The sequence below is a fragment of the Candidatus Phytoplasma fraxini genome (assembly GCF_038024965.1).
GTDB lineage: Bacteria > Bacillota_I > Bacilli_A > Acholeplasmatales > Acholeplasmataceae > Phytoplasma > Phytoplasma fraxini.
Window position 1 is genome coordinate 230,686 of the sequence record NZ_CP146843.1, and the last position, 230,686, is coordinate 461,371.

General features: G+C 23.3%; 173 protein-coding genes, 18 tRNA genes, 3 rRNA genes, 1 other RNA gene and 3 pseudogenes (1 of these 198 cut by a window edge). 108 read left to right on the plus strand and 90 right to left on the minus strand.

The features are described from left to right. The 12 genes from AADV48_RS01330 to AADV48_RS01385 all read left to right on the plus strand — a co-directional run. Window positions 1-202, plus strand: the 3' portion of a protein-coding gene (locus tag AADV48_RS01330; protein ID WP_341266795.1) for a phosphatidylserine decarboxylase. Its footprint begins 653 nt before the window's first position; only the last 202 of its 855 coding nucleotides appear in the window; its start codon lies off the left edge, out of view; the stop codon is at window positions 200-202. 704 nt (window positions 203-906) lie between these two features. After that, the gene (locus AADV48_RS01335) at window positions 907-1,953 is read left to right on the plus strand and encodes an ABC transporter ATP-binding protein (protein WP_341266796.1); all 1,047 of its coding nucleotides are present in this window, start codon (window positions 907-909) and stop codon (window positions 1,951-1,953) included. Between the two features lie 12 nt (window positions 1,954-1,965). Continuing rightward, window positions 1,966-2,529, plus strand: a complete 564-nt coding sequence (locus tag AADV48_RS01340; RefSeq protein WP_341266797.1) for an FtsX-like permease family protein — start codon at window positions 1,966-1,968, stop codon at window positions 2,527-2,529. A 372-nt stretch (window positions 2,530-2,901) separates the two neighbouring features. Continuing rightward, window positions 2,902-4,641, plus strand: coding sequence for an excinuclease ABC subunit UvrC (uvrC, locus tag AADV48_RS01345; RefSeq protein WP_341266798.1), 1,740 nt, complete (start codon window positions 2,902-2,904; stop codon window positions 4,639-4,641). Window positions 4,642-4,676: 35 nt separating this feature from the next. Further along, the gene (uvrA, locus tag AADV48_RS01350; RefSeq protein ID WP_341266799.1) at window positions 4,677-7,469 is read left to right on the plus strand and encodes an excinuclease ABC subunit UvrA; all 2,793 of its coding nucleotides are present in this window, start codon (window positions 4,677-4,679) and stop codon (window positions 7,467-7,469) included. 22 nt (window positions 7,470-7,491) lie between these two features. Continuing rightward, window positions 7,492-9,456: an excinuclease ABC subunit UvrB gene (uvrB, locus tag AADV48_RS01355; protein ID WP_341266800.1), complete on the plus strand. Its 1,965-nt coding sequence runs from the start codon at window positions 7,492-7,494 to the stop codon at window positions 9,454-9,456. 57 nt (window positions 9,457-9,513) lie between these two features. Next, a complete protein-coding gene (locus tag AADV48_RS01360) occupies window positions 9,514-10,395 on the plus strand; it encodes a DegV family protein (RefSeq protein WP_341266801.1) in 882 nt (293 codons plus the stop codon). Window positions 10,396-10,425: 30 nt separating this feature from the next. Next, window positions 10,426-11,313, plus strand: a complete 888-nt coding sequence (locus tag AADV48_RS01365) for a CCA tRNA nucleotidyltransferase (protein ID WP_341266802.1) — start codon at window positions 10,426-10,428, stop codon at window positions 11,311-11,313. 32 nt (window positions 11,314-11,345) lie between these two features. After that, entirely contained in the window at window positions 11,346-12,284 is a 939-nt protein-coding gene (locus AADV48_RS01370) for an HD domain-containing protein (RefSeq protein ID WP_341266803.1), read from the plus strand. Window positions 12,285-12,382: 98 nt separating this feature from the next. Further along, window positions 12,383-12,685 (plus strand): thioredoxin, encoded by a 303-nt coding sequence (gene trxA / locus AADV48_RS01375; RefSeq protein ID WP_341266804.1) that lies wholly within the window; start codon window positions 12,383-12,385, stop codon window positions 12,683-12,685. A gap of 11 nt (window positions 12,686-12,696) precedes the next feature. Further along, on the plus strand, window positions 12,697-13,551 hold the full coding sequence (gene truB, locus AADV48_RS01380) for a tRNA pseudouridine(55) synthase TruB (protein ID WP_341266805.1): 855 nt from the start codon (window positions 12,697-12,699) through the stop codon (window positions 13,549-13,551). Between the two features lie 1,233 nt (window positions 13,552-14,784). Next, on the plus strand, window positions 14,785-16,209 hold the full coding sequence (locus AADV48_RS01385; protein WP_341266806.1) for a hypothetical protein: 1,425 nt from the start codon (window positions 14,785-14,787) through the stop codon (window positions 16,207-16,209). 115 nt (window positions 16,210-16,324) lie between these two features. On the opposite strand, the gene AADV48_RS01390 is transcribed toward AADV48_RS01385, so the two are convergent. The 4 genes from AADV48_RS01390 to AADV48_RS01405 are packed head-to-tail and all read right to left on the minus strand — an operon-like array spanning window position 16,325 to window position 20,360. Further along, entirely contained in the window at window positions 16,325-17,425 is a 1,101-nt protein-coding gene (locus AADV48_RS01390; RefSeq protein WP_341266807.1) for a metal ABC transporter permease, read from the minus strand. A gap of 2 nt (window positions 17,426-17,427) precedes the next feature. Further along, the gene (locus tag AADV48_RS01395; RefSeq protein WP_341266808.1) at window positions 17,428-18,498 is read right to left on the minus strand and encodes a metal ABC transporter permease; all 1,071 of its coding nucleotides are present in this window, start codon (window positions 18,496-18,498) and stop codon (window positions 17,428-17,430) included. An 18-nt stretch (window positions 18,499-18,516) separates the two neighbouring features. Next, window positions 18,517-19,257, minus strand: a complete 741-nt coding sequence (locus AADV48_RS01400) for a metal ABC transporter ATP-binding protein (RefSeq protein WP_341266809.1) — start codon at window positions 19,255-19,257, stop codon at window positions 18,517-18,519. Further along, window positions 19,254-20,360, minus strand: coding sequence for a metal ABC transporter solute-binding protein, Zn/Mn family (locus tag AADV48_RS01405; protein ID WP_341266810.1), 1,107 nt, complete (start codon window positions 20,358-20,360; stop codon window positions 19,254-19,256). Before AADV48_RS01405 ends, AADV48_RS01400 begins: the two co-directional genes overlap by 4 nt. A 772-nt stretch (window positions 20,361-21,132) precedes the next feature. Between AADV48_RS01405 and pheS the strand changes: the two genes are divergently transcribed. From pheS to smpB, 32 genes are all read left to right on the plus strand, one after another. Further along, entirely contained in the window at window positions 21,133-22,164 is a 1,032-nt protein-coding gene (pheS, locus tag AADV48_RS01410; RefSeq protein ID WP_341266811.1) for a phenylalanine--tRNA ligase subunit alpha, read from the plus strand. 61 nt (window positions 22,165-22,225) lie between these two features. Further along, window positions 22,226-24,607 (plus strand): phenylalanine--tRNA ligase subunit beta, encoded by a 2,382-nt coding sequence (gene pheT / locus AADV48_RS01415; RefSeq protein ID WP_341266812.1) that lies wholly within the window; start codon window positions 22,226-22,228, stop codon window positions 24,605-24,607. A gap of 30 nt (window positions 24,608-24,637) precedes the next feature. Continuing rightward, window positions 24,638-25,549, plus strand: a complete 912-nt coding sequence (gene rsgA / locus AADV48_RS01420; protein ID WP_341266813.1) for a ribosome small subunit-dependent GTPase A — start codon at window positions 24,638-24,640, stop codon at window positions 25,547-25,549. Window positions 25,550-25,605: 56 nt separating this feature from the next. Beyond that, window positions 25,606-27,429: a translation elongation factor 4 gene (gene lepA, locus AADV48_RS01425; RefSeq protein WP_341266814.1), complete on the plus strand. Its 1,824-nt coding sequence runs from the start codon at window positions 25,606-25,608 to the stop codon at window positions 27,427-27,429. Between the two features lie 36 nt (window positions 27,430-27,465). After that, a complete protein-coding gene (locus tag AADV48_RS01430) occupies window positions 27,466-28,782 on the plus strand; it encodes an ABC transporter ATP-binding protein (protein WP_341266815.1) in 1,317 nt (438 codons plus the stop codon). Between the two features lie 6 nt (window positions 28,783-28,788). Beyond that, window positions 28,789-29,640 (plus strand): ABC transporter permease, encoded by an 852-nt coding sequence (locus AADV48_RS01435; protein WP_341266816.1) that lies wholly within the window; start codon window positions 28,789-28,791, stop codon window positions 29,638-29,640. Then, window positions 29,624-30,421, plus strand: coding sequence for an ABC transporter permease (locus AADV48_RS01440; protein WP_341266817.1), 798 nt, complete (start codon window positions 29,624-29,626; stop codon window positions 30,419-30,421). Before AADV48_RS01435 ends, AADV48_RS01440 begins: the two co-directional genes overlap by 17 nt. Further along, window positions 30,418-31,551, plus strand: coding sequence for an extracellular solute-binding protein (locus AADV48_RS01445; RefSeq protein WP_341266818.1), 1,134 nt, complete (start codon window positions 30,418-30,420; stop codon window positions 31,549-31,551). The genes AADV48_RS01440 and AADV48_RS01445 overlap by 4 nt, the downstream gene beginning before the upstream one ends. A gap of 82 nt (window positions 31,552-31,633) precedes the next feature. Continuing rightward, on the plus strand, window positions 31,634-32,329 hold the full coding sequence (locus AADV48_RS01450) for a hypothetical protein (RefSeq protein ID WP_341266819.1): 696 nt from the start codon (window positions 31,634-31,636) through the stop codon (window positions 32,327-32,329). A gap of 59 nt (window positions 32,330-32,388) precedes the next feature. Then, window positions 32,389-33,597 carry an aminotransferase class V-fold PLP-dependent enzyme gene (locus AADV48_RS01455; RefSeq protein ID WP_341266820.1) on the plus strand — a complete coding sequence of 403 codons (1,209 nt, stop codon included), beginning with the start codon at window positions 32,389-32,391 and terminating at the stop codon, window positions 33,595-33,597. A gap of 445 nt (window positions 33,598-34,042) precedes the next feature. Then, window positions 34,043-34,630 (plus strand): ribosome biogenesis GTP-binding protein YihA/YsxC, encoded by a 588-nt coding sequence (gene yihA, locus AADV48_RS01460; RefSeq protein WP_341266821.1) that lies wholly within the window; start codon window positions 34,043-34,045, stop codon window positions 34,628-34,630. Between the two features lie 59 nt (window positions 34,631-34,689). Further along, window positions 34,690-37,254 carry a valine--tRNA ligase gene (locus AADV48_RS01465; protein ID WP_341266822.1) on the plus strand — a complete coding sequence of 855 codons (2,565 nt, stop codon included), beginning with the start codon at window positions 34,690-34,692 and terminating at the stop codon, window positions 37,252-37,254. Window positions 37,255-37,409: 155 nt separating this feature from the next. After that, window positions 37,410-40,193: a cation-transporting P-type ATPase gene (locus tag AADV48_RS01470; protein WP_341266823.1), complete on the plus strand. Its 2,784-nt coding sequence runs from the start codon at window positions 37,410-37,412 to the stop codon at window positions 40,191-40,193. 44 nt (window positions 40,194-40,237) lie between these two features. After that, window positions 40,238-40,807 (plus strand): aminoacyl-tRNA hydrolase, encoded by a 570-nt coding sequence (pth, locus tag AADV48_RS01475; protein WP_341266824.1) that lies wholly within the window; start codon window positions 40,238-40,240, stop codon window positions 40,805-40,807. Between the two features lie 191 nt (window positions 40,808-40,998). Then, window positions 40,999-42,533, plus strand: a 16S ribosomal RNA gene (locus tag AADV48_RS01480). Window positions 42,534-42,616: 83 nt separating this feature from the next. Beyond that, a tRNA-Ile gene (locus tag AADV48_RS01485) sits at window positions 42,617-42,693 on the plus strand. An 81-nt stretch (window positions 42,694-42,774) separates the two neighbouring features. Continuing rightward, window positions 42,775-45,629 (plus strand): 23S ribosomal RNA (locus AADV48_RS01490). Between the two features lie 44 nt (window positions 45,630-45,673). Further along, window positions 45,674-45,788, plus strand: a 5S ribosomal RNA gene (gene rrf, locus AADV48_RS01495). The 16S, 23S and 5S rRNA genes sit together here with 12 tRNA genes alongside, the layout of an rRNA operon. Before the next feature lie 7 nt (window positions 45,789-45,795). Next, window positions 45,796-45,871 (plus strand) — tRNA-Val (locus tag AADV48_RS01500). 30 nt (window positions 45,872-45,901) lie between these two features. After that, a tRNA-Thr gene (locus tag AADV48_RS01505) sits at window positions 45,902-45,977 on the plus strand. A 7-nt stretch (window positions 45,978-45,984) separates the two neighbouring features. Continuing rightward, window positions 45,985-46,060, plus strand: a tRNA-Lys gene (locus AADV48_RS01510). Between the two features lie 39 nt (window positions 46,061-46,099). Next, window positions 46,100-46,185, plus strand: a tRNA-Leu gene (locus AADV48_RS01515). A gap of 4 nt (window positions 46,186-46,189) precedes the next feature. Further along, window positions 46,190-46,265, plus strand: a tRNA-Ala gene (locus AADV48_RS01520). 89 nt (window positions 46,266-46,354) lie between these two features. After that, window positions 46,355-46,432, plus strand: a tRNA-Met gene (locus AADV48_RS01525). Window positions 46,433-46,435: 3 nt separating this feature from the next. After that, window positions 46,436-46,513 (plus strand) — tRNA-Ile (locus AADV48_RS01530). Between the two features lie 21 nt (window positions 46,514-46,534). Next, a tRNA-Ser gene (locus tag AADV48_RS01535) sits at window positions 46,535-46,623 on the plus strand. A gap of 39 nt (window positions 46,624-46,662) precedes the next feature. Next, window positions 46,663-46,739 (plus strand) — tRNA-Met (locus tag AADV48_RS01540). Between the two features lie 39 nt (window positions 46,740-46,778). Further along, window positions 46,779-46,854 (plus strand) — tRNA-Asp (locus AADV48_RS01545). A 19-nt stretch (window positions 46,855-46,873) separates the two neighbouring features. Continuing rightward, window positions 46,874-46,949 (plus strand) — tRNA-Phe (locus tag AADV48_RS01550). A 152-nt stretch (window positions 46,950-47,101) separates the two neighbouring features. Then, window positions 47,102-48,397: a hypothetical protein gene (locus AADV48_RS01555; protein WP_341266825.1), complete on the plus strand. Its 1,296-nt coding sequence runs from the start codon at window positions 47,102-47,104 to the stop codon at window positions 48,395-48,397. 76 nt (window positions 48,398-48,473) lie between these two features. Next, window positions 48,474-49,001 carry an inorganic diphosphatase gene (locus AADV48_RS01560; RefSeq protein WP_341266826.1) on the plus strand — a complete coding sequence of 176 codons (528 nt, stop codon included), beginning with the start codon at window positions 48,474-48,476 and terminating at the stop codon, window positions 48,999-49,001. A 117-nt stretch (window positions 49,002-49,118) separates the two neighbouring features. Then, entirely contained in the window at window positions 49,119-49,565 is a 447-nt protein-coding gene (gene smpB / locus AADV48_RS01565) for an SsrA-binding protein SmpB (RefSeq protein WP_341266827.1), read from the plus strand. 517 nt (window positions 49,566-50,082) lie between these two features. On the opposite strand, the gene AADV48_RS01570 is transcribed toward smpB, so the two are convergent. After that, window positions 50,083-50,289, minus strand: coding sequence for a hypothetical protein (locus AADV48_RS01570; RefSeq protein ID WP_341266828.1), 207 nt, complete (start codon window positions 50,287-50,289; stop codon window positions 50,083-50,085). Between the two features lie 422 nt (window positions 50,290-50,711). Here AADV48_RS01570 and eno point away from each other — a divergent pair, with 422 nt between their 5' ends. The 24 genes from eno (at window position 50,712) to AADV48_RS01690 (ending at window position 77,386) form a co-directional block, all read left to right on the plus strand. Further along, window positions 50,712-52,004, plus strand: coding sequence for a phosphopyruvate hydratase (gene eno, locus AADV48_RS01575; protein WP_341266829.1), 1,293 nt, complete (start codon window positions 50,712-50,714; stop codon window positions 52,002-52,004). A 13-nt stretch (window positions 52,005-52,017) separates the two neighbouring features. After that, window positions 52,018-53,580, plus strand: coding sequence for a 2,3-bisphosphoglycerate-independent phosphoglycerate mutase (gene gpmI / locus AADV48_RS01580; protein ID WP_423064656.1), 1,563 nt, complete (start codon window positions 52,018-52,020; stop codon window positions 53,578-53,580). Between the two features lie 152 nt (window positions 53,581-53,732). Beyond that, on the plus strand, window positions 53,733-53,939 hold the full coding sequence (locus tag AADV48_RS01585; RefSeq protein ID WP_341266831.1) for a 6-phosphofructokinase: 207 nt from the start codon (window positions 53,733-53,735) through the stop codon (window positions 53,937-53,939). After that, the gene (locus AADV48_RS01590; RefSeq protein ID WP_341266832.1) at window positions 53,926-54,699 is read left to right on the plus strand and encodes an ATP-dependent 6-phosphofructokinase; all 774 of its coding nucleotides are present in this window, start codon (window positions 53,926-53,928) and stop codon (window positions 54,697-54,699) included. The genes AADV48_RS01585 and AADV48_RS01590 overlap by 14 nt, the downstream gene beginning before the upstream one ends. Before the next feature lie 187 nt (window positions 54,700-54,886). Then, window positions 54,887-56,101: a phosphoglycerate kinase gene (locus AADV48_RS01595; RefSeq protein WP_341266833.1), complete on the plus strand. Its 1,215-nt coding sequence runs from the start codon at window positions 54,887-54,889 to the stop codon at window positions 56,099-56,101. Window positions 56,102-56,107: 6 nt separating this feature from the next. Beyond that, window positions 56,108-57,118 carry a type I glyceraldehyde-3-phosphate dehydrogenase gene (gene gap, locus AADV48_RS01600; RefSeq protein ID WP_341266834.1) on the plus strand — a complete coding sequence of 337 codons (1,011 nt, stop codon included), beginning with the start codon at window positions 56,108-56,110 and terminating at the stop codon, window positions 57,116-57,118. A 103-nt stretch (window positions 57,119-57,221) separates the two neighbouring features. Continuing rightward, complete coding sequence (fba, locus tag AADV48_RS01605; RefSeq protein WP_341266835.1) at window positions 57,222-58,088, plus strand: class II fructose-1,6-bisphosphate aldolase; 867 nt, start codon at window positions 57,222-57,224, stop codon at window positions 58,086-58,088. 551 nt (window positions 58,089-58,639) lie between these two features. After that, window positions 58,640-63,007 carry a hypothetical protein gene (locus tag AADV48_RS01610; RefSeq protein ID WP_341266836.1) on the plus strand — a complete coding sequence of 1,456 codons (4,368 nt, stop codon included), beginning with the start codon at window positions 58,640-58,642 and terminating at the stop codon, window positions 63,005-63,007. Between the two features lie 714 nt (window positions 63,008-63,721). Next, on the plus strand, window positions 63,722-64,900 hold the full coding sequence (locus AADV48_RS01615; protein WP_341266837.1) for an acetate kinase: 1,179 nt from the start codon (window positions 63,722-63,724) through the stop codon (window positions 64,898-64,900). 135 nt (window positions 64,901-65,035) lie between these two features. Beyond that, a tRNA-Ser gene (locus AADV48_RS01620) sits at window positions 65,036-65,123 on the plus strand. Between the two features lie 88 nt (window positions 65,124-65,211). Further along, a complete protein-coding gene (locus AADV48_RS01625; protein WP_341266838.1) occupies window positions 65,212-66,078 on the plus strand; it encodes a thymidylate synthase in 867 nt (288 codons plus the stop codon). Continuing rightward, entirely contained in the window at window positions 66,075-66,551 is a 477-nt protein-coding gene (locus tag AADV48_RS01630; RefSeq protein WP_341266839.1) for a dihydrofolate reductase, read from the plus strand. Before AADV48_RS01625 ends, AADV48_RS01630 begins: the two co-directional genes overlap by 4 nt. Before the next feature lie 136 nt (window positions 66,552-66,687). Next, on the plus strand, window positions 66,688-67,392 hold the full coding sequence (locus tag AADV48_RS01635; protein ID WP_341266840.1) for a lysophospholipid acyltransferase family protein: 705 nt from the start codon (window positions 66,688-66,690) through the stop codon (window positions 67,390-67,392). A gap of 316 nt (window positions 67,393-67,708) precedes the next feature. Then, the gene (locus AADV48_RS01640) at window positions 67,709-68,503 is read left to right on the plus strand and encodes a Bax inhibitor-1/YccA family membrane protein (protein WP_341266841.1); all 795 of its coding nucleotides are present in this window, start codon (window positions 67,709-67,711) and stop codon (window positions 68,501-68,503) included. Window positions 68,504-68,577: 74 nt separating this feature from the next. Beyond that, on the plus strand, window positions 68,578-68,832 hold the full coding sequence (gene rpsP / locus AADV48_RS01645) for a 30S ribosomal protein S16 (protein ID WP_341266341.1): 255 nt from the start codon (window positions 68,578-68,580) through the stop codon (window positions 68,830-68,832). Between the two features lie 3 nt (window positions 68,833-68,835). After that, window positions 68,836-69,567 (plus strand): tRNA (guanosine(37)-N1)-methyltransferase TrmD, encoded by a 732-nt coding sequence (gene trmD, locus AADV48_RS01650; RefSeq protein WP_341266342.1) that lies wholly within the window; start codon window positions 68,836-68,838, stop codon window positions 69,565-69,567. 28 nt (window positions 69,568-69,595) lie between these two features. After that, window positions 69,596-69,952, plus strand: a complete 357-nt coding sequence (gene rplS / locus AADV48_RS01655; protein WP_423064657.1) for a 50S ribosomal protein L19 — start codon at window positions 69,596-69,598, stop codon at window positions 69,950-69,952. 79 nt (window positions 69,953-70,031) lie between these two features. After that, window positions 70,032-71,288: a tyrosine--tRNA ligase gene (gene tyrS, locus AADV48_RS01660; RefSeq protein ID WP_341266344.1), complete on the plus strand. Its 1,257-nt coding sequence runs from the start codon at window positions 70,032-70,034 to the stop codon at window positions 71,286-71,288. 55 nt (window positions 71,289-71,343) lie between these two features. Next, on the plus strand, window positions 71,344-71,784 hold the full coding sequence (gene sufU, locus AADV48_RS01665) for a Fe-S cluster assembly sulfur transfer protein SufU (protein WP_341266345.1): 441 nt from the start codon (window positions 71,344-71,346) through the stop codon (window positions 71,782-71,784). A 49-nt stretch (window positions 71,785-71,833) separates the two neighbouring features. Further along, window positions 71,834-72,544 carry an ATP-binding cassette domain-containing protein gene (locus AADV48_RS01670; protein WP_341266346.1) on the plus strand — a complete coding sequence of 237 codons (711 nt, stop codon included), beginning with the start codon at window positions 71,834-71,836 and terminating at the stop codon, window positions 72,542-72,544. A 42-nt stretch (window positions 72,545-72,586) separates the two neighbouring features. Then, window positions 72,587-73,585 (plus strand): MetQ/NlpA family ABC transporter substrate-binding protein, encoded by a 999-nt coding sequence (locus AADV48_RS01675; protein ID WP_341266347.1) that lies wholly within the window; start codon window positions 72,587-72,589, stop codon window positions 73,583-73,585. 3 nt (window positions 73,586-73,588) lie between these two features. Further along, window positions 73,589-74,311, plus strand: a complete 723-nt coding sequence (locus tag AADV48_RS01680; protein WP_341266348.1) for an ABC transporter permease subunit — start codon at window positions 73,589-73,591, stop codon at window positions 74,309-74,311. Between the two features lie 667 nt (window positions 74,312-74,978). Continuing rightward, the gene (locus AADV48_RS01685) at window positions 74,979-76,364 is read left to right on the plus strand and encodes a Wadjet anti-phage system protein JetA family protein (RefSeq protein WP_341266349.1); all 1,386 of its coding nucleotides are present in this window, start codon (window positions 74,979-74,981) and stop codon (window positions 76,362-76,364) included. Window positions 76,365-76,609: 245 nt separating this feature from the next. After that, a complete protein-coding gene (locus AADV48_RS01690; protein WP_341266350.1) occupies window positions 76,610-77,386 on the plus strand; it encodes a hypothetical protein in 777 nt (258 codons plus the stop codon). Between the two features lie 85 nt (window positions 77,387-77,471). On the opposite strand, the gene pyk is transcribed toward AADV48_RS01690, so the two are convergent. Then, the gene (pyk, locus tag AADV48_RS01695) at window positions 77,472-78,851 is read right to left on the minus strand and encodes a pyruvate kinase (RefSeq protein ID WP_341266351.1); all 1,380 of its coding nucleotides are present in this window, start codon (window positions 78,849-78,851) and stop codon (window positions 77,472-77,474) included. 305 nt (window positions 78,852-79,156) lie between these two features. Here pyk and AADV48_RS01700 point away from each other — a divergent pair, with 305 nt between their 5' ends. From AADV48_RS01700 to AADV48_RS01735, 8 genes are all read left to right on the plus strand, one after another. Further along, entirely contained in the window at window positions 79,157-79,771 is a 615-nt protein-coding gene (locus tag AADV48_RS01700; RefSeq protein WP_341266352.1) for a hypothetical protein, read from the plus strand. Between the two features lie 74 nt (window positions 79,772-79,845). Beyond that, a complete protein-coding gene (locus AADV48_RS01705; RefSeq protein ID WP_341266353.1) occupies window positions 79,846-80,790 on the plus strand; it encodes a tyrosine-type recombinase/integrase in 945 nt (314 codons plus the stop codon). Between the two features lie 6 nt (window positions 80,791-80,796). Further along, window positions 80,797-81,264: a dUTP diphosphatase gene (locus tag AADV48_RS01710; RefSeq protein ID WP_341266354.1), complete on the plus strand. Its 468-nt coding sequence runs from the start codon at window positions 80,797-80,799 to the stop codon at window positions 81,262-81,264. 184 nt (window positions 81,265-81,448) lie between these two features. Further along, entirely contained in the window at window positions 81,449-82,225 is a 777-nt protein-coding gene (rpsB, locus tag AADV48_RS01715; protein WP_341266355.1) for a 30S ribosomal protein S2, read from the plus strand. Between the two features lie 136 nt (window positions 82,226-82,361). Then, the gene (gene tsf, locus AADV48_RS01720) at window positions 82,362-83,198 is read left to right on the plus strand and encodes a translation elongation factor Ts (protein WP_341266356.1); all 837 of its coding nucleotides are present in this window, start codon (window positions 82,362-82,364) and stop codon (window positions 83,196-83,198) included. Window positions 83,199-83,294: 96 nt separating this feature from the next. After that, window positions 83,295-84,008 carry a UMP kinase gene (pyrH, locus tag AADV48_RS01725; protein WP_341266357.1) on the plus strand — a complete coding sequence of 238 codons (714 nt, stop codon included), beginning with the start codon at window positions 83,295-83,297 and terminating at the stop codon, window positions 84,006-84,008. A 1-nt stretch (window position 84,009) separates the two neighbouring features. Next, a complete protein-coding gene (locus AADV48_RS01730; protein ID WP_341266358.1) occupies window positions 84,010-84,564 on the plus strand; it encodes a ribosome-recycling factor in 555 nt (184 codons plus the stop codon). Further along, window positions 84,545-85,483, plus strand: a complete 939-nt coding sequence (locus AADV48_RS01735; RefSeq protein WP_341266359.1) for a phosphatidate cytidylyltransferase — start codon at window positions 84,545-84,547, stop codon at window positions 85,481-85,483. The genes AADV48_RS01730 and AADV48_RS01735 overlap by 20 nt, the downstream gene beginning before the upstream one ends. Window positions 85,484-85,528: 45 nt before the next feature. Here AADV48_RS01735 and rpmB read toward each other — a convergent pair whose 3' ends face one another. From rpmB to AADV48_RS02955, 4 genes and pseudogenes are all read right to left on the minus strand, one after another. Next, window positions 85,529-85,717, minus strand: a complete 189-nt coding sequence (rpmB, locus tag AADV48_RS01740) for a 50S ribosomal protein L28 (protein WP_341266360.1) — start codon at window positions 85,715-85,717, stop codon at window positions 85,529-85,531. A 981-nt stretch (window positions 85,718-86,698) separates the two neighbouring features. Beyond that, complete coding sequence (locus AADV48_RS01745) at window positions 86,699-87,055, minus strand: SVM family protein (protein ID WP_341266361.1); 357 nt, start codon at window positions 87,053-87,055, stop codon at window positions 86,699-86,701. A gap of 23 nt (window positions 87,056-87,078) precedes the next feature. After that, window positions 87,079-87,933, minus strand: a complete 855-nt coding sequence (locus AADV48_RS01750) for a hypothetical protein (RefSeq protein WP_341266362.1) — start codon at window positions 87,931-87,933, stop codon at window positions 87,079-87,081. A gap of 1,213 nt (window positions 87,934-89,146) precedes the next feature. After that, window positions 89,147-89,377, minus strand: a pseudogene (locus tag AADV48_RS02955) (IS3 family transposase); the annotation flags it as partial. A gap of 276 nt (window positions 89,378-89,653) precedes the next feature. On the opposite strand from AADV48_RS02955, the gene AADV48_RS01755 reads away from it, so the two are divergent. From AADV48_RS01755 to AADV48_RS01765, 3 genes are all read left to right on the plus strand, one after another. Continuing rightward, on the plus strand, window positions 89,654-89,848 hold the full coding sequence (locus tag AADV48_RS01755) for a hypothetical protein (protein ID WP_341266363.1): 195 nt from the start codon (window positions 89,654-89,656) through the stop codon (window positions 89,846-89,848). Between the two features lie 1,490 nt (window positions 89,849-91,338). Then, a complete protein-coding gene (locus AADV48_RS01760; protein WP_341266364.1) occupies window positions 91,339-91,842 on the plus strand; it encodes an SVM family protein in 504 nt (167 codons plus the stop codon). 67 nt (window positions 91,843-91,909) lie between these two features. Then, window positions 91,910-92,365, plus strand: a complete 456-nt coding sequence (locus AADV48_RS01765) for an alpha/beta fold hydrolase (protein WP_341266365.1) — start codon at window positions 91,910-91,912, stop codon at window positions 92,363-92,365. Window positions 92,366-93,717: 1,352 nt separating this feature from the next. On the opposite strand, the gene AADV48_RS01770 is transcribed toward AADV48_RS01765, so the two are convergent. Continuing rightward, window positions 93,718-93,879 (minus strand): hypothetical protein, encoded by a 162-nt coding sequence (locus AADV48_RS01770; RefSeq protein ID WP_341266366.1) that lies wholly within the window; start codon window positions 93,877-93,879, stop codon window positions 93,718-93,720. 1 nt (window position 93,880) lies between these two features. Between AADV48_RS01770 and AADV48_RS01775 the strand changes: the two genes are divergently transcribed. From AADV48_RS01775 to AADV48_RS02960, 4 genes are all read left to right on the plus strand, one after another. Further along, entirely contained in the window at window positions 93,881-94,009 is a 129-nt protein-coding gene (locus AADV48_RS01775) for a hypothetical protein (RefSeq protein ID WP_341266367.1), read from the plus strand. Between the two features lie 672 nt (window positions 94,010-94,681). Then, window positions 94,682-95,296 (plus strand): hypothetical protein, encoded by a 615-nt coding sequence (locus tag AADV48_RS01780; RefSeq protein WP_341266368.1) that lies wholly within the window; start codon window positions 94,682-94,684, stop codon window positions 95,294-95,296. A gap of 661 nt (window positions 95,297-95,957) precedes the next feature. Continuing rightward, entirely contained in the window at window positions 95,958-96,716 is a 759-nt protein-coding gene (locus tag AADV48_RS01785) for a hypothetical protein (RefSeq protein ID WP_341266369.1), read from the plus strand. A gap of 80 nt (window positions 96,717-96,796) precedes the next feature. Then, window positions 96,797-96,985, plus strand: coding sequence for a DUF2963 domain-containing protein (locus AADV48_RS02960; RefSeq protein ID WP_423064658.1), 189 nt, complete (start codon window positions 96,797-96,799; stop codon window positions 96,983-96,985). Between the two features lie 377 nt (window positions 96,986-97,362). On the opposite strand, the gene AADV48_RS01790 is transcribed toward AADV48_RS02960, so the two are convergent. Together AADV48_RS01790 and AADV48_RS01795 are read right to left on the minus strand one after the other, a co-directional pair. Continuing rightward, window positions 97,363-97,914 (minus strand): type ISP restriction/modification enzyme, encoded by a 552-nt coding sequence (locus AADV48_RS01790; protein WP_341266842.1) that lies wholly within the window; start codon window positions 97,912-97,914, stop codon window positions 97,363-97,365. Between the two features lie 281 nt (window positions 97,915-98,195). Beyond that, the gene (locus tag AADV48_RS01795) at window positions 98,196-98,585 is read right to left on the minus strand and encodes a hypothetical protein (RefSeq protein WP_341266370.1); all 390 of its coding nucleotides are present in this window, start codon (window positions 98,583-98,585) and stop codon (window positions 98,196-98,198) included. 364 nt (window positions 98,586-98,949) lie between these two features. On the opposite strand from AADV48_RS01795, the gene AADV48_RS01800 reads away from it, so the two are divergent. From AADV48_RS01800 to AADV48_RS01815, 4 genes are all read left to right on the plus strand, one after another. Continuing rightward, window positions 98,950-99,144 carry a hypothetical protein gene (locus AADV48_RS01800; RefSeq protein ID WP_341266371.1) on the plus strand — a complete coding sequence of 65 codons (195 nt, stop codon included), beginning with the start codon at window positions 98,950-98,952 and terminating at the stop codon, window positions 99,142-99,144. A gap of 211 nt (window positions 99,145-99,355) precedes the next feature. Beyond that, window positions 99,356-100,183, plus strand: coding sequence for a DEAD/DEAH box helicase family protein (locus tag AADV48_RS01805; RefSeq protein ID WP_341266372.1), 828 nt, complete (start codon window positions 99,356-99,358; stop codon window positions 100,181-100,183). Further along, the gene (locus tag AADV48_RS01810; RefSeq protein WP_341266373.1) at window positions 100,155-100,613 is read left to right on the plus strand and encodes a hypothetical protein; all 459 of its coding nucleotides are present in this window, start codon (window positions 100,155-100,157) and stop codon (window positions 100,611-100,613) included. The genes AADV48_RS01805 and AADV48_RS01810 overlap by 29 nt, the downstream gene beginning before the upstream one ends. Continuing rightward, window positions 100,600-101,766 carry an N-6 DNA methylase gene (locus AADV48_RS01815; RefSeq protein WP_341266374.1) on the plus strand — a complete coding sequence of 389 codons (1,167 nt, stop codon included), beginning with the start codon at window positions 100,600-100,602 and terminating at the stop codon, window positions 101,764-101,766. The genes AADV48_RS01810 and AADV48_RS01815 overlap by 14 nt, the downstream gene beginning before the upstream one ends. Before the next feature lie 952 nt (window positions 101,767-102,718). Here the strand turns inward: AADV48_RS01815 and AADV48_RS01820 are convergent. The 9 genes from AADV48_RS01820 to AADV48_RS01860 form a co-directional block, all read right to left on the minus strand. After that, window positions 102,719-103,459, minus strand: coding sequence for a hypothetical protein (locus AADV48_RS01820; RefSeq protein WP_341266375.1), 741 nt, complete (start codon window positions 103,457-103,459; stop codon window positions 102,719-102,721). 179 nt (window positions 103,460-103,638) lie between these two features. After that, the gene (locus AADV48_RS01825) at window positions 103,639-104,922 is read right to left on the minus strand and encodes a glucose-6-phosphate isomerase (protein ID WP_341266376.1); all 1,284 of its coding nucleotides are present in this window, start codon (window positions 104,920-104,922) and stop codon (window positions 103,639-103,641) included. Window positions 104,923-104,979: 57 nt separating this feature from the next. After that, window positions 104,980-106,425, minus strand: a complete 1,446-nt coding sequence (locus AADV48_RS01830; protein WP_341266377.1) for an MATE family efflux transporter — start codon at window positions 106,423-106,425, stop codon at window positions 104,980-104,982. A 240-nt stretch (window positions 106,426-106,665) separates the two neighbouring features. Further along, window positions 106,666-108,846 (minus strand): replication restart helicase PriA, encoded by a 2,181-nt coding sequence (gene priA, locus AADV48_RS01835; protein WP_341266378.1) that lies wholly within the window; start codon window positions 108,844-108,846, stop codon window positions 106,666-106,668. Between the two features lie 79 nt (window positions 108,847-108,925). Further along, entirely contained in the window at window positions 108,926-109,276 is a 351-nt protein-coding gene (gene rbfA, locus AADV48_RS01840) for a 30S ribosome-binding factor RbfA (RefSeq protein ID WP_341266379.1), read from the minus strand. A 1-nt stretch (window position 109,277) separates the two neighbouring features. Beyond that, window positions 109,278-111,074, minus strand: a complete 1,797-nt coding sequence (infB, locus tag AADV48_RS01845; protein WP_341266380.1) for a translation initiation factor IF-2 — start codon at window positions 111,072-111,074, stop codon at window positions 109,278-109,280. Between the two features lie 109 nt (window positions 111,075-111,183). After that, the gene (gene nusA, locus AADV48_RS01850; RefSeq protein ID WP_341266381.1) at window positions 111,184-112,248 is read right to left on the minus strand and encodes a transcription termination factor NusA; all 1,065 of its coding nucleotides are present in this window, start codon (window positions 112,246-112,248) and stop codon (window positions 111,184-111,186) included. Between the two features lie 280 nt (window positions 112,249-112,528). Further along, window positions 112,529-113,242 carry an RNA methyltransferase gene (locus tag AADV48_RS01855; RefSeq protein ID WP_341266382.1) on the minus strand — a complete coding sequence of 238 codons (714 nt, stop codon included), beginning with the start codon at window positions 113,240-113,242 and terminating at the stop codon, window positions 112,529-112,531. A 19-nt stretch (window positions 113,243-113,261) separates the two neighbouring features. Further along, window positions 113,262-114,041, minus strand: a complete 780-nt coding sequence (locus AADV48_RS01860) for a YitT family protein (protein WP_341266383.1) — start codon at window positions 114,039-114,041, stop codon at window positions 113,262-113,264. A 514-nt stretch (window positions 114,042-114,555) separates the two neighbouring features. On the opposite strand from AADV48_RS01860, the gene AADV48_RS01865 reads away from it, so the two are divergent. Together AADV48_RS01865 and AADV48_RS01870 are read left to right on the plus strand one after the other, a co-directional pair. Continuing rightward, a complete protein-coding gene (locus AADV48_RS01865; protein ID WP_341266384.1) occupies window positions 114,556-115,284 on the plus strand; it encodes an amino acid ABC transporter ATP-binding protein in 729 nt (242 codons plus the stop codon). An 849-nt stretch (window positions 115,285-116,133) separates the two neighbouring features. Next, on the plus strand, window positions 116,134-117,744 hold the full coding sequence (locus AADV48_RS01870) for an ABC transporter permease subunit (RefSeq protein ID WP_341266385.1): 1,611 nt from the start codon (window positions 116,134-116,136) through the stop codon (window positions 117,742-117,744). A gap of 203 nt (window positions 117,745-117,947) precedes the next feature. On the opposite strand, the gene AADV48_RS01875 is transcribed toward AADV48_RS01870, so the two are convergent. The 24 genes and pseudogenes from AADV48_RS01875 to AADV48_RS01990 form a co-directional block, all read right to left on the minus strand. Then, window positions 117,948-119,918 (minus strand): heavy metal translocating P-type ATPase, encoded by a 1,971-nt coding sequence (locus AADV48_RS01875; RefSeq protein ID WP_341266386.1) that lies wholly within the window; start codon window positions 119,916-119,918, stop codon window positions 117,948-117,950. Between the two features lie 68 nt (window positions 119,919-119,986). Then, on the minus strand, window positions 119,987-120,298 hold the full coding sequence (locus tag AADV48_RS01880) for a septation protein SpoVG family protein (RefSeq protein ID WP_423064659.1): 312 nt from the start codon (window positions 120,296-120,298) through the stop codon (window positions 119,987-119,989). Window positions 120,299-120,387: 89 nt separating this feature from the next. Further along, window positions 120,388-120,613 (minus strand): annotated as a pseudogene (locus tag AADV48_RS01885) (SpoVG family protein); the annotation flags it as partial. 351 nt (window positions 120,614-120,964) lie between these two features. Continuing rightward, window positions 120,965-121,795, minus strand: coding sequence for a 16S rRNA (adenine(1518)-N(6)/adenine(1519)-N(6))-dimethyltransferase RsmA (gene rsmA, locus AADV48_RS01890; protein ID WP_341266844.1), 831 nt, complete (start codon window positions 121,793-121,795; stop codon window positions 120,965-120,967). Window positions 121,796-123,196: 1,401 nt separating this feature from the next. Next, entirely contained in the window at window positions 123,197-123,784 is a 588-nt protein-coding gene (gene pduL / locus AADV48_RS01895) for a phosphate propanoyltransferase (protein WP_341266387.1), read from the minus strand. Window positions 123,785-124,070: 286 nt separating this feature from the next. Beyond that, on the minus strand, window positions 124,071-125,729 hold the full coding sequence (locus AADV48_RS01900) for an AAA family ATPase (RefSeq protein WP_341266388.1): 1,659 nt from the start codon (window positions 125,727-125,729) through the stop codon (window positions 124,071-124,073). A 74-nt stretch (window positions 125,730-125,803) separates the two neighbouring features. Continuing rightward, entirely contained in the window at window positions 125,804-126,652 is an 849-nt protein-coding gene (locus AADV48_RS01905) for a 5'-3' exonuclease (RefSeq protein ID WP_341266389.1), read from the minus strand. Between the two features lie 28 nt (window positions 126,653-126,680). Next, on the minus strand, window positions 126,681-128,030 hold the full coding sequence (locus tag AADV48_RS01910; RefSeq protein ID WP_341266390.1) for a signal recognition particle protein: 1,350 nt from the start codon (window positions 128,028-128,030) through the stop codon (window positions 126,681-126,683). A gap of 46 nt (window positions 128,031-128,076) precedes the next feature. Continuing rightward, window positions 128,077-129,033 carry a signal recognition particle-docking protein FtsY gene (gene ftsY, locus AADV48_RS01915; RefSeq protein WP_341266391.1) on the minus strand — a complete coding sequence of 319 codons (957 nt, stop codon included), beginning with the start codon at window positions 129,031-129,033 and terminating at the stop codon, window positions 128,077-128,079. Between the two features lie 73 nt (window positions 129,034-129,106). Next, the gene (gene topA, locus AADV48_RS01920) at window positions 129,107-131,056 is read right to left on the minus strand and encodes a type I DNA topoisomerase (protein ID WP_341266392.1); all 1,950 of its coding nucleotides are present in this window, start codon (window positions 131,054-131,056) and stop codon (window positions 129,107-129,109) included. 48 nt (window positions 131,057-131,104) lie between these two features. Next, complete coding sequence (gene ylqF, locus AADV48_RS01925; RefSeq protein WP_341266393.1) at window positions 131,105-131,956, minus strand: ribosome biogenesis GTPase YlqF; 852 nt, start codon at window positions 131,954-131,956, stop codon at window positions 131,105-131,107. Window positions 131,957-131,997: 41 nt separating this feature from the next. Continuing rightward, the gene (locus AADV48_RS01930; protein WP_341266394.1) at window positions 131,998-132,732 is read right to left on the minus strand and encodes a hypothetical protein; all 735 of its coding nucleotides are present in this window, start codon (window positions 132,730-132,732) and stop codon (window positions 131,998-132,000) included. 71 nt (window positions 132,733-132,803) lie between these two features. Next, window positions 132,804-134,057, minus strand: a complete 1,254-nt coding sequence (tilS, locus tag AADV48_RS01935; protein ID WP_341266395.1) for a tRNA lysidine(34) synthetase TilS — start codon at window positions 134,055-134,057, stop codon at window positions 132,804-132,806. Between the two features lie 48 nt (window positions 134,058-134,105). Beyond that, window positions 134,106-135,836 carry an aspartate--tRNA ligase gene (gene aspS / locus AADV48_RS01940; protein ID WP_341266396.1) on the minus strand — a complete coding sequence of 577 codons (1,731 nt, stop codon included), beginning with the start codon at window positions 135,834-135,836 and terminating at the stop codon, window positions 134,106-134,108. 1 nt (window position 135,837) lies between these two features. Further along, window positions 135,838-137,103, minus strand: a complete 1,266-nt coding sequence (gene hisS, locus AADV48_RS01945) for a histidine--tRNA ligase (protein ID WP_341266397.1) — start codon at window positions 137,101-137,103, stop codon at window positions 135,838-135,840. Window positions 137,104-137,113: 10 nt separating this feature from the next. Then, on the minus strand, window positions 137,114-139,342 hold the full coding sequence (locus AADV48_RS01950) for a RelA/SpoT family protein (protein ID WP_341266398.1): 2,229 nt from the start codon (window positions 139,340-139,342) through the stop codon (window positions 137,114-137,116). Between the two features lie 92 nt (window positions 139,343-139,434). Continuing rightward, window positions 139,435-140,583, minus strand: a complete 1,149-nt coding sequence (gene mnmA / locus AADV48_RS01955; RefSeq protein ID WP_341266399.1) for a tRNA 2-thiouridine(34) synthase MnmA — start codon at window positions 140,581-140,583, stop codon at window positions 139,435-139,437. Window positions 140,584-140,598: 15 nt separating this feature from the next. Beyond that, complete coding sequence (locus tag AADV48_RS01960) at window positions 140,599-142,383, minus strand: nitrilase-related carbon-nitrogen hydrolase (protein ID WP_341266400.1); 1,785 nt, start codon at window positions 142,381-142,383, stop codon at window positions 140,599-140,601. A gap of 75 nt (window positions 142,384-142,458) precedes the next feature. Then, a complete protein-coding gene (locus AADV48_RS01965) occupies window positions 142,459-142,944 on the minus strand; it encodes a YitT family protein (protein WP_341266401.1) in 486 nt (161 codons plus the stop codon). Continuing rightward, window positions 142,929-143,183 carry a hypothetical protein gene (locus tag AADV48_RS01970; RefSeq protein WP_341266402.1) on the minus strand — a complete coding sequence of 85 codons (255 nt, stop codon included), beginning with the start codon at window positions 143,181-143,183 and terminating at the stop codon, window positions 142,929-142,931. The genes AADV48_RS01965 and AADV48_RS01970 overlap by 16 nt, the downstream gene beginning before the upstream one ends. Window positions 143,184-143,557: 374 nt before the next feature. Beyond that, window positions 143,558-144,649 carry a peptide chain release factor 2 gene (gene prfB / locus AADV48_RS01975; protein ID WP_341266403.1) on the minus strand — a complete coding sequence of 364 codons (1,092 nt, stop codon included), beginning with the start codon at window positions 144,647-144,649 and terminating at the stop codon, window positions 143,558-143,560. A gap of 31 nt (window positions 144,650-144,680) precedes the next feature. Further along, window positions 144,681-147,206 carry a preprotein translocase subunit SecA gene (secA, locus tag AADV48_RS01980; protein WP_341266845.1) on the minus strand — a complete coding sequence of 842 codons (2,526 nt, stop codon included), beginning with the start codon at window positions 147,204-147,206 and terminating at the stop codon, window positions 144,681-144,683. A 309-nt stretch (window positions 147,207-147,515) separates the two neighbouring features. Continuing rightward, entirely contained in the window at window positions 147,516-148,865 is a 1,350-nt protein-coding gene (locus AADV48_RS01985; RefSeq protein WP_341266404.1) for an FAD-dependent oxidoreductase, read from the minus strand. Window positions 148,866-149,873: 1,008 nt separating this feature from the next. After that, entirely contained in the window at window positions 149,874-150,527 is a 654-nt protein-coding gene (locus AADV48_RS01990; RefSeq protein ID WP_341266405.1) for a hypothetical protein, read from the minus strand. Window positions 150,528-150,861: 334 nt separating this feature from the next. Between AADV48_RS01990 and AADV48_RS01995 the strand changes: the two genes are divergently transcribed. From AADV48_RS01995 to AADV48_RS02045, 11 genes are all read left to right on the plus strand, one after another. Then, on the plus strand, window positions 150,862-151,557 hold the full coding sequence (locus AADV48_RS01995; RefSeq protein ID WP_341266406.1) for a hypothetical protein: 696 nt from the start codon (window positions 150,862-150,864) through the stop codon (window positions 151,555-151,557). A gap of 903 nt (window positions 151,558-152,460) precedes the next feature. Further along, window positions 152,461-153,462, plus strand: a complete 1,002-nt coding sequence (locus AADV48_RS02000) for an ATP-binding protein (protein ID WP_341266407.1) — start codon at window positions 152,461-152,463, stop codon at window positions 153,460-153,462. Further along, window positions 153,459-153,632, plus strand: a complete 174-nt coding sequence (locus AADV48_RS02005) for a hypothetical protein (RefSeq protein WP_341266408.1) — start codon at window positions 153,459-153,461, stop codon at window positions 153,630-153,632. Before AADV48_RS02000 ends, AADV48_RS02005 begins: the two co-directional genes overlap by 4 nt. A gap of 705 nt (window positions 153,633-154,337) precedes the next feature. Then, window positions 154,338-155,426 (plus strand): pyruvate dehydrogenase (acetyl-transferring) E1 component subunit alpha, encoded by a 1,089-nt coding sequence (pdhA, locus tag AADV48_RS02010; RefSeq protein ID WP_341266409.1) that lies wholly within the window; start codon window positions 154,338-154,340, stop codon window positions 155,424-155,426. Window positions 155,427-155,590: 164 nt separating this feature from the next. Next, on the plus strand, window positions 155,591-156,583 hold the full coding sequence (locus AADV48_RS02015; RefSeq protein WP_341266410.1) for an alpha-ketoacid dehydrogenase subunit beta: 993 nt from the start codon (window positions 155,591-155,593) through the stop codon (window positions 156,581-156,583). Between the two features lie 27 nt (window positions 156,584-156,610). After that, a complete protein-coding gene (locus AADV48_RS02020) occupies window positions 156,611-156,841 on the plus strand; it encodes a biotin/lipoyl-containing protein (RefSeq protein ID WP_341266411.1) in 231 nt (76 codons plus the stop codon). Window positions 156,842-156,880: 39 nt separating this feature from the next. Then, complete coding sequence (locus AADV48_RS02025) at window positions 156,881-157,645, plus strand: dihydrolipoamide acetyltransferase family protein (RefSeq protein ID WP_341266412.1); 765 nt, start codon at window positions 156,881-156,883, stop codon at window positions 157,643-157,645. A 19-nt stretch (window positions 157,646-157,664) separates the two neighbouring features. Then, window positions 157,665-159,044: a dihydrolipoyl dehydrogenase gene (gene lpdA, locus AADV48_RS02030; protein ID WP_341266413.1), complete on the plus strand. Its 1,380-nt coding sequence runs from the start codon at window positions 157,665-157,667 to the stop codon at window positions 159,042-159,044. Between the two features lie 136 nt (window positions 159,045-159,180). Next, window positions 159,181-159,942, plus strand: coding sequence for a TatD family hydrolase (locus AADV48_RS02035; RefSeq protein ID WP_341266414.1), 762 nt, complete (start codon window positions 159,181-159,183; stop codon window positions 159,940-159,942). 85 nt (window positions 159,943-160,027) lie between these two features. Beyond that, window positions 160,028-162,028, plus strand: a complete 2,001-nt coding sequence (ligA, locus tag AADV48_RS02040) for an NAD-dependent DNA ligase LigA (RefSeq protein ID WP_341266415.1) — start codon at window positions 160,028-160,030, stop codon at window positions 162,026-162,028. 61 nt (window positions 162,029-162,089) lie between these two features. Further along, window positions 162,090-162,437 carry a holo-ACP synthase gene (locus AADV48_RS02045; protein WP_341266416.1) on the plus strand — a complete coding sequence of 116 codons (348 nt, stop codon included), beginning with the start codon at window positions 162,090-162,092 and terminating at the stop codon, window positions 162,435-162,437. A gap of 32 nt (window positions 162,438-162,469) precedes the next feature. On the opposite strand, the gene AADV48_RS02050 is transcribed toward AADV48_RS02045, so the two are convergent. After that, the gene (locus tag AADV48_RS02050; RefSeq protein ID WP_341266417.1) at window positions 162,470-163,204 is read right to left on the minus strand and encodes a hypothetical protein; all 735 of its coding nucleotides are present in this window, start codon (window positions 163,202-163,204) and stop codon (window positions 162,470-162,472) included. 603 nt (window positions 163,205-163,807) lie between these two features. On the opposite strand from AADV48_RS02050, the gene AADV48_RS02055 reads away from it, so the two are divergent. Together AADV48_RS02055 and AADV48_RS02060 are read left to right on the plus strand one after the other, a co-directional pair. After that, window positions 163,808-164,323, plus strand: coding sequence for a DJ-1/PfpI family protein (locus AADV48_RS02055; protein ID WP_341266418.1), 516 nt, complete (start codon window positions 163,808-163,810; stop codon window positions 164,321-164,323). A 164-nt stretch (window positions 164,324-164,487) separates the two neighbouring features. Continuing rightward, window positions 164,488-165,960, plus strand: coding sequence for a 2-hydroxycarboxylate transporter family protein (locus AADV48_RS02060; protein ID WP_341266419.1), 1,473 nt, complete (start codon window positions 164,488-164,490; stop codon window positions 165,958-165,960). A gap of 92 nt (window positions 165,961-166,052) precedes the next feature. Here AADV48_RS02060 and AADV48_RS02065 read toward each other — a convergent pair whose 3' ends face one another. Beyond that, entirely contained in the window at window positions 166,053-167,405 is a 1,353-nt protein-coding gene (locus tag AADV48_RS02065; RefSeq protein WP_341266420.1) for a hypothetical protein, read from the minus strand. Between the two features lie 1,167 nt (window positions 167,406-168,572). Between AADV48_RS02065 and AADV48_RS02070 the strand changes: the two are divergent. Next, window positions 168,573-169,533 (plus strand): annotated as a pseudogene (locus AADV48_RS02070) (IS3 family transposase). 470 nt (window positions 169,534-170,003) lie between these two features. On the opposite strand, the gene AADV48_RS02075 reads toward AADV48_RS02070, so the two are convergent. Both AADV48_RS02075 and AADV48_RS02080 read right to left on the minus strand, forming a co-directional pair. Next, window positions 170,004-174,680 (minus strand): AAA domain-containing protein, encoded by a 4,677-nt coding sequence (locus AADV48_RS02075; RefSeq protein WP_341266421.1) that lies wholly within the window; start codon window positions 174,678-174,680, stop codon window positions 170,004-170,006. Window positions 174,681-176,163: 1,483 nt separating this feature from the next. Further along, window positions 176,164-176,409, minus strand: a complete 246-nt coding sequence (locus tag AADV48_RS02080; RefSeq protein WP_341266422.1) for a hypothetical protein — start codon at window positions 176,407-176,409, stop codon at window positions 176,164-176,166. Between the two features lie 493 nt (window positions 176,410-176,902). Here AADV48_RS02080 and AADV48_RS02085 point away from each other — a divergent pair, with 493 nt between their 5' ends. After that, window positions 176,903-177,094, plus strand: coding sequence for a hypothetical protein (locus AADV48_RS02085; RefSeq protein ID WP_341266423.1), 192 nt, complete (start codon window positions 176,903-176,905; stop codon window positions 177,092-177,094). A gap of 536 nt (window positions 177,095-177,630) precedes the next feature. On the opposite strand, the gene AADV48_RS02090 is transcribed toward AADV48_RS02085, so the two are convergent. The 29 genes from AADV48_RS02090 to AADV48_RS02230 all read right to left on the minus strand — a co-directional run bounded on the left by AADV48_RS02090 (window position 177,631) and on the right by AADV48_RS02230 (window position 209,696). Further along, window positions 177,631-178,974, minus strand: coding sequence for a hypothetical protein (locus AADV48_RS02090; RefSeq protein ID WP_341266424.1), 1,344 nt, complete (start codon window positions 178,972-178,974; stop codon window positions 177,631-177,633). A 466-nt stretch (window positions 178,975-179,440) separates the two neighbouring features. Continuing rightward, window positions 179,441-179,587, minus strand: a complete 147-nt coding sequence (locus AADV48_RS02095; protein ID WP_341266425.1) for a hypothetical protein — start codon at window positions 179,585-179,587, stop codon at window positions 179,441-179,443. Window positions 179,588-179,838: 251 nt separating this feature from the next. Next, window positions 179,839-181,347, minus strand: coding sequence for a leucyl aminopeptidase (locus AADV48_RS02100; RefSeq protein WP_341266426.1), 1,509 nt, complete (start codon window positions 181,345-181,347; stop codon window positions 179,839-179,841). Window positions 181,348-181,700: 353 nt separating this feature from the next. Further along, window positions 181,701-182,888, minus strand: a complete 1,188-nt coding sequence (tuf, locus tag AADV48_RS02105) for an elongation factor Tu (RefSeq protein ID WP_341266427.1) — start codon at window positions 182,886-182,888, stop codon at window positions 181,701-181,703. A gap of 43 nt (window positions 182,889-182,931) precedes the next feature. Further along, window positions 182,932-185,001: an elongation factor G gene (gene fusA, locus AADV48_RS02110; RefSeq protein ID WP_341266428.1), complete on the minus strand. Its 2,070-nt coding sequence runs from the start codon at window positions 184,999-185,001 to the stop codon at window positions 182,932-182,934. A 31-nt stretch (window positions 185,002-185,032) separates the two neighbouring features. Next, window positions 185,033-185,503 carry a 30S ribosomal protein S7 gene (gene rpsG, locus AADV48_RS02115; protein WP_341266429.1) on the minus strand — a complete coding sequence of 157 codons (471 nt, stop codon included), beginning with the start codon at window positions 185,501-185,503 and terminating at the stop codon, window positions 185,033-185,035. A gap of 41 nt (window positions 185,504-185,544) precedes the next feature. Beyond that, window positions 185,545-185,964: a 30S ribosomal protein S12 gene (rpsL, locus tag AADV48_RS02120; RefSeq protein WP_341266430.1), complete on the minus strand. Its 420-nt coding sequence runs from the start codon at window positions 185,962-185,964 to the stop codon at window positions 185,545-185,547. Between the two features lie 159 nt (window positions 185,965-186,123). Beyond that, window positions 186,124-190,212 carry a DNA-directed RNA polymerase subunit beta' gene (gene rpoC, locus AADV48_RS02125; RefSeq protein ID WP_341266431.1) on the minus strand — a complete coding sequence of 1,363 codons (4,089 nt, stop codon included), beginning with the start codon at window positions 190,210-190,212 and terminating at the stop codon, window positions 186,124-186,126. A 16-nt stretch (window positions 190,213-190,228) separates the two neighbouring features. Continuing rightward, entirely contained in the window at window positions 190,229-193,957 is a 3,729-nt protein-coding gene (locus tag AADV48_RS02130; RefSeq protein WP_341266432.1) for a DNA-directed RNA polymerase subunit beta, read from the minus strand. A gap of 142 nt (window positions 193,958-194,099) precedes the next feature. Beyond that, a complete protein-coding gene (gene rplL / locus AADV48_RS02135; protein WP_341266433.1) occupies window positions 194,100-194,483 on the minus strand; it encodes a 50S ribosomal protein L7/L12 in 384 nt (127 codons plus the stop codon). A 55-nt stretch (window positions 194,484-194,538) separates the two neighbouring features. Continuing rightward, window positions 194,539-195,027 (minus strand): 50S ribosomal protein L10, encoded by a 489-nt coding sequence (gene rplJ, locus AADV48_RS02140; RefSeq protein ID WP_341266434.1) that lies wholly within the window; start codon window positions 195,025-195,027, stop codon window positions 194,539-194,541. Between the two features lie 30 nt (window positions 195,028-195,057). Next, window positions 195,058-195,744 carry a 50S ribosomal protein L1 gene (gene rplA / locus AADV48_RS02145; protein ID WP_341266435.1) on the minus strand — a complete coding sequence of 229 codons (687 nt, stop codon included), beginning with the start codon at window positions 195,742-195,744 and terminating at the stop codon, window positions 195,058-195,060. 41 nt (window positions 195,745-195,785) lie between these two features. Continuing rightward, window positions 195,786-196,211: a 50S ribosomal protein L11 gene (gene rplK / locus AADV48_RS02150; RefSeq protein WP_341266846.1), complete on the minus strand. Its 426-nt coding sequence runs from the start codon at window positions 196,209-196,211 to the stop codon at window positions 195,786-195,788. 174 nt (window positions 196,212-196,385) lie between these two features. Further along, window positions 196,386-196,991, minus strand: coding sequence for a transcription termination/antitermination protein NusG (gene nusG, locus AADV48_RS02155; RefSeq protein ID WP_341266436.1), 606 nt, complete (start codon window positions 196,989-196,991; stop codon window positions 196,386-196,388). A 64-nt stretch (window positions 196,992-197,055) separates the two neighbouring features. Next, a complete protein-coding gene (locus AADV48_RS02160; RefSeq protein ID WP_341266437.1) occupies window positions 197,056-197,454 on the minus strand; it encodes a hypothetical protein in 399 nt (132 codons plus the stop codon). A gap of 19 nt (window positions 197,455-197,473) precedes the next feature. After that, complete coding sequence (gene rpmG / locus AADV48_RS02165; protein ID WP_341266438.1) at window positions 197,474-197,614, minus strand: 50S ribosomal protein L33; 141 nt, start codon at window positions 197,612-197,614, stop codon at window positions 197,474-197,476. A gap of 105 nt (window positions 197,615-197,719) precedes the next feature. Continuing rightward, the gene (rlmB, locus tag AADV48_RS02170; RefSeq protein WP_341266439.1) at window positions 197,720-198,430 is read right to left on the minus strand and encodes a 23S rRNA (guanosine(2251)-2'-O)-methyltransferase RlmB; all 711 of its coding nucleotides are present in this window, start codon (window positions 198,428-198,430) and stop codon (window positions 197,720-197,722) included. 449 nt (window positions 198,431-198,879) lie between these two features. Beyond that, the gene (locus AADV48_RS02175) at window positions 198,880-201,222 is read right to left on the minus strand and encodes an HAD-IC family P-type ATPase (RefSeq protein WP_341266440.1); all 2,343 of its coding nucleotides are present in this window, start codon (window positions 201,220-201,222) and stop codon (window positions 198,880-198,882) included. Between the two features lie 91 nt (window positions 201,223-201,313). Continuing rightward, window positions 201,314-202,630, minus strand: a complete 1,317-nt coding sequence (cysS, locus tag AADV48_RS02180) for a cysteine--tRNA ligase (protein WP_341266441.1) — start codon at window positions 202,628-202,630, stop codon at window positions 201,314-201,316. Between the two features lie 45 nt (window positions 202,631-202,675). Further along, window positions 202,676-204,010: a glutamate--tRNA ligase gene (gene gltX / locus AADV48_RS02185; RefSeq protein ID WP_341266442.1), complete on the minus strand. Its 1,335-nt coding sequence runs from the start codon at window positions 204,008-204,010 to the stop codon at window positions 202,676-202,678. 141 nt (window positions 204,011-204,151) lie between these two features. Then, the gene (gene rpsI / locus AADV48_RS02190) at window positions 204,152-204,544 is read right to left on the minus strand and encodes a 30S ribosomal protein S9 (RefSeq protein ID WP_341266443.1); all 393 of its coding nucleotides are present in this window, start codon (window positions 204,542-204,544) and stop codon (window positions 204,152-204,154) included. A 7-nt stretch (window positions 204,545-204,551) separates the two neighbouring features. Continuing rightward, window positions 204,552-205,019 (minus strand): 50S ribosomal protein L13, encoded by a 468-nt coding sequence (gene rplM, locus AADV48_RS02195; protein ID WP_341266847.1) that lies wholly within the window; start codon window positions 205,017-205,019, stop codon window positions 204,552-204,554. 296 nt (window positions 205,020-205,315) lie between these two features. Continuing rightward, window positions 205,316-205,390: transfer RNA gene (locus AADV48_RS02200), tRNA-Gly, on the minus strand. A 13-nt stretch (window positions 205,391-205,403) separates the two neighbouring features. After that, a tRNA-Pro gene (locus AADV48_RS02205) sits at window positions 205,404-205,480 on the minus strand. A gap of 22 nt (window positions 205,481-205,502) precedes the next feature. After that, window positions 205,503-205,579: transfer RNA gene (locus AADV48_RS02210), tRNA-Arg, on the minus strand. A 38-nt stretch (window positions 205,580-205,617) separates the two neighbouring features. Then, window positions 205,618-205,693: transfer RNA gene (locus AADV48_RS02215), tRNA-Glu, on the minus strand. A 398-nt stretch (window positions 205,694-206,091) separates the two neighbouring features. Next, window positions 206,092-208,311, minus strand: a complete 2,220-nt coding sequence (locus tag AADV48_RS02220; protein WP_341266444.1) for an ATP-dependent helicase — start codon at window positions 208,309-208,311, stop codon at window positions 206,092-206,094. Window positions 208,312-208,350: 39 nt separating this feature from the next. Beyond that, the gene (gene tpiA, locus AADV48_RS02225) at window positions 208,351-209,139 is read right to left on the minus strand and encodes a triose-phosphate isomerase (RefSeq protein ID WP_341266445.1); all 789 of its coding nucleotides are present in this window, start codon (window positions 209,137-209,139) and stop codon (window positions 208,351-208,353) included. A 20-nt stretch (window positions 209,140-209,159) separates the two neighbouring features. Beyond that, window positions 209,160-209,696 (minus strand): helix-turn-helix domain-containing protein, encoded by a 537-nt coding sequence (locus AADV48_RS02230; protein ID WP_341266446.1) that lies wholly within the window; start codon window positions 209,694-209,696, stop codon window positions 209,160-209,162. Window positions 209,697-210,616: 920 nt separating this feature from the next. Between AADV48_RS02230 and AADV48_RS02235 the strand changes: the two genes are divergently transcribed. Then, a complete protein-coding gene (locus AADV48_RS02235) occupies window positions 210,617-211,102 on the plus strand; it encodes an ATP-binding protein (RefSeq protein ID WP_341266447.1) in 486 nt (161 codons plus the stop codon). Further along, window positions 211,059-211,949 (plus strand): hypothetical protein, encoded by an 891-nt coding sequence (locus tag AADV48_RS02240; RefSeq protein WP_341266448.1) that lies wholly within the window; start codon window positions 211,059-211,061, stop codon window positions 211,947-211,949. Before AADV48_RS02235 ends, AADV48_RS02240 begins: the two co-directional genes overlap by 44 nt. Window positions 211,950-212,973: 1,024 nt before the next feature. On the opposite strand, the gene AADV48_RS02245 is transcribed toward AADV48_RS02240, so the two are convergent. From AADV48_RS02245 to AADV48_RS02255, 3 genes are all read right to left on the minus strand, one after another. Continuing rightward, the gene (locus AADV48_RS02245; RefSeq protein WP_341266449.1) at window positions 212,974-213,132 is read right to left on the minus strand and encodes a hypothetical protein; all 159 of its coding nucleotides are present in this window, start codon (window positions 213,130-213,132) and stop codon (window positions 212,974-212,976) included. Window positions 213,133-213,216: 84 nt separating this feature from the next. Next, the gene (locus AADV48_RS02250) at window positions 213,217-214,020 is read right to left on the minus strand and encodes an ATP-binding protein (RefSeq protein ID WP_341266450.1); all 804 of its coding nucleotides are present in this window, start codon (window positions 214,018-214,020) and stop codon (window positions 213,217-213,219) included. Beyond that, window positions 214,017-214,169 (minus strand): hypothetical protein, encoded by a 153-nt coding sequence (locus AADV48_RS02255; protein WP_341266451.1) that lies wholly within the window; start codon window positions 214,167-214,169, stop codon window positions 214,017-214,019. The genes AADV48_RS02250 and AADV48_RS02255 overlap by 4 nt, the downstream gene beginning before the upstream one ends. Window positions 214,170-215,312: 1,143 nt before the next feature. On the opposite strand from AADV48_RS02255, the gene AADV48_RS02260 reads away from it, so the two are divergent. Together AADV48_RS02260 and AADV48_RS02265 are read left to right on the plus strand one after the other, a co-directional pair. After that, window positions 215,313-215,831 (plus strand): AAA family ATPase, encoded by a 519-nt coding sequence (locus AADV48_RS02260; RefSeq protein ID WP_341266452.1) that lies wholly within the window; start codon window positions 215,313-215,315, stop codon window positions 215,829-215,831. Window positions 215,832-215,959: 128 nt separating this feature from the next. Beyond that, the gene (locus AADV48_RS02265; protein ID WP_341266453.1) at window positions 215,960-216,709 is read left to right on the plus strand and encodes an ATP-binding protein; all 750 of its coding nucleotides are present in this window, start codon (window positions 215,960-215,962) and stop codon (window positions 216,707-216,709) included. 1,052 nt (window positions 216,710-217,761) lie between these two features. Here AADV48_RS02265 and AADV48_RS02270 read toward each other — a convergent pair. The 8 genes from AADV48_RS02270 to ssrA all read right to left on the minus strand — a co-directional run bounded on the left by AADV48_RS02270 (window position 217,762) and on the right by ssrA (window position 230,384). Continuing rightward, window positions 217,762-222,306 (minus strand): exonuclease domain-containing protein, encoded by a 4,545-nt coding sequence (locus AADV48_RS02270; protein WP_341266454.1) that lies wholly within the window; start codon window positions 222,304-222,306, stop codon window positions 217,762-217,764. A gap of 123 nt (window positions 222,307-222,429) precedes the next feature. Continuing rightward, window positions 222,430-222,516 (minus strand) — tRNA-Leu (locus AADV48_RS02275). Between the two features lie 148 nt (window positions 222,517-222,664). Then, the gene (locus AADV48_RS02280) at window positions 222,665-224,446 is read right to left on the minus strand and encodes an ABC transporter ATP-binding protein (RefSeq protein WP_341266455.1); all 1,782 of its coding nucleotides are present in this window, start codon (window positions 224,444-224,446) and stop codon (window positions 222,665-222,667) included. Further along, complete coding sequence (locus AADV48_RS02285) at window positions 224,430-226,151, minus strand: ABC transporter ATP-binding protein (RefSeq protein ID WP_341266456.1); 1,722 nt, start codon at window positions 226,149-226,151, stop codon at window positions 224,430-224,432. The genes AADV48_RS02280 and AADV48_RS02285 overlap by 17 nt, the downstream gene beginning before the upstream one ends. Window positions 226,152-226,401: 250 nt before the next feature. Continuing rightward, complete coding sequence (gene groL, locus AADV48_RS02290) at window positions 226,402-228,018, minus strand: chaperonin GroEL (RefSeq protein ID WP_341266457.1); 1,617 nt, start codon at window positions 228,016-228,018, stop codon at window positions 226,402-226,404. 40 nt (window positions 228,019-228,058) lie between these two features. After that, entirely contained in the window at window positions 228,059-228,325 is a 267-nt protein-coding gene (locus tag AADV48_RS02295; protein WP_341266458.1) for a co-chaperone GroES, read from the minus strand. 660 nt (window positions 228,326-228,985) lie between these two features. Next, a complete protein-coding gene (locus AADV48_RS02300) occupies window positions 228,986-229,822 on the minus strand; it encodes a hypothetical protein (RefSeq protein ID WP_341266459.1) in 837 nt (278 codons plus the stop codon). 190 nt (window positions 229,823-230,012) lie between these two features. Continuing rightward, window positions 230,013-230,384: a transfer-messenger RNA gene (gene ssrA / locus AADV48_RS02965) on the minus strand. Between the last annotated feature and the right edge of the window lie 302 nt (window positions 230,385-230,686).

Consider the following 230,686-nt stretch of genomic DNA (forward strand, 5'->3'; position numbering starts at 1 on the left):
CAAAATTAATAATCATCCTATTACTAATTTTAATAAGGCTCAAGAAAAAGGGTTTTTTTCTTTTGGAGGTTCAACTATTATTTTATTTATCCAAAAAAATAAAGTAATTTTTGATAAAATTTTTTTGGAAAATAGTTTGCAAAATAAAGAAACTCCAATTAATTTAGGTGAACACTTAGGTTCTAAAGTTGATTTAAATTGATAGTTTTACAAGATATAATATAAACAATATAATTTAGTTAATTACTGTAGTTATGTTAATACTACAACACCATGTAAAAGTGGAAATTGCCTCTATTTATTAAACTCAAAAATAGCAGATTACATTAGAAATAAAAGCGACGTGAGATAAATTTATCTAGTCGAGAGGTCATCGCAAGTTTAAAACTATTATGAAAAAGGATTCAACCTCTAAACACGAAATCCTAGTAATACTCGAATCTAATGTGTCGAAAGATAATAATAACATGGTTATTGGTCACGTATGTATATTGTATAAAGTCTATAAAAATAAATGACATTTTAATAAATATTCATAGTAAACATGATAAAATGAAGAATTTTTAAAAGAAATAACGGATAATAAGGACATTTATGATATCAGAACAATAACAAAACATAAAAGTAATAGATTGTACAACATTTTAAAAAATGAGTAATTTATAAAGTTTCATAAAATATATAAAATCTGTCTTCGAATATATATTTCGTTTTTTTTTGTTTAAATTATGTAAAATATAGTCTCGAAGTTTTAAAGCCCGCTTGCTTTTTTCTTTTTTTAATATATAATTAATATAAATTATTAACAAAATAATATTTATTTCTATTTGATATTTATTCAATGAATGTTTTTTATACAAATAAATTATTGAGTTTTTATTTATAACATAAAAGGAGTATGGATTGGTGTTAAATTTAGTTAATTTAAGTAAACATTATATTTTAAAAAAAGGTTTGAGACACGCTGTTTTAAAGAATATATCTTTAGATTTACCTGATAAAGGTTTGGTTTTTCTTTTAGGAAAATCAGGTTCAGGAAAAACTACTTTATTGAATTTATTAGGCTGCATAGATAATTTAGACGAAGGAGATATTTTAATTAATAATAATTCTGTACGTAAGTTTAAAAATGTTGATTATGATAATTATCGCAATGGTAATATAGGGTTTATATTTCAAGATTATAATTTACTTTCGGATTTAACGGTTGCTCAAAATATCGCTTTATCTTTGCAACTACAAGGAAAAAAAGTGGAACTTTCTTTGATTACCGAAACATTAAAAAAAGTAGATTTAGTAGGTTATGAACATAGATTTATTAATCAGTTATCAGGTGGACAAAAACAAAGAGTAGCTATTGCGCGTACTTTTATTAAAGATACAAGCATTATTTTATGTGACGAACCTACAGGTAATTTAGATTCAGAAACTGCTAAAGATATTTTAGATTCGTTAAAAAAAATGTCAGAGAATAAATTGATTTTAGTTGTTACTCACGATGCAGAAAGTGCTTTTTCATACGGTGATAGAGTTATAGAATTAAAAGACGGTCAAATTATATCTGATTTATCTAAAGAACCTGGATTAAAAAATATAAAACCACAAAATAAAATAAATTCTTTAAAAGGTAAAGTTATTACTGAGGAAGTATTAAAACAAATTTTAGACAATAACTCGTCTGATTCTAAAAAGATGTTTATTCCAACACCTCAACAACATAAAACAACAGAAATCAAACCATTAATCAGAATTTCAAGCCATTTGCCTTTATCATTAGCTGTTAAAATGGGTGCCAGTTTTTTTAAAACAAAAAAGTTTTATTCATTATTCGTTGTTTTATTTACAGCTGCTTTGTATAATTTATTCTCTGTTTTTTTTCATTTTAATATATTATTTAGTTGTGAATGGCAACAATTGTTAAGTTTTCTAAACAAAAATTTCTCTGGTGATTAATTAGTTACCATAATGCAATCCCCGCCTATAGAATTTTTAGAAACATTAATGCAAAAACATTTGGGGACAATTTGTATTTTGTTTTGTTGTATTTTATTGATATCTTTCTTTTTAATAGGCGGTTTTGTAAAAAGCACTATTAAATTTAAAAAAAAAGATATAGGGGTTTTAAGATCTTTAGGAGCTAGAAAAATAGATGTTTTAAAAATTTTTTTTATTGAAGGCTTTATTATTTCTTGTCTAGTAACTTTAATATTAGGCGTAGTATTTATTTTACCATATTTCCCAGTTAATTGGAGTTATCCATTTAAAACTCAGACATTTGAAGAAAAATCACAACAAATGTTTGTATTGCAACCAATGCAATCGGCACGTATCTTGCGAAATCAAGAACAATATAACGACTGTAAAGCATATTTAAAAAAAGGGTTTGAAAATTTTAGATTTTGGTGTAATTATTTTAATTTAATTTTCTTTTTTTTCATAATGAATTTAATAGTTACTTTTTTATCTATTTTTTTACCTATTAACAAATTTGCTAAAAAGAAAGTCATTGAAGTTATATTAGACAAATAAAAATTTTTTTCAAAACACACATGAAATACAATTTATATTATTAATAATATAAATTGTAAATAAATCCATTTTTAAAACAAACTAAAGTCAATTTATTTTAAATAATAAATAATTTGACTTTTTTTATTTTTATAAATTTAATAAAATTGAATAAAATTCTTTTCAAAAGAAAATATTTGTTTATTTTCTTTTGAAAAGAAACTAAAATATTATAATTTTTATTTAATAAATATGAGAAGAAAATAAATTTTTTAAAATTTTTACTATATTAATTCAAGTATAATATAAATATATTATCTTTCTTGAATTTATAAAGATATTTGTTTGTATTGAAATTGTTCAACTAGATATATAAATTAAAGGTATAAACGTGTGTTATCAGAAAAACTAAAAACATTACCGACTCAGCCAGGATGTTATTTTTTCCAAGCGACAAATAAAAATATAATTTATATAGGCAAAGCTAAAAATTTAAAAAATAGAATCAAAAGTTATTTTGTAGGTTCTCATAATCATAAAACAAATCTTTTAATATCGGAAACTAAAGATTTCAGTTATATTTTAACAAATAACGAATTAGAAGCTGTGATATTAGAATCGAATTTAATTAAAAAACACACTCCTAAATATAACTTTAAATTAACAGATGATAAAAGTTACCCTTATATTGAAATAACAAATGAAAAACATCCTAGAATAATATTATCTAAATATAAAAAAGTTACTAAAAATAAACAATTATTTGGTCCTTATCCTAGTTGTGAAACTATAAAAGAAACAATAAACATCTTGTATCAAGTTTTCCCCTTAAGAAGATGTCATCCACTTAATAAAACAGCTTGTATTTATTACCAAATGAAACAGTGTTTAGGACCTTGTGCTAATGCTAAAGTTGATTATCAAAAAAATATAGAATCTATAACTAAATTTTTAAAAGGCAATAGCAAAGAAATTATTCAAAAAATAAAAAAATTAATGAAAAAAGCTAGCCAAGAATTAGAATTTGAAAAAGCAATGGAATATAAAAAAATTCTATTTCATTTACAAAGAATAACTGAAAAACAATTTATAAATAATTTAAAAGAAGTTAAAAATTGTGATATCATTGCTACTTATTCTAATGATAATGAAATTTCTTTATATATTTTAAGATTGAATCAGGGCAATATTTTTGATCATCATCAAATAGTTTTTTCATATATAGGTTCGATTGAAAATAATATTATAACTTATTTAAATTTATATTATCGCAATCAAATTATTCCTGAAGAAATTATTGTAGGTTCAGAATTGAATAAAGAAAAAAAGAATATCAAGAATTTATTGAAAACTAAAATAACTATTCCTTTGAAAAATCATAAATTGCGTTTGTATCAGCTAACTTTTAAAAATGCTAAAGAAAATCTCATTAAATATAATTTAATATATAAATCTAAATTTCAAATCATGCAAGAGTATATAAATATCTTGTCTGATTTATTTCAAAAACCTATTAATCATATTGAAGTTTTTGATAATTCCTATTTGTTTCAAAAATCTTTTGTATCAGCTATGATTGTATTCAAGAATTTTCAATTTGATAAACAATGTTATCGAAAATTTCATATAGACAAAGAATTTCAAGATGAATATCGTGCTTTCGAATACATATTGAGTAAACGTTATAAAAAACTTTTAGACATTCAAGCACCACTACCAGATCTTATTTTAATAGATGGTGGAAAAGGTCAATTGAATGTTTGTAATCAGGTTTTAAACAAATTAAATTTAAAAATTTCAACTGGAGCGTTGAAAAAAAACGATAAACATCAATTAGAAGCTTTAATTACGATGAACAAAACTTTTTATTTTCAATCTAACGATAAATTATTTCGTTTTTTATTACAATTAAGCACAGAAGTACATCGTTTTGCTTTATCTTTTCATAAAAAAACTCAAATGCAAGAAACAAAAAAAATTTTATCATGTATATCTGATATAGGAATAACAAAATATCAAAAAATATTAGAGCATTTTACAAATATAGAAGAAATCAAAAAAGCTCCTTATGAAGAATTTAAAAAATTAAATATTTCTTATAATATTTTTACTAAAATTAAAAAACAAATATAAAAAAAAGAAACATTTAAGAAAGTGTTATAAATCAAATGAATAATAATCAAATAATCCAAGTTAGAGGTGCACGAGTAAATAACTTAAAAAATATTAACTTAGACATTCCTACATCTAAATTTATCGTGGTAACGGGTGTTTCAGGTTCAGGCAAATCTTCTTTGGTTTTTGATACTCTATATCAAGAAGGAAAAAGGAAATACATAGAATCTCTTAATTCCTATACTAAAATATTTTTAGGTAATTTCGAAAAACCTGATGTGGATAAGATTGAAGGTTTATGTCCTGCTATTAGTGTTTCGAAAAAAATAATCTCTAATAATCCTCGTTGTACTGTCGGAACTATGACTGAAATTTATGATTATTTAAGATTACTTTACACACATATTGCTGTTCCTCATCATCCGATTACAAATCAAATAATAAAAAATCAAACTTTAGAAGAAATTGCTGATAAAATTTTACAATTAAAAACCAATATAAAAAGTTTTATTTTAGCTCCAATTTCTACAGAAGAAAAAGATAAAAATCCGAATATTTTCAAAAACTTTATTAAAAAAGGTTTTTATCGTTTTCTTGTTAATAATCAAATATTATGTTTGGAAGATGATGATGTTTTATTAAAGGCAAATCCCGATTATGAGATTTATACAATAATAGATCGTTTCGTTCTTAATAACAAAGAGAGATTGCATAATTCTTTGGAATTAGCTTTTTCTTTAATTTCTGAACAAGTATGTGTTTATCAAGAAGAAAAAATTTTTAAATTTAATCGTAATCTATCTGATCACGAGCAAAATTTTGATACCCCTATTCAAAACCTGCGTTTATTTTCTTTTAATAATTCACTTGGTTTTTGCGATAATTGTCGAGGTTTAGGAATAAAAAAAAAATTAGATTTAGATTTAATTATTGTTTATGATAAATCAATCAATGATGGTGGTATCATTCCTTATTTTTATTATAAAAAATTATATACTCAAATTCATGATTTAAAAGCTTTTTGTGGACATCATAATATTGATATGGAAACCCCTTTACAACAATTAAGTCCGAAATTACTGAATACTCTTCTTTATGGCGAACAAGATGATAAATTAAAAACAAATATTTTAAATCCTATGAATATGGGAGTAATAAAAATTTTGGAATATTATTATAACGAAAATGATGATAAAAATAATATTAATTATTTTATTGATTTGTTTATGTCTCAAAAAAAATGTGATTTATGTTTAGGAGCTCGTTTGAACAAAAGTGCTTTAATGTTTAAAATTCAAAATAATAATATTTATGAATTGACACAATTATCTATAGAAGATTTATTAATTTTTTTTCAAAAATTAGAATTGAATAGCGAAGAACAAAAAATTGCAGATTCTATTTTGGAAGAAATAACTAATAGATTAATTTTTTTAAAAAATATTGGTCTAGGTTATTTAACTTTAGATCGTTATGGTAAAACATTATCTAGTGGAGAAAACCAAAGAATAAGATTAACTAATCACATTAGCTCTAAATTATCAGGTATTTTATATACATTGGATGAACCATCAATCGGTTTGCATCCTAAAGATAATGAAAAACTGATTAATTCTTTGAAAACAATTAGAGATTTAGGTAATACCCTTGTAGTAATAGAAAATGATGTTGATACAATTTTATCGGCTGATTATTTAATAGATATTGGACCACTAGCAGGAGAACAAGGTGGTGAAATTATAGCTTGTGGCATTCCTCGAGAAATAATGCAAAATAAAAAAAGTTTAACAGGAAAGTATTTAATAGGTCATGAAAGAATTGATATACCACAAAAAAGAAATCTTGTTGATTTTAAAAAAGTTATCCATATCCAAAATGCTTCCGAAAATAATTTAAAAAATATTACTATTGATTTTCCTTTGGAAGTATTCACAGTTATAACAGGAGTTTCTGGTTCAGGAAAATCCACTTTATTAAATCAAATTTTAAAATCAATCAATCAAACGAAAACTTTTTCAGAAAAAAATTCAAATATATTCTTGAATAAACATAATCATATTCAAAAAATTATTAAAATTAATTCTGCTCTTATAAGTAAAAAACCTAAAATTAATTTAACTACATATATAAAAATTTTAGATCATATTAAAAATTTATTCGCTTCAACTTTGGAAGCTAAAATAAAAGGTTATACAAAAAATGATTTTTCTTTGAATAATAAAAAAAGAATTTGTCAATATTGTTCTGGCGAAGGTATTCAAAAAATTAACATGTATTTTTTACCTGATGTGTTAGTTAAGTGTCAAAAATGTAATGGGCAAAAATTCAATAAAGATATTTTAAAAATAAAATATAAAAACAAAAATATAGCGGAAATATTAAATATGACAGTTCAAGAAGCTTTTATGTTTTTTGATAATTTGTCTTTTATACAAAAAAAATTACAAAACTTAAAAGACATAGGATTAGATTATATACGTTTAGGCCAAAGTTTTGCTACTCTTTCAGATGGAGAATTACAAAGGATCAAATTAGTGAGTGAATTAGAGAAACAAAATATTCCGAATATACTTTATATATTAGACGAACCCACTATAAGTTTACACAATGAAGATGTGAAAAAATTAATTCAAATCATTCATCGCATAGTAAAACATAAATCAACTGTTATTATAATTGAACATAATTTAGATATTATTAAAAATGCTGATTATATTATTGATTTAGGACCACAAGGAGGTCAAAAAGGTGGCTATATTATGGCTACAGGAACACCAGAAGAAATAAGTAATAATCCTCAAAGTTATACAGGACAATATTTAAAAAAAATTCTAAATCTCAAATAAAATAATAAGGTTAAAATTATATATGTCATTCAAAATCAAAACTTTATATAAACCTAGCGGCGATCAACCTAAAGCTATTGAAGAATTATTAATGAATTTTAATCAAAATATCAAAGAACAAATTATTTTAGGAGCCACAGGAACTGGAAAAACTTTTACGATAGCTAATATAATCCAAAAATTAAATCAAAATACCTTGATTATTGCTCATAATAAAACATTAGCGGGACAATTGTATAACGAAATTAAAGAAATATTTCCTGAAAATACAGTGGAATATTTCATTTCTTATTATGATTATTATCAACCAGAAGCTTATGTTGTAGCTAATGATACTTATATCGAAAAAACTTCTAAAGTTAATGCTGAAATAGATCAATTGCGTAACAGAACAATTAATTCTTTAGTTTATGGTAAAAACGTTATCGTTATTTCTTCTGTTTCTTGTATTTATGGTGTGGGCGATATAAATGATTATAAACAATCTATTCTTTATTTAGAAAAAAATAAAAACTTTTTTTTAAAAGAAATTTCAACAAAATTAATAGAAATGCAATTTAAAAGAAATGATATAGAATTTGGCAGGGGTACTTTTAGAATAAGAGGAGATATTTTAGAAATTATTTTATCTTCTGAAAATAAAAGAGGTATTCGAATTATATTCGATGATGAAATGATTGAACAAATACATATTTTTGATATTTTAACAGGCAAAATTATTGATGATTTAAATAATATTGTTATTTATCCCGCAAATCTTTATATGGCCGATAAAACCAAAATAAAAGAAACTATTAAAAGAATTGAAAAAGAATTGATAGAACGCATTCAATATTTTAAAGAACAAAATAAATTAATTGAAATGCAAAATCTTGAAAGAAGAATAACAAATGATATTGAAATGTTAAAAGAAATAGGTTATTGTAATGGGATTGAAAATTATTCTCGACACTTATCACTTAAAAAAGAAAAAGAACCACCCACAACTTTAATCGATTATTTTGGCTATAATTTTTTAACTATTATTGATGAATCTCATGTTACTGTCCCTCAGATTAAAGGAATGTATGAAGGAGATTTTTCTAGAAAACAAAATTTAGTCAATTATGGGTTTCGTTTACCTAGTGCTTTAGATAATAGGCCGTTATTTTTTTATGAATTTGAACAAAAATTAGATAAAGTTATTTATTTATCAGCAACTCCAGGTGATTACGAATTAAATAAAAATATTCCTATTGTAGAACAGATTATTAGACCTACTTTTATTTTAGATCCTAAAATAGAAATAAGGCCTACTAAAAACCAAATTGAAGATTTATATTTTGAAATTAAAAAAAGAATACAAAAAAACGAGAGAATTTTAGTCACAACTATAACTATAAGCATGAGCGAAGAATTAACAAAATATTTTAAAAAAGTAGGTCTTAAAGTAGCTTATTTACATAGTAAAATTAAATCTTTAGAGAGAATGATTATTTTAAAAAAATTAAGACAAGGCGTTTATGATTGTTTAATCGGAGTTAATTTATTAAGAGAAGGTTTAGATTTGCCAGAAGTTTCTTTAGTAGCTATTTTAGATGCTGATAAACCAGGTTTTTTAAGAAGTTATAAAAGTTTAATTCAAACTATTGGGCGGGCAGCTAGAAATATTCAAGGACAAGTTATTATGTATGGTGATGAAATAACAAATGCTATGGAAATTGCTATTAAAGAAACTCAACGTCGTCGCCGAATACAAGAAAATTATAATTTAACTCAGAATCTTATGCCGACTATTATTAATAAAAATGTAGCGCAAATCACAGATATTAATCAAGAAAAAAATGAAAGTATAGAATCATTTTTATCTTCTCATCAAAAATATCCATCAGATTATAGTGTGAAAAAACTTCAAAGATTAATGAAAAGAGCTGCTAAAAAATTAGATTTCGAAAAAGCAGCTTTTTACAGAAATTTAATAATAAAACAAGAACATAACAAAATATAATAAATATTTATAAAATTTTTTTGAAATAAAAACTCTCAAATAATAAAAGGTTTTAAAATGAATAAAATAAATAAAACAAATCAAAAAATAAAAGTAATGTCAACATCTACAAGTTGTTTAGATTATTATTCTAAAACAAATACAAATATTGATTTGATTAGAATTAAAATTTATATTGATAATAAAGAATATATTGATGGTAAAACTATCAAAGCTGATGAATTTTACAATATGATGAACGCAAATAACAAATTAGTTATTAAAACATCACAACCTTCTGTTGGTGAGTTAATTGATTATTTTGAAAATTTAGTTCAACAAGGTTATAAAAAAATTTTTATTACGACTATTTCTAAAAAATTAAGCGGTAGTTATAATGCTATTTGTCAAGCAAAAAAACAATTAAATGATAAAATTGAAATTATTCCTTATAATACTGACACCGTGTGCTTTTCTGAAGGTTATTTCGCTTTAGAAACACAACGCCTTTTAGATGAAGGTTCTACTTTAACAGAAGTTATTGAACACTTAGATTTCTTAAAAAAAAATAATACTATTTTTTTTGTAGTTAAATCTTTAACACAATTAATTAAAAACGGTAGATTAACTAAAAAAAAAGGTTTTATCGGTAGATTGTTAAGAATTAATCCTATCTTGCAAGTAAATGAAAACGGAGAAATTGTTTTAATTGGTAAAAAATTTACTATTGATAGTTCTTTCACTTATATATTAGAAAAAATCAAAAAATATACAATGAATAAAAAATTTTTAATTCATATTTTAACTACTGGCAACCCTCATTTAAAAACAAAATTTAAAACATTTTTAGAAAAAGAACTTAATTTAAATAATATTTTAGAAATTCCTTCCTCGCCTGCTATCGGAGCTCATGTAGGAAATGATGTTTTAGGAGTTGGAATCATTCTTTTAAAATCTTGAGAAAAATGTATTAAAAAAGGTATTTTTGAAATGAAATTGAATAATCAAGAAAAAACGAAAATCCAAAAAGCACAACAAATATTAAAAGAAATGAAACAAAAAGGGTTTGAAGCTTTTATTGTAGGCGGAGCAGTTAGAGATATCATTTTAAATATATCTATAAATGATATCGACATAACTACTAATGGTCATTATGAAGAAATAAAAAAATTTTTCATTTGTAAAAAAAAAAATATTAAATATGGTTCTTTTCAAATAATTTTTGAAAAAGAAAAATTTGAAATAACTACTTATAGAGAAGAAGGACCTTATTTAGATTACAGAAATCCTTCTTTTGTTAAATTTATTAAAGATATTAAAGAAGATTTAAAAAGACGTGATTTTACTATTAATAGTTTGTTAATGGATGAAAACGGCAAAATAATTGATTATATAAATGCTTATAATGAATTCAATCACAAAAAAATAAAAACTATTGGTTTTTCTGATAAAAAATTTAAAGAAGATGCTTTAAGAATAATGCGACTTTTTACACTTCAAGCTAAAACTAATTTTGATATAGATGAAGAAACCGAACAAGCTGTAATAAATAATATTTCTTTAATAAGCAAAATAAAAACTCAATATATTCTTGAAGAATTAAAAAAAATAACAAAACAAAAATTTTATCAAAAAGCTTTTTTATCTTTAAAACGCACTAATGCTATTTCTTTTTTAAAAGAATTCAAAGAGAGTATTCTTTTTATAATTGAAGCAAATTTTAAAAAAATGACACCAGAATTATTTTTCAAATTATCATTCATTTTAAATCCTAAAATAATCCATTCTTTCACATTTAATAAAAGCAAAAAAGAACAATTTCAAAAAATATTATCTTTATATGAACAACTTATAAAGAGTTCGTTAGTAATAAATTAAAAAATATATTTTTATCAAAAAGGTTATATAATATGAATCAAAACTTATTTTTACAAAATAAAAAAATAAATGATAAAATCACTTTTATTGGAAAAATAATTAGCCTTAATAAAGGCGAACATTTTTGTAATATTGACTTTTTATTAATGGAAAATTTTAATGTAAATATCAAAATAGATTCTGTTTTTGATATTCCTCAAAAAGACAAACTTTATGTTTTCGAAACAGCATATCAACAAAATAAAAACAATAAAAACGTTTTAATATGTCTTAAATATTCTTTAATCGAAAATAATTTAAATTTAGAACAAATTTATCATTGTTATAATCATTTTTTTACGTGCACAAATATTCCTTTTCATGTCATAGATCAACAAATAACTAATTTTTTATCTAATATCAAAAATCCTATTTTCAAAAAAATAACTCAAAATATTTATTCTAAATATAAAATAAATTTTTTAATTTCACCAGCTGCTTGCAAAATGCATCATGCTTATTACGGTGGTTTAAGCCATCATACTCTAAGTATATTGAAGATATCTAATCATTATCTAGAATTATATCCTTTTTTAAATAAAGATTTATTACAATGTGGTATTATTCTTCATGATATGGCTAAAATACAAGAATTTACTTTCGAAACGAAAAGTTATACCAAACAAGGCGTTTTATTAGGGCATTTAATTTTAGGAGTTAATAATATCCATGAAGAAGCTCTTTTATTAGGGTTTCAAGACAAAGAAGAAATTTTGCTTTTAAAACATTTAATAATTGCACATCATGGTTTATTACAATATGGTGCGTTTAAAGAACCTCAAATCGGCGAAGCTCTTTTATTATGGTATTTAGACGATTTAGATGCTAAATTAAATACTTTAAAAGAAGAAATAGAAAAAACTGAAAAAGGAAAATTTACTGAAAATTTACCTGTAATAAAAGGAAAATCTTTTTATAAACCAGATTTATGATTTTTATTTATAAGTTAATTAATTAACTTATAAATAAACTTATAAAAAGATATATAATAAAAATAAAAACATTATAAAAGAAAGGTTTTGCAAATAACATGTGCGAAAATAATAAAAATATAGATTTAAAAAAAATAATTAGTCAAAAAACAACAGTTTTAATCGATTTTTATGCTTCTTGGTGTGGTCCATGCCAAAAATTAATACCTGTTTTAAATATTTTTGCTAAAGAAAATCCTGATATAGAAATAATTAAAATTGATGTGGATTTACATCGTGAATATATGAACGAATATAATATCACAAGTTTTCCAACTCTAATATTATTTCAAGATGGAGAAGAAAAAAAAAGAAAAATAGGATATTGTTCAAAAGAAGAATTACAATCTTTTGTTGAATAAAAAAATAAAATTTGAAAAACGGTTTTTTCTTAATTAATAAAGCAAAAAATATATCTTCTCAGAAAGTTATTTTTTTAATCAAAAAAAAATTAAACCTTTTTAAAGCAGGACATACAGGTATTTTAGATCCTTTAGCAGAAGGTCTTTTGATTGTTTTAATTAATAAAGCTACTAAATTAGCTTTTTTATTTGAAAAATTAGATAAAACATATAAAGGTAGTGCATTATTTAATCAAAATTTTGATACGTTAGATATAACAGGTAAATTAATAAATAAAAAAGAAAATATTTTAGATTTTGAACAAATTCAAAAAAGTTCTCTTTATTTTGATAAAAAAAAATATTTACAAATACCCCCTATGTATTCTGCTATAAAAATAAAAGGTCAAAAAATGTATCATTTAGCTAGGAAACATATTCATATTGAAATCCCTCCTAGAGAAGTTCATATTAAAAATTTAAAAATAATACCGCCTTTGACAAATGATTCAATAAATTTTGAAACAAAAGTTTCTAAAGGCACTTATATAAGAAGTTTAATTAGAGATATTGCTTCCAAAATGAATACCTATGGAGCTTTACAAAATTTAACTCGAACTAAAATAGGTTCTTATAATTTACAAAATGCTCAAAATATTGAATCAGTAACTTTAGAACATTTAAGAGATGTTAAAGAACTTTTTCAAAAAAAACAAAAATTAATTTTAAATGATTATTTAATTAAATTAGTAAAAAATGGTATTACATTAGATGAAAGACAAATTATAACTCGTCATCCTTTTGTTGTTTTAGATCAAAAACAAAATTGGATAGCTTATTATGAACCCATAAATAAAAATAAATATTCTCCTAAATATTTTTTTTAAAAATCTTTTTTTAATTAAATGTTTAAATTTTAGGAAACCGCAGGTTTCACAGTATTAAGACAAATTTAATAATTGGTTTGATTACACTCTTATATTTTATATTTTTGCTTGATTACTGTTTTAGTAATAATTTTTATATTTCAATATAAAGCAATAGTAATGGACAATAAGAACTACACAAAAAAATATAAACAATGTAAATGTTCATAATATAGAATAATTTTGGTATTTAATATTATTATAGAAAAATTCATCAAATAAAATTATTAATGTGGTTTCTGTTCACTTTTTAAAAATAGAAATAATAAATCTTTTAAATCATACATAAATGTATTAATCTAATAAAATTAGAACAATAATAGACTAGTAAATCAACCGAAAGGTTTAAGTTATTATTTTATTCAATATTACAAAGAATACTTTAAACTTGTATTTTTTTTTATTTATGATATTATACTTTACAAAATAATTTATTTTTTATATAAATTATTTTTATTAAAAAATTTTTGAAAATATATAAAAGTTTTTTTATATATTTTCAAAAGTCTTGGAGATGATTGTTATTTGGATTTTATTAGTGTTTGGGATATATGAAGAATATTAATAGATTATTTCGAATTTATAAGTGATAATGTGATAAGTAATGAAATTAGATTTTGAAACACCTTCAAATTTGACACAAAACAAAAAAATTAGAAAAAACAAAAATATTAAAAAAAATAAAAATAATTCATCTGTTTATTCGTTAACACGTAATATATTAATTTTGTTTCATATTTTTTTGTTTTGTTTTTTTATCCTTTATATATCTCATAAATTATGTCTGTTACCTTCGGGTTGTATCTCAACGTTTAGGATTAGATAAAATAGATACATTATCTTTATTTAATATAAAGATAATGTATAATGAATATTCTTGAAATAAATTAGACATTAGATAATTTTAATAACAAATGCACAGTTAGAAATTAAATTGAATTAAATAAATTCTAATATACATTAATAATTAACAATAAAAGAATCCATAAAATAATAAGTAACATTAATCGAAAAATAAATAATAAATTGAAAAATTTAACATTTATTTTATATTGATAGGCTTTGTCTTGTATTATTTTGTTCATTTGTATTTCTATTTAGTGGTTATCTTTGTTTAAATTAAACAAATAGAATTTAAAAATCAAATGTGATAATAATACTTTATGAATAAATTATAAAAGGTAATTGTGATTTATGATATTTTACAAAAAAAATAAAGAAGAATATATAAATATTATTATTGTATTAATAATATTTATTTTGTTTGATGTTTGTAAGATTTTAGCTTTAGACAATAATTCGAAAGATAAACAATATAAAGTAGACTTTGAATTAAAACACACAATACCTCAATACCGTCTAAAACCTGTTGTAAAAACTTATAAACAAAATGGTTTTGTTCCAATAGAAGAAGAATCTGAATCTGCTCCAAAAGAACTTGCTAAACCTGATACATCATCTGATTCAAAAGAACATGATAAACCTGTTACAGTTTCAAAAAAACCTTATATACCTGATTCAATTTTAAAAGATCATGACATACTTAATGCAATTGATACATCTGATTTAAAGTTAGAATTTAATTTACCTGAAAAATTGTCATCTACTCAGGAGGCTCTAAGTATAGACGAGTTGTATATTTCCTTTCGACATAAAACGTGTGAAAATGACACAAATTTAAAACAACAAATTGAACAGTTAAAAAAATTAATTTATTTACTTTACAAAGACAACGCATTAAGTCGATATGTACGCAAACAGTCTTTATTTAATGATTTAAAAAATGTTGGAATTACAGTTCAAGAATTAAAACAATATAAATTTGGAGTGAAAGACTTCCAAAACGCTCAATATTCAGCTAAAGACTTAACAGGTGTATTTAAATTAGAAGATTTAAAAGAACATTATCCACCTAATGAATTAAAAGATGCTGGATTTCCAATTAAAGACTTCCAAAACGCTCAATATTCAACTAATGAATTAAAAGGTGTATTTAAATTAGAAGATTTAAAAGAATATTGTTCACCTAATAAATTAACAGGTGTATTTAAATTAGAAGATTTAAAAGAACATTATCCACTTAATGAATTAAAAGATGCTGGATTTCCAATTAAAGACTTCCAAAACGCTCAATATTCAGCTAAAGACTTAACAGGTGTATTTAAATTAGAAGATTTAAAAGAACATTATCCACCTAATGAATTAAAAGATGCTGGATTTCCAATTAAAGACTTCCAAAACGCTCAATATTCAGCTAATGAATTAAAAGGTGTATTTAAATTAGAAGATTTAAAAGAATATTGTTCACCTAATAAATTAACAGGTGTATTTAAATTAGAAGATTTAAAAGAACATTATCCACTTAATGAATTAAAAGATGCTGGATTTCCAATTAAAGACTTCCAAAACGCTCAATATTCAGCTAAAGACTTAAAAAATGTGGGATTTACAATTGAAGACTTCCATAAAGCTGAATATGAACCTAATGGCTTGAAATACGCACGTATATTTAACGTTGATGAAATAAAAAAATGTTATGAAGAGGATTATGAATTAAAAGATGATAGATTTATATCAAAAAAGCGCAAAAAAGGTTTTTTTGCCAGTTTATTTAAATAAACCCAACAAGAAATAACACTAAATAAGAAATATAAAATAAAACTAATATAAAAAAAGAAAAACTTTTTTATATTAGTTTTATTTATATATGCTAAATTAAAATTTTAGACAAGTTTTAATTCAAACCAAAATTTTTATTTTTTTGGTGTAAAAAATTTCTCCCCACATTAGTGATAATTAATTCTTTATTTTTTTGTATTATATATTTATCTTTTATAGCTTTTTTTAAACATTTTTGATAACGCTCTGAAGGCCATTTTAAATCATTTTGAATATCTTGAATGTAATTTTTAATATTTTGTTTTAAATGATTTTCTAAATGCATTAATAATAAAATTATCATAAAAGTTTTTTTATGAAAATAATTTTTAATTATTTTAGCTATAATACCATTTTTAGGTTCAAACACTAAAACAATTACAAAAATACTTAAAATAACTACAGAAATCATTCCTGATACCGGAAGATCCAAATAAATCCCTAAATAATAACCTAAACTAGCGCTTATAAAAGCTAACCATAAAGATAATAACCAACAATTAAATAATCTTTGAGTCAATATTGTAGCTGTTGCTGCTGGGCCTATCATACAAGCAATAACCATAACAGAACCAACAACATCAAAGGAAATAACTGCTGTTAAAGAGACTAATGCCATTAAAATATAATTAATAATAACTGAAGAAAAACCTAAAACATTAGATAAATGAGGGTCAAAAATAAATATTTTTAATTCTTTGTAAAATATAGAAACAAAAAATAAATTTAAAATTAAAATAGGGATTATTTTATATAGTATGCTTGCTTCTGATAATTCAATATTACCTAAAAAAACAGCATCAGTATCTATATGAATATTTCGGATAAATTTACTAATAATTATAATAGCAATAGAAAAGAAAAAAGTAAAAACAAGTCCTATAGCAGAACCTTTAGAAATTTTTTTGTTTTTGCTTATTAATTCTATTAAATAAGCAGTACAAACACCTACCAAAGTCGCTCCTATAATTAAAAAAGGAGAATCTAAATCATTTACCAATAAATAAGCAAGTACAATTCCTAATAAAACACTATGACTAATAGCATCCACAACCATTGAAACTTTTTTATAAATTAAAAAAACACCTAGATTTGCTAAAGATATAGAACATAAAATTAAAATTAAAAAAGTATCTATTTCAAAAGATTCTAAAATTATATTTAAAATATTATTCATAATTAAAATTCGCCTTTAATTAAATTTTCCACTAATTTAATTCCTTTACCAGTTACCAAAATTTTACCCGATTCTTTATGTAAATATTTTTCTTCTAATAAAAAAGATTCTATTTCAACAATATCTTGTGATTTATTATTATGATAAAAATGAATTAATTGTTTGAATTTTTTAATTTTTCTTTGATATTGTTTTTGTTTTAAAAATTTTTTAAATATACCGTTTGTACGAGCAAATAAACAAGTTAATAAAATAAAACAAGTTGAAATTACAATAATTATAGGACCAGTAGGCATTTGTTCTATATAAAGACTCATATTAATTCCTATAAAGCTAGATAAAAAAGAAATAAAAGAAACTAAAATAATATTGACTAATAATTTATCACTTAAATGTCTTGCAATAATACCAGGCATAATTAAAAAAGCACTAGTTAAAATAACTCCTGTTATTTTTAAACTAATTATAACCAATCCTATCAATAAAGCATTCATAATAAGTGTTAAAATTATATTATTAAAACCTAGACTTTGAGATAATTGTTCGTCAAAAGTAAAAATTTTAAATTCTTTCCACAATACACAAATTGTTAAAATAGTTATAAAAGTTAGAACGCCGATTATTATAACATGAGTTTCAGAAATTAAAGCTATTTGTCCTAAAATAAATTTTTCTAAAACAGCAATTGAACAATCTTCACTTCCTTTTTGCGCATAAGCAATTAAAACATTACCTAATCCGAAAAAAGAAGCAATCATTAAAGATAAAATAGTATCAAATTTAATTTTTGAATATCTTTTAATAATTTCTATTAAAGATAAAGATACTATTGCGGATCCAAAAGCCCCTAACCAAATAACCCATTCACTAGTTGAATTTGCAATAATATATGCTATTGCAATTCCAGGTAAAACTGTATGCGATAAAACATCCCCTATTAAAATTTTTTTTTTCAAATTAATAAAAATACCTAAAATACCAGATGTTATCCCTAATAAAAAAGAACCTATAAACATTAGTCTAGCTATGGGATTTGTAAATATACTACAAAATAATTCTAAATAATACCACATTTTATCCTATACCTTTTATTAAAATTTTCTTATTTTATCGAATTGATAATTTTTATATGTTTTCTGGATATTTTCTGAAGTAAAAACTTTATCAGTTGGTCCACTTGCTATTTTTTGAATATTGACTAATACAACATGATCAAAATATTGTTTCACAGTTTCTAAATCATGATGAACTAATAAAATAGTTTTTTGTTGTTTTTGTAATTCTTTTAAAATAGTAATAATTTTTTTTTCTGTTTGAATATCAATCCCTTGGAAAGGTTCATCCATTAAATAAATATCACTTTCTTGTGCTAAAGATCTAGCGATAAAAATTCTTTGTTGTTGGCCACCAGAAAGTTCTGAAATTTGTCTATCTTTGAATTCTAACATCCCTAACTTATCTAATGCTTCTAAAGCTATTTTTTTATCTTTATCAGTAGGTCTTTTAAACCATCCTAAGTGACCATATCTTCCCATTAAAACCACATCGAAAACAGTAGCCGGAAAATCCCAATCAACAGAAGTTCTTTGCGGAACATAAGATATTTTTTTTCTTATGTTTTTATATTTTTCGTTATTAAATAAAACTTCACCTGAAACTTTAGGAATAATTTCTATTAAAGTTTTTATTAAAGTAGATTTACCAGCTCCATTAGGTCCTAAAATTGCTGTTAAAGAATTTTGATAAATATCAACATCTACATCCCATAAAACAGGTTTTAAATAATAAGCCACAGTTAAATCTCTAATTTTAATTGATATATCTTTTTTCATAATAAATTTTCTTTTACCACCTTAATATTATTTAAAAAAGCACCTACATAAGTAGAATGTTTATATTTTTTTCCATTTAATTCTTCTATTTTATCATTTGTGCCTAAAGAATCAGAATATAATTCAATGTCTGGATCTTTTTCTGAAGGAATTATAATGTCGTCTTTATTTCCTTGTTGTCTTCTCAAATTGTTAGTGGTGTAACGTAAACTCTCTAAAGAATCTTTTGGCATTGAACTTTCAGTAAAAATAGCTTTAACATTATTTTTAGACAATTTTGTCGCTAATTCCGATATCGCTTGTATACTAGCTTCTGTTTGAGTTGAAATTCCTTGAATAGGTTCTAATTCAAATTCACAATTATTTTTTTGAGAAAATGCTTCCCAATAAGAAAAAGCATCATGAGCTGTAACAATAATTAATTTAACTCCTTGTGTTTCTTTTTGTTGTTTTAATTCTGTCATTTCTTGAATAATATGTTTTCTTAAGTCTTGCAATGATTCTTTAAATAATTTAAAATTGTTGTCTAATTTTTTTTTATCATCATCATTATTTATAATTGTTTCTTTTAATCTATTCTTTAATCTTTCAGCAATTTTTTGCCATAAATCAATATCAAACCAAATATGAGGATCACTTTCTTTTGAATCTTCGTCTTCTTTTCTTGGGTCTGTTGGATCTAAACCATCTTCTCCTGCGCGCCAGAAATTATCCTTTTTTGTTAATTTTTCAAAAGCTTCAACCATTTTAGCTTCTAAATGCAAACCATTAACAATACAGAAATCAGCTGTTTTAATTTTATTACGATCTGATAATTTAGTTTTATAATTATGTGGATCAATTCCGACACCCATTAAAGGTTCTTTGCATTTGATATTTTCTATTTTTTGATATTGATCGTTTTCTTCCGAATCTACATCACCTAACAAATGTTTAATCATATCATTTAACATTGTAGTTGACGTGAGTATTTGTTTTGATTCGCCTGAAGTATTTGTTTTTGTTTCTTGACAAATAGCCAAAACAGGAAATATTAAAACAATAAAAGTGATAAAAATAATAATAAAAAAAGTTATAAATCTGTTTGTGAACGTCTTAGACATTATTAATTTCCTCTCTGTTTCTTCAAAAATATAATTTTTTGTTGAGTTATATTAGATAACTAAATAATAAAATATACATTTTTCAAAATAGATTAATTAATTCATTATAAACCAATATAATATTGGAAAATAATAAATTAATTAATCTATAATTCACTTGTTTTCAAGCAAAATATAGAGTTCTGTTATGAGAATATTATTATGATTTATTTGTTTTCAAGCAAAATATAGAGTTCTGTTATTAGAATATTATTATGATTTATAATTTAAAAATATATTTTTAAATTATAAATATTTTGTGAATATAAGTTTTTATACAATACTATTAAGATTATTTTTCAAAAAAAATATTTTATGTTAGTATGCAAAATAAGATTACAATTTTTAGTATTTTCAAAAAATTGAATTTAAAAAATTAAATTAGAATTGATTTGATTTAATTAATAAATTTTTTAAAATTTGATTTAAAAAATATCGTTTTAAAATTTCACTAAATTAATTATATCATTTTTTAAATAAAAAAATAAAAAAATAAAAAAATACAAAAAATAAAATTAATTTGATTTAATCAATCAATTTCTTTGTAGTTCTTTTGATATATATCATAAATACAAAACATGTCTTTATATTTATTATTATTATATATATAATATATTTATATATTGAAATAACTTTTTTGAAAATAAAAAAATATAATTTTTAACAATTTTAAAACAAATTTGTAAATTAATTTAAATAAAAATATTTAATAAAAAAAAGGAATTATGTTAATATGTACGTAAATATTATCGAATTAAATAAAATACTACATAAAATAGATGTTGAATTACTTCAAGAATTAAAACAAATTAATGAACTTCAAGTAATATCAGAATTAGAAATAAAATATTTTGGTAAAAAAGGTCTTTTTGCAAAAATATTAAAAGAAGTTAATAATTTTGAGTTAGAAAAACAAAAAGAATTTAAAAAAATTATTTTTATAAATAAAACGAAAAATTATGATTTACTTAAACATAAAAAAAACACTTTAGAAAATGAAATTTTAAATCAAAAACTCATAAAAGAAAAAATAGATTTTAGTTTGCCTTCTTTTAATTTTCCCCAAGGTTCTATACATCCTTTGAATAAAACGATTAAAGAAATGGAAAATTTTTTTTTAAACTTAGGTTATTCTATTTATGAAGGCAACGAGATAGAAACAGATTTATATAATTTTGAAATGTTGAATATGAGCGAAAATCATCCTTCCAGAGATATGCAAGATTCTTTTTATTTAAATAATAATCCAGAACTTCTTTTAAGAACTCATACTACAGGCATCCAAATTCAAACAATGTTAAAAAATAAAAATAAATTTTTAAAAATTATTTCTTCAGGCAAGGTTTATAGAAGAGATAAAAACGATGATACTCATAGTCATCAATTCACCCAATTAGAAGGTTTCGTTATCGGAACAAAAATTAATTTAATAGATTTAAAAGAAATTATTACATCTTTTATTAAATATTTATTTGGAGATAAACAAGAATTAAGATTCCGACCTTCTTATTTCCCTTTTACTAAACCAAGTTTAGAAGTAGATTTGGTTATTGAAACTCAAGATAACAAAAAAAAATATTTAGAAATACTTGGAGCTGGTTTGATTCATCCTCAAGTATTAAAAAATTGTGGTTTTGATAACACAAAATATAATGGTTTAGCTTTTGGAATCGGAATTGAAAGAATTACAATGTTAAAATATCATATCAAAGATATTCGGGTTTTTTATAATAATGATATTCGTTTTTTAAGTCAATTTATTTAATATTTGAAATAAGCTTTATGCTATTAACAATCATTTTTGATTAAGGATATAATAAAAAATCATGATAATTAATGAAAAATTTTTGAAAAAATATTTATCTCTTGAGAATTATAATTTCAATGAATTACAATTTTTAATAAATAATCATATTACTGAAATAGATAAATATGAAATGTCTCGAAATGATAATTATTTAATTATAGGCCGTATTATAAATTTTGAAAAAATGAATAATTCGGATAAACTTTATTTTGCTACTATAGATGTTAAAGATAAGTATTTAAAAATTATTTGCGGTGCTTCTAATTTAGAAAAAGGTAAAAAAGTAGTAGTAGCTTTAATTGGAGCTTATTTAAAATCAATTAAAACTCTTATTCAAAAAAGAATTATTTTAGGTGTAGAATCCGAAGGAATGATTTGTTCTGCTCAAGAATTAGGTTTAAATTCAGAATTTTTAACAGAAAAAGAAAAACAAGGGATTTTAATTTTAGATGATAATGCACCTATTGGAGAAAATGCTCTGGAATATTTATATTTAACAGGATTTACATTAAAATTAAATGTTACTCCAGACAGAGGAGATTTACTATCTTATTTAGGTTTTGCCAAAGATTTAAAAGCTGTATATAACAAAGATCAATTAAAATTTTCATTTCCTTTTGAACAACAGATACCGAACATCAAAAATACTTTTCAAATCGAAATTAATAATAAAAATTGTCTAGAATACAACATACTTTATCTTGAAAATGTTAAAATCCAAAAATCTCCTTTATGGTTAAGAAGTTTTCTTTTTGCCCATAATATAACACCTATTAATAATTTGATTGATATTACTAATTTAGTTTTATTGGAGTACGGTATTCCTTTAGAAATTTTTGACGTTTCTGATTTACAAGACAAAAAAATTGAAATTAGAAACTCTTTTGATGAAGAAACAATTTTTGTTGATCAAAATAAAAAAATTTCTTTGAACAAAGAAGATTTGATAGTTTCTAGTGGTAAAAATATTTTGTCCGTTTTTGGTATTTTTAATTCTTTTACTCAAAATCTTAATAAAGATAATGTTAATATTATTATAGCTTCGTCTTATATAAAACCGTCTTATATTTTACAAAATTATAAGAAAGCAAAAATAGAAAATGAAAAAATTTTACGTTGGTCAAGAGGTATTGATGCTTCTTTAACGGTTGCGGCTCTCAATAAAGCCAAAATTCTTTTGCAACAATTAAATCAAGAAATTATTACTTCTAACATTGTTTCTAAAAAAATCAAAAATAATTTAAATCCTCAAATATTATTATCTTTAAATTTTGTGGCAAATAAAATAGGATTGGCTTTTTCTTTAAAAGAAATAGAAAATTATTTGACAAAATTAGAATATAACGTAAAAATTATTAGTAATGAAGTGTTACAAGTGCAAGCTCCTTCTAGACGTTATGATGTTATAATTCCTGAAGATGTTTGTTTTGATATTATTAGATTATACGGAATAGATCGTTTACAAATAACAGATTTACAAAAAAACAAAGCTATTTTAAGGGATCAAAAACAAGAAACATTATATAAAATAAAAGATTTATTAGTGAATTTAGGTTTTTATGAAATTATTACTTATAGTTTAGTTAATTTACAAATTTTAAATTTATTTCCACATAATAAAGATTATATAGAAGTAGCTAAACCTATTTCGAAAGAATATACTATCTTAAGACAGCATTTAAGTGGTAATATGATTCAAACTTTAAGTTATAATCAAAAGCATAATAATTATGATAATCCTTTTTTCGAAATAGGAAAAGTTTATAGTTTACAAGAAGAAAAATTACATTTGGTCTTAGGTTTAAGTGGTAATTTAAATTCTTTAGGTTGGATTAAACCAAATATAGTTAGCTCTTTTTTTGTTTTAAAAGGAGTTTTAGATAAATTAAGTTTATTATTAGGATATAAATTCGAATTACGTCCAACTTATGATTACTTAAATTTACATCCTGGTAAACAAGCTAATATTTTTTTTAAAGATAAAAAAATTGGTTTTATTGGAGAAATTCACCCTTCTTTAAGAGAATTGTATCATTTAAAGTCAAGTTTTCTTTTAGAAATAAATTTAGAAAATGATTTTTTAGATAATTCAACAAAAGTTATTTACGAAGTAATTACTAAATTACCTTCTATTAAAAGAGATTTAAGTTTTTTTGTTTCTAAAAAATATTCTTTTCAAGAAATTTTTCAAACTTTAAAAGAAGAAGTGCCAGATATTTTAATTAAATGTGAATTATTAGATCTATATGAAGGAAATCAAGTATTTACGGAAGAACATTCTTTATCTTTTCGTTTCACTTTTAATGATAAAAAGAAAAGTTTATCTAACGAATTCGTTAATAAAATTATGAAAAATATAGAAAATAAAATTATAAAAATTTATAAAGTTAAATTAAGATAATTTATTGAATATAAGTATGGAGAGATATTTTTGCAAAAAGGTATTGTAATTGAATTTTTAGTCAAAGAATATATGATTATAGATTTAGAAACGAAACAACAAATTCGTGCTAAAATCACAGGAAAAATCAAAAATCATAATTCTAAAAAAGAGACAAATAATAGTTTAGATTATTCTAAAATCAAAATAGGTGATTTAGTTTTATACGAATATAAAGATGATAAATTTTTAATTAATAGTATTTTAACTCGTTCTAATTCATTAAATAGACCTAATATAAGTAATATTACTCAATTATTTTTGGTTTTCTCTTTAGTAGAGCCTAAATTCCAATTTAAATTATTAGATAAATTTTTATTAATTTTAAAGAAATTCAATTTAAAAATTATTTTAATTTTTACTAAAATAGATTTAATTTCTGAATCTGAATTAAATTTATTTCAAAATAAAATATCTTATTACAAAAAACTTGCTCCTATTTTTTATGTAGATAGTAAAAATAGACACGGACTAAATGATTTATATTCTCTTTTTACTAACGAAATAACTATTTTAGCAGGTCAAACAGGAGTAGGCAAATCCACTTTAATTAATGCTTTAACTTCTCTTAATTTAAAAACACAAGAAATTTCTAAATATTTGAATAGAGGTAAACATACTACTAAAAATTCCAAATTATTCCTGTTTCATGAAGGTTATATCGCCGATACGCCAGGATTTTCCAAATTAGATTTGTTAGAATTTAAACCCGAAGAAATAAAAAATTTTTATGATGATTTTGTAAAATTGGCCGATCAATGTTTTTTTGGATATAGTTGTTTACATATTAAAGAAGAAAAGTGTAAAGTGAAAGAAGCCTATCAAAATGGTTTAATTTTACCTATTCGTTATCATAATTATGTATCTTTTGTGGAAGAAGTGAATAAAAAGAAAAAAAAATAAAATATTTTTTTCATTTATTTATAAATTTAAATTAAAAATTATTAAAAGGTACGGATATGAATTTAGAGACAATAAATCGAAGAAAAAAAAAAATTCGTAATTTTTCTATTATTGCACATATAGATCATGGCAAGTCTACTTTAGCTGATAGAATTTTAGAAATTACAAATACAATTCACAAAAGAGATATGAAAGCACAAATATTGGACTCTATGGATTTAGAAAGAGAAAAAGGAATTACCATTAAGTTAAATACAGTAGAAATCCATTATAAAAGTAAAAATAATGAAGATTATATTATGAATTTAATTGATACTCCTGGACATATCGATTTTAATTACGAAGTATCTCGTTCTTTGGCTGCTTGTGAAGGAGCTCTTTTAGTTATTGATGCAACACAAGGTATTCAAGCTCAAACTTTAAATAATGTTTATTTAGCATTAGAACATAATCTAACAATTATCCCTGTTTTAAATAAAGCTGATGTACCAACAGCTGATATCGAAAAAACTAAAAAAGAGGTTCAAGAAAAATTAAATTTAGATCTTGATAAAATGGTTGTTGCGAGTGGTAAAACAGGTTTAGGAGTTCTAGAAATTTTAGAAAATATTGTCAAATATATTAAACCTCCGCAAGGAGATATCGAAAAACCCTTACAAGCTTTAATTTTTGATTCTGTTTTTAATGCTTATAAGGGAGTTATTCCGTCTATTCGTGTTTTTAATGGTTGTGTTAAAAAAGGAGATAAGATACGTTTTATTTCTAGTCAAGCTACTTATGAAGTTATGGAAGTAGGTGTTTTTACACCCAAACCTTTAAAAAAAGATTTTTTAGCTGCTGGTGATGTCGGTTATTTAAGTGCTTTCATAAAAAATATTGATGATGTTAGAGTTGGTGATACAATTACTTTGAATCGTTGTATTCAAGTCAAAGCCTTGCCTGGTTATCGTAAAATCAATCCGGTTGTTTTTTGTGGTTTATACCCCGCTGATTTAAAAAAATATAACCATTTAAAAGAAGCTTTACAAAAATTAAGATTAAACGATTCTTCATTAACTTATGAAAAAGAAAGTTCTAAATTATTAGGCGTTGGTTTTCGAATCGGTTTTTTAGGATTGTTACATATGGAGATCACTCAAGAAAGAATTGTTAGAGAGTTCGGTATTGAAGTAATTATAACAGCACCTTCAGTTGTTTTTTATGTTTATCAACCTAATAATAAAAAAATTATTGTTGATAATTTAACTAAATGGCCAGCGAGTCAGTTAATTGAAAGAATTGAAGAACCTTATATTGAAGCTTTTTTAACTTGTCCTGAGACTTATATTGGAGCAGTTATGGAATTGTCTCAAAGTAAACGAGGACAATTACAAGATATCCAATATTTAGCTAATAATAGAGTGTTATTGAAATATTTGTTACCTCTTTCAGAAGTTATTTATAATTATTTTGATAAATTAAAATCTTTAACTCAGGGTTACGCTTCTTTCGAATATCAATTAGAAAAATATTATCCAAGTAAATTACAAAAAGTTGATATTTTATTGAACTCCGAAATAGTTGATTCTTTATCATTTATTATTCATGCAGATTTTGCTTATCAAAGAGCTAAAAATATTTGTCAAAAATTAAAAAATTTAATTCCTAAACAAATGTTTGAAATAATTATTCAAGCTGCTATAGGTAAAAAAATAATCACAAGAGAAAATATCAAATCTTTGCGTAAAAATGTGATTGATAAATGTTATGGTGGAGATGTTACTCGAAAAAAGAAATTATTAGCTAAACAAAAAAAAGGGAAAAAAAAGATGAAATCTTTAGGCAAAGTAATGTTACCTCAAAAAGCTTTTTTAGCTATTTTATCTAGTGATAATAAATAATTTCAAAAATATTAGATTTATTTTAAGGAAAAAAAGATGACAAATTTGATAGAATTAAAAAATATTACTAAAGTAATCCATAATCAAATTATTTTAAATGATATAAATTTAGAAATTAAAGAAAATGAATTTGTCACTTTATTAGGTCCTTCGGGTTGTGGCAAGACTACTATTTTAAAAATTATTGGCGGACTTGACAATATGAGTTCTGGCGATATATTATTTAATAATCAAAGTATTAGAAATATTCCTTCTCATAAAAGATTGATTAATACAGTTTTTCAAAAATACGCTTTGTTCCCACATTTAAATGTTTTTGAAAATATTGCTTTTGGATTAAGAATTAAAAATTTAAATGAACAAAATGAAAAAAAAATACAAAAATTTAAAATGCAATATAAAATGAAAATAGAACAAATAGATAAAGAATTTCGAGATAAAATACAAAAAATAAATCTTGCTAATATTTCCCTAAAAGATAAATCTTTTTTTTCTATTTTAATATCTTTTTTTAAAGAACAAAACCCATTTATAATTGCATTGAAAAGAGAATTCAAAATAAAAAAAAAGATTTTAAGTAGACATTTTAAAAAAGAAATTAATCAATTAAAAAATAAAAATTTAGATTCTAAGCAAAAAGAGCTTTTTATTAAAGAAACGGTTTTACATTATTTAAAATTAGTAGGTTTGAAAGGGTTGGAAAGTAGAGATATTAGACAATTATCAGGAGGACAACAACAAAGGGTAGCTATTGCACGAGCTTTAATTAATAAACCAAAAGTTTTATTATTAGATGAACCTTTAGCTGCATTAGATTTAAAATTAAGACAAGAAATGCAATATGAATTAAAAGAAATTCAAAGAAATTCAGGTATTACTTTTATTTTTGTAACTCATAACCAAGAAGAAGCATTAACTATGAGTGATAAAATAGTTGTTATTAATCAAGGCGAAATCCAACAAATAGGAACTCCACAAGATATTTATAATGAACCTGCTAATAAATTTATAGCTAAATTTATAGGCGAATCTAATTTAATTTCTGGTATCATGAAAGAAGATTTTCTAGTGTTTTTTGATGATAAAGAATTAAAATGTGTAGATTCTGGATTTATAAAAAATCAAAAAGTCGATATTGTAATTCGACCTGAAGATATTGATATTGTTGCACCAGATAAAGGTTTATTTACAGGCGTTGTTGATTATATTTTGTTTAAAGGAGTTCATTGGGAAGTTAATATTAAAACTTGTTACCGTGATTATATCGTTCATACAACTGATTTTATTGAATTAAATACTCAAAAGGGTATTTTTTTTAATCCTGAAGATTTACATATTATGGAAGTGTGGTAAAATAAATTGTTTTCGTACAGTTCTAATAATAAAGGTAATAAATTTTATAAATATTTAGCTCTGCCTTATTTTATTATTTTTATTTTATTTGTTTGTATCCCTATTTTGATTATTTTTTTAGATTCTATTCAAGAAAATACTACAAATAAATTTGTTAATTTTTCTTTTACATTGAAACATTATCAAAAATTTTATACTACAAAAGTTTTTCTTTATGTTTTGTTACGTTCTGTTGTAATAGCTATTATATCAACTTGTTTTCTCGTTGTTATTGCTTATCCATTATCATACATCGTCGCCCAATATAAGAGTTCTAAACAATCTATTTTGATTTTATTAATTAATGGTACTATGTGGATTAATATGATTTTAAAAACACAATCTTTGATACAAATCTTTTCTTTAATAGAAAATTTTTTCAATATAAAATTATTAGAAACTAATTTAGCGATGTTTATAGGTTTTATTTATTTATTTTTTCCTTATATGTTTTTATCTATATTTATTAGTATTGCTAAAATAGATCCTAATTTAATTGATTCTGCTAAAGATTTAGGTGCCAATGATAAACAAATTTTTAAAAAAATTATTTTCCCCTTATCTATTCCAGGTTTAAATACAGGTATTATTTTGACTTCATTACAAATTTTAACTAATTTAGTAGTACCTAAATATTTAGGTCCTACAACTGTTGTTTTTATTAGTGAGTTGATTGAAAATAAAACTTTTTTAAGTGGTGATATCAAAAGCGCTTGTGCTATCGCTATCAATTTAACTTTTTTAATGATTTTTATTTTAACTTTTTATAAGAAGAATCAAATTGAAAAAATTTATAATTCTAATGTTTCGAATAAATAAAAAAAAATTAGCTTTTGTTTATTTATTTTTGATTCTTCTTCTTATTTATTCTCCTATTATATCTTTAATTATTTTTTCTTTTAACGAAAGCAAAGGAAGAATTTCTTCTTTAGTTCATTTTAATAAATTTGGTTTGAAATGGTATTATAGGATTTTAGAAGATTCAGCGATTAAATCTTCCATCTTTATTACTTTTCAAATAGCTTTTTTATCTACAATTATTTCAACAATCATAGGAACTTTAGCAGCATTTTCTTTGATTAATTATAAAAAAAAATGGCGTCAAATTATAATAAATTTTAATCAATTTTCGATTATTATACCCGAAATAATTCACGCTTTAGCTTTGTTTGTTTTGTTTAATTCTATTGGCTTAAAAAATAGTTTTTGGAGAATGTTATTATCTCATATTTCCTTTAGCACCCCTTATGTGTTAATTTCTGTTTATACTAAATGTTTAACTTTAGAAACGGATTTAATTGAAGCCGCTTATGATTTAGGTGCTACTTCTTTTCAAACTCTTACTAAAATCATTTTACCTCAATTAAAAGATGTTATTTTAGTTAGTGCTGGTATTGCTTTTGCTTTATCTTTTGATGATTTTATTATTTCTTATTTTGCAGGTGGATCTGATTATCAAAATATATCAGCTTATATTTATAGTTTAAAAGGGACAATAAATCCCACAATTAACGCTTTATCTTCTGTTTTAATTTTAATTGTTTTATTTAAAATAATAATCGGATTGATGAAATCCAGAAAAGATTTAAAACGCAAATGAAAAAAAAAGTAAATTTTATTATTTTGATTATTTTTATTTTATTATTATTTAGCTTTATTTATTGGATAATGACTAAAAATAAAAATATAGATAGTAAAAAAGTTATTATTTTGTTTAATTGGGGTGAATATATTAATCCGGATATTATTAAGGAATACAATGAGAAATCAAAGGAATTCATTGTTAAACAAAGTTTTTTTTCTTCTAATGAATTAGCTATTAACAAAATTAAATCTGGTAATCAATATGATATTGCTATTTTAAGTGAATACGCAATCGAACAATTAAAAGATAATTATTTAGAAAAAATACAACCACAAGAACAAAAATTCACACACATTTTCCAAAAATTTCAAAATAAATTGGATAACCAACAGATATTTGAATACACTATTCCTTATTTTTGGGGAAATTTAGGGTTTTTATATAGAAAAGATAAAATCGATTATCAACAACACTTATCATCTAATAAATGGGTGGATTTACTCCAAAATTCTCGATATAAAATTGCTTTATATAATAATGCTTTCGAAGGTGTGTTTGTTGGACTCAAAGCTGTTGGCGGTGATATCGGTGTTAATTATGAAGAAGATATCCAAAAATCTAAAGAATGGTTGATACAATTAAAACAGAAAAATAATAATTTATCTTTTGTTACTGATCAAATATTAGATAGAATGAAAATAAGTAAAAAAGAAAATTATGATATTGCTTTAGTTTATTCTGGTGATGCAAGATATCTTGTTCAACAAAATTCAAATTTGGGTTATTATCAATTTGATGATGAAGGTACAAATATTTGGTTTGACGGAATTGTTTTACCTAAAGGAAGTCAAACAAAAGGCGCTTATGATTTTATTGAATTTTTATTAAAAGAAGAAAATAGAAAAAAAAACAATGATTTTATTGGTTATGATTCTCCTTATGATATACAAGAACAACAAGTTATTAAATTAAATATAAATGAAAAAGATAAGATATATAAATATAGTGAAAAGTATAAAACACAAATTAATGATACTTGGAATGAAGTTTATGCCTATCCAGATCCTAAAGATAAATATTTAATTATTTTACTTTTATTTATTTTTATTTTATTTATTTTTTATATATATTTTTTTAATATATAATTGGATTTAATTAAATTTGCATTAATTAATAAATAATTTTTTACATAATTTTATTTTTATAGATAGTAAGGAAATTTTATATATGAAAACAAAAATATCTCGAAAAAAAGATAATTGTTTTAGTAAAGTTTATGTTTTTATTTTGACCTTGATCTCTTCAATGATTTTTATTTTACATTGTTATAGAAGATTAAATATTGATAACACACAAATGTTAGAATTAATAGACAAATTTACTTATCAAAGTAATATTTGGATTTTAATAGTCATGTGTTTATTTTTTACTTCATTAAGATATAAAAAAATCTTTTCTATTTTGATGTTTATTGCTGCGATTAATATTTTTTTAACTTTTAGTATGGTTCATTTGATTTTATTTAAAGATGAAAAAACAGAATTATTGCGACAATTGAAAGAAAAAATAATTTTTTTAGATATTAAACATTATCAACACACTATTATTCCTATTTTATATCTTATTTTTTATTTTTTTAGAACCAACCCTGGTTTAAATATTAAAAAAGCTTATTTAGGTATTATTTATCCTTTATGTTATTTCTTTTTTTATTTATTCGCTAATATTTCGAATTTATTTAAAAACAAATATTATCCTTATGATATTATCAATCCTGAGAAACCAGGTATTTTTAATATAAAATCCGAAGGTGGACAAGGTTATTTTTATTTATTTTTAGCTATTATTTTTTTAACTATAATTTATTATTTTTTATCTGTCATTATTCTTTTTTTAAAAAATAAAATTAAATTTGTTCGATAATATTAAATTATGTTAAAAAAATAAATTTTTCTTTTCAAAGAATAAAGGAGCATAAATTTTTGTTAAAAAATCCAATAAATAATGTTCGCACTGCCTTTCCTATTTTTAAAAAAAACCCTCAATTAGTTTATTTTGATACTGCTGCTACTTCTTTAAAACCCTATACAATGATTAATGCTTTAAAGGAATTTTATGAAAATAATGGTTTAAACATTAGAGGTAGTAACTTTTTAAATTTAAAAAACGCACAAAATTTAGAAAGAATAAGAAGAAAAACTGCTTCTTTTGTAAAAGCAACATCAGAAGAAATTATTTTTACTAAAGGTGCTACTGATAGTTTAAATATTATAGCTCAAATTTTATCTCCTTTGATTAATGAACAAGATGAAGTTATTGTTTCTTCTTTGGAACATAATTCTTCTTTATTGCCATGGATGGAAATTACTAATCAAAAAAAAGCTAATTTAAAGTTTATTCCTTTGACTTGTGATAATAGAATTCAAATTGATAATTTTCAAAAAGTTTTATCAAATAAAACAAAAATTGTAATTTTAACTCATACATCCAATGTTTTAGGACATATAACACCTATTAAAGAAATCACTAATTTAGCTCATCAACAAAAAGCTTTAGTGATTTTAGATGCTTCTCAATCAATAGCTCATATTCCTTTAAATGTTAAAGATTTGAATATTGATTTTATGGTTTTTTCTACTCATAAAGCTTATGGTCCTTTTGGACTGGGTATTTTATTTGGTAAAAAAAATTTTTTAGAAAATTTAAAACCTCCTTTTATAGGAGGTGGCAGCATCAAAGAAATTGATATTGAAAAAAAGAAATTTTGGTTTAACGATTTACCTTATAAATGGTCCCCTGGAACACCTAATATAGGAAGCATTATAGCTTGGGGAAAATCTTTAGAATTTATGGAAAATATAGGCTTAAATAATATTTTTGAATATGAACATAAAATAACTAAACAAATCTTTCGTAAGTTATTGAAAATACCTCGAATTAAAATTTTTAATTCACAAATAACAAATATGATTAATTTTAATTTTACAAATTTACATTCTCATGATGTGGAAAATTTTTTAAATCAAGATAATATTTATGTGAGAACAGGGCAACATTGTTCTTATTTAACTTCGCATCAAATAAAGGCAACGAATACAATAAGGATTTCAGTAGGTATTCATAATAATGAACAAGATGTTGAAATCTTAATTAAGAATTTACAAAAAGTATATAATTTTTTTGTAGCATAATTTAAATATTAATTTTAACATTAATAAAATTTTATTAAATGAATGCAATGAACCGAAAGTTTAGACACTTTTTTATATGATTAGAACAAGTGCGTTTGAGTTGATGAATTGTTCTAATCATATAATGTAAATGACAAAATATTTAAAAAAAAATATCTTTTCAAATTAATAAATTATAACAAATCTTAGGCACTTTTGGATTTAATTAAAATTATTTTGTTAATTTGAAAAGATATGAAATTATTAGTTTTATGTTGAACCTTAAAAATAATTTTATGGATAAAAATTATCTAAAAAAGAACAGTGAATTTTTGAAATATAATTCAGTTATAATCAGTTCTAAATATTATATAATTATTGATAATAGCAAATTTTAATTCATAAAATATGAAATTTATTAATTTTGTGACAAAAAAATAAAATAATTAAACAAGGTAAATAAAATATGATTTTTAGATCTGTTTTTACAAAAAGTATTACTAATTTAAAATACCGTCCTTCACCTCTGTTATCAGAAATTTTTTTAATGGGAAGAAGTAATGTTGGGAAAAGTTCTTTTATTAATAGTTTAGTTAATAATAAAAAAATGGCTTTAGTGTCGAATACTCCCGGGAAAACCATTACTTTAAATTATTTTTTATTAAATGATTCATTTTATTTAGTAGATTCTCCTGGTTATGGTTACATGAGAAAAAATTTACAAATAAAAAAAAATGTTATTAAAATGATTAATAATTTTTTGCAGAATAATAATTATATTAAAATACTTTTTCATATTATTGATTTTAAAGTAGGTCCTACTACTTTGGATTTAGAAATATATCAAATATTAAGAAAATCCAAATTAAACCCTATTTTAATTTTGAATAAAAAAGATAAAGTTTTGTTAAATCAGATTAAAAATAGATTAAAACAAATTAAACAAAAATTTTATGAATTAGGTTATACAGAAATACCTATGTATTTAATATCTTGTAAAACTAAAGATGGAATACAAAATATTATTGATTTGATTCATTCTATAGGTATATAATTATGTTTTATATTATTAAATAATTTTGCATATAATTTAACGCTGAAAGATAAAAAATTATGAAATCGAAATATTCTTTTGAATTAGTAGAAAAAACAAGATATCAAAATTGGTTAAATAAAAATTATTTTAAGACCGAAAATAATTTAAATAAAAAAACTTTTACTATTGTTATTCCACCACCTAATATTACGGGTAAATTGCATTTGGGTCATGCATGGAACAATACTTTACAAGATATTTTGATTCGTAGAAAAAAAATGTTAGGCTATGATATTCTTTTTTTACCTGGAATGGATCATGCTGGAATAGCTACTCAAAATAAAATTAAACAAAAGTTAAGAGAAGAAGGTTGGACAGACCAAAATTTAACTAAAGAAATTTTTTTAAAATATGCTTCTTTATGGAAAGAAGATTATTCTAAAATTATTCGCCAACAATGGTCTTTGTTAGGTTTGTTTTTAGATTATCAATATGAAAAATTTACTTTAGATTCTGATTTAAATGAAATAGTAAATAAAGTTTTTATTCAATTATATAATGAAAATTGGATTTATCGAGATTATAAAATTATTAATTGGGATTCTTTAATTCAAACTACTTTATCAAATATAGAAGTTGATTATCGAGAAGTTAAAGGTCAACTTTTTTATTTAAAATATTTTATGTTAAACGATTCTAATTTATTTTTGGAAGTTGCTACTACAAGACCTGAAACTATTTTTGTTGATCAAGCTTTAGCTGTTAATACTACAGATTCGAGATATCAACATTTGATTGGCCAAAAAGTTTTAGTACCTTATACAAACAAACCAATTCCTATAATTAGCGATGAATTTGTTGATATTAAATTTGGTTCAGGAGTAGTCAAAATAACTCCATCTCATAACGAAAATGATTTTCTCGTAGGTAAAAAAAATAATTTAAAGTTTGAATCATGTATTACTAAAGATGGACATATGAATGAAAAAGCTCAAAAATATCAAAATTTAAGTATTTTAGAGTGTCGAAGAGAATTAATTCAAGATTTACAAAAAGAAAATTTAGTTTCCCAAATAAAAGATTATAATCATATGGTAGGTTTTTCTAGTATTTCAGGTTCTATGATAGAACCAAGATTATCTTTGCAATGGTTCCTTAAAACAAAAGAATTATCTAAAATTGTTTTGAATAAACATAAAATTAATTTTTTCCCTCAAAGGTTTTTAAAAATTTTTAATAATTGGTTAGATAATGTTGAAGATTGGTGTATTTCTCGTCAATTATGGTGGGGACATTCGATTCCTGTTTGGTATAAGGATGATGTAATAAAAGTTCAAGTCGAAAATCCAGGTGATGGTTTTATTAAAGATTCTGATGTTTTAGATACTTGGTTTTCTTCTTCTTTATGGCCTATAAGTACTTTAGATGTTTTGCGAAAAGAAAATTCTTTATTGAAAAGACGGTTTCCTATTGATATTTTAGTGACTGGTTATGATATTTTAACTTTTTGGGTCACTAAAATGGTTATACAAAGTTTTTATTTAACAAAACAACAACCTTTTCACAATGTTTTATTACATGGTTTAGTTAGAGATTATAAAGGACAAAAAATGTCTAAATCTAAAGGTAACGGTGTTTTACCAGAAGAAATCATTCATAAATATGGTACTGATTCACTAAGATGGTTTTTAACTACAAGTGTTGCTAATGGTTCTGATTTATTTTATGATGAAAAAAAAATAATTGATAGTCGAAATTTTATTAATAAAATTTGGAATATAAGTCGTTTGATTAAATTAAATATTCGGGTTGTAACAATAGATTTTCAAGAAGAATTTTTATTATTTCCTGAAAAAGCCTTATTAACAAAATTTAAACAATTGGTGGGAAAAGTTGATTCTTTGTATGCACAATATGAATTTCATATTATAGGCGAGTTATTATATCATTTTATTTGGGACGATTTGAGTAATTGGTTTTTAGAATTTTTAAAAATTTTTTTAAAAGAAGATAAAAAGGAATATTTAAATACTCATAAATTTGTGCTTTTTATTTTACAAAATATTTTGAAATTATTACATCCTTTTATCCCTTTTGTCACTGATGCTATTTATGAAGAGTTGACAACAAAGGAATCTATTGTTCACTCTTCATGGCCTAAAATTTCTTATTGCAACGATCAAGCTGTTGAAAAATTTCAAAATTTAAAAAATTTAATTATTAAATTCCGTCATTGGGAAAAATCTTATTTAATTGATAAAAAGAAATTAAAATTATATATTGAAGTTCCTTTTGAAGATATTAAAGAATTCAATTGTTTTAATTTAGTTTTAACGAATTTGTTTCAAGTTAATGAAATCGAAATCGTGTCTAATTTATTAGATGATAAATATTTTTGTTTGCTTTCTGAGTTAAATATATCTATTTTGATAGATAAAAATCTTTGGGAAAATATTAATAATCATGAAATTAAAAATAATTTAATTCAACAACAAGTAATTCTTTTAGAAGAGATTAAAAGAAGCGAAAAAATTTTAAATAATAAATCTTTTATGGAAAAAGCAAATCCAAAAAAAATTCAAGAAGAAAAAGAAAAATATAAAAAAAATTTAAATAAATATCATAAATTAAAACATACTTAAGATTATTATTTTTTTAATTTTTTTAATATAATATTAAAGACAATTTTTGTTATATTTTTAGATTTGTATAAATAAAAATCTAAAATTTTCAAAATATAAATATATTTTTTATTCCAAAATTTTATGTTTTTTAAAAGAGGTAATTGTGAAACAATATGAATAAGAATGATTTATTAAAAATAAGTAATTTAACTTCAGAAGAAGTTTTTCAACATTTTAATACTAGTAGCAAAGGTTTAAGTGTTAAAGAAGTCAAGAAAAGAAATAATTTGTATGGTTTAAACACTATTAAAATAAATAAACAAATAAATATATTGAAAAGATTTATTAAACAATTTACTTCTATGTTTGCACTTTTATTGATATTGTCGGGTTTTTTATCTTTTTTAATTAAGGAATATGCCATAGGATTAGCTATTATAACAGTTGTAATTATTAATGGTATTTTTTCTTTTTTTCAAGAACTAAAGACTGATAAAATTTTATCTTCTTTAAGTGATATGATTCCTAATAAAATTCAAGTTTATCGTGATGGTGAAGTTCAATTTATTGATGTAATTAATTTAACAATTGGAGATTTAATTTTTTTAGATATTGGTGCTACTATTCCTGCAGATGCCAGATTAGTTGAAACTAATAATTTTTATGTTGATAATTCTATGTTAACAGGAGAATCCATTCCTTTACATAAAACTTATTCTGAAAACAAAGTTAATATTGAAGTTGTTTCTGAAATACCTAATTTAGTATATGCAGGTACAACAGTAACTCAAGGTAGTGCTAAAGCAATTGTTTATTCTATTGCTAAGGATACTCAAATTGGAGAAGTTTCCGATTTAGTTCAAAATATTGATAAAGACATAAGTACTCTTGAAAAAGAAATTCATAAAGTTATTAAAACGATTAGTATTATCGCTTCAACTTTAGCTGTCATAGTATTTTGTATTTGTTTATGGCGTTCAGATATTGATTCTTATAATGTAAAACTTTTCCAAACATCTATTACAGTTGCTTTAGGAATGTTAGTCGCTAATATCCCGGAAGGATTATTGCCAACTATTAATTTAAGTTTAGCTATCGGTTCACAAAGAATGGCTAAACAAAAAGCTTTAATTAAAAAATTATTTTCGGTTGAAACATTAAATTCTGTTAGTGTTATTTGTACGGATAAGACCGGCACTTTAACAGAAAATAAATTAACTTGTCATAAAATATTGTTTCCAGGTGGTTCTGTTGAAATTACAGGAAATGGTTTTAATAAAAAAGGTGAATTTAAAGATTTTGATAAAAAAGAAAATGATAAGGTTTTAAAAAAAATATTAATTTCTGCTGTAATGTGTTCTGAAGCTAATTTAATTGATGATCCTATAAATAAAACAGATTTTCAAATATTAGGAAGCCCTACTGAAGGTTCTTTTTTGATTGCTGCCAAGAAATATGGTCTTAATGTTGAAGAAATAAGAAAAAATTTTAAAATAGAAAAAATTAATCCTTTTTCTTCAGAAATAAAAAAAATGAGTATTTTAGTTAAAAATTTATCTCAAGATAATTATGATATTAACGATAGATATTTATTTATTAAAGGTGCTCCTAGTGTTTTATTGAAAGAATGTAAGTTCCAATATAAAACTAAACAAACAATGGAATTTAGTCAAAAAGACAAAGATTTTTTTGTACAACAAAACGAAGAATTAGCTAGTCAAGGTTATCGTTTATTAGCGATTACTTATAAAAAAATAAAATCAGAACAAGATGAATTAGAAGAAAACAACATGGTTTTTTTAGGACTTATAGTCAATTATGATCCTCCTAAAATCGAAGTTAGAGAATCAATAAAACAATTATATAAAGCTGGTTTAAAAGTCACTGTTATTACAGGAGATTATGGCCCAACAGCTGTATCTATTGGTAAACAAGTAGGCATTATTAAAGATAATCAATATATTAATATAGATGGTTCGCAAATAGATAAAATGTCTGAAAATGAATTGCAAAATAATTTGAAATCCTCTAAACCTATAATTTTTTCTCGTACAACCCCTAAACATAAATTAAGAATTATACAAGCTTATCGTTCTAATGAAGAAATAGTTGGGGTTATAGGAGATGGGGTTAATGATATTTTAGCTATGAAAGCGGCTCATATTGGTATTGCTATGGGTAAATCTGGTAAAGATATCGCTCGTAATGTAGCTGATATGATTTTATTGGATGATAATTTTTCTACTATTCCAAAAGCATTATTAGAAGCTCGTGGAATTTATGATAATATCAAAAAATTTATAACTTATGTGTTTAGTTCAAATATTCCACAAATTTTTCCTGTTATTTTTATGGCTTTATTCAATGTTCCTCTTTATTTAACAGTTATGCAAATTTTAGCTATAGATTTAATAACGGATTTAATACCAGCTATAGCTTTGGGAAAAGAAGAACCTAAAAAAGAATTATTAGAAAAAAAACCTATTACTAAAAATGATCGTTTGTTAGATAAAAAATTATTAAAAAGAAGTTATGGTTTTTTAGGGTTAGTTGAAGGATTTTTAGCTTTAATTTTTTTCTTAGTTTTTTATAAATCAGGAATATTTACAAATGATAAAGTATTAGCAACAAGTGAAGAGTTTAAATTTGCTTCTACTATGGCTTTTGGAGCTGTTATTTTTGCTCAAATAGGAAATGTTTTTGCTTGTAGATCTGATAAATTGTATTTTTGGCAAACTGCTAGAAAAAAGAATGTTCTTTTGTTTTTCGGAGTTTTATGTGAATTAATTTTATTTATTCTTATTTCACAAAAATTTGATAGTTTGAATAAGTTTTTTGGCACAACTCAAATAAGTTGGAAAGATTATATTTATTTGAATTCTTGTATTGTCATAATATTATTTTTTGATTGTATTTATAAATATGTTCATAATAAAATTAAATGCGATAAAAAATAAATTCATAATTAATTTTGATTTATTTTATAAAGGAACAGCGAAGAATGAAACTTATTGTGGGATTAGGGAATCCAGGTTATATTTATGATAATACTCCTCATAATATAGGTTTTATGATGATTGATTTTTTTCTAGATTATTTATATAAACAAAAATATCAAATTCAGACGGAAATATTGAATTCTGTTTATCAATTACAAATGAATGAAAAAAAAATTATATTATTTAAACCACAAAAATATATGAATTTATCAGGAATAGCTATAAATGAAATTATGCATAAATATAAGATTAATATAAAAGATATTTTAGTTTTATATGATGATATTTATTTAAAAGCTGGTTTTTTTAAATTAAAGGAAAAAAGTGGTCATGGCGGTCATAATGGCATAAGAAATATTATAGATATTTTAAGAACCGATCAATTTAAAAGATTAAAAATAGGTGTTGAATATAATTCTTCTGTTTCTTTAAATAAATATGTTTTAGGTAATTTTGATGTAAAAATTAAGGAAAATATTTTTAATAAGTTTTCTGTATTTATAGATATATTATTATATTTTATTGAGGGACTAACTATAGAAAAAATTTTAAATTTAGTAAATAAAAATTAAATAAAAATTTTAAAATTATTTTTTTATGTTATAATTAATTTGTTATTAATTTTAGGAAGTTCAAAAAATAAATTAATTAAATTTATTTTTTGAACTTTATTTTGAATATTTATTTCTTTGAAAACTGAAGATGATATTTATATAAAAATTTAATTAAACATTTTAATTTTATTATTATGAAATTAAAATATAAAACAAAGAGTTTGATCCTGGCTCAGGATGAACGCTGGCGGCGTGCCTAATACATGCAAGTCGAACGGAAACCCCTCAAAAGGTTTTAGTGGCGAACGGGTGAGTAACACGTAAGTAATCTACCTTTAAGACGAGGATAACAACCGGAAACAGTTGCTAAGACTGGATAGGAAATAAAAAGGCATCTTTTTATTTTTAAAAGACCTTTTTCGAAAGGTATGCTTAAAGATGAGCTTGCGCCACATTAGTTTGTTGGTGGGGTAATGGCCTACCAAGACGATGATGTGTAGCTGGACTGAGAGGTCGAACAGCCACATTGGGACTGAGACACGGCCCAAACTCCTACGGGAGGCAGCAGTAGGGAATTTTCGGCAATGGAGGAAACTCTGACCGAGCAACGCCGCGTGAACGATGAAGTATTTCGGTATGTAAAGTTCTTTTATTGAAGAAGAAAAAATAGTGGAAAAACTATCTTGACGTTATTCAATGAATAAGCCCCGGCTAACTATGTGCCAGCAGCCGCGGTAAGACATAGGGGGCGAGCGTTATCCGGAATTATTGGGCGTAAAGGGTGCGTAGGCGGTTAGGAAAGTCTATAATTTAATTTCAGTGCTTAACGCTGTCTTGTTATAGAAACTACCTTGACTAGAGTTAGATAGAGGCAAGCGGAATTCCATGTGTAGCGGTAAAATGTGTAAATATATGGAGGAACACCAGAAGCGTAGGCGGCTTGCTGGGTCTTGACTGACGCTGAGGCACGAAAGCGTGGGTAGCAAACAGGATTAGATACCCTGGTAGTCCACGCCGTAAACGATGAGTACTAAGTGTCGGGATAAAACTCGGTACTGAAGTTAACACATTAAGTACTCCGCCTGAGTAGTACGTACGCAAGTATGAAACTTAAAGGAATTGACGGGACTCCGCACAAGCGGTGGATCATGTTGTTTAATTCGAAGATACACGAAAAATCTTACCAGGTCTTGACATGCTCTGCAAAGCTATAGAAATATAGTGGAGGTTATCAGGGACACAGGTGGTGCATGGTTGTCGTCAGTTCGTGTCGTGAGATGTTAGGTTAAGTCCTAAAACGAGCGCAACCCTTGTCGTTAGTTACCAGCACGTAATGGTGGGCACTTTAACGAGACTGCCAATTAAACATTGGAGGAAGGTGAGGATTACGTCAAATCATCATGCCCCTTATGATCTGGGCTACAAACGTGATACAATGGCTGTTACAAAGAGTAGCTGAAGCGCGAGTTTTTAGCCAATCTCAAAAAAGCAGTCTCAGTTCGGATTGAAGTCTGTAACTCGACTTCATGAAGTTGGAATCGCTAGTAATCGCGAATCAGCATGTCGCGGTGAATACGTTCTCGGGGTTTGTACACACCGCCCGTCAAACCACGAAAGTTAGCAATACCCGAAAGCAGCAGCTTAACTTCGCAAGAAGAGGGAACTGTCTAAGGTAGGGTTGATGATTGGGGTTAAGTCGTAACAAGGTATCCCTACCGGAAGGTGGGGATGGATCACCTCCTTTCTAAGGATAATACATAAATTCATCATCTTCAGTTTTGAAAGACTTAGATTGAAAAAATAAGTTTTTCTTTTTTAAGCACCAAAGGGCCTATAGCTCAGTTGGTTAGAGCACACGCCTGATAAGCGTGAGGTCGGTGGTTCAAGTCCATTTAGGCCCACCAATAGATTAATATAAACGGTCCTGCTTAAAAGAAAGTTCTTTGAAAAGTAGATAAATATAGCTTTTAAATTCTCTTCATAAAATTGAAGAAAGTAAGGGCGTACAGTGGATGCCTTGGCACTAAGAGCCGATGAAGGACGCAATTAACGGCGATACACCATGGGGAGTTGTAAATAAATGGAGATCCATGGGTTTCCGAATGGGGCAACCTACTACAATAAACTTGTAGTTTTTTGATTTAATATCAAAAAGGGAACGCAGTGAACTGAAATATCTAAGTAACTGTAGGAAAAGAAAGTAATAACGATTCCGTCAGTAGCGACGAGCGAACGCGGAAAAGCCTTAGATACTAATACTAGTTACAAAATAAAAAGTTACTTGAAGTTTTTGGAAAGAAATACCATAGAAGGTGATAGTCCTGTAAAGAAAAACTTTTTATCTAGAGTATCTTACAAAGTACGGCAAGACACGAGAAATCTGGTTGGAAGACGGGAGGACCATCTCCCAAGGCTAAATACTTCTTAGTGACCGATAGTGAACTAGTACCGTGAGGGAAAGGTGAAAAGAACCCCGGGAGGGGAGTGAAATAGATCCTGAAACTGTATGCCTACAATTAGTCAGAGCTCGTTAAGGAGTGATGGCTTGCCTTTTGCAGAATGAACCGGCGAGTTATGATATAGAGCAAGGTTAAGTTTGAAGGAACGGAGCCGCAGCGAAAGCGAGTTTGAATAGAGCGTTTAGTTGTATGTCATAGACCCGAAACTGAAGTGAGCTAGCCATGAGCAGGTTGAAGTGTGATTAATCTCACATGGAGGACCGAACCAGGATACGTTGAAAAGTATTTGGATGACTTGTGGCTAGGGGTGAAATTCCAATCGAACTCAGAGATAGCTGGTTCTCCCCGAAATAGCTTTAGGGCTAGCGTTGATTCAAAAGATTTTCATGAAGGTAGAGCACTAAATGAGTGATGGCCTCATCTCGGGGTACTGAACTCAATTAAACTCCGAATGTCATGAAAATAAATCAGCAGTCAGACTATGGGTGATAAGGTCCATAGTCAAAAGGGAAAGAGCCCAGACCGTCAGCTAAGGTCCCTAAATTAATGTTAAGTGGAAAAGGAAGTGAAGACGTTAAAACAGCTAGGAAGTTGGCTTAGAAGCAGCCATCTTTTAAAGAGTGCGTAATAGCTCACTAGTCTAATGACTTCGCACCGAAAATTTATCGGGGCTCAAACATTATACCGAAGCTACGGATATTAACTTAAATGTTAAATATGGTAGGGGAAGCGTTCTGATGTCAGTGAAGCCATAGCGGAAGCAGTGGTGGAGAAATCAGAAGTGAGAATGCCGGTGTAAGTAACGAAAAGATAGGTGAGAATCCTATCCGTCGAAAACCCAAGGTTTCCAGGGGCAGGTTCGTCCGCCCTGGGTTAGTCAGGTCCTAAGGCGAGGTAGAAATACGTAGTCGATGGCAAGCAGGCGAATATTCCTGCACTAAGAAAACAACTGATGGAGGGACAAAGAAGGCTAGGCATGCCCTTTATATGGATTAGGGTAGAAGGATCAAGTTTGAGAAGACAGGCAAATCCGTTTTCTTATTCTAAAAAATGAGATCCGAAAGTAAAATGACCGAAGTCATACTTTCAAGAAAAGCTTCTAGGGTTAATTGTTTTTTTACCTGTACCGTAAACCGACACAGGTGGGATGGTAGAGTATACTAAGACGCGCGAGAAAACTCTTGTTAAGGAACTCGGCAAAATTGCTCCGTAACTTAGGGATAAGGAGAACTTTTACGTAAAAAGTAAAAGTCACAGAAAAGAAGCCCAAGCGACTGTTTATCAAAAACATAGGTCTCTGCTAAACCGCAAGGTGATGTATAGGGGCTGATGCCTGCCCGGTGCTGGAAGATTAAGAGGAGATGTGTTAAAGCATTGAATTGAAGTCCCAGTGAACGGCGGCCGTAACTATAACGGTCCTAAGGTAGCGAAATTCCTTGTCGGGTAAATTCCGACCCGCACGAAAGGCATAACGATTTGGGCGCTGTCTCAACAAGAGTCTCGGTGAAATCAAATTATCGGTGAAAATGCCGATTACCCGCGACAGGACGAAAAGACCCCATGGAGCTTTACTGTAGCTTAATATTGAATTTGAGAAATTGATGTACAGAATAGGTGGGAGACTGAGAACTTTAGACGCCAGTTTAGAGGGAGTCACCTTTGGGATACCACTCTTCAATTTTTTAGTTTCTAACCTGCGTAAGTGTATTACGAGGGACAGTGTTTGGTGGGCAGTTTGACTGGGGCGGTCGCCTCCTAAAGAGTAACGGAGGCGTTCATAAGATTCCCTCAAAATGGTCGGAAATCATTTAGAGAGCGTAAAGGCATAAGGGAGTTTGACTGCGAGACCTACAAGTCGAGCAGGGACGAAAGTCGGACTTAGTGATCTTACGATACCGAATGGAAGGGTCGTAACTCAACGGATAAAAGCTACCCTGGGGATAACAGGCTTATCGCTTCTGAGCGTTCACAGCGACGAAGCGGTTTGGCACCTCGATGTCGGCTCATCGCATCCTGGAGCTGAAGAAGGTTCCAAGGGTTGGGCTGTTCGCCCATTAAAGCGGAACGCGAGCTGGGTTCAGAACGTCGTGAGACAGTTCGGTCTCTATCCGTCGTGGGCGTTGGAAATTTGAAAAGAGCTGTCCCTAGTATGAGAAGACCGGGATGGATATACCTCTGGTGTTTCAGTTGGTTCGCCAGGACCATAGCTGAGTAGCTATGTATAGAAAGGATAAACACTGAAAGCATCTAAGTGTGAAGCCTCCTTTAAGATGAGATTTCCCTATGAGATCCCTGAAAGACTAACAGGTTGATAGGTCAGAGATGTAAGAAGAGTGATCTTTTGAGTTGACTGATACTAATAGATCCATTGACTTTGATTTTATAAAAGAATGAAAAAAGTTGTATTTATCTAGTTTTGAAAGATCCTTGGTTATTTATAAAAGGGGAAACACCTGTTCCCATTCCGAATACAGTAGTTAAGTCCTTTTAACCTGAAGATAGTTTTTGATTTCAAAAGCAAAAATAAGATTAGCCAAGGTAAACTTTAGAGGATTAGCTCAGTTGGGAGAGCGTCTGCCTTACAAGCAGAATGTCGGGGGTTCAAGTCCCTCATCCTCTACCAATATTGATAATTTAAATAATAAAATGAAAAGCCAAAATAGCTCAATTGGTAGAGCAACTGACTTGTAATCAGTAGGTTACGGGTTCGATTCCTGTTTTTGGCACCATCATTATGTCCCGTTAGCTCAGTTGGTAGAGCACTTGACTTTTAATCAAGGTGTCAAAGGTTCGAGTCCTTTACGGGACACCATTTTTAAATTGATTTTTCAAATAAAATAATTTATTGATTGCCTGGATGGTGGAATTGGTAGACACGTGGGACTTAAAATCCCATGGTTAACAGCCGTGCCGGTTCAATTCCGGCTCTAGGTACCATGATGGGGTTTTAGCTCAGTTGGTAGAGCACCTGTCTTGCACACAGGATGTCAGCGGTTCGAATCCGCTAAACTCCACCATTTTATTAAATTTTATAATAATAAATAAGATTTAATAGTTTATAATATAATGAGAACAACAATATAAAAAAATAATTTAATAAACTAAAGGCGGTGTAGCTCAGTTGGTTTAGAGCACACGGTTCATACCCGTGAGGTCGAGGGTTCAAATCCCTCTGCCGCTACCAATTGGACCTGTAGCTCAGTTGGCCTAGAGCTACCGGCTCATAACCGGTTGGTCGTAGGTTCGAATCCTACCAGGTCCACCACTATTATTTTCAAAGATTGTTGGAGAAATACCCAAGTGGTTTAAGGGACCAGTCTTGAAAACTGGAAGGTCTGAAAGGATGCGGGGGTTCGAATCCCTCTTTCTCCGCCATGTTTGTTAACATAAGAATTATATTGTTTTAAAAATGATCGCGGGATAGAGCAGATTGGTAGCTCGTCGGGCTCATAATCCGAAGGTCGGAGGTTCAAATCCTTCTCCCGCAACCAACAAAAATTAATAATATTAAAATAATGAATAATTAAAGAGGTCTGGTGGTGTAGCGGTTAACATGCTTGCCTGTCACGCAGGAGATCGCGGGTTCGAATCCCGTCCGGACCGCCATTTTATTGTATTAAAAAGTGGCTCTGTAGCTCAGTCGGTAGAGCAGTGGCTTGAAGAGCCTCGTGTCGGCAGTTCGATTCTGCCCGGAGCCACCATTTTATTAAAATTTATATTTTTTGAAGTTATTTTTTTTAAAAAAATTTTTATTATATTTTTTATTTTTTCATTTTTAGATATTTATTTCATTTCTTAATATACAAACATGATATAATAAAAACATGATATAGATGCGGGTAGAAATAAAGGATTGAAAAGAAAAAAATTTTTTTTAAAAAAAATCAATTTTGTTACATTGTTTTTGATTTTATATTTTATACAAATTAATTTTATTTGTATAAAAGCAATTGAAAATAATGCAAATTTAGAAGTTAGCGAATTAACGCAAACTCCTTCTAAAGAATATGTTGAAAAAATTAAAGAAAAAAAAGATGTTTTAAATGACAAATTAAAATTTCAAGCAAATTCAATTGTTTTTAAAGATTTAAAAGTAAATGATAAATCAGTGACTTTTGATGTCGCTTTCAATAATAAAAATGAAGAAATAGAAATTTTAACAAAAGCATATAAAAAAGATTTAAATAAAAAACATCTTGTTATAGGTTGGAAACATGATTTAGGTTCTTTTTTTTCTAAAAAAATGAGATTGTTTTATAATATTAATGAACAATCTAGAACTGTTTCTTGTTCTTCTTTTCAAGAAATTTTAAATTTTAAACAAATTATATTTAATTTATTAGAACATCATATTCCTAAAATAGAAATTTTGTTTGATTTTTTAGATATTTCAGGTTTAAAAGAAGAATTTATAGATGATAAATATGCTAAAATAGGTTTAGAGAGTGTTTCTTTTTATTCTTTGTTACAAAAAAATCCTGAATTAGGTTATTTTTATTTTCGAGATAAAGATAGAAAAAAAATTAATTCTGTTAATATATCTTTTTGTAATTGCAAAATTTCTGGTTATTCAATTGTAGATTTAATTTTTGAGGTAATTAATTTTAAAAATGAAGATTTAATTGTTTTTAAACAACATTTAAATTCTTATATTGAACATTTAACTCAAATAGATAAGGAAGAAATATCGCAAAAGGAAATTGATATTTTGATTGAAGATTTTTTAGAAAGCATTATTAAAATCGATGATATTGAAATTTTAGATAAACATTTTCTTTTACATTTGATAAGAAAATTATTTAGTATATTTATACCTAAATTTTTCTCTTTGCATAATTCAGTAGATTATAAGAAATCTAAACCTTTACAAGAGATGAAGTTAGAAATATCTTCACAAAAAGAACATCAAACTGTAGGTTTTTTATTACAAATTCAAAAAGCTAATGACAATGTTTTTTATCTTTGTTTTTATGAAATTTTTCAAGATGAGGAAAAACTAGAAGACAAATTTGAATTAATAGATAAAATTTTGATTTTAGATTTACAAACAAAAGAATATTTATTTTTTAATCATTTGTCGATAGACATAAAAAAAAATAAAAATATTTTCTCAAACAATATTAACTTATTTGGACTTAAAAAAATATAATTTGATATGTTTTTATTATTTTAAAATAGATTAATGTTGATTTTTTTGTTTAAATGAAATAAAGGAAATTTAATATATGAATTGTTTAAAAAAAATAAATCTAAAAAGAATTACTGAAAATGATTTTCTCGTTTTAATTGAGATTTCCAAAGGTAGTAATAAAAAATTTGAATTAGATAAAGAAACAGGTTTACTAAGTTTAGATCGCATTTTAAATACTTCTTTTGTTTATCCTGCTAATTATGGTTTCATTCCTTTAACACATTCTGATGATAATGATCCGTTAGATGTTTTTGTTTTATCTCAAGAAGTATTAGAACCAATGGTTCTTGTAAGATGTAGACCTATCGGAGTTATTAAGATGATGGATGACGGTGAATTAGATGAAAAAATACTTGCTGTTCCTATAAAAGATTCTTTTATGATGGAATGCCAAGATATTAAACATATTTCGAATTCTATTTTAAAACAAATTGAACATTTTTTAATTCATTATAAAGATTTGGAACAAAAAAAAGTTGTTATAGAAGGAATATATGGTAAATTTCAATCATTAAGTGTTATTCGTAAATGTTTAGATAAATATCAACAAATCCAAAAGTAATAATTGTATTTATTTTAAAAAATATATTTTGTATAAAATACTTAACAAAATCAATTATTTAATTAATACTTAATTAAATAATTGATTTTTATATTTCAAAAAAAGTGATTGAAAATAATGATAAAAACAATTTTAATTAATAAAAAAGCTTTTTATGATTATTTTTTAGAAAAAAAATATGTTGCCGGGATTAAATTATTAGGTAATGAAGTAAAAGCTATTAGATTGAAAAAAGTTAATTTAGATAATGCTTATGTTAATGTTGAAAATGACGAAGTTTTTGTTTTTAATATGTTTATTGATAAATATGTATTTTGTAATACGTTTGATTATGATGACAAAAGAAAAAAAAAATTATTATTAAAAAAAAGAGAAATTTTGCAAATCAAAAATAAAATCCAAATTAAAGGTTTAAGTGTCGTCCCTGTTAAAATTCTTTCTGATAGAAATTTGTTAAAATTAGAAATTTATTTGGTTCGTGGCAAGAAAAAATATGATAAAAGAGCAGTTTTAAAAAAAAGAGATGATGATGCCAAAATTAAAAAAACTTTATCGTATTTATAAATTGTTAAAAAACAATAAATATCCTAAATTTTTATAAATTTTTAGATTTATAATGTTGTTAAATTTGTCTTAAATTCAAAATTATGATATTTTTTTCAATAAAAAAACTTTAAAGTTTTTATAATTTAAAATCTTTTTTATTGAAAACTAAAAAATTATTAATTTTGTAAAAAAAATTTAAAAATAATAAATATTAAAAAAATATTTTATTTAAATATTCTTTCTGATGAATATTTTTTAGACTCAAATTTTTTTGTAACTCCATATCTTCTCTGAAAGAAAGTTGTTTTTGATAAATTAATTTATATTTTTCAAAATAATTTAAATATTTAATAATTAAATTTATAAGATTAATTTTTTTAATTAAATAAGTTTTATTTTTGTATTGAATTGAATTATTTTTATTTTGATTTCGATATTCCCAAATATAATATAAAAAAACAATAGATCTTTTTTTATTGTTTAAGATCTTTTTGTTTTTTTAATTTAAATTACATAACTTGTATGATTTTATTTATTATTTTTTTGGTTTAATAAATCGAGAAATTTGTTGATTTAACATGTTTATATAATCAAACCATTTCAATAACCAATTATCTAAGTGACTTTTAGATGTTTTTAAATTTGCTGGTGGAAAGTCTAAAATGAATTTGTATAAAATAGCTCCTACAAAAATTCCTATAAATATGCCTGATAATAAAATTATTAATTTATTTATAAACATTATTAAACCTCTTTTATTATTAGATTTTTAATATTTTTATGAATTGTTAATTTTTTTATTAAATTTTTTATTTTTATGATCTTTTTTATAAAATTATTAACATTTTTTATATAATTATTAATTTTTTAAGATCATATATAATTTTAACATATATTATATATATTATAAATTGTATAAAAAAGTTCATAAATTAATGTTAAACACTACACAAATTTTAAAATATATTTTTACATGTTTATTGATGAATTTATTAATGTTTAGTATTATATTTATAATATTTATTTTTATTTTAATAAATAAACAGTTTATTTTTTTAAAATATTCGCAAATTATTATTATAATAACAATGTATTTGGATAATTAGAAAAATGTTTTTTTATAACTATTTATTTTTCGTAATTTTAAAAAGGAGTTTTATACGGATGTCATGTATTGATAAAATTTTTGCTCGTGAGATTTTAGATTCTAGAGGTAATCCTACGATAGAAGTAGATGTTCATACTGTATCAGGATTTTTAGGTAGAGCTATTGTTCCTTCGGGAGCTTCTACAGGAGAACATGAAGCAATAGAATTAAGAGATAATGAATCTAAAAGATTTTTAGGCAAAGGTGTTTTAAAAGCAGTCGAAAATGTATCCAAAATTATCGAACCTAACTTAAAAAAAATTTCTGTTTTAGAACAAAATTTGATTGATAAAATTTTGATTGATTTAGACGGAACGTATAATAAATCTAAATTAGGAGCTAATGCGATTTTAGGAGTTTCTTTAGCGTGTGCGAAAGCAGCAGCAAATTATTTAGGTTTAGAATTTTATGAATATATAGGCGGTATTCAACCTAAACAAATGCCTGTACCTATGATGAACGTTATCAATGGTGGTGTTCACGCTTCTAATAATGTTGATTTTCAAGAATTTATGATTTTACCTACTAATTTTTCTACTTTTAAAGAAGCTTTACGTTGTGGCGCTGAAGTTTTCCACCATTTAGGTAAAATTTTAAAACAAAAAAACTTACCAACTACTGTCGGAGATGAAGGCGGTTATGCACCTGATTTAAATTCTAACGAAGAAGCTTTACAAAATATTATTCAAGCAATTACGAATGCCGGTTATAAACCTGGAAAAGATGTTTTTTTAGGTATGGATGTTGCTGCTTCTGAATTTTATGATAAAGATCAAAAAAAATATGTTTTAGCTTCGGAAAATAATAAAATTTTTGATAGCGAATCATTAGTTGCTTATTATGAAAAATTAGTAGACAAATATCCTATTATTTCTATCGAAGATGGATTAGATGAAAACGATTGGGATGGATGGAAAATTTTAACAAAAAAATTAGGTCATAAAGTTCAATTGGTCGGTGATGATTTATTTGTTACTAATGTTAATAAATTAGCACAAGGGATTGACAATAAAATAGGAAATTCCATTTTAATTAAATTAAATCAAATAGGAACTTTAACAGAAACTTTAGAAACTATTGAAATGGCTAAAAAAGCTTCTTATACAGCTGTTATTTCGCATCGTAGTGGCGAAAGCGAAGATACTACTATTGCTGACTTAGCTGTTGCTACTAATGCAGGCCAAATAAAAACAGGTTCTATTTCAAGAACTGATAGAATTTCTAAATATAATCAATTATTAAGAATAGAAGAAAAATTAACAAATGCTCCTTATTTAGGGTTGAAAACTTTTTATAATTTAAAAAATTAATTTTTTATTATTTATGAGAAATAAAAAATTAATTAAAAGTGAGGTTTTTTTGAATAAATTTGTAGGTTTAATTATTTTGGATGGTTTAGGATTATCATCTCAAAAAGAAAATAATGCTTTTTATTTAGCTAAAACTCCTTATTTAGATTATCTTTTGGCTAATTACCCTAATACTACTTTAAAAGCTTCTGGATTAGAAGTTGGATTACCTAAAGGTCAAATGGGTAATAGTGAAGTAGGACATTTAAATTTAGGATCTGGCAGAATTATTGATCAATATTTAACAAAAATAAATAAATCTATTGATGATGAAACTTTTTTTGTTAACAAACAATTTTTAAAGTCAATAAATCATGCTAAAAAACATAATAGCAAAATACATTTATTAGGTTTGATTTCGGATGGTGGAGTTCATTCTTATTTGAAGCATTTTGAATCTTTATTAGATTTGATGAAAAAGCATCAGGTAGAGGATATAACATATTTACATGCGTTTACAGATGGAAGAGATACCGATCCTTATTCAGGTTTAAAGTATATGCAACAAATTTTAAATTATGGTTTTAAAGTCGCTTCTGTAAGTGGTAGATATTTTGCTTTAGATCGTGATAATAATTGGGAACGTATTAATTTAGTGTATAATATGTTAACTTCTAGCCAAGCACTTATAATTAAATCTCCTTTAGAAGGAATTCGTAATTCTTATAAAGAAGGTGTTAGTGATGAATTTATAAAACCTTTTATTATCGATAAAACAGGACTTATAGAAGATAATGATAGTGTTATTTTTGTAAATTTTCGCTCTGATCGTATTGCTCGATTAGCAGTTGCTTTATCTAATTCTTCAATGACTTCACATTTTCAAACTATAGGCAAACAATCTTTTCAAGGCATAAAAATACTAAAAAATCTTTTTGTAGTTTCTATGACGTTTTATTCTCCATATGTTTCTGGTGTTGTTGCTTTTGAAGCAGATAATTTAAAAAACATTTATGGTGAAATCATTTCTGTTAATGGACTACGTCAATTAAGAATTGCTGAAACAGAAAAATATCCACATGTGACTTACTTTTTTGATGGTGGAAAAGAGCAAAAATTTTTGAATGTCGATAATATTTTAGTTCCTTCTCCAAAAGTCAAAACTTATGATTTAAAACCAGAAATGAGTGCTTTTTTAGTTGCTGAAAATGCAACAAAAGCTATTTTATCTGAAAAATATCAAACTATGATTTTAAATTTTGCTAATCCAGATATGGTAGGTCATACTGGCTCTTTAGAAGCAACAATTAAAGCTGTTGAAACAGTTGATCAATGCTTAAAAGAAGTTATAAAAGCTATTTTAAAAATTGGTGGTATTGCTTGTGTAGTCTCTGATCATGGTAATGCTGAACAAATGGTAGATGATGCAGGAAAACCGCATACTGCGCATACAACTAATCCAGTGCCTTTTATTGTAATTAATAAAACTTGTAATTTAAGAACTGGTTATTTATGTGATGTTGCTCCTACTTTATTGGAGTTGCTTGATATTCCAAAGCCTAAGGAAATGAAAGGCAACAGTTTAATTTTAAATTAATTTAAAACTTTATTTATATAAAGAATATAAAAATTGAGATAATTATAATATTATTAAATTTTGTGATGAATCTCAGAAAGTATTTTTTGAATAAAAAAATATAATTTTTTAATAATATTAAGATAAATTTAATAAAAAAGGAATTATTTTTAATGACGAATAAAGAAGAAACTCACAAAATAGCAGTTTTAACTTCGGGCGGTGATTCACCAGGAATGAACAGCGCGATTAGAGCTATTTTGTTGTCATGTGAAAAAAAAAATTATGTAGTATATGGTATTAAAGATGGGTATTTCGGATTATATCATGATTTAATAGAAATATTAAATTTTAATACCTTTTCCATTGTGTACTATTAATAGAGCAGGAACTTATTTAGGAACAACTCGTTTTTTACCTTTTCAACAAGATTTAAGTGTACGTCAAAAATGTGTTAAAAATCTACAAAACAAAGGGATTAATAAATTAATTATTATCGGCGGTGATGGTTCTTATCGTGGAGCTATGAAATTAGAAGAATTAGGTATACAATGTATAGGGGTTCCAGCTACTATTGATAATGATATTCAAAAAACAGATTTAACAATCGGTTTTAGTACAGCTGTTAATAATGTATTGGACGCTATTGAAAAAGTACGTGATACTTCTTTATCTCATAATAGATGCACTCTTATTGAAGTCATGGGGCGTAATAAAGGTGATTTAGCTTTATATGGTGGACTTGCTACATGCTCAGATATTATTATCACAAAAGAAAATCTTATATCAAAACAACTTATTTTAGATAAAATTAAAAATTTCAAAATACAAAATAAAAGACATGTTATTATAGTTGTTACTGAACATATATTTGATGTTTATAAATTAGCTAAAGAAGTCGAAAGTTATAGTGGATTCGAAACAAGAGCTCAAGTTTTAGGGCATATACAAAGAGGTGGTACGCCTACTGTTGAAGATCGTATTTTAGCAACACAAATGGGAAATTATGCTGTAAATTTATTAAAACAAAATATTCATAATTGTGCTGTTGCCATCCAAAAACAAGAAATCATTCATATTGATTTTAATAATATTTTAGATGTTTCTAATGTTCGTAATAAACTTTATGATATTCTTTAACATTTATAATAAAAAAATTATTTTTTTAAGAAAAAAATTAAAAGTTAAATTAATTTAAAAATATTATTTATTTGTTAAATATATTCGAAAGAATTTATTTTGAATAAATCCAAATATTTGTATATTATTTGAATAAAATTATTTAGATTATTTTATTAATTAAAAAAATATTTGAAAGGGATATAAAATGCTGAAAACACTTCATAATTTAGATATCTCTAAAATTGTTAATAAAAAAATTTTATTAAGAGCTGATTTAAACGTTCCTTTATATAAAGGCGATATAACTGATGATAGTAGGATTAAAGCTATTTTACCTACTTTAGAATACCTTATTCAAAATCAAGGTAAAATAATTATTTTTTCTCATTTAGGTAGAATTAAAACAAAGGAAGATTTGCAAAAATTTAGCTTAAATGTAGTTTCAGAAAGATTATCTTTTTGTTTAAATCAAAAAGTAGTTTTTGTTTCTGAAACTAGAGGAGAATTATTAGAAAAAGAAATTAATAATTTACAACCCGGTTCTGTTTTAGTAGTCGAAAATACTCGTTTTGAAGATTTAAATGGTAAAAAAGAAAGTACAAATGACGTTCAATTAGGAAAATATTGGGCTTCTTTAGGAGATGTTTTTGTTAATGATGCTTTTGGAACTTGTCATCGTTCGCATGCTTCTAATGTAGGTATTGCTACTTATATTTCAGAGAAATGTTTTGGTTTTTTAGTAGAAAAAGAAATTAATTTTTTGCATAAAATTGTTAATTCACCTCAAAGACCTTTGATAGGTGTTTTAGGAGGTTCTAAAGTATCTGATAAAATACAAATTATCGAAAATCTTTTAAAAAAAGTAGACTTTCTTTTAATCGGTGGTGGAATGTCTTTTACTTTTGCGAAAGCTCTTGGTTTTCAAATAGGAAAAAGTTTATTAGAAGAGAATGAAATCCCTTTAGTTAAAAAAATATTATTGTCTTCTGAAGGAAAAAAAATTATTTTACCTCAAGATGTTGTTTGCGGAGAAACATTTTCCCCAGAAACCGAAGCTATTATTTATGATTATGATAAAATCCCTTTTAATATGATGGGGTTGGATATAGGTCCTAAAACTATTTCGATTTTTAAACATTATCTTATGTCTGCTAAGACTATTGTATGGAATGGTCCGTTAGGAGTTTTTGAATTTGATAAATTCTCACAAGGAACTAGAATTATAGCACAAATAATGAGTGAATTACAAAATAAAACAATTACAATTATTGGTGGCGGAGATAGTGCAGCAGCTGTAGTTAAATTTAAATTAGGAAATAATTTTAGTCATATTTCTACTGGTGGCGGAGCTTTTTTAGAATATTTAGAAGAAAAAGAGATGCCAGGCTTGAAATGTATTGAAAATTTTAAAGAAAGTTGAAAATTTATGAAAAAAAAAATAGCAATTAATGGATTGGGGCGTATTGGAAAGTTATCTTTTCGTTCTTTATTTGGAAATCCTGAAATTGATGTTGTAGCTATTAATGATTTAGCAACTCCAGAAACTTTAGCTTATTTATTAAAATATGATAGTATGCAAGGTTGTTATAAAAACAATGATATTAATTTTGAACAAGATGCTTTAATAATAGAAGGTAAAAAGATTCTGGTGTTTCAAGAAAGAGATCCAAAAAATTTACCTTGGAAAGCCTTGGGAATAGATATAGTTTTAGAATGTACTGGATTTTTCGTGAGCGAAGAAAAAGCTAAATTACATTTAGAAGCGGGAGCAAAAAAAGTATTAATTAGTGCTCCATCTACTAGCGGAAATATTAAAACAATTGTTTACAATGTCAATGATGATATTTTAAATAAATCAGATAATATTGTTAGCGGAGCTTCTTGTACAACAAATTGTTTAGCTCCAATTATAAAAGTTTTAAATAATAATTTTGGTATTAATCAAGCTTTTATGACTACTGTACATAGTTATACAAACGATCAATCGCTTATTGATCAAAATCATCCCAAAGGGATTTTAACAAGAAGAGGAAGAGCAGCAGCATCGAATATCGTTCCTAGTTCTACCGGAGCAGCAAAAGCTATTGGTTTAGTTATTCCAGAATTAGTAGGAAAAATAGATGGAACAGCAATTAGAGTTCCAACTTTAAGTGGTTCTTTAGTAGATTTAACAGTTGAATTAAATAAGGAAGTTACTGTAGAAATTCTTAATGATGTTTTTAAAAAAAATGCTAACGAAACTTTAGCTTATATTACAGATCCTATTGTTTCATCTGATATTATTGGAACAAGTTATGGTTCTTTATATGATTCTAATGCGATTCAAGTTTTAAAAGAAAAACCTCGTTTTGTTAAAATAATCGCTTGGTACGATAATGAAATGAGTTATGTAAGTCAATTAATTCGTTTACTTCATAAAATGACTTGTTTGATTTAAAAGATAAATAATATTAATTTATTGAAATAATTTTTAAATTTTTATTTTTTACAAAATTTATAATTTACATATTGGATTTGAATCCAGAAAGGAAATAAAACGAGTGTTAACTTCAGATAGAAAAGTTATTGATAAAGCTCATGAACAAAGATACTCGATTATTCAAGTTAATATTAATAATTTAGATTGGATAAAAGCTGCTTTAGAAACAGTAGAAGAATTAAAATCACCTGTTATTTTAGGAGTTTCTGAAGGAGCTGCTAAGTATATGGGTGGTTTTAAGACAGTAGTTTCTTTAGTTAAAAATCTTGATGCTTTTTACAATATTTCAGTTCCTGTTATTTTACATTTAGATCATGGTTCTTATGAAGGTGCATATCAAGCTGTAGAAGCAGGTTTTAATTCGATTATGTTCGATGGAAGCCATTATCCTTTTGAAGAAAATTTAAAAAAAACAGAAGAAATTGTAAAAGTTTGTCATGAAAAAGGACTTTTAGTAGAAGCTGAAGTAGGTAGTATCGGTGGCGAAGAAGATGGTGTAATAGGTCAAGGAGAAATTGCAGATCCTTATGAATGCTATCGAATTGCACAATTAGGAGTTGATATGTTAGCTGCTGGTATCGGAAATATTCACGGTAAATATCCTTCTAATTGGAAAGGTCTTAATTTTGACGTTTTTCAAAAAATTAGAGAATTGACCAACAATAAAACTCCTTTAGTACTTCACGGCGGCACTGGTATTCCAGATGAAATGATTAAAAAAGCAATTTCTTTAGGAGTAGTTAAAATAAACGTTAATACCGAATTTCAAATTGCTTTTGCTCAAGCCACTAGAGAGTATATTGAACAAAAAAAAGATTTAACTAATAAAGGATACGATCCAAGAAAATTATTACAACCTGGTTATTTAGCTATCAAACAAGAAATAAAAAAGAAATTAATTCTTTTCAAAAGCACAAATCAATCTTAATTTTTTAAAAACGCAAAGAGCATTATACAGAATTTAATGAATTTTCAAAAAGAATATTTTATAGTTAAAATTTTAAAAAAACTACATAGGTAATTTAAATTATGAAAAATTAGACAAAATTATAGTTTAATAGCTTTTTGTATTATCAAAGATAATATGTTTAATTTTTTTAAAAAAAATAATTTATTTTGAACTTAAATACATGTTTAATTATAAAATAAATTTATATTTTTCATTATGGATTTTATAAAAAAAGAGTTGAAAAACTCTTTTTTTGTTGTAATATATTACATAATTTTTATATTATAAAATGTCAATTTTTTGATAAAATAATGAAATAAAGGAGGGAATTATTGAATCATAAAAATAAATTTATTTTTAAAGAAAAAATGAAACATTTTTATTAAGATAAACATATAATTTTCTATTTTTAGATTTTTGTATATAAAAAAATAAATTTGTAATAAAGTTTTTTAATCAAAATATTTTTTAATTTTTTTCTATTTAATTTATATTCTACTAAAAATAAAATAAAGGTAGTTACATAAATTATGAAAAGATATAAAATAGTTAGATTGATAAACCCCAAATATTATGTTTTTGTTTTTTTATTTTTTTTCTCATTGAATATAATTTCTGCTGAATCTCAATATATTTTAGATTTAGTATCTTCAACAGATTTAAAGAGTGCCCGTGTACAAGATTTAAAACAATTAGTAAAAAATCGTATAAATCAAAAAAAATTGAAAATCAATGAACAAGATCGACAGTTTATTTTAAAAAATATGCCATTATTTAAGATTATTGACAAAAGTAATAATTTTCCTTCTGATAATTCTGTTTTTGTATCTGGTAATCAATATTTTTTTACATTAGGTTTAAACCAAATGCATGATAATAAACATTTGATTCCGAAATACACATTTTCTTTTAAGTATAAAAATAGATTAGATGAATTGTTGATAAAAAATAATTTAGGTGAAATTTCCGATCTAAGTGAAAAAGAAATTATTCATCAAGTCAAAAGATTAAACCCTGCTTTAAATCCAATCAATTTACAATTTCAAGGACAACCTAGTTCCACAGGTGTTTTTCTTTCTTCAGATAAACACACGGATACAGTTTTTATTAATTACCAAATAAAACAAAAACCGATTTCTTCTTTAAATGATTTAGTTCGTATTAAGAATTTAGGTGAAATTTCCGATCTAAGTGAAAAAGAAATTATTCATCAAGTCAAAAGATTAAACCCTGCTTTAAATCCAATCAATTTACAATTTCAAGGACAACCTAGTTCCACAGGTGTTTTTCTTTCTTCAGATAAACACACGGATACAGTTTTTATTAATTACCAAATAAAACAAAAACCGATTTCTTCTTTAAATGATTTAGTTCGTATTAAGAATTTAGGTGAAATTTCCGATCTAAGTGAAAAAGAAATTATTCATCAAGTCAAAAGATTAAACCCTGCTTTAAATCCAATCAATTTACAATTTCAAGGACAACCTAGTTCCACAGGTGTTTTTCTTTCTTCAGATAAACACACGGATACAGTTTTTATTAATTACCAAATAAAACAAAAACCGATTTCTTCTTTAAATGATTTAGTTCGTATTAAGAATTTAGGTGAAATTTCCGATCTAAGTGAAAAAGAAATTATTCATCAAGTCAAAAGATTAAACCCTGCTTTAAATCCAATCAATTTACAATTTCAAGGACAACCTAGTTCCACAGGTGTTTTTCTTTCTTCAGATAAACACACGGATACAGTTTTTATTAATTACCAAATAAAACAAAAACCGATTTCTTCTTTAAATGATTTAGTTCGTATTAAGAATTTAGGTGAAATTTCCGATCTAAGTGAAAAAGAAATTATTCATCAAGTCAAAAGATTAAACCCTGCTTTAAATCCAATCAATTTACAATTTCAAGGACAACCTAGTTCCACAGGTGTTTTTCTTTCTTCAGATAAACACACGGATACAGTTTTTATTAATTACCAAATAAAACAAAAACCGATTTCTTCTTTAAATGATTTAGTTCGTATTAAGAATTTAGGTGAAATTTCCGATCTAAGTGAAAAAGAAATTATTCATCAAGTCAAAAGATTAAACCCTGCTTTAAATCCAATCAATTTACAATTTCAAGGACAACCTAGTTCCACAGGTGTTTTTCTTTCTTCAGATAAACACACGGATACAGTTTTTATTAATTACCAAATAAAACAAAAACCGATTTCTTCTTTAAATGATTTAGTTCGTATTAAGAATTTAGGTGAAATTTCCGATCTAAGTGAAAAAGAAATTATTCATCAAGTCAAAAGATTAAACCCTGCTTTAAATCCAATCAATTTACAATTTCAAGGACAACCTAGTTCCACAGGTGTTTTTCTTTCTTCAGATAAACACACGGATACAGTTTTTATTAATTACCAAATAAAACAAAAACCGATTTCTTCTTTAAATGATTTAGTTCGTATTAAGAATTTAGGTGAAATTTCCGATCTAAGTGAAAAAGAAATTATTCATCAAGTCAAAAGATTAAACCCTGCTTTAAATCCAATCAATTTACAATTTCAAGGACAACCTAGTTCCACAGGTGTTTTTCTTTCTTCAGATAAACACACGGATACAGTTTTTATTAATTACCAAATAAAACAAAAACCGATTTCTTCTTTAAATGATTTAGTTCGTATTAAGAATTTAGGTGAAATTTCCGATCTAAGTGAAAAAGAAATTATTCATCAAGTCAAAAGATTAAACCCTGCTTTAAATCCAATCAATTTACAATTTCAAGGACAACCTAGTTCCACAGGTGTTTTTCTTTCTTCAGATAAACACACGGATACAGTTTTTATTAATTACCAAATAAAACAAAAACCGATTTCTTCTTTAAATGATTTAGTTCGTATTAAGAATTTAGGTGAAATTTCCGATCTAAGTGAAAAAGAAATTATTCATCAAGTCAAAAGATTAAACCCTGCTTTAAATCCAATCAATTTACAATTTCAAGGACAACCTAGTTCCACAGGTGTTTTTCTTTCTTCAGATAAACACACGGATACAGTTTTTATTAATTACCAAATAAAACAAAAACCGATTTCTTCTTTAAATGATTTAGTTCGTATTAAGAATTTAGGTGAAATTTCCGATCTAAGTGAAAAAGAAATTATTCATCAAGTCAAAAGATTAAACCCTGCTTTAAATCCAATCAATTTACAATTTCAAGGACAACCTAGTTCCACAGGTGTTTTTCTTTCTTCAGATAAACACACGGATACAGTTTTTATTAATTACCAAATAAAACAAAAACCGATTTCTTCTTTAAATGATTTAGTTCGTATTAAGAATTTAGGTGAAATTTCCGATCTAAGTGAAAAAGAAATTATTCATCAAGTCAAAAGATTAAACCCTGCTTTAAATCCAATCAATTTACAATTTCAAGGACAACCTAGTTCCACAGGTGTTTTTCTTTCTTCAGATAAACACACGGATACAGTTTTTATTAATTACCAAATAAAACAAAAACCGATTTCTTCTTTAAATGATTTAGTTCGTATTAAGAATTTAGGTGAAATTTCCGATCTAAGTGAAAAAGAAATTATTCATCAAGTCAAAAGATTAAACCCTGCTTTAAATCCAATCAATTTACAATTTCAAGGACAACCTAGTTCCACAGGTGTTTTTCTTTCTTCAGATAAACACACGGATACAGTTTTTATTAATTACCAAATAAAACAAAAACCGATTTCTTCTTTAAATGATTTAGTTCGTATTAAGAATTTAGGTGAAATTTCCGATCTAAGTGAAAAAGAAATTATTCATCAAGTCAAAAGATTAAACCCTGCTTTAAATCCAATCAATTTACAATTTCAAGGACAACCTAGTTCCACAGGTGTTTTTCTTTCTTCAGATAAACACACGGATACAGTTTTTATTAATTACCAAATAAAACAAAAACCGATTTCTTCTTTAAATGATTTAGTTCGTATTAAGAATTTAGGTGAAATTTCCGATCTAAGTGAAAAAGAAATTATTCATCAAGTCAAAAGATTAAACCCTGCTTTAAATCCAATCAATTTACAATTTCAAGGACAACCTAGTTCCACAGGTGTTTTTCTTTCTTCAGATAAACACACGGATACAGTTTTTATTAATTACCAAATAAAACAAAAACCGATTTCTTCTTTAAATGATTTAGTTCGTATTAAGAATTTAGGTGAAATTTCCGATCTAAGTGAAAAAGAAATTATTCATCAAGTCAAAAGATTAAACCCTGCTTTAAATCCAATCAATTTACAATTTCAAGGACAACCTAGTTCCACAGGTGTTTTTCTTTCTTCAGATAAACACACGGATACAGTTTTTATTAATTACCAAATAAAACAAAAACCGATTTCTTCTTTAAATGATTTAGTTCGTATTAAGAATTTAGGTGAAATTTCCGATCTAAGTGAAAAAGAAATTATTCATCAAGTCAAAAGATTAAACCCTGCTTTAAATCCAATCAATTTACAATTTCAAGGACAACCTAGTTCCACAGGTGTTTTTCTTTCTTCAGATAAACACACGGATACAGTTTTTATTAATTACCAAATAAAACAAAAACCGATTTCTTCTTTAAATGATTTAGTTCGTATTAAGAATTTAGGTGAAATTTCCGATCTAAGTGAAAAAGAAATTATTCATCAAGTCAAAAGATTAAACCCTGCTTTAAATCCAATCAATTTACAATTTCAAGGACAACCTAGTTCCACAGGTGTTTTTCTTTCTTCAGATAAACACACGGATACAGTTTTTATTGAATACTTAAATATAAATAAAAAACAAAATCAATATAATTTTTTTTATTCTAACTTAGTAATTAATATTATACTGATATTTTTATTTATTTTATTAATATTTTGCTTTATTTTTTAAACAAACTTAAAATTATTTGCTTTTTTTTTTTTGAAATATTGAATCAATATTTATTTTCGTTTAATATTTATACAATGTTAATAATTATTATTATGTTTTTCAAAAAATATATATTTTTTGAATAAATTTTATATAAAATATAAGTGTATTGTTTAAAAATATAAATGTATTAAATGTTTTTTTATTAAAAATACTTTAAAAACTATTTCTGAAAGGAACAGATATGAGCTTTTTATTGTGTTAATAGAAAAATATATTATTATAATATAATACGTTAAATTTAAAAAATAAAAATTCTTTTAAATAACAAAACAAAAATAAACAAAATTAATCGTGCTATGAATAACTAACAATGTTCTAAATATAAAAGTATTTTATAAATACAATTGTAACAAACAGTGATTTGTCGATATAAAAATATACCAATATCAATATCATTAACAATATTTTAATAGAATATAAAAATTAACAAAACGGAAATATTTATTTAAAACATTAGAACAAATAAGACATATCTATATATCTGTTTCAACAGATATTGTTACTACGATAGTTTGTGTTATTGAACTTATTAAGCAGAAATTATCCTATATTCAAATTTATTTTAGTAATTATAAATTATTTGCTTACGGTGAAAAATAGATATAAAATAAAAATATTTGGATATGTGTTTTGTTATATTTATGAAAAAGAACTAGAAAGTTTGCATTACTAATGAAAATAATATCTATTAATTCAGGGAGTTCCTCTTTAAAATTTAAATTATTAAATATGCCTGACGAAATTTTTATTTGCGTTGGTTCTATTGAAAAAATAGGTTGTGATGATGCTATTTTTACTATTGAATTTAAAGAAAAAAAAATTCAAAAAAAATTCTTAATTAGCGATCATTATCAAGCTATTCAATTAATATTAGAATCTTTGACGAAATATAAAATCGTTAATTCTTGGGAAGATATTAAAGGTATAGGGCATAGAATTGTTCAAGGTGGAGAAATTTTTAAAAATTCTGTTGTTTTAACAGATGAAAATATATGTAAAATAGAAAGTTTGAATGATTTAGCTCCTTTACACAATTTCGCAAATGTTTTAGGTATTAAGTTGTTTAAAAAGATTTTACCTCAAGTATTGCAAGTAGGGGTTTTTGATACTACTTTTCATCAATTTATACCAGAAAAAAATTTTTTATATGCTGTACCTTATGAATGGTATCGAAAATATAAATTAAGAAAATATGGCTTTCATGGTATTTCTTATCAATATGTTTCTCAAAGAGTTGAACAACTTCTACAAAAACCTAATTTAAAAATGATTATTTGTCACGCTGGCAATGGTGTTTCATTAGCTGCTATTGAAAATGGTAAATCTGTTGATACATCGATGGGTTTAACTCCATTAGAAGGTGTTCCTATGGGTACTAGAAGCGGAAATATAGATCCAACTTCTATTTTTTTTATTGCTAAAAAAGCAGATAAAAATTATAAAGAAATTTTAGATATTTTAAATAAAAAATCAGGAATATTAGGAATTTCTGAAGTTTCTAATGATGCAAGAATTTTAGAAGAAAAAGTAATGCAACATGATAAACAATCTATTTTAGCTTTTGATATTCAAATTAAAAGAATAGTAGATTATATTGCAAGTTATTATGTTTTGTTAAAAGGAATAGATGTTTTGGTTTTTACAGCTGGAATAGGTGAAAATTCTTCGTTTTTTCGTCGAGAAATAGTTCAAAAATTAGAAATTTTAAATATTCATTTAGATCATGAATTAAATAAACAAAAAGGTGAAAAAGTTATTTCTAGTGAAATATCTTCTGTTAAAGTCATGATTGTTCCTACTAACGAGGAGTTAACAATAGCACGTGAAGTTTTTTCTTTAAGCAAAAAATAAATTTAGCCAAATAATAACTCAATAATTTTTATTTTTTTTTATTTATCGCAAAAATATTTTGAACCCTCTTTTCTTTTTAAAAGCGTTAATTATATACCAAAATTTCTACTGAAGTAGAAAATTTGGTATATATTCGGAGGAATACTCAAGTGGTTTAAGAGGCTCGCTTGGAAAGCGCGTAGATCTGTCAGATGCAAGGGTTCGAATCCCTTTTCCTCCGCCAATAATTTATTTGACATATTTATGTTTTATTCAAAATATTTATATTTAATTTTATAAAAAAATCTTTTAAAGGATACAAACTTATTTATATGAAGCAATATTTAGAATTATGTTTTTTAATATTACAAAAAGGCGTTGTAAAAATAAATAGAACTGATGTGAAAACTAAAAGTATTTTTGGACATCAAATGCGTTTTGATTTAAATAAAGGTTTTCCTTTGGTAACTACTAAAAAAGTGTATTTAAAAGGGATTATTCATGAATTATTATGGTTTATTAAAGGGGAAACTAATATTAGATATTTAGTTCAAAATAATGTTAATATTTGGAATGAATGGCCTTATAAAAAATATTCTAAATCTTCTTTATTTAAAAAAGAAACTTTAGAAGAATTTATTCAAAAAATTAAAGAAGATGAAGTTTTTGCTAAAGAGCATGGAGAATTAGGACCTGTTTACGGTAAACAATGGCGTGATTTTTCAGGAATCGATCAATTACAAAAAATTATCCAAGATATTAAAACAAATCCTTCATCAAGACGTTTAATTATTTCTGCTTGGAACCCGCCTTTGATAGATAAAATGTTATTACCACCTTGTCATGTTCTGATGCAATTTTATGTATACAAGGATCAGCTTTCTTTGCAATTATTTCAAAGAAGTGGTGATGTTTTTTTAGGTGTTCCTTTTAATATTGCTTCTTATTCATTATTTTTAATTATGATAGCACAAGTAACTAATTTAAAACCATATGAATTTGTTTATACTTTGGGTGATGCACATATTTATGAAAATCATTTAGAACAAATTCAAATTCAAATTAAACGCAATCCATTTCCTTTATCTAATATAATTTTAAATCTTAATATCAAAAATATAGAAGATTTTAAGTTTTCAGATTTCCAATTAAAAAATTATATTTCCCATGATGCTTTGAAAGCTAAGGTGGCGGTATGATAAGTTTAATTGCGGCTGTGGATTCAAATTTTTTAATTGGAAAAGGTGATAAATTACCATGGCATTATCGAGAAGATCTTTTATTTTTTAAAAAAAAAGTGACAAATCAAAATGTTTTAATGGGGTTTAACACTTATCAATCTTTAAAAAGTTATTATAAAGATAAACCTTTCCCTTTTAATAAGAGTTATGTTGCGAGTAATTCCAATATTTTAGATTCTAATGTGACACGAATTTCAAATTTAAAATCTTTTTTAGATAAATATAAAGCATCAAAAGAAAATATTTTTGTTATTGGTGGTAGTCAAATTTATCAACAATCTCTGGAATATGTTGATGTAATGTATATTACTCATATTCTTAAAAGATATCAAGGTGATATTTTTTTTCCTAGTTTTGAATATTCAAAATATTGGATTAAAGACAAAACAATAGTACCTCAATTAATTTTTGTTACTTATATAAGAAAATGAAGTTAAGGATTTTAAATATATGTTTACTTTTATTTTTGTTATATTCGTTTTGTTTTTAAATATTTTACCTTTTTTGTTCCCAATATGTATTGATTTTATAACGTGGAATTTTTTTGTTGGATTTTTGTGTTATATTTTGTGGTTTTTAATTAGTTTGATTTTATCATGGATTTTTATTTTAAATATTTTATTTTTAGCGATGTGGTTTTCTAAAAAATTAAGAGTAGATCATCCTTTTAGGCAAAAAATTATTGGTAGTATTTCTAGATTAATAATACGTTTTTTTCGAATTAAGGTAATTGTTCATAATAAACATTTAATTCCTCTTGACGGTCGATTAATTATTTATTCTAACCATAAAAATAATTTCGATCCTTTTGTTATTGCTTCTATTTTCCACAGGACTATTTCTTTTACTCCGAAAGATGAATTATATCGTGGAAAAATAGGTTGGTTTTTAAGTTATTGTTTTAATGCTACAAATTGTATTAAAATTACAAGAGGAAATGATAGAGAAGTTATTAAAAATATTTTAAAAAGTATCGATAATATTAAAAAAAATTTAGCGTTTGTTATTTTCCACGAAGGTGGGGTTAAACATATTGTTGATGATAAAATTAGTCATTCTTTAGATGGTTCTTTTCAGATAGCTTTAAAAAGTCAATCAAATATTTTACCTATTTCTTTAAAGGGAAGTTGTGCTATGCGTGGTAAATGTTGGTTTAGATGTAAAAAAGTAGAAGTTTTCATTCATCCAATTGTAACTCCGGAGATTTATAAAAATAAAAATACTCAAGAAATAAATAAAATAGTTACAAAAATAATTAATTCAGTTTTATAAGTTTGCTTTTGTAAAAAGAAAATTTTTCGATAGATATTTTTTTATATTGATAATAATAAATTATTTATTTTTTTATAATTAAACTATCTATAATAAAATATTTTTATTTATGATTTTATGAATTAACTCAGATAGATCAATTTTATTTCGGTTATTATGTTTAGCACTTTAAATTTTATTGAAATAAAACAAATATAAAAAATATTTTATTCACTACATTAAAAAGAAAAAAAGATAAAATTATTGTATATACTATAATATAGTGTAGTTAATAATTTTTATTATTTATTATTAATATAAGAGAGGTTTATATCTAATGTTAACTGACAAAATTAAAATAAATGATAGTTTTGTACAAATTAAAGATAATTTTTACAATACTTCTTCAATGAATATTATTTATCAAAATAGAGTTACACGTTTTGGTATTGCTGCTAAAACAATTTTATTATTATTTTTAACTTCTTTATCTACAATATTCAGTTTTTTTCTTTTGCGTGGCTTTCCTCCTTTATTGAATGTTGCAATTTCAATATGTTTACTTTTTGTTTCTGTTTTTGCTTTGAAACAAGGTATTAGCTATATTGAAAAAGCTAAAGTGTGTTCTTTTATATATTCAAATGTTATGGGCTTGAACATTGGTGTATTTTTAGCAATGGTACAACAAATTTATAGTAATGTTGTCTCGTTAGCTTGTATTGCTTTAGTCACTACTTTTTTAGTTTTTTTTATTGTATCTTATTTATATTATAAAGGTTCTTTAATAATAAATAAAGATTCTTCACTAGTAAATAAATCTAAATTAATTTTTTTTATATTGATTGTGGCACAAATATTTTCTTGTATTATTTGTACTTTATTCGGTATTCAAAATCCTATGTTTTATAGTGTGGTGGCTATTCCTATTAATTTATTTTTTATATCATTTGATGTAATATTGTTGATTTTACATTTTAATTATGTAGAAGATATTATTACTCAAAGTATGCCAAATAAATATGAATGGCAGTTATCTTTAGCTTTTGTTTCTTTATTTATAAATATATTCGTGCTAATATTAGAAATTTTAATTAGATTATTTGGAGATGAACGTAAATCTTCTAGTTTTTGATATTCTTATCTAACATATTTATTTTTATATATATAAAATTTTATTATTTTTTAGAAAGTGAAAGTTTATTTAAAATGGCAACAAAAATACGTTTACAACGTTTTGGCAATCATAAAAGACCTTTTTATCGTGTAGTGACTGCAGAATCTCATCGTAAAAGAGATGGTAAATTTTTAGAAATTTTAGGAACTTATGAACCATTTCGTAATTTAGTTGATATAGATTTAGCTAAAGTTGAAAAATGGTTATCTGTTGGTTCACAACCCACCAAAACTGTTATAAATTTACTTAAAAGGGCAAAAAATCAGAAAAAAGATAATTTCAAATAAAAAATGATATTTGATATTATTACTATTTTTCCTAATTTTTTTGATAATTTATCAAATCATTCTATTATTAAAAGAGCTAAAGATAAAAACAAAATTCAAATTAATATTCATAATTTAAGAGAATATAGTCAAAATAAACATCATCAAATTGATGATACTCCCTATGGAGGAGATAATGGAATGTTATTATCTTTTCCACCTTTTTATGAATGTTTACAAAATATAAATAAAAAGGAAAAGACTAAAATAATTTTATTATCTCCGCAAGGAAAATTATTTAATCAACAAAAAGCTATTCAATATTCACAGGATCATGATCATTTAATAATTTTATGTGGTAATTATGAGGGTGTAGATGAAAGAATTTTAAAGTATGTTGATGAAGAAATATCTATAGGAGATTATGTTTTAACTGGTGGAGAATTTGGAGCAATCATTTTGTTGAATGTTTTGATAAGAATTTTGCCTGGAGTAATCAAAAAAGAATCTTATTTACAAGATTCGCATCATAATATTTTATTAAAATATCCTCAATATACTAAACCTAAAGAGTATCAAAATCATAAAGTGCCTGAAATTCTTTTATCTGGAAATCATTTTGAAATTGCTAAATGGCGCAAAAAAGAAAGTTTAAGAAGTACTTTTTTAAAAAGACCTGATTTATTGAATAAACTGAATTTAGATATTGAAATGCAGCAATTATTAAGAGAAATTAAAAAAGAAGAAAACATTTAAAATTTAAAAAAATAGTGAAAGGATGAAGATAATGAATCTTAAAGGACAACAATTAATTGAATCAGTTAATAATAAAAATTTAAGAAATGTGCCTGATTTTAGACCAGGAGATACTGTAAAAGTTTTTAATAAAATCGAAGAAGGAAATAAGAAAAGAATTCAAGTTTTTGAAGGTATAGTTATTAGTCGTAGAGGCAGTCATATTTCTGAAACTTTTACAGTAAGAAAAGTATATGCAGGTGTAGGCGTAGAACGTATTTTTCCAGTTCATTCAAATTGTTATGAAAAAATAGAAATCGTAAGACGTGGTATAGTTCGTAGAGCTAAATTATATTACATCAGAAAATTATCTAATAAAGCTATTAAAATTAAAGAAAGAAAATAATTTATTTTTTTTTTTATTTATTTATTTTAATTTTAAATTTAATAGAATGTTTGTATGAATATAATAAAAGAGGCTTTTTATGTTTTTATTTCAAGAATTGAAATGGCGTAATTTATTTCAAAATTCCAATGATGATAAACAATTAGAACAACTTTTAAATCAAGAACAAATTAATTTTTATTGGGGTTTTGATGTAACTGCTGATTCTTTGACTATTGGTCATTTAGTTCAAATGATAACTATTTTATTATTACAAAAAAAAGGCCATAAACCTTTTATTTTGATTGGGCGTGCAACTTCTTTGATAGGCGATCCTAAAGAAAAAACAGAAAGAAAATTATTATCTCTTGAAGAAATTGAAAATAATTTATTTAAAATAAAAAAACAATTAATTAAGTTATTAACAGAACACAAAATAACATTTATAGATAATTTTGATTGGATTTCTAAAATTGATTTGATAGCTTTTTTAAGAGATTATGGTAAATATTTTAATGTAAGTTATATGATTTCTAAGGAAAAGATAGCTCAAAGATTAAATAAAGGAATTTCTTATACTGAATTTTCTTATATGATTTTGCAAGCTTTAGATTTTTATTTGTTATATAAAAAACATAATATTATATTACAAATAGGTGGTTCTGATCAATGGGGTAATATGACAGCTGGATTAGAATTAATAAGAAAAAAGAAAAAAAACGAATTTCAACAAAAACCTTTTGCTTTAAGTACTTCGCTTTTGTTAGATGATAAAGGCGTTAAAATCGGTAAAAGCGAAAAAAATGCGATATGGTTAGATGAAAAATTAACAAATCCTTATCAAATTTATCAATTTTGTTTTAATGTGAATGATGATAAAGTTATTAATTATTTGAAAATGTTAACTTTATTAGAAATTGACAAAATTTTAGAATTAGAAAAACAAGTTCAAGTTAGTCCTAATTCTAGATTAGCTCAACGAGAATTAGCTAAACAAGTTGTTTCTTTTGTTCATGGAGAAAAAATTTTTCAAGAATGTTGTCAAGTAAATAATATTTTATTCTTAAATAAACAAAAAGAAATTAATGAAAAAGAATTTGTTTTATTAAGAAAATATTTATTTTCAATAGAAATTAAAGAACCTATTAGTATCGTTGATGCTTTAGTTCAAACTAAATTGATTGATTCTAGAAAAAAAGCTAAAAGTATTATAAATTCTAGCAAAATTAAAATTTTTCAAAAAACTATTAAAACATTAGATTTTATTGTTATGCCCGAAATAGCTTTATGTAATAATAAATATATTTTATTAACTAAAAAAAATAAAATTCATGCTTTAATTGTTTGTCAAAATTAAAATTTGCCTTTTAATTTATTAGATGAAATACAAGGAAGGTTGATTTTTAAATTGAATGAATCAATTATATCGCGATTTAATAATTCAACATTATCGTAATCCTTTGAATAGAGGATTAATTCAAAATAGTCAAAAACAAAATTATGTTATACTTCAAAAAAGAAATATTTCGTGCAGTGATAAAATAATTCTACAAGTAAAATTTTATAATTCCAATATTGTAGATATTAAATATGAAGTCGAAGGATGTGCAATTTTAATAGCTTCTTCTTCTTTAATGTCTGTTTATTTGAAAGAATGTAATTTAAAATTAGCTGTTGTTAAAATAAATAATTTTTGTAATATGTTACAAAATAAAAAATTTAATTCTGAAATATTAGATAAAGAATTGCAGATTTTAGAAGTTATTAGTAAATTTCCGGGGAGATTTATATGCGCCAGTATGCCTTGGAAATTATTATTGCAAATAATAGATAAAAAACAAAAAAAAAATTAAATATTTTTATTTTCAATTTGGGGAAAGGATGATTATTGTTGGTTGAATAATGATTTTAAAAATAATTAATCTTTATAAAACTTTTTGTATTAATCGAAAATATATCCCTGTTTTAGAAAAAATTAATTTAGAGATTCCTGAAGGTAAAATATTGGGTTTAGTAGGTGAAACTGGTTCTGGTAAAACTACTTTATTCAAAATAATGAATGGTTTAGAACAACCTGATAAAAGAAAAGATACACAAATTATTAAAAACTTTAATCATTTAGAAAGTAGTACTATTTGGCAAAATTTTAATCTTTTATCTAATTCTAATGTTTTTGATAATGTTGCTTTACCTTTAAAACTCAGGAAATATTCTAAAGACAAAATCCAAAATAAAGTGTTGGAAGTGATTAATTTTGTGGGATTATCAAATTTTGCTTATTCATATCCAAAACAACTTTCGGGTGGTCAAAAACAAAGAACAGCTATCGCAAGAGCTTTAGTTTATGAACCCAAAATTATGTTTTGTGATGAACCAACCTCTTCTTTAGACAAAACAATCAGTGGAAATATTTTAAAGCTATTTTATCAAATAAATAAAATAAAAAAAACAACTATTATGATTATTTCTCATGATAGTTCTGTTATAAAATCTTTATGTGATATAGTTGTTATTTTGAACAAAAGGACAATAGAGCAAATTATTGATTTAAAACCTTCTTATAATTTTGCATCTTTATCTTATCCAGAAATTTTTGCAAAAAAAATAAAATAATTTTATAAAAAAATATAAAATATTAAGGATATAAGAATAAATATGAATTCTTCTCAAAAAAAAAATATTTTAAAATTTGTTTTAATTGGTATTGGATTTTCTATAATATTAATATTTATTTTATATTTAAACGACTTTTTTACAAAAAAACCAACATTAAAAATAGGTACTGCTTTGCCTGATATACGTAATTTTTTACAAGACCCTATTGTGAAAGCAGAATTCGAAAAAGAAAATATTAAATTAGAAATATTACATACTATGTGTGATTGGAATCAGACTACTAATTGGCTTGATGTCGGTGAAGTAACAGCTATATTAGATTGTCATCTTCCTTATATTCGAACTTGTTACAAAAAAGATGGTAAATCACATGATCCAGTAATTGTTGCTCAACCTTTCTATTGGGCTCATTTAGGATTATATAATATAAAAAATGATCGAATCGCAAATCAAATTAATGATTATCAAGATTTAGAAAATAGACATAAGAAAAAACAAGATATAACAATTTTACTTTGCAATGATGTTATTCAACAAAATCTGATGTTACGTTTTTTAGAACATTTAAAACTTATACAAAGAAAAGAAGAATATAAAGATGAAAAACTTGAAAATAAATACACTGATTTAACAAATGATTCTTTCGACATACCGAATCATATAAAAATAACTGTCCCTCCTACAGCAAATTTATATCAATCTTCTCATTTTTTTCAAGAACACATGCTTGAATATGATTTATTGATTCAATACCCGGCGATTATTAAAGCAAACATTAATAACGAAAATATTGATAAATTACAAACTATTACAACATTTCCAAAACCAGACCAAGATGATTCTTCGATAAGCTATGTGATTTCGTTAATAATCAAATCAAACAATGAAAATAACGAACAAATAAACAAATTAAAACGAGTTTTACAGCAAACAAAAATAATTGAACATTATAAAAACAACTATGGTAAAAATGTGGAATTAATCAAAGTCGATGAAATGGAATCAATAAAAAATAAAATTAATAGTTATGTGAAATAATTTATGATAAATTTTTTTGTTTCTTTTATAAAAATTTTACTTTATCGTCGTTCTGATGGAGGTTTTTTATTATTACATGGTTTAAGTGATACTATAAAATTAACTTTTTGTGCTTGTATGATTTCTTCTTTTTTAGGTTTTTTATTAGCAGTTTGTTTATATTTATGCAAAATAAACAATAAAAAAAAAATTTATTTTATTATAAACAGTTTTATTAATATAATACTTTCCACACCTTATATAATATTAATTATTTTAATAGTAGATCATGTAACAGCTCCATATTTAAAATGGTATTATGGTTTTAAACCGTCTCTTGTTTGTTTAAGTTTTATTTTAATTTTTGTTTTTGCTCGTAATTGTGCACAAATATTTGAACAAATGAATCCAGAAATTTATCAAACAGCTTATAGTTTAGGCGCTAATAACAAGCAATTTATTATATATTTTTTATTAAATGAAACTAGAGTTTTTTTAATTTTAAAAATAGTTTCTTTATTTATTTCTGCGATTGCTTATTCTAGTGTTTTACATTTGTTAGGGCAAGCTGGTTTAAGTGGGATTATTTTGGATTATGGACGGTTAAACCAGAATATTAATTTTAATAAAATAGGTTTTAGTCGATTATATTTTATTTTTGTCTATGTTATAGTTATATTTTTATTAGTTCAAACAGTTCATGTTATTGCTAATTTTTTATGCAAGAAATTAGATAAAATTAAATAAAACAATTAAATTATATATTGTGCGTATATTATAAAATTATTCAATATTTTTTAATTATAAACATATGAAAGTGCAGAATATTGTTTTATTTAATTTAAAATTATAAAATTAAGCTTTTCTAAAAGTTTAGACACTTTTTGTTGTTCAAAATTCTTTAAGACTGACTATTAAGTTGGTCTTTTTTTATAAATTGAAGTATTATTAAAAATGGAACCGTTAGAAATTAAAATTGTTTATTAATTATTTTTATATTAACATATAAAATTATTTTTTGGTTTATTAATATTCATATTTAATTTTTAATTTTATTTCAAATTTTAAACAATTTTTAAATTTTTAATATTATATTTTATATTTGTTTATAAAAAAGAACTAGATAACGCTTTAAATTATATTTATAAAAAAATTATTAAATAAAAATTTTATCTATAAAAGAACTATATTGAAAAAAAGAAAATTAATTATTCGCATAAAATATCAAAATTTATTTGTTTATTTTTTTAATTGGAGTTATAATGTGGATTTGTTTATTTTTATAAGCGAATGATAAAAATTTGACAATCATATCTCATATTAAATTATATTCACAATTTTTCAAATCTTTATAAATTTTACAGTTTAAATATTTTTTTTAAAATTCAAATTATGTCAAGGATGTGAATATATAATGTTTTCAGATTTATTTAAAATTGTCCCTTATAATTTTTTTCAATTATTAGTTTCAGTTAATAAAAATATCTATATTGATTGTCTTTTGATTTTAGAAAAATTAGCTGTTGAAGATGATGAATTTTGTATTAATAAAAATACAGCTTTAAATGTTTTAGAAAAATATTTTATAGAAAAGTCACAAATTTTATTCGATGAAGACAATGAAGAGAATAATAAAGAAGAATTAATTTCTAATAATCGTCAAAAAGCATCTAGAGTTATCTCTTTATTTAATAAAACTGGTTGGTTAGCAGAAGAAAAAATTAGTTATAATATTGTTAATTTAAATTTTTTTGATTATAGCTTAGAAATGATTCATTGTTTTAAAAAAACTTTAAATCAAATTAAACCTGAATCAATCGGAAATATTTATAGTGTATATTCTCTTTTGAAATCTTTTCTTTTAGAAAAAAATTATTCTACTTTTCAAGAAGCTTTTTTAAAAACACAAAGTCTTGTAATAAAATTGAAAATTTTAAAAGCTAATATTTTTCGTTTTTATTATCAATTAATTAACATCAACTTTAATTTACAAAATGTTTTAGAACAGTTATTATTAGATTATAAAAAAAATTTTTTTGATTCATCTTATTATATTTTAAAAACAACTGATAATTTTTTGAAATATTGTATTCAAATTAATTTTTTTTTAAAAGAAATAGAAGAAAATCCCATTTATTTTGAAAAATTAAATGTTCAATTACAAAAAATAAATAAAAATTCTATAAACACGAATAATAATTTAATTAAAACAAAAATTCAAGAAATAAAAAATAATTTTAAATTAGTAGATAAGTTAATAAAAATTATAGATCAAAAAAACGAACAATATTTGCAAATTGCTTGTGAAAGAATTTTATTTTTTGATAATCAAAAGAAAAATATGGAAAATCTTCTGAATAATGCTATTAAATTAGTTTTAGAAGATAAAATTAATTTATCTCTTTTTTGTAATTTGTGGAATATCAAAAATTTAGATGAATTTTCTTTTTATAAACCGAGAGTACAAAAACAAGAAATAATAAATTCAGAATTAGATTTGATTCCTGAAGAAATAGAAATTAATTTAAAAGAAAAACAAAGATGTTTTTTGAAAAAAAAGTTTGTTTTTAATCGTAAAAATATTAATTCTTTTGTAAGAGAAATTTTAAATCAAAAAAATTATTTAAAAGCGTCAGAAATAATTTTGAAAACAAATCAAGATATTTTTCGTCTTATTTTGATTTATATTTATGCTCAATCTCAATCTAAAGATAATAATATATATCAAATTAAAAAATTAAATAAAAAAGTTAGTTGTTGTAATATTTCATTTTCTGATTTTTTGATTTTGAAAATTTAATTTTATTATTAATGAATCTTATTTTTATTTAAATCTTGTTTTGGGTTATTTTTAATTGTTTAGATTTTGGCCAAAATAATTTGAAATGATTTTTATTGTCAAAAATTTTAGTTTTTATTATAATTTAATTTTTTCTTTTGATAAAACATTTTCATATATAATTATTTTGGTTTCTAAAAAATTATATAGAACTATGTTTTTTTAAAATAAAATTTTATTTTAAAAATCAAAGAAGAAAGTAACTTATGTATTTGAAAAAAAATATAATGGATAATTTTTTTTTAAATTTATTTATAATTGTTATTTGTATTATTTGCTTTAATTTTAATCAAATATATGGTGTTTGCGATAAACAAACTTATTTAAATTGTTGTTGTGTAATAGAAACCGATTCTGACATATTCGAAACTCCACACACAGAAAATACTATAAATGAATTAGTACCTTATTGGAAAGATAAACTTATTTTTAAGTATATCAAAGATAAAGGAATTGAAAAAATAAATGTTATTTATGATTATGATTTGAAAGGAAGATTGACCTGTAAACATTATATGTGTCGAAATCAAGAATATAGATACGGTTATAATTATAAAAATCAAATCATTTATAAACAAGATTTAAAAAATCCAAATTTTTACATTGTATATGAATATAATGATAAAAATCAACTTATTCATGCTATTAATTGTATGAATAATAGTAAAACTAAATATGAATACGATCTAAAAGGTCGATTAATTAAAAAAATAGAATTTTTACCATGTGAAAAAAATTTTTTAAAACAAAATATTGTAAATTACAAATATAATGAAAAAGGACAAAAAATTCAAAAAAAATCTTATTATCTTTTATTTCAAAGAAATAATTTTTTATTAAGTTTTATAAATAAAATGCACAAAAGAGGTTTGGTTTTATATACTTATGAATATGATGGCGAAGGGCTAAAAATAAAAAAAATAAATCACCAAAATGGTAATTTATTTTCTTATAAATATTATAGTTTCGATGAATCTTTTTAATAAATATTATTTATCATAAATCTAAATTATTTCGAACATAAGTTGAACTTTTTTATTAAAAGTTCAACTTTTTTATATTGATATTTTATTTTATATTTAGTTCATAATTTTGTTGTGATAAAGATTTGATTTTTAAAGTGTCTTTTGTTATTTGTAATAACAAATCATTATTATTTTCTTTTTTTAATATATTTAGTTTTTTGTCTAATTCTGAATCGCTTAAATAAGGGATATTAGCAAAGTTTAAGCTTAAAGAAGTCGCTTCATGGATACTGTCTACTTTAACAAATACTTTTATTTTAGGTCTGAATTTAGATAAAGCAATACTATATTTTTTATCATCAACAATAATAGCAGCAAAAGAATGTTTTAAAGTCATTTTAATTATACCCCAAGCAAACATATCTTCTGGTTTTTGATAATTATATATTTGTGAAAGTGATTCGTAATTTATATTTTTTTCAGCTTCTTGTTGAATTTGATACATTGTTGTTACTGCATTTTCAGGATACAATCCTGCAGCTGTTTCTCCTGATAACATTGTAGAAGATGTTCCTTCAAGTACAGCGTTGTACACATCACTTGTTTCTGCTTTGGTCGGACATGGATTTTTTTGCATAGATTCTAACATTTGTGTCGCCACAATAACAGGTTTACCAAATTTTAAACAATTTTGAATTATTTGTGTTTGATAAAAAGGAACCATTGCACTATTAATTTCAATTCCTAGATCTCCTCGAGCTACCATAATACCATCTGAATATTTAATAATTTCTTCTAAATTATCTAAACCTTCTTGATTTTCTATTTTAGAAATAATTTGTATATTATGATTATTTTGAGAGTTTAAAATTTTTTTTACATCTAAAATATCTTGTTTTCTTCTGACGAAAGAAAGAGCTAAAAAATTATAATTTTGTTGACAAGCAAAAATAATATCATTTTTATCTTTTTCTGAAATATAAGACATTTGTAATTTAATATTTGGGATATTCACACCCCTACGGGATTTAACTACATGACTATTTTTAGCTTTAGTTATTAATTCATGATTTTGAGCATCTTTTTGTATCACTTCCAAAGTTAAATAACCATCATCAATAAAAATCAAATTACCTTCTTGAATATCATCATATAATTTATCATAAGTTACAGAAAATTTTTCTTTTGTACCTAAAATTTCTTTAAAAGCAATTCTCACTTCAGAATTTTTTTTAATTTGGCATTTTTCAACAAAATCATGAGTTCTAATTTCGGGTCCTTTAGTATCAAGCATAGTTCCTAAATAATTATCATTTTCTTTATTGATATCTTTAATTATTTTTAAAATATTTTCGCTATCTTTGTGATTAGCATGGGAAAAATTAAAACGAATTACTGATAAACCTTTTTTAGCTAAATTTTTTAAAATTTCTTTATCTTCACAAGCTGGTCCTAATGTAGCGATTAATTTTACTTTATTCATTGATTTGGTTTACTAACTTTCTTAAATTTTTTGAATAAAAACATAAAATTTTAAAATATTTTTTCTTTGGATAATTTCAAAAATATTTTATTTACTACATAAATAATAACATAAAAAATTATAATTTTTTATGTAACATAAAATAACGTAATGAGTTATAATTAGAGATATGATTTAAATTTTTAAAATCTATTATTAGTATATATTCTAGAAAATATAAATTTGATGTTAGAATTTATTTTTGTCATTATTAACAAATAAAAATTATTTCAGTAATATATTAAAAAAGTATAAGAGCGATTCATATGATTTATAAAAAAATATTAAAATTTTATAATTTTATTATTTTTTCTTTATATTATGTTTTGTTATTTCTTATTATTTATTTTATTTTGCTTAATGTTCTTCATGTTTTTTATCCTAGATGGATGTCTAAATTTATTTTTTTTAATATTTCTCGTATATCTAGCAAAAGTATGAAACCAAAATTAAATAAAAATGATTTAATTATTACAAGAAAAATAACCGATGAAGAACGTGAGTTATTAAAGCCAGGGGATTGGATAGTTTTTTATGTTGATGAACACTTTCAAACAAATCCTGTTTTGAAACAAAATCCTTTTATATTACATGAAGTACAAATAAATAATCCAACAGAACATTTTATAACAACTAAAGGAATTAATAATAGAAGTATATTAGATTTAGAGAAAAATATTGATTATAAAAATATTTTATTTAAAATTGTATATCACATACCTTTATCCAAAATTTTTATTAAAGATAAATATACAGGATATTTAGGATATTTGTTTATTTTTTTATCAATTATTTATTTGTTTATAATGGAAGATTATTGGATTTTGAGATTTATTAAATTGCAATATTTTAATATAATAAATAAAATATGGGGAAAATAATAAAAGTTAATATTATTTGTAATGTTCATAGTATGAAGTTTTTAAAATTTATTTAGTATTGGTTGTTCAAAAAAATGAATTTTATTAATGCATTCGAAATATTTTTAAAAATTGAACGTAATTATTCTCTTTTTACTGTTAAAAATTATATTTATGATGTAAAAGAATTTCAAATGTTTTTGCAAAAAAAAAACATGAAGTTTAATTTACACAATTTATCCAAAGAAAATGAGTCTCGATATTTTGTATCTTATTTAAGTATGAAAAAATTTTCGAACATCAGTATTTTAAGAAAGATTTCGGCTTTAAGAACTTTTTATAATTTTTTAATTGAAAGGTATAATTTAAAAAATAATATTTTTCGATTAATTAAATTAAAGAAAAAATCTAGAAAATTACCTCAAATTTTATCTGAAAAATTTATTCAAAATTTATTTGATTCTATTGATATATCTAATATTTTAGGTTACAGAAATTATATTATTTTAGATTTACTTTATAGTTGTGGTTTGAGAGTTAGCGAATTAATTAATTTAAAAATCAAAGATATTTATTTAATGGATAAACGCATTTTAATTTATGGCAAAGGTAAAAAAGAAAGATTTTTGCCTATTCATAGTACATTATCTAATATGTTAAAACATTATTTAATTTCTGTTCGAAATAAATTTTTAGATAAAAATCCAAAATTAAAAAAACAAAAAAACAATTTTCTGTTAACAAATTATAAAGGTAATTCGTTAACAGAAAAAGGAATTAGATTTATTTTAAATAAATTAAGTTCGACAACTAATGAAAAAGTTCCTTTATATCCACATGCTTTTAGACATGCTTTTGCTACTGTTTTATTAAATAATGGTGCAGATTTAAGAGTTGTTCAAGAATTATTAGGTCATGCTAATATTACAACAACTCAAATTTATACTTATATTTCTGATGTTTTTGTAAAAAATAAATTTTTAGAAAATCATCCTAGAAATTTGTATAAACAAAATTTAATTAAAAAAAATAAAAGGTGATTTGAATTGACAAATAAAGTAAAATTTTTTTTTGAAATAGTAAATGCTTATAAAAATAAAGGTATTAATTTACCTCAAAGACAAACTCTTTTTAGCGCAGGTTATGATTTCGAATCTGCGATTGATATTATTATTAAACCGCAAGAATTATTTTTACTTCCTACAGGTATAAAAAGTTGTTTTGACCATGATAAAATATTATTTATTTATCCTAGATCATCATTATCTATAAAAAAAGGTTTAATAATGCCTAATGGAGTTGGAATTATAGATAGTGATTATTATAATAATCCGGAAAATGAAGGACATATATTTATACCTTTATATAATTTTTTTGATAAAGAAATCCAAATTAGAAAAACAGAAAGAATAGCACAAGGTATTTTACAAGATTTTTATTTAACTAATAATGATTTTGTTGCAAATAATAAAATTCGTAAAGATGGATTTGGCAGCACTAATAAAATGAAATGAAATTTAAATTCTAAAAATAAAAAAAATATGTTAAAATATGTTTTAGAATCATTTTAAATAATAATTTAATAAAAAAATATAATTTGTATATTAAATGATGATGAATTTTATTTTGTAACAAGTTTATTCGTTTTAAATTTTTTCAAAATTTTTATAAAAATTAAATAGGAGTTGTTTTGTTTTTATGTCATCTGTTGTTTCTATTAAACAATTATTAGGTTCGGGAATTCATTTCGGCAGTGCTTCTAGAAAATGTCATTATAAAATGAAACCTTTTCTTTTTTCAAATGAAAATGGAATTCCTATTGTCAGAAATAAAATCCATATTATAGATCTTAGAAAAACAATTGAAGCAATTGAATTAGCTTATCCTAAAGTAGTGGATTTAGTGGCTAATAATGGAAAAATTTTGTTTTTAGGCACAAAAAAACAAATCCGCGAAATCATTCAACAAGAAGCTGAAAGATCTAACCAGTATTACATTTCATATAGATGGTTAGGTGGTACTTTTACTAATTTCCAAACTATTTTAAAAAGAATTAATTTTTTAAAAGATTTATACAAACAAGAAAAAGATGGTTTATGGAATGGTTTAACTAAAAAAGAAATTATAAAATTAACAAGACAGCGAGAAAAATTAGAGAAATTTTTAGGCGGAATCAAAGAGATGAATAAATTACCACAAGCCATTTTTGTTGTTGATACTAAAAAAGATATTATAGCGATAACTGAAGCTCGTAAACTTAATATTAAAGTTTTTGGTATTATTGATAGTGATTGTGATCCTGATTTAGTTGATTATATTATTCCTTCTAATAATGATGCTATTAAAGGTGTTAGATTAATAACTTCTATTATAGCTAATGCAGCAATTGAAGGCGAAAAAAAAATAAATAAAATTAAGGATAGTGCTATAAATACACAAGAAAAAACGCAATCAGAGATAGAACAAAAAGTATAAAATAATTCAAAGATGTTTGTGTTCACCAGCATTAAGACATTTTTTTATATTAAAGTGAAATATATTTTGCAATAAAAGATAAAATAAATTTGATTTTTAATAATATGTTGAAATTCATGATTAAAGGAAAAAGTCCATGAAAATAACACTTGAAATGATTAAAGAGTTAAGGCAAAAAACTCAAGCAGGGATTACTTATTGTAAAAAGGCTTTAGAAGAAACTAAAGGAGATGTTGATTCTGCTGTTGATATATTAAAAAAAAAAGGCCTTTATCATAAACCTGACCAAAAAAAAGATATTTTACAAGGTTTAACAAATGTTCTAATTCACAAAAATAAAGCTATTTTATATGAATTTAATGCAGAAACAGATTTTGTTGTCCAAAATGAAAATTTTACAGAATTATATAATAAAATAGGGCAAATTTTATTAGAAGCTGATATGTCTGTCAAAACTTTGACTGATTTTTTGAAATATAAATATAATGGACTAACTGTAGAAGAAATTATTGCGCAAAAAGCTTTTGTAATTAAAGAACAAATCATTTTATCACGTATTCAAATAGTTTATAAAAAAGATAAAGAAGGTTTTGGTTTTTATAAACATCAAAGAGGAAAAATTTCTTCTTTAGTCCATTTAAGCAATTCTTCTGCTGATGTCGAAGAGCATTTGCCAGTACATATAGTAGCCATGAAACCTAAATTTATTAACAAAGATTCAGCAGATATGAAGTTTTTTGTTCAAGAAAAAGAAAATTTATTAGAACAAATAAAACAAAAAAATATTAATAAACCGTTAAATGATAAAATATTAGAAAAAATAGCAGAAAATAATTTAAAAGTTTTAATCGAAAAACATTGTTTGTTAGAACAACCTTTTTATATGGATTTTACTCAAAAAGTTAGTGAATATTTAAATCATAATAACACTAATATTATTGCTTATTATTTGTTTGAAGTCGGTAAAAGATAATTTTTTTTTGAATTCAAATTATTTGCTTGTTTTTTATAAATTAAAAACAATTAATTTTTAAGAAAAAATTTTTATATTTAAAAAGGTGGAAAATTAATGTTTAAAAGAGTTCTTTTAAAATTAAGCGGAGAGGCATTAAAAGGAGAAAATTTTAACATTAATCCTCAAAAAGTTAAAAAAATTGCTGAAGAAATAAATGAAATTAAAAATTTAGGAATTGAAATTATAATTATCGTTGGAGCAGGTAATATTTGGAGAGGTTTTGTAGGCCAAGAGTTGGGAATGGAACGAAGTCGCTCTGATTATATGGGTATGCTAGGAACTATTATCAACTCTTTAGCTTTACAAGATGCTTTAAATAATTTACAAATTCAAACGAGGGTGATGACATCTTTCCCTGTTATTGCAGTAGCAGAACCGTATATTAAAGAAAAAGCTTTAAAGCATTTAGATAAAAACAGAGTTATTATTTTGGGAACAGGTTTGGGTTTACCGTATTTTTCTACAGATACTGCAGCCGCTCTTAGATCTGCGGAATTAAATGTAGATGCTATTTTAATGGCTAAAAACGGAGTTCAAGGTGTTTATGATAAAGATCCTAAAAAAAATCCAAATGCTTGTTTATTAAAAAATATTGATTATAAAGAAATCATTTCTAAAAGATTAAAAATTATGGACATGACAGCTATTTCTTTGTGTTGGGAAAATAAGATTGATATTTTAGTTTTTGATATGAATACAAAAGGAAATATTAAAAAAGTTATTTTAAGAGAAAATGTAGGCACCTTGATTACTTCTAGGGAGAAATAAAATGGAAGATTTAACAAAAGAAATATTAAAACAATTAGAAACAGACATGTTGAAAGCTCAAAAAATAATGTTAAATAAATTCGATCATATTCGTACAGGAAGAGCTAATTCAAAAATTTTGGATAAAATAGTTATTAACTATTATGGCTCTGAAATATCTTTAAAAAATATTTGCAGTATTAACGTTGTAGAAGGTAATCAAATTCATATTAAACCATTTGATAATACAATTCTTAATGATATTTCAAAAGCTATTTTAAATTCGGATTTAGGTATAACTCCTGAAAATGATGGTCAAATAGTAAAATTAGTTTTTCCAAAACCTACAGAAGAAAAAAGACAAACATTAATGAAAGAAGTGAAAAAGATTTCGGAACAAACTAAAGTTCAAATAAGAAATATTAGTCGTCAAGGAAAAGATAAATTTCAAAAAACTAAACCCGCTGAAACATTAGAAAATATTTTTTTAAAAGATTTAACTTATTTAAATGAGAAATTTATTAAATCCATAAACATCGAAACAATTCAAAAAAATAATGAATTATCCGAAATTTAATACAAAACAAAAAGCAATTATTAAGAAAATTTATGTTGGAATCATTCTTTTTTTAAGTAATTTATTTGTTTTTTATTTTGTAACAAATTTTGATAAAGAAAATGACACAAATATTTTTATTTATTTGTGTTTATTTTTTGTTTTATTCATTTTAATAGGTTCGATTCAAGAAATATTGAAATCCACTAAATTAAATAAAAATAAAATCGTCCAAGTTCCTTATTTTCTTTTTTCTTTTTTATTTTTTTTCTTATTTATTTCTTTTCTATTTTCACAAGTTCAAAATAAATCTATATTTACTAAGTATCCTAATATTACCAAAACTAATCTAGTGGAATTAATATGTTTAATTCAAAAAGATTATTTTTTATTTTATTTTTTATTTTTGTTTATTTGTTTATGGTTTTGTTTTTTATTTATTCGTGATTTTAAAACAAATGATTTCAATTTTATTTTATTCATTTTATTGTATGTTGTTTTTTCTAATGCTTGTTTTTTAATTTTAATTATTTTCGATTCTACATGGTTTTTATATCTTTTTGTTATCAGTATTGCAAATGATAGTTTTGCTTTTTTAGGCGGTATTTTATTTGGTAAACATTTATTATATCCTAGTGTTAGCCCTAAAAAAACTTGGGAAGGTTTTTTTTGTGGCATTATAATGACTTTAATAATTGTTTTATTTTTATTCATAGAAAAAACAGAAAACCCTTTTTTTTGGATGTTCACTGTTTGCAATTGTGTTATATCTCAAATAGGAGATTTAATTTCTTCTAAATTTAAAAGAGATTTTGCAATTAAAGATTTTGATAATAAAATACCAGGGCATGGCGGATTATTAGATCGTTTTGATTCTTTATTATTTTTATCTTTTTTTGTTATTTTGTTTTTGACAAGCCCTATATCGAACTATATTTAAAACAAAAAAACAAATATTTAATGAAAATATTTGTTTTTTTATATATTAAGCTCTTTTTAATTCTAATTTTTTTAATGCACGTGTCGATATATAAACTTTTTTCTTTTTTCCTTTTTCGTCTATGATACGAACTTTTTGTAAATTAGCTTTCCATAATTTACGAGTAGCATTCATTGCATGACTGCGTTTATTACCGAATAAAGTTGTTTTTTGAGTTATATAACATTTGCTCATGGTCTTTATGCTCTTATTCCTTTTAATGATATTATTTTTTTAATAACTACTTTTAATTTAAATTTATTTAAATAAAATATTTTATATTCTAATTATTCTTTTTACATGAATAATGAATTTCAATATTTTTATTCAATTTCTACAAAAAATTTAGTTTTTATTTTAAATATTTATATATTTATATTATATAGATTTTTTTTGAAAAAAAGTTTTTTAACAATTAAAATGTTTTTATAATTGGAACTATTGGTTGTCTCCATTGCAATATATACAAAGTTTAAGATAAATTTTTGAAATTATAATTCAAAAAATCAAAATTAAAAAAATTTAAAATTTATGTAATTTGTTTTACTTGTTTTATACAAGACTTTTTTAAGTAAAAAATATTTTTGTCATTTTGTAGGAGAGTTTTCTCGATTTTTTTGCTAAATATATAATGTAAGAATAAAATATTAAAAATAATATCTTTTGAAATTAATAAATTATAAAAAAATATTAGACATTTTTTATCTAATTAAAATGTTTTGTTAATTTGAAAAGATATTGAATTATCTATTTAAATTAAAGTTTTAAAGAACATTTTTAAAAACAAAAATGTATTAAAAAAGGTAACAGTTCAGTTTGTATATTGAAATATTCTAAGATATTATGTATATCTTCTATATCTAGAACATTAATGTCGTATCTTTGGAATTTAGGTTGAGTGTCTAACCATTCTTGTTGTAGGGTTTCGTAGTTTGATAATTTAACGGGTGATTTAGTTTGTTTGTGGAAATAGTTATGGGCGAAGATAGATTGAGTTAATAAAATAAAGATTAATAAAAAAATGTTTAAGAAAACTTTTTTAGGGGTTTTGTTTTAGTCATATTTTTTTCCTTCTTTGGGTTTTGGTTTAGTGTCCCTTTCCGCAATGTGTGTTTTTGTTTAGGTAAAAGAAAAAGACCCCGGGAAGGGTCTTTGAATTATGATGATATTTGATTTTTATTTGTCTGGAATAATATTTAAATCGAAATTTTGGTTTTTTTGTTTTTTATTACTAGGTTGAGATTCTAATTTTTGATCAATATCTGAACAAATCCATTGTTCTATTTCTTTAATAGAAGCGTTTTGTAAATGGGGATGTTGTTTTTTTATATTTTTAATTATTTCTTTTTGTTTTTTGACCAATCTAAAAACATCATTAACTTCTTCATCATTAGGTTGTTCTTTTTGTAAAATTTGTTTATTTTTATTGTTTTGCATAGCCATAATTTGATGATTATTAAAAATAAATAATAATCCTATAAAAGTTATTAAACAAAGATAAATTATTTTAAATTGGTTTTTTAATTTAATCATTAATAAAATCTCCTTTTATTTATTTATTCCTCAACTGAGGTGATGTCGTAGAGGGAGTTGAGTTCAGATAAGATATGATATTTTTGTGCTTTATCATAATCTTTATATTGTTTTTCTAATAGTTTTTGAAAATCTTTAGCACGAGATAACATACTTTCATATTTTTCTCTAGCGGATTCTAATTTTTCGATTTGGAGTTTGATCGGAACTATTTGTTTAATTAATTCGTTTCTTTCGTCTTGTAATTTGTTTATTTCATCGTTAATCAGAGTTAATTCATTATTTTTATAAATTGATATTTCTTGTGTTTGTAATTGTGTTTGTTTTGTTTGTCTTTCTAATTTTAATTTATCTATTTCTTTGTTTTTATCTCCTAACTCTGCTTCTTTTTGTTGAAGTTGTTTTTGTAATGGTGGAATTTGGTTTAATACTGAATCTCTTTGGATGATTAATTCATTACATTTTTTTTGTTTTTCATCATATTTGTTTTTTTCTTCTTTTAAAATTTTTAATGTTTGTTTTTGTGAATTTCTAGCTTTTTCAATTTCGGTTATTTCTTCTTGTGAAAGATTATTTAGTGATAAAACTTCATTTTCATTTTTTGATAAAATATAAGATTTAATTTTATCATAATTTATTTGAATTTTAGGTTTGGGAGTTTCTGGTTTGGGGGGTTCTATTGCGCGTTTGGTTCTTGAAGACATCGTTGTTTCTTGTTTGTTATTATTTAAGAATTGTTCTTTGTTAAATATTAGATTTTGTTGATTTTGATTTTTTATACTTAAAATAAATATACTTAAAATAAATATACTTAAAATAAAAATTGCAATAAATCCTAAAACAATAATTGTTTTTTTATAATTTTTAAAAAATTTCATTCTTTAATAACATTTCCGATAATAGTAGTAATTATTATTATCTTTTAAAGAAATTAATTACTACTAATATACATTTTTATTGTGTTAATTTTAAAGAAAAAGTTTGATATATTTATTAATTGGTAATAGGTTTAAAGAATTTATTATATCTTTTTTGTTTAATTCTTTCTTGGTCTTTAGCTTAGTTAGGGGGTTTTTTGTTTTAGTTCTTTTTTTCTTGCGTCTATTTCTACATTTTTTATGTCTAGTTGTTCTTCTGGTTTATTGCGTTCATCTTCTAATACTAATGTATCAGAAGCTTCTTTTCTTTTGTTATTTAATTCTTCGACAATATTTTCGTATTTGGAGATAAGTTGAGTTCCATCAAAATGGAACCAGTTTAAAATTCGTTTTTTTGCAAAACAAACTATTTATTAATTACTTTTATTCTAACTCAAAAAAATAAATTGTCAACAACAAAATAAAAATATTTTGAAAAAAATAAAAATTTCTTTTTTAAAATTTTCAAAAAATTTTTAAACAAAGAAAAAAGAAAAAGAAAAGAACCAAAAGAAAAAGAAAAAAGAAAACATATATATATTATACTTTTATAAGTCTTGTTGTCTTATTTTTATTATAATATAAAAAATGTATTTTGTCAAGTCTTTTATCAAAAAAAAAAAAAAAAAAAAAAAAAAAAAAAAACAAGACACAAGACTTTAAAAATATTTATTAATTAATTTTTTTATATATATATTTTTTATTAAAATAGAATTAATTATTAAAAAAAACAAGACACAAGACTTTAAAAATATTTATTAATTAATTTTTTTATATATATAAACTTTTTTATTAAAATAGAATTAATTATTAAAAAAAACAAGACACAAGACTTTAAAAATATTTATTAATTAATTTTTTTATATATATAAACTTTTTTATTAAAAATATTAAATAAATTAAAAAGGGCCGCATAGTCATATTAATTTAATAATCTTATTAAAAATGACAACGTATAAGGTATCTATTCGTTATTAAAATATAGTTATTAATAATATAAGTTTAAATTAATAAATATGTCTTATTTTATCTATTAGAGGCCTCATAGAGTAAATTTAAGATTAACTTCAACCTCTATTTTATGGTTTCTAAATTTTTTGAATTATCATGGAGGTCATAAATTATTTTAGGTTGAACATTATTTCAAAAAGAACACCAACAAGTAAAGCTCTCATTATGATCTGAGAGTAGTTTGTGGGTGTTCTTTTTGAATTTTAAATTGATAAGGAGATAAATAATTTAAATATTTCATTCTTCTTTGAGTGTTATAATTTTCAATAAAAGCGTGAACAATTTGAGTTAATCTTTCTTTGGTTAAATGTTGTCTTTTATCGAAATAAACGGTTTCACATTTAAAATTAGCGAAAAAAGCTTCTACACAAGCATTTTGTGAAGGACTCCCTGTTCCATCAAAATGGAACCAGTTTAGATTTCGTTATTTAAGTCAAACTATTTATTAAAAAAACGGTTTGACTTATTTTTTTGCTTACAAAAAATAGTTCAAACTAAAAAAAGAGATTTTAAAAAATGAATAAATATTTATATGGTTTAAAAGAAATAAAAAACTAATTATAACTTAGATAACCAAACTTTATATTTAAATTATTCCGATCTTTATGAAACAATAGTACTTTTAAAAAATATTAAAACCCCGCCTTTTAAAATTCAAATGAATTTAAACATGGCTACAAAATATACTTTTGATCTTCAAAAGAAAATTTTGTATTTGAAAGAAGAACCAAAAGTAAATACTTTAGTAGACTTAAATCAAAGATTATATCAACAAGTCTTTGGTTTTACTCCACAAGAAGATGATTTAGATAATTTAATCGAAAGAACTGAAAAACAACTTTTTGGAGATAATAATTTTTCATGAAAAAACAAATATCTTTAAAAGAAATTTTAAACGAAAATCCCTTGGTTATGAACTTCACCTCAACCCGCTTTTATTCTTTGCTGTAATCTATCATTCTTTCGTTTGATAAACCGAGAATATGAAGTTATGTGATTATCACACATTGCAATTCGTTAATTTGCTGTTAATAAGGTCTCTTTGCACCCATAAATATTTTTAAAATCTTACATCTTATATCTTTTTTTTTTTTTGATAAAATACTTGACAAATATCTTTTTTTATATTATAATGACAAGGAAATTGTTAAGTAATTAGTTAAATAAGATTTAAAAATAAGATTATAAGATTTAAAAATAAGGTTATAAGATTCAAGATTTATAAAAGTATCATATATATGTTTTCTTTTTCTTTTTTTCTTTATTTAGTTAAATTTTAAAAAAATTAAAAAACTTTTTAAATTTAACTTGACATAATATTTTTTTATGTTATGTTAGGTTTACAAACTATAAAAAAACGTTTTGTTTAAAAAGATATAAATAAATAAAAATTATATTTTTTTAAATAAAAATGTGAATTGCCAATTGTGCCATTTTGTAGCAACGCTCTGAACACTTATACTAGTTGCAATTCAACCTTTAACTACAAAAATAAAAAATGATGCATATAATATATCAATGGTTTCAATTAATAATGAAAAAGTAAATGTGTTAAAATATTAGTATATTCGAAATCACTCGAAAGGAAAACTAATCATGTTTAATATTAAAAAAATCATTAAATGGTTTTTTTATCGTGTTAGGGATACTTCTTTTTTTAAATTATTGATTTTATTGTTTTAATTGAAACAAGAATCATTAAATTACCGAAAGAAGAAATCCCTAGTTTAACAGAAACCAAATTCGAAAACATTGAAGAATGGTATGATGAAAATAAAAAATATCCAATGATTAAAGCCAAATATACTTTCGATGGTCTTAATAAAATTGATTATTATCAGCAATAACTTCAAGAAAAAAAAGTAATCATAACAATATTTCAATTGCTCAAAACCGCCTCGAAAAACAAAAAGAACCCTATGACCTCGACAATTACATCAGAGACTTTTATCCTTTCGACTGTTGGAATAATATAAGGCGAACTTTATGATAAGACCACCGCAGCGAATGGATTTAAATTTTCTATATTCTATACTAAAAGCGATATCTGTTTAGATGATTATATCGATTTCGACAAACAACTAAATAAAGGGCTCCAGCCAGGCGGTAATTACTTAATCCTTAAATACAAAAGACCTAAACATTTCTTAGATCAGACAAAGATTACTATCTTGGTGAGGCTTTTGTTCAAAATTCCAATCACGAATTAACTCATTTCCACCTTTACTTTAAACCTATTCGTAAAACTTTATCCATCTTCAAAGAAAAACATAACAATAATAAAACCAAAGAAGTGGAAATAAAAAGAACAATCCTTGATCGGGAATAAAAAAATTAAAGGAGTTTTAATAAATAATGTTTGAATTTAAAAAACAATGTAAAATAATTTATTTTTTTTTAATAATTTTCTTAGGAATATCATTTATTTTTAGTAATAATAGAGTTATAGCAATGAATAATAATGAAGTTAGAACTATTAATGATTTATCGATTGAAGAAATAAAGAATAATATAAAAAATAAAATTGATGAAATTTTATCTCAAAGTAAAAAATTATCTAATGAAATTTTACAATATGATCGACTTAATCTAAATACAATGAATTTAAAAAAGAAATTAAAATATCTAGATATAAAAATCAAAAAGTTTTATATACAAATTGGAATATGTAATACATTAATTAAAATAAATCAACAAATTTGGGATTTTTCATATGAAAGACAACAATTAATTATAAAAATAAATTCACCCGATAAAGAACAATTTGATATAGAAAATTGTAAACAAAAAACAATTAAAATTATTAAATTACAAAACATACATAAAGAATTAATAAAAAAATTACACATTAATTATTAAAAAAGACCCTCTTTAGGGTCTTTTTTAATTACCCAAATAACTTCAAAAGAAAGGAAACTCTAAAACTATGTCCATTAAATTAGCAAATTTTTTAAATAATAATAATTATAATGTTTTGCTTTATGATATTAGAAGTCATGGGCAAAGTAAAAATAATTCCAATTATGTCATAGATATCAATAATTTTCATATTTTCATAGATGACTTAAATTTAATAATTAATTCTTTAAAACAAAAAAATAATTTACAAAATATTTTATTAGGGCATAGTTTAGGCAGAATGATAAATAATTGTTATGTTTACAAATATAACAATGTGGAAGGCGTAATTATTCCAGTAGGATTGAATTATGAAAGATTATCAAGATTACCTTTAACACAAGAAATGAAAAATTTGAGAAGTATAAAATTCTTAACTGCAAATTTTATAAACAATAATATGGTTTTAAGCATTCAATATTTTCAAGAAAATTTAATTAATCATTCATTTATTCATCCGCAATCTCTTTTTATTGTTTCATAGAGAAGAAGATAGTGTTATTTTGTCAAAAAAATAGTCAATAATTGTTTGATATTCTCCAAGAATTTAATAAAGAATTAAAATTATATCCTAATATGTATCACAATGTATTTAATGATTTAGGGAGTGAACAAGTTTACCAAAATGTTATAGAATGGTGAAATCAAATTTTATAAAATTTGATTCAATTATTTTCAATAAAATCTTTCATATTCTTTATATATATAAAAAAAGTTATAAGAATTATTTTTATAATAGGTTATTTTTTTACAATCCTTGTGTTTTTTATATAAAAAAACATCAACTTGCATTTTTATTTAATTTTACTTTTTTTGATTTTTAATATTTTTTTATATTTGAAATAAATGTTTAAGAGTAAATAGTGATTTTTTTTTTGAAATATTTTGGCGAATATTTTTTTTATAAAGGGGGACAAATTTTTATTTTTATTTATCTCGTTAACTATAATAAATAATTATTTTGTTTTATGATCAGTTTTTTAAAAATATTTAAACAATTTAATCAAAAGAAAAAGAACAAGAAAAATAATTATTTATGAAGAAATTGAGAAATTTTTTATATTTACGCGTTGATATATAATTCTAATTTGTTTAATTTTAAAAAATATTTTATATTTTTGGGAGGTTACAAAAATAATTTTGGATAAATAATTTAGTGTATAAAATAATTCTAAAATTTATTTCTAATTTTATTTATAATAATTTTTTATTATTTTAAATAAAATTAGAAATAAATAATTATAAATATCTTTTAAAAATTTATAAAATTTCTGAATTATTAAATCAAATAATATATAAAAAAACATTATTTCTTTAGAATATTTTTTATTTAAATTTATTTAAGATTTAAATTAATTTTATATTAAAATTTATTTAAATTATATTGATGCCTTAAAAAGGGGACTTTTGAAACTCATTTTGCTTCCTATAATGTATATTATGTAAACCATATGTGTGAAGACAGTATTTTTATATTAAATATTGTCTTTTTATTGATATAAATAAACAAATTTTTTACATACTTTTATATAAAATTCGAGGTATTTCATTTAAATATATATTTTTGGATAATTTAACTTTATTTATAATAATAAATTATTATTATAAATAAAGTTAAAAAAGATATAAATTCAATAATCCCAATCTTGGTGTATAAAAAAATTTCATAAGTTATTAACAAACCAAATAACATTGAATAACAATCTTTTTTTAATCAAATGTTTAATTTTGAGGACATCGCAGCGCTTTTATCTTTACCGACAGTACTGGAAGGTTTATAAAAAATTTTTTTCAACATAATTTTTTAACACCTTTCCTAGATTTCAATACTTATCATTAAGATTGTGGCGCATCGACTTTAAAATTAGACACAGCGTCATGTAATTTTTTTAATTGTTCTTTAATGTCTTCGCGTTTTTGTAATAATTTAGTACGTTGTTTTTCTAAATCTTTTTTAGTTGTACCAGCAACTTCTTTTTCAATTTTTTTGTCTAACACTTTGATTTTATTTTCTACTGCTGATTTTTTGAATTTATCTTTGGTGTTTTCACGAAGTTTAACTAAATCAGTACGTTGTTTTTCTAAATCTTTTTTAGTTGTACCAGCAGCTTCTTTTTCGATTTGTTAATCTACAACTTTTATTTTAGCTTCTATTATTACGCCTTTACCTATTATTGAAATTTCTTCATTATTTTCTTTAACTTTCACAAAAACTTTTTAAATTATGAGTAATATAACCTATTCATTCTATACGATTTAATATTTTTTAAAAATTCCTATTTTAAAATTTATTGAATTTATTAAAATACTTCTTATGTTTTATAGATATTTTTCATTTTTCTTTCTTTTTATATGTTTATTATTTGAAACTTTTTCTAATACTTAAAATTTATTGGATATAATCATATTTTTAATGTCTTGTATTTACTTTTATGTCCTCATTAGTTATAACCAATTCTTTTTCATTTACTAACTTTATATATTCGAAGCCTTTAAAATCTTTTTGCAAAACTTTATCATTATCACGTTCGTATATATACAACAAAAGAATGGCACATTTTCTAATATAATAGAAACTAATGTAAAAAATAATGTTAACAAAAATCTGAAAATATTTATTATTATGGAATTTATTCAAAAAAAAAAAAAAAACAATATTTGTGAAACAATGAAAATGATTATGTTATGGAATTTTCAAATCATGCTTTATAATAGCGTAAAAAATTAATGCTTAAATATTGTGTTTTATCAGGATATTTATAATTCAAATATATTATCTAATTAGAAAGTGATTAATTATATGTGTAAATCGAAATCTGTGTTATTAACACGAATTTTTTTTATTATAAGTTTAATTATTTTATTTTTAGGCATTAGAAAAGGTATTTTAACAAAACAGCCATTTTTTTCACTTCATTTATTTACAAGACAAACTATATTTTTGAGTACTATTTTTTTGTTTTTAAATTTTATACAAATAACAAAAAATCAAAAAATATCTTATTTAGGTTTTATTTGTTTCATAAACAATGTATTAATGGCGATTTTATATTTAAAAATTGAAGATAAAACAGCATATCAACAAATTACAAAATTTAATTTATTTGTATCTATTTTAGAACATAAATTTTTTCCTTTAATTTTTGGCTTTCATTATTTGTGCATAGATAAAAATATTATAGAATTTAAAAAATTTTATATTAGTTTGTTTTATCCCTTTATATATTTTTGTTTTGTTTTTATATTAGTAAATTTTTTTGGATTTACAGAGCCTTATCAATTTTTTAATTCACAACAATTTTTTTACATTTTTGTTATTATTGTTGTTTTTTTAATTTTATTATCATTATTTATAATTTTTCTTAAAAAATATATATTTCATGTAAGAGTTTATAGCAAAATATCAAATAATTAATATAAATTCGTTGTATCTAAGTTATATTATTAGAAAAAAATTAAAAAATATTAAAATATTATTAAAAACAGAACTGTTGGAGTGTCTCAATTTATTCTAAAAAAATATTCTTTTAGAAATTAAAATCGTTTATTAATTATTTTTATCATAATCCAAATCTACATAATTATGTAAAGCTTTAATTAATCTTACAATTACTTCTTGTGACAATTAAACAACAAGGATAATATTTAAATCGAGAAACTATTTTTTGACTAAAGACAAATATATTTCAATCAATTGATCTCTAATTTCTAAATGTTCTTTATTTTTAAAAAATTATTCCAATAATTATTTTTTTATCATTTCATACCTTTCAAAAAAATTAATTTTTCGAAAAGATAAGAAATTATTTTTTAGTCTTATGAAATATTGAAAATTCAACAATTTAACTTTTATTTTATTTTGATTGTTTTTTTTTTTTTGTTTTTTATTGATATATAATAAAAACATAAAAGATTTTAAAAATTTTTGTAGATTTAATTTAATTCAAATTGGAACACTTAATTTTTTTATAAATCTTTGTAAATTTTTATAAAAATTTGAAATGAAATAATGCATTGAAAATAAATATAATTATAAAAGTTTATTTTTTCTAATATTAGAAAGGTTAAAAAATTTTATGAATTATAAAAATTCAAATATCAAATCAATATTTAATCAAAATACAATAATTATTGCGTTTTTATTAATAATTGCAGTTTTAGGAATAGCAGCAGCTTGTCATTTTTATATAGAATCAAACAACCAGCAACCAGCAACCAGCAACCAGCAACCAGCAACCAGCAACCAGCAACCAGCAACCAGCAACCAGCAACCAGCAACCAGCAACCAGCAACCAGCAACCAGCAACCAGCAACCAGCAACCAGCAACCAGCAACCAGCAACCAGCAACCAGCAACCAGCAACCAGCAACCAGCAACCAGCAACCAGCAACCAGCAACCAGCAACCAGCAACCAGCAACCAGCAACCAGCAACCAGCAACCAGCAACCAGCAACCAGCAACCAGATAAACCAGATAAACCAGATAAACCAGATAAACCAGATAAACCAGATAAACCAGATAAAGCAGATAAAGCAGATAAAGCAGATAAAGAAAAAGCAGAACAAGAAACAAGAGAGAAACAACAAGCGCTAAATAAGAAATACAATGAGGAACGAAAGGAGCTAAATAAGAAACACAATGAGGAACGAGAGAAGCTAAAAACAAATCAGACAATAAAACAATTAAAACCAGTACTAATAAAATATGGACAAAATGTTCTAAAACAGCACCATGACAATGAAAACAAAAATCTAATTCAGAAACATCAACAGGAACAAGATGAACTAAATAAAAAATTCAAACTAATCAAAAAGAAGAAAGAAAATGGAAAATAAAAAGAAATTAAATATTGGTTAAATAATTAAAATTAAAACAATTAAAGAATATGACGAAAACAATAAACTAACAAAAAATAATTGAATATCAAGATGATAATAAAATTATTAATTGTATTAGAACATTTGATTCAAATGAAAAAATAATCAAAATAATTAAATATAGAATAGATGGAAAAACCATTTATTCAATCGATGAATATAACGCAAATGAAGTTCATATTAAGACAATGAATTATCCTATTGATGGAATAACTACGATATCCTAAAAATTAAACATTTTAATTAAAAAAGTCAAATTGTTTATTAACAAAAAAATAAACGATTTGACTTTTTCTTTTTAGAATTGATTTTTAGTGCTTAAATTTAAAAAGATAAAATTTAATAATAAAACTCGATTATGGAAGTCAAAATAATGCCGAAATCGTAACTTATGGCTGTATAATCCACTTTTGTTACAAGTAATAGTATATAAGAGCTTAGGAATTATTTTAGAACGCTCTTAATCTAAATTTAAATCAATTTGATTAATTTTTTTAATAATTTGAACTGTTTTAGAAGCGACTGTAACTAATTGATTGAAAAAAGGAGATTTTCTTAATTTAAATAACATCGGTTCTCCTTGTAACTGATATTCTAAAGCTTCTTATGGAACATAAGACATATCTTTATGATATGGAATATAATCATCAGGTTTTTTATCTTTTTCTTGGTAAATCATACTTGGGGTAATCTTTTCGTAATTTAAATGAAGTTCTAATAATTCATTACCTAAAATTAATAATTTTTTTTGTTGTTCTGAAGTTAAAGGCGGGATAGTAGGTAAATTAAATTTTAAAAAATGGGAAGTAGCTTTTTTTGTATCTTTCATGATGGAATACAGCGTATAAAATAGACATCCATTCCCGAGGTTGATAAGGCGCTGTCTTGGAATAAATTCGCTTAAGGTATAACATTTAATTTGTTCGAAAATATGTTTATCAGGGATACAAACCGCCATTAAACAATCAAAATAATTTGAAGCATAACTGATACAAAGTGATAGATTATGTTTCTTGTCTATATAGTATTTATCTTGGCATGATTTACTTTGAATAATAAAGGGATCGAAATAAAGATATTGTTTTTGAAAAGGACGACGATACGCTTTTATAATTTGGTTATTTTCGAATTTAATAGGAGTATTTTTCCAAAATATTTATTTTAAAAATTCATGCCATTTCATGATATCTGGTTTTTCTTCTATTTTTTGATTTCCCCGACAAAAATTATAATAATCAATAAATTTTCTCATTTTAGTTTTTAAATGTTCTCGATCTAAATCATAAACAAAATTATCACAACCACTTACTAACCCGTCGTTTCTAGTTCGGAAATAAAATTGTTGTGGTTGATTTTTGTTTTTATGTTCTTTTATTGTTAAAGGCTGTCATTTTTTAGGAGCTTGTTCCGCTTTCTCAAACCAACGTCCATCTTCGTCTAAAGTAATTTCTTCAAAAAAATCACATCCTTCTGATAATTATTTATAATAAACTCTTGTGTCTCCGTGATACTCTTAGGAGGTACCGAAACATAAAAAGTTTTATTTTTGAATGTAGTATCTGAAACTTTATAACATAAAAGTAAACAACAACCTTGAGTATTAGCGCTTTGAGTTTCTGTTTCGAATACATTATCTCCCTCTTGTGCCTTATCCGCACCCACACCCGCTTTACCTTTTAAATCCACAATATAGATTTGTTGGCATTTTTGAGTTAAAGTTCTTCTTAATCCTTCGATTGAAGTATTTAAAAAAGAGTTTGGCAAAAACATAGCAATCCAACCTTTACTAATGCGATCTAAAGACCATCTAATAAAACGACAGTACATATTGTATAAAGATCGGTTTGATTTTTGATCACTATTTTTAATAAAAGTTTGTTGAATTCTTTCATCAACCCAATATTTATTTTAGTGTTCTTTAAACAAAGGTTTATATAAATCTTTTTTGCGACCTTCATCTGTTTTTTGACCCATTTTCCATGGAGGATTAGTAATAATAATCTTAAATTTATCTTTTTAAGATGACTTGGATTAATGATATCACTTGGATTCTTGGGAGCTTATGAATTAAGTTCCTAAATATAGAACTACTAGATAGTTATAAAACAAGTCAAATTTCAATTATAAACCTTGTTATGTTCCTTATAACAAATAATAATTATTTTTTTATTTAGAAAGATAAAATAAATTTATGACCAATTTGCATTCAAATTTCAATAATATCATCAAAGGTTCTTTAACTGAAAAAGAAATTAAAGTGTGGTTAGAAAACCATCCTCAATTTAAAATTTTTAGTATAAAGAAAACAGTGAATAATAAGGAAGGAGTAGATTTCGAACTTGCGCATAATGATAAAGTTTTGGCAGTACAAGTTAAAAAATTATAGTAAATCTATTTCCGTCAAAGATATTTTTATTTTTATCGAAGTTTTCGAAAAAAATAAAAATAAATACTCCAAAGGTATTTTCATTAATGTGGGGAAGGGTGACTTCCAATCTGCTGTTGTTTAGAAATTCAACAAGAATAAAATAGAATTTTTTCATGTTCAACCCCAAAACAAAAAAGAAAATGAAGCTTTTGGCCAAGATTTTCCTTTATTGGAACACCAAAAAGAAGCCTTAAACAAAGCCATTAACCACTATCAAAAACACGATAAAGGGGTTTTAGAAATGGCTTGTGGCACAGGCAAAACTTTTGTTTCTAAAAAAATTATGAAATCCTTATTACCTAAAGGAGGCTTAATTTTCTATTTTATACCTTGGTTATCTTTATTAGAACAAAGCATGAATTATTTTAACGATGCTGAAACTTTAACTATTCCTGTATACAGTACACAAGCAGATATTATTACCAAAAAGAAAAAAAATAAAGAAACCGATGTCATTCTTAGTCCTATTATTGATTTAAGTATGTTGTTAAATTCCAAAGATTTAGAACAATATCGCCAAAAATATAAATACATTATTATCTTTTGTACTTATAAATCGATAGATAAATTGATTGAAAAACAACAAACTCAATTGTTGCCAAAAGCTGATTTTATTATTTGTGATGAAGCTCATCATACTGTTAGCAATAAATCATTCGAAGATACCAGTGATGATAATCAAAAAGATATCTCTAATGACGATTTACATCAAAAATTAAAAGCTCATCGCAAATTATTTATGACAGCAACGGTTAAAATATACCGACACTCGCGTAAGAATGAAAAATTAGATTTTTATGATATGGATAACAAAGAGTTTTACGGTATAAGGTTTTATTCTCTTGTTCTTGGAACAGCTATTGAAAAAGATATTTTATGTGATTATGGTGTAGTCGTTGCTCGTTTTGATGATCTAAAAGAAGCACAAACGATTCTTGATAAATTAGATGTCGAAGATAAAAAAATTGATGATTTACATAAAAAAAAATTCCGCTGAATATAAATATCGACAACTAATTAAAAACCCAACTCTTACTGATGAAGCCAAACAACAATACCAACACCAATTAGAAAGATATAAAAACCAACAAAAATTAAAAAGTATCGTTCAATTAGTAGCTATTTATAAAAAAATAGAGAATATATACCAAAACGCAAAAGATATTAAAGGTAATTATGCTTCCGGCATTTCTTTTGTGAGTAGTTCTATGAAAAGACGTGTTTTAGCAGCGAAAACAGTCGCCGAAGGTATTTTCGATGAACTCAATAAAAAAGATAATAATTTTGAATTAAAAACAGATTATATTGAAACCAGAATGAAACCACAAGAACGTGAAGAAAAAATAAATAAATTAAAACAAAAATCTCCTTTTTTTATTATGGAATTGTCGTTGTTTAACAGAAGGGATCGATTTGCCACAATGTGATACTATTGTTTTTTTTGATTATAAACAATCTTATATCGAAATTATTCAAACCATTGGCCGTGCTTTAAGAAAAGATCTTGAGAATGCTGAAAAAAGAGTTACTATTATCTTACCTTTTGATATCGAACATTCTTTAAATACAGGTATTTCTTTAGATAATAAAGATTTTTTTAAATTATTCGCTACTATTTTAAGCATAGATCAAAGAAATAATAGTTATAAGCGTCAAACAATAATAGACCAGACAACAAAAGATTTACCAAAAATAAACAGTTCAAAAACAAATAATAACAAACCATCTATTGATCCTTGTATACAACAAGAAATTGAATTTTGTTATAAATATATTAATTTAGAATGCAAAAAAATATCTCGGGTTAGTTGGAAATATGTTGTCTTAGAAATCCAAAAAACTTTACAAAAAATTCAAAAGAGGATACTAACAGAAAGTAAAATAAAACTTTTTAACGACATTAACAAACTTTTTGGTATTATTTTAAATATATACGAAACCCCTTTAGAAAAAGAAAAAACTGCGGAAATTATAGCACAATATTTAATGTTTCATCCTATTTTAAAAAAAATTTATGTTTTCGAAGACGAATTATTTGTTAAAAAAGAATTAGATGCTAAAATTAATGCATTAAATCTTGATTCACACATCCAAGCCACATTAGATAATACAATTAATTTTTTTACAACAACTTTAGGTTTTCAATACCAAAATTTAGATGACAAAGAACATATATTTAACCAAATTTATAATGATGTTTTAAAGGAAACTAATCCTACTTTAACTAAAGACAACGGCATGTATTATACTCCTGAATGGCTTGTTAAATCATTATGGGATATTTTGATTCATGTAGGACGATTAGATTTTCAAAAAGAAGAATATTATATTATTGATCCAGCTTGTGGAACAGCTCCTTTTATTTCTCATGTTTTACGTCATCATTTATCTCCATCCAAAATATTTCAACACCAAATTAATAAATATTATAATGATTTGTTGTATATTAGTGAAATTAATTTTATTTCTTATATGGTTGGTTTATTTAAAATAGCGATTGCTGCCAAAAAAGAAAACTTTGTTAAAAAATGCTTGTTGGAGAGATACTTTAAAACCAGAAGCTCCCAAGAATCCAAGTGATATCATTAATCAAAGTCATCTTAAAAAAAGATAATTTAAGATTATTATTACTAATCGAAGTGATTATGATATTTAAACATTTTTTTAATTATAAAATTATTCTTTAAGAATCTATTTCATATCTTTTCAAATTAAATAAACATATTTTTTTATTTAAACATATTTTTTTAATTTTAAAAGATATTTTTTATCCATCAACTTATATATTAGATTAAAAAAATTAAAATATTTCACTCAAAATAAAAAAATGGTAATAATTTTAATTTTTTTAAAAAACTTTATTTAAATTACAAAATATATTTTTAACTTATAAAACATAAAATGAAAAAAAATTTAAAAATGTTTCAAAAAAATCTTTTATTAGTCAAAAAATTAACAAAAAACACCGAACAAGATGTTAAACTGTTTATGGTTTTTTTATCTTTAAGATAATTATTTTTTGGTTATTTTTTTCTAATTTCGTTTCTTTTTTTTGTTTGTTTATTCCAACAATTTCTAACCCAATTTAAGAAAAAGAACAAATCAAACTGTTTATTTTTTTACGAATAAAAACAATTTCGACTTGTTTTGATACTTTCAAGAGTGGTTCTATGGTATTTTAATTTATATCGAATATTATAAAATTGAAAATAATATTAACAAAATCAAAATATTTATATAAGAGAAAATCTCAAAAAAATCATTTGACAAACAATCAATAAATATCTAAATTGTTAGAATAGTACATTTTTAATATAAATAATTTGTATTTGAAAATAATAATAATTACTACTTATAAAGTAATTTCAAATATTAAAGATTTTTTTACAAAAAAACATTTAAATCTTATTTATTAAAATAAATTCATGATGATTTTCAATATATCAAAATCAATAATGATTAGAAAATCTCAATATTTTATTAATTGATATTATTTTAATCATTTATTATCTTTGATAAAGAAAGAAAATGCTTAAATTAAAGTATTTTCTTTTGTTCTTTTTATATAAAAATAAATAATTACGCCGCAAATAATAAATATTGATAAAATAAAAATTCCAAATATAACATTTGATCTATTTGAAGAAGGTTTGATCGTTTTATTTATTGAATTATTTGGAATAATATTTAATTTTAATCTTGTTACACCAGATAAATTTAATTTTTCTTTTTTATGTTCAGAAATAATGATGCTAACTTCTTTTGGATTATTATCGTCCGAAAATGACAATTCATCAACAGTTAAATCTTTTAATAAAGGATTTATTTTTTTAATTTCTTCTAAAATTTTATCTTTATCATTTACATCCACTTCGGAAATATCAATAATTCTTTTATCTTCTGGTATAATTATTTCAATATTTTTATTTATTTGAAGATTCAAAAACACTTGACCCGAAAGTTTTAAATCTTCATTTTTATTTTCAGGAATACGAAGCATAATTGTATTATTATTTTGTATATTTAAATACTCACGTTTTAAATCTTTTAATAAAGGATTTATTTTTTTAATTTCATCTAAAATTTTGTCTTTATCATTTGCATAAACTTTGGAAATATTAATAATTCTTTTATCTTCTGGTATAACTGTTTCGATATTTAAGATATTTGAAGACAATGATTCAGCTATTAAATTATTTGGAAAAAATTTAAATATTAAAAGTATAAAAATAAAAAATAAAATAAAAACTTTTAAATTTATTTTATTTATCATATTTTTTCTTTTTTAATATTTAATATTATTTTTCTAATTAATATTAAATATATTTCCACCTTATTTTCAAATTTTACAAATTATATTTAAATTGTTTTATAAAACAAATAATAAAATTTATTTTGTCAATTAGTATAAATTGTTAAATTCGTAAGAAATAAAAAGAAATTATTATATTATTATTTTAATAAATTAAACATTTTTTGTTTATAAATTTCGACTCCTGGTTGATTAAAAGGATTAATATCTATTAAATAACCAGACATAGCACAAGCTTTTTGAAAAAAATAAATAAGATAACCTAAGTGATATTCATCTAAGCAAGAAATACTAATTTCTACATTAGGTACTCCGCCTTCTATATGAGATTGTTTTACAGCTTTTAAAATTTTTTGATTTATATCAGAAAAAGATTTACCCTGTAAATAATTTAATTTATCTAAATCTGGATGAACCATAGGAATATTACAATCATCTGTCATATTATGAATATTTAAAACTGTTTCAAACATTATTTTAGAACCTTCTTGAATAAATTGGCCTAAAGAATGTAAATCTGTAGAATTATTCACAGAAGATAAAAAAAGTCCTTTTTCTTCTTTTCCTTCTGTTTCTCCGAATAATTGTTTACACCATTCAATAAAAGATAATAAATGAGGTTCATAACTTACAAATAATTCTATTTTTTTATTTAATTTAATATACATTACATATCTAGCTACTGCATATTGATAAGCTAAATTTTTATCTAAATCATCAGTTAAAGTATCTTGATAAGCTGTCATAGCACCTTTTAATATATCTTCAACATCTAAATTAGCAAAAACAAAAGGCAACATTCCAACACTAGTTAAAACACTAAAACGACCACCAATAGAATTAGGAATAACAAATGTTTCATACCCTTCTTTTTTAGAAATATCTAATAAAATACCTTTTTCGGAATCAGTAGTAACAAAAATAAATTTTTTAGCTTCTGTTAAACTATATTTGTTTTCGATTTCTTTTTTTAAAATTCTAAAAGCTAAAGAAGGTTCTAAAGTAGTGCCTGATTTAGAAATTACATTAATAGCCCATTTTTTATTTTTTAAATAATTAATTAAATTAGTTAAATAACTACCTGAAACTTGATGGCCTGCAAAAATAATTTCAGGTTTATTTTTACTAAAGGGTTTTTGAAGAAATTCTATACCAGCTTTAGCTCCTATATAAGAACCTCCAACACCTATAACTACTAAAACATCTAGATCTGGAATTGATTTTTGTAATTTTTGAATTTTTTTTATATCTAAGATAATATTTTGATCTAAAGGTAAATTCAACCAACCTAAATATTTTTTCTCTAAATCTTTATCTTTGTGTAATCGATTATGTATTTCGGTAACTTTGGGTTTTATAACTGAAACTTCTTTGTTCCAATCTAAAAATTTTTTTATACCTTCTATATCTAATTGCAGAACCATTATTAAACTCCTTTTTTATTTAAAAATAATAACAAAAATTTATTTTTATTATAGATTTTATAAATTCATATTTCTTTCTATTATTTTTTGTGCTTTAATAAAGCGAATAAATAAAATAACAGTGACCGCTAAAACAATTATATTACTCAAGCTCGTACTAATACCAAATTCTGTATAATCTGATATTTGAATATATTTATATTTATGACAAAACCATAAACAAGACATTCTCGCTACAATCCTTAACATATTCAACCATAAAACAATACTAGCATTTTTTGTATAAGACACAATATAAATCATTATAATAGAGGCCCAAACAGAAGTAAACAAAGACATTTGTTCGAAAAATAAAACCGTTTTAAAATTTTTTAATGAGTCTGGAGTGATTTGATCTGATGGTTTTAAAATTTTTAAAAAAAATTCACCAAAAAAATGATTAGAAAAAACTCCGATAATACCGATTATTAAAGTGATAATAAAAGCATTTTTAAAAATTTTCAAAGTATTTGTATTTTTATTTATTTTCGCTTGTCGAGACACCATTACTGATTCGGCATCTTCAAAAGATTGAGAAATAGAATAAAAAATACCATTAACAGCTGCTACCAATCCTGTTATAGATATTAAGTCTTTACCATAATAGTCTGTAGCCATGTCATTAATAAATTTTTTTCCAATTTCATAAGTTGCTTTACCTATTATCAAAATAAATGATAATTTTAAAATATTTTTAACAACTTTTTTAGGGAAAATTAATTTACGAAATTGAATTTGAAAATCATTTTTAGAATTGAACATAAAATAAAAAGCAAAAAGAGAAATAGCAAAATTAGAAAAAAAATCAGCCCAAGCTAAATGAATAATTGTAACATTATCTTTTTGAATATATTTCATTAAAAAAGCTAAAATAATTCGTAAAGTTATATTTAAAATATTCAAAAATAAAACAATTCTCTTTTTATTTTTAGTTCTTTCTAAACCAATAAAAACGCAATTTATAGTAATAAAAACAAAAGTTAATAAAGAAATAATATAATATTCCCAGCCACCATCCAAATGATACGCCCTACTTAAAAAAATATCACCTAAAGGAGATGGCAACAAAGCACCAACATAAAAAATTAAAAAAATACTTAAAGAGCTTAAAACTGACATAATAAAAATTAAAGTCGCATATTGCTTAGATTGTTCGTTATTTTTTTGTTTATATTCTCTAGCTACTAAAACAACACCAGCACCACCTAAAGATATTGCGATACTTTGAAGTACTTTTTTTATTTGTTTCATGTAAGTAACAGCAGCTTCAACATTTGTATTTGATACAGAAGTTGGTTTTTTAATAATATAAAAATCTATAGAAGAACTTACATTTTGAAATAATAAATACAAAGCGATAGGAAAAGCTAAAATAATCAAATTTTTCCAAATAGAAATTTCTTTATTAGAATCTGATTCTAATATATTTTTTTTTCGTGAGTTATCAGAAGAGTTTATTAACATAAAAAAACTTATAACCTTTCCATTCATTTTTTTATATTAAATAATATATTAAACAATAAAATAGCAACTTTTAAAGTTTAAATATTTTAAATTATTTATTAAATAATTTAAAATATTTAAAAGCTGATAACATATTTATTATTAATTAAATATACAAAATATGAATATACCAAAATACTATATCAAAGTATACACTTTTATTATATATAAATTTACTATTTTTATAAATAAAAATAACAATTAAATAATATTAGCAAAACGATCAAATAAAATAAAAGCATCTTCATTTAAATTTTGTTCAATAATAAAATTTAAATTTAAAGGCCATTCATAATATTTCAAAGTTAATAACACTCTATAATATTCATTTTTATAAAATATCAAGGGATAAGAAGGTTCAAAAATTTTTATTTTAAGCAAAAAATTTTTCTCTAAACTTTCTTTTATTTTTTTTGCAATATTAATAACTTTAATGAATTTTTTATGTGAAATTAATATTTTACTTAAAAAAACAAAAGGAGGATTTTCACTCATTTGTCTTTCTTTTAAAATTTGTGTTAAAAAAGGAAAAACATCATAATATTTAGCTTTTTGCAGAGCAAAATGATTTATATTATAACCTTGTACAATGATTTTCCCTTTTTCAGAAAGATAGTTAGACAGTTTCATTAGCGATTTAAAAGTTCCTTCTGTTGCTTTAAAATTAGGAATATTTAAAAGAGCATCTACCATCAAAACACCTACTGTTTCAATTGGAGGTAATTTTAAATTTTTAACTATCATTTCTGTTCCTAATAAAAGATCAATTTCATTATTTTCAAATTTATCTAAAATTAGTTGATAATGTTTTAATGTTTTAATAGAAATTGAATCTATACTGGCTATCTTAATATTAGGTATTTCTTTTTGTAAAAAATTTAAAACATATTCAATACCTAAACTTACGTTTTTTAAAGCAATATTATGACAATGAGGGCATTTAGAACTAAATTTTTGACTATAATGACAAAAAGAGCATTTTAAAATACGATCATTTTTTAAAAAAACTAAATTTTGAGAACATTTCAAACATTTAGGAATATAACTACAAAAACGACATAAAACAAAAGGTGAAAAACCTAAAACATTAATAAATAAAATTGTTTTTTTCTTTTCTTTTATATTTTGTTTTACATTCGATAATAAATCATAAGATAAAGGAGTTAAATTTCCTTTTTTTAATTCTTGTTTCATATCGATTAATTTCATTATTTTTTTATTTTTTCTTGTTAAATCAAAAAAAATAATTTTTTTTTGATGTATTAGTAAATAATTTTCTGATGAAGGTATTGTTGTAAAAAAAACCAAAGGAATTTGATGATATTTAGCACGAATATGTGCTAATTCTTTAGCATCATAATTTGGGCTTTTTTCTTTTTCAATCAAAGAATCATCATTTTCTTCATCAAAAATAATAACGCCTATTTTTTGTAAAGGAGAAAATATAATCTTCCTTGTACCTATAACAATAAAAATTTTTTGTTCTTGAATATCTTGATTTTTTTGATAATGTTCTGTTAAATTAGAATCACTTATAAAAACACTAATAGGAATGTTTGGGAAATATTTTTGAATTTTTTCTTTTAAATAAGTAATCAAAATTATCTCTGCAACTACAATTAAAACTTGTTTTTTTTGTTTTAAAGAATGTTCGATAAATTTCAAATACATCATTATTTTATCTTCATGATGATCACAATACAATAAATAATGATTATAACCTTCTAAACAAATTTGTTGCCAAATAAAATTTTGTTCTTTATTTAAACTAAAAGAATTTATATAATTTAAAGTTATTTCATTTCGCCTTTGATCTAAAACTAAAATTTGCTTGTTTTTATTTTTATGTGAAACTTTAGGACGATGATCTTTTTTACCCATTACAATTTGTGTTTTAATAATTTTGTTTTTTTGTAATTTAAATATGTCTTCTCTTAAAAAAAAATTATCTTTTAAAGATATAAGACCTTCTTTTTGAATTAAATATTCTTTGAATTTTAAAGGTATTTTGTTTTCTTTGAGAACTGTAATTTTTCTCTTATAAGTACTCAAAAAACTTCGCGGAATAATAGTATTATATACTAAGGAAGGAGATATAAAAGGAATATGCGATATTTCTTTTGTTAATAAAAAAAGTTCTTCAGTTAAAAAAGGAATTTCATCTAAAATTTCTATAATAGTTTTGACGCGTTTTGTATTGATCGAAGTATCCTTTTTTAAGTTTAAAACATAACCTAAGCGTTCAGTATTTTTCAATCCAAAAGGAACAATTACTCTCATTCCTTTTTGAATTATATTAACTAATTCTTCAGGAATAAAATAATCAAAAATTTTAGTTAAATTAGGAATTTTATTATCTACTATCACTTCTGCATATAACATTATTTTGTCCTTTTTATAATACTTTTAAAAATATTCAATAAAATAAAAAAGATAAATTAATTAATTTATCTTTTTTATTTTATTCTTTGATAATATTATTGAAAAGTTCATCGATTTTTTTTCCATAAGTTAATGTTTCATCATATTTAAATATTAATTCAGGAATTTTTTTAATATTTTTAATTTTACTAGCTAATCTCAAACGAATTTCTTTTTGATGTTTTTGTAAAGCTTTTTTAACTAAATTTAAAATTTCTGGTTTATCATTTAAAATAGTGTAATAAACATTACAAAAAGATAAATCATTAGATAAATCAACATTTGTTAAATTGATACAACCTATTTGGCTATCCTCAATAATTTCATTCACTATTTGAACCAAAAATTTATGTATTATATTAGCTCTTCTCTTGATTGTAATATTACTCATATTAAAGTGTCACTTTCTCTATTTTAGATGATTCTATTATATCATCAATTTGAAAATTATTAAAATTATCTAATAAAATACCACATTCATGTCCTTGATTAGCGCTATTAATATTATTTTTTAAATGTTTTAAAGAAACGATCTTACCTTGAAAAATAACTTTTTGATCTCGAATTACTTTTGCTAAAGAATTATGAAAAATTATTCCTTTAGTAACATAACAACCCGCAATACTACCAATAGAACTTATAGTAAATATTTTTTTAATTTGTGCTTGACCTGTTATTTTTTCTTCTAAAACAGGTTCTACTAAATTTTTTAATTTAATCTCTACATCTTCAATAATTTTATAAAGAATATTATAATTTTTCATATCTACTTTAAGATTTTGAGCTATTTTTTCTAAAGAACTACTAATAGATGTATTAAAATTAATTAAACAAGAATTAAAAATATTAGCAAAATCAATATCATTAAAAGTAATTATACCGACAGAAGCTTTTAAAATATTAACTTTTATATCTTGAATATTTAATTTTTCTAAAGATTCAATAATAACTTCTAAACTACCTTGCGTGTCTGCTTTGATAACAATATTTAAAGATTTATTTTTATTTTCTTGTGGTGCCAAAACATTATTATAGAAAGATTCATTAGATTCGTTATTATTTTTATTTTGCTCTTTTAACAAATTCTTTTTACGTTCGATAATTTGTTTAGCTATTTTTTTATTTTCAACTACTTCAAAAACATCACCTGCTTTAGGTACAGTATCTAATCCTGTTATTAAAACAGGTTGAGACGGATAAACTTTTTGAAAACTTGTTTCTAAATCATCTTTAATAGAACGAATTTTACCATAAGTATTATCTCCAACTGTTACAACATCACCAATTTTCAAAATTCCTTGAAAAGTAATAAAAGTAGCTGAAGGTCCTTTTTTCTTGTCTAAACTAGCTTCTAAAACAACTCCTTGAGTGGTTGTATTCAAATCAGTTTTGATATTTTTCATTTCGCTAACTAATAAAATTAATTTTAATAATTTATCTAAACCTTCTTTTTTTAAAGCTGAGATTTCGATATATGCGGTATTGCCGCCCCATTCTTCTGGAATTAAACCTAAATTAGATAAATCAGTCATAATATTTTCTTTTTTATTATTCAATTTATCTATTTTATTAATAACGACAATTATTTCGACTTGCGCTTTTTGAGCGTGTTTGACAGATTCGATAGTTTGTGGTTTGACTCCGTCATCAGCAGCAACTATCAAAAGACAAATATCAGTTACTTGAACTCCGCGAGAACGCATTTGAAAAAAAGCTTCATGACCTGGACTATCTATAAAAGTAATTTTTTGTTTTTCGTGTTCAATTTGATAAGCTCCAATATGTTGGGTAATACCGCCAAATTCTTTATCAACTAAACGTGTTTGTCTAAATGCATCTAACAAAGTAGTTTTACCATGATCAACATGACCCATAATAATAACAATTGGGTCTCTTTTTGTTAAATTTTCTTTTTCAACTTTTTTTTGGATTTTTTCAACTGAAACTTTTTCTTTAGAATCAAAAATAACTTCTATATCTAAAAACAAACCTAATGTTTCTGCAATTTCTTTAGTTACAAATTGATGAATATTTGTTTTAATTCCAAATTCTATGAATTTTTTAATTAAAAAAATATTAGAAACTTGTAAAATATCAGCTAAATCTTTAATAGTATGCTCAGGATTAAATAAATAACTTTTGACTTTGGTTTGTTTGGCAACATTATTATCTTTTTTTTTTTCATTCATATTCATTAATATTCCTTCTATAATAAAATCATTTAAACTTTCTAAATAAGAATTTTTATCAATTGTAATAATTTATTATTCAACTACAAAATATCAAAATATTCGAAAATCAAATCGTTTTAATAGAAATATTCCATTTAGTAGCTTGAATAGCTAATTTAACATTGGTACCCAATCGACCGATAGCCAACGAAACTTGATTTTCATTTACCAAAACAGAAACGTTTTTATTTTCTAAATCTACAATATTAATTTCAGTAACTTTGGCAGGTTGTAAAGCATTTGCGATAAGTTCTTTGGGTTCATCGCTCCATAAAAATAAATCTATTTTTTCGCCTTTTAAAACATTAATAATATTTTTTATTCTATTACCATTTTCACCAATACAAGAACCAATAGCATCGATAGAAGGTTCATTAGATAATAAACCTATTTTCACTCTTACCGAAGGAAAACGAGCAATGCCTATAATTTCAATAATTCCTTCTTGAATTTCAGGAATAAATTCTTTGAAAATTTCAAGAACAAAATCACTACAAGTACGACTTACTAAAATTTTTGGCATTTTAGTAGTTTTTTCAACTGCTACAACATAAACTTGAATTCTTTGACCTATTTCGAAATCATCATTAGCTAATTTATCTTTGTTAAACAAAACAGTTTGAACTTCTTTTTCCAATTCTAAAACACAAAAATTTTTTTTAACAGAAATTACTTTAGCACTAATTAATTTATGTTCGTAATTTTTAAAAAAATTATAAATATTTTCTTTTTTATATTTAATTATTTCTTCATTAAATTTATTTTTAAAATCTTTACTAGCATAAAAACTAAATTCTTTAGGATCGACTTCAATTGTAATAATATCTCCTGCTTGTGCATTTTTTTTTAATTTACGAGCTTCTTCAAGAGTAATACAAGTTATTTTTTTGATATCGATATTATCTTCGTTTATTGTTTCATGTACTACTTCTGGTTCTATAACTAAATATTCTTTATACAAAAAAAACTCTTGATATTCTTTTGTAAAAATCAATTGACAACTTTTAATTTGGAAATTTTTTTTACAACCAGAAATCAAACTTTTTTCAAAAGCTTGCAAAGTTTGTTCTTTAGTTAATTCATACTCTTCAGATAATTGTTCTATATAATTTAAAAAATTTTGAGTTTTCATATAATTTAATTTTATTTTCCTTAAATAAGTTAAAATCGAAAAATCTTAAAATTAAAATTTCAATTTTAAAATTAAAACATAAAGCACATAATATTATTTTATCATTTTTTAATATTTTTGTTTTAGATAAAAAATAAAACAACGATATAAACAAATAAATATCATTATTTATATTCAAATAAAATTATATTTTAAATAACTTATTAAAAGTTCTTGATAAGTAATTTGTAACCAAAATATGACTCAAAATTAAATCATTTTCTTATATCAATGAAAAAAATTATTTTAACAAATACATTAAAATACTTCCAGCAACTCCTACATTTAGACTGTCAATATTATCGATATCAATATGCAGAAAATAATCAGACTTTTGTTCTACTAAAGGAGATACTCCTGAACCTTCATTTCCTAAGATTAAAATTTTTTTATTATTTTGGTTGAAAAAAGAATTATTATTTAAATTTATACTTTTCTTATTCACCGAAGAACTAAAAAGAGTATAATTTTTTTGTTTAGATAATGATAAAAAATTTATTATATCTCCTCTTTCCAAAAATAAATGAAATATGGCTCCTTGACTAGCTCTAATTGTTTTTTCATTATAAAAATCGACTGATTCGGAACTACTAAAAATATGTTTAAAATTAAAAGCACAAGCGCTTCTTAATAAAACACCGGCATTACTTGGATCTTGGACATTATCCAAAACTAATATTTTATCACTTATTAATTTTTGAGGTTGTATTTTGCAAAGAGCACACATAGGATAAAGTATTTTATTTTTATTTAATTCTTTCATCAATTGATGAGAAATTAAAGTCCCTTTGGTAGATGATGAAATTGTATATAATTCAATAATGGCTTTTTTGTTAAAAGCTTCTTGAATTAAATGTTCACCAAAAATAACAAACTCTTGATAAAAATCGCGGTATTTTTTTAAAAATAGTTTTTTTAATTTTTTAAATTTTATATTTTCTCTGGAAGAAATCATTTTTTTATTAATTCTCTTTTTAAACTGTTCTTAATTTTATAATAAAAAAAATTATTAAAAAAGCGGTAATAGAAAAAATATACTTCATAATAATTTTTCGTTTATTATTTGTTTTTCTCTTTAAATCGATTATAAAAGACAATAAAATAAAGGTACCATCCATTATTAATAATATATTACTAAGCTTTAATTTAAAAATTGAATTTATAAACTGAAACAGAATATCAGTTCCGCCACTAGCATATTTATTTTTTAAAATAACACTTGCGCTCATTCCAATAGTTAAACCGACAATGATAGAAGATAAGAATAACTTATAAAAAATATTTTTTTTTATAAATAGCGGAAATTGTGTAATAATGGTATTCGGTTTAATTCGGGAATAATTGAATGTTTTAGTAATAAAAGAAAACAAAAAGCTAAATATTATGGATGAAAAAAAAATTTGTTTAGAATCAGTATATTTTTGAAATAACAAACATAAAGCAAATAATAAAATGATAATTCTTATAATAATAATACCATTAGTGCTACTTAAAACATATTTTTGTTTTTTCTTATTATAAAAAAAAATTTTATCTAAACAAATTAAATTACTTTCTAAACCACCTATAATAAATTGCTCAGGTAAAAGAAAAAAATAAAATCCAAAAATAGATAATAAAATACTAATATAAATTTCAATTTTTTGCATAAAAACATATTGATAATAATAATTTATAATTCCGCAACAAGATAAAACTATAAAAAGAGTTATAAAAGAAAATAAAACATAAGTATCTTTTCGTTTTTGATTCATTTTATATATATTTGCTCCATACTTATTTGTAATTATTTGTTAACAAAGTTAATAAAAATAAAAAAATATTTTACTATGGATTTATGATAAGAACACATTTGTTAAATAAAAATATAATTTATTATTTCGTATAAAATATAAATATTTTTTTAAAAAACAATTTATTTTGATTAGTTGATTTCTAATATTTCTAATGTCGACTTTATATTGATGAAAAATAAACCTTATTATTCATTATTAGTATATTATAACATAAATAAATTGTTTCAAAGCATCTATAATTTTTTTGTATTAAATAAATGCTATTCATCGTTGTTTATATAAGAATATAAAAAATTATATTTTAATTTATTAAAATATGTTAGAATAAATAAATAAACATTTTTTATTTTTCAATAAATTAATATATTTTTGGTTTTTCAATAAATAAATTTAGATTAAAAATTATTTTTTAATATTTTTAATCTAAATTATTATTTTTTTTAATAAGCGTTTTTACAAAGGAAGATGATAAATGGAAAAATACATAATTAGAATGCAAAATGTACAAAAACATTTTAATAATAAATTAGTTTTAAAAAATATTAATTTACAAATTAAAAATAAAGAAATACTTGTTGTTATAGGTTATTCTGGTTCTGGTAAATCAACTTTATTAAGATGTTTAAATTTATTAGAAAGACCTGATCAAGGTAAAATTTTCATAAATCAACAAAATATTTTAGAACCAAATTTTAATGTTTTTCAATTAAGAACCAAAATAGGGATGATTTTTCAAAGTTTTAATTTATTTGAAGAAAAAAATGTTTTAGAAAATTGTTGTCTATCGCCTATCAAAATTTTAAAAATACCTCGAAATCAAGCTCAACAAACAGCTATTTCCAAATTAAAAGAAGTCGGTTTAGAAGATTTTTTATATAAAGATGTAAAACAATTATCTGGAGGCCAAAAACAAAGAGTAGCTATCGCCAGAGCTTTATGTATGGAACCAGAAATTCTTTTATTAGACGAACCTACATCAGCTTTAGATCCGGAATCAGTACAAAATATTTTTGAAATACTTCAAAAATTAACTCAAAAAAAAAAGATGACTTTAATCATAGCTACACACGAGATGGCATTTGCTAAAAAAATTGCTCATAATATTTGTTTTATGGAAGATGGTAAAATTATAGAAAAAGGGACATCCAAAGATATTTTTAAAACCAATAAATACCCTAAATCTAAAAATTTTTTTGAATAATTTGAAACTTAATAAAATGATTGAAACAAGTTAACACATATAACAATAATTCAAAAATTTGTGAAGTATAATAATAACTTATTTTATATAAAAATAGTTCAAGATAAAGTTATTAGCGATTAAGATTTCTCAAAAAAATTCTATAAATAAGTTTCTAAAATAAAACTAATAAAATAAAAAAATAACTAAAAAATTTGTAAAAAAGAAGTCATTAGATTTTTTGAATATAGAATTAAAATTATTATATCTAGTTTTAACACTGATTTTTCTGAATTATGCTAAATTTAACGTAATTAATACGAATAAGTTTAGCCTGTTCTAACAAATAACTCAAAATCTAAATAGGATAAGTTGGATACTTGAAATAATTAAGTTTATATAGAATTAAAGATAAAACAGCTTATATAACCATATCTAAAATGCAAAAAAAAGAAAATAATGTTTCTTAAAACTTAAATAGATAATTAAAATTCTAATTTTAAATCAAAAATTGTAAAAAAACATTATTTAAAAATATGTAAATACTTAAATTTGGTAAGCAAAAGAAGTATAAATAACTATATATAGCTTAAAATAATTGAAACTCGATATATTCCGAATGAAAATGAAGAAAAATAACTTATCTAAAAGATATTTAGTAAAATACATAAACATCTTATATACTTATAAACTTTAGCAAACACAATATTTTTCGAATTGGTTTGCACTTAACTAAAATATTTATTTTCTAATCTTGATACAAAATGTAAATTTGATTTATTACTTATTATTGATATTATTTATCAAAACAACATTTTAATATCAACATAAAAAATAAATTTATTAAAAAAAAGAAGAAAATGTAAAAATATGTCCGTTAAAATATATAAAATAAAAAAATTAATAATCAAAAATTGTAAAAAAATATCAATCATTTTAAACCTTTTAATGATTTTAATAGGAATTCATTACAGGTTATATATCATTTCTACACCTCAAACTCAAAAATCCGTTCACTTTGATAACGAAATCAAACTAGGTATTATAGGTAATGTAACTCCTGTTACTTTTGACGCTGTTAACGTTGAAGAACCAGAAGATAAAATAATAACTGAAAACGGCGATTACATTAGTGGTTCAGATATTTTGTTATTTAAAGATTTATGTCAAAAATTAAATACCAAATTAACAATTAAAATTTATAAAGGGTTATCAGTGCTTTTACAAGATTTAGAATCAAATAAAATTCAATGCGCTATGAGCATGATGAATATAACTAAGGCCCGAGAAGAAAAATTTCTAGCTATAAAATATTTTCAAGGAGATACAGGTGTTTTAGTACGTAAAAATGATTCGTCTTTTAATAATGTTGATTCGTCTTTAACATTTAATAAATTTAAAGAACAATACTTAAAAGATAAAAAAATAACTACTATCCAGAATTCTATATTTGATTTAGATGGCAGCATGATACCAGAAAACTACAAAAAAACATCATATCCGGATGCAGCTTCTTGTCTAAATTATTTAAAGCAAAACGAACAGGAAGTATTTATTTTAGATAATTTAGTTATAGATACGATAAACGAAACAGAATCAAACGATTTTAAAAAAATAAATTTAAAAAAAGATACAAATGAATTTCTTCCACCATTAGGAATTTTTTTAAACAAATCTGCAATAGAATTAAAAACAAAGTTAGAACAACAAATTGAAGATTTGGACGTCAACAATAATTATTATGAGAATTATTGTAAAAAAGCTATTCAAATTTATAAAAAATCTAAAACTCGAAATAGTTTTTGGAAAAATTTATTAACTTATGAAAAAGGTTTATATTATTCCTTACTTTTAGCAATATATGGATTAATTTGCGGTTTGCCTTTAGCTTTATTTTGTTTTAAAATCCAAATATTATCTTTTTACAATTCAAATTGTAAATTATGGTATGTTATATTACAAAAAATATCATCCTATATCATTAGTGGTTGTATTAACTTTTGTAAAGCAGTTCCGATTATTATTCAAACATTATTGATTTATAATTTATTACTTAAAACTCAATTAAATATTTTTAAAAGTTCTTTAAGTAGTTTTTATACTGCTTTAATTATTATCTCTTTAAATACAGCTTTTCATTTAATATCTATTATGGTAAATCATGCTAAATTTTTAGATAAAGGGCAAATAGAAGCTGCTTATGCTTTAGGAATGAATCAAAAACAAGTCTTCAAATATATTATTTTTGAACAAACTTTAAAAAGAATTATTCCTTCATTATGGAGTCAGTTTATTATGAATTTTAAAGAAACATCATTATTTGCTATTATTGGTTTATCAAGTCTTTTATGGTCAGCAGAAAGAAATGCAGCTATAACTTATAATACAATAACTCCTTTTTTAATTGTAAGTGTAATTTATTTATTTTTAGTTTGTGTTATTAATGTATTAAATCAATGGATTCATCACAAAAAATTATAAGCATCCATAATAAAAGAGCATTAAATATAAAAACAAAAGGAATCATTAGTAATTCCTTTTGTATAAATATTTATTTCAGTTAAATTTCACATTATATGATATTGTAATGTTATATAATTATATAACTTAAATAAATGAAAGCTTTTCTATTAAAAAAATTCCAAAAATAAAAAAGACTATTTTTGTATAAAAAATAGTCTTTTTTATTGAATATCTCTTCTTAATCTTAAACAATTAAAAAGAACTAATAAAGTACTGCCTTCATGAAGAAATACCGCTAAAACTAATGGAATTGTATAAAAAAAATTTATTAAAGAACATAATAATATAATAACAAAACTAAATATAATATTTTGCCATACTATTTTATTTAATTTGCGAGATAATTTATGAGTATATATCACTTTATTTAAATCATTTTTTATTAAAACAATATCTGCGATATCAATAATCACATCACTGCCTTCTTGTAGAGTTATTGAAACATCAGAACTAACTAAAGCTGGTGAATCATTAACACCATCACCAATCATAGCAACAATACGTTTTTGTTCTTTGAATTGATTAATAAATTCGGCTTTTTCTTTAGGCAAACAATTAGAGTGAGTAACTTTTATATTTAAATAATCGGAAATAGCTAGAGCTACTTCTTGATTATCGCCTGTCAACATTATTGTTTCAATATCATTATAATTAAAATATTGAACCATTTGTTTAGCTTCTGAACGAAGTATATCAATTACAGCGATAGCCATAATAATTTCTTTATTATGACTAAAATAAATAACTGTTTTACCTTTTATTAAAAAGTCTTGAGTTATTTGTTTTATTTCCGAAGGTACTGATTCAAAAACATTGTATTTGGCTATTTTATAATAATTATTTTTTTCATCTATCCCTTCGATTCCGATTCCAATTAAATTTATAGTCTTTAATGTTAAATCTAAATTTAATTGACCTAGTTCTGCTTTTAAATATTTTTGTATCGCAAAAGATATAGGATGATTGGAATCTTTTTCTAACAACCATAAAATATTTAAATATTTGATTTTTTGTTCATCTGATATATTAGATGCATAAAAAATATCTTGAACTTGAATTACACCACGAGTTAAAGTACCAGTTTTATCAAAAACAATAGTTTTAATATTAGAAAAAACAGATAAAGTTCTACCGTTTTTTAATAAAATCCCTTTTTTAGCTAAATTAGAAATAGCAGATAAAGTAGCTGGAATATCAGCAACAGCTAAGGCACATGGTGATGCAATAGTTAAAAAAACCATACTTTTATAAAATACTTTTTGAAATTGTAAAGCATTCATCATTTCCGCGCTTAATAAAGAATCTGAGAATATATAACGAATTAATTGAGTTATAATAAGCAAACTAAAAGTAATTAAAATAACTAACTTAACATATATAGGTTCTATTTTTTTAATTAAAGAAGCTTTTTTAGAAATATTTCCTTTAATTGTTTCAGTTAAACGAATAATTTCAGCAAAAATAGTTTTATCTTCGGTTGTATTCACTTCTATTACTAAAGTATTAATTAAATTTATATTACTACTAAAAACTTTATCACCGATTGTTTTATCTAAAGGAGTACTTTCCCCAGTAATAGTTGATTCATCAATAGAAGAATTGCCAGAAACAATAATACCATCAGCAGGTATTTTTTCGCCATTTAAAACCATAATTTTATCACCGATTTTTAAATCGGAGACGTCTATCATTTCAACATCATTATTTGTTTTTAATAATCGAGCTTTTTTAGGTTTTATATCTAAAAGTTTGCTTATTTCTTTTTGGTTTTTATTATCGACGTGTTCTTCTAAAAAATTAGCAAATCCAAAAATAAAAATCAATAATATAGCTTCATTATAATGTTTCAAATACAAAGAACCACAACAAGCTAAAATCATTAAAATATGTACATTAAGTGTTAACTTTCTATTTTTTTTTGTTTCTTTATAAGTTTCAACGAAACCTTCTTTAATGATTGAATAGCTACTTAAAATCAAAATCAAATATGCTATTATAATTTTATATTTTTCTGATTCTTGAAAAACACATAATGGTAGAAAAATAAACAAATAAATTAAAAAACTCAAAATAAATAAATAAATTAATTTGTTTTGAATTTTAAATTTTTTTTTTTGTTTACAATTATTCATAAATATAAAGTTATCTTTCTTAGGAAATCCAAATAAAATTTATTTCATATAAATTTGAAGATATCTTTTTATAAAACTTCTTCAGTATTATTTACTTGGTTATTTTCTGTTATTTTATCTTCGCCGTTTTCAATCATTTCTTGAAAAACTTTTTTACATTCTGTTTCGATTATTTGTCTTGTTTCTTGTCTTATTGGATGTGCAATATCTATATAAGCTCCTTTAGAATTTTTAGTACTAGGCATTGCGATAAATAAACTTCTTTCGCCTTGAATCATTTTAATGCCGTGAACTACAAAATCATTGTTTATTGTAATAGTAGCTTTGCCTCTTAATCTTGTTGTATTATTATGATATAAATTAATTTTAACATTTGTTATTTCAAAATTATTAGGTTTATTATCTAAATTTGTAGTTATTTCAGTTTTACTTTCTTGACTGTCTATCATTTCTTGAAAAGTTTTTTTCACGTTATCTTCAATAACTTGTCTAGTTTCTTTGTTGATAGGATGTGCAATATCTACATACATTCCTTTAGAGTTTTTTGTACTAGGCATTGCGATAAAAATACCTTTTTCTCCTTCGATGACTTTGATATTATGTACTACAAAACAATTTTCTAGTGTAATAGATGCAACAGCTTTTAATCTGTTTTTGTTAGTGTATAAATTTGTTCTTACGCAAGTTATTTCCATTGAATATATATTTCCTTATTAATTAATTTATTTTTTTGAAATTTTAATTATTACAAACAACATCTTCCCTCGAAAAAGAGAATACAAAAAACTAAAATATTGTGTTTTAGAAAAAGTTTCTACTTTAATGATTCACTAACATAAACTTCAGTAGTAACTATATCTTATTTAACAAACATTTTAATATTATCTTATTTTTGAAATTAAAAAGTAACTGAGTTTTTGCATTTGTTTGTGTGAGTGTATTAATTATTTATAAACATTTTGTAAACCTTCTACTAAAGAAAGGTAGTTTGTAATTGTTTTGGATAATTATTAACAAAAATAATTTATTTTAATATTATTTATTGTTTAAAATTTTATATTTTCTTTTTTTAAAGAAAAAAAATTAAAAAAAAGATAAGTTATTTCTTTAAAATACGCAACATCTATTTCTTCTGCTCTAATATGCGGAGAGATGTTATTTTGTTGAAAAAAAATTAAAATTTGGCTTTTGCAAATATTAAAATTTTGGCTCAAATTATTTAATAATTTTTTTCTTTTTTGTTTAAAAGCTATTTTAACAAAATATGAAAAATCATTTTTAATAAATTCTTTTTCAAAATCACTTAATAAAAGTTGATCAAATTTTAAAATAATACCATCCACTTTAGGTTGTGGGAAAAACATATTTTTTTTTATCACCTTAATTTTAGTAATATGAAACAAAGATTGCAACATAACACTCAAAGCATTATAATTTTTTTGATTATGACAAGATAAAAGACGCAATCCTACTTCTTTTTGAACCATAATAATTAAATTTTTAATTTGTGATAAAAATAAAATTTTAAATAAAAGTGGAGAAGTTATGTAAAAAGGTAAATTACCAATTAAAATTATATCTTCTTTTTGAAAATATTGTTTAAAATCTTCTTCTAAAGGACGCAATAAAAAATCATCATAAATAATGTCAATTTTATTATTGTCTTCGAAATTTAAAAACTTTTTTAAATCGGGATCAATTTCATAAGCTAAAACTTTTTTAGCTTTTTCCAATATTAAACGTGTTAAACTACCTTGTCCAGGACCAATTTCTACTACATTTTTATTGTCTAAATCAGCTTTTTGAATAATCATTTTTAACAAATTAACATCACTTAAAAAATTTTGTCCATATTTTTTTTTAAATAAATGTTTCATCTTTTTCAACTACATATCTTCTATAAAAAAACATTGATCTTCTTTTCTGAATTTTTATTGCATAATCACAAATTATTGACAATTCTTATTGCAGAAATTACATTCTGTCATCAAATATTTTTATAAACAAAAATATTATTTCCGATATCCTTTTTATTTTATTCCTAAATAATAAGAGGTTCTTTATTATAAGTATAATATATTTTTAATCTTTTTTATCAAAATCATTAATTTCAGTGATGTTGTTTTTGTTTTCTAACAAAATTATTAGATAAATATTTCCGAATATTCTACTTGATAAAATCATTACATAAATTACTTAAAAATTTTATCTTTTTTCTTTTTGTAAATAAAAAACCAAAATATTTATATAAAAATCATCTATTTCTGAATAAACATAAATATCATTAGATTTTACTAAAAAATCCTTTGCAAAATAGAGAATATAATAATGTTGAACAAGATTTTTTTTACCTTAATAAATCTTTTATTTTGTAAAAATAAATTCTAAAATAATAGAAAAACCTATAACTTCAGAAATAATATGCTTTCAAATAAATATGGAAATCGATTAATGAAATAATTTTATATAGAAAAGATAATTCGTTATTTTAACAAAAATTTTATTATTTATAATATCCATTTCTGTATTAGAAATTCAATATGCATTATCAATATAAACATAACAAACCCAGCATAATAAGCATCTTTTTTACATAATCTGAATAATCAAAATCTAATTGATTTATCCAAATTTGTTCAATTAAAAGATATTTATTTTCTTTTTTTATAATAGAAAAGATATTATTTGTATAAACACAATTTGTTTAATTCTAAATATTAATAATTTCATAATATTTAGAAATTATTCGAAAATTATTTACTTCATAATTCGTTTGAAAAAACATCTTTAAATATATAAAAAAATAATAACCTCAACCCACATCATATAATAAAATAACAGTTAATAAAAGTAATTTACTTCTACGGCAAAATATATTCTTTAACATATTATGTTTAGTTTCTAAAAATCTTTTGGCTAATTTTATAAACACTGAAAATATGAACAAACCTTGAGTAATTCATACAACTAAAAATAATATGTATATAACTTAATTGTTCACTACTCCTCAATCTTTGGATTGAAGACATGTTTATGAATTGCTTTATAAAATGATAATTAATATATATATATAACCGTAAATAGAATCATAACCGAATAATGGTTTTTTAAATTCTGTGAGTAATTGATAATTGTTATTCATTATATTTAATGTTTAATAAAACTTCTTTCTAAATAATTGATTTTTAATTTCATTTAGATTTTATTTTTAAAATAAAAAATAATACATATTTTAAAGTTTATTATAATTAGAAAATATTTCACAATTGTTTCAAATATTAAACAACAATTTTATTAATTAATTTTACTGAATCACCTGTTTTTAATAAAAAAGCACTTGCATCATCAGTATCCAAATGACACTCTAAAGAAAAACTATCATCTACTCGACACAAAACATTTCCTAAAATACCTGATTTAATACCATTAATTTCGATATTAACTATTTGTTTATCTACAACATTAAAATCAAGTGCTTCTTTTGTAGAAAAATGAATATGTCTATCAGCAATAATTACCCCTTCTTTAATATTTACTTGTCCTTTAGGACCTATTAAAACAGCTGGAGCTGAATTAGTAATATCTCCTGAAGATCTTACAGGAGCTTGAAATTTACATCTTAAATTATCACTTTGACTTATTTCTATTTGATCTAAATTTCTAGTTGGTCCTAAAATACGAACATTTTTTAAAATATGTCCCGACGTACTCATAACATCAATCTTTTCTGCCGAAGCAAATTGACCTTTTTGTTTCAAATTTTTAAAAAAAGTTAATTGATAATTTTCGGTCCCAAACAAAACATCAAGTGTTTTTTGAGATAAATGTGCATGTCGGCCTGAAATTCCTAATAGTATTGAATTCATAATTAAAATAAATCCTCATTCCTTAATATCAATATATTTTCTTTAAAATTATCTATATTTCTGAATTACAATTCTTTCTTTCGAAAACAACAATATAATTATTACTTTTTTATAATTTAATTATATAAATAATATAACATAAAAAAATAAAAAGAAATTTATGAATAAAATATTATATATTTTTATCCAATTTATTTTATATATAAAAAAGATAAATATTCCACAAATAAACTAAATATTAGGTGTTAATTTCACAAATTATTTATTATTTATAAAAATATTTAATTTAATTTAAAATATTTAAAATGCGGTTGTTTATTGTGTTATTTGACATTTTATATAAATCGTTGTTGTTAACGAAAAATTCTTTATTTATTTTTTTATGTTTTTTTAATTCGTTAACCAATTTTTCCCATATTGTCAATTTGTTATTCTTATATTCTTGAATAATTTCTTGTGCTATTTTATATGAATTATTTATAATAAGTCTAATTCGTTGGTTTTCGTCATTTTCTTCTATCATTATAATATCATTTGGTGTTTTTAATGACATTTTAAAATCTTTTACTATTTGTTTAGTATTTTGAATAGCTTTTTCTAAATCATCACAAGAACCTTGACTAACATCGTTTAAAATTACTTGTTCAGCCGCTCTTCCACCTAATAATACAATAATTTTTTTAACGACATCATTAAAAGTAAATAATAATTTATTATTTTGTGGCGAACTGCTCAATGTATAACCGCCTATTGAGCCTCTTGATTCTATATTAATATAACTGACATCAAAACCTAAAGCATGAGATACAACGGCATGACCTAATTCATGTACAGCAATCCTGTTTTGGTCTGCCTTAACATTTTCATCAGTTTCATCTTGTTTGTTTTTAGGTCCTAATTTTACTTCATTAAAAGATTCATATAATTCATCAGTTGTTAAATGTTTCTTCTGTTTTGAAGCTAATTCAAATGCTTTTTTGATTAAAGAATTAATATCTGATGCAGTTAAACGAGATTGTGCGAAAAATTGTAATAAAGTTTTATCTTCTACAATTGCATTTACATTTACATCGGTAACTCGTGATCCTCTTTTTTTTAAAAAATATTTTAACATATCTTGGATATCTATTTCTTTAGGCGAATCTAAAAAAATTTTTTTTCCTAAACGTCCTTCTCTTAATAAAGCTTTATCTAAAATATCTTCTCTATTAGTAGAACCTAAAACGATACCATAAGGAGGATATGGATTTTTTTCATTATTAGAATTAAAACCATCTATTTCAGATAGTAAAGCATTTAAAGTATCATCTCTTTCGTTTGAATTTCCGTTTGATTCAAAACTTCTTTTTTTCCCGATAGAATCTATCTCATCAATAAAAATAAAAAAATATTTTTTATTTTTTTGTAAAGCTGTTTCTTTAGCAATTGCAAAGAGTTGTCTAACACGAGAAGCTCCTAAACCAACGAATTTTTCTACAAAATCAGAACCATTAACTACAAAAAAAACAGCATTATCTTTTATTTCACCAGCTAAACATTTAGCTAAATAAGTTTTACCAGTACCAGGTGGACCGCATAATAGTATACCTCTCGGTATATGATCGATATTGGATTCAGGTTTTTTTATATTTTGAGCTAATTCGCAAATATCATCAAATATAGAACTATAACCTTTCCAATCTTCCAGTTTTAAAGTGTTTTCACAAACCTCTTTTTCTTTTCCCCATGATTTTGAATCATTTTGTAACAAATTTTTGGTGTCTTTCATTTGATATATAAGTAAACCAAATAATATAATCATAAAAATATTAACAATAATACTTATAATCTTTTGAATTAAAGTTAAATAATATGACTTAGTTTTTTTCTGTAATACTATTTGAGTATATTGCGGTTTTTTTTCTGGTTCTTGTGGTTCTTCGAACATTTGTGGTTGCCAATTCATAAATATAAATTTCCTTTTCTATGAGATCGGTCTAAATTACAAAAAATGATGATTTTAATCAAAAAATCATTTTTTTATTTTTTGAATTTATATTTTTGTACAAAATTTTGTAATAAATGTGTTTTTTGAGTATTTATTTTAGTTTGAGTATAATTCAAACTTAAAGGGACTAATTTATTAATAGTAATTAAAACAAAATTTAAAAAAACTTTTTTTTTGAATTCAATTAATTTAGATTTTATTTTAAAATTTATTTTATCTAAATTATTAAAAATATTTTCTAAATTATAAAATTCTTGTAATAATTTAATAGCAGTTTTAGGTCCTATAGAAGGGACTCCTTTAATATTATCCGAACTATCTCCCACTAAACTTTTAAAATCAACTATTTGATTGGGTTTTAAACAAAAATCTGATTCTAATTTTTGAGAATTATAATAAAGAACATTTTTTAATCCCTTCTTAATTAAAGCAACTATAACATTATTGTCTACTAATTGAAGAAAATCTTTATCACTAGAAAAAATAACAACAGAAACATTATTTACAGAAGCTTGTTGTGCAAGGGTTCCAATAATATCATCTGCTTCATAACCATCTTGAGAATAATGCTTAATACCAGATAATGTCAAATATTCTCTAATCAAATGAATTTGTTTAATTAAAGCATCTGGTGTTTTAACACGTCCTTTTTTATATTCTTCATACATTTTATGTTTGTCTGTTTTTGTTTTAGAATCGAAAACAACACAAATATAATTATCGCTTTGTTTTAAAATTTGTTTAAACATATTAATAAAAACAATTAATGCATTGACATCTTCGCCTTCATTGTTTTGCATTAATTTTGTATTTTTATAATAAGTAGCGTAATAAGCTCTAAAAACTAAAGAATTACCATCTACTAAAACTAACTTACGCATTTCAATTATAATCCTTATTACAAAATTTTTAATTTAAAATTTTATTCAATAAATCTTCAGGATTATTTAAATCATTCAAATCTAAATTGCCTAATTGTTTCGATATTTGTTTTTGTTTTTTAATAAAATCCATCAAATACTGAACATCAATTATTTTAGTTCCTGAACCTTTACTAATTCTTATTCTTCTTCTATTATTGTTTTCGATTAATTTTGGTTTTAATCTTTCTTCTTTGGTCATGCTTTTGATAATAGATTGAAATTTATCTAAACAATCTTGTTCTAAAAAAGGCATTTGTTTTATTTTGGAACTAATTCCCGGAATAAAATTTAATATTTTTTTCATAGAACCTATTTTTTGCAATAATTTAAGTTGTTTCATTAAATCATTATAATTATAATCTTCTTCTAAAATTCTATTAAATGTTTGTTGTTCTTCTATTGTATTTACTTTATCATTAACATTATCCATTAATGTTAAAAAATCACCCATATCTAATAATCTAGAAGCAATACGTTCTGGATAAAAAATTTCAAAATTATCATCATCATGTCTTTCTGATGAAGAAGTAAACTTAATCGGTAACCGAGTGATATATTTCATCGATAAAGCTGCTCCTCCTTTTGTATCAGAATCCATTTTGGTTAAAATGATTCCTGTTGCTCCTATGTTTTCGTGGAAACTTTTAGCTATATTAACCGCTTGTTGTCCTAAAAGAGAATCAGCTACAATTAATATTTCGGAAGGATTCACTTTTTGTTTAATTGTTCTTATTTCTTCTATCATCTCATTATCAATAGTCAAACGCCCTGCAGTATCAATAATAACTGTGTCAAATTTATTATTTAAAGCATATTTGATGCCATTATCAATAATATTTGCAGTTATTTCGTTTGATTGAGAAAACACTTCAATATTTATTTTTTGACCAATAGATTTTAATTGTTCTACAGCTCCGAATCTATTTATATCAGCAGCAATTAATAAAACTTTTTTTTTCATTTTTTTTTGAATAAAAAAAGATAATTTCCCGGCAGTAGTTGTTTTACCACTTCCCTGCAAACCTATTAAAAGAATAATATCTAATTTTTTATTTAAAGTTAAACCGACATTTTTATTTCCTAAGATAAGTGTTAAAACATCTTTTATAATTTTAATAACTTGTTCTTGTGGTTTAATTCCTTTAATAACTTCTTTACCTAAGGTTTTTTGTTTAATCAATTCATTGAATTCAGTAATAACTTCATAACTCACATCAGATTGTAAAAAAGATAAACGAATATCTTTCATTATTATTTCTATATCTTGTTCGCTAATAAATTTGTTGCCTTTAATTTTATTTATAATTTTGGTTAAACTGTTACTTAAAAAACTCATTTTTTTATTTAATACCGCTTTTCTTTATCGTTTTTATAACTAAATATCATTGTCCAAATAAAGCATCTATATAATGATTGATATCAAACGTGATTAAGTCGTCAGCTTGCTCGCCAACTCCTATATATTTAGTTGATAAATCATATATATGTTTGATAGTTAAAATTAAGCCACCTTTACCAATGCCATCGAATTTAGTTAAAATAATACCGCTTAAATTAATAGCTTGATTAAATGTTTCTACTTGTTTCAAACCATTTTGTCCGAACATAGAATCTAAAATTAAAAAAGCTTCATGGGGGGCGTTAGGAATTATTTTTGCAATAACTCTTTTAATTTTTTCTAACTCTTTAATCAAATTAACTTTGTTTTCTAATCTTCCTGAAGTATCACATAAAATAAAATCAAAATCTTTATTTTTAGCATAAGTTAAAGCTTCGAAAAATAAACTTGATGTTGAAACTTTACCTTCTTTATAAAAAACTTCACTATTAGTTTTTTCGCCCCATTGTTTTAATTGTTCTACAGCACCGGTTCTAAAAGTATCTCCGGCTACTAATAACACTTTTTTGTTCTGTTGTTTGAACTTAGAAGCTAATTTACCAATAGTTGTTGTTTTTCCTACTCCATTAACTCCAACAAACAAAAAAACTTTTTTTTGTATTTCTTCTTTATCAATATTTATTTTGTTTGATTTGACATTATCTTTTGTATAAAAAGCCAAAATTTCTTTTTTGATTAAAGGTAATAATTCTACAGATGCCAAAATTTTATTTTCTTTAATTCTTTGTTTAATTAAAGAAATTAAATAAGAAGAAGTTTCAATTCCGATATCTGATTTAATAAATAAAATTTCCAAATCATCTATTAAAGATATATCAATATTTTCTTTTGCTACAACAGCTTCATGCCATTTAATAAAATTAAATTCTAATTTTTTAACCCCTATTAAAATTTCTTTCTTAGGGTTTTTTTTAAATATTTTTTTAAAAAAATCAAACATAAAAAACACCTTTATCATAATATTATATATTATATAAAAAATTAATAATGAAATATTTTTTTATTTATTTGAATTATTTTTTAGATTTTTTTTCTAAATTAATAATTTTATTACATTTAGGAAAAGCACTGCAACCTAAAAATTCACCATATTTACCTTTTCTTTTAACTAAAAAAGAACCACATAAATCACATTTTTCTTCTGTTACCAAAACAACTTTTTGTTGTTTATTTAAATTCATAATTTTATTACATTTAGGAAAAGCACTGCAACCTAAAAATTCACCATATTTACCTTTTCTTTTAACTAAAAAAGAACCACATAAATCACATTTTTCTTCTGTTAATTCAGGTTTAGGTTTTTCTAATTTTTGACTAGCTATTTTATAAAGTTCTCGAAATTCATTATAAAATTTTTTTAAAAGAGTTATTTTATCGATAAGACCTGTTGAAATATCATCTAATTTTTTTTCCATTTTTGCTGTATATTCAACATTAATTATTGAAGAAAAAAAATTATCTAAAATATTTTTGGTTAATATCCCTTTTTCTGTACAAATCATTTTGCCATTCTCAATAACAACATAAAATCTTTTTTTTAATATTTCGATTATTGAAGCATAAGTAGAAGGTCTACCTATTTTTAAATGTTCTAATTCTTTAATTAAAGAAGCTTCTGTAAAACGAACTGGTGGAGTAGTCATTTTTTTAATTATTTCAATTTTATCAGGAACATATTCTTCATTTTTTTTCCAAGAAGGTAAAAAAATATTTTTAAATGGTTTGTTGAATATTTTTTGATAACCATCAAAAAACATTTCATTAGCTTCTGCTTCGAAAAGATACTGATCGACTTCAAAAACAAATTTAGTTGCATTGATAATCGATTCTGACATAAAACTAGCTAAAGTACGCTTATAAATCCTAGTATATAAAGATAATTCATATTTATTTAAATATTTACTTAAACTTTCAGGAGTTCTTTTGATATCAGTCACTCTAATAGCTTCGTGAGCATCTCCAATATTGTTGTTTGTAATATTTGTTTTTTTCTGATTATGTCCTAGATATTCAGAACCATAAGTGTGTTTGATAAAAGATTGAATTTCTTGTGTAAACTCAGAAGAAACTCTAAAAGAATCAGTCCTCATATAAGTAATCAAACCGATTCGTAAATTATTTATATCTACTCCTTCGTAAAGTTTTTGTGCTATAGACATTGTATTTTTAGCGCTCATTGAAAGATTTTGAAAAGCATCTTGTTGCAAAGTAGATGTAATAAAATTTTGTGGAGGTTTCTTTTTAATTTTTTTCTTTTTAATAATTTTTAATAAAAATTTTCTATCTTTAATTTGATTAAAAATTTGAAGCGCTTCCTCTGATTTCATTTTATAATCTTTTGGTTTAATAATTAAATTGGCTGTAAAATCAGCAAAATGAACTTTAATTAAATTAAATTCTTCGGGAATAAATTTATTACGTTGTTCTTCTAAATCAACAATTAATTTTAAGGCAACCGATTGAACTCTTCCAGCTGATTGAGAATTGATTTTTCTAACTAAACGCGATAATTTAAACCCGATAATTCTATCTAAGATTCTTCTTGTTTCTTGAGAATCTACTAATTTTTTATTAATACTTGAGGGCAATTGAAATGCTTTTTGAACTACATTTTTAGTAATTTCGTTAAATAAAATTCTATTTTTTTCTTCAGGATTTAAACCTAAAATTTGGCTCAAATGCCATGCTATAGCTTCACCTTCTCTATCTGGATCTGTTGCTAAAAAAACTTTTTTATTTTTAGTTTTTTGAATTAATTCTTTTACTATTACTTTTTGTTTATCAATAATTATATAATCTGGTTTAAAATTTGCGGAAATATCAATCCCTAAACGTTCTGAACCTTTTAAAGATAAATCCCTAATATGTCCTTTAGAATATAAAACTAAAAAATCATCACCTAAAAAAGTGTTGATAGTTTTTGCTTTTGAAGGAGATTCTAAAATAACTATTTGTTGTTTCATAAGTATATATAACTTTCTTTTTGAGACATATCTTTATTTATGCACCTTTTATAAAAAGTTTTTAAAATAAAGATCATAATTTACTTTTGGCATTTGCTTACTTCTAATTTTTTTTAAAATTAAATTTAATAAATTATTTTCTTGTTCCAAATAAAATGCTTTAGAAGCATTATTATATATTTTATTTCTTAAAACTTGTAATAAATTATCTTTTTCTAGCTCTTCAGAAGTTAAATTAAAAAGAGTTTTTAAATGTGTAAGATAATTATCTTTTAAATATTTTAATAAATAATCTACAATTTCTGCATTCATAAAGAGATTTTCTTTTATGCAACCACAAATAGCTAAAGAATAACCTATTTCTTTATAACTAAATTTAGGCCATAAAACACCAGGAGTATCTAATAATTTCATATCATTATTTAAAGTAATCCACTGCATTTGTTTAGTAACTCCTGGTAAATTAGCGGTTTTAGTTATTTTTTTACCTGCTAAACAATTAATTAATGTTGATTTACCTACATTAGGAACACCCACGATCATCAATTTTAAAAACTTCTTTATCTTTTGATTTTGAAATTGTAAAATCTCTTTAATTTTGGGATATATTTTATTAATATTTAATTTTTGTTTAACATCGATATTTAAATTATACAATATTTTTTTTTTATAAAACAAATTGAGAAAAAAACTATTTTGTTCTAAATCAGCTAAAGAACTTTTATTCAATAAAATTAAAAACGGTTTATTATTTAAAAATTTCAAGAGTTCAAAATTCATACTCGAAAAAGGGATCCTTGCATCTAAAATAATCAAAATACAATCAACTAATTTTAAATTATTTTTAATATTTTTTAAAGTTTTAGACATATGCCCAGGAAACCATTGAATATCAATCACTATTAAATACCATTTTTCTATTTATTATAATAATATATATATTATTTTTTCAATTCTTTATCTATTTCATTTATAATATCATTTATATCTTTACTTTCATCTGCTATAAATCTTTGTTTACTGTAAACTTGTGAAACTTCTTCACCGACCATCGAAATAATCAAACATCCTATTTTATCAATAAGTTTATTATAACAAAGTTTAATAAAAATTTTTTTAGCCCAATGGAAAGGATTAATAATATTTAAAGTATTAGAAAATATATTGAAAATTTTATTAGTTTTACGGTATTTATCGATATATTTTTTATCTACTAATTTTTGTTTTAAAACAAAAATTTGTTTTAAAGTCATTTTTTTAAAAAAGAATATAATTTTTTTATTAAATAAATCATTTATTCTATCGTGCAAATATTGCATCAATAATAAGCTTTCTTCGATAGTAATTTCTAAATAAGGAGCACTGGAATCGGGATAAAAACCAGAAGATATTTCTAAAACTAAATTTTTGCAATTGTGAAACAAAAATAACATATAATCTTCTGGTTTGGATTTAATATTTTCTTTAAAAATATTTTGTTTATCTTGAATCAATATATTAATATCTTCATTTTTTAGTTTGTCATTTTTATTTTTTGTTTTTTTAATGTTTTTCTTTAATTGTTTCAAAACAGATATTAAATACAATAAACAAAAAATTATTAAACCAAACAAAAATCCTACAAAAAAAGATATAAAGATTTGGAATTTATTTATATAATAAAAATCCATAATCATTAAAAACTCCTTATTAAAAAAATAAAATTTCTTTTTATTAATTAAAAAAGTAAATTAAAAAAAGAATTTCTTTAAATTATACCAAAATATATATAATTTTTGCTGCCAAGTGTAGAATTAAAATATAAATTTGGTATCCAAATAATAATATTTTGTTGATCTGTAACCAACCAAATTTTTTCTCTTTCGATTAAATTGATTTTCGAATTTATCAAAAATTTTTTTAATTTTTGTCTTCCAAAATTAAATTGTAAAATATCACCTGGTTTTCTTTGTCTTAATACAAAAGGGGGTTTCAGTTTTTCTGAATCATAAAATATTTTTTGAACTGAAGAACAAAATAATAAAACACGTTTATCAACATTATAATGCAATGAAGGTTGTATAATAGGGTTTATGTTTATTGTTGTATTTTGTTGTTCCCAAAAAAATTTATTATATTGTTTGACTAATAACCACTTCTGAGAAGGCAAATTCCATGTAATATTAGGTTTTTGAATATTTTGCAACCCTTTTACAATATTATTGATCAAATCAAAATTTTTATAAATGTCTTTTTGTTCTAATAAACATAAAATAATATCTTTTTGAATAACATTATCTAATTGTACAAAAGATTTTAAATCAAAATAATTTTCTTCTGTTTTTTTTAAAAAACAATTAGTTTGTTTTCTTATAAAAGTATTCATTTCGGTCATTTGACAATGAAATTTTTGAATATTTTTCGAAAAATTATTTATTTCTTTGAAAAAAGGAATAATTTTATTTCTTATTTTATTGCGAGTATATATATTTAAATTATTAGTATAATCTTCTAAAAAAGGAATTTTATTTTGAACTGCATAAGATATAATTTTTTCTTTCGAAACGTATAAAAATGGTTTTAAAAAATAAAAATTATCATGCAAATATGATGATTGCATCCCGCTATATCCTAACAAAGAACTACCTCGTGAAATTTTAAATAAAATAGTTTCTGCTAAATCATCTAAATGATGAGCTGTTATTAAATAAAAAGTTTTATATTTTAAAGCTATTTCTTTTAATTTTTGTTTTCTTAACATTCTAGCTTGATTTTGGAAATCTTTTTGGTCAATATTCAATTCAAAATAATAAAAGGGGATTTTTTTAAAAATACAATATTGTTGGATTAAAATTTTATCTTTAAATGATTGTTTTCTTTTTAAATGGTTAAAATGCACTACAACTAATGAATATTTTAAATTATATAAATAATCTAATAATACCATAGAGTCTACACCACCACTAACTGAAACAATATAAATATTTTTTTTATCCAAATTTAAGCATAAATGAATATTCACAATAAAAAATCCTTTTATCTTTTTAATATTTTTTATTTTATTATGTGTTTATATCTTTTTTAATTTTAAAATATCTAATTGTTTGTCATCCACTGGACTAGGACTTTGCATCATTAAATCTTGACCTTTTTGGTTTTTAGGAAAACCAATAACATTTCTAATATTATTGGTTTTAGTAAATAACATAACTAAACGATCTAAACCGAGAGCTATCCCACCATGAGGAGGAGCACCATATTTTAAAGCTTCATTTAAAAAACCAAAATTATTTTCTATTTCTTCTTTGTTTAATCCTAATTTTTGAAAAATAAATTCTTGAATATGATAATTAAAATTTCTTAATGAACCGCCACCAACTTCATAACCATTCCAAACCAAATCATAAGATTGTGATTTAACATTTTCAGGATCTTGGTATAATTGATTAATATCTACTGGCGCAGTAAAAGGATGATGTAATGAATAGTATTTACCTTCTGATTTATTAAATTCAAATAAAGGAAAATCAACAACCCATAATAAAGATTCTTTTTGACTATCACATAAATTTAATTTTTGTGCTAATTGATTTCTTAACAAACCTAAAGATTTTAAAACATTATTGTGGATTTCTAAATCATCATCAAAAATAATAAAAAAACAAATTTCTTTTTCTTCTAAAAAAGAATTATCTATAACATATTGACTTAAATACCCTCGAAACAAATTATTCTTTTTTTGCATAAAATTTAAATTCAAATCAAATCTATCTTTAATTATTGTTTTATATTCATCGATTATTCTTCTAGAAAAATAATTAGAATAATTTTCGATATTAATTTTAATACCTTTAATTTTTTGTTTTCTGTTATTTTTTATTAAAGCAACAGAATCAAAATAAGATGTGAAATTTTGAATAAATAAATCAAATCTTAAATCTGGTTTATCTGAACCATATAAATTTAAAGCTTGTTCATAAGTTATTTGAATTAAAGGAGTTTTTAATTTTTGATTTAAAATATTTTGAAAAAGATTTTGCATTATTTCTTCAATTAAAATCATTATTTCTTTTTTACTAAAAAAAGAAGTTTCAATATCTATTTGAGTAAATTCTGGTTGTCTATCAGATCTTAAATCTTCATCACGAAAACAACGAGCTATTTGAAAATATCTTTCAAAACCAGAAATCATATATAACTGTTTAAAAATTTGTGGAGATTGAGGTAAAGCATAAAAAGAAAAAGGATTAATACGAGAAGGTACTAAATAATCTCTTGCTCCTTCGGGTGTAGATTTAGATAAAATAGGAGTTTCTAATTCTAAAAAATTATTATCCAAAAGAGTTTTTCTTATATTTTGAGTGATTTGATGACGTTTTACTAAAAATTGTTTTTGTTTTTCTATTCTCAAATCTAAATAACGATATCTTAAACGATGATCTTCTAAAGAATCTGTTTTATCAAAAACATTCAAAGGTAAATCTTGGGCTTGAGATAAAATTTGACATTTTTCAATTAAAATCTCTATTTTCCCTGTTTTTAAATTTAAATTTTTATTTATTCTTTCGCGAACTAAACCTTGAATCTCGACTACACTTTCTACCTTTAAAGAAGATATTTGAAAATATTGAGGATGTTCTTTATCGAGAACTAATTGTATAATGCCAGAAAAATCTCTTAAAATTAAAAATATTTTCGCTCCTATATTTCTTTTTCTTGCGATCCAACCTTTAATTAAAACTTGTTGTCCTTGATTTTTGAGTGTTATTTCTGTATTAGAAAAAATGTATTTGGTTTTCATTCTATACATGCAATCTTTCTTTTAAAAAAAATATTATTTCTGATGTATCTATGATATAAGATTTTTGTTTCGAAATATCTTTAATAGTAACTTGATTTTTTGCCATTTCTTTTTTACCTACAAAAATAATATATTTAGATTCTAAATCTAAAATCTGACGAAATTGTTTTTGAAAATGTAATATTTTATAATTCATTTCAACTTTTATATTATTTTGTCTAATTGTTCTTAATAAAAATAAAGCATCTAACATAAGAGTATCATCTAAAACAAATACATAAACATCTAATTTTTTTTTTGGATAATTTTGAAAAAACAAATTTTCTTCTAAAACTAACATTAAACGTTCCATACCAATGGCACAACCTATACTATTAATTTTGCGACCACTAAATTCTTGAATCAGCTCGTTGTAATTACCGCCACCACCTAAAATAAAATTTTGTTTATGTTTAAGTGAAAAATAAGAAATTTCAAATACAATATCAGTATAATAATCTAAACCTCTAACTAATTTGAAGTTTACTTCGAAATTAATTTGAGCTTTTGTTAAAACCTCTAAGAGAGTTTGAAATTTATATTTAGATTCTGGAGTTAAATAATCAAAAATAACCGGAGCATCTTTTAAAAATTTTTTAGCAACACACTCTTTACAATCAAAAATTCTTAAAATATTTGACTCGATTCTTTTTAAACATAAATCACATAATTGATTTTTATTTTTTAATATATAAGGTTTAAAATCATGTAAAAAACTGTTACGTGAGTTTAAATCTCCTAAACTATTAATTATAATTTTAGATTGTTTCAAATTAAGTTCATTTAAAAGATCATTGATTAAAATAAAAATTTCTATTTCTAACACAAAATTTTGAATCCCAATCACTTCAAAACCTATTTGATTAAATTGTCGATAACGTCCTTTTTGAGGTCTTTCATAACGAAAAAAAGGTCCATAATAATAAAATTTTTTTAATTCATTAGCATGATAAAATTTATTTTCAACATAACTTCTAACGATAGATGCTGTTCCTTCTGGTCTTAAAGCTATTTTTTTACCTTTTTTGTCTACAAATTGAAAAAGCTCTTTTAAAACCATTTCAGAATATTGAGAAGAACGTTGAAAAATTTCATAATATTCTATAATAGGAGTTCTAATTTCTTGAAAATTATAATTTTCTAAATATTTTTTTATTTTATTTTCTATAATAACCCATTTATCAATTTCAGGAAATATTAAATCATGCATTCCTTTAATTTTTTTCATAATTTTATATTTAATTAATTCCTCTATAAATTTGATAAATATTCGGCAATTGAGATAAATGAGAAATAAGTTTTTCTATTTCTTGAATATTATTAATTAAAATTTTTAATCTAATTTTTGTTTCATTATTTTTGTAATTAATTACGTTCATTTTTAAAATATCAATACCTAATAAATGAATTTTTTTATTAATATCAATAAAAACTGAAGGGCCTCGTGCCACTATTAAAAAAATCCAAGTAAAATATTTTAATTTAGTATTTTTATGCCAATGTGCAGAAATCATTTTATCGGCACTATTTTTATATAAATTAGGACATTGTTTTCTGTGAATTTTAATACCACCTTGCCCTTTAGAAATAAAACCTAAAATATCTTCGTCGAAAACAGGGGAACAACAATTAGCTAATTGTAATTTAACGTTTTTAACTCCTTCAACGAAAACACCGATATCATTATAATAAAATAATTTATCATAATGTTTAAGTATTTTAGTATCTGCTGATTCTTTTTTTTTGTCTAAAGCTTCATAAATTTTACTGATAACTAAGTTACAAGTAATTTTTTTATTAGCAATAGCAATATATAATTCATTCACATTATGGATTTCTTGTTTATGAAAATATTTATTTAAAAAATTTGGATCAATTACAAAATCTATTTGTTTGCTATTTAATTCTTTTTTTAAAAGTTCTTGACCTGTTTGAATTAAATATAAATTTTCTTTTTTATTTTTATTTAAAAATTTTTTAATTAATTTTTTAGCATAAACGGTTTTAACTATTGTTAACCATTCTTTGTTTACACGAAAAACATTTTTATTAGTTTGAATATCAATAATATCACCGTTTTTTAAAATGTAATCTAAAGATACAATTTTACCATTGATAATGGCGTTTGTTATTCTGTAACCAATAGAAGAATGGATGAAAAAAGCAAAATCAATGGGTGTGGAACCTTTTGGTAATTCAAAAACTTCTTGTTTGGGAGTAAAAACATATACATTTTCTGTTAGAATATCATTTTTAATAGCATTGACAAAATATTTAGAATTTTTATGCAAATTACTATCTGAATCTTGAGTTATTTTAATTAATTCTTGGTACCATCTCAATTTTTGAGCAATTTCTAATTGTTTATCTTTTTTGGAATAAGTTATATTCTCTTTATAACCCCAATGTGCAGCAATTCCTTGTTCAGCGATTTCATTCATTTTTTTAGTTCTTATTTGCAATTCAAATAAAGTTCCATCTTCAGATAAAACAGTATTATGTAAGGATTGATATAAATTAGATTTAGGAACCGCAATATAATCTTTAAATCTTAATGGTAAAGGTACATAATGAGAATGAATAATTCCTAAACAACGATAACATAAATCTACTTCATCTACAATAATACGAATAGCTAATAAATCAAAAATTTCGTCAAAACTTAATTTCCTTTTATTCATTTTTTTATAAATACTATAAATATTTTTGCTTCTTCCGCTGATAGAACAATTTTGAATATTAGAATTATGAAATAAAACTTCAATATTACTAATGATTTTGTTAATAGATTTTTCTCTTTCATTTTTTTTCATATTAATCAAACTAGAAATACGATAATATTCATTAGGATTAATATAACGAAAAGATAAATCTTCTAATTCTGATTTGATTTTGAATAAACCTAAACGATGTGTTAAAGGAACATAAATACTTAAAGTTTCTTTAGAAATACGCACTCTTTTATCAGGTCTCATTATTTTTAAAGTTTGCATATTATGCAATCTATCAGCTAGTTTAATAAGTACTACGCGAATATCATTCGCCATAGCTAAAAACATTTTTTGTTGATTGTCAATTTGTGTTTGTTGTTGATTAAACACAATTTTAGTTAATTTAGTAGTTCGTTCTACTAAGACAGCAACATCTTCACCTGCAAAAGATTTTAATTCTTCCAGAGTTAAATCAGTATCTTCTAGTGTATCGTGTAACAAACTCGCAATCAAAGTATTAGGTTCACTCTTTAAATCAGATAGAATTTGAGTAACCATAATAGGATGAATAATAAAATCTTCTCCTGTAGCTCTTTTTTGATTTTTGTGTTTTTCTTTAGCTAATAAATAAGATTGATGTATTTTATTCAAAATATCAGTATTTTTAATATATGACTTAATTTTAGCCATTAATTCAGAATATATTTTATTTTCTTGTTTAGATTCGTTATCAGTTGTATTTGTTAATAATAACACAAACTAAACCGCCTATTCCATTTTATATACATAATTTATAAATGATATTTTCAAACATTAAACAAATGCAAATACATAAGTTTAAAGTAAATTTATACATAAATCATTTTTTTATTTCGAGAATAAACTTCTTTTATTATCCCAGCACCTAAACAAAAATCTCCTTTATAAAAAGTACAAACTTGGCCAGGAGTAACTAATTTAATTTTTGGAAAATAGTTCACTTTAATTTTATTATCATCCAAAAATAATATTTCAACTTCTTGATCAGGTTGACGATAACGAAATTTAGCTGATACTTTCATTTTATCATTTTTTTTATAAAAATAACAACCACAATCTCTCCAAACAACATCTACAACTAAAGCTGAATCACTATATAAATAATCACTGTCTGAATTTTGATCAACATAAAGAGTATTAGTTTTTAAATCTTTACCAACGACATACCAAGGAGATTGGTTTTCTTTTGTTACTTTTAAATTTAATCCTTTTCTTTGGCCAATAGTATATTTGATAACACCTTCATGCTCTTTTAAAAAAACACCATTTATATCTTTTATAGGTCCTTTTTTGGTTTTTAAATAATTATTTAAAAAAACAAAAAAATTTCTTTCGCCGATAAAACAAATTCCAGTAGAATCTTTTTTAGTAGCAGTAATTAATTTCTCGTTCAAAGCAATTTTTCTAACTTGTTCTTTAGTAAATTCTCCTAAGGGAAAAAGAATATTATTTAACTGTTGTTCTTTTAATTGAGATAAAAAATAAGTTTGATCTTTATTATTATCTAAAGCTTTAACTAAAATATTTTTTTGATTTTTATAAATAATTCTAGCATAATGCCCCATAGCTATATAATCAGGTTTGAATTGTTGAACATATTCTATAAAAGCAGTAAATTTAATTTTATTATTACATAAAACATCTGGATTAGGTGTTAAATTGGCTTTTAAACTTTTTAAAAAAGAAAGAAATACTTGATTCCAATAATCTTCTGATAAATCTACTTTATGACATTTAATTTGTAACTGTTTAGCTACTTGAAGAGCATCATTAAAATCTCGTTCTTGCGGACAAATATTATCATTAATAAAAGAATTACCTTGAATATCATAATTCAAACTACTATCCCAATTACGCATAAAAACACCTTCAACATCATAACCTTGTTTTTTTAAAAGAAAGGCAGCTACACTGCTATCAACGCCACCAGATAATCCAATAATTACTTTTTTTTTCATATTAAACCTTTAAAATTAATAAATTAATATATTTAATTTTGTATCTTCTCTATCGATGTTAATAGGAAGTTGTAATTCTGTACGATATGACAAACTACAAGATAAGATTTTAGGACCAGGAGAAATTCTGTTTCTTTTATATTGATTTTTATAAAAATTTTTAATATATTGAGAAATCAATAACAAACTTTCTTTATAATTCAAAAAAAATGTTTGTTCTAATAAAAAAGCTATTTTTTCTTTTGACAAACCATTATTCAAATGATAATACAACATAAAATCTTCTATAATAATCTTTTGATCTAAAAATTTTTCTATTTGATGCAAATAAAAATTTTTAATATTTTCGTCAACAAATCGATATTTTGTTTGAAAATAAAAAATAATTAATTCTACCATTAAAGTATTAGGTATACCTGAATTTAAATTATATAAATGACTATTAGATTGACAATTATAAGTTATTTCCCCGTTAGCATTATCAGATAAATTATCGCTTACTAAAACTAATTTATTCAATTCATAATTAAATGATGCTTCAAAACATTTCATTTCTTGTCGAAAAATTGTAACATTATTTATACCTAAATTTTGAAGTAATTTTTTTGCAAAAAATAATCTTTCTGAATCATCTATATAATTATCTTCTTTTATAATAATTTCTAAATTTTGAAGAGGTTTTTTATTATCTTTCAAATATTGAACCGCTACTAAAAGAGTTAAAATTTCGTTTAATCTATTTTTCATTTCTAATAAAATTTTATCATCAGGATTAGACGACATTGTTGTTTTCAAAGATAACAATTGAATAACATTAGATAATTTCAATTGTTTATTTAATTCTGTTTTATCTTCATTTAAAAAAGGTGTTGTATTAAAAGATTTTTCAAATTCATAACATTCTACTTTATTTAAATTAAAATAAGACTTATAAAAAGGGAATTCTTTACCAATAATTTGATCCGCATAAGTTGTATCTATTCTTCTCTGATATTTAATAGAGTCTACACAAACATCTACCACTAAACTAATATCTTGATTTGTTAAATCTTTTTCACCAATAATCCGGCCTGCAACAGCAGCGATTTTATGATTAGAAAAAAGATTATCTAAAGAAGATTCGGTTATACCACTACTAGTATAAAAATAACCTCCAATTTGTTTACGAGAATGATCTAAAACAGCTAATTTACGAAGTGTATCTTTATCTACATGTTCAGTAGAAGAAGATAAATTAAAAATTAAATGAGCTCCATTCAAAACCAATAAATCACTCGGGGTTTCGATTGTCCATAAATCTTGACAAATTTCAACACCAAATACAATATCAAATTCCTTATTAATAAATAAAATATTTCCTATAGGAACTTTTTGTCCTAAAAAATTTATTATTTCGGTTTTTATATTTTTTCCTGATTGAAACCATCTTTTTTCCTTAAATTCTTTATAGTTAGGGATTGTTTTTTTTAATATAATACCTAAAATTTTTTTATTTTGGATAACAACAGCTGCATTAAAAAGAACTTCTTTCAATAAAAAAGGCATTCCAATAAAATAAACGCCTTGAAAAGAAGTATTATTAATAATGAATTCCAAAGAATTCAAGTTTTCTTTTAAAAAAGTAGTTTCAAAAAATAAATCTCCTGCTGTATAACCGCTTAAACATAATTCAGAAAATAAAACAAAACTTGATTTACTTTTGTTTAAAATTTTAATGATATTTTTAGCATTTTCAAAAGAATTACCAATATGCAAATCGGGACTTGATAATTCTATTTTAACATAACCATTTTTGTACACTTATAAAAACCTTTCTGAAATGTATTTTACTATTTTCCATTGATATATGTCAAAATTAATTCAAAATTTATTCATTTAAATGTTTTTTTTATTTAAAACATCTCTTTTTTCAATTATAAAGCCAACAATAATTAAAGATAAAAAAGAACAAAATAATCTAACAAAAAAATTACTTATTTTTTTATCTTCTACCAAAGAAGACAAAAAAATAATAATTCCGTCGGTGCACAATAAAACCATAATAAAATTAATACCATAAATATCTTTTAAAATTTTTTGCAAAATATCCATACCACCCGTATTATAACCTAAATTACGAATATTACTCAAGGTATAACCAATAAATAATCCTCCTAAAATAGAATATATCATAAATAAGACACTCTGATTTTCTATTAAAATTGAAAAATATAATAAAATTTTGTTTCTATTATCAATTCCTATATAATGATTCAAAATAAAAAAACAAAAAGTTAACAAAACAGCTGACAACAATGTGTTTTGACAAAATTCTTTACCAAAAAATTTATAACCTAATAATATTGTTAATAAATTAAACAAAAAAATAAAAATAAATATCCATAAATCAAAAATTTTGGGATTGGATAAACAATTTGAAAAAAAAAATTAATAATTTGATTTGTTAATAAAGATAAACCATCTAAACCGCCATTATTTAATTTAGGGCCTATAAAAAAAAAATAAATCGTAAAAGCTAAGAAAATATCATTAATTATGACAAGAAACCATTTATAAAATTTTTTTTTATAATTATTATTATAATTGATAATATTTTGCATAAAAATACATTTCCTTTTGTATTGATATATTATACATTTTGTGTCTTTTAACATCTTTATATCCCTCAAAAGGGATTTCGAATGATAAAATAAATTTAATTTTCGATAAGGTATATATTGTTAACACAATCCTTAACTGTCACGATATCCTCTGTAACAGACTTCTAGAGATATGTCATTAGACCTGATTTTTTAGAAAAATATTTTTTTTGTTAATGTAATTATTTTCATATGTCTTTTTTCAAAATGTTTTTAATAGCGGTTGTTGAATTTATTCAATTATCTTTATAAGTTATATTAGCATTAAGAATATTCTGAGTTATAATGTTTTTTAAGATTTTTTTAAAAAATAAAATTTTATTTTATATATTTTTTTATTGTGATTTTCTTAAAAAAGCGTTTATAAATTCATCTAAATGTCCATTCATAACTAAATCTAATTGAAAAACCTCATGATTAGTTCGGTGATCTTTTACCATTTGATAAGGATGAAAAACATAACTTCGGATTTGGTTTCCCCAACTAATATTTTTTTGTCCTTCTTTCAACATATTTTCATTTTCTTTTTGTTTTGTGAAAGATAAATCTAATAATTTGGTTTTTAAAATTTGTAAAGCTTTTTCTCTATTTTTGATTTGGCTTCTTTCATTTTGACAATTAACTACTATATTAGTAGGTAAATGAGTTATTCTAACAGCTGAATCTGTTGTATTAACGTGTTGTCCGCCTGCTCCGCTACTTCTAAAAACATCAATTCTTAAATCTTCTTCTTTAATATCAATTTTAATTTCTTCTTTAATATCTGGTAAAACTTCACAAGATACAAACGAAGTATGTCTTCGTAAATTAGAATCAAAAGGAGAAATACGGACTAATCTATGGACACCTCTTTCTGTTTTTAAATATCCATAAGCGTATTTACCTTGAATCAATAAGCTAACCGTTTTCAATCCTGCTTCTAATCCTTGTTGCAAATATAATATTTTTACTTGAAAATTTTTCTTTTGAGCATATTTTTGATACATACGATATAACATTTCGCACCAATCTTGAGATTCTGTACCACCAGCACCCGGATGCAAAGTTAAAATAGCGTTATTCTCATCATAAGGTTGATTTAATAAAATATTAATTTCAAAATTTTTAATATCTTTTTGAAGTTGTTTTAATTCTTTTACCAAAACCACTAAATCATCAGTATTTTCTTCTATTATATCCGATAAAAAAATTAAATCATTTACTTTTTTGTCTAAATTTGTAAAATTATTTATTTGTTCTTGTAATTTATGACATTTTCTAGTAATCTCTGTAATATTATTATTATCTTCCCAAAAAGAAGATTCTGTCATTGATTTATTTAATTGATTAAGTTTTTCTTTTTGTTCTTTTAAATCTATTTTTTGTTCTAAATCCAATAAAATGATTTTACAATTTTCTAAAATTTTATTAATTTCGTATTTTTCCATATGATTCAATAAATCCTTATAATACAGTATTCTAATTCCATGGTTTTTTTGCTATTTTGTGTTTTGTTCTTTTTTTCTTTCTATTTAAAGAATCTTGATTTAAATTATTGTTTTTGGATTCGCTTTCTTGCTGTTTATTCATTTCTAATAAATCCTCTTTAACCAAAGAAAATTTTAAAATCATATGTGTTATGTCATAAGAAATCTTATCAATCATTTCATTAAAAAAAATACGCCCTTTTTCTTGGTAAACTGTTAAGACATTTTGTTGTCCATAACTCACAAAATTAATACTTTTGCTTAAAGTATGCATATCAGAAATATGAGTTTTAAAATGATTATCAATATTTCGGAGCATAATCAATCTTAAAGTTTGAGTGTAGTATTCTTTATCATCAATTATCAAGTTTTCTTTATGTTTAGCTAAAATATTAACTATTTTGTCATGAACCAATTGAATTATTTTTTTGTCAACATCACTTGTATTTGTGTTTTCTATTTGTTCTTTTAATTCTTCTATTGTTATAGAATCTTTAGGCAAAAATAATTTTTCTAAATAATTAATAAAATCAATTAGATTTTGTTCTTCTTTTTTTAACATTTTATTAAACAAAAAAAATTTAACTTTTGCATCTACTGTTTTAGTTATCATATTTAAAGCTAATTCTTCTATTTTGTCGGTCATTAATATTTCTTTTCTTTGTTGATAAATGATTTCCCTTTGTAAACCTAATACAGAATCAAACTGTAAAATAAATTTACGATAATCAAAATTCGAAGATTCAATTTTTTTTTGCATATTAGTAAAAAATCTAGTAAAAAATTTAAAAGAAATATGTTTGTTATTATTATTTTTATCTTTATTTTTTTGTAACAATATAATTATATTTTGAATTTTATTAGCACCAAAACGTTGTACTAAATCATCATCTCCTGAAACAAAAAATCTTGAAAATCCTGGATCTCCTTGGCGACCTGCACGACCTCTTAATTGGTTATCGATTCTTCTAGATTCATGTCTTTCAGTTCCTAAAACAGCTAAACCGCCTAACTCTACTACCCCTTCGCCTAAACGAATATCTGTACCACGTCCGGCCATATTAGTAGCTATCGTAATAGAACCTTTTTGACCAGCTTTAGCAATAATTTCTGCTTCTTTTAAATGATTTTTAGCATTTAAAACTTCATGAGGAATTTTTCTTTTTTTTAAATTTTTAGAAATTTGTTCTGAAATTTCTACAGTAACAGTCCCTATTAAAATAGGTTGTTTTTTTTTATATCTGGTTTCTATTTCCTGAATTAAAGATTCCCATTTTTCATTTAAAGTTGCGAAAACAAAATCAGGAGCATCTTCTCTGATCATTACTTTATTAGTTGGAACTTCGATAACTCTCATATTATAAATGTTAATAAATTCTTTTTCCTCTGTTTTAGCTGTACCAGTCATACCAGATAACTTTTTATAAATACGAAAAAAGTTTTGATAAGTAATAGTTGCGCTAATCTCGGTTTCTGCTTCAATATGACAGCCTTCTTTAGCTTCCAAAGCTTGATGTAAACCATCACTAAATTGTCTTCCGTGTAAGACTCTGCCAGTAAATCGATCAATAATTAAAATCCTATCATTATCTACTAAATAATCTTTATTTTTGTTCATAAGAAAACAAGCTTTTAAAGCGTTTTTTATGCAATGTAATAAATTATAATTAATACCATTATATAAATTTTTAATTTGAAAAAAAATTTCAGCTTTTTGAATGCCTTTTTCAGAAAGTTCAATTGTATTAGATTCTAAATCAATTTCATAACAATCTTGTTTTAAAGTTTTCGCAAAACGATTGGCATCTCTATAAAATTTTATGCTTTGTCTAGCCGGACTAGAAATAATTAAAGGTGTTCTAGCTTCGTCAATTAAAATGGAATCTACTTCATCAATAATAGCATAATTATATTCTCTTGTCATCAATAAATCTTCAACATTAATTTGAATATTATCTCTTAAATAATCAAAACCTAATTCACTATTAGTAGAATAAAGAATATCACATTTATAAGCTAATTTTTTTGCTTGAAGATTTTGTTCTTTGATATTTAAACCCACAGTCATTCCTAAAAAACGAAAAACATCTCCTATTTGGCCTTCAGATTCACGACGAGCCAAATATTCATTAACAGTCACAATATGAACACCCTGGCCACTTAAAGCGTTTAAATAAGCAGGCATAACAGAAGTTAAAGTTTTACCTTCACCTGTTTTCATTTCAGCAATTTGTCCTTTATGTAAAACGATAGCACCTAACATTTGAACATCATAAGGAACTAAACCTGTTACTCTTTTACAAGCTTCTTTCGATAAAGCAAAAGCTTCTGCTAATAAATCATCTAAAGAAGCTCCTTCGTGATAAAGTTTTTGTAATCTTTCTGTTTCTTTTGGAAAATCTTCATTATTTAATTTAGCAAACACATCGCTGAATTTTTTAATTTGTTCTAATAATGGTTTTATTTTTTTTAAATATTTATCAGAAGAATTAAAAAATTTTTTTACAAAATTAAAAATCATTTTATATTTGTACCTTTCTTAAAACATAAAAAAATTCAATCAATATAAAAATAATTTAACAAAATTTTATTAAATCAAAAAATATTTTAATTATTTTTTTATTTTATTTCAAATAATTTAGCCAAAACTAAAATATTTTTTTAAATTCAATATACTTTAAACTAATAATTGCAAAAATGTTAAAAAAAAATAACAATATAAAATGATTATTTGTCGAATTAAAATTATTTATTTTGCATACTATTTTTATAAAGAAAAATAAAAACTATGTTTATATCTATTAAAAATAGTTTTTTCGATTACTATTTATACTAATTTAGTAGTTTCTAAATATTTAATTCCAGCTAAATTTAACAAACTCCATGGTTTACTGAAATAAGGGTGAAAAGAAAAATCTTTAAAAGCTAAAACATCAATAGTAGTTTTTTGTTCGATACAAACACTTAAAGTATTCATTTTTTCAGTCAAATCAGTAGTAGATAATATTTGACCACCTAAAAGCACACCAGTATCTTTATTAAATAAAATCTTTAATAAAACTTTATCGTATTCTGGCATAAATTCTGGTCTATTAGCATCTTTGATTGTAATTGTATCATAATTGATACCTAATAATTTAGCTGAATGTTCGTTTAAACCTGTAGAAGAAATACTTAAATCATGAATTTGGATACAACTTGTACCTTGTGTTCCTGAATATTTATAAATATTTTCGTAAATATTCAAACCTACAATAGTTCCTGTTCTTACAGCATTAGTAGCTAAAGGGATATACATGCTTTTTTTATCCAGAGGATTATAAACAATATTTATACAATCACCACAACCATAAACATCAGGATGAGAAGTTTGTAAATATTCATTTACTTTCAAAGCGTTATTAGCATCTAATGTTAAAATACCTTTAACTAAATCGGTATAAGGTCTGAAACTAATACAAGCAATAACCATTTCGGTTTCATAAGAACCTTTATCAGTTTTAACATCAGTGACTAAACCATCTTTAGTTTCGAATTCAATTACTTTTTGATTTAAAGCTAATTTGACATTATGTTGTTGTAAACTCTCTTCAGCTATTGAAGTAAATTCTGGGTCTAAATATTTAGGCATAATTCTATTTTCGATATCTATCAAAGTTACTTCTTTTTTTTGTTTAGAAAAAGCTTCAGCTAATTCTACGCCAATATATCCTGCACCTACAACTGTTATTTTATTAACATTTTTAGCATATTCAATAATTTTATTAGCGTGTTCTAAATGTTTAGATAATAAAACGTTTTTAGAATGAATACCCGGAATATTAGGAATTATCGGCCAAGAACCAGTAGACAGAACTAATTTATCAAAATTATCAAAAAATTCATAACCATTTGTTAAATCTTTAACTAAAATTTGTTTCTTTTCTAAATCTAGGTGAAGAATTTCATGTTTTAATTTAACATTAGCTCCTAAATGAGTTAATTCTTCGGCACTAGAATAAAAAAGACCTTTTCGATCTTTAACTACTCCACCGATATATAATGCTATTCCGCAAGACAAAAAAGAAACGTTGTCGTTTTTTTCATAAATATTAACTTCAAGATCTTTGTTTTTTTTTAACATTGTTCTAACGGCGGCTGTTCCTGAATGATTACAACCAATAACAATTACTTTCATTATACATCCTCGTTTTTAAAATTTTTTTTATTTTTCATAATAACATAAAACAAAAATAAAAAATAAATATTCAATATAATTATAACTTAATTTATTTTTTTTATTAAGTCTTTTTATTTTAATATCAAAAAAAATTCAGCGCTATATTATAGAAATTAAATCTTAAAAAATAATTTTAAGTAAAAACATTGTAAAAATAAAAATAAAATATTATATATAAAATAACATGCAAAAAAATTCATTATAAATATTAATTTATAAAAACATAAATTTAAATTTATGTTTTTATTTTTTTATTCGAAATATTATTGAATGTACTGCTTTTGCGCTGTTTTATTTTTTTGAGAAAAATTTTGTTTCCAACAATGTTTTTTAAGAATTAAAATTAAATAAATAATTTCTTATCTGTTAAAACTAATAAAAAAACATTTTAATTAGATAAAAAGTTTCTAATATTTTTTATAATTTGTTAATTTCAAAAGATATTTTTTTTAATATTTTAACTCTTAACTACATAGTTAAGAGTTAAAATATTAAAAATCTTCCTACAGAGTATTTTTAAAAACGTAACAATCAGAAAGACACATTTCTTTCTAAAAAATTTTTTTTAGAAATTTTAATTGTTTATTTATTTTTTTGTAAAAACATAAATAAATTTGTTTAAATAAATTTATTTATTAAAAATATTTGTTTAAATTTTAACTTTCACAACCGTTCCAAATCTTATCAAATTTTCTTGATAATTTTGTTGAATTTTTGTTGAACTAATAAAAGGTTTTTTGAAAAATTTGAAAATAATTTTTATTTTTTGGTTTAGTATTTGGTTTATAAAAAGGCATATTTTTCTTTCTCTTTTCTTGTTATTGAACACCCCTTTGGGATTTTATCCAAAATATGCTATAATAATTATTTTGTATCATTTATACATAATCAGGTGTATTCATTAAATAATTAAAGAAAAAGCTATAAATGAGTTTCAAAAACCAAACTATTTATAGCTTTTTCTTTTTATGATTTTCTGTATAACGTTAAATTGGTCGTTATTAAATTAATTTTAGGATAGTTTTTATTAAGATAAGTATTTGAACATAAAAATTCTATATTTTTGCCAAAAGATAATAATGTTACTAATAAACTAGTTTCATCTCCTATAAAATTCTTTTTTCTACTAATTCTTAATCTTAAATTAGGTTTATTTCTAAATTCATATAAATTTTTTTCTTGTCCTGAATCTTTTGGATCAATTAATAAATTAATAGAAGAATTTGGTTTTAAATCTTGATTTTTGATATATAAAGTAATTGCTTTTTCTTTTAGTATTTTTTGAATATCTTCCATATTCATTTTAAAATCATCTTCTTGATGGCCTTCAAAATTAGAAAGCCTATAATAACATTTTTGTGTTTCATAATCTAAATGAGTTTTTTTAAAAAAACTTAATTCATTAGGTTCGCTAGAATATCCTTTAGGTATATCAGGTAATAAATTAGGTTGTTGTTCTTCTTCATTCGATATTTCTTCGGGAAGATTTGGTTCCGTTTGTATTATATGTTCGTCATTTTTGTTCAATTTATTAAATATAAAATAAAACAATAAAAATAATGTAATTATTAAAAATATTATTAAAATATGTAATTTCTTTTCAGAAACTATTTTATTCATAATATATTTAATTTACCACCTTAATCGTTATTTTTATATTAAAAATTTAATCAAAATATAACAATGTCAAATATAATAGTAATTCAAATTAATATATTAAAAATTACTACTAATTATAATTATATATAAAATAAAATAATAAAAAACATAATATTCTTGAGTAGTTCAAAAAATGAGTTGAAAATAATCTAAATTTTTAATAATTTATTTATTCAATAATGAAAAGTTAAATTATAATTATTATTAGTTACACATATTTTTATTATTTTTTTATTTTTATTTCAAATTTGATTTATTATTTAAATTCAAAATATAAATTTAAGAAGAAAAAAATATGCAAAACAATAAAAAAAATTTTTGGATAATTGAAACAAAGAAAACCAAAACAAAATTAAGTTATTTTAGTTTGATTTTTATTTTAGTTTTTATTATTTTTTTGATACAACAAAAAATTTTTAATAAAAAAGAACCTTTATCACAAGTAATTATTAAAACTAATACCATTGAAATATTAGTAAAATTTAATAATAATTATCCTAGAGCTTTAGCTTATTTAAGTTTAAATCAATTTCTTGTAGGTTTAACACAAGATAAAATAGACGATTATCAAATAATTTTGAATTCATTAAATGATTATGATGAATTAAATGTAGACAAAATTTTAAAAGGTTTTTTAAATACAGCTTCTACGCCTTTGATTCAAGGCGCTATTGATTTTTTAGGATCCAATTTGAAACAAAAAATCAAATTAATAATTAACAACAATCCTAATATGAGTGTAGAAACAATCAGTCCAGTTGATAAAGACAAAAAAGAATTACTTTTTAAACTTAAAAACGACAGAGAACATTTTTTTATAAATGATTTCGAAGATACTGTAGGAGATGGATATTGTTTTTTTAATGCTATTATTTATTTATTAGACCAAACAAAACCTAATTGGAAAGAAATAGTTTTTTCCAAACAACAACAAAAAATTTTCACAGACGAAGAAATAAAAGAAATTTTATTTAAATTTAAAAGTAAATAAAATTTGAGCTTGTTATAATGAAATTAAGCCTCAAAATAATAAGCAAAGATTTATAAAAAACAACAAAAATATAGTTGCAAATAATGTCATCTTAATTTAATTAGTCAAAATATTTTAAAAATCAGAATAAAGAAGTAAAAAATACTGATTATATTCCAAATTATATTCAATAAACATGGTCAAAACAATTAAAATAAAGATAAAACTTTTGGCATTTTTATTTTTAATCAGTTTTTTTGTATTATATATTTTATTATGTTCATTAAAAATTATAAAATTTGAAAATATATTTTTAGAATAACTGAAAAGTATTATATATATATTTTAGAGATAAAATGTTACAATTATAAAAATTCATTTTTGTTATTTTGTTGATGATTTGTTAACTTTATTTATATAAATAAATAATAGAAACATTCAAATATTTCAAAAAATATCTTTTGAAATTAACAAATTACAAAAAATATTAAACACTTTTAAATTTAATTAAATACTCTTTTTTTGTTAATTTGAAAAGATATGAAATTATAAACTTAATTTTAAGCCTGAAAAAAATAATTTTATAGATAAAAATTGTGTAAAACATGGAACAGTACGAAAATATTTTTTTGTATATATTGTTTTATATATAATGAAAGCATAAAAGATTTTAAAATTTTTGTAAATTTACTTAAATAAAAAAACAATACTGAATTTTTTTATAAATCTTTTTAAACTTTTATAAAAATATAATGATAATATAATTGCGTTTATTGATGAGATTTATCTTCTCATCTTTTATTACAAACAGCCCTTCTCGAAACTATGCAAGTAAGTTTCCAAACACCACTGTCATATAAATCTTAATTTAAATACAATTTTTATTCTCATTAAAAAATTCTTATAAAAAAAGGGAAACTAAATATGCAAAAAGAAATTAAAACTAAAAAACTATTCAAAGCTTTAACTGTAATTTCAATCATTTTATCTTTATTATTTATTTTATTATCTTCAGGAACTTATGTCAATTGGAAAACAGCAACTAACTTACAAGAAGAAAGTGAAAAACAAAAACAACAAACGGCAAATATGCAAAAAAAGATTAAAGACATATCTAGAACTGTTGAATCACAACGAATTCAACCAATGACTAATTCTGGTGATTCAACTTCGCCCCATAAACCTTCTTCTTCAGTACATCAAGACAACCAATATCCAAACATTTTTCAACCTTCTCAAACTAGCAAATTCTTATCTTTTGATAAAATTATAGGAATGAAAAAAGAAAAAGAAGCGATGCAAGAATTTATGGATTATGTAAAAGGTTTAGAAACCGCAACACACAATGAAAGACTTGGAACAGTCGAAGCTCCAAGTGGAATTATTTTATATGGAACCGCAGGAACCGGTAAAACCATGTTAGCAAGAGCAATAGCGACTGAAACTAATTTGTCTTTTTTTGAAATTTCATCATCAATCTTTTCTCAAAAATATAAAGGAGTAGGAAAAGATATGGTAATTTATTTATTCGAAGCCGCTAGAAAAGAAGCAAAAAATTCTAAAGGTGCTATTATCTTTTTAGATGAATGCGAAACTATTTTTGGTAATTTAGGTAATTTAAAAGAAGAAAGCGAAACCTCTAACATTGTAAATCAATTCAAAACCGAATTAACTTCGACTGAAAATGATGAAAAACATCCAGTTTTTGTAATTGGTGCAACTAATCATTTTAACAAATTAGATGAAGCTATTAAATCAAGATTCGATTACAAATTAGAAGTTAAAGTAGGAAATTTTCAAGATCGTAAAGAATTTTTAAATTTTATGATTAATAAAAGAAAAAATCCTTACTCCGCCGAAGCTAAACATTATTTAACCGAAGATATTAACGGAACATTAGATAAAAAAAAATTGATGACGAAATGAAAGCGAATAGAACTTTGGACAACTTATTAAAAGCAATTGCTAGAACTTATTATACAGTTGCAACTACAGAAGGTAATACAAGACAAGATATTAATATCGAAGATATTAACAAAGCTTATTCAAAAGTTTACAATACTAATGAATTTCCGACATCAACATTTTCAAGTTAATAAGAAACCAAAACCAATTGATAATAAACGAAATAACCAAAATATAGTAGAAAAAACAGATTGTCAAATAACAAATGATTCAAAAATTGAATTGTTCTTTTAAAAACAATTTTTAGCTATAAAATTGTTCTTTAAGACTATAAATTAAGTCGATAATTAGATATCTTGTCGAATGAAAGAAATATAATTTTTATTTTAAAAAGTAAATTTTTATAAATATTACAAATGATTATTTTTTTAATGATTAATTTAATAAAAAAATTTGGCTTTCTACTGGTTTCTTTTTAAAGTCAGAATCAACTTAATGGTTATTGTTCAAAAATTTTAAGAACAAAAATATATTAAAAAAAGTATCATTGAAGATTGTTTTACAATCAATAAATACTTTTAAAAAATTCATAAAATATATATTTTTGATTTTAAATTATAAATAATAATTATTGAAAAATAAGTTATAATTATTAAGTGAGTTATAAATGTATAAAAAAAATTTAATTAGTATCGATTAAATATGTTTTCTAACAAATAATAATTATTATCGAATATTTATCGTATACATATAATATTTTTATATTAGATAAATACTTTATTACTTGTGAATATTAATTGAATTTAATACAATTATTAAAAAATTATAATATATATTTTATATATATGTATATATGATTCAAATTAATAAAAATTTTTTCAAAAGGACATTGTATCATGGAATTATTTAATTTATATAATCCTTTAAAAAAACAAAAATTACAAATTTTGGATTTAGAAGGTAAAGTAATAAATTCAGAATTAGAACCTAAAATATCTGATGATGAATTATTAAAGATGTATAAAACAATGGTTTTATGTCGTATTTCTGATATAAGAGCTATTCAATATCAACGTCAAGGTAGAATGCTTTCTTATGTGATTAATCAAGGACATGAAGCTGGGCAAGTTGGAACCGCTTCTGCTTTACAAGATAAGGATTGGATTTCTCCTTATTTTAGAGATATAGGGTTATATTTATATCGTGGTATTTCATTAGAAAATATATACCTGTATTGGTTTGGTAATGAAAAAGGTTCTAAAATGGATCCTAATAAACGTATTTTACCTGTAAATATTATAATTGGTTCAGGTGTTAATATAGGAGCGGGTTTAGCCTTAGCTAGTAAAATCCAAAATAAAGATGAAGTAACTTTGACTACAATAGGTGACGGCGGAACTGCTCATGAAGAATTTTATGCAGGTTTAAATTTTGCTTCTGTATATCAAGCTCCTTTAATTGTTGCGATTCAAAATAATCAATATGCTATTTCTACTCCTAGAAAAATAGCTTCTCATTCTGAAACTTTAGCACAAAAAGCTTATGCTTTTGGTATTCCAGGTATCCAAGTTGATGGAAATGATGTTTTAGCGGTTCATGTAGCTATTAAAACATTTGCAGAAAGAGCACGTCAAAAAAAAGGCCCTAGCTTAATAGAAATTATAACTTATCGTATGGGAGCACATACAACTAACGATAATACAAAACTATACCGTACGAAAACTGAAGAAGATGAATGGAGATTAAAAGACCCTATTATTCGTTTTCAAAAGTATTTATTAAATAAAAAAATTTTAACTCAAGATATGATAGAAGAAATAGAACAAGCAACAGAAAAACATGTTAAACAAACACATGAAAAAATTATGTCTTACGGCGATAAAGTAGAACCTATTGAAGTTTTTGAACATATTTATGATAAAATGACACCTCAATTAGAAGAACAACACTCGGAATACGAAGCTTTTTTAAAAAGCAAAAAATAATCATAATATCGTATGTTTTAAATAAATATATTTTATCGAGAAAATGTTATAAATAATTTTTATAGCATTTTAAGTTTATTTATATTAAATTTAATAATTTAATATAAAACCCGATACAATATCATATTTAGATAGGATAAATATTAAAAAGGAAATCAAAAAAAATGAATTCAAATAAAGTTTCAATGAATTTATTGCAAGCTATTAATCATACTTTAGATATTCAGTTAGCTAAAAATCCCAAAATAGTTTTATTTGGCCAAGATATTGGTAAATTAGGGGGGGTTTTTCGAGTTACAGCTGGTTTACAACAAAAATATGGTGAAGAGCGTGTTTTCGATACTCCAATAGCCGAATCTGCTATTGTAGGTAGTGCTATAGGAATGTCTATGAATGGATTAATTCCGATTGCAGAAATTCAATTTGATGGTTTTGTATATGTTGGATTGCAAGATTTAATTTCACATGCTGCAAGAATGAGAAATCGTTCTAGAAATAGTTTTTCATGCCCTATGGTATTGAAATTTCCAGTTGGTGGTGGTGTAAAAGCTTTAGAACACCATTCGGAATCTTTAGAAGTCATTTTAGGTTCAATACCAGGTTTAAAAGTAGTTGTTCCTTCGAATCCTTGTGATGCAAAAGGACTTTTAATTGCTGCTATTAATAGCCCAGATCCTGTAATTTATATGGAACCTAAAATTTTATATCGTGGTAAAAAAGAAGAAGTACCATTAGAAGAATATGAAGTCGAAATAGGAAAAGCTAAAATAGTTCAAGAAGGAAAAGATATTACTTTAGTGGCTTGGAGTTCTGCTGTTCAAATTTCTAAATTAGCAATAGATTCATTAATTCAAGAAGGTATTTCTGTAGAATTAATAGATTTAAGAACTATTAACCCAATAGACAAAGAAACTATTTTAACTTCTGTTAAAAAAACAGGTAGATTAGTGGTTGTTCACGAAGCAACTAGAACTTATGGTCCAGCTGGTGAAATAATATCTTTAGTTAATGAATATATTTTTGATTTTTTAAAGGATTCGCCGCAAAGAGTTACGGGTTTTGATATTATTATGCCTTTAGCTAGAGGCGAATATCATCAAAATTTAAATCCTGATAAAATTATTTTTAAAATTAAACAAATGTTTAATAAAAAATAAAAAAGAAATGAAAGTTGAGTATTTATAATGGTTGAATTACGTTTTACAGATATTGGTGAAGGAGTGAATGAAGGAGAAATTACTAGAATTTTTTATGAAGCAGGACATGAAGTAAATGAAGGAGTAGACTTGATAGAAGTTGAAACAGATAAAGCTACTGTTCCAATATCCTCGCCTATTAAAGGTAAAATTATTAAAATATTCGTCAAAGAAGGCGATAAAGTCGAAGTTGGAGATTTATTATTAACAATTGAATAAATATTTTAATAATTTAAATATAAGGAAATCGAAATTAATATGATAAATAACGAAAAAAAAAATGATAATAATTTAACAAATAAGAATAAAAATGCATCCAATGAAGTAGAAATTATTAAAATGTCTAAAATAAGAGAAATAATTGCCAAAAAAATGACTGTTGCTAAAACAGAAATTCCCGACGTTACTTTAACAGAAGAAGTAGATATTACTGATTTAGTTATTTTAAGAAAAAGATTGAAAAACGAATTAGAACCACAAGGGATTAAAATAACTTACATGGCTTTTATAGCAAAAGCAGTTATTTCTGCTTTAAAAGAATTTCCATTATTTAATTCTAGTTTTGATTCCGAAAACAATGAAATAATTATAAAAAAATTTATTAATTTAGGAATAGCAATTGATACACCACGAGGTTTAATAGTACCTAATATTAAAAACGCTAATAAATTAAATATTATTGAATTAGCTCAAGAAATACATAAATTAGCTCAAAGCGGTCAAAGTGGTAAATTAACACTTAGTCAACTACAAAATGGAACTTTTACTTTAAGTAATTTTGGCACTATTGGCGGTTTACAATGTACACCTATTATTAATTTACCTGAGTTATCAATTTTAGGAATTGGAAAAATCGTAAAAAAACCAATAGTTAAAGAAGATAATATTGTTATAGCTGATATTTTACATTTATCTTTAAGTTTTGATCATCGTATCATAGATGGCGCCGATGCTTCTAGATTTATTCAAAAAATATCTACATTCTTGCATGATATTACTGAATTAGAAAAACATATTTTTTAAAAAACAAATAAATTGATATATGAAAAAATATGATATTGTAATTATTGGTGGTGGACCTGGTGGTTATGTTTCTGCTATTAAAGCAGCTCAATTAGGTGCTAAAGTCGCTTTAGTAGAAAAACATAAAATTGGCGGTATTTGTTTAAACTACGGTTGTATTCCAACTAAAGCTTATTTGAAAAGCGCTAAAATGTTTGATTTAGCTCAACATATAGAACAATTTGGACTTCAAAAAAATAATAATATTACATTCGATTGGTTATCCATTTTAAATCGTAAAAATAAAATAGTTCAAAAATTATATAATGGTATTAATTTTTTATTAAAAAAAAATAAAATTGATCTTTATAATTCTTTCGCAGAAGTTTTAAATCCTAATATTGTTAAAGTAGGAGATATTGAATTAGAAACTGAAAAACTTATTATAGCGACAGGTTCTAGTGCTTTTATACCTCCTATACCTGGTGCTAAAGAATCTTATGAAAATAAATTTCTTTATACTAGTAAAGAATTAGTTCAATTAGATAAATTTCCACACAAAATAATTATTATTGGTGGCGGAATTATTGGAGTAGAATTTGCATCTATTTTTAATAAATTTAATTCTAAACTTATTATCATTGAAAGACAACAAAATATTTTAAATAACATGGATACTGACATTGTTAATGCTTATACTAAAAAATTAAAAAAAGATAATATTATAATTTATACACATTCTGATGTGATAAAAATCGAAAATAATAAAGTGTATTATAAAACAAAAGAACAAATTTATCAAGAAGAAGCGGATATAATTTTAATGGCTGTCGGCACTAAACCTAATTTAGATGGAATTCAAAAGTTAAATTTGAAAACAAATAAAACAGGAATAATTACTGATGAATTCTTAAGAACTTCTTCTGAAGGTGTTTATGCTATTGGAGATGTCAACGGTAAATATATGTTAGCACATGTAGCTAGTCATGAAGGTATAATAGCTGTTTCTCATGCTTTAAATTGCAAAGAACATCTTTTCCCTATGGATTATAATTGCGTTCCTTCTTGTATTTATGGTTTTCCTGAAATAGCTTCTATAGGAATGACTGAAGACGAAGTTAAAACAAAACAGATCGATTACAAAGTTTCTATTTTTCCTGTAAGTGCTATCGGCAAGGCTTTAACTGATAATGAAACAGATGGCTTTGCTAAAACAATTATTCATAAAAATAGTTTAAAAATTTTAGGTATGCATATATTGAGTTGTAATGCTACAGAATTGATTAGCGAAATAGGAGTTGCTATGGGTTTCCAAGGAACAGCCTATGATATAATTAAAACAATTCATCCGCATCCTACTTTATCAGAAATGATTTTAGAAACTTTTTTAGGTGCAATCGATAAACCTATTCATATGTAATATTTATTTAATAATAAATATTCTAGACTTTGTTTAAAATATATATTAATAAAATAAAACCCAAATATTTGGGTTTTATTTTATTAATGACATGAAATATTCAAAAAAAATTCATTTGTTAAAAGAGAAATAAAATATGTTAATTGATACACATACTCATTTAAATTTTTCTAATTTTGATAAAGATCTTCAAAAAGTTATTCAAAGAGCTTTTGATAATGATATCAAATATTTTATTGTTCCAGGAGTGGATCAAAAAACAAACACAAAAGCTTTAGATTTATCTCTTAAAAATTCTTGTATCAAAATTGCTGTTGGTATTCATCCATGCTATTGGCAAAACGAAGATCCTTTAAGTATTGAAAAATATTTGAATAACCCCCAAGTTATAGCGATTGGTGAAATTGGTTTGGATTTATATCATGAGAAAAATTCTTTATCAATTCAAAAACAAAATTTACAAATTCAAATAAAATTAGCTGTAAAATATAACTTACCTATTATTTTACACGCAAGAAAATCTTTTGACGAAATATATCAAATGTTATTACCTTATAAAGGACAAATAAAAGGAGTTTTTCATTGTTTAACTAGTTATTTAGAAGAAGCTAAAAAAGCTATAGAATTAGGATTTTATGTGGGTTTAGGCGGTATTGTTACTTATGAAAAAGCAATAGAAGCTCATAAAATTGCGCAACAAATTCCTTTAGATAAAATTTTATTAGAAACTGATTCACCTTTTTTAACTCCTTTACCTTTAGAAAAAAATAAAAGAAATGAACCTGGATTTTTAAAAATTATAGCTAAAAAAATAGCTAATCTCAGAAACATTAATGTTCAAGAAATTTCCAAACAAACAACAAATAATGCCAAAAAATTATTTAATTTGGAAATATAATTTTAATTATTAAATTTATGAATTTTTATTAAATTGCGTAAAATTTAAATATGTGTTACAATAATCATTGCAAAGGTTATTCTAAATGACATCAAACATAAAAAATAAAATTAAATATTTAACAGATATACTTGATAAAGCTAATTATGAATATTATCATTTGAATAAAACAGAATTAATAGATGCTCAATATGATGCTTTATTAAAAGAATTATTTTTATTAGAAAAACAATATCCCGAATATAAATTACCTTATAGTCCTACTTTAAAAGTAGGTGGTGTTGTAAGTTCTAAATTCCAAAAAACAGAACATTCTTCACCGATGTTATCTTTGGAAAATGTTTTTAATTTGAAAGAATTAAAACTTTTTTGTAAACGTATATCTAAAAAAAACATTCCTTTTTGTTTTATTATAGAGCCTAAAATAGATGGAGTGGCTATTAATTTAAAATATAAAAAAGGTGTTTTGGTTCAAGCTTCTACAAGAGGAAATGGTTATACAGGTGAAGTGATCACTGATAATATTAGAACTATTAAAAACATTCCTTTAAAAATAAAACAAAACATAGATTTAGAGGTAAGAGGAGAAATTTTATTTGATCACGATTCTTTTCAAAAAATAAATAAAGAGCGAAAAGAAAAAAATCAAATTTTATTTTCTAATCCTCGTAACGCATCTTCAGGAACTTTAAGACAATTAAATTCTACTGTAGTTGCAAATAGAAATTTATCTTCTTTTATTTATTCTATTGTTAATCCTCCTGTTTTTGTGAAGACCCAAGAACAAGTTTTAATATTTTTAAAAAAAATAGGTTTTTCTATTAATCCTTATTATGATGTTGTTATGTCTTTTGAATCATTAAAAGAAAAACTTAATTACTATGAACAAATAAAAACAAAATTACCTTATGATATAGATGGTGTTGTTATTAAAGTAAATGAATTAATTTTCCATGATATCATTGGTGCTACAACTAAATTTCCTAAATGGGCTGTTGCTTATAAATTCAATTCTTTAAAAGGCGAAACTATAATTCAAAATATTGATTTTCAAATTGGTAGAACAGGTGTTATCACACCCGTCGCTCATATTTTACCTATTATGATAGATGGTAGTTTATTATCTAAAATATCACTGCATAATTATGATTATATTAAAAAAAAAGATATTCGAATTAATGATTTTGTTTTAGTACATAAATCGGGTTCTATTATTCCTGAAATTTTGGAAGTTGTAAAACAAAAAAGAACTAATCAAATTTCTTTTCAAATGATTACCAAATGTCCTTTTTGTAAACAACCTTTAACTAAAACAGATGAAGAAGTTGATTATTTTTGTTTAAATAGTTATTGTGAAGAAATACAAATTAAAAAAATTATTCATTTTGTATCTCGTGAAGCAATGGATATTAATGCTTTAGGGGAACAAAGTTTAATTACTTTTTTTAACAAAAAAATAATTCAAAAAATTTCTGATTTATATTCTTTAAAAAATAAATATGAACAATTAAAAAAATTACCTGGATTTCAAGATAAAAAAATCATGAATATCTTGGATGCTTTAGAAAAAAGCAAAAATCAAACTTTTGATAGAATTTTATTTGGCTTAAGTATTAATCATGTAGGCCTTAAAACAGCTAAAATATTAAATCGTAAATTTCAAAATATTATTAATTTAAAAAAAGTTACTTTTGATGAATTAATTAAAATTCCTGACATAGGACCTGAAATATCAAATAGTATTTGCAAATATTTTCAAAATAAAGAAAATTTAAAAGAGATTGATTTATTACAATCTAAAGGAGTTATTTTTGGTAATTTCGATAATAAAATTCAAAACAGTAAATCAGATAATATATTTAAAAATAAAAAAGTAGTTTTAACAGGTACTTTAAATAATTATTCAAGAAAAGAAATAACTACTATTTTGGAAAACTACGGTGCTTGTGTTATGAATGATATTTCCAGAACAACTGATTATTTAATTAAAGGCGTAAATAGTGGTTTAAAATTACAAAAAGCTCATTTATTCAAAATTAAAATAATAGATGAAAAAGAATTAAATTCTCTTTTGATTGAGAATTGAATATTTACAATATAATTACAATAATTATATTGTAAATTAATAAAAAAAGGATTTTATATAAATGCAAAACATCGGCATTGATTTAGTTGAATTAGAAGAAATTAAAAAAATAGGGATAGATAAAATAGTTAATAGAATTTTATCTCACCAAGAAAATTTAATATATCAAAAAATTAATCATTTGACAAGAAAAATTAGTTTTTTAGCTGGTAGATGGGCTGCTAAAGAAGCTATTTTTAAAGCTTATCGTAAAGGAAATTATCAAAATAATTATTCTGATTGGTCTATTTTAAATGATGAAGTATATGGTTTTCCTTATGTTGTTCATTCTTTTTTAACTTGTACAATTATGATTTCAATTTCTCATAGTCAAAACTATGCTTTAGCTTTTGTTATTTTAATAGAATAAACAAATTCGGATTTAATATTAAAAAAGAGTTTTTACGAACTCTTTTTTAATATTAAATTTTTATATGGAATTATTTGTGTCGAAACATTATTATTTTTATATTTTTTATAAATGAATAAAAATATAAATATTAAAATAATTATATTGGTGATTAACACAATAATTTGTTGTTTTTGAAATTTATTTTGTTCATTTAATAACATTATAATTTTTTTATTATTTGAAACTTGTTCTTCTTTTATTTTATCGTCTTGAAATATTTCTATAAAAAAATTTTTTAAATTTATTTTGATTTTTTGATATTTGTCGTAAGCTTCTTCAAAATAAAAAGTTGCCCTATCATATTTATTATTTATAATTTCATTGTTATTAATATTATTATTTGTAAAATGAATATTTTCTGTTTCTTCTAAAATCAATTTAGCTTTATTAAATAAACTTGCTGCTGTTTCTTGTTTTTCTATATTTTCTATTTCTTGTTGTATATCTGTTTTGATCTTAATTGCACTTTGTTTATTATAAAAAAAATCATTTGTTTTAGCTAAAAGTCTTTTTATTTCTATAATTTCTTTTTTTATTATTTCTCTATTAACTAAAGCTTTATATTTTTTAATATTTGTTAAACTATTATTATAATTTTGAAGTGAATTTTGTAATAAAAGAAAAATTTGTTCTAAAAGAGTTTCATTTGTTTCTTCTTGAAATGCTTTTTGTGCTTCTGTAAATTGTCCTATAGCTGTTTGTTTATCATTATCATTTTCTATCATTTGTATTTCATTATCTAATAAAAAATTTTGTATGAAAGAATCATCAATTTGATTTTTTAATTTTTTAGCAATATTTAATTCTATTTCAGCATTTCTTTTTTTTATTAAAACTTCTTGAAAAATTTGAGCAATTTTATCTTCTTGTATTATTTTTTTTGCTTGGATATTTGTTATAAAAATACATATGAAAACAAAAAAAATACAATAACAAAAAAAGTAAATTAAATTTTTCTTATTTAGATAATTTTTTTGTATTAATGATTTATTTATTTTTTAATTATTCTCTTTTCTAAATTTATTTTTTATTTATTTTTTATTTATTTTTTATTTATTTTTTATTTATTTTTTATTTATTTTTTATTTATTTTTTATTTATTTTTTATTTATTTTTTATTTATGGATATTTTGGAAACAAAGAATAAATATCCAAATCATTATAACATATAAAAAAGCTTATGAAAATAAAAAAATTCTTTATAAAAGAATTTTTTTATTTAAGATAAAATAATGATATAATTATGTAGTATTTTTATATAATTTAATATATAACTTATTCAAGTATATTTTATTAATTAAATTATAGAAAGAAAATATTGTTAGTTTATGAAAAAAGGGTTATTATTTTTATATGATGGTTTTGAAGATTGTGAAGCTTTAGCTACAAGATCATTTTTAAGAAAAAATTCGTTAGACGTTTTAACTTTCACTTCAAATATTTCTTTAGAAGTTTGGTCGTCTCAAAAAATTATAGTTAAATCTGATTTATTCATTGATGATATTAAATTATCTGAATATGATTTTTTAATTATTCCTGGTGGACCATATGTCAAAAAAATATTAAAAGAAGATGAATTAAATTTAAATAAAATTTTAACTATTATAAAATATTTTGCAGATAATAAAAAAATTATTGGTGCTATTTGTGCTGCTCCTTCTTTATTAGGAAAATTAAATTTATTAGTAAACAAGAAATTTACTTGTTATCCAGGTTATGAACAATATATAAAAGGTGATTATTGCCCTAATAAAAGAGCAGTTACTAGTGATATTTTTGTGACTTCTCGTTCACCAGAAACAATTTTCGATTTTGTAGAACATTTGTTAAAAAAAATAAAATAATTTTTGAAAGTAAATAATATTTGTCTTGTCTTTTGATGTTCTTAGGATATAAATTTTTATCTTTTTAAAGAAATTCATTAAACAAAATTAAATGTATATAAACGACATTTGTAGAAAGAATATATATTATTAACAAAAATGTTAATAATTTAAATAATATTACTTTGAACGAAAAAAATAATAAAAAAATAACTATTCTAGGATTTTCATTACCTTTAATTCTTATGATTTTGTGTTTAATTGTATTTCATGTATTTTTAAGTTATAATAATAACAAAATAGTAGAACCTTTAAGTGATAAGAAGAATCCAATAGAAGAACCTTGGCATAATTTTATATCAATGTTAATATTTATAATGTGTTTTTCTGGGTTTCTAAAATATATAGGTTCTAACATGCCTATTTTAAAAAATATAGGTGGCGGCCCTATTTTATGTTTGCTTATTCCTGCTTTTGTCTTTAATTATAATTTTGGGAATGGACAATTTCAAGGTTTTCAGGAAGCATTTAAAGAGAAAGCTTCTTTTTTTGGTAAAAACGAAAATATCGGTTTTTCTGATTTTGTTATATCATCTTTAATAGTTGGTAGTCTTGTAGGTATTCAAAAAGGATTTTTGGGTAAAGTATTTAAAAAATTTTTACCTTTAGTAATTATTTCTTTAACAATATCAGCTTTATGCGTGGGAACAATAAGTTTATTTTTAAAACCTATACCTATACAAGGCTTAGACTCCCACTCCCAGAGTACTAAAAATGCTTTTTTAGATTCTATTTTTTATATTTTTATTCCAATTGCATCAGGCGGTATTACTTCCGGAATAATTCCTTTAACTAAAATTTTTTCACAAGTACAAAAAGGATCAGAAGACGCTTTTAAAACTCATATTTTACCTTCTTTATTGATAGCTGGTATTTTTAGTGTTGTTTTATCTGGTTTGATTAAAAAAATTTGGGGTAAAAGTAAATATAGTAGTCCTAATAAAACATTAGAAAAAAATATAATAAATTCTGAAGATAATCTGAAAATAACAAAAGAAATCGCAAAAAAAGAATTAAAAATTAATTACGAAAATATTACTACCGGTTTAATAACTATTTGTGCTTTTTATATAGTAAGTGGTTGTTTTGGTGTAGGCATATCTAAATTATTTAAATTAATACCTATGTTTAATAAAGTAGATGCACCACCAATTATTATTTTGTTAGTTCTATTAGTAGTAATTTTAAAATTTTTCGATTTAATTACACCTTATTATACTCAATGTATAGAACAAGCTTCTAAATTTATAACAACCAATTTTACATCTGCTATTTTCTTTTTATTAGGGATAGGAACGGATTTTAATAAAATCATAAAGTCTATGTCGCATTGGCCTTTTGTTTTAATATGTTTATTATGTGTAATAATAACTGCTTTATCAGCTGCTATCATAGGTAATAAATTAGGATATTATCCTGTTCAATCTGCTATTTCTGCAGGTCTTTGTTCAAATAGTATTGGTGGTATCGGTAATATCGCTATTTTAGAAGCTTCCGATTCTATGGAATTAGCTCCTTATGCACAAATATCTACTCGTATTGGGGGAGATATTGTAGTTATATTAACAAGTATTTTATTCCCATTTATTTATTGTTAAAATTAATTTTCTTTTAAAAAATTTTCTTTCTATTTTAGAGATTTTTAAATAATAAAAAGTTATATGATTCCATTCCATCATATAACTTTTTATTATTTAAAAATTAAATCATATTCAATAATTATGCCATCAGAAGAAATACTTTTAGATAATTCATTTGTTATCTCGTTGTATTCATATGTAATATTTATGTCATTCGGTCTTATCTCTTCTATTAATAATCCTTTTAAAGGATCATATTTTTTAATTGTTCCATCAGGTAAAATTTCTTTTATTAAATGTGTAGTAACAGGATCAAATTCTTTAATATGTTGATTCGGTAAAATTAATTTTAATAATGTTTGGTGGTTGAAATCATATTCTTTAAATGTTTCATGTTTAGTACCATCAGATTCAATTATTTGTTTTATCTCATTTGAATCATGTTCAAATTCTATTATTGTGTTGTTTGGTAAAATTAATTTTGATATTTTTTTATTGTCCTCATCATATTCTTTGATTGTTTCTAATATCTCTTTATTTGGTTTTATTTCTTTCATTATAAAACCGGTATCAACATCATATTCTTGTATTGTACCGTCGTTCATAATTTTTTTAATTATTTTTTCGCTTAAAGGTTCGTATATTATTGAGTCGCCATTAGGCAAAATTTCTTTTGTTAATTTACGATCATACAAACCATATTCTTTGATATGACCGTTGTCAAAAATTATTTTAATTAATTTTTTTAAATTTATATCATATTCTTTTATTATTTTTTTATCTGCTGAAATTTCTTGAATAAAATGTGCAAAATAATTTCTTGTGGTCCCATCAGGAAATATTTTTTTTATTAAATGTGGTTTATATTCTTTGATAATTCCTTGGGAATTTATTTTTTGCAATAAATGACCTTTTTTAGCATCATATGTTTTTTGATATTTTAACAATCTTTTTTCATTGTCAATTTTGTTATCATTTGACTTATTTATTATAAAATAAAATTCTTTTATGAAGTCATTTTCTTTATAATCATATTCTTTAACATTATTGTCTTCGTTAATAATTTTCTTTACATATCCTTGTTGACAATCATATATTAATTGTAAATTATGATTTTTGGAAACCATCTTTATTAAGTTTTTATTTAAATCGGTATATTCAATGAGAAGATCTTCTGCATAATTTTTTGTATTTTTTAATAAAAGTCCTGTAATAGGATCAAATTCTTGTATATAACCACTAGGAGAAATTTTTTTTAATATTTTATTTGTAACAAAATCATATTCTTCTATATAACCTTCATCTAAAGTTACTTTTTTTATTAATTGTTCATTATTCGAAATTTTGTCTATAATATTATGTTTCTTCTTTGTTTGAAATTTATAAAAAAAATAAAATATATGTAAAAATATTATAATAAAAATAAGTAAGTACAAAAAAATATTATTTTTATTTAATTTCAATTAAGTGCCTTTCTTTGAGTTTCAGAAATAAATATATAACAAAAACATTCTTATTATACATGAAAATAAATTAATAACAAAAATAAAAATTTTACAATTTTAATGCTGATTGTTTTCTACAAAACTAAACCACTAGAAAATAACAAAACAAGTCAAATTGTTTATTAATAAAAATAAACAGTTTGACTTGTTCTTTTGCCGAAATTATTTAAATACAAAAAGAAGCGAAATTAGGGAAAATAAACAAAAAATAATTGTCTTAAAGTTGAAAAAACCATTTATTTAATTAAAGAATATGGTAAAAATGGAGTTATGGTATGTGTTGAACCGTTATAAAAAAATACTTTGTTAAAAATTCAAATTGTTTATTAATTACTAAAAAACTTTTTTATATAAGTTTTTTAATATAGCAGAACATTTAATGATAACCATGATAATATCATCAGTAGTATATTCAAAAAAACAAGAAAATATAAAATGACCATAATATGTCTATAAACTATTAAATAATAAATTAAATAAATATTAGAAAAAGAGAACATATTAATGATTCATACTAGAAAACAAAAAATGTTTTGTTCATTTGAAAAGATATGAAATTATCTATTTAATTTTAAGTTTTAAAGAATAAATTTAAGAACAAAAATGTATTAAAAAAGGTAGCATAGCAGTTTTAGTTGTTATATATTTTTTAATAAGAATAGAAATCATTTTTTAACAATTTTAATTATAATTAGATAGAATTTTTTTAAAAAACAGCTCCAAATTTTTTCTTTTCCAAAAATTTCAAATCCAATTTTCTAAATATCAAAAATATTAATTTTCAAAATTTTTTAAAATCAAAAGTACCAATTTGTCAATAAAATATTTTCAATTTTAAAATTCACCAAAAATTTTTAAAAACTATGAAAAATTGGTTATTTTTGTGATTTTGATGTTGTTTTTTAATTTTGTTGCAAGTGAAAAAAATGCACTTTTAATTTTTCCATTCAAAGAGCATTTTAATACCATTTAATAGTTATTTTTAAAAATCCAAAATCTAGATGTATCAAAAATTAGCATCACTTTTTTTACAAGTAATATATATATCTATTACCATGTAATTTAGCATCAAAATCAAGCTCATTTTGATAGTGAAAATTCAGTTTTTAAGTTATAATGAATGATATGAATATTAAAAATAAATTAAAGTTCTTGGAACAAAAAAATAAATTATTAATCCAAATGGTTAAAAACATCAAAAAGATTGATAAAGAGATAGTTTTTGATTTAGTAAACAAATTTAAAAACAGTTGAAGTATAGTTAAAATTTTAAAAATTTTGCAAATTAATAGAAATACATATTATTATTGGTTAAAAATTCAAGATAGAGTAAAACAAGAAAAGGAAAAATATCTTTTACAAGAAAAAAGAATTATTGCATTATGTGAACTTCATGAAAAATTTTATGGTTTTAGAAAAATTACTTTTTTATACCAAAGAACTTTTAATGAAACTATTAAAGAGCACAAAGTATATCAAATTATGAGAAAAAATAATGTTTCTTGTTGTTTAAGAATTAAAAAGAACAAATATAATTATCAAACTATGAAATCACAAATGAATATAGCAAATAATTTAATCAATCAAGATTTCCAAGCGCATGAACCAATGAAAAAACTATTTACAGATATTACTTATTTTAAAACTCAAAATAGATTTTTATATTTTTCATGTATTATTGATGCTTTTAATAAACAAATTGTTGCATATCATGTTTCTAATAAACAAAATAAAGATTTAATTTTAAATACAATTTAACAATTACCAAAATTAAAAGAATCATGTATACTCCATTCAGATCAAGGATCAATTTACCAATCTTTAAAAGTACAAAAAAAATTAATTCAAAATGGATTTTTAATCAGCATGAGTAAAAAAAGCTAATCCAAAAGATAATGCAATGATGGAAAGTTGTTTTGGTTATATGAAAAGCATTTTATTTCAGAGAAATCCATTATTATTTCAAAAAACTTTTTTACAAGTGCAAAAAATCATTCAGCAATTTACAGTATTTTGGAATAATGAATGGATTTTAACCAAATTGAATAATTTATCTCCATTGCAATATATGCAAAGTTTAAGATAAAATTTCCATTCACATCAAAAAATAAAATCTAACAAAAACAAAATGAAAAAAAATTCAAAATTATGCAATTTTTTCCTTGTATTATACAATACTTTTTAAGGTAAAACAAATTTTTTTCAAAATCATGAAGAAGATGTCAAATTTTTAATCTAATATATAAGTGTAAGGATAAAAATTTAAAATAATATCTTTTGAAATTAGAGAAATATATTTAAACAACAAAATATGTTTATTTAATTTGAAAAGATATGAAATAGAATCTTAAAGAATAATTTTATAATTAAAAGTTTGTTAAATTTTTTTCAACACTTCACAATTTAATGTCGTAATTTTATAAACTTTTTTTAAATAGAATATTTTTTATTTTCTTACAATTTCATGTAATATGTGAATATTATATGAAATTGTAATTTTTATACAAAAACTAGAAAATACCTTTTCATTATAATTGATATTCATTTATTATAAAATTATTTTTTATCAAAAGATTTTACTTTAAGATTTAAAGTATAAGAATTATTAAAGGTTTTTTCCGCACCAATAATAGGTTTGATACCTTTTTTGTCTAAATAATCAATTAATTTTTTGATAAATAATTTTTTATTTTTAAAAAAAACAGAAACAAAAATATGCAAAAATTGCCATCCATTACGTTCTAAAGTTCTTTGTTTATTAAAAACATAATTAAATTTATCTGAACCGTGAATTTTATCACCGATAAATTCAATAGCTAATATATTATCGTTATCATCTTCAATGACCATATCAATTTTATAATTACCTATTTTAACTTTCGGCATTACTCGATAATTATGTTCAGTTAAAATATCATAAATTTCTTCTTCAAAAATAGTTTCACATAACAATCTTGAATTTTTAAATTTTTTGTCATTTTTTATAAAAGGTGTGTTGAAATGAGAAATAAGACTTCTTCTTAAAACATCTTTTAAGCTTAATTGTTCATTATTTAATTCAACACTTCGAACTAAGTACATACGATCACGCGCTCGTGAAGCAGCTACATTAAAATGTTGTCTATGATTTTCTTTTGTAAGAGCAAAAGGTTTTTTACATTTAGGATAAAAAGATACTACTAATGAAATAAACATGATGTTTCTTTCTTCCCCTTGAAAAATTCTTGCATCTCCGCATTTAATACGGTGTTTTTCAAGTGTTAATCTAGATAATTCTTGACTTAAAAGCGAAAGAATATATTCTTTTTGTGATTTCCCTTTTAAAGTAATAATACCGATTGTTTTATTATCCATTTTAGGATCAAGACATATTTTTTTAATTTCATCAACAATAAAATGTGCTTCGGCCTTATTTATATCTTGATTTTCATCATAACAACCATCAGTAACTAAAACATCTATTAATGGTGGATCTAAACGTTCAGACATGGTAGGTAAACGCATTGGTTTTATCTCGTGATGATAAAACTCTCGATTAGAATATTCAATAATAGGTGCTATAGATCGGAAATGTTCTTTTAACATAATTTTTTCATGCGCAAAAACTACTTGAAACAGTTCATAAATAGATGAACCAGTTGTAATGTGACCCGAATAATCTTTAACTTGAGAATTTAATAAACGTTTAGTTAAATTATTAACTTTTTCAACATCTAAATTATCATCTGTTGGACCAACTTGTTTATCATCACCCACAATTAAAATTTTGTCTGCTCTTAATAAAGCAGGTAAAGCTGTTGATATACTTGATTGAGAAGCTTCATCAATAATAACTAAATCAAATGCTCCTAATTGAGAAGGTAATAACTCTGAAATTTTATCATGCGTCATGATAAAACACGGAATCACTTTTGATTCAATAACACGTTTTAAAGCTTCATTGGCTTGATGACGATATAAAGTTATTCTTTTACCTGTCCCTTTACCCATTTTATTTATAAAAGTAATAAAAGACTGAAGCGCAGATTCAATACCAGGATGAATTGTTTTAAAAACTTGTAGCCAAGTACGACGATCAACAATTGTTTCGTAACTTTTTTTCAAATCATTAATTTTATTTTTACGTTCTGATTCTAATTTTTCTAGAACATCTCCAGAATATAATTTATCTAAATAATTTTCTAATTGACGAAATAACCAACCATGAACCCAATCAGATGGAATCAAATGATCATCAGCACAATCAATTACAGGTTGAGAACGTAATTCTATAGCCCATAAAACCGCTCCTGAATCTTCAATTTTCTGACATACTTCTTTGATGATATTAAATTGTTTTTGTAATTTATATAAATGTTGCAATTGTTGATTAAAATCATCCCATTCATTCTTAAAATCAGATGGTAATACATTAGAATTTCCGCATTTTTCTTTTATAAAACTACCTATTTGAATAAATATATCACCAGAAGTATTATTAAAAAAATTCATTATTTCTTCTTTATCAAAAACATATTTTTTTAAATTATATAACTGTTCATGTTTGTGTAATATATAATCAATTTCTTTTAAAATATCTGAATTATCATAATCAGTAATTTTGTTAATACCGTTATATTTTGGTAATATTTGTTTAAGTGTTACTTGAATTTCCAATTCTAATTCATGTTTTTGAATTAGCATATTATAATGATCGTAATCTTTTTTAGATATTTTCAATAAATTAATTAATTCTGAAGATGATTCATTGAATTCGTATAAAATCGGTTGTAATAATAAAGTTTTAGCTAAACTATTATTCCAAATAGTAATTAATTTATGAATTTGTTTTTGTAAGTCGAAATATTCATGAATATATTGCCAATCACTCGGTGATTGAGGTTGATTATTAATAATTTTAATAGTGTTGAGTTTGTCTATAACATGCTGTTTATATTTTGTAAACCAACCAAAAGCATTTTTACCTTGTATCAATCGAGTTATAACTGACATAATATCATCATTAAAAGCTAAATCTGGTTTACTCCAAACTGGTTTTAACAAAAATTTAGATTGAAGTTGTTCAAAAACTATTTTAAATTCTTGATAAAAAGACTCAAATTCTGTTTTCGGTAAATCCTTAAATGATTTTTTTATCAATTTTTCGGCTTCAACATGCCAATCAAAATCACCACTATTTTTTAAAATCTTTTCACTTAAAATAAGACATTCTTTGATTTTAGAAGAAATATTTATAACTTGTTGATAATTTTTATCATTATCACCAACTAAATCTAATAAATTTCCGTTATCAATATCATTTCGAATATTATTAAAAATAATTAAATTTTGATGAGTATCATGGATCTTTTCTAAAATAAATTTCGGAATTTCTAATAAATTTATATTAAAATAATTTAAATTTTGAGATACTAAACGACGAGCTAATTTTAACTTCTTAATATTTTCTGAAGAAAATAATGGTTGATTATCAATCGTAAGTTGATCAGGTAACCAATTAGTTGGGTTTTTTGATTCATGTTTGTTTAAAAATTGAACCGCCTTTAAAGGAGTAAAAGTTTTGCGATGATTATCAATATTTAATTCAATCTCTTCGAATTGTGATTGAATTAAATGTTCAATTTTTTTGTCAATATTTGTTATTTCTTGATGTAAATTATCAATTTTTTTTGTTAAAAAAGTGATGTCATTAAGATAATCATTTTCATTCATAGAATTAATTGTACTTTGAATAATATTAAGTGTATGTTCTAATTGTTTATGATCTTCATAATCATTAGACAATAAACTCACTGCTAAAGGACGAATTGAAGATAATAATTTATCACGTAAAACATTTAAAGCTGTTTTTTTTTCTGAAGTAATTAAAATTCTTTTTCCTAAAGTTAAGTAATGTGAAAGAACATTAGCAATAGTATGGGTTTTACCAGTTCCTGGTGGTCCTTGAATTACCAAACCATTATAAGATTCTAATTTTTGAATAATTTTTAATTGTTCTTCATTAGAAGGCATAGTAAAATATAAATCCATAGTTTTTTGATCTATTTGTTCATCAATATTATCATGAGATGTTATATCCGATTGACAATAAATTCCGCGAAATTTAGTAGTTGTCGTTAATGGTCGAGATTCAGCTGGTTGTGTTAATAAAGCGGAAATTCCTAATGGTAAAGGATATAATTTATTTGTATTTATTGAAACTTGTAAATCATTTTGAAATTTTTCTAAATCTTGTATTAATAACTTGCTATTACATTGACGTACGAATAAAACCCAAGTATCAGTAATTGTCATTTGATTAGACAATGATGGTAATTTACCACTAATATTATTTTGTCGTGATAAAAATTCACCTTTTGTATCAAGATGAGTAGCAGCATTTTGAAAAATATGATGAAAAACATCAGGGTTAATAGGATATAGGAAATTATCATTATCAATAATTAAATCTTTTTGAAAAACTTTCCATTCATTTTCTAATCGAGATAACCCCATATTTGAATCATAAATATCTAACATAATTTGAGGATTACCTTTAAATGATAATTCAATGGCTTTAGTATGTTGGTTTATTTGGACATCAAGTGTATAAGAGATTAGTGGATAACAAACATTTTTAATCTCATCTCCCTTTTTCATTTTCCATAGAACCATACCTAGACCAAAAATTAATTCTTTTGTATGATCTTCTGAATTTGCAAATTCTTGTTCTAATTTATATAAGTTTTCATATAAATTACGAGTATTAAGACGTTTTTTTTCAGTTAAAGTCCAAGGATACCAAATAGTATGTAAATAATGATCAAATTCTTCTTGTAATCTAGGTTGTTTTTGCAAAAAAACCTTTTGTGTAATATAATCATCACTTGAATAAGTATTAATATCTATAACGGATAATAAGTTTGATTTAATAATTTGTTCTTTATGTATTTTTGATTTTAATATAGGTTTATTATTGTAATCATCAAAAACTTCCAACCATAATTCTAAAAATGAATTTTTTTCTGCTGAAGGTGGGAGATTGGTTAATGATCGTTCTACTACTAAACAAAGATTCTTATCTTCTTTTTGAGGAAAAAAATGTACACCCGGAAATGATTCGCGCAATTCATGTTCAAAATAATACCATTCATGTTGTTGAACTTCCGAAAAACGACTTTCTGATAAATTTTTAATTTCTTTTGCAAACGAAATTAAATCAAATAATCTTTGATATTGAGTTTTAATATTCATATTACAATCCTTTTTTGGATTTTTAAAATTATAGTTTAAGATATTAATAATATAATAATAATTATATATTAAATTAAAGAAAAAAATTTAATACCAAAATAATTTTTATAAATTTTTTTACAATTTATTTTAAATAAAAAGTTTTTTAATTTTGATAACAACTAAAACACAACTAAGATTTATCTACATTTATATCGTTTTTTTGGATTGATCCTCAAATATAATTATAACAATGTCTAACTTGTTAACTTCAAACCTTATTTTTTTATAATAATAAAAAAATAAATACCATTAATATGGTAAATTTACAAAACATTCAAATATTTATAATTTTTTATTATATTCTTTTACAAACTATCTAATATTGAATACTTAATTTTAAATGTTTTGGAATGTTGATAAATTTCTTTTTCGTCTAATTTATTTAATATTTTTTATAATTTGTTAATAAATTTATTTAGCTAGTTATAATAATTATTCGTATATAAACATTTGTTGTAAAAAACGAAATATTTATTTTTCGTTTTTTACAACAAAATGGATTTATAATAAATAATTTTTGAAAATCAAAATCAACTTCAATTAGGTTTAATAAAAATAATTTTATAAAACAACTAACTGAAATAACGATAGACAACATCATAATATAATTATGGCCTATCATATTCAAAATTAAGTTATTTTTAACGATTCCTATTCACTTTAAATCCTTTTATACTAATTTAGTAGTCTTGAACCTATTAAAATTTATAACGCATTTATACCTTTATTATACATATTTATTTTGATTTTGTAAACTTTTTTCTAATTTTTATATTTCAATTAAAATATTTTTGGACAAAAAATTATTTATAGTAATTAGGAATATTATTATATAATCCTGAAACAAGTAATAAAATAGAATTGATATAATTAATGTATTCTTTTCAAGAATACATTAATTAAAATAAAATAAACTTCTCAAAACAAATAAATAAATTGTATTTACAAAAAAATATATTTTATTTGAGTTTCACCACATTATTAATTTTTGTTATAGGTATTTTATTCTTAGCAGGATATTCTTTTTTTAGATACTTCGTTATGAAAAAATAGGCCATAGCACAAGTCAAAGAAATAGAAACCCAAAAAGATAAGAGTCAGTGGTAATGTTTTATTTAAAATTCTTGTCATCATTATTTCTAGACCACTTTATTATGATAAGTTTCACAAATTCTATGTTAATTTGGTTTATTATTGGTTTTGCTATTTTCCAAAAGTTTAGACACTTTTTAATCTCATTAAAATATTTTGTTAGTTTGAAAAGATAAGAAATGAACTACTAATGAAAAGTCTTAAAGAACAATTTTAGAAACAAAAGCGAAATGTTTGTGTAATTTAAACATTTTTTTGATTATAAAATTATTCTTTAACATTCTATTTCATATCTTTTAAAATTAAAAAAACATATTTTTTTATTATTGTTTTAATTTATCAGCTTTGTTCAATTATTTTTTTCACCATGTAATTTGTTTATAAAAGTGAACCAAAAATGCAAAAACTCTTGATAAGTACTTTGTTCTGTGAATTTATCGATTGTTTTGTTCTGAATCGTCAAATTATTTGCTACATTTCCTATTTCTTTACATTTATATTTTGGCTCGTTTACCGCACCTTCTAAGTATAACCAACCACCTAATACAGCGCCTAATATAATACCTACAATAAAAATGAATAAATTTTTAATCATAATAATCTCTCTGTAAATTTAAAAAATTTTGTTAAAAAATCAATTTCTTTTCATTTTGCGAACTACTTGTTAACTTTTTTTACCTAATTATATATATAAAAAGGTAAAATATTAGTAGAAATATCTTTTGAAACTAACAAATGTAAAAAATATTAGATACTTTTTAATCTAATTAAAATATTTTGTTAATTAGAAAAGATAAGACATTATCTACTTAATTGGAATTCTTAAAGAACAATTTTAGAAAAAAAAGTTGTCTAAACAAATAACAACTTAAGTTCATTATACCTAATAATAAAAATAAATTCATAAAATTATCACTATGCGTTCAAAATTATTTATATTTATTCTTTCTTCATAAAATTTTATATTATAGTTTCAATAGATTTTTACAACAAAATTTTATTACTTAAAAGGTAATTTTAGTAAAAAATAATTTAATTTCTCAGTCAACATATTTTTATAAATAAATAAAGAATAAGAGTTTGATTTTATGTTAAAAAAACAAGCTAAAGAACAAAAAATTCGTAAAATGTTAAAAAAAGTAAATATAGATAAATTAAAAATCGTCGTTTTAAAAAATTGTAGTAAAAAAACGCATTTTGAATACAAAAATAATATTCTTTTTCTGAATCCGCAGGTTGAAACACTTGTTTATCAAATTTTAAAAGAAATAAAAAAATAATGAATTTAATAAAAACATCATAATTTTAAAATATGAATTATATTTTATGCAATAAATTTGTATTTAATTTTTGAAGTGTTGAAACAAATTAAACAAACTTTTAATTATAAAATTATTCTTTAAGATTATATTTATCTTTTAAATTTGTTAAATAATATAAAATTACATAATTATCATAAATTCTTTTTTTTATTTTTGATGACTTTTTTGTTTAAACGATTTTTAATCTAATATTTATAAAATTTTAGAAAAGTTCTAAATTTTATAAATGAGAAATATTTAAATGTAAAAACAATTTAGGCAAAAGAAAAAGTCAAATTGTTTATTAATAAAAATAAACAATTTGACTTGTTTTGTTACTTTCTAATGGTTTAGTTTTTTTTGGAACTCACCCTAATTCAAATATTTTAATTTTTTTCTGAATTTTCTTGATTTTGTTTCTTTTTTTCTTTAAGTTTTTTTATTATAGTCACTAGACAATAAACAGACCATGCAAAGGCTAAAACAAAATACCAACAACTAAAACAAAATTTTGATTATTCATTTATTATTAATTCATAAAGATAATTAATTACATGCACTTTTTCATTAGATTCGATATCATATTCGCCGAGATAATTAATTACATGCACTTTTTCATTAGATTCGATATCATATATTAGTTTATTTCTTGGTTGAGTGGTTAAAGTTGTATAATCATCTAATTTGATATTTATAGATTCAGAAGTGAAATATCCTTGAGTTATTATTTTTTTAGTACCGTCTTTAAAAGAGTTTTTAATTATATCTTCAAGAATATTTTGAGTTGTTTGTTTTATTATTTCTTTTTGTAATAACTTAGGTATTTTTTTAGAAAAAAATTTTATTCCATTAGACCCAGTTAATTTTTGTAAACCTGGTATAGGTAAAAAAGCAAAAGCAGTATCTAAAACACCATTTATACCTTGTTGTGGATTATCTTGTACCCAAGATTCAACTATATCCAAAACACCAAAAACAGCATCAACAGCTGTACCCACATAAGGAATAAAATTAATGACATTATGAGAAACATTCCAAACAACATCAAGCCAATTGTTAGTTTTAAAAGTTAATAAAGGTTGTTCATAGTCAATATAAATACCATCACCTAAATCAGTTTTTAAGTTATTTTCTGTCAAACTTTTTACTTGAGAAAAATTATTCTCTAAAACTGAACCAATTGCATGTGCTGGAATTAAAACCATAGTTTCTTGTTCATCAATATTTACTTCTATTTTAAAACCTTGTGAACCATATTTAACTAAAAAATAACCTTTTTCGGTTGGTGTTTTTTTGTTATACCAATAATCTCTCCATTTTTCATAAGACCAAAAACAAGGACGCCATTCTGAAGGAACTTTCCAGTGTTGTTTGTGTTTATCAAAATAAAAGTTTTTATTAATTCGGGTTTGCATAGTAACATCGTTATAACGAGTATTATCATAAAAAAAATAAATATTTGATACATCATTCGTCATTTGTTTTAAATTATCTAAAGTATAGTAATTTTCTTTATTTTCTCTTATACCACCATCAAAATAAACTCCCAAAAGATTAGTAGGAGTATCTTTAATAACTGTATTTAAATTATTGTTAGATGTAGCATTATAACAAGGAGAAGAGTTAAGTTGTAAAGTTTTATTTAAGTATTTAGTAGTATAATTATTAACTAATTGTTCTTTATCAACCAAAGGATAAGGTTGTTCTAATAAAACTAAATGGATTTGAGGTGTTAGGGATTCATTATTCTTTTGAGCCGATATTAATACTTTATGATTAGTTAAAAAGAAAAAAATTAATAAAATAAAAAAAGATAAAAAGAAATATTTAAACTTATAAGGAAACTTAAATTTTAACATAAAACCTCTTGCTTACTAAAAAAATTATTAAATACCAAAATATTTTATTTTGGTTTTTTTATAGAATTATTATTATTGCCCATGATTCGCCGTATAATATATTTTATCACAAGTAAATAATAAATTAAAGTAATTATACGTTCAAATATATTATAACTCTAAAATAATTTTAAAAAAAATAAATTGAAGTACTTACTAAAAATTTCAACAATTTTTAATTATTTAAATTATTCTTTAAGAATCTATTGTATATCTTTTCCAATGAAAAAAATATAATTTTTTGTTTTTCAATATTTCTTTAATTGCAAAAGATATTTGTTATCTTTACACTTTCTATCTTTATATAAAGATAAATTAAAAATAGATTTTCTCCTTTGTGGCAAAAGAAAAAGTCAAACTGTTTATTAATAAACAGTTTGACTTTTAAATTGAGTTTTTTTATTGGTTCCATATTTAGGAACTCACCCTATCTATTAGAATGATTTGATGGATTTCGATTATTTGCACGTGTCATAGCATTATGCAAAATAATTTGTTGTTCTGAAATACGTTGACTTAATTGAATATTTTGTCTTATAAGATCATTAATAATTCCTTCAGAAGCATTATTCATTCTAGCATTAAAAATTTGTTGAACTAATTGAGGTGAATATAAATTTCATCTTTACAATCAAATAACATTTTATTATATTTTTTTCTTTTTAAGAAATTTTTAATTATTCATTGAGAGATTTGATTTTGTTTTCGAATAAGCCTATTTAGATTTGTATTTCAGTGATTTAATTCTTAATCCTAATAAATATTAAAAACTAACTTTAATAAATTAATTTTTAATATTAATTTAAAACATCAATTATATTAAAATTATTCATTAATTGTTTTTTCATAATAAGTTTTAACAAAATCATTTAAAAGACGTACTCCAAAACCTGAAGCCCAAGACTTATTAAATTCATTTTGTTTCTGTACACACACACCAGCAATATCTATATGTGCCCACGGAATTAAATCATCTACAAAACGTTTCAAAAATTGAGCCGCAGTAATAGAACCAGCAGAACCGCCAGCAGAATTTTTCATATCAGCAAACTGACTATCGATTAATTTATCATATTTTTTATCTAAAGGCATTTGCCAAACTTTTTCAAATGTTTTGTTTCCTGATTCGATTAATTGTCGACTTAAAATTTCATTATTAGAAAAAAGGCCAGCATATTCTTTACCTAAAGAAATTTGAATAGCACCAGTTAAAGTAGCTAAATCCACTATCATTTTAGGTTGTATTTTAGTTTTACAATACCATAAAACATCAGCTAATACCATTCTGCCTTCAGCATCAGTATTAACAACTTCAATTGTTTGGCCAGACATAGAAGTAACAATATCACCAGGCCTTTGAGCTTTAGAACTCAGCATATTTTCAACTAAACCAACAATGCCAACAACATTAACTTTTGCTTTTCTCACTGCTAAAGTACGCATTAAACCAACAACAGTTCCAGCTCCTCCCATATCACCTTTCATGTCTTGCATATTTAAGGAAGGTTTAATAGAAATTCCGCCAGAATCAAAAACTACTCCTTTGCCTACAAAAGACAATGGTTTACTACTTTCTTCGTTATCTTTATCGCCGTTCCATTTCATAATAACTAAATAAGGTGGTCTAGCAGAACCTTGACCCACCGCTAATAAAGCATTCATTTTGAATTGTTTTAATTGCGATTCGTCTAAAATTTCAACTTCAATTCCTATTTTTTCTAATTCTTTAATTCTTTCTGTAAACTCTTCAGTTCCTAAAATATTAGCTGGTTCATTAATTAAATCTTTAGTTAAATTAACACCTTCATGAACAGCTTGTATTTCTTGCATTTCTGTTTGACAAGAATCAGCTTTATCAGTAACTATAATAATTTCTAAATCATCATTTTCTGTTATAGTTTTATTTTCTTTTTTATAAGTATGATAGCGATCAAAAGAATAACTTTTTAATAAAGAACCTAAAACCAAGTTCATTAACTGTGTTTCTGTAATAACAATACCTAAAGCATCAGCAAAAATAACTACCTTTTTATTTTTTTTAATCGTGTCAAAACAAAGACCACCGATTTTAAGCCAAGTTTCAGTAGTTATTTCTTGTTTTTTACCTAATCCTATTACTGTTACGCAAGAAAAAGGAGAACCTTCTGGAGACAATAATTTTATTTGAGTGCCAAAAGAACCCTCAAAATTTTCAACTTCATAACTTTTTTGAATAATATTTTTAGGATCCACTAACTCTAAGCCAAAAATTTTATCTTCTTTTTGAACTTGTAAAAGTATTGCAGAATTCACATCTATATATGATTCAAACTTCGATATAAAAGAAACTTTCATATATTAGAATACCTCTTATATTAATTTTTAATCTTATTTTATTTACTTTAATATTCATAATAAATATTTAAAATAAAAAAATCTTCTTATAAAACTTATTTTATTTTTTATATAAAAAATATTCATTCGACACATTATTTTTTAATAAAAAACAAAAACTACTGTAATTATCAATTAATTATAAAAATAACTAATGTTTTAAAAAAATTTTGTTGTATGAATGTAACATATAAAATTATTTTTTACAAAAAAACTTAAAGCTAAATCAATTATTTATTATAAAATAAATAATTGGATTTTTTATTTTAAAAATATTGAATATATTTTTTAGTTCAAAAGTTTATAATAATTAATTATTCAATTATTTTAACAACTTTTCCGGCTCCAATAGTTTTACCGCCTTCACGTATAGAAAAACTTGTCCCCTCTTCGATTGCAACTGGATGAATTAAAGTAACGATAAGTTCAACTGAATCACCTGGATTTACTATTTTCATATCATCTTTTAAGTGAATTACACCAGTAATATCTGCAGTTCTTACATAAAATTGTGGACGATAATTATCTCTGAAGAAAGTATTTCTTCCGCCTTCTTTAGCTGTAAGAATATAAATTTGAGCTGTAAATTTAGAATGAGGTTTTACAGAACCTGGTTTTACTATAACTTGGCCACGTTGAATATCTTTATAATTTATACCACGTAATAAAATACCAATATTATCACCAGCATAAGCACCTTCTTTATCTAAATTTTTATGAAACATTTGTAAACCAGTTACTATAGATTTTTGTGTTTCTTTAATTCCTAAAATTTCTACTTCTTCAGAAAGTTTAATTTGTCCTCTTTCTACACGTCCTGTTGCTACAGTACCTCTTCCTTTAACATTTATAACACCTTCAATAGGCATTAAAAAAGGTTTGTCTAAATCACGTACAGGATCTTCAATATATGTATCTAAAGCATTCAGTAATTCTTCTATACTTTTAACATATTTTTCTTGACCTTCGATAGATTTTAAAGCAGAGCCTCTAATAATAGGCATGTTATCAGTATCAAAACCATTAGAAGATAAAACATCTCTAATTTCTAATTCTACCACTTCCAAAATTTCTTCATCTTCAATCATATCACATTTATTTAAAAAAACTAATAATTTCGGAACACCTACTTGTTTTGCAAGTAAAATATGTTCTTTTGTTTGCGGCATAACACCATCCACAGCAGAAACCACTAAAATACCTGCATCCATTTGAGCAGCTCCAGTAATCATATTTTTAATATAATCTGCATGTCCAGGACAATCCACATGAGCATAATGTCTTTTAGATGTTTGATATTCTACATGTGAAGTACTAATTGTAATACCACGTTCTTTTTCTTCAGGCGCTTTATCTATTTGTTCATAATTATGTTTTTTTGCTAATCCTTTAGAAGATAAATAAGTAGTTATTGCAGAAGTTAAAGTAGTTTTACCATGATCTATGTGTCCAATAGTCCCAACATTTACATGGGCTTTATCTCTTAAAAATATTTCAGCCATTTTAATAGGCCTCCTTTTTTTTATTTTTTAAAAATTTTAAATATTAAGCACGTTCTTTAATAATATTTTCAGCAATATTATTAGGAGTCTTAGCATATCTATCGAATTGCATAACAAAACTCGCTCTACCTTGAGTATTCGAACGCAAACTAGTAACATACCCAAACATTTCGGATAATGGAACTAAAGATTTAATAACAACTGTATTACCGCGATTTTCCTGATTTTCTAATTTTCCTCTTCTGGATGTTAAATCACTAATTACATTCCCTAAATATTCATTTGGTGTTACAACTTCTACATTCATAATAGGTTCTAAAATAATTAAACCTCCATTATGTTTTGTATCTTTTAAAGCAATAGAAGCAGCTATTTTAAAAGCAATTTCTGACGAATCTACATCATGATAAGAACCATCAAATAAAGTGGCTTTTACATCTATAAAAGGGAAACCAGCAATAATACCGTTAGCCAAAGATTCTTCTAAACCTTTTTTAATAGCTGGTATGTATTCGCGTGGAATAGTACCACCAACAATTTTATTTATAAATTCAAATCCTTTTCCTTCGTTAGGCTCAAAACAGATACAAACATGACCGTATTGACCACGACCACCAGATTGACGTATAAATTTACCTTCTGTTTCAACAACTTGAGTTAAAGTCTCTCTATAAGCAACTTGTGGTTTAGCTACATTAGCTTGTATTTTAAATTCTCTTTTTAAACGATCCATAATAATATCAAGATGTAATTCACCCATTCCTGCAATAATGGTTTGCCCTGTTTCATGATTTATAGAAACCTTAAAAGTCGGATCTTCTTCAGCTAATTTACTTAAAGCAATAGCAATTTTATCTTGATCATTTTTAGTTTTGGGTTCTACCGCAATTTCTATCACTGGTTCAGGAAAATTCATAGATTCTAAAATAATATAATCGTTGTCTAAAGCTAAAGTATTTCCAGTAGTAGTATTTTTTAAACCTATAACAGCAACAATATCACCAGCATTAGCTTCTTGAATTTCTTCTCTTTTGTTTGCATGCATTTGTAACAAACGACCTATACGTTCTTTTGCATTTTTAGAAACATTTTTGATATAAGTCCCTGTTTTTAAAACACCTGAATAAATTCTTAAAAAAGTTAAACGTCCTACAAAAGGATCAGTCATAATTTTAAAAGCTAAAGCCGTAAAAGGTTCATCATCAGATGGTTTACGAATGATTTGATTTTCATTAATATCTAAACCGATAATAGGAGGAACTTCAATAGGAGATGGCAAAAAATCTATCATAGCATCTAAAATTTTCAAAACACCTTTATTTTTAAAAGCAGAACCACACAAAACAGGAAAAAAATCAACAGTCAAAGTAGCTTTTCTAATAACTTTTTTTAAAAAATTGGCACTAATTTCTTTATTTTGAAAAAATAATTCCATTAGTTCATCATCAAAATCCGATAATAATTCGATTAATTCTTGTCTTTTGAGAGTAGCTATTTCTACTAAATCTTCTGGGATATCTATAATTTTACCATCTTCATTAAAAGAATTATTATCATATTGAAAAGCAGTCATTTCTAACAAATCAATAATACCAATAAAATTACTTTCTTTTCCGATAGGCCATTGAATAGCTGCTACTTTAACACCTAATCTCGCTTTTAGAGTATTAATAGAATATTGAAAATCTGCACCTATTTTATCCATTTTATTAACAAAAACAATCCTTGGTACTTTATATTCTGTTGCTTGACGCCAAACTGTTTCTGTTTGAGGTTCTACACCTGCTTGAGCATCTATAACAACTACTGCGCCATCTAAAACTCTTAAAGAACGTGAAACTTCAACTGTAAAATCTACATGGCCGGGAGTATCAATGATTTGAATTTTATGATTTTTCCAAAAAATAGTTGTAGCAGCAGAAGTAATAGTAATTCCTCTTTCTTGCTCCTGCTCCATCCAATCCATTTGCGAAGCTCCTTCATGAGTCTCACCTATTTTATGTATTTTACCAGTATGAAATAAAATTCTTTCTGTAGTAGTTGTTTTTCCTGCATCAATATGTGCCATAATACCGATATTACGAATTTTATCAATCTTAAATTGGCGAGCCATAAATATTACTCCTTAATAATTTGCAGACATTTTACCAACGATAATGAGCAAAAGCTTTATTAGCTTCAGCCATACGATGTGTATCTTCTCTTTTTTTAACTGTTATCCCTGTTTTATTAGCAGCATCAATAATCTCTTTTGCTAATTTTTCTTTCATATTTTTTTCGCTTCTCTTTTGAGAATACTGAATTAACCATCTCATTCCTAAAGACTGACGTCTTTCTGGACGAACTTCAGAAGGAACTTGATAATTTTGACTTCCTATAGCACGTGTACGCACCTCTAAAATAGGCATAACATTATTCAAAGCTTCATTAAAAACTTCTATAGGTTCTTTTTTTGTTATTTCTTTAACTCTATCTAAAGCGCCATATAAAATAGTTTTAGCTAATTCTTTTTTACCATCTTTCATAATAGTATTTATAATTTTAGTTATCAATTTAGAATTATAAACAGGATCTGGTAATATATTTTTTTTATAAACGCGTTTTTTACGAGACATTTCAAACAAACTACTTTCTTAAAATTCTAAAATTTTATATTTTATTTTTTATCAACAGTTCTTTTAGTGCCATATTTAGAACGCCCTTGTTTTCTGTTTTTTACACCAGTAGCATCTAAAGCTCCTCTAACTATATGATAACGCACACCAGGCAAATCTTTAACTCTTCCACCACGAATTAAAACTACGCTATGTTCTTGCAAAGAATGTTCTATACCAGGAATATAAGCAGTAACCTCAGTTTTATTACTTAATCTAACTCTAGCAAATTTTCTCAAAGCTGAATTAGGTTTTTTAGGAGTCATTGTGGAAACTTTGATACAAACACCAGATTTTTGAGGAGAATTATATTTTTTAATTTTCTTTTTTAAATTATTAAAACTATATCTTAAAGCTGGTGATTTACTTTTGTAAACTTTATCAACTCTATTTTTCTTTATCAATTGCGGAATAGTTGGCATGGAATATAAACTCCTTTAATATTATTTTTTTATTAAACTAATGATTAATAATTTTTCGATATAATAAATTCACAAAATAAATTATAATCGCATTTCATACATATAATTATAACTTTTTTTATAATAAAAAACATATTAAATATAAAAAAATATATCACTCTAAATTAATTTGTTTTTATTATCAGTAGGATATTTAAACATTGCAGATTCTAAAATACCTGTACCAGCAGGAATCAAACCACCTACAATAACATTCTCTTTTAAACCATATAAATAATCTGATTGGCCTCTAATAGCAGCATCGATTAAAATTTTGGTAGTTTCTTGGAAAGAAGCAGCAGACAAAAAAGATTCACTTTTTAAAGAAGCTCTTGTGATTCCTAATAAAATAGGATATCCAACAGCTAATGTTTTATTTTGTTTAAACATTTCTAAATTAGCTTTTTGAAATTGCTTCACGGAAACTTCAGTTCCTGGTAAAAAAGAAGTATCACCTTCATAAACAATTAAAACCTGTTTAAACATTTGATGTATAATTATTTCTATATGTTTATCATTGATAGTCACACTTTGAGATTGATATACTTTTTGAACTTCTTCTAAAATATGCTTTTGTGTTTCTTCTACATTAGAAACTCTTAATAATTCTCTTAAATCAACCGAACCTGTTGTTAATTTTTGACCAGCATACACGCGCATATTGTTTTGTATTAGAATTTCAGCATTAGAATAAACATCATAAATACATTCTGTATTCGGATCATAATCTGGTGTAATGATTATTTGAGGTGAATTATAATTTATATTTTTTATTTCTTTTACAATACCATCGTATTCACTAATAATTGCTTTTCCTTTAGGCATTCTAGCTTCAAATAATTCTTGAATTCTAGGTAATCCTTGAGTAATATCAGAAATTGCTAAAACTCCACCAGTATGAAAAGTTCTCATAGTCAATTGTGTACCTGGCTCACCAATAGACTGAGCTGCTATTACACCGACAGCTTCACCTATTTCAACGTTTTTATTATTAGCTAAATTCAAACCGTAACATTTCGCACAAATACCATGTTCTGCAACACAAGTTAAAACACTTCGAATTTTTACTTCTTCTATTTCTGATGAAGTAATTTGTTTAATAACGTTTTTATCAATAATTTCATTCTTTTTAATTAATATTTGATTCGTTTTAGAATTTATAATATCCTCAGCAGAAAAACGACTAAAAATTCGTTGTCCTAATGTAATAATTTCCTTATCATCTCTTTTAATTGCTTTAACATAAATACCTTTATCACTAAAACAATCTTCCGTAGTAATAATATTATCTTGTGCTACATCAACTAATCGTCTAGTTAAATAACCTGACTCTGCTGTTTTCAAAGCTGTATCAGTAGAAACCTTACGAGCTCCATGAGTAGAAATAAAAAATTCAGAAACTGTCAAACCTTCTTTAAAAGAAGTTTTTACAGGAATTTCTAAAATTCCTCCTTTTGGACTATTCATTAATCCTCTCATTCCTGATAATTGAGAAAAATTAGAAGTATTTCCGCGAGCACCACTATCACTTATCATAAATAAATTATTATCTTTAACAAATTCTTTAATCAATCCTTCTTGGATTTTATCGCGAACAGTTTTCCATTCTTGAATAACTAAATTTTTCTTCTCTGAAATTGTTAAAAAACCATTATCAAACAAATTTTCTATCTCTATTATTTTATTTTCGACTTCTTCTAGTAATTCTTGTTTTTTAGAATAAACATTAATATCACTATGAGAAATAGTTATCCCAGAAATAGTAGAATATTTAAATCCTAAATCTTTAATATTATCTAATATTTTAGATGTTTCGGTAATATTACTTTTTTGAAATACACGATCTATAATCATAGATACAAATTTTTTTTTAAAAGTTTCAATATATAATGATTCAGATATTTTTTTACGAGGATCAACACCTTTAGGAATGAAATAACAATCTGGTGTTCTAACGTCTAAATTAAAAAGGGTTGGTTCTTGAATATAAGGAAAATCAGAAGGTAATATATTATTAAAAATTAATTTTCCTAAAGTTGTAATTAAATATTGTTCTTTTTGTTCTTTAGTAAAAGCAGAATTAACATTTTTTGTTTGAATCAAAATTTTAGTATGAAGATGAATTTCTTTATTATAAAAAGCTGTTTCAGCTTCTGTTAAATCAGAAAATATTTTACCTTCATTTCTATGTCTATGTTTATGATTTTTAATTTTCGTCTCATCAGAACCTTCTATAATACAGTCTTTTTTTGCTTCAATAGTCAAATAATAATTACCTAAAACCATATCTTGAGAAGGAGATAAAACTGGATTTCCGTTTTTAGGATCTAAAATATTATTAGACACTAACATCAACAAACGTGCTTCAGCCTGTGCTTGTAATGAAAGAGGTACATAAACAGCCATTTGATCGCCATCAAAATCAGCATTAAAAGCCGGAGTTACTAAAGGATGTAATTTAATAGCTTTTCCATCAATTAATTTTGGTTCAAAAGCTTGAATACCTAAACGGTGTAAAGTAGGAGCTCTATTTAATAAAATAGGATGCTCTTTAACTACTTCTTCTAAAACTTCAAAAACATAATCGTCCATCTTGTCGTATAAAGCTAAAGAACTTCTTCTATCAATATTTTTGACTTCTCGTAATTTATTTAAAATAAAAGGTTTAAATAAAATAACAGCCATTATTCTAGGAAGTCCGCATTGATGAATCTTTAATTCAGGGCCGACAATAATAACTGATCTTCCTGAATAATCAACTCTTTTTCCTAAAATATTTTGTCTAAAACGTCCTTTTTTTCCTCTTAAAGCTTCAGACAAAGATTTTAATGTTTTATTTTTTTCCATATTAGAAATATTTTTTTTATTAACTTTAACATTATCAAATAAAACATCTACAGCTTCTTGTAACATTCTTTTTTCGTTTTTAATAATTAATCTAGGAGCTTTTTGTTTAATTTGTTTTTTTAAACGATTATTACGATTTAAAATTCTTCTATATAAATCATTTATATCAGTAGTAGCAAAACGTCCACCATCTAAAGGTACAATAGGTCTTAAATCAGCTGGCAGAATAGGAAGAACATCCATAACCATCCATTCAGGTTTATTATCTGATTGATTAAAAGATATAAGTATTTCTAATCTCTTGATAATATTATTTCTTTTTTGCTTCGATATACTTTTTAAAATGTTTTTTAATTCTGCTATTTTTTCATCTAAATCTAATTTTTCTAACATTTTTTTAACAGCCATTGCACCTGTTAAAGCCACAAAATTAGTACTATTTTCTAAATAATTACCATATTGCATTTCTGAAATAATTTGATCTTTTTCTAAATTTGTATCTCCGGGTGAAATAACAATATAAGAAGCATAGTAAACTATTTCTAATAAATCTTTTGCTTTCATACCTAAAAGAATAGCTAATCTACTCGGAGAACTATTTAAATACCAAGTATGAACTACTGGCGAAGCTAAATCAATGTGTGCCATTCTTTCGCGACGTACTTTTTGTTCTGTTATCTCAACACCACATTTAAGACAAAATTTAGATGATTTAGATACTTTTTTCTTTAAACAAGCGCATTGTAAATCTTTTGAGGGACCAAAAATTTTTGGACAAAAAAGCCCGCCTATTTCCGGTTTTGCAGTACGATAATTAATAGTCTCATAATTAACGATTTCACCATAAGACCATTGTCTAATTTCATCAGGTGAAGCTAAACGGATTTTAAAATAGTCATACTCGCGACTGCCATATTTTTTTTCAAAACCTTTGTCGTCGTGAAACACTTGATTTGATACATCATTTATTTCTTGTTTCATATCTGGTTTTATTTTAAAATCATGTTGAAAAAAAAGAAACAAATCTTCGATGTTTTTTAAATAAGAAGGATGTTCATTTTTAAATAAATAATATATAAAATTATTATCAGCTTCGAAAAGATCACGACAATTGTTAATTTTATTATTACGTAAAATAACAATAACTTCATTTATTAAATTTAAATTTTCTAAATTGAAAGGCAAAAAATTTTGTTTTAATATAAGAATAATTTCATCAAAACATTTTTTATCCAATAAACTATTTAAATCATTCAAAGTATAAGAATTAAAATCTTTTAAAAAATTAATTCCAATCGATTTTAATGTTTTTATAGTTGTTTCAGATAAATGAAATTCTTCAATTTTAATTTTTAATTCCATAACTAATTAATGGCTTTTACTCCTTATTATTGTTCACTAAAGAATGATGCACTGTATTCTCCTTAGTCTTAGCTTCGATAAGTTCTACATATAAACCTAAAGATTGTAATTCTTTTGAAAATACCCTAAAGCTTTCAGGAATAGAAGGTTTTGGCAAAGGAAAACCATTAACTATAGCATTATAAGTCTTATTACGCCCTATTATATCATCACTTTTAACAGTTAAAAACTCTTGTAAAGTATGAGCAGCTCCGTAACCGTATAAACTCCATACTTCCATTTCGCCAATTCTTTGACCACCTGGACCACTACTTCCTTGTCCACGAGTAGCTTGGTTTGTTATTAAAGTGTAAGGTCCTACATTTCTAGCATGTAATTTATCATCTACCATATGTGATAATTTAATCATATATAATGTACCAACAGAAATAGGATTGTCAAAAGGTTCTCCTGTTCTACCATCATATAAAGTTATTTTGCCGTCTAAAGGTAAATTCGCTTCTTTCATGATGTCTTTTAAATCTTCATTATCAACACCATCAAAAACTGGTGTAGCTATTTTAATACCTAATTTTTTAGCAGCTAAGCCTAAATGCATTTCTAAAATTTGTCCGATATTCATTCTACTAGGCACACCTAAAGGATTTAACATAATGTCAATAGTTGTGCCATCTGCCATATAAGGTAAATCTTCTTTAGGTAAAATACGAGAAATTACACCTTTATTACCATGTCGACCTGCTATTTTATCTCCAGCTTTAATTTTTCTTTTTTTAGCAATATAAATTCTAATACTTTGATTAATTCCAGGAGTTGATAAAACATCTCCATTAGCAACAGATAAATATTCTACATTTTGTACAACACCGGCTTCGCCAAAAGGAACTCTTAAAGAAGCATCTTTATAATCACGTGCTTTTTCTCCAATAATAGTATGAATCAATTTATCATAAGGTGTTGGTTCAAAAACCCCTTGAGGAATAATTTTACCTACTAAAATATCACCTTCTTTCACATGAGAACCAGGAATAATAATACCTCTCTCGTCTAAATTTTTAATAGCGTCGGCACTTACATTAGGTACTTCACGAGTAATTTCTTCTTTTCCAGCTCCCTTTTTTAATTCTCTTGCAAAAATTTCATATTTTGTAATATGGATAGATGTATAAACATCATATTTAACTAAATCTTCTGACATAATAATAGCGTCTTCGTAATTATAACCATCCCAAGTCATAAAAGCTACAGTTATATTTTTACCTAAAGCTAATTCACCTTTATCAGTAGCAGGTCCATCAGCTATAATGTCGCCTTTTTTAACATGTTCATTTTTTTTAACAAGGGGTTTATGTAAAATTAAAGTATTTTGATTAGATTTAGCAAAATTAGTTAATTTATAAATTTTTTCTTGTTCATCACTTTTAATAATAATTTTTTGTGAATCAACATAAGAAACAATACCATCTTCTTCAGATAAAACTAAACAACCTGAATCTTTCACTATTCTATGTTCTATTCCTGTTCCTACAATAGGTGATTCTGTAATAAGTAGTGGTAAAGCTTGACGTTGCATATTTGTTCCCATTAAAGCTCTAGAAGCATCATTATGTTCTAAAAAAGGGATAGTAGACGTAGCTGCTGAAACTATTTGTTTTGGCGAAACATCTATATAATGTAATTGGCTGATATCATAAAGTCCAGTTTCACCATTTTTTCGAGCAATAACTTTATTTTGAACAAAACTATTATCTTCATTTAAAACACAACCTGCTGAAGCAATTACTTTGTCTTCTTCTTGAATAGCAGTTAAATATTCGAATTGGTCAGATACTTTATATAAACCATCAATTTTAAATACTTTAAAAAAAGGTGTTTGAATAAAACCATATTGATCTACTTGAGCATAAGTAGTCAAAGAAGAGATTAAACCAATAGAAGGTCCTTCAGGTGTTTCAATAGGACATAATCTTCCGTAATAAGAATTATGAACATCTCTTACTTCAACACCGGCACGATCACGATCAATACCACCAGTTCCTAAAGCAGAAATTCTTCTTTTTTGAGTTAATTCAGCTAAAGGATTAATTTGATCCATAAAATGAGATAAACGAGAACTACCAAAAAAACTTTTAATAACCATTGTCAAAGAAGAAAAATTAACTAAACCACTAGTACTAATTGTTTCAAATTTACTAATAGACATTCTATCTTTGATATTTTTTTCGGATCTAGTCAAACCAATACGAAATTGATTTTTCAACAATTCTCCTACCAATCTTAATCTTCTATTACCTAAATAATCAATGTCATCTTTTTGCCCTATACCATCATATAAATTCAAATAATAACTAATACTTGCTATGATGTCAGATAAAAAAATATTTTTTCTTTTTTCATCTTGATAATTACCAATAACTTTGATAAAACGTTTATTATCATAATCGTCTAAAACATAAACAATTAAAACCTCATTTAAAATAGTTTTTTTATTGTTTTCCTCTTTGGTTCTACTTAAATTATCGTTTTTTAAAAAAAAATCTATAATATGTTCTTCTAAATTATCTATATTTTCTTGTAATATTTGTATAATTTCATTATTTAATAAAGTATCTGATTCTACTAAAATTTCACCAGTTAAAATGTTACAAATATTTTCTTTTATATATAAACGTCCATCTGAATCATTTTTAGAATAAGTTAAAATATTATCATTATCGATGACTTCAGTTTCTAAATTAATTTTTGAATTAATTAATTCTTTTCGAAAATGTTGTCTTTTATTTTTTAATTCTTCAATAACATTTTTAGTTAATAAAGTATCTTTAGGGAATAAAATCTCCCCTGTATTAATATCTTTTAAATCATAAGCTAAAAAAGTTTGCTCAATTCTATTTAAAACATCTAATTTTTTATTTAATTTATACCTACCTACAGATGATAAATCATATTTTTTAGGATCAAACAATCTTTTGCTAATAAATTCACGTGCAGTCTTAACAGAAACTTTTTCACCTTGATTTAATTTAGAATAAAGCTCAATAGTAGCTTCATCGATACTCGATTCACCATCTTTATTAAAGCTCAATTCTAAAAATTGATTTTTACCAAAAACAGACTCAATTTCTTCTCTAGTATCAAATCCTAAAACATGAATAAATTTAGTTAAAGAAATTTTTTTAGAACGATCTAATTTAGCATACAAAATATCTTTATTACTTTGTTCGTATTCAATCCAAGCTCCTCTTGTAGGAATAATTTGCGCTTCATAACGAACTTGATTAAACTTAGCATCTAATTTTTGAGTAAAATAAGTTCCAGAAGAACGTATAATTTGAGATATAATTACTCTTTCTGTTCCGTTGATTATAAAAGTACCTGAAGGTGTCATCACAGGTAAATCCGTCATTAAAACACGGCTATGTTTGATTTCCCCAGTAGACACATTTTCTAATCTTGCATGGACAAATAATTCCGAACAATAACTAAAATCTCTTTTTTTGACTTCTTGAATATCAAATTTAGGATCTTTTAAATAAAAATCATCAAAATATAATTTTAAATTACCATTATAACTTTGTATAGGAGAAATATCATTCAAAGACTCTTGGATCCCTTTTTTCAAAAATAACTCAAAAGAATCCATTTGAGTTTTTATTAAATTAGGCAAATCAAAATCATAATTCATTTTGGAATAATTACGACGTTCTGATTTAGTACCATATTTGATATTACGATATCTTTTCATTTTTTTTAAAACTCCACACTACATAATAAATTATTACTTTTAAAAATTAAATGTACAAAAGAAACAAAACATAAGAAAATTAAAACCTAAGAAACATTATATCTTAGGTTTTAAACAAAAAAAATACTTAAATTACGCAAAATTATTTTAACTCGACAGTAGCTCCTAATTCTTCCAATGTTTTCTTTATATCTTCGGCTTCTGCTTTATTAATATCTTGTTTTATAACAGGTCCTTCTGTATTTTCTGCTAATTTTTTAGCTTCTAATATTCCTAAATTAGTTATTTGGCGAATTGTTTTAATAATTGCAACTTTATTAGCGCTTCCTAAACTTTTCATAATAACTGTAAATTTAGTTTTTTCTGGTTGTTCATTTGCATTATCAGCGTTACTACCGGAGGCAACCATAACACTAGAAGGATCAACACCAAATTCTTCTTTTATACCATCTACCAATTCTTTAATTTCTAACAAAGTCATACTTTTTAAAGCTTCTACAAAAGCCTCTTTAGTTAATTTAGCCATTTAAAATTTCTCTCTATCAATTCAATTTTTAAAACAAATAATTTTATTATAAATATTATTTATTAACCAACATATTCAAAGCAATTGTTAATGTTTTTAAAGAAAACATCATACTTGATGATAACATAGCTAACAAATGTTCTTTCGAAGGTAAAACAGCTAACTCGTTAATATGTTCATAAGAACATATTTTATTGCCCATAATACCTTTGCAAATTTTCAAATTTTCGTTTTGTTTAGCGAATTCACACAAAACTTTAATAGGGGTGATAGAATCTTTTGAACTAAATAATAAAGCTTTAGAATATTTAGATGAAGTAACTAATTCATTATAATTAATCGAACTAAAAGCTCTTTTAAGTATATTATTAGGAAATATTTGAATTCTACTATTAATTTTTCTTAACTCAATACGTAATTCAGTTAAATCGCTTACTTTTGATCCTTGATATTCGAACAAAACAACTAAGTCAGACTTTGTAATATTTTGAATTAATATTTCTACATCTTCTTTTTTTTGTTCAATAATAGTCTGATTTGTCATAACAATAATAATCCTTATTATTCTTTATTTTTAAATGGATTTAAATTCAACTTTAATACCTGGTGACATCGTGGAAGAAACAGTTATAGATTTAATAAAATTACTTTTAACTGTTTTAGGTTTAATAGATAATAAATGTTCATAAAAAAACTTAAAATTATCTAATAAATATTCTTCTTTAAAAGATGATTTCCCTAAAATAGTATGTAAATTTCCGTTTTTATCTATTCTATATTCTATTCTTCCTTTTTTAATATCTTGAACTAATTGAAAAACATTATCTGTTACAGTTCCTAATTTTAAATTAGGCATTAAACGGCGAGGTCCTAAAATGCTTCCTAATTTCGATACTAAAGGCATCATATCTTTAGTAGTTATTAAAACATCAAATTCTAACCAATTTTGAGAAATACGATCAATTAAATCTTGATTCCCAACATAATCAGCACCAGCATCTTCGGCTTCTTTCATTTTAGCACCTTCAGCAATTACAGCAATTTTGAATTTTTTACCGCTACCATGAGGCAAAACCAAAGACCCCTTTAAATTATGATCTGCTTTCTTAGGATCTAATTTTAAAGATAAATTACATTCTACAGTAGAATCAAATTTAGTTATTTGAGTTTTTTTTATTAATTGAAAAACTTCTTCAATTGGATAAGATTTATTAAAATCTATCAATTTACTAACATTTAAATATTTTTTACTTCTTTTCATAATCTAAACACTTCATTAAAAAAATTAATTCTTTCTAAAAATTAATCAATTACTACGATACCCATACTAGCAGCAGTTCCTTTTATTATCTTACAAGCCTGCTCTAATTCATAAGAATTTAAATCAGCAGATTTTTCTTTAGCAATCGTTTCTATTTGTTGATTTGTTAAAGTAGCTACTTTATCTTTTTTAGAATTAGATGAACCCTTTTGGATATTAGCAGCTTTTTTTAAAAGGTCGCTGGATAAAGGAGACTTAACGAAAAAATCAAAAGTTCTATCCTCATAAACATGAATTTTAATAGGAAGTATGAATCCTATTTTATCTTTAGTCTCTTCATTAAATCGAGAACAAAACAAAGGTATATTCACTTGCGCTTGACCTAAAGCTGGTCCTACTGGCGGTGCGGGATTAGCTTTAGCAGCAGGAATTTGTAATTCAATAGTTTTCACAACTTTTTTTGTTATTTTAGCCATTGTAGCAATTAAAAACCTCATTTAGATGAATTTATTAAATTTTTTATTTAATTTATAATTATTTTATACATTCTTTAAAATTTCTATAAAAAATATTAAAGAAAATACAAAAAGATAATTCTTTTAAATTATAACATAAAATATTTGTAATATACTAAAACATTATTACATAATTTCTTTAAAAGAAGACAAAGAAATTTCTATCGGAGTATTTCTGCCGAATAAATCAATTTCTACTATCATCAAATTTTTAGTATCATCTATAAAAGAAACTAATCCTCTTTTGCCTGCAAAAGAACCATTAATAATTTCTACTTTTTTATTAATTAAATGATCATAACTTGGCTTCTCAATAAACCCTGTTTTAATTAAAATAGGGTTTATTTCGCTATCATGCAAAGGAACTGGCATAGAATTACTTCCTTTAGAAGAACCTAAAAAATTAGTAACTTTTGGTAAATTATTAACTATAAACCAAGAATAATCATTTAAAATCATTTTAATAAAAACATAACCCGAAAACATTTTTCTTTCTTTTTCTTGTTTAGTACCATCAGCTTTAATTTTAACATATTTTTCTTTAGGACAAATAACTTCGAATATTAAATGAGACATTTGAGAACCGCTACTATTAACCAGTTTTAATAAATCCTCTTTAACAGAATTTTCATAACCTGAATAAGTTTGGATAATATACCATTTAGGTTCAATATTAGATTGCAAAGTTTCATCTAAAGATTCTTTATGATTTATATATTCTTTTTTTTTCATTTAACATTCATTTTTTCTTATATAAATTTTAATAAAGTAAGAAAGGAGGGTTTATTGCACAATATCAAACTTTATGTACAATATCAAACTTTAGAGGGTTGATTTTAGAATATAAAACTTTAAAAAAATAAATCGTAAATATTAAAACGATAACAAATAAAACAACCTTTATTATTTGATTTATAATTTCTTTAAAAGAAGGATAAATAATAAAACCAACTTCTTTTATAATTTTTTTAAAAAAAGGATAGATTCCGATAATAAAAATAAAATAACAAAAAATATTTAAACCATATAATATTTTTGGTTCTTTTATAACTTGATTAGAACACAAAGTCCTAACTAAACCAAATACAAATACAGAACAAATAACAAAAAAAATATTCTTTAATCTATATTCTTTTCGAATAATATCTAACAAAGGATTAATTTTTTCTTTTTCTGGTGTTGTTTTTAATAACATAAATAATTTTGCTTTCTTTTTACTTTGATTCTTCATGCAAAACATGTTTGTTGCAATAAGGACAATATTTTTTTAAACATAAACTTTTATTGCGATTATGTGCATTAATATGATAATTACGATTCAAGCATTGTTCACAAATTAATATATTTTTTTTCATTATCACCTTTAAACATTTATCTTTCTGTAAATATTAATTATAAAAACTAAAAACAAATTTTAAATATTATAACATTATAACATAACAAAATAAATATCTTAAATTTTAATTTTGTAATGTATACATAAATAAAGCAGCAGCTACACTTACATTCAATGAATTTATATGTCCTTGCATAGGTATCTTAACTAAAAAATCACAATTCTTTTTTAATAAAGGGCGTATGCCTTTGCCTTCGTTCCCTAAAATAACAGCTAAAGAATGATTTTTATCTATTTCTGCTAAAGTTAATTTAGCATTTGAATCGGAACCGATAATAAAAATATTTTCTTTTTGTAAATTTATAATGGTTTTATATAAATTATCTACTAAAAAAATATTAACATATTCTAATGCTCCGCTAGAAGCTTTAGCTACTGCACCGTTTAAAAAAACTTGATGTTTTTTAGATACAATAATTCCTTTGAAATTAGTTGTTTCCATAGTTCTCAAAATAGCTCCAAAATTATGTGGATCATGGATTTCATCTAAAATCAAAAATTTATTAAATGAATCGAATTTAAATTCATTAGATTTCAAAAAAAAAGATAAATCTTGATAAACATAATTTTTAACTTCTGCAACTACCCCTTGATGTTCAAAACTTTTAGATTTTTCATTCAATTGATGTTTATCTACAAATTGATATTTAATATTATTTTGATTTAAAAAATTCAAAAACATTAAATCTTTCATTTTATGATTTATATATAATTTATAAATAGGTCTTTTATTTTTAATAACTTCTGTAATTACATTTTTACCATAAACTATCATTCTATAAAACCTTCTTTAAGAATCTTGAACTACCTTACTATTAAATAAAAGCGATTTTTAATAATTACATTTAATATACTTAAAACTATTTCGGGTCCTTTCCGTGCAATTAGTTATTCTTTCAAAAAATTTCGGGATAGTAATTGATCCGCAACTTTCTTCTATCATTTATTATAATATCATATTCTTTCATTCAGGAGTCCAAAATTATATAAATTATGTAATAATTACAAAGCATAATTTGTTAAATAGCTATTCATTATGTATCATTTTTTTATCTATATTATTAACATTTAAAAAAATCGTTTTTGATTTTTATAAATATATTTATGAGTATAATTTATATTTATAAACATTAGCTGACTAATAATAAATATAGATTCACTTTTAAAAAAGGTTTAAATAATTTGTTGGGATACTTGAACAAGTAATTCTATTTTAATATAAATTTAAAAAATGCTTTTAACTAATATTTTTAATTCATTTATATTATATTTAAGTAAAAAAGCACTCATAAAACCAAATAAAACTGAAAAAATTAATATTTTTTTCCATTTATTAAAAGGGATACAATTATGTATCAAAAGAATAAAAAAGATAAAAGCACTAAATAAATTAATTAATGTGGATATATCTTTATCTATATCGTTGCTATTGTGAATATTAAGATCAAATTTGAATAATAAAAAAATATAAAATAAAAGTATTAAAGAAGAATAAGCACAAGCTTTCGGCAAAACAATTTTAAAAAAATATTTACTTGTTTTTTTATTATTCATTTCTAATGCTAGAAAAAAAGAAGGCACACCAATAAAAAAAATATCAATTAAATTAAATTGTAAAGGGTTTAATGGGAATTTAACATGTATTTGATTTTCCTTTTGAACAAAATAAAAAATTAAATTACAAAATATAGTAGCAATTGCTAAGAAAAAGGATGTAACGGTTTTTGATAAAAATAAAACAGAAATTTTTTTTAAATTGTTAACAACTCGTCTTCCTTCAGTAACTACTTTAGGTAAGGAACTAAATTGTGAATCGAGTAAAATCAAATTAGCAGCATTTTTGCTTGCTTCATTACCTGATGCCATAGCAATAGATACATTGGATTCTTTAAAAGCTAAAATATCATTAACACCATCACCTATCATTGCTATATTATAATTTTGTTTTCTTAAATTTTGAATAATAATTTGTTTTTGTTTTGGAGTAGCTCTGCCAAACACATTGTATTTAGAAGATGCATTTATTAAAGCTTCATCATCTAAATTAACTAAATTAATCGATTCTTGAGATGATTTAATAATTTTTAATTTTTTAGCAATACAATTTACTGTATCTGTATTATCTCCTGAAATAATTTTGACATTAATACCATTTTGAGTAAAATAATTGACAGTTTCTAAAGTATCTTCTTTTATTTGTTCTTCTAAAGCAATCAAACATATAATTTTATAATCGGTATTATCATTAATATTTTCTAATAAATCATCTGTTTGTGCCAAAAGTAAAACTCTAAATCCTGATTGAACTTGTTGTTGAAAATCTTTTTGAATTTGGTTAAATTTTTGTTTTAAAATAAATTCAGGTGCGCCTAAAACAAATGTTCCCTTTGTATCTATTTCTACTGCACTATATTTATTAATACTAGAAAACGGTTTAGTATTTAAAATTGTGTAATTTTGTTTTTCGGCATTTTTAAGTAATTTAGAAGTACAAAACTTTGCATATAATGCTTTTTGTGTTGGATTATTATCAGGAAAAGCATTAATAATTGTAGCTATTAAATTATCAGAAAATAAATTAAAATTTGGATATGTTATAACTTGTTTTACTGTCATTTCGCCTGTTGTAATAGTTCCTGTTTTATCCAAACATAAAACATCTATTTGAGATAACATTTCAATCCCAAAAAGATCTTTTACATAAGCATTCTGTTTAGCTAATTTAATAAAACCTATAAATAAAGTAGTACTTGTTAATAAAAATAATCCAGAAGGTATCATAGCTATAATACAACCACATATTTTTAAAACAGATTCTGTATCATCTAAATCAATTTGCTTTGGAAATAAACATAAAGTTAAAATTGTAGGAATAGATAAAAAACACACGAAACAAACTAATAAATATAAACTTTTTAATAAAGGTGTTTCAATTTTTTTATATTTTTTAGCTTCTTTAGTTAATTTAGAAATATACATTTCGGAACCTACACAAAAAACTTCTGCGTAAGCACTACCACTGACAACATAACTCCCCGAATATAAAATATCTCCTTCTTTTTTTACAATAGATTTGGATTCACCTGTCAAAAGAGATTCATCAACTTCTAAAATCCCTTTTTGAATTTTAGCATCAGCAGTAATTTGTGTCCCTAATTCTACAAAAAGAATATCATTCAAGACAATATTATCGATGGGTGTTTCTATCAAAACTCCATCTCTAATAACTTTTGTATAATTTAATTTTAATATAGAAATTTTATCTAAAGTTATTTTAGCTTTAATTTCTTGAAAAATATTAATAGATAAATTAAACATATTAATTACTAAAAAAAACAATTGATCAAATCTTCGTATATAAATAATAATACAAACAACTATAAACAATAAAAAATTAAAAAAACTAAAAATATTAGTTAAAAAAATACTTAAAAAACTTTTATTAATGTTACAAGTAATTACATTATTTTGTTTATTTTTTATTTTGTATTTTACTTCTTCAGACGTTAAACCTTTTATTTTAAATGCGGGATTATTTTTTTCTATTTTTATCTTTTTATCATTCATATTATCAATTATATATAATTTTATTATAATTATTTATAAAATAAAATAAAAATTGTTTTAATTTATATTAATATTTACAAAATATTTTTTATTAAATTAACATTTCTTTTGTTAAAATATTTCTCAAACGATCAGATTCCGCAAAATCTTTTTTGTTTTTTGATTCTAGCCATAAATTATAAATTTTAATATTTTCAACTGTAATCTTTTTTAAATGAATATCGATGCTTAAATTTTGGAATATTTTTATTAATGTTTTTTGTAATTGAGATAAATTTTCTAATTCAACAGCTTTATTTATTTTCTTCAATATTTCTTCAATCAAAGTCAAAACATTGGGAGTATCAAAATCATTTGAAATTAAAGAATTAAATTTACGAATATAAACGGGGTCAACATCTTGATTATGAATTCTATTCAAAAATAACTTAAAATTATTTTTATTTAAAATATAAATCATTTTGTTATATTTAGATTCAATATTTGCCATTATTTCATCGCTATAATGAATAGGTTGTAAATAATGATAAGTTAAAAAAAACATTTTAATAACATTAGAATGAAATTTTTTTAATAAATCTTTTGTTAAAATACAATTGCCTAAAGATTTACTCATTTTAGTTTTGTTATAATCAACATGCCCTAAATGCATAAAAAAATTAGCTAATTTTTTTTGTTCTGTGGCCCAAAATTGAGCTTGTTCATTCGCATGATGCGGGAATTTTAAATCAATGCCGCCGCCATGAATATCTATGGTATTATCAAAAATATTTTTAATCATTACAACACATTCAGTATGCCATCCTGGTCTCCCAGGAAACCAAGGACTTTCATATTGAATTCCGATTTTAGTTTTTTTCCACAAAACAAAATCTTTTGTATTTTTTTTCTGAATATCTAATTTTTTTCTAACGTTTTTTTTTAATTGAGTTAAATTTTGGAAACTTAATAAATTATAATGAGGAACCAAGTTAGTTTGAAAATAAATTCCTTCTTTTGTAGTATAAGTATATCCTTTATCCATTAATTGCTTTATATAAGAAATAATTTCAGGAATATAATTAGTTACTAAAGGCATTTCATCAAATGTTTGAATTTCTAATTTAGATAATAAATTTAAAAAATAATCAATATATGTTTTAGATATTTGTGTTTCTGAAAGTTGACTATCTAATGCTTTTTGAATAATTTTATCATCAATATCAGTAATATTAACTATTAAACGTACTTTCTTTCCTAAAGAAGAAAAATATTTTTTTACAAAATCAAAAAAAATTAAATTCCTTATATTTCCTATATGTAAATGATCATAAACTGTGGGACCACAAACATAAATATTAATTTCTTTTTGTTTTAAAGAATAAAATCTGTCTTTTTTAGCAGTTAAAGAATTATAAATTTTCAACATAACATCTTTTTTTTATTCCTTGGATATTTATAATAAAATTATTTATTAAGTTAATAAACTTAATATTTTATTAATATTTTCTATAATTCGTTCTTTCCCTAATAATTCTAAATAAATAAATAAATTAGGACCATGTAATTTTCCAGTGCAAGAAATTCTTACAGCTAAAAAAAGTTGTTTAGCTTTTAAATTAGTTTGTTTACTAAATTCTTTGATTGCTTTTTCGATACAAGATGATTTAAAATCTTCTAATTGTAAAAATAAATTTTGTAAAATTTGAATTTCCGAAAACAATTTATTATCTTTTATAAAAGATAATATTTTATTATCTAATTCTTCTTTTTTCACGAAAAATTCTAAATATAAATCGACTATTTCTTGAATATAATTAACTCTATCTTTAAATAAAAGAACTATTTTAATTAAATATTCATATTCTAAACATATATTTGCTCTTTGGAAAAACGTTCCAGTTATCTCGACTAACTCTTTTAAAGGTATTTTGTTTAAATATTTATGATTAATAAAAAATAATTTTTGTTCATCAAATATAGCAGGTGCTTTAACAAGTTTATGTTCGTCAAACAAAGAAATAATTTCTTCTGATGAAAGAATAGTTTTATTGGTGTTAGGAGCCAATCCTAAAAGAGATAAAAAATTAAACAAAGCATTTGAACAATAACCTAAATCAATATATTTTTCAATAAACTGAACTACATCAAGATCTCTTTTACTTAACTTTTTTTTATTTTTATTTAAAATCAAAGACATATGAATAAAAATAGGAATATCCCAATCAAAAGATTTGTAAATCATTATTTGTTTGGGTGTATTCGTGATATGCTCTTCACCTCTTAAAATATGAGATATTCGCATTAAATGATCATCAATAGCAACAGCGAAATTATAAGTAGGGAAACCATTTTCTTTCATTATAATCCAATCTTCTATTTGAGAACTTTCGAATCGCAATTTACCTCTTATTACATCATTAAATTCGTACACAACTTTTGCTGGAACTTTAAAACGAACTACAAATTTATGACTATCATTTTGATATTCTTTATAAGCTAATTTTTTATCTAATAAGATTTGAATATATTTTTGATAAATAGATAATCTTTCAGATTGTCTATAAGGTCCAAAAGCACCATTTATATCTGGGCCTTCATCCCATTGTAGACCTAACCATTTTAATTGTTCTAATTGAGTTGCTTCACTTTGAGATAAATTACGCGCTAAATCAGTATCTTCTATTCTGATAATAAATTTACCTTTATAATGACGAGCAAATAAATAATTAAACAAAGCAGTCCTAGCATTACCGATATGTAAAAAACCAGTAGGACTTGGAGCATAACGTACTCTTATATCTTTCATAATTTATAGCAGCATATCCTTCAAAATAAATAATATCCATATTATATAAACAATAAATATATATAATTAACAACAACAAAAAGAGTCTTTTGAATATATCAAATAGACTCTTTGAGACTTGTTTTAAAATATATATAAAAATTAACGTTTAGAAAATTGAGGAGCGCGACGAGCTTTTCTTAAACCATATTTTTTACGTTCTACACAACGCGAATCTCTCGTTAATAATTTAGCTTTTTTTAAAATAGCTCTAGATCCTGGTTCTGCTTCTAATAAAGATCTAGAAATACCTAACCTAATAGCTCCTGCTTGTGATGATTTACCGCCACCATAAACATTTGCAATAACATCATATTTGTTTAAATTTTGAGTCAATGATAAAGGTATAAGAGTTTCAACACGAATTTCTTTCGAAGAAATATAATCATTCAAATCTTTTTTATTTATTTGAATAACACCTGTTCCTGAAACTAATATAACCCTTGCAACTGAACTTTTTCGTCTTCCTAGACCAAAATACTTATTTTTATTCATTTTAATATTAAACCTCTAAAATTTGTGGTTTTTGTGATTCATGTCTATGAGATTCATTAGGATAAACAAATAATTTTTTACGCATCTGATTCCCTAATTTAGTATGCGGTAACATCCCAAAAACAGCTTTTTCAACAACACGAATAGGAAATTTTTTCATCATTTCAGTGGCATTTATTTTAGATAAACCACCTGGATAACCTGAATGTCTATAATAAATCTTCTTTTTCCATTTGTCGCCTGTTAATTTAACTTTAGAAGCATTAATAACAGCTACATAATCACCATTATCAATATGCGGAGTATAATTTATTTTGGATTTTCCTTTTAAAATACTAGCAATTTTAGTAGCACATCTACCTAACACTTTATCTTTAACATCTATCAAAAACCACTTTTGAACTACTTGTTTTTTATTAACAGAAAAAGTTTTATTTTCAGATTTTATTTTTTCTCTTTGATTTACAGCATCCATCATGGATATATACAACACTTTCTACTTAAGACAATCTAAAACTATTTTATTGAAAAATTTAAAATTAATAATTTCGATATCATTTATATAATGCAAAAACTAAATAATTAATACTTATCAAAATGAAAGCAAATTATCCAAATATATAGTATTATTATATAATAATAACATTTAAATGTCAATTATATTTATTTAACTAAAATCAAAAACAAAATATACAATTCAAATAAAAAAATAATATTTAATTTATTTGAATTGTATATTTTTAATAAAAAAAATATTTTCTTAAAAATTAATGGAGCGAATGATGGGAATCGAACCCACATCTTTAGCTTGGAAGGCTAAGGTAATAGCCATTATACGACATTCGCTTATTTTATATAGTGGTCGGGAAGGCAGGATTTGAACCCGCGACCTCCTGGTCCCAAACCAGGCGCTATACCAAGCTAAGCTACTTCCCGTTTTCATTAATTATAAAAATAATGGCACACCCAAGAGGAGTCGAACCCCTAACCTTCTGATCCGTAGTCAGATGCTCTATCCAATTAAGCTATGGGTGTTTGTGAAAATATTATTTAATCTATTTATATACTTCATTTGGTGACCCGTACGGGATTCGAACCCGTGAATGCATGCGTGAAAGGCATGTGAGTTAACCGTTTCTCCAACGGGCCTAATCTTACTATAATAATAAAATTTATAACATAAAAATTAATTATATTATTAAAAAAAAATAAAGAAATTACTAATAAAAAATATTTAATAATTACAAAATTTCCTTTTAATAAATAAAAAATAATATTATTATGTTTACTTATTTAAATATAATTTAAAAACACATATATAGATTTTCATAATTACACATAAATAATTTTAACATAATTTAAGTTCAAATCATATAAAATAAATATTATAAATTTTTTAATAAAAAATAAATAATCAATGAATAAATAAAATTTTTGATATTTTTTTCTTATTAATATTAATACAAGATATAAATATACCCAATAAAAAATAAAAATAAAACAATTAAATTATTTATAAATTATTTAATAACTTAAACAAATAAATATTAAATTTTCTTCCAAGAACAATGATTCATAAGAATCTTTTTGATTCCATAAGGTTTTGAGAAAACAATAGTTAAAATATCTTCATTAATAGAAAGAATTGAACCTTTACCAAAAATATTATGCATAATTTTATCACCAACTTTATATAATTCTTTGTTTATAGGTTTATTTTTTAAAATTTGTTTATCCCATTTCCTTTTTATAAAAATTTTCTCATCAGTTGAAACAAAATTTTCAGAAATCAATTTCATTTCTTGTACAAAAGACACTGGTTTACTAATTATTTTTCCACTGGAATAAAATCTTGTTTTAGCGCTCGTTAGATATAATAATTCTTTTGCTCTTGTTATCGCCACATAAGCAATACGTCTTTCTTCTTGATATTTATCCAATATATCATCTTCTACAAGATTATCATTATGAAAGATATTCGATTCCCAACCTATAGAAAAAATAATTTTAAATTCTAAACCTTTAACTTTATGAATAGAAGATAAAAGAACTTGTGATTTATTATCATCACTTGATTTTTCATTATATAAAGTTATTTCATTTAATAACAAACTTAGTTTTTCTAAAAAAGTACCTTCTTTTTTCTTTTTATCTTCTTCGATAAAAATTTTTTGTAAATAAGTTAATTTATCTTTAATCTTCTCTTTATTATTATTATCTTTCTTTTTATCTAAAAGATTAGAATATTGAAGTATTTCATCGATACCATCGATAACATTAGATAAATTACATTTTTGTTCATCATTAAAAAAATCTAAAAGTTTTTGAAAAATTTTTTTCAAATTCTCGATTTTTGTTTTAATATTATCATCGTCTGATATATAATCCAAAGCTTCAAATAAAGAAATATTATTTTGAGCAGCTATTTGTTCTAATTTTATTATTGTTTTTTTTCCTATTTGGCGTTGTGGAACATTTATAATTCTTTTAAAATCAAAATCATTTTTATTAAAAAGAAATACTTTTAAATAAGATATAAAATCTTTAATTTCTTTTTTTTGATATAAAGGCATGGAACTTTTAATAATATAAGGAATATTATGGATAAGAAAACTATTTTCAATTTCTGCAGACAGCATATTTACCCTATACAAAACAGCTATATCTTTATAATTATATTTTTGACTTTTTACTAAATCTATAATTTTATTTGAAATAAATTTAGCTTCTTGTTTAGAATTCATAAAACTTTTATAAACAACTTTTTCACCAGAAGAAGAAGTACTTTGAAGATCATTTCTAAAATGATTATTCTGCTCATTATAATTATGTTGGATTAAAAGATTAGCTTTATCTAAAATTTTTTGAGTTGAACGATAATTTTGTTTTAAATAAAATATTTTAGCTTTAAAATCTTTCACAAATAATTCATTACAAATAGCATCTGAACCTCTAAAACTATATATAGTTTGGTTTGGATCGCCTACTACAAAAACAAAATTATCCATTCCTATTATTTTAATGATTTGGTATTGTATTAAATCAATATCTTGAAACTCATCTACAAAAATATGAGAAAATTTGTTTCGATAAGTAGAAGCTAAAGATAAATTATTTTGTAATAATTGACAAGTATAAATAATTAAATCATCAAAATCTAACAAATTATTTTTTTTCAAATAATCATTATAAAGAGAAAAAATTTGTTCTTCTTCTTTTTTATAATAAAAATTTAAATTTTTATTTATATTAAAATATGTATCCTCAGACATTAATTCATTTCGTAATCTTGTTGTAAACTGGTCGTTTTTCATTTTCAAAATTTTTTTTTGTAATTTGGGAACATTATATTTGTTTTTATCTAAGTTTAAAACATTTATTTGTTCTTTGATAATTTTTTTACTTTTTTGTTCATCAATAATATCGAACAAAGAATTAAAATTAGAATTTAATTGATGAATATGTTTTTTTAGAAAAGAATAACCAAAAGCATGAAAAGTAGAAATCATCAAACAATCTAAATCATAAGAAGGAATCATTTTTTTTAAACGTTCTTTCATTTCTTGAGCTGCATTATTAGTAAAAGTAACCGCTAAAATACGATTACCTTTTATATTCAACTCATTTATAAAATGAATAATTTTTGTTGTTAAAGTAGTTGTTTTACCTGTTCCAGCACCAGCCTGAAGATAAATATTTTGTTCGTTTGAAGTAATAACATCTATTTGTTCTTTATTTAAATTATTTAACCATTTGTGTCTTTCCATCTCTTTTTAAAAACTTTCTTTTATTTAAATTTATTAAAATTATTCTAAATTTTTAAGATATTTATAATTGTATATCTTTAATCCTATTTCAGCAAAAGACAAAAAATTTTCAACTTGTAAAGAACTATTCCCTATTAAAACTCCATCAATTTCTTTTTGTTTTAAAATAACCTCTATATTATCCATATTAATAGAACCACCATAAATAATTCTTATTTGATCAGCTATTTCTTGAGAAAACAATGAAGTTATTTTTTTACGAATATTTTTAATAATTTCGTTAGCTTCTTCGGGTTGAAGGCTTTTACCTGAACCGATTGCCCAAAAAGGTTCGTAAGCTAATATTATTTTAGATATACAATCGTGTGAAATATCTTGTAAAATAGTTGTTAACTGATCATCTAAAAAACTTTGCGTCTTATTGGCTTGTTTCACCGAATTATCTTCCCCTATACAAAGAATAGGATAAATATTCATATTTAAAAGAGCTACAAGTTTTAATTTTACTTCTTGTTCTGTTTCGCCAAAAAGAGTTCTCCTTTCGTAATGTCCAACCAAAGAGTATTTAATACCTAAAGAATGAATATTTTTAGGTGAAACTTCTCCTGTATAAGCTCCTTCGTTTTTATAAAAAACATTTTGAGCTCCGATACGTAAATTTTTACCTTCTATCTGCGTCAATGTATATAATAAAGTTGTTTGTGGGAAGATAATAGTCTCTACTTTTTTTCTATCAGGCATTTTATTATTAATTTGATAAATAAAATTTAAAGCTGAATCTTTGCATTTATTCATTTTCCAATTACCAGCAATAATGATTTTTTTCATTTAAATAAAACTCCTTTTTTTCATTTCGCAAATGAAATGATTTTTAATATTTTTGCTATATCTTCACTCTGATTTAATAAATAATATTTCTTATCTGTTGATAAATAAAAAGCATCTCCTTTTTTTAAGAAATATCTGAACTTATTTAAAATTAAGACAATGTCGCCTTCAATAACAAAACCAAAAACATCTTCTTTTGAATTGTTACCAATAGCTGTTTGACCTTTAGATTCAATCTCAATCATAATGGGTTCTATTTGATATCTATTTATAGAAGGAAAAAGATAATAACTAGTATTTTTTAAACTTGGTTCTTTGACAGCTAAAAAATCATCTTTTTTATGAATTAATTCTATATTTTGTTTCTGTTGAAAAAAATCTGAAGCTGATATTTTAAAAATTTTAAATAAAGCAAATAAAATTTTTAAAGAAGGAGAAATCAAATTATTTTCGATTTGTGAAATATATCCACTCGTGACATTAATTTTATTAGCTAGTTCTTTTTGAGTTATTTTTCGATTTAATCTTAAATTTCTGAGTTGAAGTCCTATATTCAATATTTAATTTCCTTTGCGAAATAAGATGTGTTGAGCGTAAAGATAATTTATTATCCAAAAAAACATTTCTAATAATAAATTATAACCAGAGATAAGAAAAATAAAAAAATATTATTTATACATAATATATTATATAACATTTAAAAAATTAAAATTTTTAATTTTTTAAATGTTTCTTTTTGAAAAACAATTTTTAACTATACAATATTCTTTAAAAAATTAAAATTAAGTTGATAATTCACATATCTTTTGAAACTAAAAAAATATAATTTTATTTTAAAAAGTTTTCTAAACTTTTGTTAGTTTTCGTTATTTTCAAAAGATATTTTCCCTCTTTATTAGAGAATTAGTAGAAAAAAGTTAAAAAGTATTCAACAAAATAAAAAGAATACAGTGTCCTACAAATTAAATATTTTAATTAAAAAAGTTGATTAAATCAACTAAAAAAGTCAAATTGCTTATTAACAAAAAATAAACAATTTGACTTTTTTAGTTTATATTCTTTGAAAATTAACAAAATGTATTTATATTGTATTTATGTAGATTTGAAAATATTTGTGATAAAACTAATTGAACTGTTTACACTATTACAAATATCATTTTTTGTTCAAATTCTCGTTTTCTTCGGGAGTATGTACTTGTTTTTTTTCTTGTTTTAATGTATCGGACATTGCACAGGTTTTATAGCGATTATGGTTTTGTTAGGGGCATCTAGTTTAATCGCTGGTATATCTTACTTTAATCATTCGTATATATGATTATAAAGAACATCAAGAAGGTTTAAAAACACATCAAGAAATTTTAGATTTGAAAAAGCTAAATTAACAAAACAACAAGAAGAGGCGAGACCCTTATTAGAATTAGAGATTTATGATAGTTCTAATAATCAACAACTTTTAAATTTACAACAATTATTTGGCATGGAAAAAGAAAAAGAAACTTTAACTAGATTTAAAGATTTTTTAACTAATCCACAAAAAGCGAAAGAATACGGTTTTAAAGCGCCGACTGGAGTTTTATTATATGGAGAACCTGAGACTGGGAAAACAGTTTTGGCCCAAGGTTTAGCGGAAGAAACTAATTTTCCTTTCATTCAAGTTGGGGGTTCTTCTTTCAGCTCTCATTATCGTGGTGATACAGTCCAAAAAGCAAGAGAATTATTTAAGAAAGCGAGAGAATTAGCACCTTGTATTGTCTTTATTGATGAATGTGAAATGGCCTTGGCTGAAATGGATACCGTTCAGGAATCCGTAGAAATAATCAATGTTGTTAATGCTTTTAAAGAAGAGTTAACATCAGTAAAAAATAATTCTGATACACCTATTTTCTTTATTAGAGTGACTAATCATTATGACAAAATTAATGAAGCGATTAAAAACCGTATTAATTATCTATTTAAGAGTTGATTATTTAGATGAAGAAGCAAGATTACAATTTTTAAAATTTATTGTTGCTAAGAAATATCCGAAAACGAATAATTTAAAAACTGCTCCAATAATAGAATTAATGGCTTCTGCTTTAAATCATCATCCAAAACATCAATCACAACGCCAAATGATTCAAATTTTAGATAATGCGTCTATGTATGCTTTTAAAGAAAAAGCTTATTTGATGGATGATAAACATTTAGAAAAAGCTTTAATTGAAGCTTCGGGAAAAACTGAATTAAATTTATATAAATTAGAAATGAAAATTAATAAAGGTAAAGTTTTAAAATCCGAAAGCAAAACCTTATTATCTTTTAAAGAAGATAGTTATACTCCTTGGGAATTGAGACATATTGGTTTCCCTATGAAAGAAATAAAAGACAGTGGTTTTGATTTAAAAGCGTTTTTAGATTCAGGCTTTGGCGGTCATGATTTAAACAATAAGAAAATTGTTGCTTTAAAAGAAGCTGGCTTTACTGCTGCTGAATTAAAAAAAGCTGGATTTACACTTAATGAAATAATGAATGCTGATTATAAACTTAAACAAATACAAGAAGCTGGATATGATTTGAAAACTTTAAAAGATGCTGGATATGATTTAACATATTTAACAAAAAAAGGATATGATTTGAAAGCTATATATAATGCTGGATATAAAACAGAAGCTTTACAAACATCTGGTTATTCTATAAAGGATTTTAAAAACAATAATTATAAAACAAAAGATTTAAAAAATGCTGGATATGATTTTAACAGATTGGGCTTAACGGATTATAATTACTCTTTCAGCTATTATGGGAATCCAATTGAAAGCTTGTCCGCATAATATATAATTATATTCTTTTCTTTCTTTTTTCTTTTGGTTCTTTTCTTTTTTCTTTCTTTTCTTTTTAAAAAAGTTTCGCTTTAATTTTATAAAATTTTTTTTCTTTGTCAAGTCCTTTTTTATCAAAAATATTTTTTAGCCTCTTTTTGAGGCTTTATTTTTTTATATTTTTTTTCTTAAAACCCTTGACAAGATTTTTAAATTAATTTTGTTGTTAAAAAAATTATTTTTATGTTAATATAAAATCAATTAGTAAATTAATTTGAATTTCTAAAAAAATAAATTTAAAAAATTTTGTTGTTAAAAAAATTATTTCTATGTTATTAGAAAAATAATTAATAAACAATTTGAATTTCTAAAAATATTTTTTTAGAATAAATTAAGACTTTTTAAAGTTCCGTTTTTAAGAACACACCATTATAAATATATGACTTGAAATAACAGAACTTTTTTAGGAAAATTTCGGCTTTTTTGTTTTTTATCATTAGTTTTTACATGGATATTGGAGTTTTTTTATACAGATCATAGTTTTAGTTATATTATTACATTTTTATTTTATTTGATTTTAATTGTTTTTATTCCATTTGTTATATATCATTTTTTAGATGATTTTGGGTGCGTATGGTGTTTTTATTTAAAAATTTTTAAATTCTTAGGTATTTTTCCTTTTTTAGAAAAAAATTTTAATCAAACTGTTAATCGTCATAAGTATTTTATTATTAGTATTTTTTATGCTGAAAAACAAAAAGAATTAGCGAAAAAAAATAAAACTCTTGAAATAAATCAAAAAGATCTCTAAAGTAAATTAGAGATCTTTTTATGTTTTAAAACATAAAGCTATGCTATCTTTTTTAATACATTTTTGTTCTTAAAATTATTCTTTAAAACTTAAAATTTATATTCACATAATTACTTATTATATTTTTATAAAATGAATTTTATTAAATTTCGAATATTAATTAAAAACATCATTAAATTAGTTTAATTATTTCATATTGAAACTAATTTTAAAATTTAGTTCAATTCAAAATTCATAAAGATCATGAGGTTTAAAAATTAAATAGTCTTTCATTAAGTTTGAATCAAAATCATTTTTCACAAAAAAACCTATCTGTTGAATAGAAAAATTTTTAATTTTTTTTAATTTATCTTCTAATTGATAAATAGTTCTAGAGTCTATCATTCTATCAATCCATTTACATTCAAATGCTTTAATACCGTCTTTAGTTCGACAAAATAAATCGATTTCGATATTTTGACCTTTATTTTAATATAAAAATCGCGAAACTTCTCCATGATATTTTTGAATTAAAAAATGTTTACAAATATTTTCGAATTCCCAAGAAACAAAATGTTCTAAATCAGGAGCGATGATTTGATTATAAAAATCTTCTTTATTTTGGAAATAATATTTCTGGCGATAATATTTTTTAATAAAACGATAATAAAATCTAATAAAAGGATCTTGAATACGATAAAAAGTTTTTTTAGAATTTTCCTTTTCACCGAAACAAATTACTTTATATATAATTTCTAAATTTAACAACTTTTTCAAAAGAATAGAAGTATGCGCTGAACTTTTTTCTATTTTCTTATTAATCGTAGTTAATTTAACTTCTTTTTTATCAGCCAACACATCTAAAATCTCTAAATAAGGGGCTGGCATCCTAATTTCTTGTAATAAATTATTATAAATTTCGTTTTCTGTGAAATCCATTTCCGGCAAAGCTATATTTAGAATATTATCTTTAATACTTTTAGAATCATCAATTCGAGTTAAATAATAAGGTAATCCTCCAAAAATACTATATAATTTGATTCTATCTAAATATTTCATTTTAGGATAAAATAAAGCTGCTTGATCATAAAAAAAAGGTTGTAATTTTTTTTTATAATTAATTCTTCTATAAAGACCTTGTGAATAATTATCCATTTGTTCCATCAAACTCATATGACTACCAGAAATAAATAATTTCATTTGACTGTTTTTTAACATATTATCCACAATATTTTGTAAAATAGTTAGAAAATCTAAATTTTTATCTACTAAATAAGAAAATTCATCAATCACAAAAACAATTTTTTTTGTCCTATTCTTCTAATTATAAAATGAAATAAGTCATAAAAATTTTCGAAAATAATAGGGGGTTCTTGTAAATATTGAGTTATTTCTAAACTTAATCTTTTACAATTAGCAAGAACACTAGTTCTATCAGCCATAAAATAAAAACCTTGATATTTTTTAATAATTTTTTGTAAAAGACTAGTTTTTCCTACTTGACGTCTTCCATAAATTAAACCAAATTCAAATTTTGGAGTAGCTATTAAATTTTCTAATTCTAATAATTCTTAGGTTCTTCCGACAAACATTTTTTTTGCTCCTTCAAGAAATATAAATATATATTTATATTATAAATATTTTATTAAAAAAATAGTTGTTAATTTAGTTAATTCATTATTAAGTAAAATTAATTTATTTTACAATAAATTAAATACTATTTATTTAAATATTAAGCAAAGAAGAACATATCAATTATAAACTGGGGATTTACTTGCTTTTTAAAGAAATGTGATAGACAAAAATTAATTTTTGTATATAAAAATTATTTCATTTTCATTATTAAAAAATGATTTAAAACTTTTAATCAAAAAAATAATTCAATATTTTTCTTTTTTTAAATTTGACAAAATTTTTATTTATAAATATTTATTTTTTTTATTTAAATTTTGTTTATAAAATTGCTTAATTTATATGTATAATTATATCGCTGTGAATGAAAAATTATAAAAATAAAAAATAATAATTATATTAAATATTTTTACTTTATTAGTTCAAATTTGTTGTTTCGAAAGTGGAAAGGTTCCTTTTAAGCTGGATAATATTCTTGAACCATTTTCTAGCTTAGTTCCGAAAAAACAATAAAAATAAAAAAATATTATTATAGAATAAATTTTTGAAAAAATAAGAAAAATAAAAAAAGAGAAAAAAATATTTTTAAAATAAAAATATAAGCATATTCTTATAAAAATTTCTCAAATTATAATAAATAAATTGAAAATAAAAAAAAATAATTAAACAATATCTTTAACAAACAATAAAAATAAATATTTTTTTATTTTTATTGTTTGTTCGGAACTAAGCTAGAAAATGGTTCAAGAATATTATCCAGCTTAAAAGGAACCTTTCCACTTTCGAAACAACAAATCTAATTAAAATTAAAAAGTTTTTGATTAAACTTCTATAAAAAACTTTTTATCATATCTATTTAATGTTTGTATCTCAGACCTATTTAAGGTCTTTTTTTATTATTTCTAAAATGATTATGATTTTTTTCATTTAAATAAAATCGAAAAATATGTTAAATGAACAAAAATAAATTTATCGGTAGACAAAGTGAAATGTCTCTTTTTAAAAATAAAATTGAAACTGATTTTTTTGAGTTTGGCCTATTATATGGTAGGAGACGAATCGGAAAAACTATGTTATTAAGAGAAATTCAAAGATTATATCCTCTTAATTCCATTTATTATCCTGCTAATTCAAAAGGTATTGATTCTAATTTAAAAGAGTTAAGTCGAATAATTGCTGATTTTTTTCAAGAACCTGTTTTCTTTCAAAGATATGAAGATATTTTTAAATATTTAGTTAAAAAAAATTATTCTGAACAAATAATTATTATGATTGATGAATTTACATATCTAATTGATGATGATAGAAGTATTTTAACTATTTTTCAAAATATAATTGATGATCCGATTATTAAAAATTCATCTCTTAAATTAATCTTATCAGGAAATCATATAGGTATGATAGAGGATATGATATCCCTATCTCAACCTCTATTTGGAAGGGCTACTTTTCAAAAACAACTACATATTTAGAAGCTTCTTTATTTTATCCTCAGGTTAGTTTAGAAAACAAAATTATTTTTTATAGTATATTCCGAGGAATCCCTAAATATCTTGCTAAAATAAATCAATTCAAAAGTATTAAAGACAATATTATTGAATTGATTTTAAATAATGGAGCTGAATTTAGAGAAGAAATAGAAAATTTTTTAAATGCTGAAGTAAAAAAAGATAGAAATTACAAAAAAATTTTAGAAACAATTGCTTCTGGAAATACAAAATTAAATGATATTGCTTGTAAAAATGATTTTATAAATACTGGAACCTTATCACATTATATAAAATTATTAATGAAAATAGGTTTAGTAGGCAAAGAAATATGTTTTGGTAAAAAAAATCAAAAAAAACATCTTTATTATATTAAAGATCAATTTTTTAATTTTTATTTCAAATTTATTGAAAAAAACACTACTTATAAAATTATCCTTGAAGGTGATGAATTTTATAATAAATTTATTCATCAAGAATTAGATACATTTGTATCATATGAATTTGAAAAAATTTCCAAATATTTTGTATCTCTCAAATATAGATTAGAAATGGAAGAAATAGGACGTCTTTGGGAAAAACAAAAAGTAATAATCGATAACAAACCAAAAGATGAAGAAACAGAAATAGACATCATTTTAAAAACACACAAAAATCTTTTTGCATTCGAATGTAAATGGTGTAACCATCCTATTGATGCAAAAACAATTAAAAAATTTAAAACAAAAATTAAAAAATTACAAAATTTGAAAATTGATAAAATAGGTTTTATTGTAAAAAAAAGTTTTTCCGATCAAAATACAATAGACCCAACAATCTTATTTTTCTTTTTAAATGATTTATATGATATCAAATTATATTAATTTCCAACATGAATTTTAATATATGATTTTTTTAGTGTTGCGATATTTAAAAATAAATACAAATAAAAAACAATAATAAACTTATATTTTATTATTGTTTTTTTAATTTTTTCAAGAAAAAATTCTCAAAACAATTCAAATTGTTTATTAATAAAAATAAACAATTTGAATTTTTCTTTTGCAAAATTGAACTTGATATTTAAATTTTTGATTTTTTAAAGATTTACAATTGATATTAAATAAATAATATTTTTGTAATTTTTATTTCTAAAATATATTGTCGACATTATTTAGTTTCTTGCAAGAACATTACACATAAGATTTTATGTTTTCGAAAAAGATTTAAAATAGAAACAAATTCTAAATCTATATTTTTTTTCTATTTTAAATATTTTTAAACTTCTCACGATTCTAAATTAGTGATTGGATTTCTTCTTTAATAAGTTGAAAAAAACTTTTTGAATTTTATTTTTCATGTTTTTATTGCTTCAAAATCAAGAATTGATAATTAATTGTTTAATTCTTGATTGAAAACATAATTTTGTTTGAGTTTGTTTAAAATGATAATTTTAAAAAGTTTTGAAAATAAATCTTATGAAATAATTAATTGATTTTTTAAATCTTGTTAATTAATGAAAAAATATTTTGTTATATATATTCTGATTAATTTTTAATTTTATATTTCGTCGTAATCGAAAATATGAAAATGATTGAATTTTATAAAATATTTGAAAATTTTATTGAAATTATAAATATTTTTTTAAAATTTTGTCTTCTTTTATTCGATATTTAGAAAAAAAATCAAACTGTTTTGTAATAAACAGTTTGATTTTATATTTATTTAGGTTTTAAATTAATTCTGTTTTGGTGATTCGACAATGTTTTGGATAAAAATCAGATTATTAATATATTATCACCTTTATAAGATTTTTTATTTTTTTATATACAAAAAAATTAAGGTTTTGAATTCTTTAAAATTTAAAATTATATGAAATTAATTTTTATTTTTTAAATAAAAAAATATCTAAATTTTAAGAACAACCAAATTCAATTTATTCTAAAGGTAATTGTTCTACTAATTTTAAATCTTCTACAATTCTTTTAGAAATAGTTTTATTTAATTTCACTCTTTTGTGAAAATCTTCTTGTGTAAATAATTTTTTGCTTCTTTCGGCAACTATATTATGAGCTACTTTTTCTCCTAAACCTTCCAATGTTATGAAAGGCATAATTAATGAATTGTCACCGTGCATAACAAATTCAAAAGCTTCAGATTTATTCAAATCAATTGGTAAAAAATTAAAACCTCTTTGAATCATTTCTGATGCAATATTTAAAGTATTTATAAGATTTTGTTCTTTTGCAGTATTTTTTTGTTTTTCATTTTTTTTGACTAAATTTTCAATTTTTTTATCAATTTTTTCAAAATTTTTGGTTAACATTACATCGTAATCAAATTGTTCTAATCTTGTAGAAAAAACACCACTATAAAATAAAAGAGGATGGTAAACTTTAAACCAAGCAATTCGTATAGCCATTAAAACATAAGCAGCAGCATGTGCTTTTGGGAAAAGATATTTAATTTTACTTAAAGAATCTAAATACCATTTGGGTATGTCTTTTTCTTGTTCCAATAAATTCATTATTTTTTTCCATTCTGGAGTATAAAGATCTTGTTTGTCTTTTTGTTTTCCTTTACGAACTAATTCCATAATTTCAAAAGCTTCAGAAGGAGAAATATTTTTTTGCATTAAAAATAACATAATATCATCACGACAACCAATAATATCACTAAAACGTACGTCATTGTTTGTATTTAAATAACTAAAATCTCTTTTTTTATTTAAAATATCTTGAACATTATGTGTCCAAACATCTGTTCCATGTGATAAACCCGAAACTTTTACTAAAGAACCGAAAGTAAAATCTTTTTTTTCTTTAGTATAAATGTCTTTAAGCATATTTTTTACAAAAAATGTTCCAAATTCAGGAATAGCAATTGTAGTAATAGGTTTGTTGTTAGGCATTAAATTTTCATTAGAAAATAATTTATAAACTTTAGGATCGTCAACCGGGATATTTTGATAAGAATCAAAAGAAAATTTCTCTGGTTTTTGTTTAACATAATCCATAAAAAATTTAATTAAAATAGGATCATCATGACCTAAAATATCCATTTTAAATAAGTTATCTTCAAAAGAATGATAATCAAAATGAGTAGTTTTCCAATTAGATTCTACATCATTAGCAGGAAATTGAATTGGAGTTATTTCATAAATAGAAACATCATGTGGAATAACAACAATACCTCCTGGGTGCTGCCCTGTAGAACGTTTAACTCCTTCAATTACATTAGCTCTTCTAGAAATTTCAAAAGGTCTTATTTTGTCTTCTAATTCTTTATCTTTAACAAAACCTTTAATATAACCAAAAGCAGTTTGTGTCGCTACTGTTTGGATGGTTCCAGCTCTAAAAACACAATCTTCTCCTAATAATTCTTTCATATAATTATGTGCAGTAGGTTGGTAATCTCCTGCAAAATTTAAATCTATATCAGGTGTCTTATTACCTTCAAAGCCGAGAAAAGTTTCAAAAGGAATATCTTGGCCATCTTTTAAAAATGGAACAGTGCAAAAAGGACAATTCATATTTGGTAAATCATATCCTGATAAAACATGAGTTAAATCAGCATAATTATTCACATCTAACTCTATAAGTTTGATATATTTTTGATTAACTTTTTCTTTTTTGTCTTTTATGGACACGTTTGGGAATACAGTATATTGACATTGAGGACAAATATAATGTGGTTTTAAAGGATTTACTTCTGTTATCCCTAAAAGAGTTGCTACAAAAGAGGAACCAATAGAACCACGCGAACCTACTGGATAATCATTTTCTATAGATTTTTTAGCTAATAAATAAGCTAAATAATATATAGGAGCTATATTGTTATCTGTATGTTTGTCATCAGCGACAATACTTTTTAATTCTTTTTTGATTCTTTGTTCTATTAAAGGATGTAAATCTTTTCCATATATTTTATTTAATTGTTTTTTAATTAATTTTTTAATTTCTTTTTTAATACTTGGAATTTTTAAATTTTTAGCAAAATTATCATCTTTTAATGAAAAAAGTTTTTTCGGGAAAATACGAATTTGTTCTATTTTATCATTTAATAAATGAGTATTATTAATAACTAAATCTTCTTTAATTTTGTGATCATTAATAAAATCAAAAGCATTTAACATTTCTTGAGTAGTTAAAAAATAATTATCTGGTAAATGATTAGATTTATATTTATATAATTTATGTAAACCGCCGCCAATTAATTTTGCATTAATATAAATTTCTCTATAAATTTTGTCATAAGGATTTAAATAATGAACGTCTCCGGTAGCAATAACGATTTTGTTTTGTTTTTGAGCTTCTTTTATAATTTTTAAAATTATTTCTTGAATAATTTTTTTTCCTTGATTATTTTCATCATCTCCGTTCAAATCATAAATAACATGTTTATAACTATCAACAGGTTGAACTTCGATATAATCATAAAAAGAAATAACTTTACTTAATTCTGTGTCATTTTTATTTAAAGCTGTTTGAAAAACATTCCCTTCGAAACAACCACTACCTATTAATAATCCTTCTCTATATTTTTCAAAATTAGATTTTAATAATCTAGGAGTTTTATAAAAATCTTTAGTTAAAGAATCACTTACCAAATGAAATAAATTTTTATAACCTATTTGATTACGAACTAAAATATTAACATGATAATGTCTTTCGAATTTTTGAGGCAAACTACCTTTTAAATCGTAAAAATTTAAAATATTTTGTTCTTCTAAGATATCAAATATTTTTAATAAAATATTTGCTGTCACACGAGCATCAAATAAAGCTCTATGATAATTCTCTTTTATTTCGATATTTGATTTAAAATATTTAGCAATTTTTTTTAAAGAAAAATATTTTAACTTTGTTTCAAAATATTTTTGACTTAAAGCTAAAGTATCTATAAAAGGTTGTTCTTTAAAAGAAATATTTAAATGTTTAGCTTTTTCTTTTAAAAACCCTATATCAAAATGATAATTATGAGCAACTAAAACATAACCTTTAATCCAAATAAAAAAATTAGGTAGAATGTCTTCAATAGTAGGTTTATTTTCTAAATCTTTTGCCGTAATTCCTGTTAGTTCTGTAATCATTTTATTTAATTTTACTTCAGGATTAATTAATTCATCAAAAAATGAATCTATTATTTTACCATTTTCTATTTTAACAGCAGATATTTCAATAATTTTATCTCTATATTCTGAAAAACCAGTAGTTTCAATATCAAAAACCACATATTTATGTTGTTTTAAAATAAAATCATTAAATTCAGGATATTGTTCTTGATTAGTAATGAAAATAGGTTTTTCTTCAATAAAATTAGACTCTACACCTAAAATAGGTTTGATAGGTTTATTAAGAGAAAATTGATCGATTTCAGGATAAGCATAAAGTCCGTTATGATCTGTAAATGCGATCGCTTCATGACCCCATCTTATAGCTGTTTCGATATAATCTTTAGCATTATTAGTAGCATCTAAATTAGACATTTTTGTATGAAGATGGAATTCAATTCTTTTTTTACCTTCATAATTATCTATTCTTTCTAGATGTAAAGGAACAGAATTTAAAATATTATATTCATGTAATTGAAAACAAAAATCATCTTTTTTATAATTAATATTACTATGTTTTATAGAAGTTAAAATTTCAATTAAATTTCCTTCTTGTATTTGTTCATCTATTTTTTTGTATAATTCTATTTTAGGATCTAAAAAATTTCTATAGAAGATAGAATCTTGTTTAGTTTCTGGATCAATTAAATAAAAAGTCAACGTAATTTGTTTATTTCTATTTTCTCTTTTAGAGATTTGTTGGACGTAACCTTTAATCCAAAATTTATTATTTTTTTTTTGAAAATCTAAAATTTCATTGTATAATACTGGAATATCATTGAATTTTATAAAAGATTTATAATTATCTATTATTTGTGGTAAACTAGAATAATTTATTTCGTGTATAACTAAACTTAAATTAGATTTATATTTGTTTTTTAATATTTCATCTAATTTTATAATTAGTTCTTTTAATCGTGATTCGTCATGTTCTTGGGAATATTGCGGAAATTGAATTTTGATATGACATATGTTTTTCTGAAAATCAATGTTTGTGATTTTAATATCTGTATCTTTTAAAACATAAAAAATTTGTTCGTTATTTTCGTGATTTATTATTTTATTCCAAAGATAATTAAATATTTTAATCCATAAATCCGATTTTTCTACATTATGAAAATCAACAAATAAAAAACAAATATCGATATGCAAGTTTAGTATTAGTCCTTGAATTTCATCATTTATAAATTTTTTGGCTTCTTGTTCAAATTTTTCTAAAAAATCAATATTTAATGAATTTTTTTCCCCTGAAATATTCACAACCCATTTGTTGTTTTTTATATAAACTAATGTTTTTGTTAATTTATAAGTGGTTTTATATTCATTATTAAAATTTTGCAAAAAAGAACGAAATATTTTATAAGACATGTTTTTTTCTCTTGATAATTTTTGGATTTTTAGCATAATATTTTGTAAATATAATTATAAAAAAATAAAACACACGAAAAAATTTCATGTGATTTTTTTATTTATAAAAAGAAAAATTTTATTTGGTACTGATGGTCGGACTCGAACCGACATGAGGTTGAACTCGTTTGATTTTGAGTCAAATGCGTATACCGATTTCGCCACACCAGCTTATAAAACATTAATTTAATATTTACAATAAAATAAAAAAATAATGTTTTTAAATAACTTAAACTATATAACTTTATTATATCAAAAAAAATATTAATATAATAAAGTTATAAAAATAAAAATCTAAAATTTATTTTTTATTTAAGTATTATTGTTGAAATTGACTATTATAAAGATTATAATAAACGCCTTTTAATTCTAATAATTCTTCATGATTACCGTGTTCAACAATAAATCCTTTTTTTAAAACTACAATAACATCAGAGTTAACAATTGTAGATAGACGGTGTGCAATAACAAAAGAGGTTTTATTTTCACATAATTTTTGAATAGATTTTTGACAAATCATCTCCATTTGTGTATCAATAGTAGAAGTAGCTTCATCTAAAATCAAAATAGAAGGATCGCGTAACAAAGTCCTAGTTATTGTAATTAATTGTTTTTCTCCTTGTGATAAATTATCTGATTCTTCATTAATAACTGTTTGATAACCTTTATCTTTAAACATTATAAAATCATGAATTTTAGTTTGTTTAGCTATTTCTATGACTTCTTCATCCGTTTTGTCTTCGCTACCATATTTAATATTATCTAAAATAGTGCCTTTAAAAAGCCAAACATCTTGCAATACTAATCCTAAAATTTGTCTTAAATATTTTTTATTCAAGTCTCTAATATCTATTCCATCGATAGTTATAGAACCTTCATCAATTTCATAAAATCTAGTTAAAAGATTGATTAAAGTTGTTTTTCCTGAACCAGTAGAACCTACAATAGCTACTTTTTGATGTTTATTAATTTGTAAATTAATATTTTGAAGGATAGGTTTATCTTTAAAGTAACCGAACGAAACATTAGAAAAAGAAACAAATCCTTCAACTTTGTGTAAAGATAAGTCTTTTTTATTAAATTCTGTTTCTTCATCTTCGTGTAAAAAATCAAAAACTTTGTTAAAAGCTGTTTTGGTAGATTGAGTAATAACAAAAAAATGACTTAAGTCATTAATAGGGTTGCCTAAACGCCAAATAAATTGTGTAAAAGCTTCAAACATACCTAATTGAATGGCAACAAAACCTAAATTTTTAAGTAAATTAGGAATGTTAGCGGTATGAGGATCAGGAGATATTAAAAAATGTCCCAAAACTACAATAATAGCTAATATTATATATGTAAAAGAATTAACAATAGGAATGGCCAAACTAGATAAAAAATTAGATTTAAAAATCATTTTAGATAAATCTTGATTAATTTTTTGAAATTCTCGAAAAACATTTTCTTGTTGATTATATAAAATGATTTCTTTTTGACCGTTAAATTTTTCTTGTAAAAAACCATTATATTCAGATGTTTTATCAAATCTTTGAATAAAAATATGACGTGCTTTTTTATTAATAATAAAAATAACAATAAAAGAAAAAGGAACCATCAAAGAAATAACAAACCCTAAAGATAAATTTATATATAACATATAAACTAATATCATCGTTATATGAAAAAAAGAATAAATTACAGCAGCCAAAGTTTGTTGTAATCCACTAGAAATAATATCAACATTATTAATCATTTTATTCATAACATCGCCAACAGTATTTTGATCAAAATATTTAATAGGTAATTTGTTTATTTTGGTATAAATATCTTGGCGCATATTTTTAATACCTTTATGAATAACGGTTACTAAAAATTTATTATAAATGAAGTCTACAACAGCACAAAAAACATAAAAAAGAAAATTTAAAATTAAAAATTTATTAATATAAGTATTATATGTTTCTTTGTTTGGTTGTTTATCTTTTTTGTTAATAAAATCTAAAATTTTACCTTCAAATACAGGGATATAACATTGCAAAGCAGAAATAATAAAAATTAAAATAATACTAATTATTATTTGTTTTTTAAAAGGTTTTAAGTATTTAAATATTTTTTGCATTTTTTAAAACCTCTTTTATTTTTTGAGATGAAGCAATATTTTGATATACAGAACATTTAAGCATTAATTCTTCATGTTTTCCTACGCTTACTATTTTTCCTTCATCTAAAACAACAATTTTATCAGCATTTAAAATAGAATTCAATCTTTGTGCTACTATCAATATAATAACTTCTTTATTTTGATCAAAAAAAACTTTTCTAATAGCTAAATCTGTTTCGTAATCTAAAGCAGAAAAAGAATCATCAAAAATATAAACATCAGGTTGTTTTAGTAAAACTCTTGTAATGGAAAGTCTTTGTTTTTGGCCACCAGATAAATTTGAACCCAATTCACTTATTGGTTCATGAATTTTAGCGGTTTTATTTTGTATAAACTCATAAGATTGCGCTATTTTAGCTTTTTCTAACATTTCTTCAGAAGTAGCATTTTCTTTACCAAATAATAAATTACTAAAAATAGTTCCTTTGAATAAAATATTTTTTTGAGATACAAAACCAATTTTGCTTCTTAAATTTTGAACATCATAATTTCTAATATCTATGCCGTTAATTTCTACCACTCCTTTAATAGGATCTAACAAACGAGGGATTAAATTTATTAAAGTAGTTTTTCCTGAACCTGTTTTACCTACAAAAGCAATTACTTCAGATTTATTTAATTCTAAATTAATATTTTCTAAAACTGACTTATTTGTATTAGGATATCGATAATAAACATTTTTAAATTCTAATTTGTTAATGGTTTCTAATTTGTGAAATTGAGGTAAATTATTTTGTATAGAAGGTTTTACGTTAAATAAATATTGAATTTTTTTTAAAGCAATTAAAACTTTTGGTAACATCATAAACAATAATAAAAAATTCAAAATTGCTGATAAAATCAGAATGTTATAAGTCATACAAATATATAATTCGCCAATTACACTTGTACCATCATAAATAATACAAGAACCAATTTTAATAGTAATAAGAATAGACATGTTTAATAATAAATAAAAAATAGGTTTAATAGAAATAATCGAAGTAAATAATTTGATTATTAAATTTGTAAAATGCGAATTAATTTTGTCAAATTTTTTTTCTTCATTTTTTTCTTGGTTTAAACTTCTAATTATTTTCACTCCTGTTATAGAAGATCTAATTTTGTAATTCATTTCTTCTAATTGTGTAAATTGTTGAATTGATAAAAAATAGTTTTTTCTAATAATCAAAAGTAAAATAATAACAAAACAAGGGATACTGCAGATAATAGAATAACCTAATACAGGGTTTATATTATTAATAATAATAAAACATATAATTACTGTGATAGGGGCAACAATAAAAGTTTTATAAAAAGTAATAATAAAATTCATTATTTGATAAACATTATAAGTACTTCTACTAACTAAAGCCGAAATACCTAATTGTTGCATCTCTATAAAAGAAAAAGTTTGTATTTTTTTAAATAAATCAGTACTTAAATCTTGAAAAACTAAAGATGCTACTTTGGAAATACAAAAATTAACAATTAAATTACCACAAATAATTAAAAAAACCATTAAATATAAAATTAAAAAAACATTTCGAAATTCTTTTTCACCAGTAGATTTAATTATTTTCATTCCTACAAGATAAGGTATATATATTTCTCCGCAAACAATTAATAAAAAAGCAAAAATATTTAATAAAAGAAGAGTTTTATATTTAAAAATGTATTTCAAAATTAATTTCATATGATTAATTAGTAAAAAATACTCCCCCTTTTAAGATATTACAAAAAAATATAATTTTCAATAAATTATTAAAAATTATATTTTATCAATATTATCCATTATTTTAACATTTTTTTATTATTTTTATAAACTTAAACAAAAAAATAATAAAAAAATAATTTTCTTTTCAATTAATTGAAAAGAAAACTATTATAACAGTATAAATTTTAATTTAAATTTGCATTAGAAAAAGATTTTGTTAAAAAGGATTATTATCTGTCAATTTAGATAATCCTTTTTTTTCTGTAACAGAAGCAATGGCAGCTCCAGTAGTTACTAACATAGAAGCAATAGAAGCAGAATTTAAAACAGCTTGTTTTGTTACTTTGGTAGGATCAACTATTCCTATTTTAAATAAATCAACATATTCGCCTGTACTAGCATCAAAGCCAAAACCTTCTTTTTGTTGAAATTGTTGTTTAATAATTGAATCTCCATCAAAACCTGCATTTTCAGCAATTTGATAAGCAGGGATTATTAAACTATCTAAAACAACATTAATGCCTTTTTGAACATCTGGTATTGAACTTACTAATGTATCTTTTAATTCTTTATAAATTTCTAATAAAGTTTTACCTCCACCAGCTAAAATACCTTCTGTAACAGCTGCTTGACTAGCATTTAAAGCATCTTCAATTCTTAATTTTTGTTCTTTTAACTCTGTTTCTGTGGCTGCGCCTACTTTAATAACAGCTACTCCACCAGATAATTTTGCTAAACGAGATTTTAAATTTGTTAATTCATGTTCATTAGTTGTATTAGTAATTTGAATTTCTATTTCTTGAATTCTTTTTGATAAAGCTGGGGTTTTAGAAGCTCCTATCAAAACTGTATTATCTTGTTTTATAATTGCTTTTTTAATTTTTCCTAAATCTTCAATTTTAACATTTTGTAATTTCATATTTAAATCTTTAGAAATAAAATTAGCTTGAGTTAAAATAGAAATATCTTTTAAAAATTCTTTTTGATTATCACCAAAAAATGGTGCTTCAGTAACAGCGACATTTAAAACTCCATGAAATTTATTTAATGCTAAAATATTAATTACATCATTATCAAATGAATTGGCGATGATGAATAAAGGATTTGATTTATCTTTGGCCGCTTCTAATAAACCACTGATTTCGTTAATATTATTAATTTTATGATCGGTAACTAAAATCAATGCTTGTTCCAATTCAACAGACATATTAGCTAAATTATTAACAAAAATACTTGATAAATAACCTTTATCATATTGCATTCCTTTAACAACTTCTAATTCTGTTTCTAATCCTTTAGATTCCCCTATAGTTATAACGCCTTTTTCAGTAACTTTATCCATAGCAGAAACTATAATTTGTCCTATTTTTTTACTTCCTGAAGAAATTGTTGCAATATTAGCTATTTCTTCTCTTGTAGAAACAGGCTTAGATTTTTTTAAAATATGTTCTATTACTTTATTAGAAGCTTGAAGAATACCTTTTTTAATTAAAGTAGATTTAAAACCAGAATTTACAAAACTAAAACCTTTCTGAATCATACTTTGAGCTAAAACAATTGCTGTTGTTGTTCCGTCGCCTGCATTATCGTTAGTTTTGGCTGCTGCTTCGCGAACTAATTGAGCACCCATATTTTGAAAAGGTTCTGATAATTCAATTTCTTTAGCAATTGTAATTCCATCATTAACAATCAAAGGTAATCCATGTGTTTTTTCTAAAGCAACATTATTTCCTTTTGGTCCTAAAGTCAATTTTATAACGTTGGCTAAAGTGTCAACACCATTTAAAATTTCTTTTCTAGAGTCTTTATCGAAAAGAACTAATTTATCTGCCATTTAAAAATATCTCCTTTACTCTAATTTTAAATTTTATTATTTATATTAATAATGCAATTATTTCTTCATTTTTTACAATCAAATATTCTTCATCTTTGATTGTAATTTTAGTTCCTGAATAACTTTTGTAAACGACTTCCGCGTTAGGTTTTATCTTTTCAGATACTTTTGGGCCACAACTTACAACAATGCCAATACAGTTTTGTTCTGTTTTTTGATCATCTAATCTTAACAAAATACCACTCTCGGTTGTATTTTTTTCTTTTTTATATTTCAACACAACATAATCGTTTAAAGGTTTAATCAAAATAATCGTTCCTTTCTTTAATTAATTAAACAATATTTGTTTTTTAATATATTAAATAAAAATTTATGTATTCAGTAAGTGCGTATTTAAAATTAAAACAATCTATCCATGCACCAACACACTCATAATTATAACATTATTTTTTTAAAAAAATAATGTTATAATGAATAAATTAAAAAAAATAAATACAATAATATTCCGAAATATTCATATAAAATAAACATATTAATAATTTAAAAAATGTCAGAATTTATTTTAAAAATGTATACAGGTTTAAATAAATAGTTATAACTTTATTCAGTTTTTCAGAAGGAAAATCGGAATTTATCAAAAAAGTTAAAACTAAATATAAAATATTAATGAATAAATAAATAAAAAAAGTATAAAAATATAAAAATTCCAAAACATAATGTAATTTTATTTTCATATTTAAATACTTTAATTTATCTTGTTTTAAAAACCCAAATTTAAATAAATTCGATAAAATATTTTTCTTAAATTTCAACAAATATTTTTAAATTGAAACAAATATACATATATTATCTTAATTTAAAATATTAAAAACCGAATTTAAAAATCTAAAAATTATTATTTTAATACTCGGTAACAAAAATCTTGTTGGATATAAATTATTTTGTATATTTATATTAATTTTTTTTATTATTTTTCACTGGTAGACTTCTTAAAAGGGTTAAACCAACCTAAGAAATCTGGTTTATAATCATTAACTTTAGATTTTATAGCCTCTATTGCTTCTTGTTTTATTTCATCTAGTGATTTTGTAAAATGAATTTTAATATCTTCTGTTTTCTCAGATAATTCTTTGTTTAATTCTTCTTTATCTTGAGTAATTGTGTCTGATAAATCTTTAACTTCTTGTTGGATAAGTGCAGATGTAATTTCTATTTCTTTTGTCACTTTATTAGATAATTCTTTTTTTAATTCTTCTTTATCTTGAGTAATTGTGTCTGATAAATCTTTAACTTCTTGTTGAATAAGTGCAGATGTAATTTCTATTTCTTTTGTCACTTTATTAGATAATTCTTTTTTTAATTCTTCTTTATCTTGAGTAATTGTGTCTGATAAATCTTTAACTTCTTTTTTGGCAAGTGCAGATATATCTTCTATTTCTTTTGTCACTTTATCAGATAATTCTTTTTTTAATTCTTTTTTATCTTGAGTAATTGTTTCTGAAAAATCTTTAACTTCTTTTTTGGCAAGTGCAGATATATCTTCTATTTCTTTTGTCACTTTATCAGATAATTCTTTTTTTAATTCTTCTTTATCTTGAGTAAGCGACATTATAAAATTTTGTATAGATTTATCAATACTTTCAATTTTATCAGTCATTTTTTTGGAAATTTCTTCTATTTTATCTGTTGCTTTAGCTTCTATTGTTCCTTCAAAAGCTAGAATTCCGTTATAAAAAACAATTGCCAATGCACACAAAATTAAAATAATTAATAAATTTTTTTTATAATTTTTTTTTTGTAACATATCGAAATACCCCTTCGAATCTAATACATAAATATAAATTACATAATATAAAAATTTAAAAATATATAATAAACATTTATAATTAAAATTTTAAAATTTAATAATCCACACACAACACTCTAAACAATCAACAAAAATATCAAATTCATTTAAAAAATAAGTTTATTTTAAGTTAATTTGATATTTTTGTTGGTGGAGATGAGGGGATTCGAACCCCTGTACAAAACTAATTCTTTTTTCTACTTCTACATACTTATTTTATTTTTTTAAAAAATAACAAAATTATTTATAGTATTGAAGAATATGATAAAAACGAAAAATTAATTAACAATTAAAATTTATATAAATTTTAATTTTTTAACAAATGTCAATTAACAAGTTAATGACATTCCTAAAAAATTATTTACTGGTAAATTAAAATTGCTTACTGGATTGAAAAAAGAAGATGTTTCTTCTGTTTGTTTATTGTTTCCATTTATTTTAAATCTCGAAAGTTTTTACTTGCTTACCAAGGTATGCATAAAAAAAATCTTTAGTTTTGGCGAATTCCATAAACATCCCCTGTTGTTATTATATATATTTTCGAACAACTTTTAATAATATAATTCATTATTTTTATATAAATTAAAGATAAAACAAAGTTTTTCTTTTGGAAATTTATTTTTTATATTTATATAAATGAACTCTTATCTAAAGAGTATGATTAATTTTCCAAGTACCTTGTCTAATAAATTGAATTCATTTTGTTTTTATATATGTTTTCATTTTCTTTTTTTGTTTTGTTTGTTCAATAACCTTCTATATTTTTATTTTTACCTAATATAGGAAGGTTATTAAAGCTTCACAAATTGAATAGACTTTCTA

Coding starts and splice junctions, on each gene's coding strand:
- AADV48_RS01340 (WP_341266797.1), top strand. CDS start 1,966: ATGCAATCCCCGCCTATAGAATTTTTAGAAACATTAATGCAAAAACAT.
- uvrA (WP_341266799.1), top strand. CDS start 4,677: ATGAATAATAATCAAATAATCCAAGTTAGAGGTGCACGAGTAAATAAC.
- uvrB (WP_341266800.1), top strand. CDS start 7,492: ATGTCATTCAAAATCAAAACTTTATATAAACCTAGCGGCGATCAACCT.
- AADV48_RS01360 (WP_341266801.1), top strand. CDS start 9,514: ATGAATAAAATAAATAAAACAAATCAAAAAATAAAAGTAATGTCAACA.
- AADV48_RS01365 (WP_341266802.1), top strand. CDS start 10,426: ATGAAATTGAATAATCAAGAAAAAACGAAAATCCAAAAAGCACAACAA.
- AADV48_RS01370 (WP_341266803.1), top strand. CDS start 11,346: ATGAATCAAAACTTATTTTTACAAAATAAAAAAATAAATGATAAAATC.
- trxA (WP_341266804.1), top strand. CDS start 12,383: ATGTGCGAAAATAATAAAAATATAGATTTAAAAAAAATAATTAGTCAA.
- AADV48_RS01385 (WP_341266806.1), top strand. CDS start 14,785: ATGATATTTTACAAAAAAAATAAAGAAGAATATATAAATATTATTATT.
- AADV48_RS01390 (WP_341266807.1), bottom strand. CDS start 17,425: ATGAATAATATTTTAAATATAATTTTAGAATCTTTTGAAATAGATACT.
- AADV48_RS01395 (WP_341266808.1), bottom strand. CDS start 18,498: ATGTGGTATTATTTAGAATTATTTTGTAGTATATTTACAAATCCCATA.
- AADV48_RS01400 (WP_341266809.1), bottom strand. CDS start 19,257: ATGAAAAAAGATATATCAATTAAAATTAGAGATTTAACTGTGGCTTAT.
- AADV48_RS01405 (WP_341266810.1), bottom strand. CDS start 20,360: ATGTCTAAGACGTTCACAAACAGATTTATAACTTTTTTTATTATTATT.
- pheS (WP_341266811.1), top strand. CDS start 21,133: ATGTACGTAAATATTATCGAATTAAATAAAATACTACATAAAATAGAT.
- pheT (WP_341266812.1), top strand. CDS start 22,226: ATGATAATTAATGAAAAATTTTTGAAAAAATATTTATCTCTTGAGAAT.
- lepA (WP_341266814.1), top strand. CDS start 25,606: ATGAATTTAGAGACAATAAATCGAAGAAAAAAAAAAATTCGTAATTTT.
- AADV48_RS01430 (WP_341266815.1), top strand. CDS start 27,466: ATGACAAATTTGATAGAATTAAAAAATATTACTAAAGTAATCCATAAT.
- AADV48_RS01440 (WP_341266817.1), top strand. CDS start 29,624: ATGTTTCGAATAAATAAAAAAAAATTAGCTTTTGTTTATTTATTTTTG.
- AADV48_RS01445 (WP_341266818.1), top strand. CDS start 30,418: ATGAAAAAAAAAGTAAATTTTATTATTTTGATTATTTTTATTTTATTA.
- AADV48_RS01450 (WP_341266819.1), top strand. CDS start 31,634: ATGAAAACAAAAATATCTCGAAAAAAAGATAATTGTTTTAGTAAAGTT.
- yihA (WP_341266821.1), top strand. CDS start 34,043: ATGATTTTTAGATCTGTTTTTACAAAAAGTATTACTAATTTAAAATAC.
- AADV48_RS01465 (WP_341266822.1), top strand. CDS start 34,690: ATGAAATCGAAATATTCTTTTGAATTAGTAGAAAAAACAAGATATCAA.
- AADV48_RS01470 (WP_341266823.1), top strand. CDS start 37,410: ATGAATAAGAATGATTTATTAAAAATAAGTAATTTAACTTCAGAAGAA.
- pth (WP_341266824.1), top strand. CDS start 40,238: ATGAAACTTATTGTGGGATTAGGGAATCCAGGTTATATTTATGATAAT.
- AADV48_RS01560 (WP_341266826.1), top strand. CDS start 48,474: ATGAATTGTTTAAAAAAAATAAATCTAAAAAGAATTACTGAAAATGAT.
- smpB (WP_341266827.1), top strand. CDS start 49,119: ATGATAAAAACAATTTTAATTAATAAAAAAGCTTTTTATGATTATTTT.
- AADV48_RS01570 (WP_341266828.1), bottom strand. CDS start 50,289: ATGTTTATAAATAAATTAATAATTTTATTATCAGGCATATTTATAGGA.
- eno (WP_341266829.1), top strand. CDS start 50,712: ATGTCATGTATTGATAAAATTTTTGCTCGTGAGATTTTAGATTCTAGA.
- gpmI (WP_423064656.1), top strand. CDS start 52,018: ATGAGAAATAAAAAATTAATTAAAAGTGAGGTTTTTTTGAATAAATTT.
- AADV48_RS01585 (WP_341266831.1), top strand. CDS start 53,733: ATGACGAATAAAGAAGAAACTCACAAAATAGCAGTTTTAACTTCGGGC.
- AADV48_RS01595 (WP_341266833.1), top strand. CDS start 54,887: ATGCTGAAAACACTTCATAATTTAGATATCTCTAAAATTGTTAATAAA.
- gap (WP_341266834.1), top strand. CDS start 56,108: ATGAAAAAAAAAATAGCAATTAATGGATTGGGGCGTATTGGAAAGTTA.
- AADV48_RS01610 (WP_341266836.1), top strand. CDS start 58,640: ATGAAAAGATATAAAATAGTTAGATTGATAAACCCCAAATATTATGTT.
- AADV48_RS01615 (WP_341266837.1), top strand. CDS start 63,722: ATGAAAATAATATCTATTAATTCAGGGAGTTCCTCTTTAAAATTTAAA.
- AADV48_RS01625 (WP_341266838.1), top strand. CDS start 65,212: ATGAAGCAATATTTAGAATTATGTTTTTTAATATTACAAAAAGGCGTT.
- AADV48_RS01630 (WP_341266839.1), top strand. CDS start 66,075: ATGATAAGTTTAATTGCGGCTGTGGATTCAAATTTTTTAATTGGAAAA.
- AADV48_RS01640 (WP_341266841.1), top strand. CDS start 67,709: ATGTTAACTGACAAAATTAAAATAAATGATAGTTTTGTACAAATTAAA.
- rpsP (WP_341266341.1), top strand. CDS start 68,578: ATGGCAACAAAAATACGTTTACAACGTTTTGGCAATCATAAAAGACCT.
- trmD (WP_341266342.1), top strand. CDS start 68,836: ATGATATTTGATATTATTACTATTTTTCCTAATTTTTTTGATAATTTA.
- tyrS (WP_341266344.1), top strand. CDS start 70,032: ATGTTTTTATTTCAAGAATTGAAATGGCGTAATTTATTTCAAAATTCC.
- sufU (WP_341266345.1), top strand. CDS start 71,344: ATGAATCAATTATATCGCGATTTAATAATTCAACATTATCGTAATCCT.
- AADV48_RS01670 (WP_341266346.1), top strand. CDS start 71,834: ATGATTTTAAAAATAATTAATCTTTATAAAACTTTTTGTATTAATCGA.
- AADV48_RS01675 (WP_341266347.1), top strand. CDS start 72,587: ATGAATTCTTCTCAAAAAAAAAATATTTTAAAATTTGTTTTAATTGGT.
- AADV48_RS01680 (WP_341266348.1), top strand. CDS start 73,589: ATGATAAATTTTTTTGTTTCTTTTATAAAAATTTTACTTTATCGTCGT.
- AADV48_RS01685 (WP_341266349.1), top strand. CDS start 74,979: ATGTTTTCAGATTTATTTAAAATTGTCCCTTATAATTTTTTTCAATTA.
- AADV48_RS01690 (WP_341266350.1), top strand. CDS start 76,610: ATGTATTTGAAAAAAAATATAATGGATAATTTTTTTTTAAATTTATTT.
- pyk (WP_341266351.1), bottom strand. CDS start 78,851: ATGAATAAAGTAAAATTAATCGCTACATTAGGACCAGCTTGTGAAGAT.
- AADV48_RS01700 (WP_341266352.1), top strand. CDS start 79,157: ATGATTTATAAAAAAATATTAAAATTTTATAATTTTATTATTTTTTCT.
- AADV48_RS01705 (WP_341266353.1), top strand. CDS start 79,846: ATGAATTTTATTAATGCATTCGAAATATTTTTAAAAATTGAACGTAAT.
- rpsB (WP_341266355.1), top strand. CDS start 81,449: ATGTCATCTGTTGTTTCTATTAAACAATTATTAGGTTCGGGAATTCAT.
- tsf (WP_341266356.1), top strand. CDS start 82,362: ATGAAAATAACACTTGAAATGATTAAAGAGTTAAGGCAAAAAACTCAA.
- pyrH (WP_341266357.1), top strand. CDS start 83,295: ATGTTTAAAAGAGTTCTTTTAAAATTAAGCGGAGAGGCATTAAAAGGA.
- AADV48_RS01730 (WP_341266358.1), top strand. CDS start 84,010: ATGGAAGATTTAACAAAAGAAATATTAAAACAATTAGAAACAGACATG.
- AADV48_RS01735 (WP_341266359.1), top strand. CDS start 84,545: ATGAATTATCCGAAATTTAATACAAAACAAAAAGCAATTATTAAGAAA.
- rpmB (WP_341266360.1), bottom strand. CDS start 85,717: ATGAGCAAATGTTATATAACTCAAAAAACAACTTTATTCGGTAATAAA.
- AADV48_RS01745 (WP_341266361.1), bottom strand. CDS start 87,055: ATGATTAAATTAAAAAACCAATTTAAAATAATTTATCTTTGTTTAATA.
- AADV48_RS01750 (WP_341266362.1), bottom strand. CDS start 87,933: ATGAAATTTTTTAAAAATTATAAAAAAACAATTATTGTTTTAGGATTT.
- AADV48_RS01755 (WP_341266363.1), top strand. CDS start 89,654: ATGGCTACAAAATATACTTTTGATCTTCAAAAGAAAATTTTGTATTTG.
- AADV48_RS01760 (WP_341266364.1), top strand. CDS start 91,339: ATGTTTGAATTTAAAAAACAATGTAAAATAATTTATTTTTTTTTAATA.
- AADV48_RS01765 (WP_341266365.1), top strand. CDS start 91,910: ATGTCCATTAAATTAGCAAATTTTTTAAATAATAATAATTATAATGTT.
- AADV48_RS01780 (WP_341266368.1), top strand. CDS start 94,682: ATGTGTAAATCGAAATCTGTGTTATTAACACGAATTTTTTTTATTATA.
- AADV48_RS01785 (WP_341266369.1), top strand. CDS start 95,958: ATGAATTATAAAAATTCAAATATCAAATCAATATTTAATCAAAATACA.
- AADV48_RS01795 (WP_341266370.1), bottom strand. CDS start 98,585: ATGTACTGTCGTTTTATTAGATGGTCTTTAGATCGCATTAGTAAAGGT.
- AADV48_RS01800 (WP_341266371.1), top strand. CDS start 98,950: ATGACCAATTTGCATTCAAATTTCAATAATATCATCAAAGGTTCTTTA.
- AADV48_RS01810 (WP_341266373.1), top strand. CDS start 100,155: ATGATTTACATAAAAAAAAATTCCGCTGAATATAAATATCGACAACTA.
- AADV48_RS01820 (WP_341266375.1), bottom strand. CDS start 103,459: ATGATAAATAAAATAAATTTAAAAGTTTTTATTTTATTTTTTATTTTT.
- AADV48_RS01825 (WP_341266376.1), bottom strand. CDS start 104,922: ATGGTTCTGCAATTAGATATAGAAGGTATAAAAAAATTTTTAGATTGG.
- AADV48_RS01830 (WP_341266377.1), bottom strand. CDS start 106,425: ATGTTAATAAACTCTTCTGATAACTCACGAAAAAAAAATATATTAGAA.
- priA (WP_341266378.1), bottom strand. CDS start 108,846: ATGTTATATGCAGAAGTGATAGTAGATAATAAAATTCCTAATTTAACT.
- rbfA (WP_341266379.1), bottom strand. CDS start 109,276: ATGAGTAATATTACAATCAAGAGAAGAGCTAATATAATACATAAATTT.
- infB (WP_341266380.1), bottom strand. CDS start 111,074: ATGAATGAAAAAAAAAAAGATAATAATGTTGCCAAACAAACCAAAGTC.
- nusA (WP_341266381.1), bottom strand. CDS start 112,248: ATGAAAACTCAAAATTTTTTAAATTATATAGAACAATTATCTGAAGAG.
- AADV48_RS01855 (WP_341266382.1), bottom strand. CDS start 113,242: ATGATTTCTTCCAGAGAAAATATAAAATTTAAAAAATTAAAAAAACTA.
- AADV48_RS01860 (WP_341266383.1), bottom strand. CDS start 114,041: ATGAATCAAAAACGAAAAGATACTTATGTTTTATTTTCTTTTATAACT.
- AADV48_RS01865 (WP_341266384.1), top strand. CDS start 114,556: ATGGAAAAATACATAATTAGAATGCAAAATGTACAAAAACATTTTAAT.
- AADV48_RS01870 (WP_341266385.1), top strand. CDS start 116,134: ATGTCCGTTAAAATATATAAAATAAAAAAATTAATAATCAAAAATTGT.
- AADV48_RS01875 (WP_341266386.1), bottom strand. CDS start 119,918: ATGAATAATTGTAAACAAAAAAAAAAATTTAAAATTCAAAACAAATTA.
- rsmA (WP_341266844.1), bottom strand. CDS start 121,795: ATGAAACATTTATTTAAAAAAAAATATGGACAAAATTTTTTAAGTGAT.
- pduL (WP_341266387.1), bottom strand. CDS start 123,784: ATGAATTCAATACTATTAGGAATTTCAGGCCGACATGCACATTTATCT.
- AADV48_RS01900 (WP_341266388.1), bottom strand. CDS start 125,729: ATGAATTGGCAACCACAAATGTTCGAAGAACCACAAGAACCAGAAAAA.
- AADV48_RS01905 (WP_341266389.1), bottom strand. CDS start 126,652: ATGCGTAAGTTAGTTTTAGTAGATGGTAATTCTTTAGTTTTTAGAGCT.
- AADV48_RS01910 (WP_341266390.1), bottom strand. CDS start 128,030: ATGAGTTTTTTAAGTAACAGTTTAACCAAAATTATAAATAAAATTAAA.
- ftsY (WP_341266391.1), bottom strand. CDS start 129,033: ATGTTTGATTTTTTTAAAAAAATATTTAAAAAAAACCCTAAGAAAGAA.
- topA (WP_341266392.1), bottom strand. CDS start 131,056: ATGAAACAACAAATAGTTATTTTAGAATCTCCTTCAAAAGCAAAAACT.
- AADV48_RS01930 (WP_341266394.1), bottom strand. CDS start 132,732: ATGATTATGGATTTTTATTATATAAATAAATTCCAAATCTTTATATCT.
- aspS (WP_341266396.1), bottom strand. CDS start 135,836: ATGAAAACCAAATACATTTTTTCTAATACAGAAATAACACTCAAAAAT.
- hisS (WP_341266397.1), bottom strand. CDS start 137,103: ATGAAAAAAATTAAAGGAATGCATGATTTAATATTTCCTGAAATTGAT.
- mnmA (WP_341266399.1), bottom strand. CDS start 140,583: ATGAAAAAAAAAGTAATTATTGGATTATCTGGTGGCGTTGATAGCAGT.
- AADV48_RS01970 (WP_341266402.1), bottom strand. CDS start 143,183: ATGCAAAATATTATCAATTATAATAATAATTATAAAAAAAAATTTTAT.
- prfB (WP_341266403.1), bottom strand. CDS start 144,649: ATGGAAAAATACGAAATTAATAAAATTTTAGAAAATTGTAAAATCATT.
- AADV48_RS01985 (WP_341266404.1), bottom strand. CDS start 148,865: ATGAAAGTAATTGTTATTGGTTGTAATCATTCAGGAACAGCCGCCGTT.
- AADV48_RS01990 (WP_341266405.1), bottom strand. CDS start 150,527: ATGAATAAAATAGTTTCTGAAAAGAAATTACATATTTTAATAATATTT.
- AADV48_RS01995 (WP_341266406.1), top strand. CDS start 150,862: ATGCAAAACAATAAAAAAAATTTTTGGATAATTGAAACAAAGAAAACC.
- AADV48_RS02000 (WP_341266407.1), top strand. CDS start 152,461: ATGCAAAAAGAAATTAAAACTAAAAAACTATTCAAAGCTTTAACTGTA.
- AADV48_RS02005 (WP_341266408.1), top strand. CDS start 153,459: ATGAAAGCGAATAGAACTTTGGACAACTTATTAAAAGCAATTGCTAGA.
- pdhA (WP_341266409.1), top strand. CDS start 154,338: ATGGAATTATTTAATTTATATAATCCTTTAAAAAAACAAAAATTACAA.
- AADV48_RS02015 (WP_341266410.1), top strand. CDS start 155,591: ATGAATTCAAATAAAGTTTCAATGAATTTATTGCAAGCTATTAATCAT.
- AADV48_RS02020 (WP_341266411.1), top strand. CDS start 156,611: ATGGTTGAATTACGTTTTACAGATATTGGTGAAGGAGTGAATGAAGGA.
- AADV48_RS02025 (WP_341266412.1), top strand. CDS start 156,881: ATGATAAATAACGAAAAAAAAAATGATAATAATTTAACAAATAAGAAT.
- lpdA (WP_341266413.1), top strand. CDS start 157,665: ATGAAAAAATATGATATTGTAATTATTGGTGGTGGACCTGGTGGTTAT.
- AADV48_RS02035 (WP_341266414.1), top strand. CDS start 159,181: ATGTTAATTGATACACATACTCATTTAAATTTTTCTAATTTTGATAAA.
- ligA (WP_341266415.1), top strand. CDS start 160,028: ATGACATCAAACATAAAAAATAAAATTAAATATTTAACAGATATACTT.
- AADV48_RS02045 (WP_341266416.1), top strand. CDS start 162,090: ATGCAAAACATCGGCATTGATTTAGTTGAATTAGAAGAAATTAAAAAA.
- AADV48_RS02050 (WP_341266417.1), bottom strand. CDS start 163,204: ATGATAGAAAATGATAATGATAAACAAACAGCTATAGGACAATTTACA.
- AADV48_RS02055 (WP_341266418.1), top strand. CDS start 163,808: ATGAAAAAAGGGTTATTATTTTTATATGATGGTTTTGAAGATTGTGAA.
- AADV48_RS02075 (WP_341266421.1), bottom strand. CDS start 174,680: ATGAATATTAAAACTCAATATCAAAGATTATTTGATTTAATTTCGTTT.
- AADV48_RS02080 (WP_341266422.1), bottom strand. CDS start 176,409: ATGATTAAAAATTTATTCATTTTTATTGTAGGTATTATATTAGGCGCT.
- AADV48_RS02085 (WP_341266423.1), top strand. CDS start 176,903: ATGTTAAAAAAACAAGCTAAAGAACAAAAAATTCGTAAAATGTTAAAA.
- AADV48_RS02090 (WP_341266424.1), bottom strand. CDS start 178,974: ATGTTAAAATTTAAGTTTCCTTATAAGTTTAAATATTTCTTTTTATCT.
- AADV48_RS02095 (WP_341266425.1), bottom strand. CDS start 179,587: ATGAATAATGCTTCTGAAGGAATTATTAATGATCTTATAAGACAAAAT.
- AADV48_RS02100 (WP_341266426.1), bottom strand. CDS start 181,347: ATGAAAGTTTCTTTTATATCGAAGTTTGAATCATATATAGATGTGAAT.
- tuf (WP_341266427.1), bottom strand. CDS start 182,888: ATGGCTGAAATATTTTTAAGAGATAAAGCCCATGTAAATGTTGGGACT.
- fusA (WP_341266428.1), bottom strand. CDS start 185,001: ATGGCTCGCCAATTTAAGATTGATAAAATTCGTAATATCGGTATTATG.
- rpsG (WP_341266429.1), bottom strand. CDS start 185,503: ATGTCTCGTAAAAAACGCGTTTATAAAAAAAATATATTACCAGATCCT.
- rpsL (WP_341266430.1), bottom strand. CDS start 185,964: ATGCCAACTATTCCGCAATTGATAAAGAAAAATAGAGTTGATAAAGTT.
- rpoC (WP_341266431.1), bottom strand. CDS start 190,212: ATGGAATTAAAAATTAAAATTGAAGAATTTCATTTATCTGAAACAACT.
- AADV48_RS02130 (WP_341266432.1), bottom strand. CDS start 193,957: ATGAAAAGATATCGTAATATCAAATATGGTACTAAATCAGAACGTCGT.
- rplL (WP_341266433.1), bottom strand. CDS start 194,483: ATGGCTAAATTAACTAAAGAGGCTTTTGTAGAAGCTTTAAAAAGTATG.
- rplJ (WP_341266434.1), bottom strand. CDS start 195,027: ATGACAAATCAGACTATTATTGAACAAAAAAAAGAAGATGTAGAAATA.
- rplA (WP_341266435.1), bottom strand. CDS start 195,744: ATGAAAAGAAGTAAAAAATATTTAAATGTTAGTAAATTGATAGATTTT.
- nusG (WP_341266436.1), bottom strand. CDS start 196,991: ATGAAAAAAAAAGAATATATAAATCATAAAGAATCTTTAGATGAAACT.
- AADV48_RS02160 (WP_341266437.1), bottom strand. CDS start 197,454: ATGTTATTAAAAACAACACCAGAAAAAGAAAAAATTAATCCTTTGTTA.
- rpmG (WP_341266438.1), bottom strand. CDS start 197,614: ATGAAAAAAAATATATTAATTTGTGAACAATGCTTGAATCGTAATTAT.
- rlmB (WP_341266439.1), bottom strand. CDS start 198,430: ATGATAGTTTATGGTAAAAATGTAATTACAGAAGTTATTAAAAATAAA.
- AADV48_RS02175 (WP_341266440.1), bottom strand. CDS start 201,222: ATGAATGATAAAAAGATAAAAATAGAAAAAAATAATCCCGCATTTAAA.
- cysS (WP_341266441.1), bottom strand. CDS start 202,630: ATGTTGAAAATTTATAATTCTTTAACTGCTAAAAAAGACAGATTTTAT.
- gltX (WP_341266442.1), bottom strand. CDS start 204,010: ATGAAAGATATAAGAGTACGTTATGCTCCAAGTCCTACTGGTTTTTTA.
- rpsI (WP_341266443.1), bottom strand. CDS start 204,544: ATGAATAAAAATAAGTATTTTGGTCTAGGAAGACGAAAAAGTTCAGTT.
- rplM (WP_341266847.1), bottom strand. CDS start 205,019: ATGGATGCTGTAAATCAAAGAGAAAAAATAAAATCTGAAAATAAAACT.
- AADV48_RS02220 (WP_341266444.1), bottom strand. CDS start 208,311: ATGGAAAGACACAAATGGTTAAATAATTTAAATAAAGAACAAATAGAT.
- tpiA (WP_341266445.1), bottom strand. CDS start 209,139: ATGAAAAAAATCATTATTGCTGGTAATTGGAAAATGAATAAATGCAAA.
- AADV48_RS02235 (WP_341266447.1), top strand. CDS start 210,617: ATGGAAAAAGAAAAAGAAACTTTAACTAGATTTAAAGATTTTTTAACT.
- AADV48_RS02240 (WP_341266448.1), top strand. CDS start 211,059: ATGAAGCGATTAAAAACCGTATTAATTATCTATTTAAGAGTTGATTAT.
- AADV48_RS02245 (WP_341266449.1), bottom strand. CDS start 213,132: ATGATAGACTCTAGAACTATTTATCAATTAGAAGATAAATTAAAAAAA.
- AADV48_RS02255 (WP_341266451.1), bottom strand. CDS start 214,169: ATGGCTGATAGAACTAGTGTTCTTGCTAATTGTAAAAGATTAAGTTTA.
- AADV48_RS02260 (WP_341266452.1), top strand. CDS start 215,313: ATGAACAAAAATAAATTTATCGGTAGACAAAGTGAAATGTCTCTTTTT.
- AADV48_RS02270 (WP_341266454.1), bottom strand. CDS start 222,306: ATGTCTTATAAAATATTTCGTTCTTTTTTGCAAAATTTTAATAATGAA.
- AADV48_RS02280 (WP_341266455.1), bottom strand. CDS start 224,446: ATGCAAAAAATATTTAAATACTTAAAACCTTTTAAAAAACAAATAATA.
- groL (WP_341266457.1), bottom strand. CDS start 228,018: ATGGCAGATAAATTAGTTCTTTTCGATAAAGACTCTAGAAAAGAAATT.
- AADV48_RS02300 (WP_341266459.1), bottom strand. CDS start 229,822: ATGTTACAAAAAAAAAATTATAAAAAAAATTTATTAATTATTTTAATT.